General features: G+C 37.2%; 157 protein-coding genes, 2 tRNA genes and 1 riboswitch. Of the genes, 71 read left to right on the top strand and 88 right to left on the bottom strand.

Annotated elements, in window-relative coordinates; all coding sequences use genetic code 11:
* Positions 1-105: 105 nt before the first annotated feature.
* From cas3 to LB467_RS03580, 6 genes are all read right to left on the bottom strand, one after another.
* A complete protein-coding gene (gene cas3, locus LB467_RS03555) occupies positions 106-1,578 on the bottom strand; it encodes a CRISPR-associated helicase Cas3' (protein WP_224472649.1) in 1,473 nt (490 codons plus the stop codon).
* Positions 1,575-2,306, bottom strand: a complete 732-nt coding sequence (gene cas5, locus LB467_RS03560; protein ID WP_224472650.1) for a CRISPR-associated protein Cas5 — start codon at positions 2,304-2,306, stop codon at positions 1,575-1,577. The genes cas3 and cas5 overlap by 4 nt, the downstream gene beginning before the upstream one ends.
* Before the next feature lie 5 nt (positions 2,307-2,311).
* Positions 2,312-3,232 (bottom strand): type I-B CRISPR-associated protein Cas7/Cst2/DevR, encoded by a 921-nt coding sequence (gene cas7i, locus LB467_RS03565; RefSeq protein ID WP_224472651.1) that lies wholly within the window; start codon positions 3,230-3,232, stop codon positions 2,312-2,314.
* Position 3,233: 1 nt separating this feature from the next.
* Positions 3,234-5,042, bottom strand: coding sequence for a hypothetical protein (locus LB467_RS03570; RefSeq protein WP_224472652.1), 1,809 nt, complete (start codon positions 5,040-5,042; stop codon positions 3,234-3,236).
* A gap of 449 nt (positions 5,043-5,491) precedes the next feature.
* Positions 5,492-6,286 (bottom strand): nucleotidyl transferase AbiEii/AbiGii toxin family protein, encoded by a 795-nt coding sequence (locus tag LB467_RS03575; protein WP_224472653.1) that lies wholly within the window; start codon positions 6,284-6,286, stop codon positions 5,492-5,494.
* Entirely contained in the window at positions 6,283-7,119 is an 837-nt protein-coding gene (locus LB467_RS03580; protein ID WP_224472654.1) for a type IV toxin-antitoxin system AbiEi family antitoxin, read from the bottom strand. Before LB467_RS03580 ends, LB467_RS03575 begins: the two co-directional genes overlap by 4 nt.
* A 1,178-nt stretch (positions 7,120-8,297) precedes the next feature.
* Here LB467_RS03580 and LB467_RS03585 point away from each other — a divergent pair.
* The 5 genes from LB467_RS03585 (at position 8,298) to LB467_RS03605 (ending at position 12,473) form a co-directional block, all read left to right on the top strand.
* Positions 8,298-8,822: a BfmA/BtgA family mobilization protein gene (locus LB467_RS03585; RefSeq protein WP_224472655.1), complete on the top strand. Its 525-nt coding sequence runs from the start codon at positions 8,298-8,300 to the stop codon at positions 8,820-8,822.
* On the top strand, positions 8,823-9,848 hold the full coding sequence (gene mobB, locus LB467_RS03590; RefSeq protein ID WP_224472656.1) for a MobB family relaxase: 1,026 nt from the start codon (positions 8,823-8,825) through the stop codon (positions 9,846-9,848).
* 11 nt (positions 9,849-9,859) lie between these two features.
* Positions 9,860-11,464 carry a type IV secretory system conjugative DNA transfer family protein gene (locus tag LB467_RS03595; RefSeq protein ID WP_224472657.1) on the top strand — a complete coding sequence of 535 codons (1,605 nt, stop codon included), beginning with the start codon at positions 9,860-9,862 and terminating at the stop codon, positions 11,462-11,464.
* Positions 11,461-12,165 carry a hypothetical protein gene (locus LB467_RS03600; RefSeq protein WP_224472658.1) on the top strand — a complete coding sequence of 235 codons (705 nt, stop codon included), beginning with the start codon at positions 11,461-11,463 and terminating at the stop codon, positions 12,163-12,165. Before LB467_RS03595 ends, LB467_RS03600 begins: the two co-directional genes overlap by 4 nt.
* 77 nt (positions 12,166-12,242) lie before the next feature.
* Positions 12,243-12,473: a hypothetical protein gene (locus tag LB467_RS03605; RefSeq protein ID WP_224472659.1), complete on the top strand. Its 231-nt coding sequence runs from the start codon at positions 12,243-12,245 to the stop codon at positions 12,471-12,473.
* Positions 12,474-12,881: 408 nt separating this feature from the next.
* Here LB467_RS03605 and LB467_RS03610 read toward each other — a convergent pair whose 3' ends face one another.
* From LB467_RS03610 to LB467_RS03625, 4 genes are all read right to left on the bottom strand, one after another.
* Complete coding sequence (locus LB467_RS03610; protein WP_224472660.1) at positions 12,882-14,180, bottom strand: PepSY-associated TM helix domain-containing protein; 1,299 nt, start codon at positions 14,178-14,180, stop codon at positions 12,882-12,884.
* A gap of 1 nt (position 14,181) precedes the next feature.
* Positions 14,182-16,605 (bottom strand): TonB-dependent receptor, encoded by a 2,424-nt coding sequence (locus LB467_RS03615; RefSeq protein ID WP_224472661.1) that lies wholly within the window; start codon positions 16,603-16,605, stop codon positions 14,182-14,184.
* Positions 16,606-17,117: 512 nt separating this feature from the next.
* Entirely contained in the window at positions 17,118-18,332 is a 1,215-nt protein-coding gene (locus LB467_RS03620; RefSeq protein WP_224472662.1) for a site-specific integrase, read from the bottom strand.
* A gap of 530 nt (positions 18,333-18,862) precedes the next feature.
* Positions 18,863-19,894 carry a chemotaxis protein CheB gene (locus tag LB467_RS03625; RefSeq protein ID WP_224472663.1) on the bottom strand — a complete coding sequence of 344 codons (1,032 nt, stop codon included), beginning with the start codon at positions 19,892-19,894 and terminating at the stop codon, positions 18,863-18,865.
* Between the two features lie 991 nt (positions 19,895-20,885).
* Between LB467_RS03625 and LB467_RS03630 the strand changes: the two genes are divergently transcribed.
* Positions 20,886-21,914 (top strand): M12 family metallopeptidase, encoded by a 1,029-nt coding sequence (locus tag LB467_RS03630; RefSeq protein WP_224472664.1) that lies wholly within the window; start codon positions 20,886-20,888, stop codon positions 21,912-21,914.
* 364 nt (positions 21,915-22,278) lie between these two features.
* Positions 22,279-24,876: a M14 family metallopeptidase gene (locus LB467_RS03635; RefSeq protein WP_224472665.1), complete on the top strand. Its 2,598-nt coding sequence runs from the start codon at positions 22,279-22,281 to the stop codon at positions 24,874-24,876.
* A gap of 211 nt (positions 24,877-25,087) precedes the next feature.
* Here the strand turns inward: LB467_RS03635 and LB467_RS03640 are convergent, their stop codons facing one another.
* The 4 genes from LB467_RS03640 to LB467_RS03655 form a co-directional block, all read right to left on the bottom strand.
* Complete coding sequence (locus tag LB467_RS03640; RefSeq protein ID WP_224472666.1) at positions 25,088-25,300, bottom strand: hypothetical protein; 213 nt, start codon at positions 25,298-25,300, stop codon at positions 25,088-25,090.
* A 2-nt stretch (positions 25,301-25,302) separates the two neighbouring features.
* The gene (locus LB467_RS03645; protein ID WP_224472667.1) at positions 25,303-25,623 is read right to left on the bottom strand and encodes a rhodanese-like domain-containing protein; all 321 of its coding nucleotides are present in this window, start codon (positions 25,621-25,623) and stop codon (positions 25,303-25,305) included.
* 2 nt (positions 25,624-25,625) lie between these two features.
* Entirely contained in the window at positions 25,626-25,910 is a 285-nt protein-coding gene (locus LB467_RS03650; protein WP_224472668.1) for a rhodanese-like domain-containing protein, read from the bottom strand.
* Positions 25,911-26,105: 195 nt separating this feature from the next.
* A complete protein-coding gene (locus LB467_RS03655; RefSeq protein WP_224472669.1) occupies positions 26,106-27,257 on the bottom strand; it encodes an NAD(P)/FAD-dependent oxidoreductase in 1,152 nt (383 codons plus the stop codon).
* A 747-nt stretch (positions 27,258-28,004) separates the two neighbouring features.
* Here LB467_RS03655 and LB467_RS03660 point away from each other — a divergent pair.
* Positions 28,005-29,255, top strand: coding sequence for a S8 family peptidase (locus LB467_RS03660; protein ID WP_224472670.1), 1,251 nt, complete (start codon positions 28,005-28,007; stop codon positions 29,253-29,255).
* Positions 29,256-29,561: 306 nt separating this feature from the next.
* On the opposite strand, the gene LB467_RS03665 is transcribed toward LB467_RS03660, so the two are convergent.
* Positions 29,562-30,233, bottom strand: coding sequence for a hypothetical protein (locus LB467_RS03665; protein WP_224472671.1), 672 nt, complete (start codon positions 30,231-30,233; stop codon positions 29,562-29,564).
* A 218-nt stretch (positions 30,234-30,451) separates the two neighbouring features.
* Positions 30,452-31,231, bottom strand: coding sequence for a DUF4382 domain-containing protein (locus tag LB467_RS03670; protein WP_224472672.1), 780 nt, complete (start codon positions 31,229-31,231; stop codon positions 30,452-30,454).
* 148 nt (positions 31,232-31,379) lie between these two features.
* Here LB467_RS03670 and LB467_RS03675 point away from each other — a divergent pair, with 148 nt between their 5' ends.
* The 4 genes from LB467_RS03675 to LB467_RS03690 all read left to right on the top strand — a co-directional run bounded on the left by LB467_RS03675 (position 31,380) and on the right by LB467_RS03690 (position 37,327).
* Positions 31,380-31,889, top strand: a complete 510-nt coding sequence (locus LB467_RS03675; RefSeq protein WP_224472673.1) for an RNA polymerase sigma factor — start codon at positions 31,380-31,382, stop codon at positions 31,887-31,889.
* A gap of 53 nt (positions 31,890-31,942) precedes the next feature.
* Positions 31,943-32,851, top strand: coding sequence for a FecR family protein (locus tag LB467_RS03680; RefSeq protein ID WP_224472674.1), 909 nt, complete (start codon positions 31,943-31,945; stop codon positions 32,849-32,851).
* Positions 32,841-35,396 carry a TonB-dependent receptor gene (locus tag LB467_RS03685; protein ID WP_224472675.1) on the top strand — a complete coding sequence of 852 codons (2,556 nt, stop codon included), beginning with the start codon at positions 32,841-32,843 and terminating at the stop codon, positions 35,394-35,396. The genes LB467_RS03680 and LB467_RS03685 overlap by 11 nt, the downstream gene beginning before the upstream one ends.
* A gap of 353 nt (positions 35,397-35,749) precedes the next feature.
* Positions 35,750-37,327, top strand: coding sequence for a SulP family inorganic anion transporter (locus LB467_RS03690; RefSeq protein WP_224472676.1), 1,578 nt, complete (start codon positions 35,750-35,752; stop codon positions 37,325-37,327).
* A gap of 75 nt (positions 37,328-37,402) precedes the next feature.
* Here LB467_RS03690 and LB467_RS03695 read toward each other — a convergent pair whose 3' ends face one another.
* Both LB467_RS03695 and LB467_RS03700 read right to left on the bottom strand, forming a co-directional pair.
* Positions 37,403-38,827, bottom strand: coding sequence for a TonB-dependent receptor (locus tag LB467_RS03695; RefSeq protein ID WP_224472677.1), 1,425 nt, complete (start codon positions 38,825-38,827; stop codon positions 37,403-37,405).
* 109 nt (positions 38,828-38,936) lie between these two features.
* Complete coding sequence (locus LB467_RS03700) at positions 38,937-40,985, bottom strand: HelD family protein (protein ID WP_224472678.1); 2,049 nt, start codon at positions 40,983-40,985, stop codon at positions 38,937-38,939.
* A 419-nt stretch (positions 40,986-41,404) separates the two neighbouring features.
* On the opposite strand from LB467_RS03700, the gene LB467_RS03705 reads away from it, so the two are divergent.
* Positions 41,405-41,731, top strand: a complete 327-nt coding sequence (locus LB467_RS03705; protein WP_224472679.1) for a hypothetical protein — start codon at positions 41,405-41,407, stop codon at positions 41,729-41,731.
* Positions 41,732-41,765: 34 nt separating this feature from the next.
* Positions 41,766-43,934 carry a TonB-dependent receptor gene (locus LB467_RS03710; RefSeq protein ID WP_224472680.1) on the top strand — a complete coding sequence of 723 codons (2,169 nt, stop codon included), beginning with the start codon at positions 41,766-41,768 and terminating at the stop codon, positions 43,932-43,934.
* 443 nt (positions 43,935-44,377) lie between these two features.
* Here the strand turns inward: LB467_RS03710 and LB467_RS03715 are convergent, their stop codons facing one another.
* From LB467_RS03715 to LB467_RS03735, 5 genes are all read right to left on the bottom strand, one after another.
* Positions 44,378-46,222 carry a hypothetical protein gene (locus LB467_RS03715; RefSeq protein WP_224472681.1) on the bottom strand — a complete coding sequence of 615 codons (1,845 nt, stop codon included), beginning with the start codon at positions 46,220-46,222 and terminating at the stop codon, positions 44,378-44,380.
* A 137-nt stretch (positions 46,223-46,359) separates the two neighbouring features.
* Entirely contained in the window at positions 46,360-47,736 is a 1,377-nt protein-coding gene (locus LB467_RS03720) for a TolC family protein (RefSeq protein WP_224472682.1), read from the bottom strand.
* An 8-nt stretch (positions 47,737-47,744) separates the two neighbouring features.
* Positions 47,745-49,112 (bottom strand): HlyD family secretion protein, encoded by a 1,368-nt coding sequence (locus LB467_RS03725; protein ID WP_224472683.1) that lies wholly within the window; start codon positions 49,110-49,112, stop codon positions 47,745-47,747.
* 2 nt (positions 49,113-49,114) lie between these two features.
* The gene (locus tag LB467_RS03730) at positions 49,115-50,779 is read right to left on the bottom strand and encodes a peptidase domain-containing ABC transporter (RefSeq protein WP_224472684.1); all 1,665 of its coding nucleotides are present in this window, start codon (positions 50,777-50,779) and stop codon (positions 49,115-49,117) included.
* Between the two features lie 155 nt (positions 50,780-50,934).
* A complete protein-coding gene (locus LB467_RS03735; protein WP_224472685.1) occupies positions 50,935-52,212 on the bottom strand; it encodes a Kelch repeat-containing protein in 1,278 nt (425 codons plus the stop codon).
* 122 nt (positions 52,213-52,334) lie between these two features.
* On the opposite strand from LB467_RS03735, the gene LB467_RS03740 reads away from it, so the two are divergent.
* Complete coding sequence (locus LB467_RS03740) at positions 52,335-52,985, top strand: flavodoxin family protein (protein ID WP_224472686.1); 651 nt, start codon at positions 52,335-52,337, stop codon at positions 52,983-52,985.
* A 50-nt stretch (positions 52,986-53,035) separates the two neighbouring features.
* Here LB467_RS03740 and LB467_RS03745 read toward each other — a convergent pair whose 3' ends face one another.
* The 4 genes from LB467_RS03745 to LB467_RS03760 all read right to left on the bottom strand — a co-directional run bounded on the left by LB467_RS03745 (position 53,036) and on the right by LB467_RS03760 (position 57,515).
* Complete coding sequence (locus LB467_RS03745) at positions 53,036-53,188, bottom strand: SsrA-binding protein (protein ID WP_224472687.1); 153 nt, start codon at positions 53,186-53,188, stop codon at positions 53,036-53,038.
* A 634-nt stretch (positions 53,189-53,822) separates the two neighbouring features.
* Complete coding sequence (locus LB467_RS03750) at positions 53,823-55,868, bottom strand: M56 family metallopeptidase (protein ID WP_224472688.1); 2,046 nt, start codon at positions 55,866-55,868, stop codon at positions 53,823-53,825.
* Between the two features lie 3 nt (positions 55,869-55,871).
* The gene (locus tag LB467_RS03755; protein ID WP_224472689.1) at positions 55,872-56,237 is read right to left on the bottom strand and encodes a BlaI/MecI/CopY family transcriptional regulator; all 366 of its coding nucleotides are present in this window, start codon (positions 56,235-56,237) and stop codon (positions 55,872-55,874) included.
* 273 nt (positions 56,238-56,510) lie between these two features.
* On the bottom strand, positions 56,511-57,515 hold the full coding sequence (locus LB467_RS03760; protein ID WP_224472690.1) for a carboxypeptidase-like regulatory domain-containing protein: 1,005 nt from the start codon (positions 57,513-57,515) through the stop codon (positions 56,511-56,513).
* 129 nt (positions 57,516-57,644) lie between these two features.
* Here LB467_RS03760 and LB467_RS03765 point away from each other — a divergent pair, with 129 nt between their 5' ends.
* From LB467_RS03765 to LB467_RS03780, 4 genes are all read left to right on the top strand, one after another.
* The gene (locus tag LB467_RS03765; RefSeq protein ID WP_224472691.1) at positions 57,645-58,592 is read left to right on the top strand and encodes a calcium/sodium antiporter; all 948 of its coding nucleotides are present in this window, start codon (positions 57,645-57,647) and stop codon (positions 58,590-58,592) included.
* 121 nt (positions 58,593-58,713) lie between these two features.
* Positions 58,714-60,900: a glutamine synthetase III family protein gene (locus LB467_RS03770; protein WP_224472692.1), complete on the top strand. Its 2,187-nt coding sequence runs from the start codon at positions 58,714-58,716 to the stop codon at positions 60,898-60,900.
* A gap of 134 nt (positions 60,901-61,034) precedes the next feature.
* The gene (locus LB467_RS03775) at positions 61,035-62,213 is read left to right on the top strand and encodes an AIR synthase related protein (RefSeq protein WP_224472693.1); all 1,179 of its coding nucleotides are present in this window, start codon (positions 61,035-61,037) and stop codon (positions 62,211-62,213) included.
* 234 nt (positions 62,214-62,447) lie between these two features.
* Entirely contained in the window at positions 62,448-63,167 is a 720-nt protein-coding gene (locus tag LB467_RS03780; RefSeq protein ID WP_224472694.1) for a hypothetical protein, read from the top strand.
* Between the two features lie 28 nt (positions 63,168-63,195).
* Here LB467_RS03780 and LB467_RS03785 read toward each other — a convergent pair whose 3' ends face one another.
* Complete coding sequence (locus tag LB467_RS03785; protein WP_224472695.1) at positions 63,196-63,855, bottom strand: ATP-binding cassette domain-containing protein; 660 nt, start codon at positions 63,853-63,855, stop codon at positions 63,196-63,198.
* 380 nt (positions 63,856-64,235) lie between these two features.
* Here LB467_RS03785 and prfA point away from each other — a divergent pair, with 380 nt between their 5' ends.
* The 3 genes from prfA (at position 64,236) to LB467_RS03800 (ending at position 67,046) form a co-directional block, all read left to right on the top strand.
* Positions 64,236-65,312: a peptide chain release factor 1 gene (gene prfA, locus LB467_RS03790; RefSeq protein WP_224472696.1), complete on the top strand. Its 1,077-nt coding sequence runs from the start codon at positions 64,236-64,238 to the stop codon at positions 65,310-65,312.
* 131 nt (positions 65,313-65,443) lie between these two features.
* Positions 65,444-66,262, top strand: a complete 819-nt coding sequence (gene pyrF / locus LB467_RS03795) for an orotidine-5'-phosphate decarboxylase (protein ID WP_224472697.1) — start codon at positions 65,444-65,446, stop codon at positions 66,260-66,262.
* 10 nt (positions 66,263-66,272) lie between these two features.
* A complete protein-coding gene (locus LB467_RS03800) occupies positions 66,273-67,046 on the top strand; it encodes an ABC transporter substrate-binding protein (protein WP_224472698.1) in 774 nt (257 codons plus the stop codon).
* Here LB467_RS03800 and LB467_RS03805 read toward each other — a convergent pair.
* A complete protein-coding gene (locus LB467_RS03805) occupies positions 67,043-67,225 on the bottom strand; it encodes a Lacal_2735 family protein (RefSeq protein WP_224472699.1) in 183 nt (60 codons plus the stop codon). The genes LB467_RS03800 and LB467_RS03805 overlap by 4 nt on opposite strands.
* 159 nt (positions 67,226-67,384) lie before the next feature.
* Positions 67,385-68,092: a DUF4197 domain-containing protein gene (locus LB467_RS03810; RefSeq protein ID WP_224472700.1), complete on the bottom strand. Its 708-nt coding sequence runs from the start codon at positions 68,090-68,092 to the stop codon at positions 67,385-67,387.
* 269 nt (positions 68,093-68,361) lie between these two features.
* Between LB467_RS03810 and LB467_RS03815 the strand changes: the two genes are divergently transcribed.
* Positions 68,362-71,817 carry a methylmalonyl-CoA mutase family protein gene (locus LB467_RS03815; RefSeq protein ID WP_224472701.1) on the top strand — a complete coding sequence of 1,152 codons (3,456 nt, stop codon included), beginning with the start codon at positions 68,362-68,364 and terminating at the stop codon, positions 71,815-71,817.
* Positions 71,818-72,288: 471 nt separating this feature from the next.
* On the opposite strand, the gene LB467_RS03820 is transcribed toward LB467_RS03815, so the two are convergent.
* Positions 72,289-72,771: a hypothetical protein gene (locus tag LB467_RS03820; RefSeq protein WP_224472702.1), complete on the bottom strand. Its 483-nt coding sequence runs from the start codon at positions 72,769-72,771 to the stop codon at positions 72,289-72,291.
* Between the two features lie 102 nt (positions 72,772-72,873).
* Between LB467_RS03820 and LB467_RS03825 the strand changes: the two genes are divergently transcribed.
* Positions 72,874-73,485: a MarC family protein gene (locus LB467_RS03825; RefSeq protein ID WP_224472703.1), complete on the top strand. Its 612-nt coding sequence runs from the start codon at positions 72,874-72,876 to the stop codon at positions 73,483-73,485.
* A gap of 22 nt (positions 73,486-73,507) precedes the next feature.
* On the opposite strand, the gene LB467_RS03830 is transcribed toward LB467_RS03825, so the two are convergent.
* The gene (locus LB467_RS03830; protein WP_224472704.1) at positions 73,508-73,912 is read right to left on the bottom strand and encodes a hypothetical protein; all 405 of its coding nucleotides are present in this window, start codon (positions 73,910-73,912) and stop codon (positions 73,508-73,510) included.
* A gap of 114 nt (positions 73,913-74,026) precedes the next feature.
* Between LB467_RS03830 and LB467_RS03835 the strand changes: the two genes are divergently transcribed.
* The 3 genes from LB467_RS03835 to LB467_RS03845 all read left to right on the top strand — a co-directional run bounded on the left by LB467_RS03835 (position 74,027) and on the right by LB467_RS03845 (position 76,412).
* On the top strand, positions 74,027-74,476 hold the full coding sequence (locus LB467_RS03835; RefSeq protein ID WP_224472705.1) for an Lrp/AsnC family transcriptional regulator: 450 nt from the start codon (positions 74,027-74,029) through the stop codon (positions 74,474-74,476).
* Between the two features lie 217 nt (positions 74,477-74,693).
* Positions 74,694-74,888 (top strand): DUF1328 domain-containing protein, encoded by a 195-nt coding sequence (locus tag LB467_RS03840; RefSeq protein ID WP_224472706.1) that lies wholly within the window; start codon positions 74,694-74,696, stop codon positions 74,886-74,888.
* A 99-nt stretch (positions 74,889-74,987) separates the two neighbouring features.
* Entirely contained in the window at positions 74,988-76,412 is a 1,425-nt protein-coding gene (locus LB467_RS03845; RefSeq protein ID WP_224472707.1) for a hypothetical protein, read from the top strand.
* A gap of 354 nt (positions 76,413-76,766) precedes the next feature.
* Here LB467_RS03845 and LB467_RS03850 read toward each other — a convergent pair whose 3' ends face one another.
* From LB467_RS03850 to LB467_RS03875, 6 genes are all read right to left on the bottom strand, one after another.
* A complete protein-coding gene (locus tag LB467_RS03850; protein ID WP_224472708.1) occupies positions 76,767-77,510 on the bottom strand; it encodes a DUF6733 family protein in 744 nt (247 codons plus the stop codon).
* A gap of 66 nt (positions 77,511-77,576) precedes the next feature.
* A complete protein-coding gene (locus LB467_RS03855; RefSeq protein WP_224472709.1) occupies positions 77,577-78,818 on the bottom strand; it encodes an ammonium transporter in 1,242 nt (413 codons plus the stop codon).
* A 30-nt stretch (positions 78,819-78,848) separates the two neighbouring features.
* On the bottom strand, positions 78,849-79,187 hold the full coding sequence (locus LB467_RS03860) for a P-II family nitrogen regulator (RefSeq protein WP_224472710.1): 339 nt from the start codon (positions 79,185-79,187) through the stop codon (positions 78,849-78,851).
* A 170-nt stretch (positions 79,188-79,357) separates the two neighbouring features.
* Complete coding sequence (gene crcB / locus LB467_RS03865; protein ID WP_224472711.1) at positions 79,358-79,732, bottom strand: fluoride efflux transporter CrcB; 375 nt, start codon at positions 79,730-79,732, stop codon at positions 79,358-79,360.
* A gap of 6 nt (positions 79,733-79,738) precedes the next feature.
* Complete coding sequence (locus LB467_RS03870; protein ID WP_224472712.1) at positions 79,739-80,770, bottom strand: SRPBCC family protein; 1,032 nt, start codon at positions 80,768-80,770, stop codon at positions 79,739-79,741.
* A 56-nt stretch (positions 80,771-80,826) separates the two neighbouring features.
* Positions 80,827-81,015 carry a hypothetical protein gene (locus LB467_RS03875; RefSeq protein WP_224472713.1) on the bottom strand — a complete coding sequence of 63 codons (189 nt, stop codon included), beginning with the start codon at positions 81,013-81,015 and terminating at the stop codon, positions 80,827-80,829.
* A gap of 134 nt (positions 81,016-81,149) precedes the next feature.
* Here LB467_RS03875 and LB467_RS03880 point away from each other — a divergent pair, with 134 nt between their 5' ends.
* Positions 81,150-81,545, top strand: a complete 396-nt coding sequence (locus tag LB467_RS03880) for a pyrophosphohydrolase domain-containing protein (RefSeq protein WP_224472714.1) — start codon at positions 81,150-81,152, stop codon at positions 81,543-81,545.
* A 525-nt stretch (positions 81,546-82,070) separates the two neighbouring features.
* Here LB467_RS03880 and LB467_RS03885 read toward each other — a convergent pair.
* Positions 82,071-83,138: a branched-chain amino acid aminotransferase gene (locus LB467_RS03885; RefSeq protein WP_224472715.1), complete on the bottom strand. Its 1,068-nt coding sequence runs from the start codon at positions 83,136-83,138 to the stop codon at positions 82,071-82,073.
* Positions 83,139-83,241: 103 nt separating this feature from the next.
* Between LB467_RS03885 and LB467_RS03890 the strand changes: the two genes are divergently transcribed.
* The 3 genes from LB467_RS03890 (at position 83,242) to LB467_RS03900 (ending at position 85,397) form a co-directional block, all read left to right on the top strand.
* The gene (locus LB467_RS03890) at positions 83,242-83,748 is read left to right on the top strand and encodes a DUF4920 domain-containing protein (protein ID WP_224472716.1); all 507 of its coding nucleotides are present in this window, start codon (positions 83,242-83,244) and stop codon (positions 83,746-83,748) included.
* A gap of 1 nt (position 83,749) precedes the next feature.
* Positions 83,750-84,424 (top strand): tRNA (5-methylaminomethyl-2-thiouridine)(34)-methyltransferase MnmD, encoded by a 675-nt coding sequence (mnmD, locus tag LB467_RS03895; RefSeq protein ID WP_224472717.1) that lies wholly within the window; start codon positions 83,750-83,752, stop codon positions 84,422-84,424.
* A gap of 70 nt (positions 84,425-84,494) precedes the next feature.
* Positions 84,495-85,397: a TIGR01777 family oxidoreductase gene (locus LB467_RS03900; protein WP_224472718.1), complete on the top strand. Its 903-nt coding sequence runs from the start codon at positions 84,495-84,497 to the stop codon at positions 85,395-85,397.
* Positions 85,398-85,475: 78 nt separating this feature from the next.
* Here the strand turns inward: LB467_RS03900 and LB467_RS03905 are convergent, their stop codons facing one another.
* Positions 85,476-86,144, bottom strand: coding sequence for a YceI family protein (locus LB467_RS03905; RefSeq protein WP_224472719.1), 669 nt, complete (start codon positions 86,142-86,144; stop codon positions 85,476-85,478).
* A 155-nt stretch (positions 86,145-86,299) separates the two neighbouring features.
* Between LB467_RS03905 and LB467_RS03910 the strand changes: the two genes are divergently transcribed.
* The 8 genes from LB467_RS03910 to LB467_RS03945 all read left to right on the top strand — a co-directional run bounded on the left by LB467_RS03910 (position 86,300) and on the right by LB467_RS03945 (position 94,150).
* Positions 86,300-86,893 carry a nucleotide exchange factor GrpE gene (locus LB467_RS03910; protein WP_224472720.1) on the top strand — a complete coding sequence of 198 codons (594 nt, stop codon included), beginning with the start codon at positions 86,300-86,302 and terminating at the stop codon, positions 86,891-86,893.
* A 30-nt stretch (positions 86,894-86,923) separates the two neighbouring features.
* On the top strand, positions 86,924-88,057 hold the full coding sequence (dnaJ, locus tag LB467_RS03915) for a molecular chaperone DnaJ (RefSeq protein WP_224469098.1): 1,134 nt from the start codon (positions 86,924-86,926) through the stop codon (positions 88,055-88,057).
* A gap of 217 nt (positions 88,058-88,274) precedes the next feature.
* Positions 88,275-88,793 carry a fasciclin domain-containing protein gene (locus LB467_RS03920; RefSeq protein WP_224472721.1) on the top strand — a complete coding sequence of 173 codons (519 nt, stop codon included), beginning with the start codon at positions 88,275-88,277 and terminating at the stop codon, positions 88,791-88,793.
* Positions 88,794-88,940: 147 nt separating this feature from the next.
* Positions 88,941-89,870, top strand: coding sequence for an ABC transporter ATP-binding protein (locus LB467_RS03925; protein WP_224472722.1), 930 nt, complete (start codon positions 88,941-88,943; stop codon positions 89,868-89,870).
* On the top strand, positions 89,863-91,155 hold the full coding sequence (locus tag LB467_RS03930; protein ID WP_224472723.1) for an ABC transporter permease: 1,293 nt from the start codon (positions 89,863-89,865) through the stop codon (positions 91,153-91,155). The genes LB467_RS03925 and LB467_RS03930 overlap by 8 nt, the downstream gene beginning before the upstream one ends.
* A gap of 2 nt (positions 91,156-91,157) precedes the next feature.
* Entirely contained in the window at positions 91,158-92,081 is a 924-nt protein-coding gene (locus LB467_RS03935; RefSeq protein ID WP_224472724.1) for a mechanosensitive ion channel family protein, read from the top strand.
* Complete coding sequence (locus tag LB467_RS03940) at positions 92,074-92,982, top strand: DUF6268 family outer membrane beta-barrel protein (RefSeq protein ID WP_224472725.1); 909 nt, start codon at positions 92,074-92,076, stop codon at positions 92,980-92,982. The genes LB467_RS03935 and LB467_RS03940 overlap by 8 nt, the downstream gene beginning before the upstream one ends.
* Before the next feature lies 1 nt (position 92,983).
* Positions 92,984-94,150 (top strand): sigma-54-dependent transcriptional regulator, encoded by a 1,167-nt coding sequence (locus tag LB467_RS03945; RefSeq protein ID WP_224472726.1) that lies wholly within the window; start codon positions 92,984-92,986, stop codon positions 94,148-94,150.
* Positions 94,151-94,156: 6 nt separating this feature from the next.
* On the opposite strand, the gene LB467_RS03950 is transcribed toward LB467_RS03945, so the two are convergent.
* A complete protein-coding gene (locus LB467_RS03950) occupies positions 94,157-94,756 on the bottom strand; it encodes a hypothetical protein (protein WP_224472727.1) in 600 nt (199 codons plus the stop codon).
* A 224-nt stretch (positions 94,757-94,980) separates the two neighbouring features.
* Here LB467_RS03950 and LB467_RS03955 point away from each other — a divergent pair, with 224 nt between their 5' ends.
* From LB467_RS03955 to LB467_RS03970, 4 genes are all read left to right on the top strand, one after another.
* A complete protein-coding gene (locus LB467_RS03955) occupies positions 94,981-96,399 on the top strand; it encodes a M20/M25/M40 family metallo-hydrolase (protein ID WP_224472728.1) in 1,419 nt (472 codons plus the stop codon).
* Positions 96,400-96,480: 81 nt separating this feature from the next.
* The gene (locus tag LB467_RS03960) at positions 96,481-97,851 is read left to right on the top strand and encodes an MATE family efflux transporter (protein WP_224472729.1); all 1,371 of its coding nucleotides are present in this window, start codon (positions 96,481-96,483) and stop codon (positions 97,849-97,851) included.
* A gap of 2 nt (positions 97,852-97,853) precedes the next feature.
* A complete protein-coding gene (locus LB467_RS03965; RefSeq protein ID WP_224472730.1) occupies positions 97,854-98,084 on the top strand; it encodes a hypothetical protein in 231 nt (76 codons plus the stop codon).
* Positions 98,084-98,653, top strand: a complete 570-nt coding sequence (locus LB467_RS03970; protein WP_224472731.1) for a phosphatase PAP2 family protein — start codon at positions 98,084-98,086, stop codon at positions 98,651-98,653. The genes LB467_RS03965 and LB467_RS03970 overlap by 1 nt, the downstream gene beginning before the upstream one ends.
* Here the strand turns inward: LB467_RS03970 and meaB are convergent.
* Positions 98,650-99,738 carry a methylmalonyl Co-A mutase-associated GTPase MeaB gene (gene meaB / locus LB467_RS03975; RefSeq protein WP_224472732.1) on the bottom strand — a complete coding sequence of 363 codons (1,089 nt, stop codon included), beginning with the start codon at positions 99,736-99,738 and terminating at the stop codon, positions 98,650-98,652. The two genes, LB467_RS03970 and meaB, sit on opposite strands and share 4 nt — an antisense overlap.
* Before the next feature lie 96 nt (positions 99,739-99,834).
* Here meaB and LB467_RS03980 point away from each other — a divergent pair, with 96 nt between their 5' ends.
* On the top strand, positions 99,835-100,266 hold the full coding sequence (locus tag LB467_RS03980; RefSeq protein ID WP_224472733.1) for an organic hydroperoxide resistance protein: 432 nt from the start codon (positions 99,835-99,837) through the stop codon (positions 100,264-100,266).
* A 146-nt stretch (positions 100,267-100,412) separates the two neighbouring features.
* On the opposite strand, the gene LB467_RS03985 is transcribed toward LB467_RS03980, so the two are convergent.
* Positions 100,413-100,976 carry a DUF2911 domain-containing protein gene (locus LB467_RS03985; RefSeq protein WP_224472734.1) on the bottom strand — a complete coding sequence of 188 codons (564 nt, stop codon included), beginning with the start codon at positions 100,974-100,976 and terminating at the stop codon, positions 100,413-100,415.
* Positions 100,977-101,221: 245 nt separating this feature from the next.
* Between LB467_RS03985 and LB467_RS03990 the strand changes: the two genes are divergently transcribed.
* From LB467_RS03990 to LB467_RS04005, 4 genes are read left to right on the top strand one after another with little or no spacing between them, the layout of a single operon-like run.
* Entirely contained in the window at positions 101,222-101,767 is a 546-nt protein-coding gene (locus LB467_RS03990) for an RNA polymerase sigma factor (protein ID WP_224472735.1), read from the top strand.
* Complete coding sequence (locus tag LB467_RS03995) at positions 101,751-102,368, top strand: hypothetical protein (RefSeq protein WP_224472736.1); 618 nt, start codon at positions 101,751-101,753, stop codon at positions 102,366-102,368. The genes LB467_RS03990 and LB467_RS03995 overlap by 17 nt, the downstream gene beginning before the upstream one ends.
* The gene (locus tag LB467_RS04000; RefSeq protein WP_224472737.1) at positions 102,349-103,746 is read left to right on the top strand and encodes a DUF4097 domain-containing protein; all 1,398 of its coding nucleotides are present in this window, start codon (positions 102,349-102,351) and stop codon (positions 103,744-103,746) included. Before LB467_RS03995 ends, LB467_RS04000 begins: the two co-directional genes overlap by 20 nt.
* A 56-nt stretch (positions 103,747-103,802) precedes the next feature.
* Complete coding sequence (locus tag LB467_RS04005; protein ID WP_224472738.1) at positions 103,803-104,504, top strand: peptidoglycan DD-metalloendopeptidase family protein; 702 nt, start codon at positions 103,803-103,805, stop codon at positions 104,502-104,504.
* On the opposite strand, the gene LB467_RS04010 is transcribed toward LB467_RS04005, so the two are convergent.
* The 8 genes from LB467_RS04010 to LB467_RS04045 form a co-directional block, all read right to left on the bottom strand.
* A complete protein-coding gene (locus LB467_RS04010; RefSeq protein ID WP_224472739.1) occupies positions 104,505-104,981 on the bottom strand; it encodes a DUF4199 domain-containing protein in 477 nt (158 codons plus the stop codon).
* 111 nt (positions 104,982-105,092) lie between these two features.
* Entirely contained in the window at positions 105,093-108,455 is a 3,363-nt protein-coding gene (secA, locus tag LB467_RS04015) for a preprotein translocase subunit SecA (RefSeq protein ID WP_224472740.1), read from the bottom strand.
* A gap of 88 nt (positions 108,456-108,543) precedes the next feature.
* Entirely contained in the window at positions 108,544-108,765 is a 222-nt protein-coding gene (locus tag LB467_RS04020; RefSeq protein ID WP_008272287.1) for a DUF2795 domain-containing protein, read from the bottom strand.
* A gap of 148 nt (positions 108,766-108,913) precedes the next feature.
* Positions 108,914-109,486, bottom strand: coding sequence for a cob(I)yrinic acid a,c-diamide adenosyltransferase (locus LB467_RS04025; RefSeq protein ID WP_224472741.1), 573 nt, complete (start codon positions 109,484-109,486; stop codon positions 108,914-108,916).
* Between the two features lie 224 nt (positions 109,487-109,710).
* Entirely contained in the window at positions 109,711-109,887 is a 177-nt protein-coding gene (locus LB467_RS04030; RefSeq protein ID WP_224472742.1) for a hypothetical protein, read from the bottom strand.
* Between the two features lie 216 nt (positions 109,888-110,103).
* Positions 110,104-110,880: a hypothetical protein gene (locus tag LB467_RS04035; protein ID WP_224472743.1), complete on the bottom strand. Its 777-nt coding sequence runs from the start codon at positions 110,878-110,880 to the stop codon at positions 110,104-110,106.
* 173 nt (positions 110,881-111,053) lie between these two features.
* Positions 111,054-112,559, bottom strand: a complete 1,506-nt coding sequence (locus LB467_RS04040) for an OmpP1/FadL family transporter (protein WP_224472744.1) — start codon at positions 112,557-112,559, stop codon at positions 111,054-111,056.
* A 145-nt stretch (positions 112,560-112,704) separates the two neighbouring features.
* Positions 112,705-113,841: a hypothetical protein gene (locus tag LB467_RS04045; protein WP_224472801.1), complete on the bottom strand. Its 1,137-nt coding sequence runs from the start codon at positions 113,839-113,841 to the stop codon at positions 112,705-112,707.
* A 111-nt stretch (positions 113,842-113,952) separates the two neighbouring features.
* Between LB467_RS04045 and proS the strand changes: the two genes are divergently transcribed.
* From proS to rpsT, 4 genes are all read left to right on the top strand, one after another.
* The gene (gene proS / locus LB467_RS04050; RefSeq protein ID WP_224472745.1) at positions 113,953-115,431 is read left to right on the top strand and encodes a proline--tRNA ligase; all 1,479 of its coding nucleotides are present in this window, start codon (positions 113,953-113,955) and stop codon (positions 115,429-115,431) included.
* 78 nt (positions 115,432-115,509) lie between these two features.
* Positions 115,510-115,581 (top strand) — tRNA-Glu (locus LB467_RS04055).
* Positions 115,582-115,647: 66 nt separating this feature from the next.
* Positions 115,648-115,719 (top strand) — tRNA-Glu (locus LB467_RS04060).
* A 29-nt stretch (positions 115,720-115,748) separates the two neighbouring features.
* Positions 115,749-115,997, top strand: coding sequence for a 30S ribosomal protein S20 (rpsT, locus tag LB467_RS04065; RefSeq protein ID WP_224472746.1), 249 nt, complete (start codon positions 115,749-115,751; stop codon positions 115,995-115,997).
* An 81-nt stretch (positions 115,998-116,078) separates the two neighbouring features.
* Here the strand turns inward: rpsT and LB467_RS04070 are convergent, their stop codons facing one another.
* Both LB467_RS04070 and pepE read right to left on the bottom strand, forming a co-directional pair.
* The gene (locus LB467_RS04070; RefSeq protein ID WP_224472747.1) at positions 116,079-116,993 is read right to left on the bottom strand and encodes a glutaminase; all 915 of its coding nucleotides are present in this window, start codon (positions 116,991-116,993) and stop codon (positions 116,079-116,081) included.
* A gap of 3 nt (positions 116,994-116,996) precedes the next feature.
* Positions 116,997-117,704 carry a dipeptidase PepE gene (gene pepE / locus LB467_RS04075; RefSeq protein ID WP_224472748.1) on the bottom strand — a complete coding sequence of 236 codons (708 nt, stop codon included), beginning with the start codon at positions 117,702-117,704 and terminating at the stop codon, positions 116,997-116,999.
* 142 nt (positions 117,705-117,846) lie between these two features.
* On the opposite strand from pepE, the gene LB467_RS04080 reads away from it, so the two are divergent.
* From LB467_RS04080 to LB467_RS04120, 9 genes are all read left to right on the top strand, one after another.
* A complete protein-coding gene (locus LB467_RS04080; protein ID WP_224472749.1) occupies positions 117,847-118,644 on the top strand; it encodes a peptidase associated/transthyretin-like domain-containing protein in 798 nt (265 codons plus the stop codon).
* 39 nt (positions 118,645-118,683) lie between these two features.
* Positions 118,684-118,953: a peptidase associated/transthyretin-like domain-containing protein gene (locus tag LB467_RS04085; RefSeq protein WP_224472750.1), complete on the top strand. Its 270-nt coding sequence runs from the start codon at positions 118,684-118,686 to the stop codon at positions 118,951-118,953.
* A gap of 65 nt (positions 118,954-119,018) precedes the next feature.
* On the top strand, positions 119,019-119,465 hold the full coding sequence (locus LB467_RS04090; protein ID WP_224472751.1) for a hypothetical protein: 447 nt from the start codon (positions 119,019-119,021) through the stop codon (positions 119,463-119,465).
* Between the two features lie 168 nt (positions 119,466-119,633).
* Entirely contained in the window at positions 119,634-120,209 is a 576-nt protein-coding gene (locus LB467_RS04095; protein ID WP_224472752.1) for a hypothetical protein, read from the top strand.
* A 13-nt stretch (positions 120,210-120,222) separates the two neighbouring features.
* Complete coding sequence (locus LB467_RS04100; protein WP_224472753.1) at positions 120,223-120,990, top strand: carboxypeptidase-like regulatory domain-containing protein; 768 nt, start codon at positions 120,223-120,225, stop codon at positions 120,988-120,990.
* A gap of 27 nt (positions 120,991-121,017) precedes the next feature.
* On the top strand, positions 121,018-121,521 hold the full coding sequence (locus LB467_RS04105; protein WP_224472754.1) for a DUF6702 family protein: 504 nt from the start codon (positions 121,018-121,020) through the stop codon (positions 121,519-121,521).
* Positions 121,522-121,576: 55 nt separating this feature from the next.
* Positions 121,577-123,886, top strand: coding sequence for a M1 family metallopeptidase (locus tag LB467_RS04110; protein ID WP_224472755.1), 2,310 nt, complete (start codon positions 121,577-121,579; stop codon positions 123,884-123,886).
* A 69-nt stretch (positions 123,887-123,955) separates the two neighbouring features.
* The gene (locus tag LB467_RS04115; protein ID WP_075326198.1) at positions 123,956-124,237 is read left to right on the top strand and encodes a Sec-independent protein translocase subunit TatA/TatB; all 282 of its coding nucleotides are present in this window, start codon (positions 123,956-123,958) and stop codon (positions 124,235-124,237) included.
* Positions 124,238-124,246: 9 nt separating this feature from the next.
* A complete protein-coding gene (locus LB467_RS04120) occupies positions 124,247-124,804 on the top strand; it encodes a phosphatase PAP2 family protein (RefSeq protein ID WP_224472756.1) in 558 nt (185 codons plus the stop codon).
* Here LB467_RS04120 and LB467_RS04125 read toward each other — a convergent pair.
* Complete coding sequence (locus tag LB467_RS04125; RefSeq protein ID WP_224472757.1) at positions 124,797-125,438, bottom strand: O-methyltransferase; 642 nt, start codon at positions 125,436-125,438, stop codon at positions 124,797-124,799. The genes LB467_RS04120 and LB467_RS04125 overlap by 8 nt on opposite strands.
* A gap of 313 nt (positions 125,439-125,751) precedes the next feature.
* On the opposite strand from LB467_RS04125, the gene kynU reads away from it, so the two are divergent.
* Complete coding sequence (gene kynU, locus LB467_RS04130; protein ID WP_224472758.1) at positions 125,752-127,026, top strand: kynureninase; 1,275 nt, start codon at positions 125,752-125,754, stop codon at positions 127,024-127,026.
* A 90-nt stretch (positions 127,027-127,116) separates the two neighbouring features.
* Here the strand turns inward: kynU and LB467_RS04135 are convergent, their stop codons facing one another.
* From LB467_RS04135 to LB467_RS04175, 9 genes are all read right to left on the bottom strand, one after another.
* Positions 127,117-127,791: a hypothetical protein gene (locus LB467_RS04135; RefSeq protein ID WP_224472759.1), complete on the bottom strand. Its 675-nt coding sequence runs from the start codon at positions 127,789-127,791 to the stop codon at positions 127,117-127,119.
* A 37-nt stretch (positions 127,792-127,828) separates the two neighbouring features.
* Positions 127,829-128,587, bottom strand: a complete 759-nt coding sequence (locus LB467_RS04140) for an SDR family oxidoreductase (RefSeq protein WP_224472760.1) — start codon at positions 128,585-128,587, stop codon at positions 127,829-127,831.
* Positions 128,588-128,716: 129 nt separating this feature from the next.
* Positions 128,717-128,872, bottom strand: coding sequence for a lmo0937 family membrane protein (locus tag LB467_RS04145; RefSeq protein ID WP_224472761.1), 156 nt, complete (start codon positions 128,870-128,872; stop codon positions 128,717-128,719).
* Between the two features lie 220 nt (positions 128,873-129,092).
* Positions 129,093-130,640, bottom strand: coding sequence for a cryptochrome/photolyase family protein (locus tag LB467_RS04150; protein WP_224472762.1), 1,548 nt, complete (start codon positions 130,638-130,640; stop codon positions 129,093-129,095).
* Positions 130,625-131,920, bottom strand: coding sequence for a DASH family cryptochrome (locus tag LB467_RS04155; protein WP_224472763.1), 1,296 nt, complete (start codon positions 131,918-131,920; stop codon positions 130,625-130,627). Before LB467_RS04155 ends, LB467_RS04150 begins: the two co-directional genes overlap by 16 nt.
* The gene (locus LB467_RS04160) at positions 131,920-132,057 is read right to left on the bottom strand and encodes a DUF2256 domain-containing protein (RefSeq protein WP_224472764.1); all 138 of its coding nucleotides are present in this window, start codon (positions 132,055-132,057) and stop codon (positions 131,920-131,922) included. The genes LB467_RS04155 and LB467_RS04160 overlap by 1 nt, the downstream gene beginning before the upstream one ends.
* 4 nt (positions 132,058-132,061) lie before the next feature.
* Positions 132,062-132,712, bottom strand: a complete 651-nt coding sequence (locus LB467_RS04165) for a flavin reductase family protein (protein WP_224472765.1) — start codon at positions 132,710-132,712, stop codon at positions 132,062-132,064.
* A 109-nt stretch (positions 132,713-132,821) separates the two neighbouring features.
* Positions 132,822-133,067, bottom strand: a complete 246-nt coding sequence (locus LB467_RS04170) for a hypothetical protein (protein ID WP_224472766.1) — start codon at positions 133,065-133,067, stop codon at positions 132,822-132,824.
* 96 nt (positions 133,068-133,163) lie between these two features.
* On the bottom strand, positions 133,164-134,285 hold the full coding sequence (locus LB467_RS04175) for an alkene reductase (RefSeq protein WP_224472767.1): 1,122 nt from the start codon (positions 134,283-134,285) through the stop codon (positions 133,164-133,166).
* Between the two features lie 266 nt (positions 134,286-134,551).
* On the opposite strand from LB467_RS04175, the gene LB467_RS04180 reads away from it, so the two are divergent.
* Entirely contained in the window at positions 134,552-135,913 is a 1,362-nt protein-coding gene (locus LB467_RS04180; protein ID WP_224472768.1) for an FAD-dependent oxidoreductase, read from the top strand.
* On the opposite strand, the gene LB467_RS04185 is transcribed toward LB467_RS04180, so the two are convergent.
* The 3 genes from LB467_RS04185 to LB467_RS04195 all read right to left on the bottom strand — a co-directional run bounded on the left by LB467_RS04185 (position 135,905) and on the right by LB467_RS04195 (position 138,806).
* A complete protein-coding gene (locus LB467_RS04185) occupies positions 135,905-137,392 on the bottom strand; it encodes a potassium/proton antiporter (RefSeq protein WP_224472769.1) in 1,488 nt (495 codons plus the stop codon). The two genes, LB467_RS04180 and LB467_RS04185, sit on opposite strands and share 9 nt — an antisense overlap.
* 141 nt (positions 137,393-137,533) lie before the next feature.
* The gene (gene msrA, locus LB467_RS04190; protein WP_224472770.1) at positions 137,534-138,196 is read right to left on the bottom strand and encodes a peptide-methionine (S)-S-oxide reductase MsrA; all 663 of its coding nucleotides are present in this window, start codon (positions 138,194-138,196) and stop codon (positions 137,534-137,536) included.
* 4 nt (positions 138,197-138,200) lie between these two features.
* Positions 138,201-138,806 (bottom strand): hypothetical protein, encoded by a 606-nt coding sequence (locus LB467_RS04195; RefSeq protein WP_224472771.1) that lies wholly within the window; start codon positions 138,804-138,806, stop codon positions 138,201-138,203.
* Between the two features lie 410 nt (positions 138,807-139,216).
* On the opposite strand from LB467_RS04195, the gene LB467_RS04200 reads away from it, so the two are divergent.
* The gene (locus tag LB467_RS04200; protein WP_224472772.1) at positions 139,217-139,858 is read left to right on the top strand and encodes a hypothetical protein; all 642 of its coding nucleotides are present in this window, start codon (positions 139,217-139,219) and stop codon (positions 139,856-139,858) included.
* 122 nt (positions 139,859-139,980) lie between these two features.
* Here the strand turns inward: LB467_RS04200 and LB467_RS04205 are convergent, their stop codons facing one another.
* A complete protein-coding gene (locus tag LB467_RS04205) occupies positions 139,981-140,760 on the bottom strand; it encodes a zinc ribbon domain-containing protein (RefSeq protein WP_224472773.1) in 780 nt (259 codons plus the stop codon).
* Between the two features lie 2 nt (positions 140,761-140,762).
* Positions 140,763-141,857 carry a Nif3-like dinuclear metal center hexameric protein gene (locus LB467_RS04210; protein WP_224472774.1) on the bottom strand — a complete coding sequence of 365 codons (1,095 nt, stop codon included), beginning with the start codon at positions 141,855-141,857 and terminating at the stop codon, positions 140,763-140,765.
* 98 nt (positions 141,858-141,955) lie between these two features.
* Here LB467_RS04210 and lpxK point away from each other — a divergent pair, with 98 nt between their 5' ends.
* Positions 141,956-142,960, top strand: coding sequence for a tetraacyldisaccharide 4'-kinase (lpxK, locus tag LB467_RS04215; RefSeq protein WP_224472775.1), 1,005 nt, complete (start codon positions 141,956-141,958; stop codon positions 142,958-142,960).
* Positions 142,961-143,064: 104 nt separating this feature from the next.
* On the opposite strand, the gene LB467_RS04220 is transcribed toward lpxK, so the two are convergent.
* The 6 genes from LB467_RS04220 to LB467_RS04245 form a co-directional block, all read right to left on the bottom strand.
* On the bottom strand, positions 143,065-145,287 hold the full coding sequence (locus LB467_RS04220; protein ID WP_224472776.1) for a hybrid sensor histidine kinase/response regulator: 2,223 nt from the start codon (positions 145,285-145,287) through the stop codon (positions 143,065-143,067).
* Between the two features lie 41 nt (positions 145,288-145,328).
* Positions 145,329-146,336 carry a type I glyceraldehyde-3-phosphate dehydrogenase gene (gene gap / locus LB467_RS04225; RefSeq protein ID WP_224472777.1) on the bottom strand — a complete coding sequence of 336 codons (1,008 nt, stop codon included), beginning with the start codon at positions 146,334-146,336 and terminating at the stop codon, positions 145,329-145,331.
* 16 nt (positions 146,337-146,352) lie between these two features.
* Positions 146,353-147,231 (bottom strand): lipoyl synthase, encoded by an 879-nt coding sequence (gene lipA, locus LB467_RS04230; protein ID WP_224472778.1) that lies wholly within the window; start codon positions 147,229-147,231, stop codon positions 146,353-146,355.
* Between the two features lie 79 nt (positions 147,232-147,310).
* A complete protein-coding gene (locus LB467_RS04235) occupies positions 147,311-147,877 on the bottom strand; it encodes an RNA polymerase sigma factor (protein WP_224472779.1) in 567 nt (188 codons plus the stop codon).
* Positions 147,868-148,971: a glycosyltransferase gene (locus LB467_RS04240; protein ID WP_224472780.1), complete on the bottom strand. Its 1,104-nt coding sequence runs from the start codon at positions 148,969-148,971 to the stop codon at positions 147,868-147,870. Before LB467_RS04240 ends, LB467_RS04235 begins: the two co-directional genes overlap by 10 nt.
* 5 nt (positions 148,972-148,976) lie before the next feature.
* Positions 148,977-149,183 (bottom strand): membrane or secreted protein, encoded by a 207-nt coding sequence (locus tag LB467_RS04245; RefSeq protein ID WP_224468959.1) that lies wholly within the window; start codon positions 149,181-149,183, stop codon positions 148,977-148,979.
* A 234-nt stretch (positions 149,184-149,417) separates the two neighbouring features.
* On the opposite strand from LB467_RS04245, the gene LB467_RS04250 reads away from it, so the two are divergent.
* Complete coding sequence (locus LB467_RS04250; protein ID WP_224472781.1) at positions 149,418-150,038, top strand: fasciclin domain-containing protein; 621 nt, start codon at positions 149,418-149,420, stop codon at positions 150,036-150,038.
* A 134-nt stretch (positions 150,039-150,172) separates the two neighbouring features.
* Positions 150,173-150,259: riboswitch (TPP riboswitch) on the bottom strand.
* 97 nt (positions 150,260-150,356) lie between these two features.
* Here the strand turns inward: LB467_RS04250 and murB are convergent.
* The 3 genes from murB to LB467_RS04265 all read right to left on the bottom strand — a co-directional run bounded on the left by murB (position 150,357) and on the right by LB467_RS04265 (position 153,214).
* Complete coding sequence (gene murB, locus LB467_RS04255; protein WP_224472782.1) at positions 150,357-151,370, bottom strand: UDP-N-acetylmuramate dehydrogenase; 1,014 nt, start codon at positions 151,368-151,370, stop codon at positions 150,357-150,359.
* Positions 151,371-151,375: 5 nt separating this feature from the next.
* Positions 151,376-152,566 (bottom strand): pyridoxal phosphate-dependent aminotransferase, encoded by a 1,191-nt coding sequence (locus tag LB467_RS04260; protein ID WP_224472783.1) that lies wholly within the window; start codon positions 152,564-152,566, stop codon positions 151,376-151,378.
* A gap of 258 nt (positions 152,567-152,824) precedes the next feature.
* Positions 152,825-153,214, bottom strand: a complete 390-nt coding sequence (locus LB467_RS04265) for a DUF1573 domain-containing protein (RefSeq protein WP_224472784.1) — start codon at positions 153,212-153,214, stop codon at positions 152,825-152,827.
* A 136-nt stretch (positions 153,215-153,350) separates the two neighbouring features.
* Between LB467_RS04265 and LB467_RS04270 the strand changes: the two genes are divergently transcribed.
* On the top strand, positions 153,351-155,981 hold the full coding sequence (locus LB467_RS04270; RefSeq protein ID WP_224472785.1) for a valine--tRNA ligase: 2,631 nt from the start codon (positions 153,351-153,353) through the stop codon (positions 155,979-155,981).
* A 26-nt stretch (positions 155,982-156,007) separates the two neighbouring features.
* Here LB467_RS04270 and LB467_RS04275 read toward each other — a convergent pair whose 3' ends face one another.
* From LB467_RS04275 to rsfS, 6 genes are all read right to left on the bottom strand, one after another.
* A complete protein-coding gene (locus LB467_RS04275) occupies positions 156,008-156,286 on the bottom strand; it encodes an acyl-CoA-binding protein (RefSeq protein ID WP_224472786.1) in 279 nt (92 codons plus the stop codon).
* 10 nt (positions 156,287-156,296) lie between these two features.
* Entirely contained in the window at positions 156,297-156,953 is a 657-nt protein-coding gene (locus tag LB467_RS04280; RefSeq protein WP_224472787.1) for a phosphatidylserine decarboxylase family protein, read from the bottom strand.
* Positions 156,943-157,746: a phosphatidate cytidylyltransferase gene (locus tag LB467_RS04285; RefSeq protein ID WP_224472788.1), complete on the bottom strand. Its 804-nt coding sequence runs from the start codon at positions 157,744-157,746 to the stop codon at positions 156,943-156,945. The genes LB467_RS04280 and LB467_RS04285 overlap by 11 nt, the downstream gene beginning before the upstream one ends.
* Positions 157,747-157,749: 3 nt before the next feature.
* Positions 157,750-158,361, bottom strand: a complete 612-nt coding sequence (locus LB467_RS04290; protein ID WP_224472789.1) for an LUD domain-containing protein — start codon at positions 158,359-158,361, stop codon at positions 157,750-157,752.
* A gap of 99 nt (positions 158,362-158,460) precedes the next feature.
* Entirely contained in the window at positions 158,461-160,527 is a 2,067-nt protein-coding gene (gene ftsH / locus LB467_RS04295; RefSeq protein WP_224472790.1) for an ATP-dependent zinc metalloprotease FtsH, read from the bottom strand.
* Positions 160,528-160,551: 24 nt separating this feature from the next.
* Positions 160,552-160,923, bottom strand: coding sequence for a ribosome silencing factor (gene rsfS / locus LB467_RS04300; RefSeq protein ID WP_224472791.1), 372 nt, complete (start codon positions 160,921-160,923; stop codon positions 160,552-160,554).
* 95 nt (positions 160,924-161,018) lie between these two features.
* On the opposite strand from rsfS, the gene LB467_RS04305 reads away from it, so the two are divergent.
* Positions 161,019-161,750, top strand: a complete 732-nt coding sequence (locus LB467_RS04305) for a biotin--[acetyl-CoA-carboxylase] ligase (RefSeq protein WP_224472792.1) — start codon at positions 161,019-161,021, stop codon at positions 161,748-161,750.
* Positions 161,751-162,348: 598 nt separating this feature from the next.
* On the opposite strand, the gene LB467_RS04310 is transcribed toward LB467_RS04305, so the two are convergent.
* Positions 162,349-162,741, bottom strand: coding sequence for an SRPBCC family protein (locus tag LB467_RS04310; protein ID WP_224472793.1), 393 nt, complete (start codon positions 162,739-162,741; stop codon positions 162,349-162,351).
* Between the two features lie 3 nt (positions 162,742-162,744).
* Entirely contained in the window at positions 162,745-163,386 is a 642-nt protein-coding gene (pyrE, locus tag LB467_RS04315) for an orotate phosphoribosyltransferase (protein ID WP_224472794.1), read from the bottom strand.
* A gap of 7 nt (positions 163,387-163,393) precedes the next feature.
* Between pyrE and LB467_RS04320 the strand changes: the two genes are divergently transcribed.
* Positions 163,394-164,017 carry an NUDIX hydrolase gene (locus tag LB467_RS04320; RefSeq protein WP_224472795.1) on the top strand — a complete coding sequence of 208 codons (624 nt, stop codon included), beginning with the start codon at positions 163,394-163,396 and terminating at the stop codon, positions 164,015-164,017.
* On the opposite strand, the gene LB467_RS04325 is transcribed toward LB467_RS04320, so the two are convergent.
* The gene (locus LB467_RS04325; RefSeq protein ID WP_224472796.1) at positions 163,985-165,736 is read right to left on the bottom strand and encodes a M14 family metallopeptidase; all 1,752 of its coding nucleotides are present in this window, start codon (positions 165,734-165,736) and stop codon (positions 163,985-163,987) included. The genes LB467_RS04320 and LB467_RS04325 overlap by 33 nt on opposite strands.
* A 157-nt stretch (positions 165,737-165,893) precedes the next feature.
* Between LB467_RS04325 and LB467_RS04330 the strand changes: the two genes are divergently transcribed.
* Both LB467_RS04330 and LB467_RS04335 read left to right on the top strand, forming a co-directional pair.
* Complete coding sequence (locus LB467_RS04330; RefSeq protein WP_224472797.1) at positions 165,894-167,180, top strand: PQQ-dependent sugar dehydrogenase; 1,287 nt, start codon at positions 165,894-165,896, stop codon at positions 167,178-167,180.
* A 12-nt stretch (positions 167,181-167,192) separates the two neighbouring features.
* Positions 167,193-169,481 (top strand): TonB-dependent receptor family protein, encoded by a 2,289-nt coding sequence (locus LB467_RS04335; RefSeq protein ID WP_224472798.1) that lies wholly within the window; start codon positions 167,193-167,195, stop codon positions 169,479-169,481.
* A gap of 656 nt (positions 169,482-170,137) precedes the next feature.
* Here LB467_RS04335 and LB467_RS04340 read toward each other — a convergent pair.
* Both LB467_RS04340 and coaD read right to left on the bottom strand, forming a co-directional pair.
* Positions 170,138-170,356, bottom strand: a complete 219-nt coding sequence (locus LB467_RS04340; RefSeq protein ID WP_224472799.1) for a hypothetical protein — start codon at positions 170,354-170,356, stop codon at positions 170,138-170,140.
* A gap of 75 nt (positions 170,357-170,431) precedes the next feature.
* On the bottom strand, positions 170,432-170,887 hold the full coding sequence (coaD, locus tag LB467_RS04345; protein WP_224472800.1) for a pantetheine-phosphate adenylyltransferase: 456 nt from the start codon (positions 170,885-170,887) through the stop codon (positions 170,432-170,434).
* Between the last annotated feature and the right edge of the window lie 268 nt (positions 170,888-171,155).

Raw genomic sequence — 171,155 nt, forward strand, 5'->3', positions numbered from 1 at the left:
TCAGTATGCTCCGGAATAATTTTGCCGGCCAGCCATTTTTTTAATTTATAAGGGGGTCAGCATCCGCCGGAATGACAGATACCTAAAAGGTGGGCTTTAGAGGGGTCAGCTTAGTCCGGAATATCCAACTGTATTGACTACTATCAATACCTTTTTGCCATCTTCAATATTTGCAATAATTTCATCTAAAGATTCTTCAATTAGGTTTTCCCTTATTTCAAATTGATTTCTAGACTCTTCCAGTAATTCAGTATCTTTTATAACAGTGACATTTTCTAAAGTCTTCTCCAATAAGAGCTTCAATTTTTCGGGCATAGTAGCCGTCATTATATAAAAACGAGTGTTGAAATTATCTTTCAAATATTTTATTGTAGAAATAATCAAACCTAATGTATAGGGGCTGTACAAATGTATCTCGTCAATGATTACACGTGCATTCATCATATGAAAAGTCTTGACTTCCCAAAAACCCAGATTAAAGCCAAGTGTTAGCAATTGATCTACTGTACAAATATTAACATTTTTAAAAAATGACTTATCCCTGAAATATTTCTTTTGATCATAAGAATCATCTAGCTGTTCTTTAATATATTGACGAGCAGATGAATGAATTAATTGGGTGTACTGATCTCCAAAATAAGCGGTCAATCTCCTGTAGATAGCATTAGATGTTACCCGGGTAGGTAGTAAATAAATGATTCGTTCCCAATCCTTTTTTGAAGAAGCCCAAAGTAACGCAGCTTCTGTTTTTCCGCTACCTGTAGGTGCAAGGACAAGTACGTTAGTTTCTACTAAACTCTCCTTTTGGAATTTTTTAAAATCAAATTTATCAGCAATTTCCTTCTTACCATCTTCTCTAAGCTTAGCTATAATTGTATCTGCTAAAAAATTTTGATTATATGCAATACCTCTTTCTAATGGAAGGTGTCCAGAAGCTGTCCAGTCAGAAATATTTAAGAGAGCTTTATGAAGGATATAATTTTTTCGATTATTGGTGTTTAAAAAATTCTCTTGGCTCAATTTATTATAAACCTTTTGCTTGTATAATTGCAGCAGCACTCCATAAGAAGTTGTTATGGTATACTTTAATTTATTATCAATAGAAGGGAAGGCTACTTGAAAATCTACAGCTTGCTTATTAATGAAATCAACGAACTCATCAATTAAACTATTTTCAATGGTAAACGGAATAATGCTATTTCGTGATATATTTTCATTAAAACCCTCATCGTTAAAGGCTTTGTGATGAGAAAATACAGCTATTAAACTTTCAATATCCTGCTCATAGAATTCAATATTATTCAGATACAGAAATATTCCAGAAAAAAACTCGTGACGCACTCGTTCGTCATCACTAAAAGCCCTTACCCCCTTTATAGTTTCTTGAAAAATATTGCATAATTTTCCGAAATCGTGATAGGCAACAGCTGTAAAAGAAGCATCCCAAAAATCTTTGCTGTCAATCTCTTTAGAATACCTTCCTCTTAATTCTAGCCAGATATCAAGAACCGCTGAAGTATGTTGAGTTAATGTTTCAACAGGTTTGGATTTTGCCCATATTTCATTTAATTCACTCATATTTTGAATAGTGGGATAAAATGATTTTTATAGGTTAGTCCTTTCAGATTGAAATTTGTTTTCATTCTATTTCCTATCAAAGAATAGGTTTCTACTTTAGAAACTGTTCGTCTCCCATAATCATCCTCATATTCAAATCTTACAGGCAAATCGTAGGTTAATGTATCATTCGAGTAAATAGAAAAACTTAGATTACCAGAGTCTGCTAAACTCATTACATCTTTAACCACATCACCTTGAACAAAACAGTTTTCAATTTCATCAGCTTCAGTATCACTGATATTCACTTCAATGTTTTTAATTTGAGCTAAAGAATCACTATTTCCCATGGTGAGTGCATAAACCGGATTTAAGAAAGCTTCATTCAGTTGTTTGACAGCACTTTGATTTTCGGAAGAAAAAGCAATGTAAAATCTTGAAAAAATTAGGAACTCCTTTTGGATGATACTTCCATCAAGTCCTGGGACATACAGCCTCATATCTCGAATCCCTTTGTTGTACTTCCAGGTATCTTTACATTTACCCTTGTAAGTACCATAAATCCCTATTTCAAACTGGGAATTATCAAAAAAATCCTGAGCCATAAGCGGGGAATAACCTAAAGCAGCCCCTGCAAATCCAATAATTGTCGTAGGTGGCGGTAGTTCTAACGATTTATGGAAGTTCTGAAAGTCCGGGTTTCTGAAAGATGCGGTTTGACATACAATTTCGATGACAAAATTTTTCATCTTTCTTAATTTACTCCGTAATAATTGTTAACCCAGTTTTCTAGTTTTTCAAACCCTTCTTTTAGGCTGACCATCCCATCTTGTTTATTGAAAACTGCTTCTTGAACTGCAAAAACATGACCCTCTATAAATTTCTCATAATCAGAAACAACCGTGTTAAGTTTTTCGATATTAATTTCTCCATCCGCGCTTAGATCAACAGCTTCAAGAAATATTGGGTTTTTGGATTTCATTAAACCCGCTGCAACGAATTTCGGTGAAATATCAGCCAAAAACCGGGTTTGTCTTCCCTGGCTCCATAACATTTGCAAGGCATTGATAAAATTGTTTACCCGAGCAGCTTTTTCTTTATTTTCAACTAAATCGACAGTTTCTAATTCTCTGGTTTTTTCATCTTTCAACTTCGTTTCTTTTCCAATTCTATCAAGCTCAATTAGAATAGTTCCTCGATAAACTCCAGAATGTATCTCCGTTTCAAAAATATTGGCATTTAACTCGATCTTCTTGCCCATAAAATTAGTGGCATAATCTAAATCACCTTTGTAAGTAGCTAGGGCAAGTAAAGACTCTACACGAATGGGTGAAGTTCTAACTGTTGATGTCCCTGCTGCACCATCTTTACCCTTTGAGGCATCCATATAACCAAATAAATCATCATCCATATATTTAATTGGATTCATTTCGGTTTTAGGTGCTCCTTTGTCAGTACTGGAAAGACCTACAGGAGAAATATCACTCCCTAATTCTTCTAGTTTGTCCCTTAGAGCACGACGTATTGCTTGAGAAGATACATAAGGCAATTCTTCACCATCTTGTAAAGTAATCTTCTTTATGGGATTAATATTGTCGACTTCTTTATCGCCCCCGTTTAAGCTGGCAAATGATACTTTTGATAAATACGTAAGGGTAATACTGTTTACTTTCATTTTAAGATTCTTTTTGGTTAGATAAAACAACATTCAGGCTATTTAATGCGCCTATTTGTGCATACTGCTTAATAGCGATATAATTTTTTTCATTTAGGCTTTCTAAAATCTCATTGGCTATAGAAACTTGATACTTACGCTGAATTCTAATCAACGTTTCCCTAAATTGCTCAATGGTTCTTGCTTTATGAAGACTTATTAAATATTTTCTTCCATTTTTGGCATTGGCTTTTTTCTCGTTTTCACTTTTAGGATTGTCATAGTTTAGAATTGCGTAACCAATGCTTTTTCCCAAACCAATAGCTCTCTGTTGTAATGATTCTTCCATAATTATAGTTCCAAAATTTATTGATTGTTCGTATATTTTTACAAATTCTAAAATGAGGTCATACCTCCTAAAGCCAGGATTATCCCCATTAGCCAATAGCAAATAGCTTTTCTGAAAAAGGGACTCAATAATTGCCAAAATTGACCTTCCTTTCAATAGATGATCTAAAATTTTTATTCTTAACTGTCGCTGAGATTTTTTCTTTTTATTTCTTTTCTCGCCTATATCTTTATTTGATATTTCATTCTTAGGTGTTATGAAAATAAATCCTCTCCATAATTCTCCAATTGGAACACGTTTATCTTTATTTGTTTCGAGCTTGTGAATAAACTGAATAATGAATTTCACATTGGTATATTCCTCATAAAAATTTGGTCTTAGAGTGGAAGCGAATTCATCAGCTTTAAAAGTAATAAGGCTTATGGGTTTTGTCTCGATTCCAAGCAAACTTAAAAGATCATTAGAATCTATCTCCTCCATGTTATTTAATGAGAGTTCATCTGCGAATTTCTTCTTATAGAAAGTAAGTAAAATTAAAAAGGTGATTTCTTGTGGGGAAAATGAATCTTCGCTAGAATTTATAGAATATTTTTCACTATCCTTTTTTGCAAATTGAAAATTATGGAGTTTTATGTTACGAATAAAAGGCCATTTCCAAGCTTGCATAACCTCCTTATCATAAAAAAATTCTTCATCATAAAGAGCATTAATATTTCTTAGAGAACTGGAATTAAAAAAATTGGATACAAAAGATTTATTTTCGTTATAATAAGTATACATTCCCAATACTGGAGAAAAACGTACTAAAAAAATTGCCTTTTGGCTAATTTTAATTTCTGAAGATGTTAAGTGAGAATTAAAAACTTTTAGGCCCTCTCCACCTTTAAGAAAAGGAGAGATATTTTTTCCATAATCTAAAGTTTTAAAATTTTCACCAGTAATAGGACAGGTGTTCTTTCCTTCTTCCCAATATTTTTTCTCCAGATTTAATATCGTAATTTTTTTATAGGGTTCATTAAAATATATCTTGGATAATAATTTTAAATTCTGCTTTTTAAAATACGCCTTAAACTTTAGTGCTAACTCAGGATTTTCTTTGTCAAGTTTTTTTATCGTACTCCAATTGTTTTCATTTCTTGTAGTGGGAACAGGGTCATTGGTAATTAAATGACCCAAGCCATATGTCTTCATTTTAGGAAAAAGATGGAATTCGTCTTTTTTAACATCATAATAAACATTTTCTAGTTTATCAAGCTGTTTTTTGGAAGAGGTATCATAAATATCCTTTCCCATAAAATAGTAGACTTCTTCTAAAAGATTAAGTATATCATCAGACTCAACAATCAATTTGTCATCATAAAGCTGATAACTCAGATTTGCTACCGTATTTTTTCTTTCAAACTTAACCAGATAACGATACAGGGCAATTATACCTGTATTTATAAAAATGTTTGAGGTTTTGTTGAATTCTATTTTATTCATTCTTTATTAGAGTTGTATTTAGATGTTGCCATTCCCCAATTTTTAATAATGTTTGAAGCATAGATGTATTTTAGTTTCTTCTAAATATAAATAGGTTTTCTTCCAGGATTTTACGGTTTACCACATTTGGGAAAAATGTTAAATAATATTACAATAAGGATTATTCCGTTGTGAAAACATTTAAAGCGGCCTTAACGGGTCGCTTTCATTTTTTGGAATAGTAGGGTAGGCCAAATAGATTAACATAATTACTGAAAATAATTATAAACTCCTACAAAAAACTAGGAAAAACCCTTAATTAAAGAAAGATTCTAAGCTATTGAAAAAAGACCATTAGTGATAGGTGTCGTTAGGTTATAGGTCCTACGATTTTCTATTAACCTGTCTCATCTTTAACTTTCCAATGCTCTTAACTTAATTTATATGACACCTACTAGTATAATATTTTCTTAAATCAATATCTTCTGAACTATTTCTTCCTTCAACCATTGAAATGCTTTTACCTGGTTATATTGAATTTCTGATCTTAATAAGGCTTCCATATCGCCAGTAAAATCCGGATCATTTTCTTTCTCTTCTATATTTAGTAAAAACTCCTTAGCGCTGGGAGATTGGCTTACAGAGAAATCCATATAAACCTTAAAGCACTTTAAAATCAGCTGAATGTCTAGATCCATATTGCGCCTGGAGTAGTCCAGGTCGAAGAGATCTCTACCTTTGCTGCGTTGAAATAGGGCTCTTAATTTTGTTCCCAATAATTCGTTGATATTGTAAGTACGAATATTCGCTTTTCCTTCAAACCAGTTGCTTTTCACTTCAAAAGGATATTCAACCCAGGGCAATACATTAAAATGTTCTTTACAGTTTATTTCTAGCTTTAGCCTTAGTCTGATATTCTCATATTCTGAATTGAATCGATATAGTGCTTTTGCTCCGTGTCCTTTAACTTGAGTACGCCTTTCTTCTTCAAAGAAAGTAACGACTTCACCTATCCGTTTCATAATTGGTTTAATTGGTCCCGGTTTTATTTGCACCAGGTCAATATCTTCTGAATATCTTGGAGCAGGATTTAAGTAAAGTTTATGTAGTGCGGTTCCTCCACGAAATGCTAAATTTTCCCTCAAAAAATCATCGGAAAATAACTCCACTAACGTCCTACTGATCACCAAATCTTGCTCGACTTGCATAAACTCTTTCCAGGGGGCATTCACCTGCCATTTCGCTATATCTGGTCTTGGTATCATAAATCACTTTCCATTTTAATATTAACATCCACTTTCCAACGATTATTGACTGCACCTGGTTTTTGATTCGATTTAGGACTTAATAAAACAGGATAAAACTTTTGAAGCTTCAAATGACTATAAATTAATTCGGCTGGTTCAGAGTTCGAATTGTATTCATTTAACAAAAAACCAAAACGTTGCAATACGCTTCTTTGGGAATACCAGGAGAGCAGATCATTTACATCCGAAACTTCTACTTCTTCGAACAACTCTTCTAAAATGGAAAGTGTTCTGTTCAACCCCCCAATTTTGGATTGATGGTGTAATAAATCGACTGCTGTTAATGCCGGACTGGATATTTTAAACATTCCCGCATCACCCTTACGATTTAAAATATTTTTTTCTGGCCAGTTGGAAACGGTAAAAAAGTCAAGTTTAACAGCTCCTTTGGAGACTGAAAGCAATGGAGATTTATCGTGAAGTATATACTCCTTTTGAATTTGTTGATGGCTTGCTCCATAATACCTCGCGGCCGAATACAATCCTAAATAATAGTTCCTATTTAGGAAACTAAGCAGTTTATCTATATATAGCTCAATTGGTAGTTTGCCGGAATGAGAATATCTAGGCGGAATAATTAAATAGAATTTATGCCGGAGGGAAACAACATCACCATTACCCACAGCATAATAAAGATCATTACGAATCAAGGATTCCGACTTACCAGACGTCGTCCCTTCAACTAGTTCATTCCACGTAAAAGCATATTCCTCATAGGATAATCGCTCTTTTATAAATTCGCTTAAACTCACCTTTAGTAAAATTTCGAGAAATATAGTGATTTTTGCCATATTTCTCGAATAATTACTAAAAACATAATGAGGTTTTTTCTAATATAGGTTGTCTAAGAAAAATCATTTATTGAAAAATTATACTTTTTCGGCAATATCTTTTACGATGAACCTACAGAATTTCACTTCTAATCCATAGTATTCAATTTGTAGCTGGTGAATTTTCAAATACTATATGGGGGAGTTATCGGCTTAAGAAAGTTGAAGAATAAAAATTCATCTTTTATTATACGTACGAATGTTTGACTAGCAATATGTTATAATACCCGTTCAGCCCATTCCCACTACATTTCGCAAAAGCTTCATTCCGGGAAAAGCGCTTCTCTACAAAGGTCTTGGACTTCATCCTAAGAGCCATTCCTTTTTAAGACGCAAAAAAACAACATCCTTTCCTGGACAGCGGCATAAAGCCGTTCCGGCTTCGCCTACCCTTTTTATACGCTTTACCAGGCCAGGATATTGTATAGCAAAAGCATCAAAAAAGGTAATGTGACGGCTCTATAGGAAGTAAATCTAGAAGGAAAAGGTCTCAATTCAAAACCTAAAAAAATAAATCGAGTCTGAGGTTAAAAAACAAAAAAAAAGGAAAATGCTCTGGATATAATAAGTAAATCATTTAAAAATTAGTTCAATAAGTGGATTAGGTAATGTGAAATTGAAACGGTAGAAATTTTAGATGGGTTTTTGACGTCTAAAATTAAAAATCTGCCGTCTCAAATTTTCCAATTTCAAAAAATTGTAGGTATTGATATCAAAATAACTCAAATGACACCAAATCGTATGAAACTTTCACTTTTATTGAATAGGTATAAATAGTATCTTAAAGTGATGATTTCCTGATTAATATCATAATTGGAATTCTACTGATTTGACTTTCGTCCTATAATTATATGTGTTTAAAAAAGGAAAGAGATTTTTTTAATTCCTTTTTTAAGAATGCAGTTGGTGCAAACCAACTTGTATGGAAATTTTGTCCCGCCTGCGGGACGAAATCGAATAGCAAGAGGGTGACACGCAGAGCGATGTCGTTCGATCTCTTTAATGTGTAAAAATCTGGTTTTGTGTTGTTTAGCAATTATTAAAACCAGAAAAATATCCACCCTGGTGGATATGCCCCACTGGAAAGGTCTGTAGAATATAGATGGTGGTAGCCAGTAAGTATTAAAATAGTATCCATTATGGCAAAATCAAGGCTGCAATTAAAGGCGAGTACGGCAAAGAGGTTCCGGGAGTTTTCTAAAAAAAATAATAGCAAACAGTCCGAAACTTTAGACCTGGTACTGGACTTTTTTGAGAAAAATAACCTCTCTCCTTTTGAAACCTTAGTGCCTTCAAAAGTGAGCCTGGAACAGCTCATTAAAAAAAGGATTGATGCCGTTATTGCCATCCTTAAAAATATTGAAAAGACCCAAACCAAACCAGGTTTATTAATGCTGGAATTACTGTTAGAAGGGCGCTCAGTCCCAAAACTTGAAATTGCAAAAAAGGAAAATGTTTCCGCTTCTAATAAAAAAAGCCTGACCCAATTAGAATTAGAAATCTCCAGGCTTCAGGATTTATTGAAAGCTAACAAAAAGGACCTGGAATACCTGCTACATCATGTGGAAATAAAGAGCGGGGCCTTCGGGCCGGATTATCTAAAATTGAATATCCCCAGAACCGAGTTTGAGCAATTTAAAATAGCCATAAAACAGAAGAACTAAATGTATATCAGCATCTCCCCTCAGAAAACTGGTGGCGCTTTTTCAAAAAGCGCAGGGGATTTTGTGAGCTACCTGGAAAAAGAAAACCAGGGAAAAAGCCCGTTGGATAAAGAATATTTCTTTAATCAGTATGATGATAAAATAAAGCCGTACGAGGTGATTAAAGAGATCGACGGGAATACAGCGAAATTAAAACTCAAAGAACCCAAATATTATTCCATCACCATTAGTCCCAGCCAGTATGAATTAAAACATATCCATAATAATCCTGAAAAACTAAAGGCTTTTGTCCGTGAGACTATGAAGGAGTATGCCGGCTCCTTTAACCGGGAGATAGACGGTAGGCCTATCAATGTTGACGACATTAAATATTTCGCCAAAATTGAATATGAAAGAACCTATAAAAGTAACGATGTAGCCATTCGGGAAAATAGCCCCTATAGCAAGCAGATCGCCCACCTGAAAAATGAACTTCGGAAGGTAGAACGTGGTGAGATTCCCGGAAACACCCGGACACTAGAAAATGAGATTCAAAAGCTAGTGAGGGATGCTCCCTATAAAATTCGGGGACAGGTGGTGGAACCGGGAATGAAAAAAGAAGGACTGCAAAGCCATATCCATATCATTGTAAGCAGGAAAGATGCGTCAAATACTTACAGCCTTTCCCCAGGCAGCAAATATAAAGCTTCAGAAGTAGAGATGCATGGTAAAATGGTGAAGCGAGGATTTGAACGGGATCGTTTTTTTCAAAATTCTGAAAAAGCTTTTGACAAGATGTTCCAGTACAACAGAAATTATGTGGAAAGTTATACCGCAAGGAAAATGCTGAATAAGGATCCAAAGCAATATATTTTATCCTTAAGAAACCTGGGGATCAACGAGAAAAAGATCGCTTTTAAGATGATCCGACAAGCGGGGTTACAATTGCCCGTTTTACAACTGCCTCAAAATAAAGTGGGGTTCGCCTATAAACAACTAAAAAAAATCATCGAAACCGGAATTAAAGCAAGTTCTATCGGCTATTAAAATTATCTGTTATGCTGTCAAATATTTATTTTTTCCTTTTTTTTATTACAGCGGTTGGGGGCTTGTTTTACTATTCCCTGAAAAATACCTCCTGGGGTTTTATCATCAACTTTGGGTTTATATTCCTGCTGTTTGTAACAAGTTTTACTTCACGTTTTGATTTTAACTTGTTCGTGCTGCTTTCCATCCGCCTATTTATTCCACTAATCCTGATCAATGTGCTACTGAGTGAATGGTTGCTTACGATTGAAAAGGATAAGTTGACCTACAAGTACGCTTTCAGGATGCCGCTATCTTCGGGATCGATTAAATTGAAAGATATCCGCCGAGGGGTTTCCATCATTGGAGCTGCGGGTAGCGGAAAGACCGAAAGTGTGGTCGCCCAATTCCTAAGACATTTCAGTAAGCAAACTTTCTGTGGAATTATTCATGACTATAAAAATTTTGAACTTTCCAGAATTGCCTACCCATTATTTAAAGAAGGTAAAATGCCCTTTTATATAATTTCCTTTGATACCATTTATAATAAGGTAAATCCCATTGCACCTCGCTATATGCCGGATGCAGAAAGTGTGAACGAGATTTCCCGGGTACTGCTGGAAAATTTATTGGAAAAAAAGGAAAATGTATCTTCCGGAAGTTCCCAATTCTTTAATGATGCTGCAGAAGGCATAATTGCAGGGCTTATCTGGAAACTTAAAACTGATCATCCCAGCTACTGTACCCTGCCGCATATGATCGCCCTATTCCAACAATTAACTACCTATGAGTTAGTAGGCTTTTTAAGTTCTAATCTCACCTCCCGGGCTATGGCGAATGCGTTTATAAACGGGGTGGATTCCGAACGACAGACAGCCTCGGTAAAGAGCACGCTCTCGAATGCTTTTAAAAAAGTTAGCACGCAGCGGATCTTCATGGTCCTTTCAGAAGATGAGATTCCGTTAAATATCAATCATTCCGAAAATCCAGGGGTGATTTCAGTAGTGAATAATCCTAAATTCGAATCGGCATATTCCCCCATCGTAGCTACCATTATTCATAGTATTACCAAGCAGATGAGTGTACATGAAAGGCTTGGTTCGTTTATCCTTATGGAAGAAGCTTCCACGATTCGCTTACTGAACATGCACCGTATTCCGGCAACGCTACGAAGCTATAATATTGCCACGGTCTATGTAATCCAGGATAAAATACAGAATGATATCCTTTATGGTAGAGAAGTAGGAAAAGCGATCCTGAGTAACCTGTCCTATCAGTTTTTCGGAAAGGTGAATGACCCCGATACTGCGAAATATTATGAAAGTTTCTTCGAGATTGTAAAGAGGAAAAGTATCAGTGTAAGCAAAAGTGATAACCTGAATTTTGATACCCGAACCACCAAAAGTGAACGGGAAGTAGCCAAGATAAGGGCCGATGTTTTCTTTCGCTTAAAACCGGGGCAGTTCGTAACTTTTGCCGATGGCAAAGACCGTAAAGTAAAATTCTCGACACCCGAATGGCCGAAGGAATTACCGCTTCCTAAGCAGGAATTTTCTGCAGAAGACCTGGAATTGAATTTTCAGAAAATATACAGGGAAGCCAAAGCGATCTATAAATCTGAAAACTTCCAGAAATGAAAGAGGTCAATTACATTAGCCACCTAAACGGAGTATTACGAAAATTTTCCAATGACAACAAAATCTCATCTTCACACCGCAGTTTTTACCTGGCGTTTTTTGAGTTATGGAATCAGAAACGTTTTCCAAAAACCATCATGGTAAATAGTAAACGGGTAATGTCGCTGGCTAAAATAAGGTCTCGAACTACCTACCATAAATTACTTTGGGATCTAAAAGCCTGGGGATATCTTCAATACCATCCTTCCAATAATCCCCAAATTGGATCACTCATTGACATGTTCAGATTTGACATCCTCGCTGATCAAAAAATGAACAAGACTTATCCATTTTCTGAACAGGTACCTGTTCAAAAATTGGTCTCTTTTAATAAACATAAAAGTAAACATAAAAGTAAACATAAAAGTAAACATATAATAAACTCTTATGGAAACACAGGTCCAGAAAATGAACAAGTAGTCATTGCCTATTTCAAAAAAGAAAAAAGAAGTTCTATAGAGGCTAAAAAATTCTATAATTTTTACGAATCCATAGGATGGAAATTAAATGGCAAAAATCCAATTAGAAACTGGCAGGCCTGTGCCCAAAATTGGATGATAAAAGCTGACGAAATAAAAATTGATCAAAAGTTTAATTCACCGCCCTATAATCGGGACAACTTGCATACTAGTAAGAATAAAAACTATGGAGAGCCACTGTAAAAAATTCTGAGTGCTAGATTTTGAATTCATTCGTTCACAGGATGATTTGCAAACGATAAAAGCCGAAGTTCAACCGATTGAGGCCGATTACGACCGATTACGGACGATTAACTCCCGAGAAGCAAAAAATTCTTCTCTACCTTTTAGACCATCAAACCATAAACAGGGGTACAGCTTCTCCATTAATTAAGGCTAAATCAAGTAAGACTTCAGAAATTTTAGCTCAATTGGTAGATGAGGACAAGTTAATTATTCGACAAGGAAAAGGCCCCGGCACCTATTATAAACTAAAACAAAATAATAATTGAAAGGAATATAATATCTGAATTAGATACCAGGGCTAACTTTATTGACCCGAAATTGGTTGATGGAAACCTATTCATATTGTACGAGAGTATTGATAGAAAGTGGTTGAGGAACAAAGGAGGAAAAAGGCTTTTCCTGGACTATCTTTTAAAGTATAACATGCTTATCCGTTTAGAAACCTAAAAACAGTTTTTGTCACTCTGAGCGCAGTCGAAGGGTCAAACAAAAACGTCTCGACTGCCCGCCAGTACCTAGTCGGGCTGGCGCTCGACGTGACACTTTATTTCAATTTTGCCTTTTTGGTCTCTTAGCGGATATACAAAAGTATAACAACACTAACCTGGCATGACAAACAGACCTGAAAATGGTGAAATTATAAATTTTTGATAATAAATACTTCCCGAGTTAATCTATTTACACTCTTTTGACCAGATACTTTTCTTCAGTCTATAATGAAAGATATAGTATGCAATAAATAAGAAAACAAGCCATCCAAAAGTTATTGTTATCAAAGCCTGGCTGGATATGTGATATCGAGTAATTAAAATTGTATACATAAACGCAACAAAACCAATAAATATTCCCCAGTTTATATAACGCCATATGCCCATAACAGGCTTGCGTTTAGTTTTTCTTTTAACAGCCTGGCGTTTAAGGGTTATCCAAATTCCTGTTAAAATTAGTCCGCTAATTCCCAATCCAAAAATAAACCAGATGAATTTTGTTATAAGTCCTCCCCAATATCCAAAATGCAAAGGATCGGCTATATCATTCAACCACATAGCTGTACTTATATCTTCAGCCTTTTGAACTTTTACAGTCTCATAAGTTATAGGATCTAAATAAACGCGGTTCGCTCTTTTTCTTACTAGAGGAACATCGCTTTTTCCCGTGACATAAATAGGATTTTCAAGGGAAGTTGGGGGTAATAAAGTTCCTATTTTAATTCCGGGTATTTCTTTCTTAGCAATCGCCGAAGCCCTCGCATAATCAACAGTGTAACTAATATTTTCTTGAGATTGTTTTTCTGCATTATAAGTAAGTTCAGGAGATGATGGATTTACCTCATCAGATATTCCACCAATATTTGTCCGCTCCACAAAATACCAGATTCCGGTAATGGAAAACAGTATAGTAAACGGGATAGACCAAAGCCCTACCAATCTGTGTAAGCTTCTAAAAAGAACCAATCTTCCTTTTCCTGTCTGCAATTCAAAAAGTTTTCGCCACCATTTTTTGTAAAAATATAAAGCCGTTATTAAGGATATAAGTAAAAGGAAGCCAAAAATTAATACCGTAAAATGACCAATTTGAAATGGTATAAATAAATAGTAATGCAGGTCTCTGAAAAAACGTTGGAAAGTTAAATTAGTACTTCCCTGAATTTCTCCTGTGTAAGGATTGGCAAAAACATATGTTCTTTTACCATCAATGCCAACATAAATTATATCGCATAGATAAGACTCTTCAGTAAGGTCCCAATATTGAATTTTACCATTGGGATATTTCTCACGTACATTTTCAACAATAACATTCTTATTAATTAATTCAGTTTGGGGTTTCGCTCTTATTTCAGGAAAAAAAAGCCAGTCCATTTCATTACTAAGCGTAGCTAAAGTACCAGAAAAGCATACTATAAAAAATAGTATGCTTAACCTGGTGCCAATCCAACTATGTAATTGAAAAAAATGTTTTTTCTTTAATTTCATTTTAGAAGGAATATCCAACACTCATTAAATAGTTTCTAGGTGCTCCTGGGAATAATCTTACATAATTATACCCACCTACCCAATGAGTTTCATCAAAAACATTGTTTAAAAGAAAAGATATATTGAAACGATCTACTTTATATGAAACTCCTGCATCAACTATTGTATAAGATGGTAATTGTAATTCACTTGAGAAAGTATTTCTTTCTGATACAAAATTGGTTCCCAAACTTATTCCCAAGCCTTCTAGTTTATTATCTATAAAAGTATATTTTCCAAAAAATCCTCCCTGGTGTAGCGGTGCATTTTCTTTTCTAAGCCCAATTTCATTTGGGTTATCACTTTCTGAAATTATTGCTTCGTTATAAGCATAATTTGCGGTTAAGCTTAAGTTGGGAAGAATTCTACCATTAATATCCAGTTCAAAACCTTTGGATTCTTCCTGCCCTCTTTGTCTCAATAGTTCGGGATTTCCAGGTTCATTTGCATTTACCAGAATATTATTATTTTCGATATAATACACCGCCAAATTCGCTCCCAAACGATTGTTGAAGAACTCTCCTTTTGCTCCTACTTCTACCATTTCGGCAGTTACAGGGTCAAAAGGTCCACCAACGTTTGGATTTGTTTGGGCGGCCAGGCCTTGTGGTTGGAAACTTTGCGTATAGGTTCCGTATAAATTTATTTCGTTGGTTGCAGAATAAACTAATCCCAGACGGGGTAAGAATTTATTTTGAGTGGTAGTCTCTTCATCTGGCTGGTCTACATTTACAATATCATTGTAATATTCCTGACGGCCACCCAGTAAAACCTGCCATTTATTAAATTTTATCTGATCCTGAATATAAAAACCATAGGTATAATATCTTGTGGCAGAACTTGCGCTCTGGGTAAAAGTATAGTCGCTTAGCTGGGCTACGTTATAAGTAGGGTCGTCCAAATTAAAATGAGGAACATTAGGAACAGGATTTCCGTTTGCATCAAGCAGGAAATTTTGAAAATCGGCAGGATTAGAAGAAACTCCACCGTTCTGTAATCTATAACCTCTGGCAAATGCTGAAGCTGCTCCTCTTGGTTGTTTCTGCTCTATAAAATCGAAACCTGCTACTACTTTATGCTCTAAAGCTCCAGTATTTCCATCAAACACAAAATAACTCGAAAGGTTATCAGCTATGAATTGGCGTTGACGCTGTATAACCTGCATACCCATTTGGGTTGGAATTTGCTCACCGTTACCATCTATAGCAAATTGATTTGAAGTTCTATGTTCTACCAGGTTCTCTTCAAATAAATACTTCATATAAGAAGCATTGAAAGAGATATTGTCTGAAAATTTATGGTTTAAAGATAAGGTAGAGTACACTACATCACTTTTTTGAAAATCATTGGTTTGGTTTATGGCAAAAGAAATTGGAGTAGAATTTAAATCAGTTCCTGCGCTAGCTCCAAAAATTGGTTGTCCACGGTCTAATTTTCCATCAAAATTAGTGATAACCAAATCAAAATTTATTCGGGTTTTATCGGTAGGTAGAAAAGAAATGGAAGGCGCAATCATATAAGATTTGAATTCCTGCAAATCACGAAAGCTATCGGAATTTTCATAGGCGAGGTTCAGCCTGTATAAAAGCGTTTCTTTTTCATTTACTGGCCCTGTAAAATCTGCTGTTGTTCTTAGGGTATTAAAACTACCAAGAGTAAAGTTTATAGATTTTCTATCCTCTGCCAATGGCTTCTTTGTTACCCTGTTCATAACTCCTCCTGGAATTGAATTCCCAAACATGGCAGAAGATGGCCCTTTAATTACTTCTACACGTTCAATATTTGCGAGAAGAGGTTGTGGCCCAAAAAGGCCTACAACACGTAAACCATTGATATAAGTATCTCCAGATCTAAAACCCCGCATTGTAAAATCGTCATAATAGGAAAACATATTAACTCCACTGACATTTTTTACAATATCATTTACGCGGTAAGCCTGTTGATCAGCAAAAACTTCTTTTGTAACATAGCTTATAGCTTGCGGAACATCCTTTATAGGTGTTGCGGTTTTTGTGGCTGCATAGGTTAATTCATTTTTATAAGATCTGGCCTTTCTTCCGGTAATCTCTACTTGTTGAAGGTTTTCTTGAGAAGTAGAAATAGTAAAATTAACGATTTTAGTTGCTCCTTTTTCTAAAGCAATCGATTTAGTTTGTTTCTCGTATCCTAAAAAAGTAACAGCAATTTCATAGCCATCTGAGGGTAAATTCTTAAATGAGTATTTACCATTTTCATCTACCATGGTTCCATCACCATTAGATAACAAAACATTGGCTCCGAATAAAGGATTCCCTTCTTCGTCAACCACCCTTCCTTTAATGGAAGAATTCTGAGCATTAATCGTAAAAAAAGATAAACTGAAAAATAATAGTAGTAAAGTTTTCATATTGTTTGATTGAATATTTTTCGGCAAATATATATTCGTAGTTTATTTAGACCAAATATAAATAAAGATTTATTTAGAGTGGTTCTAATTAATTTAACTCTGATTTTTATGATCTGAATCCTTTAGAATATTCTTCCAATAAAATATGAATCGCACCCAAGATTTATAAAACTTTGAATTTCAAATATCTATTCGAATGGAGAATTAGATTTCGTTACGTCAAATGGTTATTCACAACTGACTTGAGTGAAAGTAAAAAAGAACCCAGGTAAATAACAGACCGGATAGAATCATCAAGGTGCTCAATAGAAGCGCGGTTAAAAAGAAAAGGGGGCAGGTAAAAGATCTGTCCAAATTGCGAATTTGTCTCACGAAACAAATAACTATGTGATTTCCTGAGCCCTGCTACAAACCGGAGAGTAAAGATTGCGAAGCGCTCCAGAAAAATAGTATTTTTCTTCTTTTAAATTATTGAAAGATAATGAATAGGGGAGGAGTTAGTTTTTAGATTTTCAAAAATCTACCACACTATTTAAAGCTTTATCTGTCTCCTGACTTATAAAATAGGATTGGTACATCATAGTCGTGGTGACAGAAGAATGTCTATATAATTGTTGGAGCATTTGAACTGGAATTTTATCTCCTGCAATATTTCCAAAGCTATGTCGTGCAATGTGCATTGTTAACTTCTTAGTTATACCGGCTTTGATTGCCACTTCAGTTAAACGAGAATTCAGCCATTTATTAGCATTTTTGGCTTTTGCATAAAGCTGCTTCTCATTACTGGGATCAACAACCTTTAGTTCGGGGAAAATAAAATCATTATCAGATCCCTTATCATTAATATAATCTTTAAGGATCGCGTGAATCTTTTCAGGTAGCTGGAGAGAAACTAGTTTAGAATTTTTATTCATGGTATAATGAAGGCGGTTGTCGTAAATATCACTCCAGCGAATTCTTAATACATCAGATACTCTTATTCCTGCTAGATAGAAACTAAAAAGCCATATATTCCTGGCGTGGTATTCTTCATCTGTAAGTTCATTGAGCTTTTCTATGCTTTGAATTTCTTGTACAGTTAAGCCAATTTTTCTAGTCTCGGGAAATTTAATCTTAACTTTATCTTTCCCGAATGGATATAACTTCCTATCTACGAGTCCCTGTTTAATAGCTCTATTAAATAACAGGCGGATTAAAACAAGATGGTTTACTATAGTCCTTTCAGATAATTTTTTAGAATTTTTTAAAAAGTTCATGTATTTCCTAAGAAAAGTCTCATCGAGATCCTGAAAAGATAATTGTCTGGATTTTACAAAAGTTGCAATATGTCCAATGTAGGCTTTGTCAACTGTTAACCGACCAAATTTGTTGTTAGCTTTAATTTCTTCTAAGTGTGCGTCTGCTATATCAAAAAAGTTTTTATCAGAATTTAAAAACAGAATGTCCTTTTTTATCTGAGCCGCAGAGAAATCTTTTCCTTCTGCCTGGAGCTGTAATAGAAACCTATTAGTTTCTGCTAATTTTGTTAATAGAAGGTAATTTAGACGAGCAGCGTTAGGATGAGATTTTTTTACTATACATTTTTCATCATCCCAATAATTCAAAGAGATATAGTGACCAATATAAAGATAAGAAGATTTCCTAAATTTGGTTATGCGAATTGCCAGAGGGTATTGCTCTTTTTTATTAGGTTTTTTTCGAAGGGTTATTGATGCATTGGACGACATAACAATCTGATATTTGCCTAATAAAGATAACTATTTTTGGTACAACATAGGTACAACATTTGTTGATATCATATAAAATCAAATGATATTAAATGACACTAAAAAATTTATAACTAATTGATTTTGAGATGTTTTGGGTTATTTTGTGATATAATTTTAACAACTTAGGATCTAGTGCCGCAAGGTGTGAGAGTTCGAGTCTCTCCGCCCGCACAAAAAGCTCTTCAGAAATGAAGGGCTTTTTTTATATTGAAAAAATGAATGAAATAAAAGAGGGGAGAGGGGAGAAGTTTATCCCGATGAATATCGGGAAGTCTCTCCGCCCGCACAAAAAGCTCTTCAGAAATGGAGGGCTTTTTTTATATTGAAAAAATGAATGAAATAAAAGAGGGAGAGGCGAGAAGTTTATCCCGATGAATATCGGGAAGTCTCTCGGCCCGCACAAAAAACTCTTCAGAAATGGAGGGCTTTTTTTGTTTGGGTACAACAGGGGGAACACATTTGGATGGATCAAGCCAAAATTGTGTAAATCATGAGGGGGTATCATCTCCATTTTCATCATCACCTGTTTTTAGTATTGCCCTAATCCTATCGATATGAACCTGTGACATTTTAGCTCTTTCTAGAGCTGATTTAGAACCAACACCCTTTTTCCCGTGTGCGATTTCAGTTAATAGGTTTTTACGCTCCTCGAACATCCGTAACGCAGTCCACATAGTCTCTTCAATCTTGTTTGTTTGTTCAGCCAAAAGAGCAGCAGCCGTATACGCGTGCCCGGTATGACAACGGAACCGCATGTCATCATCTTTATCTACCTGCCATAAAACACCACCACAGCCCGGACAGTTAAAAGGAACCTGATCGCCCACTGTATTAACTGAAGACAAATCGCTCAAGACACGAGCGGCAATTTTTGCCTCTATTAAAACATCTTTAGGAACCGTTTTGTTTTTTTGCAATTCCTGGGGAATAAGCTCATACAGTAATGCTCCCATTGCAGATATTGGTAAGCTATAATCTACTTTTACATTATTAATGGCATTTCTTGGCATAGCAGGATATTGGGCATCATCAGGGTCTTGTACAATGCAAATCCCACCGCATCTTTTAATGGCCTTCATTCCTGCCGTTCCATCATCAAGATAGCCTGTTAGTAATATCCCAATAACACCGGCGCCAAATGCAACGGCTGTAGAGCGGAACAGTGGATCAATAGCAGGACGTGATCTATTTTCCTGAGCTCCTTTGGTTACCAGCAACTTTAGGTCTTTACCAATCATTAGGTGATGATCTGAGGGTGCCAGATATAAATACCCGGGTTTTAAATCGTTTCCGCTTTTTGCGTGTTGACACTTTACTGTATTGAACTTATTTAGCTCGTCCAGGACCACATTTCCAGTAGCATCTGCTGAAATATGGCGAACAACCAATATTGGCAATGGGAAGCCTTTGCGCAGTTGACTGATTAATTTTTTTAATGCATTTAGCCCTCCTGCAGATGTACCTATGACAACTACCTTAGAAAATTCCTCAGGCTTATGAGGTTTATTAGTTTTTTTCATCAACTAAAAATTAATAAAATGCTAAAATGGAGATAAGTTATTTTCTCGTGTATGTTTTCCATAAACTGCAGTTAATTGTGTTATGCCGGGTGTCCTAAAAAATAAAAATTTGTTAGTTGAAAACCAGCCTTTTAAAGATACGCAAATATTTCCGTATGGTTAAATGAAGTTATTTATTAGTGTAATGTAATCTAGTTTTTTTAGCTTGATTTGAACAATTGTAAAGTCAGGATCTAGTGCTGCATGGTGTTTTAATCTCTCTGCCCGCACAAAGAGATAACACATTCAGTAAATTCAGGAGTCAATAATCTTAATCTTTATTACCATTGAAGGCATTTCTTTTTTGAAATTTTTGGATATGAAAAGTAACCTCAGGCATCAAGAGCATTACTCCATATCAAATTGATTTCTATTCTGATAAAAAATTTTGAGTAGTGCTATATATGCGTCCAATGTTTCCTTCAAAATATTTTTCGATTCACGCACAACTTTGGAGAGTAATCCGTTAACGCTGTTAACATAATTTTAACATAATAAGCATTTAAATGCTTTTATAAAATTTTCTGAATTCAAAAACAATTGGATCCAGTCTAATTATTGAGGGATTCTGCTCCAAAATAATCAAATTGGGTTTGTATCATCGGCTCTCTTACCTGTTTGTAGCATGTGAAAAGTTTTCACAATTTTTTTGTTAAAAAATTTAACAAATTAAAAAAAGCGTAATATGTTCGGACTTGTCTCTGAAAGTTTAAAAGTCGTTTTAATTTAAAAAATCATCGAAAACAGTTGTAAAAATAGGCCTTCAAGAAAATTATGAAAAAGTTTGTTTGTTAGTTTTAAGAATTTCCAAATCATTTTTAAAACTAGAAACTCATCTTCCTTGTAGGAATCTGACTATTAAAATATTAACATAGTTGATGTGATTTTTTGGAACGGCCTTTGTAAACTTCAGAACAAAAAATTTTGATAATTTAACATAAAAAACCTACTTATGAAAAAATGTAAATTTTTATTGCTACCTGTTCTGGCGATTCTGGCATGTAGTAAAGATCCAATTTCAGAGAATGAAAATGCAGAAACGCAACTAAAACCAGAAGAAATTTCAGATCAACAATCAGAAATGGCCTTTCCGAACGATCTGGGCCCCGTCTCACAAATTTATTATGCCGGGCAAAAGATGCCTGTTGAAGAACATAATGGTGATTATGTCTATCAGGGCGATATTATGATTCCTGTAAACCAAAGCAGCAAGTCCCCACAATCCATTATTTATGAAAATAAGGAGGCTATTCCACAGGAGAAGAGTACAGGACGTACTTCAGGCCTTTGGCCCGATAATACTGTTTATTACTCCATTGATTCCAATCTTTCTGATAAAAATAGGGTATATGACGCGATAAAACACTGGGAGGATAATACTACGCTAAAATTTGTGGAAAGATCAGGAGAGTCTAATTATATCTATTTTATTTCCGGGTCCGGTTGTTCTTCTTATGTTGGGATGATTGGAGGAAGACAAAACATTACCTTATCTAAATACTGCAGCACGGGAAATACCATCCATGAGATAGGTCACGCAGTAGGTTTATGGCACGAACAGAGTAGAGTAGATAGAAATAATTACATTACAGTGCACCTGGATAATGTTAAAAGCGGATATGAGCATAATTTTCACACTTATGAAGACAGTGGTTACGATGGTGAAGAATATACTACTAGCCTGGATTTTGGCTCCATTATGATGTATGGCGCATATTCCTTTTCTACTAATGGAGAGCCTACAATAACCAAAAGTAATGGTAGTACTTACCAGGTTCAACGTTCGACACTTTCTTCGGGTGATATTACAGGAATAAAAAGTATGTATCCTGAGGATGGAACTGAACCTACCTATATAAACGGTGAATACTATACCATTAACGGGCTTACCGTTTTAAGAATGTATGATGCCTGGTTGCATTATTCAAAGTATGGATGGTTAGAAGTGAAATTCTATAAAAATTACTGGTATTATGTTTAAGGCATAAAGATGATTTTTTTCGAGAAAACCCGGGTTTGTAACCCGGGTTATTTTATAAAAAAATGGAAAAACAATGGGTTAAGGGTGTCTCATGCTTATTTAGAGTGACTACCGAACGGACGGCATAGGCTGGAAAACCTGATAAAAGATAAATGGTTTGTAGTTTATATTCCCCTGGAAAATCCCCTGTTTTTTATTGTTGGCTTGAAAAGAATCTATTTTGACGTCTCATATGTAAAATTTTGCAGTTGAGTATATCCTCTATTTTTTAAATTACTGGAGCAAACTTTTTTGAAAATCGGCCTGGATTTGGAAAAGGAATTTTTTATTGTATTATATTGCCAATTCTCGCAAATAAATTTTTATGAAAAGATTTTTACTACCCCTGCTGTTTTTTTGTTCTTTTTCCCTTTTGGCCCAGGAGGCTTATTTCTTTCCGGATAAAGAAAATTTTAATAAAAATATTCCCAGTCCTCAGGAGTTTTTGGGCTATGAAATTGGGGATTTTCATACCCGCCATGACAGGATTGTAGCTTATTTTAATGAACTGGCAAAACTTTCAGATCGGGTTCACGTTCAGGAAATAGGAGAGACCTATGAGCAGCGGTCAATGATTGTTGCAACCATAACGAGTCCTGAGAATTACAGGAACCTTGAAAATATTCGCAGTGAGCATTTAGAGCTTATAGACTCAAAATCACCATTACCGGAACTCGAAAATATGCCTGTAATTGTCCAGCTGGGCTATAACGTACACGGAAACGAACCTTCCAGTAGTGAAGCCTCAATGCTCACAGCCTGGTATCTTACTGCTTCTGAAGATACTGAAGTCTTGCGATACCTTGAGGAAGCTGTTATTTTTGTAGAGCCGGTCCTTAATCCCGACGGTCGTGACCGGCATACGAACTGGGCAAATATGCATAGAGGTTTTCCTCCGGTTGCCGATGCAAATGACAGAGAACACAATGAGGTATGGCCTAGCGGAAGAGTGAATCATTATTGGTTTGACCTAAACAGGGACTGGCTACCTCTGGTGCACGTAGAGAGCCAGGCGCGACTGGATTTTTATCACAAGTGGTATCCCAATGTGGTGACAGATTTCCACGAAATGGGAACAAACAGCACCTATTTCTTTGAACCTACCAAACCCTACGGCTCGGAGAATCCAATTATCCCACGCTCTAATTATGAGGAGCTGAACAATCTACTGGCACCTTATTTTGCCGAAGCCATGAACGAGATTGGCTCCCTGTACTTTACGAAGGAAGTGTTTGATAATTCCTATCCCGGTTATGGTTCTACCTATCCAGACATTCAGGGCGGATTGGGGTTGGTTTTTGAACAGGCTAGCTCCAGGGGTCATCTCCAGGAGAGTATTCATGGAGATGTTTCCTTTGCTTTTACCATACGCAACCATCTGGTTAACAGTCTTGCTACAGTTAAGGCGGCCGTAGAGAATAGGGAAGTATTTTTACGCCATCAAAAGGATTTCTTTGTTTCTGCCCTGGATCAGGCCGGAGATCATTATGCAAAAGGCTATGTGTTTAGCGATGGTGACGACATGAATAGAACAAAAGCTTTTGTAGACTTGCTTTTGCAACACAAAATAGAAGTATATAAAGCAAAAAATGATATACGGGCAGCTAAACGCACTTTTGGGGAAAATAATTCTTATGTAGTACCGGCAGAGCAGTCCCAGTTCAGGATGGTAGCTACTATGTTTGATACGGTTACCAAATTTCATGACAGTCTCTTTTACGATACTTCTGCCTGGTCTATGGTTCACGCATACGGTCTCCCGTCCTCACCTTTACAAGCACGTGAGATGAGAGGATTAGAGATGGGAGAGCAGATAGACTCATCGTTCCTTAAACCTATGGAGTACGCTGTTGCAGAGAGTGATTATGCCTATCTCTTCAGCTGGCAGGATTATAACTCCCCACGTATCCTTCACGAACTTTTAAAGAATGAAATCATCACTAAAACTGCCTTTAGGCCGTTGAGTATCCAGAGTAATAATGACCGAAAGGAAATTGGTTATGGAAGTATTCTTGTGCCCGTAGCAATGCAGAAAATGACGGGCGAGGAGCTCCATAGCCTAATGAATGAATTGGCAAATAAACACCAGGTGGCCGTAGAATCGGTTTCAGGTGGATTGAGCAGTTCGGGAATAGACCTGGGAAGCAGGAATTTTGTGAAGGTAGAAATCCCGCAGCCACTTATGCTTATAGGTGAGGGCATTTCTCAATACGAAGCCGGCGAGGTATGGCATCTTCTGGACAGCAAATTAAATATGCCACTTCCAAAAGTTGATATTCTCGACTTCCGTCGGGTAAACCTGGATAAGTATAATGAGCTTATTATGGTAGACGGAAATTACCGCCTTTTGCAGGAACAGGACGTAGAAAGAATAAAGGACTGGGTTGAAAATGGCGGTACTCTTATCGCGCAGAAATCTGCTGTAGCCTGGGCAATAGATAAGGAACTCATTAAGGAAGAAGGGATAGTTATAAAAGATACCACAGCTAAAAAAGAAGAAGAACGAGTGCGGTACGATTTTGTTTCTGCCGAGGCTCGGGAAGGAGCTAAGGTCATTGGCGGATCTATTTATAGAGTGGATCTTGATATCACACACCCGCTTGGTTTTGGATATACAGACCGTGATCTGGTAGTATACCGAAATAGTAATTTATTCCTTAAGCTTCCGGAAAATCCATACAGCGCCGTGGCGGTTTATAAAGAAGATCCATTGGTTAGCGGATATGTTTCAGAAGAAAATCTGGAAAAACTCCCGGGCACCAGTTCCATTATTGTAAGTAAACTTGGCTCAGGAAGAGTGATCTCATTTGTCGATAATCCAAACTTTAGGGGAACCTGGTATGGTACGAATAAACTGTTTTTTAATGCTTTGTTCTTTGGGCCGATTATTAATATTCCAGATGTTGCAGATGAATATAAATAGGAAGGTATGATTAGGATATGTTTTTATTAAGGCCGGAAGTGAAATAAATTTTTATAGAATTCTGAAGCCAGCTTTTTGCTGGCTTTTTTTATTTCCGAAAAATTAAAGAAATTAATCAAAATGGAGAGACGAAAAGTTTATATCGATCCTAACCGGAAAGTTGCTTCCCTGCCAATCGCTTTTTAAAAGATAGCAAGTATTATTTTTACAATTACCGATCTACATCAGACTTTACTTCACAATTTCCTGTTGAACAATTTCCCCCCGCACAGGCAAGTCCGAAAAGACCCATTGCAGCCGGCCAGGCGCCAAGTAATACTCCAATCCACTCGCCTTCCACTGCACTTTGCACAATTACCCAGGATCCTATAAAGAAGTAGGCTGCCCGTATCCAGGTCCATCCTGTAAAAATTCTCTTCTTCATAATTACCGGGAAATTTTACTATTTAGGCTAGACCAGCTCCCTCCATTATACACATTGGTGTATCCTTTTGAATTCATCAGGCTTTTTGCAGAACCGCTTCGCATTCCAGACGCGCAACAGAAAATAACAGGTTTGTCTTTTGTTTTTAGAAGTCTGGGGTTTGCATTCAAGGATTGCAAAGGGATATTTTTTGAGCCTTTAATATGACCACCCGAAAATTCTGCTTTACTTCTCACATCTATAATTACTCCACCTTCTTTAAGGAGTATATTATAATCTGGAGCTGGTTTTATTCCTAAAAGCTCTTTAAGTTTTGAGATCATAATTATGCATTTTCGGATGTTAGATAATTTACTTCGAGCCACGAGCCTCCATTGAGACAATTTACGCCATGTTGTTTTAAAAAATTCTCTGCCTGGCCACTTCTGTTTCCAGTGGCACAACATAGAATCAGGGGTGCTTTCATTTCCTTAAATTCCTCTATCCTGTGTGGAATCTCATTTAAGGGAATATTCACAGCTCCCGAAACGCTCCCTCCCATAAATTCCTGAGCGGTACGCACATCTACAACGGTGCCTTGGCTATTTTTAATTATTTCTTCTTTATTCATTACTAGTTATTTTTGATTTAGAATTGCTTGAATTCAGTGTAAATTATCTGCTGAATTATACCTGCAATTTAAGCTCAAAGCTACGTTCCTACAGTTACTATTGTTACATAGAAACCTGAATTACAGCTTTTAAAGCTTAAATGAGCTGCTGTAATGAAGAAATTTTCTTATCCTTAAAGTGGAAAATTAAGCTAATTAAAAGTTTTTAAAAAACCAGAATTTTTCATCCCACCATTTGGAGAAATGTCCCCATTGGGCAGGAGTTGCCATCTTTACCTCATTCTTTCCGACATTCGAAAATTTTCCGCCGGTTTCACTGGCCATTCCTTCACCCGCTTCTATAAAGTACTTTCCTTCGGGCACGAAAGTTAGATCGGGGGCCTGGTTGGCCATTTTTCGGAAAATATTATGGGCCACCACAGCTCCTTGCTGCCTGGCGAATACTCCAATTTTTGGAAGAATTGTACCGGTTTCTGTTGTGATATTGGTGATATCTCCAATGGCATAAACATTTTTAAAGGCGGTTTCCAGCGTCTTTCTTTCTACTTCCACCCAGCCTGATTTCCCGGCTAATGGACTTTTCTGAATAACATGTGGTAGCTGGTGCTTTGGAGTGTAGGCTAATAGGTTATAAGAATAATTTTTCCCATTGCTGAATTCCAGTTTATTCCCCGAAACCGCAGTCAGCGCATGGTTCGGGTAATATTTGATTCCTTTCTTTTCTAAGAGGTCTCTTAGTTCCTGTGAAGCTTCAGGACCTGCGAATTCCATTGGTCCGGCTTCAGGAGTATAAAGAGAAACAGTGGTATTATTAGCCATGTTGTTTTTTCTAACAAAATCTTCTATAAGCATGGCTGCTTCATAAGGTGCAGCCGGACTTTTAAAAGGAAGGGAAGAAATTAATAAGGCAATGTCGCCTCCATCAAACTTCTGTATATCAGAATAAAAACTTTCAGCTCCTTTTAACGTGAAAAAATTATGGCCAAATTGATCAAGATTATAAACATCGGCCTGAGCAACGCCCAGTGAAACTACCATATAATCTCCTTTATATTGCTTTCCTTGTATGCTTACACTAATATTTTCTGGATCTATAGTCTCGATTTCTCCTTTTATAACCTCGAGTCCGGAAGCCTGGAGTCTGTTGGTTTTTTCGGTAATCTCTTCCTGCTTTCTTTTGCCAACCATCACCCAGGGGAGAGAAGGCCAAAACACATTGGTTTTTTCTTTCTCAAAAACCAGGATCTTTACAAGATTGATGTCTTCTTCGTTGCCGCTGAATCTACTTAATTCTCTGGCCGTAACTATCCCGCCTGTACCTGCGCCTAAAACTAAAATCGTTTTCATATGTAGATATTTATTGTTTTTCAATGATCATATGTAATTCACATATTTTCATCGTTGTTTGTATCGCCTTTCCGTTATGCTCATTTCATAATGTGAAATTTTTAAGCTTACTGAACTTCTTGTTTACCCGCACCGGTTCAGGTTTTAAATGCAATGTTTGATGAGAATGAAGCCAATCTTTCTGGATCGCTGTAAAATCTTCTTTTAATTTATATAACAGATTTTTCATTATTTAGATTTTTCTATAGTTTGAAAATAGCTTCTAAAGTTCTATTTCAGAATTGCATAGTAAAAATAAACTAAGAGACATATATGGGAAGCTACTTTTGTTACACAGTGGCGTGCATAGAATATTGATCTCTAGATGTTTGATAGTATTCTGCATTTTGAATTAGTTATCAGTGTTTCTTTCAAAGTTTTTTTCGGCTTGCATTTTTAAATTCTACTTTACCCTATTTGAATACTTAGGCAGCAATTTTTTAATTCCTCATTGAGGGTTTAATTCCCCGAGGTTCTTGATTTAATTATTTAAAGGGAAGAATTTTCGGGATGCTATTTGCTCCGGGAACGTTTTGGAATCAGTGAATATGACAATAAAGAACCAAGAGAATTGTTAAGAATAACTGAATAAATTAAGAGTTTATGTAATGGAATTATTAAATAAAACCGGCAAAAGTTTGTAAATTATCGATAAAGTGATAGATTTGGGTGATCTATTAACCTTTTGTTAACCAAACATTTTAATTTATGATTTTACACAAATTCAAACCACTCGCGGTAATTGCAATAGCTGCCGCCTTTTTTGCTTCCTGTTCACAAGATGAAGTGCGGGAACAGCCAATGAATGAAGAATTGGTAGCTCCTTCTTCAGCAGATATTATTGAAGGGCAATATATTGTTGTTTTCAATAAAGATATTACCGGCAATGCTTCTTCCAAATACCCGGAGAGTTATACAAAAGCTCAGGAAGCTGTAGCAAATACTACGAAAAAAGTTCTTTCTGATGCGAAAATAGCAGACGCCGAGTTATTAGCTGTATACAGTAAAACAATTAACGGTGCAGCTTTAAAACTTACCCTTGAGCAGGTGGAAACCTTAAGAGGTAAAAAAGAAATTGCTTTTATTGAAGAAGACAGAATCGTACAATTTGCTCCTCCTTGTGGAACGCCAAATGGCGGGCCGTGTGATGGAGATCCTGGAGATGGAGATTCTGGCGGGGGAGATTCAGCTCAGGATATTCCATACGGAATTACTCGAGTTAACGGAGTCTCTTCTTATACAGGATCTAATGTTGCGTGGGTTATTGATAGTGGAATTGACACAGATCACCCAGATCTTAATGTAGACGCATCCAGAGGATTTAACGCTTTTACTTCAGGTAAAGATGGGAAATCTACTGACGATGGAAACGGTCACGGGACACACGTAGCCGGAACTATCGCAGCTTTAAATAACGATTTTGGAGTTGTTGGTGTAGCTCCGGGAGCTTCTGTTATACCTGTAAAAGTTTTGGATAGCCGTGGTAGCGGATCTTATTCTGGCGTTATAGCTGGTGTAGATCACGTAGCAGCTTACGGAAGTGCCGGGGACGTTGCCAATATGAGTCTTGGAGGACCAACTTCAGATGCTCTTGATAGTGCAGTGCTTTCGGCTTCAGAAAACGGAATTATTTTCGCTCTTGCAGCAGGTAATGATGGTGCTGACGCTAATAACAGCTCTCCCGCTCGAGTGAATGGGCAATATATTGTAACGATTTCTGCTATGGATTCTAACGATAACTGGGCATCTTTTTCTAACTATGGAAATCCTCCAGTAGATTATGTAGCTCCTGGAGTAGCTGTTAATTCTACCTGGAAAGACGGTGGTTATAATTCAATAAGTGGTACTTCAATGGCCGCTCCACACGCAGCCGGTGTATTGTTGTTGGGTGTTGCATCTACAGATGGTACTGTAAATGGTGATCCAGATGGAAATCCAGATCCGATTATTGTTCACTAAGAAATAACTTTAAAAATTTTTATAAAAGCATCCCATCCGGGGTGCTTTTTTTATTCCGGAAAGGATGGTTTCTCAGGTTTTGTATTTTAACCCTCAAAATTTTGAAGGAAGCCACATCAATGTTAATTTCCTAACCAACATACATGCTTCTTCGATTTTTACTCGATAATCGAGATTTATCCCGATAATATTGGGAGCTGCGAGGCTTGCCTCGAAATTAAAATATTTCCTATAATGACTCGTGGGATTGCTCCGAGATAGTTTACTAGATGTAGAGTTAAATTGTCTTCTGAATAATTGTGCAGATTATTCTTCACATTGTCTAATTAGGCTTACTAATGCCGCCCCGTTGTTAACTGGAGTTAATATATTGTTCACGCTTATTTCTAATGGGAACTCAAAACTTACTACAGAACTGGCCGTTAAGTTGTCGAAATAGACAAATAAGTCTTCCTGAGAATTGAGTACTGCTGAATTTGCTTGCTGAGAAACACTATTGTAGGAATTAATGCGTAATGGGAATGAAAAATTCACACAAGTAATTGGTGTACCGCGCTCATTTGTCATATTGCGGCAGGCTTGCTGCAAACCTGCAAACTGCTGTCTGTTCCTCACTGTAATTCTTTGATGTCCCGGGTTAATAACTGTAACTGGAAAATCCAGTACAATATCCTGAGGGTTAGCATTAGCAGGTAAACTTTCTAAAAAGTTCTGGCGTTCAGTCTCAGAAGAAATATTTATTTCGCTTCCCTGGAAAGTTATAGTATAAGGAAAAAGCAGGGAAAAACAGGGATTGTTATCTATTTGATCATCTGCAGAACCGTCGTACATAGCTGCCCGATAAATAAGGTTATAAGCCTCCATATCAATACTTATAGAGTTTTGATCCTGCTCTGTAATTACTTCATACTCTTCTTTTTGACAAGCTGCCAAAAAAAGAAGGAGAAATAATAGAATGAAAGGTAGTCTCTTTTTCATACCGGATAAGGTGAATCGTTTAAGGTTTATATAAATAAGACAATTAAGATTAAATTTACCCTACCTATAAGGGTGATAATATTAAAACTAATTTTAAAAAAAACACAAATTATCTCGTTTAATTTCCTGGAATGCTCTTAACCCGCCAATATTAGTAAAAATAAAAAAGGCTGCCCTTTTTCAAGACAGCCTTTCCCGGGAGGATCAATTTAACATCATTATTCAAAATTAACCGTCCCCATTTGGGTGGTTTCTCCAATTTCTACAACGATATCTGTTTCAGTTATAACCTCTCCTTCAGCAGATTCGATAAGTACGGTATAGGTTCCTTCGGGTACACCGAACAGCAAAAACTCACCGGTTTCGGTATTGGTATTGGCGGTAACCTGAGTCTCACCGTCTGTGGCGGTAACACTTGCTGCCATAGCAGGAGATACTACTCCGGCAATAGCTCCACTTTCAGCCTCAGTGGTCACCCTTATTACAGGCTTAAGAATATATCCCTGATCGGCTCCAAGTTTAACCACAGATTCATCTACGTTAAAATCAAGAATAAAATCATAGGCAACTCCGGGTTGTAAATCATAATTCACATTAAGCTTAAGACCCGATTGCTGAGCACTTGGGGTTTTTAGATCTACGGGACTTGTCTCTCCGTTAAGTACAGCTTCATTACCATCTTCACCAAGGATCAAACGAATTTGGCTCAATCTTCCTGCAGGAATATCTTCATCTAATAAGGATGCAAAGTTTCCTGCGGTTAGTTCCAGAAGATCATATTGTCCCGGTTGATTAACGTTAAACTCCATAGGAGAACCGTCTACAATAACTTCAATAGCCTGAACATTCACAAAAACATTCAGATAATCTCCGGGGGCATCTACCATTTTAACGCTGATGTTTGCCGTTTCTCCCGTGTTGTTGTCGTCGCTGCTGCAGGAATATAAAGTAGTTGCTGCAACTGTCAGGAATAAAATAGATTTTAAAACATTTTTCATAATTAAGATTGGATTTTAGGTTTCTAATTTTGGGTTGTAAAGTTTTTACCGCCTTCTACACATAAGACAACCTAAATATGTTTTACCCTACCCCACAGTAATTTTTTTTAAATACATTTGGTAGTAATAAGGAACTTATATCCCCAATATGTCAAACCAGGACCTTTGTAAGGAAAATATTTTTCTGGCTTTTTACAGGAAGCACTCCAGCGATCTCCATAATTTCATGTACTACAAGTGCGGAAATAAAGACACGGCATCAGATCTAACTCAGGAGGCTTTTATAAAGATATTTGAGAATTGCAGTAAAATAAATTTCCTTAAAGCAAAATCCTATTTGTTTACAGTAGCTAATAATTTATTCCTGAATACTGCTAAACACGAAAAGGTAAAACTCCATTATAGTAAGAATAATCCTGTGGAAGACAGGGATCATGAACATCCCGATTTTCTTTTGCAGGAAAAGGAATTCATGCAGAAACTGGAAAAAGCTATAGGTGATCTTACTGAAGGCCAGAGGGAAGTTTTTCTCCTTAACCGCATCGATGGAAAAAAATACAGGGAAATAGCCGAAATGCTAAACATATCTGAAAAAGCTGTTGAAAAAAGAATGATGGGGGCCTTAAAATCCTTGCGGAAGAAGATTGGGAATATTTAATACACTTAAGGGTAGGGTAAAGCGGATCTTAATTGTTCTATTTATAGAATCACATGGAAAATAAAAAGCTGATAAAGAAATGGTTAAACGGGGAACTCTCCCCGGTAGAACGGGCTGTGTTTGAAAAATCACCCGAATACCACGATTATAAAGAAATTGTGCAGAAAGCTGCACTTTTCCAGAAGCCAGATTTTAATGAAGAAAAAAATCTGCATCTTCTTAAGGAGAGGATGAAAAGGAGTCAGTCGCGAAAAGGTAGATTGTTACGTCTTCCTGCTGTTCTTAAAATAGCTGCTATCCTGGTGCTGCTTTTGGCCTCTGGCTTTTTTATATATTTTAATGCTTCAGAGTCCGTAATAACAGAAACAGGACAGTTTTCCTTAGTCGAATTACCCGATAATTCTAAGGTTCGTTTAAGTGCTGAAAGCAAGGTGAAATATTATCCGCGTAGATGGGAGGGGAAGCGAATAGTACATCTGGACGGAGAAGCTTTTTTTGAGGTTGAAAAAGGCAGTGAATTTAAAGTTAAGACAGACGAGGGGATCGTAGAGGTTTTGGGAACCAGTTTCAATGTAATAAACCGTGCAGGATTTTTTGAAGTCATATGTTATGAAGGATCGGTAAAAGTAACTCATTCTGGCAGAGAAAGCGTGTTACTGAAAAACGAATTATACCAGGTAATAGAAGGACAATTACAACAAGGTGCCGCGGTAGTGGAAGAAACTCCGGGTTGGATAAAAAATGAAAGCAGCTTTCGTGCGGTTCCGTTTAAGTTCGTACTTTCGGAAATGGAAAGACAGTTTGGTTTAAAGATAACAGCAGATAATGTGGATGGGGAACAGCTTTTTAGTGGAAGTTTTAGTCACTCAGATCTGGAAACTGCATTGAGGTCTATCACTGTCCCCCTTGGATTAAATTATAAGATTGAATCTGGCAATAAAGTTGAATTATATGAGGAATAGGCGTTCAAGCCGGTTAAATAAAATTATTCCTTCTATTATTTTCCTGCTGTTCTTCACCTTCTCTTTTGGGCAGGACAGCCCGCAAAACAAACAATTGCCTTTAAAGGAAATATTAGCAGGAATTGAACAAAGGTTTGAGGTACGTTTCTCCTACCTGGATAGGGATTTAGATTCTATTCAACTGCTTCCACCTCCTGCATCCCTGGGCCTGGAAAGATCGCTTGATGATCTTCGGTCCAAAACAAACTTACATTTTGAAAGAATAAGTAGTAGGTATATAGCTGTAAAAAAGAAAGATTTGCAGGCGGTATGCTTATTATTGTTAGATCGTAGCACGGAACAACCTCTTCCAAGTGCCACAGTATGGATAGGGGATACTGCAACTGCGGTTACAGATTCTTCCGGTAAATTTCAATTGAAAGAGTTTCTTTCAGACACATCGATAAGGATTACTCATCTCGGGTATGCTCCTATTATTTTAAGGGATTTTTCTTTCCCTGAAAGGGATTGCAAAACCATTTATATGGATGCCATAGCCGAAGATTTGCAGGAAATGCTCGTGGTAAATTATCTTACCTCGGGAATCAGCAAAGATGAAGATGGTTCTATAAAAATTGATACCGAAAGGTTTGGAGTACTTCCGGGATTAATGGAGCCCGATGTACTACAAACTCTGGAAGCTTTACCCGGAGTGGAAAGTGTAAATGAAACGATCTCCAATATTAATATTCGCGGGGGTACAAGTGATCAAAACCTCGTTTTATTTGATGGGATTAAAATGTATCTCACCGGGCATTTCTTCGGATTAATTTCAGCCTTTAATTCTAACCTTACCAAGAAAGCGACTTTAATAAAAAATGGGACTGAGTCTTCTTTAAACGAAGGTGTATCAGGAACCTTAGACATTCGTTCCCAGAATGAGCTCACTGGAAAATTTTCAGCAGGAGCAGGGGTTAGCCTGGTGAGTGGCGATGCATATTTTAGAGTGCCTATTACAGAAAAACTGGAGGTTCATTTTTCAGGAAGACGGTCGCTTAACGACTTTTTTAATACGCCTACCTATAACAGTTATTTTGACCGCACCTTTCAGGATACCGAAATTCAACTCCCCGGAAGGGAGGATGAGGTTAATGATAGAACCGCAGATTTTAATTATTATGATTTCAGCTTTAAAGCCCTTTACGACTTAAGCGACCGACACAAATTGCGATTAAGTACACTTTATATAGATAATAATCTTAATTATCAGGAGTTATCATCTAATGATCTTGCTGAAGAGAAAAAGAAAAGCAGTCTTGCCCAGCGAAACTTAGCGACCGGCGGCTCCTGGAGTGCTCACTGGAGTAATAACTTTCATACCGAAACCCTTGCTTATCTCACCCGGTATGAATTGGACGCGGCAAATCTTAATATAGATGCGGCCCAGCAACTTTTACAGCGTAATGAAGTGCTGGAAACCGGCTTTAAAATTAACGCCATAAATAAGTTGAATCAACAGCTTAAATTGACCAATGGTTATCACTTTTACGAAGTAGGTGTTTTAAATGCCGAAAATTTGAATAATCCTTTTTTTAGCAGCAGAATTAAGAATGTTATAAGGAGCCATTCGGCCTTTTCTGAACTAAGTTATGAAGGGGGCAGGATCTTTTTAATGACAGGATTGCGTTATAATTATTTCGATAAATTCGAGAAATTTCTCATCGAACCCCGCCTGAGTTTTAATTATAAAATAAAACCGGGGATTAATTACAAAGTACAGGGAGAATTTAAGAGCCAGATTACCAGCCAGTCAATCGATCTTCAGGAAGACTTTTTGGGGGTGGAAAACCGACGCTGGATTTTAGCCGATAATGAAAATTTCCCTGTAATTCAAAGTAGGCAGGTGTCTACAGGAATAGATTTTCGTGCCGGAGGTTGGTATATAGACCTTGAAGGATATTATAAACAAGTAGAAGGCATAAGTACCTCAAACCAGGGGTTTCAGGATCAAAACGAGTTTAGAAGAGTAGCGGGAAACTATACTGCAAGAGGGGTTGAGCTTCTCGTGAATAAGAAGTACAGGAATTTTCACACCTATTTCACTTATACTTTGGCAGAGAGTGATTATAATTTTGAAGCACTGGAACCACAACAGTTTCCAAACAATTTTGATATTCCCCATTCGGCTTCCCTTGCAGTAAATTATCACTATGAGGATTTAAAATTTTCCATTGGAGGAAAATGGAGAAGCGGCAGGCCATACACATCCCCCGTAGAAGAAAACCAAACCCGCAGGGAAGGAAATACTATAGTGGTAAATTACGATGATCCAAACTCTTCACGCTTACCTTATTTTTTCCGGCTGGATGCCTCTTCCTCGTACACATTTTCCATGTCAGGTGAAGTACAGGCTCATATAAGCCTGGGGTTTTTAAATATCTTAAACCGCGCGAATATTATTAATAGTTACTTTCGTGTCGATGAGGAAGATAATTCCCGGGCAGTACGAATTGATAACGCCTCTCTTAGGTTCACGCCAAATGCACTGTTTAGAATAGATTTCTAAAAGAGGATTTAGGATAAGAACGTTAAGAGAATTAATAAAAAAGAAATGCTAAAAGCCTAAATAAACCGGGGTTTTGGCAGGTTGCTTCTTTTTGTTATATTTATCATAATTTAAAGTCTTTTTATTATGAAAAACACAAAATCATTACCTAAAATTTACTGGGTTTATATTTTCTTTATTCTTACGGTTTTATTAGCTTTTTTATTTACAAAATAGGGCATTTCTAAAAAGCATTAAAATTGACTTTATTTTAAAAAAAATGCCTGATTTCAAAACTCTTTAATGATTTTTTAACTTTAAATCTATAAAAATTACTATTTTCGCGGCTTAAATTTTAAGAAAATTTTAAGCTTATGAAAGAGAATTTAGAGTTTATGAAAAAACATTTTGTGACCGATATTTCTGCCGGTCTGGTGGTTTTTCTAATTGCTTTACCTCTATGCCTTGGAATATCACTTGCCTCTGGAGCACCTTTGTTTTCCGGAATCATTGCAGGGATTATTGGGGGTATTGTTGTAGGGTTTTTTAGTAATTCCAGTATAAATGTTAGTGGTCCCGCAGCTAGTGTTGCCCTTGTTATATTTACCGCAATTCAGAGTATGGGTAGCTTTGAAGCTGTTTTGGTTGCGGTTATCTTATCAGGTATCTTCCAAATAGCCCTTGGTTTTCTAAAGGCCGGTACTGTAGCATATTTCTTTCCTAATGCCATGATTAAGGGTATTCTTGCCTCTATTGGTTTAATTCTTATTCTAAAACAAATCCCTCATGCATTTGGAGTAGCTGATGTTTTCCAGGGAGTAGAAACTTTTGGAAGTACTGATGGATCCAATACATTTTCTGAACTGGCAAAAATATTTTATGCTATAAGTTATGGTACTACAATCATTACCATTGTCTCTTTGATAATCATTATTGGATGGGACAGGCCTGCACTTAAAAAGTTTAAATTCTTTAATTATTTCCCTTCTGCTCTGGCAGCTGTTATCGTTAGTATCCTTATCAACGAGTTTTTTAAATTATATCTCCCCGAGTTGGCACTGGAAGCTTCTCAGCTGGTGAAATTACCTGTGGCCGACTCATTTGGAGAATTCTTTAATTTCTTCCAATTTCCAGATTTTAATGCTCTTGGGAATCCTGAAGTTATTACTGTCGCGTTATCCATAACATTTATAGCCAGTTTAGAATCGCTTTTAAGTACTGAAGCCGGTGATAAATTAGATCCTTATAAAAGAAGGACATCTACCAACCGCGAATTAAAAGCGCAGGGTATTGGTAATATCGTGGCCGGATTTGTAGGAGGTTTGCCAATTACTGCGGTAATTGTAAGAACTTCTGCAAACGTAAGCTCTGGCGGTAGGACTAAAACTGCTACAATTACTCACGGTTTAATAATGCTGGTTTGTGTAGCCTCTATCCCTATGATACTTAACTTAATACCATTAGCTGCATTATCTGCAGTGCTATTTGTAGTAGGTTATAAATTAACAAGTATTCCAATTTACAAAGCGATATTTAAGCAGGGTAAAAAGCAATTTCTTCCCTTTATAATTACCATTTTAGTGGTTATGTTTACCGATTTAATTACCGGAATAATGGTTGGTGGTACAATTGCCGTTTTCTTTATTTTGCGAGATAATTATAAGAATGCATATATTACTCAGGAAAAAGTTAAAGAGGAGGCAGGAACAAAAACTTTGAAACTGGCGCAGGAAACTACTTTCCTGAATAAAGCTGATATTATGCTTTATTTAGATCATATTCCTGAAAATTCTCATTTGGTAATAGACGGTACAGAGGCTAAATTCGTACACCACGATATTTATGAAATTATAGACGAATTTAAGGAAACTGCCAAGTATAAAAACATCAAGCTTGAAGTTGTTAACCTGGAACAGAACCTCACCGAGAAATTCTGGAGAAAGCAAAGTTAAGTATTGATTTTAGAGTAAAACAAAAAGGCCGGCATATTTTTATGCCGGCCTTTTTGTGTATAAAAAATGCAAGAATTAAGTAGTTTGAAATAGTTGCTCTTCCTGGATTTGTTTAGTAGTCTTTTCCGGCAGCATGGTTTCCCAGCCTTTTTCTCCTTCCATGATCATTTCATGAACTTTCCTGGAATGAATATCGAGAATTTCAGATTCATAATTCTCTATGTCTACAACCCGCTTGTTGTCTTTAAAGTACTGGTAGAGTTCTTTCATTCCTTCAGGGATATTAATATTCTCACTATTTAATATTTCACCGTTTTCCTTTAAAGGATAGAGGTAAATCTTTAAATTTTTAAAGAATAATTTACCAAAAGCCTCCAGGATCCCGCCACTTAGGTTTGTATAGTATTCAGGATTAAAAATATCGGTTAGCGTATTTACCCCCATAGTTAAGCCCATTTGCTTTTTAGTATGCTGGGAGAAATATTCCACAACTTTATAATATTCCTGGAAATTGGAGATCATTACCGTATGCCCAAGCGAACATAATAAGTCGGCCCTATCCAAAAAGTCCTTTTCATTAATATCACCTTCAGCTTTGAGGTTGTTTAAGGTGATTTCAAAAATTACAATAGTATCTTCTTCTTCCACCTTTTTTTCCTGAAGAAACAGCTTTAAAGATTCTTCATACATATTCATATTAACCCGGGTAACCGGCCTGAAACTACCCCTTAAAGTGAGAATATTTTTTTTGTAGAGTACACTGGCGGGCAATACATTATTACCATCGGCACCAAACATTACCGCTTCAGTTATTCCATTTCTAAGTAGTTCAAGGCTAATTAAACGGTTATCAACTTTTTCAAAGGATGGCCCGTGAAAATTTATGGCGTCTATTTCAATTTTATCGGTGTCTATATGGTCGTAAAGACTTTTTAATAATTTCTTCGGATTATCATAGTAATAATAAGAACCATAGATTAGGTTTACTCCCAAAAGACCCAACGTGATTTGTTGCTGGGCCGCATTGTTCTCATTAAACTGAACATGAATTAAGATCTGATTATATTCTGTTTCAGGCTGGGTTTGAAATTTAATTCCTAACCATCCGTGCCCTTTATATTTCTTGGCGAAATCTATTGTGGCCACCGTATTTGCGTAGCTAAAAAATAGTTTTTTTGGATGTTTTTCCCTTGAAATCCTTTCTTCAATAAGTTTGGTTTCAAAGTCTAGCATGTCTTTTAATCGCGCTTCAGTAACATACCTTCCTTGTGGTTCTGGCCCATAAATGGCATCGCTAAAATCCTTATCGTAAGCACTTATGGTTTTAGCAATAGTGCCAGATGCACCACCGGCCCTAAAGAAATTTCTTACCGTTTCCTGGCCGGCACCAATTTCAGCAAAAGTACCGTAGATATTCTTATTTAAATTAATGCGCAGGGCTTTATTCTGAATAGACCTGCTGGACTCGAATTTTTTTTCTCCTTCAATTATATTTTTCATGTAATTCTTTTTTTATTTTTTCCGCTCTAATTACTTCTGAATTTTTTGAAATAGAACGCTGTTCTTACTTTTTCTATAGCTTAATGGCAAAGGAAACAATTTAAAGCCTTCAATTGCTTATAAACCCGGAAATCTTACTTGTTGCCGTTATTTCTAAAATATGCATTGCTCTTGTACAGGCTACATACAGCATTTGCCGGTCTGGGGCGGTTTTATAATTTTTATCGGTGCAATTTGGAACTATTACCATATCAAACTCCAGGCCTTTAGCCAAATGCGCCGTAGTAATTACTACGCCGCTACCAAATGCCACACTTTTTCCGTCCAGCAAGCTTACCTGATATTCCTCTTTTAACTCTTCATAAAGTTTGTTTACTTCATTTTGGGTCTTACAAATTATCCCTAGCGAATTATGATCCTCTTTTTTAAACCTATCAATAAGCTCTTTGAGGTATCTCAATTCTTTCTCTTTGGTTTTAAAACTGTTTATTCCTGGTTCACTGCCGTGGCGTTTTAAAGCTTCAACCTCAACTCTATCACTTATCCTTTTAGAAAATTGGGTGATCTCATAAGTAGATCTATAACTTTTGAGCATCGTCATTGCTGTAGAATCCGGGAAAATAGATTGAATGGTTTTAAGATCTGATGAGCTAAACGGATTCACAGATTGGTTGATATCTCCCAAAATGGTTTTCTTACAGCTGAATAATTTAGAAAGGACCTTATATTGAACCGGAGAATAATCCTGCATTTCGTCAATAACCAGATGTTTTACTTCGGTAAAGCCAGGAAGTCCCTCTAATTTCATTTTTAAATATAAAAGCGGATAAACATCACTGTATTCGTAAGTTCCGCCTTTGCGCATTTTCAGCAAATCCTTGCGATCCATCCATTCATAAAAACCTTTATAAAGCATCCTAAGATTGGTAGAAGGGAACATCTTTCTAATAGTGGAGTGAAGATCTGTACGCTCTTTTCCTTTAACTTCATACTTATAATACATAAAGGTGTTATTTACAATTTCCCGAACCACTTCATTAAACCTTTTAAGAATAGGGAGACGGTGGAATTGCTTGAATTTTTCCTCGATAAACCAGGCTGGAACCGGATTTTTATTGATGAAAATATCCTTAGGCTGAAAAGCATTATTTTCTAAATGAACCAGATATTCATCCATCTTTTTCAGGATTTCCCGGGACGATTTAAACTCTATGCGTTCAATTGATTTTTCGTTGGTGCGCTCCAATAATTCTGAAACCTGTTCAAAAAAGCTTTGAAATTTAATTTGATAGTCAAAAAGTCGGTCTGCGATTTCTTCCAGGCTAATCTCTTCAACGGTTTCCTCACCTAATTCGGGTAAAACATTAGAGATATAACTGGCAAATACCTTATTGGGCGAAATAATTAAAATATCTTCAGAAGAAATATCATCCTTAAACTTATATAAGAGAAAAGCGATTCGGTGCAGGGCAATAGAGGTTTTTCCCGATCCTGCAACTCCCTGAATAATTAAATTTCGGGCTTCTTCGTTACGAATAATTGCATTTTGTTCCCGCTGAATAGTTGCAACAATATTTTTCATTTTACTGGAAGAAGCCTGCTTCAGTTCTTTTTGAAGTACCTCGTCCTGTATGGCAATATCGTTATCCAGCATATATTCCATTTCCCCGTTCCTAATCCTGAATTGCCTTTTTAAAGACATTAGGCCTTCTACTTTTTCTTCCTGGGTTTCATAGTAAGAAGGGCCGGGTTCAAAATCGTAGAACATACTTGAAATTGGGGCGCGCCAATCGTAAACCAAATTCCTGTTGGTTTCTTCATCTTTAAAATTATGTACCCCTATATAAATTTTATCTTTTTCTGAATTTTTAGCTTCCTTAAAATCCAACCGACCAAAATATGTAACATTTTTTAAACGTAAAAGGCGTTTTTTTTTATCTAAAGAAGCCCGGCCCAGCATAGCCATATTGGCTATAGATTCACGAACGGCATTTTTTTCCAGATGATCCATATCGCGTTTATGCTCCTGCATATAGGTATTGGCATCTTTAATATCCTGTCCCTGGTTGTTTAATCTTTTGGTGATATTAGCAATGGCAAGGTCTATTTTTGCGAGTATTTGATTTAATCGCTTTTTTTCTAAATTTTCCTGTTCCATTTTATGCTGTTTTTTTTGTTGAAATCTATTTGATGAAAGATTTGCCTTTATGAATGTGCTTTAAATAACTTCTACAGAATTCCCTTCTGTGATATTTAACTTCATTTCGTGCTTTGCACAATTTTTAAATTATTCGATCTAACTTCAACGCAATGACTGAGAGAAAATATTTGAAATTGAATTCTGCAGCCAGAAATAAAAAGAAGAGAAAGATTTCGAAGAAATAAGGGAGGAAGCCCGGAATTTAGGGCGGAGTAAGCTTGGTGAATTTAACAATCCTGTTTTTATTCATAACGCCCGCAAAAATATCCTAAATTAGAAGTATAACCAAATCGCTGCTACAATAAAATTGAATAATTGCCCAAGCTGATCTAGAGATAACTACTTCTTTTTTCAAGCTAATTTCCTACTTTTGAAATATGAGAATCCTGGCGGCTTTATTAGGAATTTTTTGTTTGGTTATTTCGGCATATCCGTGCTGTATTTTGGATGGTTGTGATTCAGATTCCATAGATAAAATTGCGGAGAATGAAAACAGACAGCAGGAGGAGGAATGTGGATTATGCTCTCCTTTTATTAACTGTGGAACTTGTACAGGATTTGTTCCCAGTATTGATGAAGCAGTAGCTGATTATAAATTCCAACCTCTAGCATTATCAAATTTATTCGGACTTGCCTTTAAAAGTGTGGAAGCAGAATACGCCGATAGGGTATGGCAACCGCCTCAACAGGTTATTGTTTCTTGAAAACATACTTTGAATAATAACCTAAATTTTCACAATGATTAAATTCTTATTTAAACTTGCGATCTTTCTGATCGCATTCAACGCTGTGGGCCAAAATTCCCTGGAGGCAGTAATTAAAAATGCGGAAGATAACACACCTTTATTAGGGGCTAATGCCCTAGTTGCAGGAACCGATATTGGTGCGACGGCAAATATAGACGGGAAATTAACTTTAAAAGATATTCCCAATGGGACTCAGAAAATCATTTTTAGTTTTGTGGGCTTTGCTTCAGAAGAAATCACGCTTGATTTTCCCAGGACTACAAAAGATACGCTGGAAATTTTCCTGAAGCCCGGTGGGGAAGAAATGGAAGAAGTCATTATTCAATCTACCCGTTCCAGGCGTAGCATCGCCGATCTGCCTACCCGGGTAGAAGTGATTTCAGGAGAAGAACTGGCTGAAAAAGGAAATATGAAACCCGGCGATATCAGGATGTTGCTGAACGAAACCACCGGAATTCAAACCCAGCAAACTTCCCCTATTTCTGGTAATTCCAGTATTAGAATTCAGGGGCTTGATGGGAAATATACCCAGCTCCTTAAGGACGGCTATCCATTATATTCCGGATTTTCCGGCGGACTCAGTTTGTTACAAATCGTGCCTTTAGACCTGCAACAGGTTGAGGTTATTAAGGGGTCTTCCTCAACGCTTTATGGAGGTGGAGCTATTGCGGGACTGGTGAATCTTATTTCTAAAACACCCGGAGAGGAACAGGAACTTAATTTTATGCTTAATGCCACTTCAGCCTTAGGACTGGACTTGAGTGGATTTTATTCCGATACCTACGGAAAATTGGGGACCACAATTTTTGCGTCTTATAATCTTGGTTCACCTTACGACCCCGCAGATATTGGTTTAACAGCAATTCCGGAATTCAATCGCTACACTGTTAATCCCAGGGTTTTTTATGAATTCACAGAAAATACCAAACTCGATGTTGGTGTGAATACTACTGTAGAAGAACGCACCGGTGGAAATGTCGCTTACCTGGAAGGGGAGGAGGTTGAAGATCCTTATTTTGAGAGGAACAACACGGCAAGGACCACTCTGCAGTCTGGTTTTGAACATTCCTGGAATGATGAAAATCGCTTTAACCTTAAAAACAGTTTCAGTTTTTTTGACCGGAAAATAGAAACCGGGGACTATGTTTTTGCAGGCAATCAATTTGCCTCTTATAATGAAGCTTCCGTAGTATTGGGTACTGGTGAAATGGAATTGATTGGCGGCCTAAATTTGTGGGTAGATCGCTTTGAACAGGATGTACTTACCGATGCTCCCGTGGTAGATTATGAGCATCTTACGTATGGAGCTTTTGTTCAGAATAACTGGCGGGCCAACGACTGGTTTCAGCTGGAAACAGGTCTTAGAACTGATTATCAAAATGAATATGGATGGTTTGTATTGCCCAGGATATCTGCTATGTTCACTATTTCTGATGCCATTACTACCCGAATTGGCGGCGGAATGGGTTATAAAACACCTTCAGTTTTTACGGAAGATGCAGAGCGACTTCAATTTAGAAATGTAATGCCTATAGATGTAAGCACAACCGAAGCTGAAAATTCCATCGGTGGAAATTTTGATATTAATTATCGTACTGAACTTTTTGAAATCATAGAATTTACGAGTAACACGCTTTTCTTTTACACAAAAATTGATAAGCCCATCATTCTTGAGAATACTGCGGAAGGTGTATTTGAATACCTGCAACCTAATGGATTTATTGAAAGTAGGGGAATAGAAGCGAATTTAAAATTTGGTTATAAAGATTTCAAACTATTTACCGGCTATACTTATGCTGATGTTGATCGAACAGAAAACGGGAGTTCCTTTGAAATGCCCCTGGTTTCAAAGCATCGGTTAAACAATGTAATAATGTATGAGCTACATGAAAAGCTGAAAATTGGTTTAGAAGGCTATTATTTTAGTCCGCAGCAGTTAAGTGATGGTGCCACCGGGCAGGAATACTGGATTTTTGGTTTAATGATGGAAAAATTATGGGAAGACTTCTCAATCTTTCTGAATTTTGAAAACTTTACCGATACCCGCCAAACCCGTTTCGATTCCATATTTACCGGTTCGATTTCCGATCCACAATTCAGGGATATTTATGCCCCGGTAGATGGATTTGTAGTAAATGGAGGTGTGAAATTGTTCTTTTAAAATGAAAAGAGGCTGTTTTAAAGTAATTGAAAACGTCATCCTGAGACCCGTGATAAAAAATTTTATATAGCGTAGGAAAATGACGTTGCGAGCATAGTGAGATTTAAATTCCGTGTGTGAGTGTAGAAAATCAGCAGCGTTAATAATTTTTGAAGCCATGGAAAAAATTTAGCTGCTGATTTGCGATTTTTTGGCCTTGTTGCCAAAAAAACACCTCCACATAGGACGCCCTTTTTTGTTTCGTTTTTTGGGCGAACAAAAAATGAAAAAGCAAACCTAAATAACAGGATATTTAAAATACGTCAATGGTAACCTCCACGTCCGTTCAGGCGGGTTCATTTCAAAATCTAATTTTTTTGATAATAAGAACATGTTAGATGTTGAAATAAATTCAGCTTAATGAAATATAATTTTCAGACAGCCTCATTTTAATTTTCTCAAATCTATTTACTTAGCGCCTTGATGATTCGTTGTTCATTGATTAACACATCTCTAAATAATACGTGGGGAAATTGATTATACGAAGAATCTTTAAAAGCATCATAGATTTTTAATAGAGAAGAGGCGGTAATTAGCGATAAGTTTAATTCAACATTCATTTCAGAATCAGTGATAAAATCGTCACTAAATTCAGGCGCCAAAAGAAGAATTTTAATCACTCTTCTGTCCATCTTTTCTACTCTGGCTTTGTAGGCTTTTAATTGTCTGGAAACGGTACTAAATTTATTATATCCCTTTTCTTTACGGGTTTTGCATTCCACAATAATTACATCCCCGTTTTCCAAATGCAAAAGAATATCCATAATGTCTTTATTGGAATTAAGTGATTTCTTTAATTCTTCATCCACATTAAAACCTAGATCCTCAAATATTTTTCTGGTTAGCTCTTCAAATTTAATCCCCAGTTCACTTTCTTTTGTGGTAATTCCATTTTCTTTAAGCGCATTTAGATCTCGATAGGCCACTTTTTCATAATTTTCCAGAAATAGGTTTTCGGAATCTTTGTAGTGTTCTAAAATATTGAGAATATTATTACCTCGCTGCTTTATTTTATTATCCAGAATAAACTTTTTTAGGTCTTCTTTCTCAATCAAATCAAGGATATCCCTTGGCTTAATATTGTAATTTATAAGAAATTCACCTTTCAGAACAAATTCATCTTGCAGTTCAAACTGATCTTTTATTTGTTTGTTTAATTTGGGAAGGGAATCATTTAGTTCAGCCAGCATTTTTTCAAACCCATCTAGGGCAATGTTAATACTGTCATCCCTGTCAATACTTTCAAAATAATCAATGAGGCTATCAATTTTTTCTTCTATTGTGCTTCCTCTTAAATTTTGAATATCCAGTCCTTTTTCAACGATATTGTTTAAGAATTTTTTTCTTTCTGTAAGTGTGGTTCCTTTCTTATGGATATCTTCGGCAAGTAAATTTTTAAATGAAATTCCTTCTTTAATTATTTCGTCAATTTTAGTAGAAAAGCCATCTTTAGTTTGTATTCCATGATTTCTACAGATTTGATTGATTACCGGTTCTCTTAAAATACGCAAGGTTCTTCTCAAATATTTATCAGCTACTTCTTTTCCACGTAGTTGTCTTAGTATCCTAACCATTTCATCAGCAACATAAATGGTGTTTTCCTTTTTAGAGAAAAAGATTACACCTATGTTTTTAAGGTTATTTATAACCTCAAGAACTTCCAATTTCTTAATAGGAATAATTGAATAATTTATGAGTTTAACTTCTTCTTGAGATAACTGCAATTCTTTAGAAAGCGTTAGAATTATAGAGAGCTCATCTGAAGTTACTTTTGCTTCCCTGTTATTATCAATATCGTTTTGGTAAGCTGTTTTTAAACAATTTCTGTAAACCCGGTAGTCTCTTTTTCTTTCTTCTAGAAGTTCAGATTTCGGATTACTAATCTCTGCTTCAACTTGCTTTATTTTCGCTTTTATAGTTTTGATTTCTTTTTTATATAAACGGGAGAACCAATCCTGTTTCATTATACAATTTCCGTCCCTAATAATTATATCGATTAAAATATCAAGTTGAGAAGATGTTTCCTGAAATTCACACTTTAAATGCTTGTAAAATTCCTGATGAATTAAAGAAAATACTTGAGTTATATTTTCACTATCTGCCGATTTAAGGCCTTTGTCAGCGGAACTTAAAATTTTTTCAATTTCCCTGGAATTTTTGGGTTGGTCTGAAATTATATTGTCTACTACTTTTATGAAGGAATTCTTTTCAATAGACCCAAGTCGGTCTAAGATCTTTTCTAATTTCATACAGGTTGATTTGTTTATAGATAAATTAGCCTTGATGCAACCAGAAGAGAGTAGTAGGGTAAGTCTGTATTTCTAGTTAAGGCTCTCTAAATATATAAATAATTTGCTAATAAGCATTTATCGGAAAAAAATTATGATCATTGCGCAGCGTTACCGCCCAAAGCTTGCAGATATTCTGCCTGGGTTCTTAGATATTTAATTTCAAGGTCTAGCTGCTCGAGCCTGGCTTCAATTAAGCGTGTTTCGCGGGTATTTATTAAGAAGATAGAACTTTCCCCAAAATTAAACTTTCGCACTTCGGCATCCAGTAGTGCGGTAGCATCGGTCGCCATTTGCTCGGCCATTACAATTTGTTCCAAAAAAGCCTGAAGTTGCTGCTGTAGGGCATTAATACGAGCTTGTAATTGGTTGTCCTGAAGGTTTAATTCCAGTTTTGCATCCTGTAATTCATATTCGGCAATTTTAAGATCACCTCGTTCCTTTCTAAGGAATAAGGGCATGGAAAATTTTAAACCGGCTTTATAGGCATTAGCATTAAAGGTTTCAAAATTATCGGGTTCTTCAGATAGAAAATTATATTCCAGGTCAATTTGCGGTAATAATCTATTGAAACGATAGCGTTTTTCTATTTGCAGCGCTTCAATTCTTCGGCGGTAAAATTCTAACTGAGGATGAGAATTTAAATTTGCTTGAGGAATTTCAGAAATCAAATTCCCTAAAACTACATCTGTATCTACCGGTCTTACCTGTTCCTGTAATAGAAGGGGTTGATCCTGGTCCCATAAATAGGTAGAAAGTTCCAGCCGGGTTTTTCTAAGTTCTACCGCTGCCTGGTTAGCCTGTAACATACGTTTCTGAATGTTAAGCCGGGCTTCTACTGTATCAATTCCTGCTATATCCCCTGTTTCTGCTCCCCGCTTAATACCCCTAAATCGCTCGTTGGCGTTTTCTAAAAAAGCCTCAAAGATGTCTAATTTTTCATGTGCTCTTACCCACTCAAAATAGGTGAAAGATGCTTGCAGAAGAATATCGTTTATTAATAGCTGTTGTTCGGCTTTACTTTGTTCCCTGTAAGCCTGTGCCTGGCGCAAACCGGCCATGCGGGAATTGATCCATAATCCTTCTCCTAGCGATAAAACTACCCCGGCCTGGAAAAGACCGGCATCAGGTACCTGGTTTTGCGGGTTTATATAAACACCTTGATTTTGTTGAAATCCGCCCTTTAATTTCAATCCATACCACATAGGCACCTGCAACTGGGCGTCTAGAAGATCATAATATTCGGTGCCTTTGTATTCTTTTGCTTTATAATCTACCACAAACCTCGGATCAAATGCGCCTCTTGCAGATTGAACCTGAGCATCCCCCAGGTTTCTTACCAATCCGGCCTGGCTCACCACCGGATGCTCGCTTATAACCTTATCTAAAAATTCGGTATAACTCAGGCTGTCTATTTGTGCAGATGCTGAAGAACAAATAAAAAATAGCAGATAAAAATAGAGTACAAAGCGCATTTTTTAGTCTACTTTTTATTATTGTTTTTAGAAGCCTGATTCTGGGAATTATTGTCTGCTTCATAATAGTTAGGAGGGAAACCATTTAAGTTTCGCCATAATTCATACCAAATTGGCACGTCTTCTAACAGAGCAATGGTTTCGGCTCCACTTCCAATACCTATTTGTTCTGGCCACGGATTATCATTAGGATCTGGGGCCAGTAATACCCGGTATTTACCATTTTGTGAAATGTAATTTTCTACAGCAACAACTTTAGCACCGTAAGTACCAAAAGAAAGATTGGGCCAGCCCCTAAATATAATTGCCGGCCAGCCATCAAATTGTATACGTACCTCTTCGCCCACATGAATTAATGGTAAATCCAGCGGCCTTACATAGGTTTCTACCGCAATTTGATAATTTGATGGCATAATACCTACCAATTGTTCTCCCTGGCCAAAAGTTTCACCCAAACCGGCACGCAAAGCTTTGTTTACGTATCCGTCCTGGGGTGCCACGATATGGTATAAATTGCTACGTTGCTCGTAATTGGATCGCTGTATTTCAAGTTTATCTACTTCAGCGCGGGTATTAAATTGATTTCCCTGGGAGGTGAAGATTTCCTGTCTGGTTTTCGAAATTTTATCAGCATATTCAGCGGTAATCCTGTTGATTTCAATTTCAGCATTAATTACCTCATTTCTACTGGACAATAGTTGATTTTCCTGAGCGATTAATTGGGCTTGTGCCTCCTGTAATCTTAAACGTCTTGCTTCCAAATCGGTTAAAGATTTTAAACCTTCTTCCTGTAGGGTTTGTATTCGCTCAAACTGTGTCCTGGCGATTTCTATCTGGGTTTTTGCAGCTTCAAGTTTTATACTGTCACTTAGTACTTTTAAGCGGGATTGTTCTATTTTATTGATGGCCTGCTCGCGCTTTAGTTCCCTTTCGTTTTGCTGGGCTTCCAGTTGTTGGCGCAGGGCGTTAATCTTTTCATCGTAAGTTAAGGCAGAACTGCTTTTTGCATCAATTTGTCCCGTGGTTCTGCTTATAAGTTGAGGGTCAAAATAGTCGCTGCTTACTTCTGAAATCCTTAAAATAGTGTCGCCTTTATTTACATAATCACCTTCATCTATGTACCACTGTTCAATTTTTCCCGGAATTGGAGATTGTATAGTTTGTGGCCTGTGTTCCGGGCTAAGCGTGGTCACGTTTCCTGTAGATCTTATGTTCTGTGTCCAGGGTAAGAAGAGAATAATAACAAATAGTATAAAAAGGCCAACGAGTACTTTATTGAAAATTTCGTAGTGTTTTCTAAAAAAAACGAATTTTCCCGATTTAGTATCGGTAATATCTATGCGTTCGTTGAGTTTTTCGTCAGAAATATTCAGCATAACTACAGGGGTTTAACGATTCTACCATCCTGTAACTCCAGGCTTTCGTCACATACGTCTTTCCATAAATCATCATTACTGGCAACAATGAGACTCCACTTATGCTGCGGATTGGTTAAAAACTCCAATAATTTTTTCCTTTCCTGGGGTTCAAATTTTTCAAATGGTTCTTTTAAAATCAGGACTGAAGGCTTTTTTACAATGGCTCTTGCCAGGATTATACGTTTCGCGATTAGCGTAGATAGATATCTACCTTCCGGATGAATTGGTGTGAAAATACCATTAGGCTGATCTTTTACAAATTCTTTTAAGCCTGAATGCTCCAGTGCCCAATCAATATTCTGGTCTGAAATTGATTCATCTCCAAAGGTTATGTTCTCCCAAAGACTACCTTCAAAAGGAATTTCATCGGGTAAAAAGGTGCCCAGATGCTGCCTGTATTCATTGAGCACCAATGTGTGTCTAGCGGTGTCGTTAATATATATTTTTCCGCGAGTAGGTGTGAAAATACCAGAGATAAGTTTTAAAAGACTGGTTCTTCCATTTCCCGCAGGTCCTTTAATCAGCATACTTTTTCCGGGAGAGAGGGTAAAGTTTATGCCCTTTAATACTGTATGCCCTTCCGGTTCGAATGCGACGTCTTTTAATTCTAACTTAATCCCATTGGAAACGTCTATGGTGTTTTGGTTTTCAAAAGCCTCCAGAGGTTTGTCAACGACCTGGGCCAATTTTTCCAGGGAAGTTAGCGTGTCATAAATATCTTCCAAACCGCGAATTAATTTTTCTACCGAAGAGATGACCAATAAAATAATGATCTCAGCAGCTACGAATTGACCAATATTCATTTGTTGGTTTAGAACCAACATCCCTCCAATGGCAAGTAGTCCGCCGGCCACTAAGACTTTGAAAACAATGAGTTTGATATATTGAATCTTGAGAATCCCAAAATGTTCTTCTCTTTCCTTCAGGTATTTTGCGGTAAGCCTGTCGTTTTTATCCATGGCTAATCTACTTCGGCCAGAAATTTTAAAACTCTTTAAATTGCGGGCTATTTCCTGAATCCAGTAGGCAACCGCGTATTTGTGCTTAGACTCATCTAAACTGGTTTTTAGACCTTTTTCTGCGGTAAACTTAAAAACGATGTAAAGGAGTAGAACAAGTAATAAGCCATATAGAATAAAAAATGGATGATATAACGATAGTAGAATTACCCCGAATATAATTTGCACCGTAGCTGATGGTAGGTCCAGCAATATTTTACTCACTCCTTTTTGAACGGTAGTGGTATCAAAAAAGCGGTTTGCCAATTCGGGAGGATAGATATTTTGAAGCGCTTCACTTTTGATTTTTGGAAACCGAAAAGAAAATTCAAAACTGGAACGTGTAAAGATTTTTTGCTGAATATTCTCTGCCAATCTAAGCTGTAATAATTCAAACACTCCTACCAAACCTACGGCGAGAGTCACTAAAACAACCAAAACTATCCAGCTGGTACTAACTTTCCCTCCCTGTATTAGGTTAACGATAGCCTGGATTCCCAAAGGGACAGCTAAGTTAATTAAACCGGCGAAAAGTGCGTAGAAAAGAATGTGTTTTACATCGCGTTTATCTAATTTTAGTAAATTCCAAAGTCGTTTTACCGGGGTTCCAGGTTTCGTTTTCTTCATTCAGTTTGTTATAGAATCTCATTTTTCCAGTTGCAAAAATAAATTTATGTAAATTGTTTTTGCAAGGTTTAAAAAAGTTTTAACGCTTGTTTTTTAATATTTTTCATTTTTTCATTTTTATGAAAATAACTATAAGAAATTCTTGGTTTTTTACCTTAATTTTTTGCATTTAAAGAAATATTAATTGTATCTTTTTTTCCTGCCCTTTTAATTTTTAACTTACCAGGACCTTCATTTCCCTGTATTTTTAATTCAAATTCTGATCTTGGTGCAAGGATAAAGGGTAAGCTTTCCTTGTTCAGGATAGTGAAATTATCGCTGATAGTAATTTCTGTAATTACAATGGCCTGGTTTCCTCCTCTATGAGAGATCCTCAAATTTTTTGTTTTTCCTTTAGGAATATCGAGGTTGCTTTCTGAAGCTTTTAAGTCTCCGGCAAGGATGGCTTCGGTGCTAAAGTTAAGCTTATTATCCCGGGAGTAGATTTCGAAAGATTGCAGTTCGGGTCCGCCACCTCGATTACCACTACCAGCTCCGATAATAATTTGTTTGTTAAGATTGATGGCCTGGGTACCGTGCCTGCCTTTGTTCATTGCTGGTAAACTCTTCCATTCTCCTTTTCCAAGATCAAAAATTTCAGCTTCATTGTGCGCTGCTTCCTGCGAATCGCTTTCGCCACCCAAAATCACAGGATTATTATCTACAAGCCCTATTGCGGTCCCGGCCCTTGGAGTAGGGATTTCCGCAATAGTTCTCCATTTTTCAGAATCAAAATCATAAATATCGGTAGCGTTTATCGTACCGGCAAATCCGTTACCTTGCACACTGCCCGATTTTCTCCCGCCGGCAACAAAAAGAATATTTTCTGTAATTACCGTCTGAAAGTGGTCTCGTGCATTTGGAGAATCTGGTAGTTTTTTCCACTTGTTTTTGTAAAGATCATACTCATCAAACCAATTCACCCAGCCTGAGGTATGGCCGTTGGTGATTCCGTTTACCAGATAGATTTTTTTATCTTTTACAGCAACTCCGGCCGCGCCGCGTCTACGGTCTTCAGGAATTTCCGGGCCTTTTATCCAGAGATCTTCCAGGGGATCGTAGATATAAATATTCGGGATTGGGTCTTCGTCAGGCCAGCCGCCAGTAAAAGCACCCAGGACATAAACGAGTCCGTCCAGGCTAACCGCCTGGAAATGGTGCATCTCCAGGGGCGGTTGTGCGCCTTGTTTCCAGGTTTGATTTTCAGTATGATAAATATCTATAGGTTTATTGCCACGCCCGCCAATTAAGATAAACCGTTTCCCGGCCTGTACAAAAGCATTCTCATGTCGTTCCTGCGCTTCTCCGTTAGCAGGAAGTTTTTTCCAGGATTGGGAATTCAGGCTAATTACCGAAAAACAAAAGAGGCTAAGCAGAAGGTATTTTTTCATCATAAATTGCATTTGTGATAAATATAGGGCTTCTAACAAAATCCTAAGGCAGGTTTAACCAAGCCTTAACTGGTTTAGGTTTTTATTTTTAATAAGTTGTACGGATTAACCATAAAATCTAAATTATGAAACTGAAAGCTTTATTTATGAATTGTACCTTAAAAAAATCGCCTAAAACCTCCAATACCGAAGCCTTTATTGAAGAAGCTGAAAAGATATTTAAAGACCTGGATGTTGATACCGAAATTGTTCGCGTAGTAGATCACGATGTGAAATTCGGAGTTACTTCCGATGAAGGCAAAGGCGACGAGTGGCCAAAGCTTTTAAAGAAGATTAAAGCCGCTGATATTTTAATTCTAGCCACTCCAATTTGGCGTGGAGACCGCGGTGCAGTTGCCAAGATGGTTGCCGAGCGTTTTGACGGAATTATGGAAGAGGGAAACGAAGAAAACGGACAGTTCCCGACTTATAATAAAGTTGCCGGAGTAATGGTAGATGGTAATGAAGACGGTGCTAAAAAAGCGATTTCCAGTATGGTTTTTGATCTCTCGGAACACGGATTTACCGTTCCCGTTAATGGATTCTGTTACTACGTGGGTGAAGCCGGTCCCGGGCCAAGTTATATTGAAGCCGAAGGGAATAAGCACGAATTCACCAATAATATGATGTTACTTATGGCGCACAACCTGGTGCATTTGGCAAAAACCTTAAAAGAAAACCCGTATCCCACCGACGTAAAGAAACTGGAAGAAAAAGCTAAAAAGATGAGTAAGTAGGAAGTTAGAAAATTTGAAAAAGATCATAGGAATTATTTTTAAGTGCTTTTTTAATCTAAGGAATTTCTGGTCACCCAGGATTTCCAGCCAATTATTGCCATTTGCACTTTACTGGCTTTTCTAAGATCCAGTTCTTTTTTGGTATAATTGGGGAGGACTTTTTTGTTAAGTTTAGAAAGTACTTTAAAGAATGTCTTTTTCATTGTTGGTTGGTTTACTCGATAATCGAAATCTATCCCCATAAATATCGGGAGCTTGGAGGATAGACTCGAAAGGAATATCGTTTTCTTAGCGTATTTCGTGAGTATACTCCAAAGCGGTTTACTTCAAAGATATCGAAAATCGGGTAAAAGAAAAAGCAGGTGCTGCCCTTGAAGTCAAATTCTGCAATAGATAAAATTCCCACAGCGCATTGATAGTTTTATCTTAATTTCTTACATTATTTTTTGATTTTCAATGCTTTAACAATTAATTATGCCTTTGGTCTAAAAAAATTGTGAACAAGGTTTATTCATTATACTTTAGAATCACCATAACATAAGTAGGTTAAGTTCATGGTAGATTTGGGGCAAAGAAAGGTGGATCTAAAAAATCCGCCTTTTTTTATTTTAAACATACTTGCAAAAAAGAGGCTGTCTGAAAAAGTTTTTTAAACCGTCATTCTGATTTCTTTTTAGAATCTAAGATGTTGATAATTAAAAGTTGTTAGAATCCCGATATAAATTCGGGATAAAGTCTGAAACAAGCCCGCCTGAACCGACGGTCAGGTTCAGCTTGACGAAATTAGACTTTCCAGACAGCCTCTTTAAAATATTCAAATTACAATGAAAAGCGAAATTATTCTTTTGTGGTTTTTTCTTTCTTGGTGGTGATTTCTATTACACCATCTTTAGTTTCTTCGCCATATTTTTCTATAGCTCCTTCGCCTTTAAGAACATTTATTTTTTCAATATTTTTTGGATCAATAGCTTTTAATGCAGTTCCATTGGCTTTTACACCGTCAACTATAACTAAGGGTGAAGATTGTAATTCACCATTTGTGAAAATATTCGCTTTCACACCAAAACCTTTTATCTTATCCGAATCAGGCTTTTCTTCAAATTTCTGGAATGCATGAATATCTTTCGCATCAGAATAACTAAAACCTTTACCGGTTATTATTTGATAATCAGTTTTTTTCTTGAATTCCTGAAATCCAATCGACAATGCCTTCGCCTCAATCACTTTGTTTTTAGCTTTCTTTTGTGATTCTTCATCATCTAAAACCTTAGTAGTGATTATCACCGCACCATCTTTCGCATCTTCCCCGTAGAGAGAAATGGCACTTTCTCCTTTCAACACGTTAACACTTTTGATTAAGTCTTTATCAATAAGGTCTATAATTTCCTTTTTTGTGGTTGCCCCGTTAAGAATATAAAGCGGATCACCGGGGATTTCTGTAGGGTTTTTAGAAGTTTTGGTATTGATAAGTATTACTCCATTTTCACCCTTCTTCCCAGCTTCATCTATTGCTTTTTCTCCTTCAATTACCTGTATTTCGGCTATTTCCTCGGGATTTAGTTTTTTTGCATCTTCCACAGAGACTATTTCACCATCAATTTTATAAACTAAATTTTCAGGTAGTTTTTTATGTTTTATTGGCGCAACCTCTTGTTCCACTAATTGAGAATTAATGGGTTCCCCTACTTTTTGATTACTAATTGAAATAAAAGCTATTTTTCCGTTTTCGTGAAATCGGGCACCAATTTTAAATGGTAATAAATTGCCATCTTCATCGGTTTCTGATTGAAATTCCCGGCTATCGCCTGTTTCTAAAGTATAGGTTATATGAATATTTTTTAGCTTATGAGCTGAATACCGTATGTCGCGCCACTCAAGTGTTACATTGTTTTCAGCAAAAGCATCCTTATATTTCTCAAGGTCTGCTTTTGATGTGTTTTCTGAAAAATGAGCTTCTAAAAGTTTTTGATCTTCTTCATCGTTAGTATTTAAAATTTCATAGTTTTTCGAGGAATTAATTCTGGCTTCAGTCTTTACATTAAAAGCTAGCATAAAAGCCAGGACTAAAGGAAAAACAAGGCTTATTTTCCAAAGACCGGAATTTTGAGATGATTTTTTATTCAGCATAAGAATTCGTTTTTTGATAAATGATTGATAAAAATGATTGGTAAGCGCGGGCTGTAAGTTGGCAATAGAAACTTTTACCAGGGCTTGTTGATATGACTTTTTTGCACCGGAAATTGCGACGGTTTCCCTGTCGGCTATATACTCCAGGTTTTGTTCCACACTCTTTTTGTACAACCAGCTTAAAGGATTAAACCAGAGTAGGGCAGTGATGAGGTTGGCGATTAAAATATCTACAGAATGCCATTGGGAGGCGTGAATTTTTTCGTGCTGTAAGATCATTTTCAGATCTTTTTCTGAATGTGCTACAGGATTGTAAACTATAAATTTGAAAAATGAAAACGGACTTATTGTAGTATTGGTTTTTATGAATTTAAAGCTTTCAGCATTTGTGATTTTACTCTGTAGAATGAGTTTAGAAATATGGAATAGCTGACGAATAATCCGGGTTATGAAGAAGGTAGCAATAAAAATATATATAATTCCCAATAATTCCCACACTCCAATAGTTGATGCTAGATCTTCTGAAGAAATATTTGTGCTAATTGGGATCTCGTTAAATGAGATACTATTAGCTTCAACAATAACTTTCCTTGTAAAATATATTCCAGGTAATACAGCAGATGCGAGAATACCACCCAGTAAAAACCTGCGGTTCACCTGAAAACTGGTTTCTCTTTTTAGCAAGATGATATATGCCAGGTAAAAAATATTTAGCAATCCCGCACTTTTGAGAAGATAAATTAATAATGCCTCCATGAATTAATCCTTTTTCTCCTTTTCTATAATTTCAAGGATTTCCCGAAGCTCATCGGCACTAATTTTTTCCTCTTTAGCAAAAAATGAAACCATGCTTTTATAAGAATTATCAAAGAAGCGTTTTGATGTCAAACTCATAATATGCTTTCTATATTTCTCTTTAGAAATCACTGGGTAGTATTGATGCGTATTACCGTAAGCATCGTGAGCTACAAAACCTTTATCTTCCAAATGCCTTACTATAGTAGAAACCGTATTGTAATGTAACTTCTTATCCTGGATATGTGGTATGATCTCTTTTACAAAGGCTTTCTCCAGCTGCCAGAGAATGCGCATTACTTCTTCTTCTTTATTAGTTAATCGTTTCATTTGTATATAAATTTAATCCCATAGGGGGAATTTTTCACAGACTTATAATCATTTCACTGTAAGTTGCTAATTTCTGGGTCCAGCATCATGCTGGTTTCATTTTAATCCCTGATTGAGGGTTTAATTCCCTAAGGCTTGCCAGCCCGTTCCGCAGGCGGGCCTCGAAATTATAAAATAGTTTTCCAATTCATACCTCGTAAGCTTACCCCGAGGTTCTTGATTTCATTTATTCAAATATAACGAAATAAATAGTTTATCAACGAATAAAACAGTTTAATCATTTTCGTTAAAATCTGTCGGTAATAAATACGCCAGTCTTTTATTGCCCATACTCCCGCTAAGTACAAGGTTTTGCGGTGGATCGTGATTGCCAAATTGGTCTATAGAAAATTTTCCACTTGCCAAAAGGCCGGATTGCTCGGTATTGTTATAAAGAATATTTAGTTTTTCAGCTAAAACCTTAACGAGCACCAAATTATCTTTTTGAGTAAGCTCAAAATATTCGTAGGGCCTAACTTCAGAGCTCTTTTTAAAAATTCTGAAGCCTTCTTCTGCTAAAGTTTGGTTGCTTAGTGCTCTCATAAAATGAAGTAGTGAACCCTCAAAAGATTTCTTTCTACGTCTTATATATCGTTTCTTGGTTTTTGTCTTAGTTTCTTTAAAAAAACCGAAACCTTCGTAATAAATCATATAAGGTATAATTAATCCGGAATCACTTTTTTGGTAAGTAACTTTAAATGAACTTAAATTGTAGGTTATTGTATAACCCAGGTATCGATTTACCACTTTTAAGGGCTCAGATGCATTAGCGATTAGGGTTTTCTGGGAAGGGCTGTATCTTAATTTAAGGATATCTTCGTTTTCTATCCTTAATGAAGAAGCTACCGGGGTAGGGCCAAAAAACTCCCTTCTAAACTCTGCTAACTTTTTTTTTCTGGTCCAAGGGTCAGCCTCCAGTAAAACGGCATCTAGAGCTTCGGGCTTTTCAATTAAAAATATAGGATTTTCTTTAGTTATTTCTGAAAGGTCTGCGATTGCTTTAACTTGAAAACCTAGAGAACTAATTATAAGCGGGGAATTGATGTGCTCTGGTACTTTAATGGAGAAAAAGCCTTTGGAGTTGGTAGAAACTCCAATACTGGTGCCGTCAAAATAAACCGAAGCTGCAGCTATAGCGGTAGAATCGTCAATATTTAATATATAACCTTCAACATTTTTTTGAGCTTTAATTTGCTGACTTAAAAAACAAATTAAGATTAGAGTAAATATTTTTTGCATAAACAATATTTATATTTATTGAATAATATACTAAAAAAATAGTTTGTCAACGTTTCTGTTAGTTTTAAAATGCCTTTATACTTTGGTTGAGAGTTGGGGGTATTATTTTATCTTCGCAAAAAACTACAGATGAGCATTGTTTTTATTCTTATAGGTCTTGTTTTACTTGTGGTGGGAGGAGAATTTCTGGTTAGGGCTTCTGTGGCTTTGTCTTTTAAATTCAATATTTCCCGAATGGTAATTGGGTTAACGGTGGTTTCTTTTGCGACTTCGGCACCCGAACTTTTGGTTAGTTTACAAGCTGCCTTAAGTGGGTTTTCTGATATTTCCCTGGGGAATGTAATAGGCTCCAACATCGCTAATTTAGGTTTGGTATTGGGAATAACGGCAATAATAACCTCTATTTCTGTAGACAGGGAGTTCTACCGGTTTAACTGGCCAGCGATGATGTTGTTTTCCATTGTGCTCTATTACTTTTTAAATACCGGGGGGCATATCTCGCGTCTGGAAGGTTTAATCTTATTTTTAGCACTTATCCTCTTCCTATTTTTATTGATAAGAAGATCGCGAAGAAAAACTGAAATTGCAGTGGAAGGAATAGACGATTCTTTAAAGAAAACTTCTAATTTTAAAATGATTATCTGGTTGGTTATTGGAGGTGTAGCGCTGTGGGGAGGATCTGAACTGCTGGTAGATGGCGCGGTAGATTTGGCGACTATGCTTGGTGTGAGCGAAAGGGTGATTTCGGTTACTATGATTGCAATAGGTACCAGTGTACCCGAACTCGCAGCTTCGGTTATCGCAGCCTTAAAAAAGGAAAAAGCGCTTTCCCTGGGGAATCTAATAGGCTCCAATATTTTTAACATCGCTTCGGTTTTAGGTATTACCGCGATGATTCAACCTATTTATATTCAGTCAGATGAAATTCTTACAAATGACATTTTCTGGATGATAGGGATCTCTTTTGCTATTGCTCCTTTAGCTTTTATTCCAAAAAAGTTTCTTTTCAATCGATACAAAGGTGTGATTTTATTCGTGAGCTACGTAATTTTTACGGGTCTTGCATTTTTGGGTTAATTTTAAGGGGGTATATTAAGGAATACATAAAAATTTAAATCTGGGTAGACTTATTTGGTGGGGTATGTGTAAAAATACATACATTTGGTAGCTGAAATTTAAAATTATCAAAAACACCAATATGTCAACTTTACGATTTGAAGCTTTAAAAGAAACCTTTAACCGCAAGCCGGTTAAAATTAAGGAGCCGGCCCGAAGGTCTGAGCTGTTTGGAACGAATGTGTTCAACGAAGCCTCCATGAAACAATACCTTACCAAGGAAGCCTATGAAAATGTGATGGAAGCTATAAAAACCGGTAAGAAAATTGACCGTAGAGTGTCTGATCATATTTCTACCGGAATGAAAGAATGGGCCATCTCAAAAGGGGCGACCCACTATACGCACTGGTTTCAACCACTAACCGGAGCAACTGCCGAAAAACACGATGCCTTTTTTGAAACTCAGGCTGATGGTAGTGCAATAGAGAAATTTGGTGGTGGTGCTTTGGTACAACAGGAACCAGATGCCTCAAGTTTCCCGAGTGGAGGAATTAGAAATACTTTTGAAGCTCGTGGCTATACCGCATGGGATCCTACTTCTCCCGCTTTTATTTGGGGAACCACGCTTTGTATTCCTACAATCTTCGTTTCATATACTGGCGAAGCTTTAGATTATAAAACACCGCTTCTAAGAGCATTGCAAGCAGTAGATCAGGCGGCAACTTCAGTAGCTAAATATTTTGATAAAAATGTTACTAAAACAACTGCAACCTTAGGCTGGGAGCAGGAATATTTTCTTATCGATTCTGCTTTAGCGGCGACCCGCCCTGACCTTTCTTTGGCAGGACGTACTTTGCTGGGACATTCTCCCGCAAAAGGACAACAATTAGACGATCATTACTTTGGTTCAATCCCTTCAAGGGTATTGGCTTATATGCGTGACCTGGAAATTGAGTGTATGAAACTTGGTATCCCGGTAAAAACACGTCACAACGAGGTAGCTCCAAATCAGTTTGAGCTTGCTCCAATTTTTGAAGAAGGTAACCTTGCCGTAGACCATAATTCATTAATTATGGATATTATGAGCAAGATTGCCGAAAAACATCATTTTAAAGTAATTCTGCACGAAAAGCCTTTCGCAGGAATTAACGGTAGTGGTAAACACAATAACTGGTCTCTGGCTACAGATACCGGTACAAACCTATTGGCGCCAGGTTCAACTCCAATGAAGAACCTTCAGTTTCTAACTTTCTTTATTAACAGCATTAAAGCAGTACACGATAACGAAGAATTGTTGAGAGCTGCCATTGCAAGTGCATCTAACGATCACAGATTAGGAGCTAACGAAGCACCACCGGCAATTATTTCGGCATTTATTGGAACTCAGCTAACCGAGGTGCTGGATGAATTAGAAAAAGTAACCGATGGAAAATTGTCTCCGCAGGAAAAAACAGATCTAAAACTTAACGTAGTAGGTAAAATTCCGGAAATTCTACTGGATAATACCGACCGTAACCGTACTTCTTCTTTTGCCTTCACAGGTAACAAATTTGAGTTTAGAGCAGTTGGTTCTACCGCAAACTGCGCTAATCCAATGACGGTTCTTAATACTATTATGGCCAAGCAGCTTAAAGACTTTAAAATTGAAGTTGATGAGTTGATTAAAGGCAAGAAGATGAAGAAGGATGATGCCATCTTTAACGTGCTTAGAGATTACATCAAGAAATCCAAAAACATTCGTTTTGAAGGTGATGGTTATGGTGAAGCCTGGGAAAAAGAAGCTAAAAAACGTGGTTTAAGTAATAATAGAACTACGCCGCAAGCATTAAAAGCTCAGGTTTCCAAGAAAACGATCGCTCTTTATGAAGAAATGCAAGTGATGAACAAAGTGGAGCTGGAAGCCCGTCACGAAATCGAGCTTGAAGACTACGCGATGCGAATTCAGATCGAAGGTAGAATTCTTGGAGATATCGCCAGAAATCACGTGATCCCAACAGCGGTTCGTTATCAGAATATTCTTATTGAGAACGTAGAAGGCTTGAAGCATATCTATAATGAAGACTTTAAGAAACATTCTAACGAGCAATTAGAGATCATTGAAGAGATATCTGCACATATCGCTAAAATTAACAGCGGAGTGAAAGCTATGATCGAGGCTAGAAAAGTTGCCAATAAGATAGAAGACTCTGAAAAACGTGCCTTTGCTTATTGTGATGATGTTAAGCCTTATTTTGATGAAATAAGATATCACTGTGATAAACTGGAACTTCTGGTAGATGATGAGCTTTGGCCATTAACTAAATACAGAGAGTTGCTTTTTACCAAATAATCTGTTTAAGTAAATAAATATTCAAAACCACGTGTGTAATGCACGTGGTTTTTTTGTTTCTATTGAAATTAGTAATCGGCATTATACGCTAAAAAATCTAATCTGTTTATCTTTGGGCCTTCAACAATACAATTATGAGTCAGGAAGTAAGTAAAAGATATGCCCAACGTGGTGTTTCAGCAGGAAAAGAGGATGTGCACAATGCGATTAAAAATGTAGATAAGGGATTATTCCCAAAAGCATTTTGCAAAATTGTGCCCGATCATCTCACGGGAGATACAGATCATTGCCTTATTATGCACGCCGATGGTGCGGGTACGAAATCTTCCCTGGCCTATATGTACTGGAAAGAAACCGGAGATCTTTCGGTTTGGAAAGGCATCGCGCAAGACGCCTTAATTATGAATATAGACGACCTGCTTTGTGTGGGCGCTACAGATAACATAATGCTTTCTTCTACCATTGGCCGCAATAAAAATAAAATTCCGGGTGATGTGATTTCAGCAATAATAAATGGTACTGAAGAATTGCTTGCTGAATTAAAAGAATTTGGTGTTGAAATTCATTCTACCGGTGGTGAAACTGCCGATGTTGGCGATCTGGTGCGAACTATAATTGTAGATTCTACAGTAACTGCCAGAATGAAAAAAGCTGAGGTTATCGATAATGCCAATATAGAACCTGGAAATGTGATTGTTGGTTTATCTTCTTCCGGAAAAGCTTCTTACGAAAAAGAATATAATGGCGGAATGGGAAGTAACGGACTTACATCTGCACGCCACGATGTTTTTTCTAAAGTTTTAGCTAAAAAATATCCCGAAAGTTTTGATAATGATATTCCTGAAGAATTGATCTATTCAGGAACAAAATCTTTAACCGATTCAGTTAAAAATTCACCTTTAGATGCCGGGAAATTAGTGCTTTCCCCAACCCGAACTTACGCACCTATTATTAAGAAAATCCTGTCTAAATTCAGCAATAAAGAAATTAATGGAATGGTGCATTGCAGTGGTGGGGCTCAAACCAAGATCCTTCACTTTATAGATAATCTGCATATTATTAAAGACAATATGTTTGAAGTGCCACCGCTTTTCAAACTTATTCAACAAGAAAGTAAAACCGACTGGAAAGAAATGTACCAGGTTTTTAATATGGGCCATCGTATGGAACTCTATGTAAACCCGGAAATTGCCGAAGAAATTATCGCAATTTCCAAATCTTTTAATGTTGAAGCACAAATTGTTGGCAGGGTAGAAGCTTCAGAGGAAAAGAAACTCACTATAAATAGTGAATTCGGAGAGTTCCAGTATTAAAAGCTGAACGTTCTGTGTATTTAAGAGGGAAATTTACATAGCATTCTTTAGAATTATAGATTTTAAGAGAATACAGCTAAATTTTTTAAAAACCATAAGTTTAATCGTATATTTTGTTTTTTAATTTATATAGGTAGCCGGCTTAACAAGGTTAAAATCGGATCATTATAGATGATTTTTGAAATATTCGCGAAAATGATTCATACCTGGTTTAAGCTGTAAAAATGTAACTTCTTGCTGAATAATTTGAATATATATAACTCAAAATTTGTTTTTACTTCTACAATATTTTGGGTTGTACTCAATTTACTTGGGCTCTATTTTTTAGATGATGAGCATAGTAGGTGGTTAAGGGTAGGAGCTTCTTCTTATTTTATTTTATGGAGTTTATCTTTTCAAGCGCTAAATTCTAAAATTCATTATGTATTGCTTTCTTTTTGGATTTGCGATATATCTCTGCTTTTATACGAAAATCAGATTTTTAATTTTATTACTTTTATTGCCCGGTCACTTACTTTTTTTCTGTTAGTTTGGATTGTCTTTCCTAAGATTCGAGCTATAAAGTATAGACTTATAGAATTGTTAATTGGGCTTTTCGTAATAAGTGTAAATATTTATTTTTTGTTTGAATTGTTAACTATGGTGCCTGAAGCGCATTTATACGATTATTTTAATCCCGCATATTTAGGGTTTACTATTCTTACAATGGTTTTGGTTGGCGCTGCAATTACATATAACAATAGATATAGTAATAAAAAGAGCTTCTATTTTTTGCTGGCTTCACTTTTTATGGCCCTCTCTGATGTTAATTTCTTTATTGCATTTTATTTAGATATACCGGTTTTTTATTACCCTGATAGATTTTTTCATATTTTCAGCTTAGGATTGATACTTCTTTTTTGGATCAAACCACTAGAAATGTCTGCCTATAATATTGAAAATCGTGAAGTTTAATCCCTCATTAAGGGTTTTTACTGCAAATCTAGAAAGTTCCGGGTTGTAAATAATGGTAATCCTCAAGTGCTTTTTTATTTTTAATAAGCTGCGTGCTGCCATTCTTTAACAGGTACAGTTCATCGCTTGCATCCAAAATATGCCTGTACATATGGTCGGTTATAATTATGGCTTTTTCCTTCTTTAACTTCTGAAGTAAGTCTTTAATTTTTTCAACATAAATCGGGGAAAGATGCGAAAAAGGTTCGTCTAAAAGAATGAGTTTGGCTTTGCTGTTTAGGCAAATATAAATTTCTATTACGCGCTGTTGACCACCAGAAAGGTTTCGCATTCTAAAATTTTTAAAACCTTTGAATTCAGGAAAATCATTTTCAAATTTTTGGAGGTTCAATTTAAAAAGCTGAAAAGCACTTTCAATTTTCATTTTTGGCGGAATATAGTTCTGTTGCGGTAGATATTTTACGTTCCCGTATTTAAATAGTGGCTTCAGGTAAGGTTTATTGTCAATTCTAATCAGCTTATGCCTGGGTTGGAGGCTTCCGAAGAAAATATTGAGTAAACTGCTTTTTCCGCAGCCATTAGCGCCAAGTATTCCGGTAACCTGTCCCGTTTCAGCTTTTAAGTATATGCCATGGAGGATTTGCTTTTCAGCAAAATAAAGTTCAACATTATCAATTTCAAAAATCATAATAGAAGAGAATAAATTCCGGCGGAAAGCATGACGAAAATAACATCTATCAGAAAGCTAAAAACAAATAGTTTTATACTGCTCAGAGAAAGATTTTGATAAAAGTAAAGTTGGTTTTGATAGGAGGTTTTATATATATAAAATACCAGGGAGCTAAGAAAAAGTTTAAATATAACAATAAGTGATATAGGTTTTCCGAAAAAAAGGAAAAGGAAATTCAGTAAAACAGACACCAAAATAAATTGCCTGTAAAAATAGAAAACTGCTCTTATTTTGCTTGTCATTTATTTCCCTTTAATTATCAATTTACAATTCTTTTTTCAATCTTATAATTCAATCAATTTATCGTAAATTTGTTTTCCTAAAATCAGTGTGATTATATGATTGAGAAGCTTAATATAGTAAAGCAACGTTTTGATGAGGTGAATGATTTAATTATTCAACCCGATGTGATTTCAGATCAAAAGCGATATATAGAATTAAATAAAGAATACAAAGACCTTAGGGCTTTGATGGATGAGCGTGAAAAATATTTGGAGCTCACCAATAATATTGAAGAAGCCAAAGAAATTATTTCAGACGGGAGTGATGCTGAAATGACCGAAATGGCGAAAATGCAGTTGGAAGAAGCCGAGAAAGAAGTCAAAAAGCTGGAAGAAAAGATTAGGATGATGTTGGTGCCTAAAGATCCTGACGACGCTAAAAACGTTGTGATGGAAATTAGAGCAGGTACCGGTGGCGACGAAGCCAGTATTTTTGCCGGTGACCTTTATAGAATGTATACCAAATATGTGGAAAGCAAAGGCTGGAAACACAATATTGTAGATTATAGCGAAGGTACCAGCGGCGGATTTAAAGAGATGATCTTTGAGGTTTCCGGTGAAGATGTATACGGAACAATGAAGTTTGAAGCAGGTGTTCACCGGGTGCAACGGGTGCCACAAACCGAAACCCAGGGTCGTGTACATACTTCGGCAGCTACCGTGATGGTTTTGCCTGAAGCTGAGGAATTTGATGTGGAAATAGATCCAAAGGATGTAAGAATAGATTATTTCTGTTCTTCCGGTCCAGGCGGGCAATCGGTGAATACAACCTATTCTGCCGTGCGATTAACTCACGAACCAACCGGGTTGGTAGCTCAGTGCCAGGATCAAAAATCGCAGCACAAGAATAAGGAAAAGGCTTTTAGGGTTTTACGATCTCGTCTATATGAAATCGAACTCGCTAAAAAGCAGGAGGCCGATGCCGCTAAGAGAAACTCAATGGTTTCCAGTGGTGACCGTAGTGCGAAAATTAGAACCTATAATTATTCCCAGGGAAGGGTTACAGATCACCGTATAAACCTTACCCTTTATGATCTTTCTAATATTATAAATGGGGATATTCAAAAAATAATAGACGAATTGCGATTGGTAGAAAACACCGAAAAGCTCAAAGAAAATTCAGATATATTCTAACATTAGTCACCTCCGCCTGCGCGGAGGTCTATTTGAAGTCTTATCGAAAGTTTTATTTTAAGATTTACTTTCCGCGAAAGCGGAATTTTCTTTTTATATTTTAAATCTAATTAACCATAAAAATCGAAACTATGTCCCCACAAGAATTAACTGAACAGATCCTGAAAAAGAAGTCTTTTTTATCTGTGGGCCTTGATGTGGATATAGACCGAATTCCCACCTATTTACTGTCGGAAGACGATCCTATTTTCGAATTTAATAAAGCAATTATAGATGCCACCCATAAATTTTGCGTGGCCTATAAGCCAAATATCGCCTTCTATGAAGCCAACGGCGTTGAAGGCTGGCAGGCATTAGAAAAAACGATTAATTACCTTCACCACGAATATCCGGAAATGTATACCATTGCTGATGCTAAACGTGGCGATATTGGTAATACTTCCAGAATGTATGCTAAAACCTTTCTTAAAGATCTTGGTTTTGATTCTGTGACCGTAGCACCATATATGGGAAAGGATTCAATAGAGCCATTTCTGGAATTTGAAAACAGGCAGGCCATTTTACTGGCACTAACATCTAACGAAGGTGCTTTCGATTTCCAGACGCAAAAAATAGACGGAGAAGAGCTTTATAAAAAAGTCCTGAGAACCTCTAAAACCTGGAAAAATTCTGACCGACTTATGTATGTTGTTGGTGCGACTAAAGCCGAATTTTTAAAGGAAATCAGGGAAATAATTCCAGAGAATTTTTTGTTGGTTCCGGGAGTTGGTGCCCAGGGCGGAAAACTGGAAGAAGTTTGTGAGTACGGAATGACTAAAAATGTAGGCCTTTTAGTGAATTCTTCCCGAAAGATTATTTATGCTTCTGAATCTTCGAATTTTGCTGAAATAGCAGGGGCCAAGGCCGAAGTGCTTCAGCAGCAAATGGCCGAAGAATTAAGGCAGCTTTAATTCTCTTAGCATGGAATTTAGGGATCAACTACAAAGACAAATACACCTTCCACAAGTCCCCAGACGAATTGTTTCTTTAGTTCCCAGTCAAACCGAACTTCTGGTAGATTTAGGCCTGGAAGAGAATCTGGTAGGCATTACTAAATTTTGTGTGCATCCTGAATATCTTCGCAAAACCAAAATCATTGTAGGCGGCACAAAAGAAGTGAAACTTGAGAGAATAAAGACTATGAACCCCGATATTATTCTCTGCAATAAAGAGGAGAACACCAAAGAAATGGTAGAGGAGCTGGAAGAAATTGCACCGGTTCACGTTTCAGATATTGTTAAGCTTGAAGATGCATTTGAATTAATGTTTCAGTATGGAAAGATCTTTCAAAAAGAAGCTTTGGTGGAAACGATGGTAAATTCCGTAAAGAAAAAAATAGCAAGCCTACAGGAGCAGGTCAAAGATAAACCGGTAAAAAAAGTTGCATATTTTATTTGGAAGAAACCTTTAATGGTCGCAGGAAAAGACACTTTTATAGATGAGCTTTTAAAGCTGAATAAGTTCGAAAATGTTTTTAAAGAATCCCGTTATCCTGAAACTACTTTTGAAGAAATAAAGGCAAAGAATCCTGACTTACTATTACTTTCCTCAGAGCCATTTCCATTTAAGGAAAAGCATAAAGAATATTTTTCACAATTAAATATGGAAATCAGATTGGTAGATGGGGAATATTTTAGCTGGTACGGGTCGCGATTGGTGGAAGCAATAGACTATTTTCAAAAACTGAGCATCTAGGAATCTATTTTATCGTATTGCATTCTTCTAAGTTCCTTGAGTATCGTTTTCGCCTTTGCGTTAAGTCGGTCGCTTTCTTCCTTATCGGTAAGCGCCAATTTATAAGCTTTGTGCATAAGATGTTTATACTTATCACAAAGGCATTCTTCTGTAGATCTTGTTTCGAAGATTTTGAACATAAGTATTAGTCTTTGTTGCAAATATAGGAGGCACAAGCGCAAAGGATTGCTAAGTCAGCGTTAATGTTGATGTAAAATTTTCTTCTTGTAGCTTTAAAATGTTAAATAAGCGTGCTTTTTAATTACTTTTAACTGAATATAAAGTTTTGAAGGACTCTTTTAGTATTGCCTGTCCTGTAGGGCAAAAACCCTTTGCAAAAGGCTGGTAGTTCTTGCAGAAACTTTTTCTCTAATTTCCTTTTCTTCAATAGCTATCATAGTAAAAACTCCCTCAAGTGCTTCTTTAGTCACATAATCTGCAAGATCTGGATTTACATTATTGGTAAGGGGTAAGCTGTTGTATCGGCTAATGATATTTGTCCAAATTTCGGTAGCGCCAACTTTTTCAAGGGAAGTGGTAACAACGGGATTGAATTTTCCGTAGAGCGGTTCTTCGGTTTTCCCGGTAAGATACATCGTAGCCGCATTATTCTGGCCTAATAAAATACTCCTGGCATCATTAAACGTGATTTCCTTCACAGCGTTTACAAAAATTGGGGTGGCTTCTTTTACCGCTTCTTCGGCAGCCCGGTTTAAAACTTTTAAACCTTCATCGGCTAAGGCATCAAAACCCAAATCACGAAGTGTTTTGTCTACTTTTTGTAATTCGGGCGGGAGGGTAATTCTCACTAATTCATTACTGTAAAATCCGTTTTCTTCAGTTAGTTTGGTTACTTGTTTATCAATTCCGTTGTCCAGTGCCTGGCGTAAACCTGAAGCTATTTCAGCATTACTAACACCGGCTTGCGGGTAATTTTCTGCTATGGTTTGTAATTCTGCGCAGGAGGAGAAAATAAGTAAACTTAAAACGGGTAGTATTTTTTTCATCTTTTTATATTTTATCCCAAACAGGGAATCTAGGCACAGGCTTATAATTATCCCTGTATGTTGCAAATTATTGAATCTGGCATCATGCTGGTTTTATATAATTGCTTGCGGCCAAAGATATAAATTAAAGAATTGGGTCTGAAAATTACTTTTTCTTCTTTAGCAATTATTAGAAAGCCGTTTAAAAGATCCCTATAAAAAACTTAAAATTCTAATATTTGGTTGCGATTTTCGTAAATTGCAGGTCCAAAATTCAGAGATAATTAGCAATGGAACAACAAAAGCCATATACCCCTAAAAATAAAATAAGAATCGTAACCGCAGCTTCGCTCTTTGACGGGCACGATGCGGCTATAAATATAATGCGCCGAATAATTCAATCTACCGGCGTTGAGGTGATTCACCTTGGTCACGATCGCGGTGTAGAAGAAGTAGTGAACTGCGCCATTCAGGAAGATGCTCAGGCTATCGCGATGACTTCCTACCAGGGCGGCCATACCGAATACTTCAAATATATGCACGATTTGCTTCAGGAGAAAAATGCCGGTCATATTGCTATTTTTGGTGGTGGTGGCGGAGTAATTCTTCCGGAGGAAATCAAAGAATTAATGGATTACGGAATTACCCGAATTTATTCCCCAGATGACGGTCGTGAAATGGGGCTGCAGGGAATGATTAACGATATGGTGAAGCGGGTTGATACTGAAACCCGTGATTTAGTTGAAGAAAAATCTGTTTCTGAAGATTTAAAAAATAAAAATGTAAATACTATTTCGAGGCTTATTTCCCTTGCTGAAAATAAGCATGATTCATTTCTTGAGCATTTTGAGCCTTTAAGAAATGGGACCGAAAAAAGCAAAATTCCTGTTTTGGGAATTACAGGAACCGGTGGCTCAGGGAAATCCAGTTTGGTAGATGAACTGGTACGCCGATTCTTAGGCGATTTTCCTGAAAAAAACATCGGGATTATTTCCGTTGATCCTTCTAAAAGAAAAACCGGCGGCGCTTTACTGGGAGATAGAATTAGAATGAATGCGATAAATAATGAAAACGTTTATATGCGTTCCCTGGCGACACGCCAGTCTAACCTTGCCCTTTCTAAACACGTGGCAGAAGCCGTTGAGGTGTTAAAAGCGGCAGAATTCGATTTGATAATTCTTGAAACTTCAGGAATTGGCCAGAGTGATACTGAAATAATGGATCATTCTGATGTAGCTCTATACGTAATGACTCCGGAATTTGGTGCAGCTACGCAGCTGGAAAAAATTGATATGCTGGATTTTGCTGATTTGGTGGCTATAAATAAGTTCGATAAGCGCGGTGCACAGGATGCCTTGCGTGATGTTAAAAAGCAATATCAGCGTAATCACCAGTTATGGCATGAAGACGCTGATAAATTACCGGTTTTTGGAACTATAGCCTCTCAGTTTAACGACCCGGGGATGAATACACTGTATCGTGAGATTATGGATACAGTTGCCGAAAAGACCAAAGCCGATCTAAATTCCACCTTTGAAATTTCTGCGGAAATGAGCGAAAAGATTTTCGTGATCCCGCCGAAACGTACACGTTATCTTTCAGAAATCGCTGAAAATAACCGAAGCTATGATGAAAAAGCTGCAAGCCAGGCTGAAGTAGCCCAGAAACTTTACGGGGTTTTTAAAACAATCGAGTCGGTTTCCGGTTTAGATATGACTAATAATCAATCTCAATATTTAGAAAAACACGGCATAAACCAGGAAGAGATCAATGATTTTGCAGAAGATTCTCAAAAGGATTTTTTAAAGTTACTTTTTGCAGAGTTTGATCGTGTAAAAATGGATCTCGATCCTTATAACTGGGAAGTGATTCAGAGCTGGCAGGAAAAAGTTACAAGATATGTGGAGCCGGTTTATTCATTTAAAGTTCGGGATAAGGAAATCAAGATAGACACCCATACCGAGTCACTTTCACATTCTCAAATCCCTAAAGTTTCGTTGCCCAAATATAAGGCCTGGGGAGATATTTTAAAATGGTGCCTTCAGGAAAATGTACCGGGAGAATTTCCTTATACAGCGGGGCTTTATCCGTTTAAACGCCAGGGGGAAGATCCTACCAGGATGTTTGCCGGGGAAGGTGGGCCAGAGCGTACCAACCGTCGATTTCACTATGTAAGTATGGGCTTGCCTGCAAAAAGGCTTTCCACCGCATTTGATTCTGTAACTCTGTACGGAAACGACCCGGATGAACGTCCCGATATTTATGGGAAAATTGGTAATTCCGGGGTTTCTATTTGCTGTTTGGATGATGCTAAAAAGCTTTATTCCGGCTTTGATTTGGCAGATGCCATGACTTCGGTGAGTATGACGATTAATGGACCGGCGCCTATGTTGTTAGGGTTCTTTATGAATGCCGCCATAGATCAGCAATGTGAGAAATATATTAAAGAGAATGAGCTTGAAGATAAAGTTGAGGCAAAGTATAAAGAACTATATGATGATCGAGATTTAGACCGCCCGGTTTACCGCGGAGATCTACCCGAAGGAAATAACGGACTCGGTCTAATGCTTTTAGGACTTACCGGAGACCAGGTTTTACCTTCAGAAGTTTATGAGGAAATTAAGGAACAAACCATTAGCGTGGTTCGGGGAACAGTGCAGGCCGATATTTTAAAAGAGGACCAGGCGCAGAACACCTGTATTTTTTCAACGGAATTCGCACTTCGTTTAATGGGCGATGTACAGGAATATTTTATTAAAGAAAAAGTAAGGAATTTTTATTCGGTTTCTATTTCTGGTTACCATATTGCTGAAGCCGGAGCTAATCCAATTACCCAGTTGGCATTTACTTTAGCCAATGGTTTCACTTACGTGGAATATTATTTAAGTCGGGGAATGGATATCAATAAATTTGGTCCCAACCTTTCGTTCTTCTTTTCCAATGGAATTGATCCAGAATACGCAGTAATAGGTAGGGTAGCCAGAAAAATATGGTCTAAAGCGCTGAAGCACAAATACGGTGCAAACCCAAGAGCACAGATGTTGAAATACCACATTCAGACCTCAGGAAGATCTTTACACGCCCAGGAAATAGATTTTAATGATATTAGAACTACGCTTCAGGCCTTGTATGCGATTTACGACAACTGTAATTCCCTTCATACTAACGCTTATGATGAAGCGATTACAACTCCTACAGAAGCTTCGGTAAGAAGGGCAATGGCAATTCAGTTAATCATCAATAAAGAGCTTGGGCTTGCGAAAAACGAAAATCCAATTCAGGGTTCATTCATAATTGAAGAATTAACTGATCTTGTAGAAGAAGCCGTTTTAACCGAGTTCGACCGAATCACAGAAAGAGGCGGGGTATTAGGCGCAATGGAAACTATGTACCAACGAGGAAAAATCCAGGAGGAAAGTCTGCATTACGAAACCTTAAAGCATAATGGAGATTACCCGATTATTGGTGTAAATACCTTTTTAAGTTCAACAGGATCGCCAACGGTTACACCGGGCGAGGTAATAAGAGCGACAGAAGAAGAGAAACAACACCAGCTTAAAACTCTTAGCACGCTTCACAAAGCCAAAGAAGATTCTGCAGAAGAAGCTTTGGATAAGATTAGAGAAGCCTCTATTAAAAATGAGAATATCTTTAAGGAGCTAATGGAAGCCACCAAAGTTTGTTCCCTTGGTCAAATAACCAGAGCGATGTTTGAAGTTGGAGGGCAGTATAGAAGAAATATGTAAGCAGCTCGCCCTTTTTCTCAACCGAAGGGCAGAGAAAAAGGTGCAGGCTGCTTATCCCGATGAGCGCAGCGATATCGGGATCTTTTGAAACGAATGTTTTTGAAAACAAAATTTTGTTTAGGAAGTGTTCTTCCTCCCGATGAGCATAGCGATATCGGGATCCTGTGCAGTAGAATGTTGTTGGGTTTTTTGTTGGAAAAAGGTGCAGGCTGCTTATCCCGATGAGCGCAGCGATATCGGGATCTTTTGAAAGAGCATTTTTTTGAAAGCAAAATTTTGTTGATTCTGATAAGCGAAGCAATATCGGGAACCTTTAGACCCGAATAATATAAAAATCAATCATCCCAATGGGCGGTAGCCTCATTGGGATTTTTGTTGACTTCAAAAAAAACTTTGTTGCTCCAGAAAAAAATCTAAAAATTATTCATTCTTATAGAACTTATAGAAGAAAAGAATATCGTGATTTTTCAATTATTCCGGTTCATCTTCCCCAAATGGACTATCAAAAGAAATATCATCATCTGGATCTTTATCATCATAATTAATCCCGGGCGGATTAAACAATCCCCATCGATCTATAATGTAATTCCACTCATCAAAGGTTTTTACCCATTCAGCAAAAAGTACACGAAATTCTTCAATCGTATCTCTTAAAAGATGCAGGTATTCGGTTTCTTTAAAATCATCAGCAAAAAAGTGATTGCAGGAAACATAAATATCACGGGCACTTTTTCTAATTATCGCAGCATTTTCCATACGTATATCATAAAGATCGGCTCCTTCGGCACCGGCGATTTTAGCCGGTAATTTTAAAGCGTCGGCCATCATAAAATCCCCCTTACTTTTCAGTATTTCGTTTTCTTCAGGTATCAAATCGATAATTCGATGAACCATATTTAAGATTTCTTCAGCTTTTTTAAATAGGGGTAAATTTCTATAATTATCAAGTTCCATAATGCTTAAAATTTTTATCTTTTTTGTTGGGTGGGGCTAAAATTTCAGATTACTTTTGCAGCTTCTAATTTTTAACCTCTTAAGTACCAAAAACATAAATCTATGGAAAATATCTGGTTATATGCCATAGGTGCGTTTACAGCATTTTTTGCGATCAATAATCCCATTGGAAATATCCCAATATTTCTGAGCCTTACCAAACAGGCCGATGGAAAAAGAAAGCGTTTTATTTCTAAGAAAGCGACTTTTACGGCCTTTGTTATTGTAACCGGTTTTATTCTGTTGGGTAAATATATTTTTCAGCTTTTTGGTTTAACTATTCCTGCCTTTAAGATTACCGGTGGAATTCTTGTATTTTTTGTTGGTTTTGAAATGATTAGAGCACAGCAATCCAGTATTGATAACCAGAAAGAAATAGATTTTAACGAAGGGATATCTATATCTCCATTGGCTATTCCAATTCTTGCGGGGCCGGGAACTATTGTGACGGCAATGAACTACACTACAACTGCCAGTTATATGGATATGGCAATTATTGCAGCAATGTTTGGACTGATTATGTTCTTAAACCACCTTGCTTTTATTTCCAGTGATTATTTAGTGCGATTTATTGGTCAAAATAAGATTATTGTGATCGAGAAGATCATGGGGCTAATTATAGCAATAATCGGAACTAATATGTTGATTGATGGTATTAAGATCGCTTTCTTTTAAAAATGCTCAAAGCTAAAGTAAATTAGGCTTTTCTAATTTGTTGCATCCAGTCAGCTATCATTTTATCGAAAATTTGAATTTCTTTCTTTAGCAGCGTTAAAAATTCACTTTCCCTTACTCCGGAAAACTCCAGGTTTTTACAATGTAATTTCAGACTTTTACTTGCTTTTCTGATATTTCTAATACGCTCTAAACGCGAGCCGGAATTTTTTGCTGCAGCTACAGCAGCTACCCCAGGTGCCAGTTGAAGTGATTCAGTTATAAGATCTCCGGCATACCTGTCTTTAGGGCTGGCCGCAAATCCCATTTCTATTACGTTTTTGTCCTGAGTAAAATGCACAGCCATTGCCCTGGAAAGTTTGAATATTTCCAATGCTTTCCGGTAAACGGGCATCTGATAGGTATTCTGCGAAAAAGCCTGTGACATTAAATTTAATTTCTTATAAAATTAATCAGAAATTAAATAGGCTATCTTTGCTTTTTAATGTTAAAATAAAAATTTACATTTATTTAAAAGGTATTATATTAATAAAACTTTAATATGCAAATCGATGAATTAAACTGGGCAATCCTAACTAGATTACAGCAGAATGCCCGCTATTCTTTTGCTGAAATTGGTCGGGAAATAGGATTGAGCTCTCCGGCAGTAGCTGAACGGGTAAAGAAAATGGAAGATGCCGGGATTATTAAAGGTTATAAAACTCAAATTTCCTATCATAAAACCGGGCATCAATTAAAAGCAATAATAACCCTGCGAGCATTTATGGGTAGATTGAAGCCATTCCTGGAAAAAGTAAAGGAATTTAAGGAGGTTAGTAATTGCTACCGCATCACCGGAAACGAAAATATTATTATGGAAGTTGTCTTGCGGGATCAGTCTCATTTAGAAGAATTTATTGACAAATTGATAACCTATGGAGAAACAAAAACCCATATAGTACTCTCACAAGTTGTAGAGTTTGCTGCTATTGATAAGAACAGGGCGAAATAATCTTAATTTCTAGGGAATAGTGATTCTTAATCAAATTGCACTTAAATAAATTTCACTGCTAATCTTTTAACTTTAGTTAAAGTGAGACCTTTTTAGCATCATTTTTAAGGAATTTCTAAAACCAGTATTTTTTTTTAGTTAAATTATAGCAAATTGTAATTTTATTAATACTAATGCGACTACACTGTGCTTACCTTTATAAAAAAAGAAATTACATATGAGAAAGTATAGTTTAGTATTCCTTATCGTTTCAGCAATAACCGGTGCGATAGGATTTTCCGGATTAAATTTTTCCGGTATTGAAGTAGTGAGGGTATTATTCCTAATTTTTGCTGATTTACTTGTAGTCTCCTTATTTGCCCATCTTTTATTTGGAAATGACAATTTGAAATTGCAACCGATAAAAAAGTAAAATTACCTATATATTATTAAGCCTTCATCTTGTGATGAGGGCTTTTTTATGCACGATCTTTGATATCTATGCTTATATTTATAGTAATTATTTAATATTATGATGAGAAAGATACCTTTTTTAATTATACTCCTGGGTTTTATTCCTCAATTTAGTAACTCTCAGGATTTAGAAATTCCTTTGGGTAAAATTGTAGATTCAATTCCAATAACCGATACAACTACAAATAGTTTTACTTTGTATCTGCCACAAAACTTTAATAAAGAGAAACAATGGCCTATAATTTTTGTTTTTGATCCCCATGGAAGGGGAAGGGGAGCTACGCAACTTTTCAGAGCAGTGGCCGAAGAACAATCATACATTATTGCCGCCTCTAATTTTAACCTTAAGAAAGACTCTTTAAAAAACAATATTAAAAAAGTCGGGCCATTTATAAATCAAGTAGACGGCATGCTGTCTATAGATAGGGAACAGGTTTATGTTGCCGGCCTTTCTGAAGGTGGGCAGTTAGCTGGAGCTTTACCATTTATATATAATAATATTGCTGGGGTATTGGCTGTAGAGAATGCCTGGATAAACACTCAATATCTAAACGCCAACAATAAATTTATGTTTAGTGCGGTGGCTTGTGATAGTAATAACACGCTATTTGTTCTGGAAGAAATTAAAGCTTATTTAGATAAAAGGAATTTTCCTACAGAAATGAACTTTTACTCCTGCCAGGATGAGGCAGAATGGCCTGTTGCTAGTATAATCCAAAACGCTGTTGCCGGCTTTACCTTAAACGCGATGAAAGAAGGGAAAAGGGAGCAAAACCTGGAGTTAGTGCAAGAACTGTTTGCTGATGAAGCCGAATATGCAGAAGTTTTAAGACGAACTCGTAACTACTACCAGGCTTTTGAAAAACTTAAACAAATTGAAGATAAATATGATGATTTTGATCTGGATATAGATTTACGGGACCAGAAAAGAAATGTTCGTAGAAATAAAACCTTTAGACAGCAAAGACGGGAATACCGAAATGTTGCTGCTGAGGAAGAAGCTAAGCAGGAAGAATATCTTTATTACATGGAAACCGACGTGGTGACCGCTAATTATGAAAACATAGGTTGGTGGGCCGCACAGGTAGAAGAATTAAAAGAAAACGAAGAAAAATTAAAAGGGCCTAAGCAAAAAATGGCTGGCAGGCTTCAGGGATTCCTTGACAACCTTAGCAAGAACTATTATGATGGCTATGTAAATTCTGAAGCTAACTCAAGGACTAAGGTTTTTGTAAGTATTCTTAGAACTATTTTCGATAAAGAAGATCCTGAAGCTTATTTAAACATCATTAAGATTGCCGGTCACGATGGCGATCACGAAACAGCTCTTTTGTATCTCGAAGATTTACTAAAAACCGGTTTTGATAACATGGAGGCCCTATATGATATAGAAGGAATTTTAGACCTTAAACTAAGTGAGGAATACAATTCTAAGATTAGAGAATATCTTGGGAAAGCAAAATATTATCAGGCAGAAATTTAAATTTGGTTTTTGTTCTTCATATATCCACTTGTTTGATTTGTCGGTTGGAAATCAGGCAGCGTAGTTTCCGCAGTAAAGGATAAGAAATTAGTAATCTGAAAAAGCCTTCTTAAGCTGAAGGTTTATCTTTTCAATATTTATTTATTAAAATTGATCGCTAGTTTTGAACTAACGATGTTTTCTGGAAGAGTTTCAATTAGAATTACTAACGAAGAAACCACCAACTCCGGCGGACGGTATTCAGACTTAAGGATACCGGAGGGTGATTCCAATTTGTTAGATGCTTAATAAAGCATATAATCCTTACTTTGCTTTAAATAGTATTTATGTTCAAGCTGGCCTTATAACAATAGATTACAAGGTGATAAAGAAACTCAGTTTGTAGAAATCGTTCATAGCAAATCTTGCATCTTCATCGGCTAAATTTCCACCGAAGGAAAATCTAAGTCCGACATTCCCTTTTTGAAATTGCAGGTAAGGTCCTAACCAAAGATAACCATCGGCTCTCTCAAGATCCTGGCCACCATCAATTTCACCTCCAGAAAGATACAACTCTTCAAAATGCCCACCCATGGAGAAAAAGTCAGAAAATTTATATCCAAGATTTACCCAATAATGCACATAATTGTTGGTAGATTGTCCTGCTGCTGTATTATTTCTAAGTGCGGCATAGTATCCAAAATAAAGTTCTCCTTCAAGATGGTCAGATCCGTAATTCATAGTAAGATTTGGTACAATCCCATCTCCTATAATACCTTCCTGCGCAGCGCCACTGGAAAGTAGACTGCCCATAGTAAATCCCAGACTCGGGTTGATATCAAAATTTCCTACCGTCTTATTATACCCCAAGCCAAATTCAGTCCATTGTCCCCAGGCAGATGCGGTACCGGCACCCCATTGTATTCCGTAAACGGTAAAGGCATCTGTATCGGAAAATTGATAAGATAAACTCATCATAGGGTTAAAGCCGAAAAATGCATCATGATTAAGACTTAAATCTGCTCCAATTTTGTCAATAGTTTCTTGTTGAGCATTTGAATTTTGACTCCATAAAAGAGCCCCAAAGAATAAAACCAGAATTGTTTGTTTTTTTAACATGTTGTTGTTTTTAAGTTGTTAATTAAATTTAATGGTGTGTGGTTTTGTAATTTGGTTTAATTGTTATTATCGGTTGCTTGCCGTGCCAAATTCAGCATAGGCATCCATACCGTGTTCGTGTATATCGAGACCTTCGGTTTCTTCTCTTTCTTCCATCCTTAAGCCCATTGTTGATTTGATAATTTTTAAGATTACAAATGCTGAAATGCAGCAGAAGGCACCTACTATTCCAATTCCGGCCAACTGGGATAGTAGTTGATCGAAACCGGCCAGACTTCCGAAGATACCTACTGCCAGTGTGCCCCAGATTCCGCAAGCAAGGTGAACAGCTACAGCACCAACGGGATCATCTAATTTTAGTTTATCAATTAATGACACTCCAAAAACAATAACTCCCCCAGCAATCAAGCCGATAAGAACTGCATCTAAAGGACCCATAACATCTGCACCGGCGGTGATACCAACGAGTCCACCTAAAATCCCGTTGAGAAACATAGTGAGATCATAATTCTTATAAGCAATTGTTGAAACTAAAAAGGCTGATATACCACCAGCCGCAGCAGCGAGGCAGGTGGTTACAAGGGTGATGGAAGTTAAAGACGGATCGGCTGAAAGTACCGAGCCCCCATTAAAACCAAACCAGCCTAACCAAAGTATAAATACCCCTGCAGTGGCCAAAGGAATATTGTGACCAGGAATCGCGTGTGACTGTCCATCTTTTCCAAATTTACCTAAACGTGCACCCAATAAATAGATAGCTATTAAAGCTGCCCAGCCACCTACAGAATGTACAAGCGTAGAACCTGCAAAATCGTAGAAACCAAGCTCGTCCAGGAATCCGCCACCCCATTTCCAGGATCCTACAATAGGATATATAATACTTATGTAGATCACAGAAAAAAGCATAAAACTTCCCAGTTTAATTCGTTCTGCCACTGCCCCGGAAACTATTGTTGCTGCCGTAGCTGCAAACATTCCCTGGAATAAGAAGTCTGTCCAGTAAGTATAGCCTTCGTTATAAGCTAAGTCTAAAGAACCGTCTGCCACTGGAGCATCTAATCCAAACAGGCCGAAGAAATAATCGGGGATCACCCCAGCAAAAAAGGAGTCGGGATACATTAAATTGAATCCAAGCAGGCTGTAAAACAATAAACCGGCACAGATTATAAATACATTTTTGAAAAGGATATTAATGGCATTTTTTTGACGTGTTAAACCAACTTCAAGAAGTGAGAAACCCAGGTGCATAAAAAATACCAGGGCAGTACACACCATCATCCAAACATTGTTAGTAGTAAGTAATTCCATAAAAAGTAATGTTTATTTACGTTGTATATTTTAGGAAAGTGAGTCTTTTCCTTTTTCTTTAGTTCTTATGCGGTAAGCTTCTTCAACAGGTGTTACAAAGACCTTCCCATCTCCAACAGAACCGGTATGGGCGGCTTTTAAAATGGTTTCTACCGTACTTTCTACATTTTCATCTGATACTACCAGTGAAATTTTGCGTCTTTGAATATCGCTGGTGCTATAAGAGACTCCGCGATATACATGACCTTGTTTTTCGTTACCTACACCGGTAACATCCCAATAACTAAAAAAATTGACCTCGGTTTCGTGAAGCGCTTTCTTAACTTCATCAAACCGTGATTTTCTAATAATTGCTTCTATTTTTTTCATGAATACCTATTTTTTTCAGATGTAAATGTATAAAAATATCACAATACCCGTTAAAAAATAGGGGTTTACGCTAAATAAATATGAATTAAATAAAAACAACCCCTAAAATTTTAGGGGTTGTTTTTATAAATAGGTAAATTTTATTTAGTTTCTATTTTATGGGAGGTGGCTTAGGTCAATTTTGAGAGAAATAGACCTAAAAACACAGCCAGAATTCCCAAAATTATGCTTCCGAAGGTATAAATGAAGAAATTTAGGTAATCTCCAGAGCGTAAAAGTGCATGGTTTTCAAAAGCGAAACTGGAAAATGTGGTAAAGCCGCCACAGAAACCAATAGCAAGGAATAAAACAGTATTAGAATTGAAAATATCAGATTTGGCAGCGATCCCCAGAATTAACCCCAGTAGTAAACTACCAAGAATATTTACTGTGAAAGTGCCAAATGGAATAAACGCCGTTCCAAAATTCAAACTTTTACTGATTAGATAGCGGAGAACGCTGCCAAGGCCGCCACCTAAAAAAATCAATAATAGTTGTTTAAGCATAAGTCGTTATTTAACTGGGATATAAAGGTGGGTAATCCATTTTGCAGGATTGGCAACATTGTCTGGTGAAGTTAAGTGAACCTCAAAGTTTTTAGCGCCTTCTGCTATTTCAAGATCATTTGCTTCCATATAATTATAGGCAGTATCCCAGGCTTCCTTTAGGTTTTTGTAATCGCCCTTCAGGGTAGTTTTTAAAACTTTCTGGTTAGGCATAAATCCGGTTAAAATCTCACTTTGAGCCGGAGTAATGACCTCACTTGGTGTAAAGATTCCAGCGGAAAAAATAGCCGTACCCGAGGCTTCATTCCATTCATTATAAAGAACAAATGGATTGCCATTTTTTTCAATCCCATTCTCATCCATATAAGTAGAAACATCTGCAAACATAGGTATCATTTTTTCGTCTACCTGGCTTATTTTGCTGGCGGTAGTGGTATACATATAATATCCGCCACCGTGCTGTATAATTCCGTCTACGTTGATAGTGTATTTATCCATTTTGTTTAAAACAACGCTTTCCATATTATTGAGCCCTTTTTGAAACTTTGGGCGCATCATTTCAGTGATACTTTCATCCTGAAAAGTAAAAGCCAGTTTTTCCATAAAACTTTGGTGGCCTTTCATCCCCCAGGTTACTTCAGTACCATTTTCAATTTCGTTGAATTCCCAGTAAACTTCACTGGTAGATTCACCAAATGGCGTTTTAAAGCTAATTTCCTGTTCTATTTTAGAATAAGGTTTAGCTGAAATAGTTCTTATTTCCCCATCGCCGGCACTGTCACTCTTCCAGGTATAAGATGCGCTATCACCGCTGGTTTTAGCTCCATATTCAATAATCATATCTTCATTTTCAGCGGACCAGGGTTCCCAGTTCTCCCAGTTTTTAAATTCATTTACTTCCTGGAACATCATTTCTACCGGAGCTGTAATTACTTTGGTTTCTTCAACCTGATAATCACCATCTTTTGTGGCGATATAAATAGAACCTGCAATTATCACTATTAATAGTAAAAAGAAAAGATATTTAAGAATTTTCATATTGGGTGGTTTATAAGCGAAGATACTTAATTTAACATTAGTTGTTAAAGGAGAAATTATGGATTTAAAAAGCCTTTAAGTACGAATAGTAAACCTATAAAGGCCAGGAAAGCCAGGAGCACCCAAATACTTCCCTTGTATTGTTTTTTGTGTAATAAAGTATCTTTTTTATAGCTAATAACGATAATTATTACAAAAGCGACTATAAATAAACCTGCAAAAATGAGTTGGCCGGTGCTAAACATTTTATTTACTTTTATGCAAAGTTAAGGTTTTAGGCTTACTATAATCGATTTTATTAAAATGAAACCAGTAAAATGCTTAACACAAAAAATCGAAAATTGCAGAGATCATAAGCTTGAGATAAATTTCTAAACAAATGAAAAAAAGACTCGCTGCCGTAAAAGAATTTCATAAAACCTTTAGGTTGGGAATTGCTGAAAACCCCAGGGCTTCCCTGGGAGCTGAAAAAAACCGTTTACGCTTCGAATTGATGAAAGAGGAAAACGAAGAATATCTGGAAGCGGCATCTAGTGGCGATCTTACCGAAGTGGCAGATGCGCTGGGCGATATGCTCTATGTTTTATGCGGAACCATTATTGAACATGGCCTGGAGCATAAAATTGAAGCCGTCTTTGATGAAATTCAGTATAGTAATATGAGTAAGCTTGATGAAAATGGAAATCCTATTTATAACGAAAATGGAAAGGTGATAAAAGGCCCCAATTATTTTAGACCTAATATTGAAAAGGTTTTAAAAAGCAATGATTATTAAAATAGGAAAGAGGCTGTCTGAAAAAGTTTTTTAAATTGTCATTCTGAGACCCGTGATAAAAAATTTTATCTAGCGTAGGAAAATGACGTTTCGAGCATAGCGAGTTTTAAACTCCGTGTGTGAGTGTAGCAAATCAGCAGCGTTAATAATTTTTGAAACCCTGGAAAAAATTTAGCTGCTGATTTGCGATTTTTTCTGCCTCCGACGACCAGAAGGGAGAGGAAGGCAGTTGCCAAAAAAACACCTCCACATAGGGCGCACTTTTTTGTTTCGTTTTACTTGTATCCGACGAACGCAGTGAGAGGAATACACGCAAAAAATGAAAAAGGAAACTTCCAAACCAGGTAAGTTGCTTTTTGAATTATAAAAAAACAAACCTAAATATCAGGGTTTTAAAAATACGTCAATGGTAATTCATTTCAGAATCTAAGATATTGATAATCAAAACATGTTAGAAGCTGAAAAAATCAGCTTGACGAAATTAGACTTTTAAGACAGCCTCTTTATATTCTTAAAGAAATCAATTTATTTTACCTGGTATCTCCAGTTGTGCTTGTCTTCTGCCTGGTTATATTGAATTTTCATAAGGCGGTCTTTAAAGGATTTTCCGTAGGAGTCTTCCATTTTTGGTAGCTCAAACTTCTCTCCTTTATATCCAAATCCGGCGATAGGATTAATCACCGTTGCAGTACCTGAACCAAAAATCTCTTTTAGTTCGCCTTTTCTGGCAGCTTCAACAACCTCAGAAACTGGTACTCTTCTAATTTCAACCTCAATATTAAGGTCTCTGGCAAGATCTATCACACTTTTTCGTGTTACCCCGTCTAAAATTCTATCGCTGGTAGGAGCGGTAATAAGCTTGTCTCCAATTCTGAAGAAAATATTCATTGTTCCGGCTTCTTCTAGATAATCGTGCGTATTGGCATCGGTCCAGATTATTTGCTGGAAACCGGCTTCTTTTGCAAGATTGGTAGGATAAAATTGCGCTGCGTAATTTCCGGCAGCTTTGGCAGCACCAACACCACCATCGGCAGCACGGCTGTATTTTTCTGAAAACTGAACCCTCACTTCGCCGCTGTAATAAGCCTGGGCGGGAGAGCAAATAATCATAAATTTATATTTGGTTGAAGGATTGGCAGAAACACACTCTTCGGTAGCAATTACAAACGGACGAATGTAAAGCGAGTTGCCAAAACCTTTTTTGATCCAGTCTTTTTCCAGTTTTAATAATTCTTCCAATCCGTTGAAGAAAAATTCTTCAGGAAATTCTGGAATTGCCAACCTGGCGCTGGATTTATTGATTCGTTTATAATTTTCGTCGGGTCTAAAAAGCCAGATTTGGTCATCTTCATCTTTATAGGCTTTCATTCCTTCAAAAACGGCCTGCCCGTAATGAAATACTTTAGCCGAAGGATCCAATTGAATAGGTCCATAAGGCTTGATTTGAGGATTTTGCCATTGTCCATTTTCATAATCACACACAAACATATGATCGGTGAAAACTTCGCCAAAAACCAGATTGTCGAAATTTACTTCTTCAATTTTAGATTTTTGGACTTTATTAATCTCGAGCTGGTCAGTATCGTATTTCATTATCATAAGTTTAGTTAACAAATTTACCTAAATTAAAACAGAATCAAAATCTAAAGTTTTGGTAAATTTGTTTGCCGGCAAGTTTTTAACTAAAAATAAGAAAATGAGAAAGATAGCGTCAATATTAGCCTTATCGCTAATTTTTATAGCCTGTAAAAACGAAAAATCCAATAATGAAGCAGAAGTTTTAGCCGAAGCAGATCCTGTTTCCTATAATTCGTTTGGAGCTGAAATAACGGTTGAAAATTCCTTAAATTCAGCTGAAGCGTTAGAGAAATTTGATTCGCTGAAACCTGGCGATACTTTAGAGCTTAAATTTGCTTCAAAAATCAACAGCGTTTGTAAAATGAAAGGTTGCTGGATGATTTTGGAACTTCCGGAAGAAGAAGATATAAGGATTACCTTTAAGGATTATGGATTTTTTGTACCGAAAGACAGCGAAAACACCGAGGTGATCGTAGAAGGGAAGGCCTTTTTAAATGAAATGTCAGTTGAGGATCAAAAACATTATGCTGAAGATGAAGGAAAATCTAAAGCTGAAATAGCTGCGATTACTTCGCCTGAAATCACCAAAGCTTTTATCGCTAAGGGGGTACTTTTAAAAAAATAATTTGGAAAGGAAGATAATAAAAACCGGCGATGGCTCGGTAACCATTCATTTGAGCGAGTGGGATGAGCAATATCATTCTAAGCACGGTGCGATACAGGAAGCCCGGCACGTTTTTATAAAAATGGGGCTGGAATATTGGGTGGGGCTAAATAAAGGAAAGGAGCTTGCTATTCTGGAAATAGGATTTGGTACCGGCCTTAATGCTTTCATCACTTTTCTTGAGTCTAAAAAAAATCAGCTTGATATAAATTATACAGGGGTAGAGGCATACCCGGTTTCTGAAAATGAAATAAGGGAATTGAATTATGCCGAAATGCTTTCAGCAGAAAATCAGGTAAATTCTTTTCATAAAATGCACGAAATTACCTGGGATGCACCCGTAGGTATTTCTGAAAATTTTCAGCTTGTAAAACAACAAAAACGCTTTGAACAAATTGAAGATGTCAATAAATACGATCTGGTGTTTTTTGATGCTTTTGGAGCCAGGGTTCAACCCGAACTTTGGACAGAAGAAATCTTCAATAAAATGTTTTCCGCGATGAAAAGCAAGGCCGTTTTGGTAACTTATTCGGCAAAGGGGAGTGTAAGAAGAGCTATGCAAACGGCAGGTTTTATGGTTGAACGGTTGCCAGGCCCTCCTGGAAAACGGGAAATGTTAAGAGCATTTAAAAAGTAGCCGGTTTTGCTGTTAAATCAGTAATAATATTTAGTAGGGGTTTATTCTTGTTGCTATCTTGTAAAGAAAAATGCGAGTATTAATCACAGGAGCTACCGGTTTAATTGGATCTAAAATCAGCCAGTTATGTCAGGAAAAGGGGATGGAGATATATTACCTTTCAACCAGCAAAGATAAACTGGAAAATGAAACAAATTACAAGGGGTTTTACTGGAATCCTGATGAGAATGAAATTGATAGCAGGGCGTTAGATGGTGTTGATGCCATTATAAATCTTGTGGGCGCCAGTATTGCCGAACGATGGACACCCGAACAAAAAGAGAAGATCCTTAAAAGCCGTACCGACACGGCAAATTTACTTTATACATGTTTACAGGAAAATGTGCACCAGGTAAAACACCTGGTTTCAGCCAGTGCTATAGGCGTATACCCGAGTTCTCTTGAGAAATTATATACTGAAGAAGACCAGGCAGTAGATGATTCCTTTGTAGGAGAAGTGGTGGTTAAATGGGAGGAAGCCGTAGATAATTTTAAAGATCTGGGAATTGAGGTCGCTAAAATTAGAATTGGATTGGTACTTGCCGAAAAAGGCGGAATGCTTCAGAAGCTTAAAGAGCCGGTGAATTTTAATGTAGGTTCGCCGCTTGGTAGTGGGAAACAATGGCAATCCTGGATTCATATAGACGACATTAGCGGCATATTTTTGTTCGCACTAGAAAACGAGCTTAACGGCGTTTACAATGCCGTGGCACCAAACCCGGTTACCAATAAAGAATTGGTGAATGAAGTGGCGTCCCAAATGGGAAAACCGGTGTGGTTACCTAATGTGCCTAAAGTAGCCCTTAAACTTGTGTTAGGGGAGATGGCGCACCTCGTTTTATCCAGCCAATTGGTGAGCAGCGATAAAATAGAACAGGAAGGCTACTCTTTTCATTATGTAAACCTTGCAAAGGCCCTGGAAGATTTGATATAGTATTTCAAGACATAAAAGCATAAAAAAGGCTGCCAAAATTTTGGCAGCCTTTTTTAATAATCAAAATTATAAATCGTCTTAAGCTTTAGTAGCTTTTAGGTTGATTTTTAGAGTAACATCGTCACTTACAAAGTTATCTCCAAGTCCGTCAAAAACAGATTTAGAACCAAAATTCACATTCCAGTTTGTTCTGTCTATAGTGAATTCTTCACTGGTAATTTCAATACTGTCATCAGATTGGTTAATGTTAACAGGGAAAGTAATGTTTTTAGTTTCCTCTTTAATAGTAAGGTTACCAGATAACATTTTTTGACCGTTTTCTTCAGTAATATCAGTTACTTCAAAAGTAGCTTCAGGATATTGAGTAGCGTTAAAGAAATCACCTTCTTTACCTTCTACGGTTCCCATTAAGTGAGCTTCAAGATCTCTTTTGTCATCTCCTTCAAGATCGGTCACGTTAATAGATTGCATATCAATTACGAAATTTCCACTTTCAATAATGCTATCGTTAGCGCTAAAAGTACCTTTAGTAAGTTTTATTGTCCCGGTATGCTTTCCGGTTGGTTTACTTCCTTCCCACTCAATAGTAGAAGCCGATGTATCTACCTTAAACTCCATAGCTTCTGCCTGAGCAGTTGCTGCGTCTTTAGCTTCTGAAGTTTCTGCTTTATTTTTATCGTTCTTACATCCTACAACCGCAGTTAAAAAAGCTGCAATCACAAAAGTGCTTAATATTGATTTTCTCATTTTTGTTAAATTTTAATTTATTTAGTTTGCAAAATTACGCAAAGTTAAATTACGTAAATGCTAAATGTTTACTAAATATTATGAGTGACATTTTGACATCGAATCATTATTGGCAATGATTTTGACCCGTTCAGGCTGTATTAAAATGCATAAAAATGAGCAAGAAGAAAAAAGATATAAGCGAAGAGCAAAAAGACCAACCTGTAAAAGATCAGGTTGAAGATATTTTAGATGAAGCTATAGACGAGGTGGAAAAAGAAAAGGAGGAAAGTAAAAGTGAAGAGAATGGAGCTGAACTTACTGAAGATGAAAAGCTGAAAGAAGATATTCAAAAGGAAAAAGATAAGTTTCTGCGCCTATTTGCTGAGTTCGAAAATTATAAAAGAAGAACTTCAAAAGAGCGTTTAGAGCTGTTTAAAACTGCCAACCAGGAAGTAATGACAGCCATGTTGCCAGTTTTAGACGATTTTGACAGGGCATTAAAAGAAATTCGCAAATCTGGAGATGAAAATTTAGTCCACGGTGTTGAGCTTATACATAATAAATTTAAAGAAACGCTTAACAGCAAAGGCCTGGAAGCAATGAATGTGAAAGAAGGTGACGCCTTTGATTCTGAAATTCATGAGGCTATTACCCAAATTCCTGCACCTAAAGATAAGCTTAAAGGCAAGATAGTTGATGTAGTTGAGCGAGGTTATAAACTGGGGGAACGTATTATTAGGTTTCCTAAAGTAGTAACCGGCAAATAAAAGCTTTTTTAGAATTCGCAAAACGAGACCATGAAAGAAGATTATTACGACATATTAGGCATAAGTAAAGGCGCTTCAACCGCCGAGATAAAAAAGGCGTACCGAAAAATGGCCATTAAGTACCACCCAGATAAGAACCCGGGAGATACTGAGGCTGAAGAAAAGTTTAAAAAATCGGCGGAAGCTTACGAAGTACTTAGCAATGAAGACAAACGAGCCCGTTACGACAGGTTTGGCCACCAGGCATTTGAAGGTGGCGCCGGTGGTGGCGGTGGCTTCGGCGGAATGGATATGGACGATATATTCAGCCAGTTTGGAGACATCTTTGGCGGAGGTGGCTTCAGCGGTGGCGGAGGCTTCTCTGGTTTTGGTGGCGGTTTTGGCGGTGGCCAAAGACGCGCAAAAGGAAGTAACCTTAGAATTAGGGTGAGTCTTACTTTAGAAGAAATTGCCAATGGTGCCGAGAAAAAGATAAAAGTAAAAAGGAAGGTTCAGGCGCCCGGGACTACTTATAAAACCTGTACTACCTGTAAGGGAACCGGCCAGGTAACCAGAGTAACCAATACAATTTTAGGTAGAATGCAAACTGCATCTCCCTGTACGGCCTGCAGCGGTTCTGGCCAGATCATAGACCAGAGACCACCTGAGGCAGATGCCCATGGTTTGGTGCAAAAAGAAGAAACGGTTTCTATTAAAATTCCTTCGGGAGTTGAAGATGGAATGCAGCTAAAAGTTGCCGGAAAAGGGAACGATGCACCCGGAAATGGAGTGCCTGGAGATTTATTGGTAGCCATAGAAGAGAAGGAGCACCACAGCTTGCAACGAGAAGGAGATAACCTGCATTACGATTTGTATATCAGTTTATCTGAAGCTGTATTAGGTTCTTCAAGAGAAATAGATACCGTTACCGGAAAAGTAAGAATTAAGGTAGAAGAAGGAGTACAATCTGGAAAGATCCTTAGGCTTAGAGGAAAAGGAATTGGTAATCTTAATGGTTATGGAAAAGGAGATTTACTGGTTCATGTAAATGTTTGGACCCCAAAAACACTAAATAAAGAACAACGCGATTTCTTTGAAAGAATGGCTGAAGACGAGAACTTCCAGCCGAATCCGGAGAAAAGTGATAAGTCATTCTTTGAAAAAGTTAAAGATATGTTTTCTTAGAACCCCAGTTTTAAGAAAAAATTTATATATTTGGTTATCACTAAGTCTTTTAGTGACAATTTTTCTTTTTCATAGCAATTTTTTTCCCATCCTTAATTTATTAAGGGTGGGTTTTGTTTTTAACAGGATGGTTAAATCTATTATAAACTTTTTTAAAATAAGCTGTCCTATAGTTGATTATGTGATAAATTACTGAAAATCAACTAAATAAATTATTATGAAAAAATTAAAAATTTTATTGTTCATTATTTTTGGACTAACAGCTATTACAGGATTTTCCCAGGAAAAATTTTTTGATGGAGTTGGGGACACAGGTGCCCATACGGTAGTAGAACTCGCAGAATCTGATGAAAGGTTCTCAAGATTTTTGAGTTTGCTTAAAGCATCTGGAGTGGATACCTCTATAGAATATACGGAAGGTTATACTATCTTTATGCCAACCAATGAGGCTTTTGGTGAGATGGAAATAGAAAAACTTAACAAACTCAGCGAGCCCGACAACCAGATTAAATTGATAAATTTCGTAAGAAACTACATCCTTCCCACAAAAGTAAACCATTATGAATTTGAAGATTCTCAGGTGATTGATTTTGAAGGAGATCAGAGTTTCAAAGTTAGTACCACCGGGGAAACAGTATATATTGGAGGTGCACAGATTATTCAAAGCGATGTAGAGGCCGAAGACGGCATAATTCACGTTATTAATAAGTTGGTTACTCCTGCCTCTACCTTTTAAAGTAGATTAAAAAGAAAAGGAAAATTTTAAGCATAGGCTTCCAGAGATGGAGGCCTTTATTATTCAGAATAATTGAGCCAAAATATTATACCTCATTTTTCAAGCTAATTTTTTAATTTAAATATCTTTACACTTCAACATTGCTTTATGGAAAACCTCTTAGTAGCAGAAAATATTTATAAGCAATTTGGCAATTTTACTGCACTAAACAATGTGTCTATCGCTATTCCCCGCGGAAGTATTTTTGGTCTTTTAGGACCTAACGGGGCAGGAAAAACCACTCTACTTCGTATTATTAACCAGATTACCATGCCCGATAAAGGCCAGGTTTTTCTTGATGGTAAGCCATTGCACCCCGATGATATTGCTCATATTGGTTACCTGCCGGAAGAGCGGGGACTTTATAAATCTATGAAAGTTGGGGAGCAGGCACTTTACCTGGCGCGGCTTAAAGGTTTATCTAAAGCAGAAGCCAAAGAACGGCTGGAATATTGGTTTAAAAAGCTTCATATTGAAGGTTGGTGGGATAAAAAGATCCAGGAACTTTCTAAAGGAATGGCGCAAAAAGTACAATTTATTATTACGGTTTTACATCGTCCTAAATTGCTGATTTTTGATGAACCCTTCAGCGGATTTGATCCTGTAAACGCGGGTTTAATTAAGAACGAGATCCTCCAGCTTAAAGAAGAAGGAGCTACCATTCTTTTTTCTACCCACCGTATGGAAAGCGTAGAAGAATTATGCGATTATATGGCTTTGATACATGAATCTAATAAATTATTAGACGGTAAGGTTTCAGAAATAAAAAGAGCATACAAATCCAATACATACGAAGTAGGCCTGGAAACAGAAACAGAAGACCTGCTTTTGGCAGATTTAAAGGAAAGATTCGTGATAGGCAATACTAGTTTTAAAAGTATTAACGACGACCTCAAATTAACTATTCAGCTTAAAGATGGAGAAACTCCAAATCAGCTTTTAAATTACCTTATTGGGAGGGCCAGCATAAATCATTTTGTAGAAGTTATACCTTCAGTAAACGATATCTTTATTAAAACTGTAACTCAAAATGCGTAATCTAAAGCTAATAATTCAGCGGGAATATCTAGCGCGTGTAAGGAATAAAACCTTTATTATCATGACATTCTTGAGTCCGTTGATTTTGGTAGGAATGTTTGCCTTAATCGCTTATTTAAGTATGCTAAATAGCAGTGAGCAACGTATTATTGGTTTGTATGATGAGACCGAAATGTTTTCTTCAGAATTTAATGATCAGGAACAGGTTCAGTATTTAGACCTTTCAGGAAAGTCTCTTGAGGAAGCAAAAAAAATGGTGAATGAACAGGATTATTACGGGCTTATTTATATTCCTGAAAATATTAACAGAGATCTGGAAGGTGTTCAATTCTTCGGAAAAGAATCGCCCGGCCTGGGAACCATACAAGCAATAGAAAAAACCATTGCCGATAGGCTTACCCGGGAAGAACTTATTGAACGTGGGATTGATGTTAACCAGTTAAATGAGGCTAAAACAGAGGTGAGAATTGAAATCCAAAATTTCTCTGGAGAACGCACCTCTAAAATGTCTAATTACATAAAAATGTTTTTTGGTGGCGCTGCGGGATATTTACTTATGATGTTTATTATCATTTACGGCAATATGGTGATGCGTAGTGTAATTGAAGAAAAAACCAACAGGATTATTGAAATTATAGTTTCTTCTGTAAAACCCATCACACTTATGATGGGGAAAGTACTGGGAACATCTTTAGCCGGTATTACACAATTCACTATTTGGGTACTTCTGGCCGGCGTTTTAGCAATTACGTCATTTTATGTTTTAGGGATAGATGTATTTACTGTTCAGAAATCACAATTAGAAACCGTTGAACAAATAGCGCAACCCGAAATTGCCCAATTGGTAATGGATGTACTTAATTTGCCAATTCTAAGCCTAATTATATTTTTTCTAATTTATTTTATTGGGGGATACTTTTTATACAGTGCTATTTATGCGGCAATTGGCGCGGCGGTAGATAGCGAAACCGATACCCAACAATTTATGTTTCCGGTTATTTTGCCATTAATGCTGGGAATTTATGTGGGATTCTTCTCTGTAATCGAGAATCCGCATGGGAGCGTTTCTACTATTTTCTCTATGATCCCGCTTACTTCACCTATTGTGATGCTTATGCGTATCCCGTTTGGGGTCCCATGGTGGGAATTAGCAATCTCAGTAGGGCTATTGATCATCACCAATTTTGGAGTGATCTGGCTTGCAGCTAAAATATACAGAGTGGGAATTCTTATGTATGGTAAAAAAGCCAGTTACAAAGAACTATTTAAATGGCTTAAATATTAGAAATGCAAGAACAGGGGAAATCAGAAGCGATCAAAGAGGTTGTAGAAGAGGATATTTGGGGTAGCCTGGTAGATTTCTGGAATTTTGTTGTTTTCGATTATGAAATTGGGGGTTCCCAACAGCAAATTACGATAGGTCTAATTTTCCTGGTGATTTTCGCTTTTGTAATTACCAGTATTGTTCTTAGGGTAATTAGATCGTTCATCACCGGGAAACTAGCAAAGCAAGACAAACATAAGTTTATAAGCGTATTTAAGTTTATTAAATACTTTGTCTATTTGGTGGTAATTTTAATGTCCTTGAGCTCTGCCGGAATAAATATTACGATACTTTTAACAGCTTCGGCTGCACTTTTTGTTGGTATAGGTTTAGCTTTACAAGAGCTCTTTCAGGATATTATTGGAGGGGTTTTTATAATTATAGATAAGTCGCTTGTGGTAGGAGATGTTATTGAAATGGAAGGCAGGGTTGGCCGCGTTTTTGAAATAAAACTGAGAACCACCCGCGCTTTAACCAGAGACGATAAGGTGATGATTATTCCTAATCACAAGTTTATTAGCGATGTAATCTATAATTATACTCAAAACCACGCAACCACAAGGGAGGGAGTTCAGGTTGGAGTTTCTTATGGTAGTGATACGCAAAAAGTAAAGGAAATTTTGCTGGAATGTGCTAAAGAAAATAAAAATATTGTGAAAAGCCCTGAGCCCTTTGTTCTTTTTGATGATTTTGGAGATTCAGCCCTGGTTTTTTCCCTGCATTTTTATGTAACCGATAGTTTTGTAGACCCAAAAATAAAAAGTGAACTTAGATTTAAGATAGATGAAGAATTCAGGATAAATAATATAACAATTCCTTTCCCACAGCGGGATGTGCATTATTATCCTACCCAAAACCCAAATCAAAATTTACCAAATAATGAATAAGACCCTTAAATTTATAACTTTCCTTTTGCTGGGAGTTGTAACTTTTCCGGTAATGGCGCAATCTACAGATCTAGCGCGAATAGAATACACCTATTTTCCGCAGTCAGATTCAGATAATTCATTTCGAAGGTTTAGAACTTTCGTGAATTTCCCTATTAAGCTTAATGAAAATGATGCCTATCTGATTCCGGGGGTGGAATACAGAAATGTAAATTTTAAATATAGAAATGATGAAGCCTTTTCCACCAATAACCTGGATCGATTCCAGTCATTCACCGGAAAAATAGGTTATACTTTTAAAATGAATGATTTATGGCGTTTTGGAGCCGAAACAGGAGTGAAAATAGCTTCTAACTTTGCGACCAGTGAGTTGGCAAAAGACGATTTCATTTACACCGGTTCAGTATTTTTCATAAAGATTAAAGAAGATGAGCGTTATATAGAACCCTGGCGCCTAATTCTGGGTTTAAGTTATTCTACAACTACAGGATTTCCGTTTCCTCTGCCTGTAATAAATTATTATAAACGTTTTGATGAAAAATGGTCTTACGGTTTAGGAATTCCAAAAACCAACCTTGTGCATTACTTTAACGACAAACATCAGGTTCAGGGTTTTGTAACCTTAGATGGTTTTTTCGCAAACATTCAGCAAAATTTTAATCCCTATCCTCAAACAAATCCCAATGCAGACAGGCTGGCAGAGAGTATGTCTATGACCATTGTATTAAGTGGTTTGGGCTATCAATATAATTTTACCGATCATATCTCTTTCTACCTCTATGCCGGATATACGGTTTTGAATGATATTAGATTAAGAGACAGTGACAGGGAAAACCTTTATACAATAGACGACAAGAACACATTCTACGCCCGTAGTGGCTTAAAATTTAGTATATTATAATATGGCACGTATTTTATTAATTGAAGATGAAGCAGCAATAAGAAGGGTTTTAGTGAAAATTCTTACTGAAGAAAGTAAAAACTATGAAGTTGAAGAAGCCGCAGATGGTCTTGAAGGAACTGAAAAAGTAAAGGATGGAGATTTCGACCTTGTACTTTGTGATATAAAAATGCCCAAAATGGATGGGGTAGAAGTTCTGGAGGCTATTATGAAAATTAAGCCTGAAATCCCCGTGGTGATGATCTCAGGTCACGGTGATCTGGAAACTGCTGTGAATACAATGAAAATGGGCGCTTTTGATTATATCGCTAAACCACCGGATCTTAACCGACTATTAAACACGGTAAGAAACGCGCTGGATAGAAAAGAGCTGGTAGTAGAGAATACACGGCTTAAGAAAAAAGTGAGCAAGAATTTTGAAATGATTGGGGAGTCTGAAGGAATTCAGCGAATCAAGGAACTCATTGAGAAGGTTGCTCCAACCGATGCCCGTGTTCTTATCACTGGCCAGAACGGTACTGGTAAAGAATTAGTAGCTCACTGGATACATCAAAAAAGCGACAGGTCTAAAGGGCCAATGGTAGAAGTAAACTGCGCAGCTATTCCCTCAGAATTAATAGAAAGCGAACTTTTTGGACACGTAAAAGGTGCGTTTACTTCAGCAAATAAAGATCGCGCCGGTAAATTTGAAGTTGCGAATGGCGGAACAATTTTCCTGGATGAAATTGGTGATATGAGTCTTTCGGCGCAAGCCAAAGTTTTAAGGGCTTTACAGGAAAGTAAAATCTCCCGGGTGGGTAGCGGAAAAGATATTAAAGTAGATGTACGGGTTGTTGCAGCAACGAATAAAGACCTGAAAAAAGAAATTGAAGAGAAGAAATTCAGGGAAGATCTTTATCACAGGCTGGCGGTTATTTTAATTGAAGTGCCGTCGCTAAACGAACGTCGAGAGGATATTCCTTTGCTTATAGATTATTTTAGTGAAAAAATTTCAGGGGAACATGGTTCTGGTAAAAAAGAGTTTACTGAAGATGCTTTAGAGATCCTTAAGAATTACGACTGGCGCGGTAACATACGTGAACTTCGTAATGTAGTAGAACGCCTAATTATCCTTGGAGGTGAAAAAATTACCGAAGAAGACGTAAAACTTTTTGGAAGTAAATTTTAAAGAAAATTAATTCTGATCTTTCGGCGGGGGAGTGTACCTTAAAAAGTACATGGTATCCCCGCTTGGGTGTTGCCATTCGTGGAATAACTTAAACCCAAAACGCTGATAAACCAGGGCGTTTTTGCGCATTCTGGTTTCAGCATAAAGAGGGATTTGGTATTCCTTTGCCTGGCGGTAAAATTCGTCTTTCATTTCTTTTCCTACCTGCGTGTCAGCACCACGGGATTCAGCTAAAATTCCCCAGAACCAGCAGTATAAGTATTCGCTGTTTTGGGGGCGTTGCTTTTTGATGTAATTCTGGTTTTTAACAATGCGGTAAGCATTTTTTATTCCGGTAACATTTAAAACCAAACCAATTTGTGTCCAGATATCTTTCAGGAAACTATCTTCTTTCTTGCTGGTTTTAAATAAAATAGCAATTCCCATTCGGTTTTCAGAGATAATAAGAGCGTCTTTTTCAATGGCTTTTTCCACCATATGCGTGGCAAGGTATTTAAATCGCTTATGGCGGTCTCCTCCCTTTTTAACGATGTCCATAGATGATGGGATTTCCTTTAAAAGGCTGGTAACCTTAGCGATGATCTCTTCTTTCTCTTCTTTGTTCAAACTACTAAAATTTAACGGCGAAGATATAAAATTTATCCTTTTTGTAATTGCCTGTAAGGCGGTTAATATTCATCGTGATTTTGAGGCATATTCTTTGCTTGTCAATTAGCTGAGAATAATTTTTGAGGAAATTTTCTGAAAAATTTCAGGATTAAAATAGAAGCTTCCGAAGTAATAATTATTTTCGTGATTCATAGTTTAAAAAATTAAATCCCATTCCCTCGATGAAACGATACATTTTCGCTTTTTTTTGCTTCGTATTTACATTAAATATTAACGCCCAGGCAAACGAAACTAAAGAAGATTCTCTTCAAATTCGTAAATTATATGATGCAGCCCTTATTAAGGGGAAGGCGTATGATTGGCTGGATCACCTTTCCAATAATATTGGCGGGCGCTTATCGGGCTCATTAAATGCCCAAAAAGCAGTAGAATATACCAAAGCACAACTGGAAGAACTTGGCCTGGATAAAGTATGGCTGCAACCGGTAATGGTACCAAAATGGACGCGTGGCGCACGTGAGCACGCTTATATCCAAACAGGCCCGGGAATGACTACCGAAGTTAATATAACTGCCCTTGGAGGTTCTGTAGCTACAGCTGTAGGTGGTTTAAAGGCTCAGGTTATAGAAGTGCAGGGAATTGAAGACCTTGAAAATTATAAAGATGAAATTAAGGGTAAAATCGTTTTCTATAACCGCCCGATGAAACCGGAGCTTATCCAAACCTTTGAAGCTTATGGTGGTTGTGTAGATCAGCGTTACTCTGGTGCCGAAGCTGCGGCAAAATATGGTGCTGCAGGTGTAATTGTTCGTTCATTAAGTCATAAAATTGATGAATATCCACATACTGGTTCTATGAGTTATGGCGATTTGCCGGATAGTCAAAGAGTTCCCGCTGCTGCGATTAGTACCAAAGATGCTGAATATCTATCCGGAATTTTAAAGCTGAAAAAAGACCTGGAATTTTACTATAAATTAAGTTCGGAAAATCACGGGGAAGTACAATCCTACAACGTAATTGGCGAAATAACCGGAAGCGAATTTCCCGAAGAAATTATGGTAGTGGGTGGCCACTTAGATTCCTGGGATTTAGGAGACGGTTCTCATGATGATGGTGCCGGGGTAGTGCAGTCTATGGAAGTGTTGCGATTATTTAAAGAAACCGGTTATCAACCTAAAAGAACTATAAGGGTAGTGCTGTTTATGAATGAAGAAAACGGTTTACGTGGTGGAAATAAATATGCTGAGGTAGCACATAGCAAAAACGAAAACCACATTTTTGCCCTGGAAAGTGATTCCGGCGGATTTACACCTCGAGGCTTTTCTTTTGAAGCCGATGATGCCCAATTTGCCCAAATTGAAAGCTGGAAACCACTTTTTGAACCTTATCTAATTCATTATTTTGGAAGAGGTGGTAGCGGTGCAGATATTGGCCCTTTAAAAAAAGGAGATATAGTCCTTGCCGGACTTAGGCCAGATTCCCAAAGATATTTTGATCACCACCACGCAGCAACTGATACTTTTGAACACGTAAACAAGCGTGAGTTAGAATTAGGAGCCGCTACAATGACTTCACTAATTTACCTGGTAGATAAGTACGGAATGAAACGTATTAACCTTGAAAAAGATCAAAAACTTTAAGCTGAAAATTTAATTATTCTTTATCCGATTTAAATTTTAGGGCGGTAAAATCCTATTATCTTTGCCGCCTAAATTTATGTTTTGCAATTAAGCGCCTACACTAAAGAATTTAATAAGAATTTAAATATTGCCTTTCCCGTAATGCTCGGCCAGTTAGGTCATGTTTTAGTAGGACTGGTAGATAATTTAATGATCGGGCAATTGGGACCGGCGCCTTTGGCTGCGGTTTCTCTAGGCAATAGTCTGGTGTTTATTGCGCTTTCCCTGGGAATTGGATTTTCTTTTGCCATTACGCCATTAATTGCTGAAGCCGATGGTGCTCAGGACATCAACAAGGGGCGGAGTTACTTTCACCATGGCGTTATTTTATGTACCATTAATGGGGTTGCTTTATTCCTCACTTTGCTTGTTGCAAAGCCGGTTTTATATTATTTAGATCAGCCGCCAGAGGTAGTAGAGCTCGCTATTCCATATCTCGATATTGTGGCGTTTTCGATGATTCCGTTAATGATCTTCCAGGCCTTTAAGCAATTTGCTGACGGACTTTCCCAAACAAAATATGCCATGTATGCGACTTTAATCGCAAACATAGTGAACGTTGTTTTTAATTACCTGCTTATCTACGGAATTTGGATCTTCCCAAGATTGGAACTGGAAGGTGCGGCGATTGGCACCTTAATTTCCCGCTTCTTTATGCTTTGGTTTGTCTGGGAAATCTTGAGACGTAAAAAGAAATTCGCCGAATACTTTAAATGGGGCAAAAAGGAATCTTTGAACTCTAATGTATTTAAAAGATTATTGAATCTCGGTTTCCCAACGGCACTACAAATGCTGTTTGAAGTAGGGATCTTTACCGCTACGGTATTTCTTGCCGGTGTACTGGGTACAAATCCACAGGCAGCAAATCAAATTGCTTTGAATCTCGCTTCTATGACATTTATGATCGCTGTTGGCCTTGGTGTTACCGCCACTATTAGAGTAGGGAATCAAAAAGGTCTGGCCAATTTTAAAGATCTACGAAGAATAGCCTTTTCAACCTTTCTGTTAGTTTTTTTAATTGAAGCTGTGTTTGCCTTAGGCTTTATTTTGCTGAAAGATTGGCTGCCCACATTTTATATAGATAATGCTGAAGTGATTTTACTGGCAGCGCAATTACTGGTAGTAGCAGCATTATTTCAGCTTAGCGATGGTTTGCAGGTTGTAATTCTGGGAGCTTTAAGAGGGCTTCAGGATGTAAAAATTCCCACAGTAATTTGTTTTATTTCTTACTGGATTATTGGCTTCCCGGTTTCCTGGTATTTTGGAAAAGCCGAAAATCTAGGGAGTATGGGAATTTGGCTGGGACTCCTTGCAGGGCTCTCTGTTTCGGCATTAATGTTGTACATTCGATTTAACTATTTAACAAAAAAACTTATTTTGCAAGAATCAAGTCTTGTTCAATCAAAAATTTAATTATGGATTTCCCTAAATTTCTTCTCGGTGACAACACCGATTATCCTACTGCAATTTTCGTAGTACATACCGAATTTCCACGTTTTATAATCAACCTTGAAAACGATGAAGTAGAATGGCTGGAAGAATTTGACCAGCACGATGAGGAGGAGCTCGAAAATGAGACGGAAGGCCTTATTAAAGAAGCTTCAGAATTTTACGATAGGGAAATAGCGCGATACGAAGACGATTAATGGACAGATTAATAGAATTAGATCACAAATTATTTCTTTGGCTTAACAATCTTGGAAACGAATCCTGGGATTGGTTATGGTTGCTTATCACCGATAAATGGACGGCAATACCTCTGTACGCATTACTATTATTTCTTATTTTCAAGAAATTTGGATGGAAATCCAGCCTGGTAACCGTTGTTTTTATTACACTATTAATCACCGCGACAGACCAACTGGGGAATGTCTTTAAAGATGCTTTTGAACGTTTAAGGCCCTGCCGGCAGGAAGGGATAATGGAATATGCCCGTTTTGTCGCTGTTCGTTGCGGATCTTACGGGTTCTTTTCGGCACACGCTTCTAATTCCATGGGGGTAGCTATATTTCTGGGATTATTGTTCAGAAAAGTATTTCCGAAAATGATATTCTGGCTAATTGCCTGGGCATTTCTGGTGGCTTATAGCCGGGTTTATCTGGGTGTTCATTATCCGGGAGATATACTTGTAGGTATGCTTATTGGTGGGCTATTAGGCCTAATCTTTTATTTGCTTCACCAGTGGGCTCAGCAAAAAATCTTTAAAAAAGATTAATCCAGATTTTCAAACTTTTCAATTAAAACATCTGCAGCGGCAAAGGCGGTAATCTTATTATTTTCTATAGCTTTCAGCTGAATTTCAAGTTCGTTTTTCATTACAGGATTTCTATAAAATCGATTTTTAAGATGTTCGTTTATAGTTTGTAAAAGCCAGAATTTGTTCTGCTCTTTCCTGTTTTTCTGAAAATATCCGTTTTCATTTACCGTATTTTGAAATTCAGAAATAAGTTCCCAAACACTATCTATTCCTGTTTGCTTAAGGGCACTGCTAAGGGCAACTTTTGGTTTCCAGCCGCTCTCCTTTGAAGGATAAAGCTGAAGCGCGCGGTTAAACTCCAGTTTTGCTTCACGTGCTGCTTTGATATTGTCGCCATCTGCCTTATTAATCACTATGGCGTCGGCCATTTCTATAATTCCGCGTTTTATACCCTGCAATTCGTCCCCGGCTCCGGCTAGCTTCAGGAGTAAAAAGAAATCGGTCATACTGTGCACGGTGGTTTCGCTTTGACCAACGCCTACGGTCTCAATAAGCACCACATCAAATCCTGCAGCTTCGCAGAGAATAATACTTTCACGGGTTTTTTTGGCTACGCCGCCAAGGGAAGAACCGGAAGCCGATGGCCGTATAAAAGCGTTTTCTTCTTTTACCAGGTTTTCCATCCTTGTTTTATCACCTAAAATACTCCCATGGGAGACGCTACTACTGGGATCTACTGCCAGCACGGCTACTTTTTTTCCTTGCTGAATTAAATACGATCCAAAACTTTCTATAAAAGTACTTTTACCAACCCCGGGCACGCCGGTAATTCCAATCCTTATAGATTTCTGGGAATGGGGGAGGGCGCCTTCCAAAAGCTGTTGGGCTTTTTGCCGGTGGGAGAATTGATTGCTTTCCACTAAGGTGATTGCGCGGCCCAGGGCGGTTTTATTGCTATCTAGTAATTGCTGAAGCAGGTCTTCTTCTGCAAACTTACTTTTTCGGGAAGCCCTTATCTTTTGAGCAGAATTTGGATTTACATTACCGGAAGCCGGCTTACTACCAGATTCACTTAATGCCGATTGTTGTTCTTTCTTGCTCAAACTACACTTATTTATGACAAATTTATGAATTCGATCTTTGTAAGCCTTGTTTTTGCTTGGTATATTCAAGCCTAATTAATATAACTTAAAATAACGATGAAAAATTTGTATAAAACAACTGTAACTACCAAAGGAGCAAGAAAAGGCCACGCCAAAAGTGACGACGGGATACTTGATCTAAAGCTTAGTATGCCTAAGTCTATGGGGGGAGAAGGTGGAAATTTCACCAATCCTGAGCAATTATTTGGAGCCGGTTATTCCGCTTGTTTTGGAAGTGCGTTACAGGTTGTAGCTAAAAAACACGATATAGAATTGGGTGAAGACCTTAGCGTAAGCGCAGTAGTAGAATTAGGCCAAACCAAAGACGAAAATTTACAACTTGCCGTTATTCTGGACTGCTATTTACCTGGAGTAGACGTAGAAACCGGAGAGAAAATTGTAAACGAAGCTCACGAGGTATGCCCTTATTCAAGAGCAACCAGAGATAATATTGATGTAACACTGAACCTTTTAGTAGACGAGGATTAATGCAATTATTTGAAATTCTATTTTCGTCATGCTGACTTGTTTCAGCATCTAAGACTTTGAGAATTACTAATAAATTAGACTCTGAATCAAGTTCAGAGTGACGTAAATTATAAACCTCACAGGTTTTAAAAACCTGTGAGGTTTTTTTATGCTTTTTCAGGTTTTATAGGAACGCTAACCAGCGTTGCATCCCAGGCGAGATTTAAGTTAATGAATTCATTTTCTGCTTCAAAACCTATGGTGAATTGTTCCAGTGTCTGTTTTAAATCTTTGGTAGAAACTTCAAGTACAAGCGCGTCAAATTCAGGGTTACGATAGGCTTTTTCATCGAGGTCAATTCCCCAGGGATACATTTGGTCATTAAAAATCACTTTCCAGGAATTTTCCATTGGGATAGTCCATAAAGTATATTTCCCGGCTTTTAGAAGCGAGCCGTCAACCATAAGATCTTTGTTGGATTCAAAAGTAGTAGCCTCATTGGCACCGGTTCGCCAAACTTCATTATAAGGAACCAGTTTTCCGAAGATTACCCGCTCTTTTTTATACGGCCTGTTATAAAAAACCTCCAGTTTAAGATCTTCCTGGGTATAAGTGACCGTGTCTTCAGGGCTGTGGGCTTTGGTGCTGTATCGGGTAATAAAAATTACTACCGCAGCCAGCACGATAAGTATGCCCCCAATTTTTAAAAACGTTTTTACCGGTTTTTTCATTATCAATTTAATTTGTAAAGTATAGTTCAAAAAGCGTGCAAACTTCATTTTTAGCCTCTAAAAGGGAAAAAAACGTAATTTTCAGCTAAAATTCACCAGAAGCTTGCAACATTGAAAAAATAGTTTCGTCTTTATAGTGAAACCAAGCTGGTATAAGCCGAATTTTTTGATAATTAAATAAAATATTTTACTGCTTAATTCCAGTATATTAAATCCCATTTAGTGGGTGAAACCAACCAATAAGAATGATACAGCATCAATTAATAGAAGCCTGTAAAAACCACGATCGCAGGGCCCAGCTGAAGCTCTACAATCAATATTGTCAGGGGATGCATTATGTGGCCTTACGCTTTTTAAAAGACCCGTATGAGGCCGAAGACGCAATGCAGGAAGCTTTTATAAAGGCCTTTGCCAAACTGCAGCAGTTTACAGGAGAAGTAACTTTTGGCGCCTGGCTTAAGCGCATTGTGATCAATAAATGCATAGACAAATTAAAAGCGAAAAAGCTGGAATTGGTCGCTATAAACGAACAGGTGTTGAGCACTGCCGAAGAGGACGATAACTGGCAGGTAGAAGACGGAATTGGAATGGAAGAAATAAAGAAAAGTATGGAAAAACTTCCGGAGAAATATAAATACCCCCTGATGCTGTTCTTAATGGAAGGTTATGATCACGAAGAAATATCAGAGATTTTAAATATAAGTCCGGTAGCCTCGCGGACCCTGGTACACAGAGGTAAGAAAAAATTGCAGGAAGAATTAAAGACTATAAAAAATGGCACAGGATATTAGAGAAATGTTCAGGAATGAGAAGGAGCCCAAACCACATACTTTACCCAAAGGGCACCAGAAGCGATTTGAAGATCGACTGGGAAAAGATTTTCCAAAGGAAAAGGAAGGCAATTCTTTCTTTTTTCTGAAGATCGCAGCGATTTTAATTGTGGCGCTGGGGGTAGGATTCTTTTTTCTGAATTCAGGTGGGGAGGATTTTAATAATGAACCTTCAGTTGCCGATACTCCAACTGAAACTTCAAAAGGAAAAGAAAATAAGCTAAAACCTACTGAAGATAATTTTCAGCTAAGTGAAGTTTCTCCTGAATTCAAGAAAATTGAAGATTATTATATGGCGAGTCTTAATATTGAACTTTCCAAAATCAATATTACTCCAGAAAATAAAGCGCTTATCGATTCTTTTATGAATCAGATGTCAGAACTGGATAAGGAATATCAACGTTTAAATACAGAAATTAAAGAAGCGGGACCTAACGAGCAAACTCTGGAAGCGATGATCGCTAACCTTCAGCTGAGATTAGATTTGTTGTATAAGCTGAAGAATAAATTAAAAGAAATCAAACATTCAAACGATAAAGAATATGAAAACTATGAGGTATAATTTAATATTTGCGCTGCTGCTTTGCCTTCCGGTAACATTAAGCGCACAAAGCAAAAAGCTGGATAAAACTTATAAAACTTCCGGCGATGTAGAAGTGAAGATCGATGCCAGTCACACCAATATCATCGTTGATTATTGGGATAGGAACGAGGTGCAAATAGAAGCCATTTTAGAAACCGATGAGCTTAAGAAAGAAGAAACCGATAAACTACTCGCCAGTTGGAAATTGAACACTTCAGGAAATGCTTCAGAAGTTAGTATTTCTTCGGGAGGCGGAATGCAATGGAACGGCGATTTAGATCTAAGCGGACTCGAAAAGCCTCTTGCCAGCCTTCCGCAGATGCTGGAGCCATTGATGAACAATTTGATAACGCCCTTAATGCAAAGTATGGGCGAAAGTATGGGGGCACCGCTTCCACCGGAATTCAGTGAGAAAATGGGAAAAATCAAGTTTGATTATGAAGCCTATAAAAAAGACGGGGATAAATACCTCGAAAAATTTGAAAAGGAGATAGAAGCCAATTTTGGAGATGATTTTGAAAAAGATATGGAGAAGTGGGCTTCACAGTTTGAGAAGAATGCTGAAAAATGGGAGAAGAACTTTGAAATGAAAATGAGCATAAACGAAGAAGAGTTAGAGAAATCTATGGAGAAATGGGCAGAAAGTTTCGGGAAAGATATGGAGGCCTGGGGCGAATCCTTTGGTGCACAAATGGAAGCCCGTTTTGGAGATTCAGAGAATGGAAAAAGTAAAGTGATTGGTTTAAATAATGCTAAGGCTAAAAAGACGATAAAAGTAAAAATGCCCAAAAATGCTAAACTTAAACTGGATGTGCGCCACGGGGAAGTAAAACTATCAGGAACTACCAATAACCTCCGAGCCGATCTTTCTCACAGTAAACTAACCGCCGACAGAATAAATGGAAAAAATACAGATGTAGAAGCTGCTTATACGCCTGTGAATATCAATTATTGGTCGTATGGAGTTATGGATGCCAAATATGTAAAAAAATTTAAAATTAATAAGGTAAAAAGCATCAAGCTTAGTTCTAATTCCAGTAATCTAAACATAGATGAGTTGGAGGATACAGGGATTTTATCGGGGAATTTTGGGGAGTTGAATATAGCTAAGCTTGGCCCCAATTTTAAAAACCTGGACATCAGTTTAGAAAACAGCGATTTGAAATTAGGCCTGCCTTCTTCAGCATTTAACTTTATTTATAGTGGTACGCAGAGCGATATAAAGCATCCCAATGCTTTAAAATTGACGAGTAGCGAATCTTACGATAATAAAAAGCTAAGCGGCTACCATAAAGCTAAAGATTCAGGTGGGAACATAAGTATTAAAGCTAATTTTAGTGAAGTCTTGTTAAATTAGATTTCAAGGCGTAATTTTGGCGATTCTTAGACGGCAAATCGTTTAAAAGATCGCTTATGGGAACCACAAATTTTTCTGAATTTCTCTCACAGCTAACCCCGGGTTTTACCCAGGTTTTAGACGTGAATTTAAAAGCAGAAGATTATATTGTAATAGATTTATCTGAAAATAATGTAGAGCTCGGGAAAGTAGATATTTCTTCTTCCCGGGCTTTTTCCAATTATATAGCTGAATATTTAAATGCCTTTGGAAAAAAGGTTGCTTTTGGTGGTTATTCTGAAGTACGAAAGCTCTATAAAAGGAGTGAACTTTTTACTACTTCAGAAGATGAGGACAGCAACAGAAACATTCATTTAGGACTGGATTTTTGGGCTGATGCGAATACTGATGTTTTAGCGGTTTTAGATGGAAAGATTCATAGCTTTAATGATAATTCCAATTTTGGCGATTATGGCCCCACTATAATTTTGGAGCATCAGTTTGAAGAAAAGAAATTCTATTCGCTTTACGGACATTTAAGTAAGGCATCTTTAAATGATCTCAACCCCGGAACTTCTGTGAAGAAAGGCGAAAAAATCGCTGAACTGGGAACTCCTGAAGAAAACGGAGATTACGCACCGCACTTACATTTCCAAGTCATAGAAGATTTAGTCGAGAAAATTGGCGATTTTCCTGGGGTGACCTCTAGAAGGGACCTGGATTTTTATTTGCAAAACTGCCCTGATCCCAATTATTTACTGAAATTAAGAAATTCCTGATTATTCTTTCTTTAAAATAAGTGCGGCTATGGCTGAAGTTACTACGCCGAACATTAATGCGCCGGCAATGGACTGGACAATGTAGGAGCTTAGATTAAAATAGGCTTTTGCGTCTTCAAGTTTCATTGCATTTCTGGCTACGCTGCTTTCAACAGCATTTTCAAAGAAATCAGGAGAAATAAGAAAGTGTGTAATTAGTTGTCCAATTGGGGAGAGCAGGGCAATGACTATGCTTAAAATAACCCCCGAGACAAAACCCTGTTTCCAGCTCATTTTTCCGCGGAAAAAATTCTTTCTTTTATCGTGGATAGCAAATAGATAGATTGCGATAGCGATTAAGCCGAAAAAATTTGTGTAGATTGGATGTTTGGCAATTAGCACATCGTGCCAGCCCATGAGTTTTTCAAAATACATCCAAAGTAAAGAGGCAGCGAAGAAGATAACTCCCCACTTTATTTCTATCTGGTAGTTTTTCATTTTTTGATTGGTTAGAAAAGCTAATTTACTCAAAATAAAAAAGAAAGGGCTGCCTAAAAACTCCTGTATTTCGGAATTTTAGACAGCCCTTTTATAGAAATTGATTTTAGGTTATTGATTTACCACAACCCAATCGCCTTTTTCAATAAGCGGAATAGCTTGTTTGTATTTCAAAGTCTTGTTTTCACCGCTCATTACATTTTTAATGGTTACTTTGTCATTACGGCCAATTTTCGGTTGGTCCCGGGTAATGGTTTCAGTCACCTGGGGGCGACGTTGCTGTTGTTGGGTGTTCCCGGCAGCCCGACTTTGAGCAGCCCTTTCGTCTATATTAGGAATTTCGTCCTTCTGGGTTTCTACTTTTTCTTTCTTGCGTTGTCTCGCTTCCCGAATATTAGAAACATTGCCTTCCGGAATTTCACCTTTGAAAAGGAAAGAAATCACATCACGATTTACATGATCAAGCATAGCTTTAAACAATTCAAAAGCTTCAAATTTATAGATCAGTAAAGGATCTTTTTGCTCGTGAACTGCTAACTGAACGCTTTGTTTTAACTCATCCATCTTGCGAAGGTGGGTTTTCCAGGCATCGTCAATTATGGCAAGACTTATATTTTTCTCAAAATCTTTAACCAACTGAACGCCTTCAGTTTCGTAGGCTTTTTCAAGATTGGTAACTACCTGAAGCGTTTTTTGCCCATCTGAAAATGGTACTGAAATTCTTTCGAAATTGTTGCTTTCATCTTCATAAACCTGTTTGATTACCGGGAATGCCCTGGAAGCACTGTGCTTCATCTTTTCCTGGTAATGCTCGTAGGCTTCTTTGTAAACAATTCCAGAGATTTTTTGCACGCCCATTTTCTCAAAATCTTCTTCTGAAACCGGGGCACTCATAGAAAAATACCTAATCAGTTCAAATTCAAAATTCTTATAATCCTGGGCAACTTTATTGTTTTCGGTAATAGCTTCAGAAGTATCAAAGATCATATTCGCGATATCAACCTTAAGCCTGTCGCCAAATAATGCGTGATAACGACGTTTGTAGATAACTTCCCGCTGGGCGTTCATTACATCATCATATTCCAGCAAACGTTTTCTAATTCCGAAGTTATTTTCCTCTACTTTTTTCTGCGCTCGTTCAATAGATTTTGAGATCATGGAATGCTGAATTACTTCACCTTCTTCCAGCCCCATCTTATCCATTAACTTCGCTATCCTTTCAGAGCCGAATAAACGCATCAGGTTGTCTTCAAGCGACACATAGAACTGGGAACTTCCCGGATCTCCCTGACGGCCGGCACGACCTCTTAACTGGCGGTCTACACGACGTGAGTCGTGACGCTCTGTACCTACAATGGCTAAACCACCGGATCCTTTAACTTCTTTGCTTAATTTAATATCGGTACCACGACCTGCCATGTTGGTGGCAATGGTCACAATACCCGATTTACCTGCTTCAGCCACAATATCGGCCTCCCTCTTATGCAGTTTCGCGTTAAGTACGTTATGCGGAACATTTCTCAATTTCAGCATTCTAGAAAGCAATTCTGAAATCTCTACGGAAGTTGTACCAATAAGCACAGGCCTTCCGGCATTAGAAAGATCGGTAACGTGATCTATAACCGCGTTGTATTTTTCCCGTTTGGTTTTGTAAACCAAATCGTCTTTATCGTTTCTCGCAATTGGGCGGTTGGTAGGAATTTCTACCACATCAAGTTTATAGATCTCCCAGAATTCTCCTGCTTCAGTTACCGCAGTACCTGTCATACCAGATAACTTACCGTACATTCTAAAGTAATTCTGAAGGGTTACGGTAGCAAAAGTTTGAGTTGCGTCTTCAATTTTTACATTTTCCTTGGCTTCAATTGCCTGGTGTAAACCGTCGCTATAACGCCGCCCGTCCATAATACGGCCGGTTTGCTCGTCTACGATCTTAACTTTGTTATCTATTACCACATATTCGTCATCTTTTTCGAATAGGGTATAGGCTTTTAACAACTGGCGCAAGGTGTGAATACGTTCACTTTTTACGCTGTAATCTCTAAATAGCTCTTCTTTTTTCTCAGCTTCTTCTTCCTTGGAAAGTCCTTCTTTTTCGATCTTGGCAATTTCCATCCCCATTTCTGGCATTACGAAGAAATCACTATCTCCATCGGCAGAAAGGAATTCAATACCTTTATCGGTAAGGTCTATCTGATTACTTTTTTCTTCAATAGTGAAATAAAGATCCGCGTCTACTTTTGGCATTTCGCGGTTATTATCCTGCATATAGTGATTTTCGGTCTTCTGCAGTAATTGTTTTATACCTTCTTCACTAAGGAATTTAATTAAAGCTTTATTCTTTGGAAGACCGCGGTAAACCCTTAGCAACAGGAAAGCACCGTCTTTAGTGTTTCCTTCTTTAATAAGCTTTTTAGCCTCAGCGAATACTTTGGTAAGGTGCTTACGTTGAAGCTCTACAATGTTTGCTATCGCAGGTTTTAACTCGTTAAATTCGTGCACATCTCCTTTTGGGATAGGCCCGGAAATAATAAGTGGCGTACGCGCATCATCAATTAAGACAGAATCTACCTCATCTACGATGGCGAAGTTATGCGGACGCTGTACCAAATCGTTTGGGGCGTGAGACATATTATCACGTAAATAATCGAAACCGAATTCATTATTGGTTCCGTAAGTGATATCTGCATTATAGGCTTTTCTCCTGGATGCAGAATTTGGTCTGTGGTAATCTACACAATCTACGCTTAAGCCGTGGAATTCAAAAATAGGAGCCATCCAGGCGCTATCCCTTTTTGCCAGGTAATCGTTTACCGTCACCAGGTGAACCCCTTTTCCGGTAAGTGCGTTAAGATACATAGGTAGGGTAGCCACAAGGGTTTTACCTTCACCGGTTTGCATCTCGGCAATTTTTCCCTGGTGCATTGCTACACCACCAATTAACTGAACATCGTAATGAATCATATCCCAGGTTACCGGTTTTCCGGCAGCATCCCAGGAGTTGTTCCAGATTGCGTGATCACCTTCAAGATTTACATAATCTTTTTCTGCTGAAATTTCACGATCAAATTCTGATGCGGTAACTTTAAGTTGTTTATTATGGAAAAAGCGCTTCGCGGTTTCTTTTACAGTTGCAAAAGCTTCCGGAAGAATATCGTTTAATACTCCTTCAGATATTTCGTAAGATTTAGCTTTTAAGGCATCAATTTCAGCATAAATATCCTCATTTCGGGTAATATCGTCACTGGCATCAGCTTCAGCTTCCAGTTCTTCAATTTGCTTGTTTATATCATTTAATGATTCAGCGATCTTCGCCTTAAAGCTTGCTGTTTTTGCTCTAAGTTCGTCTATAGACAGGGCTTCAAACTCACCTTCCAGCGCCTTGATCTTTTCGACTATGGGTTGTATTTCCTTGACGTCTTTTTTGGATTTATCGCCAACAAATACTTTTAATACAGAATTTAAAAAATCCATAATGGTTTTTGTTTAATACGGGGTTTAAATGTACGCAAAAAAAAAGCCTCACTTTGGAGACTTTTTTCTAATTTTTGCGTGTTATTATTTAATATTCATCCTCATTCCAAAGATAATCTTCGTCAGTTGGATAATCGGGCCAAATTTCCTCAATAGAATCATAAGAGTCTCCTTCATCTTCAATTGCCTGTAGGTTTTCTACTACTTCTAGCGGAGCACCTGTTCTAATCGCGTAGTCAATTAACTCGTCTTTAGTTGCTGGCCAGGGTGCATCACTTAAATAAGATGCTAATTCTAAAGTCCAATACATGGGTTGATCAGGTTTATTATTTTTGCAAAAATAAATTTTTTGTGGTAATAGCCAAGAAAAAAATCTATTATTTAATCAATAACGTTAAGAACATACGCTAAAATTATAGATTTTACTGAATAATTCTTGCTAATGCCGTATGGAGGGATTAGGATTTTTCGGGAACCCATTTTACCTCTTCGGCCTGTAATCTTTTAGACAACATCCGTGCCAGCACAAATAGGTAGTCAGAAAGTCTATTGAGGTACTGTAAAACGGATTCATCAAAAGCTTCAATTTCATACAAAGCAGTGGCAAGTCGCTCTGCACGGCGGCAAACACAACGTGCTATGTGACAGAATGACACGCTTTGATGCCCCCCCGGAAGAATAAAATGAGTCATCTCGGGGAGTTCCTCATTCATTGTATCCATTTCTTTTTCCAGCAATTCAATATCTTCTGCTGAAATCTTAGGGATTTGAAGCCGATCTTTTCCACTCTTTAATTTTTGTTTTTCGGGATCTGTAGCCAGGGTGGAACCAATGGTAAATAGTCTATCCTGAATTCTGCTTAAAATCTGCTTGGTATGATCTCCGGTATCCTGGTCTCGAATTAATCCAATGTGGGAATTGAGTTCGTCTACAGTACCGTAACTTTCTATGCGAATATGATGTTTGGGGACTCTGGTGCCTCCAAAAAGTGCGGTAGTACCTTTGTCTCCGGTTTTGGTGTAAATCTTCATATAAATGTTTTGTTTTTTCTACTTAATACTTTGTAGACTTGTCGCAAGACAGTTCTCTCGATAATCGAGATTTAATTGCTCCGAGGCTTGGCTGCCCGTTTCGCAGGCGGGCCCTGAAATCAAGATGTTTTTTCCAATAATGCCTCCGGAGCTTGCCCCGAGGTAGTCTACTTTTCAAAGGTACAAAATGAAGATTTAAGCCAATGGTTTTGTTATATATTGAATCAGGTTCTGGTTTCTGATTTTTCATCATTTCGGCGCTCCATATATCGCTTTCTGAAGTTTCTATTCTTACGTGCTTTCCGATTCTTTTTAGCTCGGCGCGAATTCCAGATGAAATAAATAAGAAAAACCGCAATGAGTGCGATGTAAATCCAGGTTTCCTGGTCAAAATCAAACATGATTGGTTGCTAATTTTTTACAAGATAAGAAATTCTGAATTTTTCCGGAATAAAAATAGGTTTTAACAGAAAGTGCCTGATTAAGTAGATTAATGAAAAGCTGGAGAAACAAGGACGAAAATATTTTTGGGGAAAATTATAAGCCTGCTTTGAAATCTCTTTAAAACAGGCTTATATATCTGTTATGGTCAGTTTTTTAAATAGTATTAAGAAAGTTTAATCTTGCGTAGAGGTGGTCACTTGTGGTCCCAGACCGCTAAGATTAGGATTATAAACCCATAACTCTTGTGAGCCGCCTTTAGTTATTGTTATCCAATCTTTTACAAAACTATCGAAATTTCCCGCTCCGTGAACTTCATCATATTTTTCTTTGAGTTTCTGGTCTTTTCCCAACCAGGAATAGTTATCAAAGAAATAGACTACAGTTAAATCCTGACCTGATTGAGTGGAGGTAAATTCGTTAGTGTAAATTCCAAAAGGTGTTTCGGGTGATTTCTCTTTAAGAACTTTGCTTACTTTTTCCAGACCGGAAGTCATATTTTCATATTTACCTCTTTCTATATCCCAAACAGTCACTTTTAATTTGCTCATCTCAAAATCTGTCGGGAAATGTGAAAGTTGGTTATGAAATTTCCAAAAGGTCGTTTCATTTTCTTCGGCAATATAAGGAACCACATTGGCAGACCAGTCTTCATCGTGAGCTGTGTTGTCTCTGGATTCATCTAACGCGCTCCAGCGCATTGGCCCCATAACTGCCATAAAACTATTTGCGTTCTGACCGTTCATAATATTGAAAACCCTGACCCCCATTGGCCCTTCCGCATGAAATTGCTCATTGTGGTTTTTCATTCCTTCAGAAAACTCCTTCATTTTATCGCTTTTAGCAGAAAAAATAGTAGTTCCAACAATAAGGTATTCCTCACTATTGCTTTGTTCGTTTTGGGAGAATACTAAAAATGGAATTAGTATCATCCAGTAGAAAATTGATTTCATAAGCTGTATATTTAAGTGTTAGTAATGCAGCTATGGTAGGTGAGGCTAAATAAATAGGCTCTATAAGTTACTAAAAAATAGTCAGGTACATTTATTTTATTCGTTATTTTCCAGTATAAAGACCATAAAAAACGCCCGGCAGGGCGTTTTGTACTTTAAAAAATTTACTCTTGTTATAAACCGAAGCTCAGCGATAAAATTACATTAGAGAGGTCTCTATCTATGTTAGCCGTATTGGTTAATCCGGTTTCGTAAAGTCTTGCATTTTCCTGGTAACTGGCGTTGGTGTATGCCAAATCTAGTTTCATGCTCCCAAAATCATAACCAATGCCTCCTGAATAACCGGTTAGGTCTCCAACTGTAGATTCATTGGCATAAGGGCTTTGTTCAAAACGGTACCCACCTCTTAAGCTCCAATTGTTAATTCTGTACTCACCACCCAGCCTAAAAGTAGAAGCTGCCTGAAGTTCATTGGAAATTAGATTATTCTGAAATTCAAATTCGGAATCACTGGCAGGTCTGAATTCAGTAGCCGAATAATCTTTATAGGAATAATCGAAACTGATAAGGCCTTTAGTGCCGAAGAGTACTGCTAAACTTCCGGTTATTTTCCCTGGTGTTTTTAAAGTGTAATCAGGATATAAGTTTAATACATTGGGGTTCACTACAACACGATCATTTGCGTTATTGTTGGTTTCAAGATATTGTGAGGCTTCTTCAACGATATTAAACCAGGTAGGGGAGTGATAGGAAGCTCCAACTCTAAACCTGTCGCTTACTTTTGCAATTGCTCCTAATTGAAAAGAAAAACCGTCTCCGTTGGTACTTAAGTTATTATTAAATCTAACCTGATTAGTAGCGCTCCCTGGATTATTGTTATTCTCTCTAAACCGTGTAACCCGGTCGTAATTAAGGAAGTGCGTATTTAAGTTAGCACCGAGGTAAAGGAAATCTTCGTACTGCGTACCGAAATTGAATGAAAATTTCCCGTTTAAACCTGTAGCTACTGAACGGTATTCCTGGTTAAAGTTGCCGGGGCCTATAAATGAACTATAAGAAGTGTTATCGGGAGAATCATTATCCTGATCTATAATGTATCCCTGATACCCTAAAAAGGCCTGTTGTGCCCCATAGCCTTCATTTTCACCTAAGAACGAATAAAGTTCTGAAATGGTTTCATTTTCACGGGTTTGAATTAAATCCAAAGGCACGCCATTGGCATAATTTAAAAAGTACCGGTCTATAGAAGTTTGGCTGGTACCCGTTGCTACAAAAGCATCATCAAAATTATTGGTTTTGCCATAATTTACACCTAGAGTGAATTTTCTCCAGGGACTATCGCTTCTTGTCTCAAAAACAAGTACTCCACCGGCCTGGTTAAAATTGATGTCTGAATTTTCGTTTGAGGTAGTTGTCCCAAAATAATTTACTTGTTTGTTTGAAGACTGATGATCCAGAGTTATTGTTCCAAAAGAGTTTAAGAACACAGCGGAACTGGCTGGATTAACGGTGATAGCCGATAAATCGCCACCCAAGGCGCCAAAAGCACCACTCATAGCTCTAAACCTGGCTGTACCATTTAACTCTTCAGAACTATAACGATAAGCATCGGTAATGTTTTGAGACTGGACGCTGCCTACAATAAAAAAAACGCCCAATAATAAAAATATCTTTTTCATAAGGTTTTTTTAATCCCTATTTGAGGGGGTTAATTACCCAGGTATTAGTTCCGGGCTTATTAAATAAAAATTTTAGAAAAAACCTTACAGCTTGAGACTGTAAGGTTGGTTTTATAATTTTTTTACTCTTCAAATTAGAAGTGAATTATCCTCTACCACCACCTCTGGATGATGAAGAACGACCTCCACCAGAACTTCTGGTTCCGGAACTTCTTGAACTGCCACCTGAGCTTCTCATGGTACCACTACTTCTTGAAGAACTATTAGAGGATCTATTATAAGTAGAGTTTGACCTTGAACTTCTATTAGATGATCTGTTTATCGCCGAATTTCTTCTCGTAGAAGAAGTGTTTACTCTCGCCGGTTCGCTTCTTCTGTTAGAACGGGAATAAACGTTTGAGTTGTTATCATTACTTCTATTATAGCTTCTGGTTCTAGTTGAATTCTGGTTGCTCCTTATATTACGAATACTTCTGGAGTAAGAAGATTCGTTATTTCTTAAGCCGGAAACATTATTCCTGCTATTGGTACCATAATCTGAATAACTGGCTCTTCTGCCGCTATTATAAGCTATGTCATTATAATTATTACGATGGTTGTAAAAAGGATTGTTTACAAAACCTCTTCCCCAGTGGCCACCGCCATAGAATCCGCCATAACCAAATCCAAAGCCAAAGCGATTACCCCAGCCCCAACGGCCGAATCCAAAACCACCGCCCCAGGGACCCATAAAGCCTCCGCGCCATGGGCCATATCCAACTGCACCCCAAGGGCCAAAGCCGCCGCCCCAGGGTCCGTAAAACGGATCCCACCATAAATCGTTATAAAATCCTCCAAAACCAAGACTGTTCCACATCCAGGGATTATAAAATCCGCCGTGGAAACCAGTATTATAAATGTTTATGTTATGTTGATCCGGATCTTCACCCCATGGAGCTCTCCCACCAGCATAGGCTTGTTGGTCTTCATAATAAATTTCATCTTCCCTACCTTCAGCAGAAGTATACGATTCTACATCGGTAAAGACGATATTATCGGCCATCTGGCCATAAAATTGTGATTTTTCTGAAAAAAGGTTCTTATAGTAAGAATTTCCTTGATCCTGATTATTATTAGCATATTGAGATGGCTCTTCAGAAGTTGATTGCTGCCGTGTAGAATCTCCGTAGATTCCGTCTTCATAACCAGAATACTGGTAAGAACCGCAAGATGCTAACAACAGCAAGAACATAGGAGCAACAAATAGAATTGCTTTTTTGTGTAAGTTGTAATTGCGTATCATTAGCGTGGTATTTTATTGTTGAACATTGCAAAAATAGTTAGTTTTGCGCTAACTAAACTTGCATTTACATTGTGTTTAACAAATTCACAAGATTTATGCCAAATATATAGAATGAGTAAAAAGTTAACCAGTAGAAGCGAAGATTATTCAAAATGGTACAATGAATTGGTAGTAAAAGCCGATTTAGCTGAAAATTCCGCAGTGCGGGGTTGTATGGTTATTAAACCCTACGGATTTGCCATTTGGGAAAAAATGCAGGCTCAGCTTGATAAAATGTTTAAGGAAACCGGACACGAAAATGCATATTTCCCACTATTTGTTCCAAAGCATCTTTTTGAAGCTGAAGAGAAAAATGCCGAAGGTTTCGCAAAAGAATGCGCGGTGGTTACTCATTACAGGTTGATGACCGATCCCAATGATAAATCTAAATTAATAGTAGATCCAGAAGCTAAACTGGAAGAAGAGCTCGTGGTTAGGCCAACTTCTGAAGCAATTATCTGGAATACTTACAAGAATTGGATTCAGTCTTACAGAGATTTGCCTATAAAAATCAATCAATGGGCCAATGTAGTACGTTGGGAAATGCGAACCCGTTTGTTCTTGAGAACTTCGGAATTCCTTTGGCAGGAAGGGCATACCGCCCATGCGACCAAACAGGAAGCCATGGAGGAAACAGAATTAATGAATAATATTTATGCTGAATTTGCCGAAAAATTTATGGCCATGCCGGTTATTAAAGGTAGTAAAACTGAAAGTGAACGTTTTGCCGGTGCTGTAGAGACCTATTGTATTGAAGCAATGATGCAGGACGGAAAAGCGCTGCAAGCAGGAACTTCTCACTTTTTAGGTCAAAACTTTGCTAAAGCTTTTGATGTGAAATTTACTTCTAAAGAAGGAAAATTGGAGAATGTTTGGGCAACATCCTGGGGGGTTTCTACTCGTTTAATGGGAGCTCTTATTATGACCCATAGCGACGATAATGGCCTGGTTCTTCCTCCAAACCTGGCGCCTACGCAGGTTGTAATTGTTCCTATATATAAAGGAGAAGAACAATTAGAAGCAATCTCTAAAGTAGCGAATAAACTTGCCGATGATCTCAAAGAAGCCGGTATTTCGGTGAAATATGACGACAGAGACACTCAAAAACCGGGCTGGAAGTTTGCCCAATACGAATTACAGGGTGTGCCGGTAAGATTGGCTATTGGTCCTAAAGATCTTGAGAAAGGCAGTGTAGAGCTTGCAAGGAGAGATACGCTTACCAAAGAGTTCGTGAACCAAACCGAAGTAGTGGAGAAGGTGAAGCATTTAATGGTAGAAATTCAGGATGCTTTATTTGAAAAAGCCCACAACTTTAGAAATGAACATATCACGGAAGTAAATTCTTTTGATGAATTTAAAAAAGTTTTAAAATCTAAAGGCGGATTTATTTCTGCACATTGGGATGGAACTACAGAGACAGAAAACAAAATAAAAGGCCTTACCAAAGCCACAATTCGCTGTATACCATTTGATTCGGAAAAGGAGTCGGGAAGCTGTGTGCTTACTGGTAAACCTTCAAAACAAAGAGTGCTTTTTGCGAAGGCTTATTAAATTTTAAATTTTTTTTGTTCAACTCTTGCGGCATTCAAAAATAGTTGTATTTTTGCATCCGCATTGAAACAAAAAAATGGTCCGTTCGTCTAGGGGTTAGGACGCCAGGTTTTCATCCTGGTAACAGGGGTTCGATTCCCCTACGGACTACAAAAGAACACAGGGTATAGATTTGTGTTTTTAAAGTCCTGAAAAGGCAATTTGAAATAAATTAATGGTCCGTTCGTCTAGGGGTTAGGACGCCAGGTTTTCATCCTGGTAACAGGGGTTCGATTCCCCTACGGACTACTTTAAAAAATAATTAAAGCAATTTTGTAATGGCAAATCACAAGTCAGCATTGAAGAGGATTCGTAGCAATGAGACCAAACGTCTTAGAAACCGCTACCAGCATAAAACTACCAGAAACGCAATTAAAAAGTTGAAGGAGTCTGAGAAGAAAGAAGCTGAAGCTCTTTTGCCTTCTGTTATCTCTATGGTAGATAAATTGGCAAAGAAAAACATTATACACGATAATAAAGCGGCGAATTTAAAATCGCAACTTACAAAGCATGTAGCTACGCTTTAAGAAGTATTACAGTGTTCAATTATAAGAAAAATGCTTTCTGCGTTTGCGGAAAGCATTTTTTTATTTTTAATAGTTTTGGGTCTAAAAAACCGAAAGACCGGTTAAGGTAGTAAGACGTTCTAGAGCTTTCATTCCTAATTCTGAATTTCCTTTTTCATTTAAAATAGGACTCCAAACAGCTACTGAATATTGGTCTGGATGAATGGCAACAATACCACCGCCAACACCACTTTTTCCGGGTAGCCCTACCTCAAAACTAAATTCCCCGGCTTCGTCATAAAAGCCACAGGTTTGCATTAAAGAATTTATTCTTTTTACCGTTGTAGGCGTTAAGATTTCTTCATCTGTTCCCAGAATTTTTCCTTTGTTTGCGAAAATCATGAAAGCTTGCGATAATTGTTTGCAAGACATTGCCAGTGAACAAAGATGGAAATAGAAATCTATAATAGGTTCTACTTCACATTTAATATTCCCTAGCGCTTTCATATAATTAACCAGTGCAACATTTCTGTACCCGGTAGATCGTTCTGAAGCTGCAATTTTGGGATCAAAATTTATACTATTGTCCTCTGTTATTTTTCGGACAAAATCCAGTAATTCCTGTTTGGGATCTTCCAGCTGGTCTACCAAAATATCTGAAATTACTAAAGCGCCCGCGTTTATAAATGGATTCCGTGGAATTCCGCTTTCATATTCCAACTGACTTAAAGAGTTAAAAGGATCTCCAGAGGGTTCTACATCTACCCGGTCCCAAAGATCTTCTCCCATTAAACGCATCGCCATACAAAGGCTAAATACCTTGGAGATACTTTGAATAGAAAAAAGTTCCTGACTGTCTCCGAAACTAAAATGTTGACTATCGCCACAGTAAACGTGCATTCCAAATTTTCTTGGATCTACCTTGGCAAGTTCGGGAATGTAAGAGGCTACTTTTCCGGTTACATCCCGGTAGCTCAATTCGTCGTTAATGGTATTTAATATTTTTTGGTAATCCATAGTTTAATTTAATTCGCTTAAGTCTGTATTGGTTTCTATCTCGTAAGGTAATTTTTCTGGTTTAAAAATGCGAGCGCTTAACTTACCTTTTAACTCAATTTTATTATCTGAAATCAATAACCAGCTCCCTTCACGTAAGCCTACCACCGGCTGGGTGTTTATGGTGTGAAATTCTTTAATACGGGTTTCCCGCGTTTCTCCTTTATGGGTAGAATTGGTATCAGGATCTAAATAATGCGGATTGATATTAAAAGGGACAATCCCCAGGGTTTTAAAACTAGGCGGATAAACAATAGGCATATCATTGGTGGTTTGCATAGTAAGTCCGGCAATATTTGTTCCGGCACTGGTTCCCATATAAGGAATGCCATTTAGAATCCTTTCTTTAAGCGGTTGCATTAATTTGTTTCGGTAGAGTTCTGATACCAAAAGAAAAGTATTACCACCGCCTGTAAAAATACCTTTAGCAGAAGTTATAGCTTCTTCCTTGTTATTGAATTCGTGAATTCCGCGCAGCTTAATTCCTGCTTTTTTAAATGCTTCGGCGGCCTTTTTGGTGTATTCATAGTGTGAAATTCCGCCGGGACGTGCAAAGGGGATAAAAATTACTTCTTCGGTTTCGCTGAAAAATGTTTTTATCTCCGGAATAAGATATTCCAAATAATTTTGTTCGTGTAAAGTTGAGGTGCTGGCTAATAATGCTTTGCTCATAAGTGGTTTTGTTTTCTAGTACGAGTATAGGATTTATTGCCTTAAAATTAGTCTAAATAGGGGTTTTAACAAAAGTTTACAAGCTGCTTTACTAGTTATAAGAAGCAAGAATTGTTTCTTTATTTATATGAAAACCACAACTATGATAAAGAATACAGTATATATTATTTTTATTCTATTCAGCAGTATTTTATTTGCCCAGCAGGAAGAAAGAATTCTGGTTAATGGGAAAATTATTGTTCCAGAAGAAGATTCTCCCGAAGGAATGACAATTTTTAATCAGAATACTGCCAGAGGTACCATCGCCAATCCCAGCGGAGAATTTAAACTAAGTGTAAGGCTTAATGACACGGTGGTATTTTCATCCATACAATTTGAAGAATTTAAAGTGATAGTAGAAGAGGGGGTTATAAATTCTGGAGAAATGAATGTATTCGTGACTGAAACCGTAACTGAACTTCCTGAAGTGCTTTTGTCTAATAATGAACTTTCTGGAGATATTAGAGTAGATGTAGCCCGGATTGGGGTTAACGATCCTGAAGTTCCCAGATATTCTGCAGCCGATTTAGAAGGAATGGAAGTTAGGAGACAACCCGATTCTCTTATGGGGGCAGGTAGAAACGACGCTATGGCCGCGAGCAATACCCGATTGGTCAACGGACTCAATTTTGTGAATCTTTTTAAGTTCATAGTAGGGGCAGAGGTTGAAAACAATCCTTTCACGAAAAAAGAACTGGATGAAAAATTACGGGACTTATACGACGATGAATTTTTTAGGGCAAATCTCGATGTAGAAAGGGAGAAAATAAATGACTTTATCTATTATGTCACCGATCACGGACTTGATAACGAATTACTGGAAGATGGGAATGAACTAAACCTTATTGAATTTTTAGTAGAAAAAAGCAAAGAATATAAAGCTTTTCACGCTCGTGAGTAGCCCTGAATAAGCGACATCAATCATCATCGCCATCAATCAATGAAATGTTTTTTATCTCTCTTATTGCTTTGTTTCGTGCTCGCGGTAAGCGCTCAGGAAAAGCAACAGCTTACCGGTAAAATTGAAGCCGACAGTATTGAGGCACTTATTCATATTATCAATCTAACCAAGGAGAAAGGTAGTGTAAGTGATAAAGAAGGAAATTTTAATATTGAAGCTACAGAAAATGACTTGTTGTTAATTTCTTCGGTACAATTTCATCGAAAAGAAATTAAGATCACTTCTAAAACTCTAAGGAGAAAGTACTAATTGTAGAATTACTGCCCGCCCTTACAGAACTGGAGCAGGTTAGGGTTCATAACCTTAGTGGAAATTTGGGAGAAGATATTGCCAATATCACGGTGATGGATGTACCGGTTTTTAATATTGCCCCGCCACCCATTAATTACATCCCACCCAGAGGCACACCTAACGCCGCTTTTGAGGCAAACCAGACAGGAAGGACAATGAAGAACGGACTTAATTTTAAATCTTTAGGAAGTTTGATTACCGGGAATAGGAATTTTGGTAATATTAGTGGCAAGAAGAAGGAGAATCCGAAAGCTAGCCAAATTGAATTTGTGAGAAATGTACGTAGTAAATTTGACGATTATTTCTTTGATAACCACCTTCAAATAGAAGCTTCACATATTTATAATTTTCTTGTCTATGTTTTTGAAAAAGGGATAAAAGAAAGTTTATTTGAAGATGAAAATGCCCTACAACTTGCGGTTTTTCTTGAAAATGAAAGTAAGACCTATTTAAAATTGATTGGGAAATAGATGAAAAGCAGTTTCTCTTTATTATTTCTGCTATTTTCAACTCACTTATTTTCCCAGGAAAGCATAATGCTAAAAGGTAAAATACTTGCGGATTCTATTTAAGCCCCAATTCATATTATAAATGTTACAGCCGAAAAAGGTACGGTAACCGAAGCGAGCGGGGAATTTATGGTAGAGGTTAGGGAAAATGACTTATTGTTGTTTTCTTCGGTGCAATTTCAGAAAAAGGAAATAATGGTTACTTCTGAAATCTTATCATCGGGATTATTAGGAATTGAATTGCAAAAAGATCTTACCGAGTTAGATGAAGTAAGGCTGCACCAATTAAGCGGAAACCTGGGCAATGATATTGAAGGTATAGAAACTTATGACCCCAGGATTATTGGTTTCGCACTTTCCGATAAAGAACCTTTAAGTATTGAAGAACGAAAACTGGTTGCAATTAGCAGTCCCGACGATCCTGTGGGAATGCTATACGGCATCATTTCCGGACAAAGAAAAATGTTTAAAAAAGCTATAAAAAACAATAAATTAACTGCGCTGGTATATAAAATCAGGGAATTTGTTCCCGATGAATATTTTACCGGAACCTTACTTTTACCCGAAAATAAAATTATGGATTTTCTCTACTATTGTAGTCTAAAACCTAATTTTAAGGAATTAGTAAACAAAAATGATCCCCTGGTCTTAATTGAATTCCTTAAAGGAATGATCGCGGAATATAATGAGTTCATCAAAGCTTAAAAATATTTTTATAATGATTTTTCTTCTGATTTCTGTTTCGGCGGTTTCACAGGAGAAAACAAGGTTATCTGGTCAAATAATTACTACAGAACCTCTTAATTCTCCTGTACACATCATTAATATTACACGTGAAAAAGGCGGTTTAAGTGAACTTTCCGGGCATTTTTCAGTAGAAGTAAACATTGGCGATTCTTTGGTTTTTTCTTCGGTGCAATATAAAAAAGAATCTTTTTCGGTAACTCTTGAAAGTATTCAGCAAAACAATTTTACTATTAAATTAACGGAAGATCTAACCGAATTAGACGAAGTAAAACTTCATAAGTTTTCGGGCAACCTGGCAAAAGATATTTCAGAAATTAAAACTTTTAATAAATTCGATTTAAATGCACCAATAGCTAGAAAACCGCCACCATCACAAGTAGAAAGGCAATTATTTACGGCTACCACAGGCCCTGGAGGTAGTAGGCTTTCTGTGTTAGGTGTGTTAACCGGCACTATCCCTTTAGCTCCTGTTATGAATGCCATTAGTGGCAGGACTGCAAGGCTAAAGAAAATAAAGGCAAAGAACGAGTTTCAATTCACCATTGAAAAAGCGATTTATTTAATCTCTGAAAACACTTTCATTGAAGACTTCGAAATCCCGGAGAACGAGGTGATGAATTTTGTGTATTATTGTGCTGAAAATTATGATTTGGAAATTCTTCTGGAAAATCCTTTAGAGTTATACGAGTTTTTTCAAACCAAATCAGTTGAATTTAAAGCTTTAAGTGCTTTGGATTAATATTTGTTGTAGAACAGAAAAACATTAATGAGAAAAATAAGCCTAATTCTGGCCAGCTTTTTTTTGCTTTCGGCATTTAAATCTGGTGCTCACGAGTTTTACCTTAGTGTTACTGAGATTGAATACAATAACGAGGAGCAAAGTCTGCAAATTATTACCCGTGTGTTTATAGACGATTTTCAGAATGTTTTAAATGAACGTTATGATGCCGATATTCAACTTTCTCAGGAAGAAGAAAAAGGCGCAGTTACCGATAACATTTCAAAATATCTCACCCAAAAATTAAGGTTAAATGCCAATGACCAAGATCTTCAGCTAAATTATCTGGGGAAAGAATACGATGCCGATCAGTTGGTGCTTTATATTGAAGTGGAAAATGTAGCTTCCTTTAATCAAATAGAAGTCACTAACGAGATCCTAACCGATCTTTTTGATGATCAGAAAAACGTGGTGCACGTAAAAGTAAATGGTAAAACAAAAAGTTTATTGCTCATGCGGCAACAGGAAACAGAAAAACTTACTTTTCCTTGAGGAAAAACTAATTAAAATATTTATTTTTAGCAATCTTTAAATTAAAACATAATTAATGAACAAATTAAGACTTTTAAGTTTCGCTTTAGTGATGCTTTTTGTAAGCGGTGTTCAGGCCCAGGATTCAGAAGCCGAAGAACAGCAACCTAGACAGGAAGGTCACGAAAATAACAACAAGTTCAGGCAACTTTACCAAACCTTTGCCACTCCAAACCAATATCGAACCGGTGCCGGAGCGCCAGGGGAAGCCTATTATCAAAACCAGGCCGATTATAAAATGGATATCGTTTTAGACGATAAAAACACCCGTTTAGATGGTGAGGCCGAGGTTACTTACTATAATAATTCTCCCGATAAATTAGAATATTTATGGGTGCAATTAGACCAGAATGTAAGAAAAAAAGATGCCCCAACCGAAGATAGGAACCCGAGTGGAATGAGCCCTGTAGCAACTCCTCAACGCTTTGTAGATCAACATATGAAAGAGGCATTTGATGGAGGTTTCAATATTGTTGATTTAACCCATGATGGGGATAAGCTGAATTATACCATAAATCAAACAATGCTAAGAATAGATTTGGAGGAGCCTTTAGCACCCGGTGAATCTTTTGAGTTTGAAATGAAATGGTGGTACAATGTTAACAATCATATTACCGATAGGGCAAGAAGCGGTTATGAGCATTTTCCGAAAGATGGAAATAATGCATATGTAATTGCACAATTCTTCCCAAGAATGGCTGTGTATAACGATGTGGAAGGCTGGCAAAACATGCAGTTTTGGGGAAGCGGGGAATGGTCCTTGCCATTTGGTGATTACGAAGTAAATATTACCGTTCCTGCAGATCACGTTATGGAAGCTACCGGAGAACTTCAAAACCGAAAAGAGGTTTATACCAAAGAAATGATGCTCCGCTATGAACAGGCTAAAAAATCTTATGATGAGCCTGTAATTGTGAGAACTCAGGCAGAAGCTGAAGAAGCTGAAAAATCTTTTTCTAACAAAACCAAAACCTGGAAATATAAAGCCGATATGGTTAGGGATTTTGCATTCTCAACCTCAAGAAAATTTATCCTTGATATGATGGCTACAGATGTGATGGGGAAAGATGTAATGGCGATTTCCTTATATCCTAAAGAAGGAAATCCTCTTTGGGAGGAGTGGTCAACAAGAGCTGTAGCCAGTACCTTAAAATCTTATTCCGATCAAACTTTTCAATATCCTTACCCGAAAGCGGTTTCTGTTCACGCGAGAAATCAAGGGATGGAATACCCAATGATTTGCTGGAATTATGGCCGTCCCGATGAAGACGGTTCATATTCCGACAGGGTTAAATTTGGAATGATAAGCGTTATTATTCACGAAATTGGGCATAACTTTTTCCCAATGATTGTGAATAGCGACGAACGCCAGTGGGGCTGGATGGACGAAGGTTTAAATACTTTTAGCCAATTTCTTGCTGAGCAGGAATTTGGGGAGAAATACCCAGAAGCAATCACTCCCTTAGAGCAGTATCCTTCTCGTAGAGGAATTCCGGCTAAAATTGTTCCTTATATGAAAGGAAACCAAAAGTATATCGCGCCGATTATGTCGAATCCAGAAAATGTGTACCAGTTAGGAAATAACGCCTATGGGAAACCGGCCACGGCCTTAAATATTTTGCGCGAAACTGTGATGGGGCACGATCTTTTTGATCACGCCTATAAAACATTTGCACACCGCTGGATGTTCAAGCATCCAACGCCTGAAGATTTCTTTAGAACTATGGAGGATGCTTCAGCAGTAGATTTAGATTGGTTTTGGAGAGGCTGGTTCTATACTACAGATAATGTAGATATGGGAATCAAAGAAGTTAAAAAACTTTATGTGACTGATAATGTTACGAAAGAAGGAAAAGAATTTTTAGAGCGTTACGGTGCAGATCCTGAAGAAGTGGATGCAGTTTATGTAGTGGAAGAAGGAAGCGAAGAATTTGATGAAAGCCTGAAAGGGAAATCTGTTTTAGAAAATTCGCCTACAATAAAAGAGTATGTGATGGATAATTTCTCTGAAGAAGAAAGAAAACGATTAAAAGATCCTAAATATTTCTATCAGGTTACTTTTGAAAAACCAGGTGGAATCCCAATGCCTTTAATTGTTGAATTCACTTATGCCGATGGTTCTACCGAAATGAAGAGATATCCGGTACAACTTTGGAGAATGAACGATGAGGTAGCTACCAAAGCTATTGCTACCAATAAGGAAATTGTAAAAATGGTAGTAGACCCAAACCTTGAAACGGCAGATGTTGATGTTAGCAACAATATCTGGCCAAAAGAGGAGACTACCAATAAATTTGAAGAATTTAAAGAGAGCCTCGGAAACTAAAATATTTTAAGCCGACTTTAACGAGTCGGCTTTTTTTATGCTTAGATTTGTGGCTATATTTGTTTTGCTATGAACATCATACCCCTTTTTATTAGTGGTGCCGAGATTGCCTTTATACTGTTTATTCTGGTAATGGTTTTTGGCGCCGATAAGATTCCTGATATTGCCCGTGGAATGGGAAAAGGAATGAAGATGCTTAGAAATGCATCTAACGACATTAAGACAGAAATTCAGAAAAGTGCCGAAAAGCAGGGCATAGATACTGATATTTCTAAAGATGTTAGGGGTGAGATCGATAAGGTTAAGGAGGATATTGATGAAATCACCGGTTCGGTAAAACGTAGATTTTAACCTCATTACATGTTAGAGCAGCTAAAACAATGGGATCGCGAGCTGTTTGTCTATCTCAATGGATTAGGAATTGAGTCTTACGATAATTTCTGGATTACTGTAACTACCATCCAAAACTGGATTCCGCTTTACATTACTTTTTTTATTCTTTATTTTATCAGTTTCCATTGGAAAAAGGCACTTTTTACCAGTCTATTTATACTTGCTACCGCACTTTCCACATATGGTTTCACCAATGTGGTTAAAAATTTCTTTTTGCGGCTCAGGCCAAATAACCAGCCCGCAATAGCTGATATTATTAGAATATTGCAAACCCCAGATAATTATAGTTTTTTCTCCGGGCATTCGGCGGTTTCTACTGCTGCAGCATTGTTTTTTATCCTTTCATTGAAGGATAAGTATCCCTGGATTTGGGTAGTGCTACTCTGGCCTCTTTTATTTATGTTAAGCAGAATTTACGTAGGAGTTCACTATCCCGGCGATGTTTTGGTTGGCGCGGCTGTAGGGATTATTTTTGGAATTATCTTTTTCCTGTTTTACCAACGTTCGGGGAAACGCTTTATTTAACCCGGGTTAGTGTTAATCCATCCCGAATAGGTAAGATCACGGTTTCCACACGATCATCCTCTACCAGCATTTTATTATATTTTAAAAGCGCCTGGGTAGATTCATCATCGGTTTTTACCGGCTCTACTACTTTTCCACTCCATAACACGTTATCTGATAATATAACTCCGCCGGGGTTCATCTTCTCAATAATTAAGTCGAAATATGCCGGGTAATTGGGCTTGTCGGCATCGATAAATACTAAATCGAATTTCGCATTTATCTGCGGAATAATTTCCCGGGCATCCCCAATATATTGTTTAATTAAATCTTTATATTCTGAAGCCTTGAAAAATTTTTGCTGAAAATCATACAACTCTTCATTGATATCTATGGTATGCAACATTCCATTCTTCGCCAAACCTTCTGCCAGGCATAAAGCAGAATACCCGGTATAAGTTCCAATTTCTAAAATGCTTTTTGGTGCGATTATTTTCGAAATTAGACTTAAAATTCTGCCCTGATAATTTCCGCTTATCATTCGCGGTTGCAATACTTTCTGATTGGTTTCGCGGTTAAGTTTTGCTAAAAATTGGGGTTCTTTAGCTGAATGTTCTAAAATATATTGATCTATCGCTTCAGGAAGAAAATGCATGAAATTCTAATTTTTGCCAAATTTAGAGAAATTAATCTTTTATAATGAAATCTATAAAACTGTATATTTAAATCCTGCAAGGTTCTGAAAACCTTATAGGTGTTTCTCTATCTACCGCTGCGAGAATGAAAAGCACTTGCCGAAATAAAATAAAATATTTTAATTAGAGGAAAACGCCCTGGTTTCAAATTTGGAAAAAACTGAAGAACAATACCATTCGAATATCAAAAAATCATCAGAAGGAGTCTGTCAATAAATTGTATTTTTACTCACGAAGTAGAAGGCTTCATCGATTAAAAAAATTGAACCACACATGCAATTTAAAAACACGCTTGAATATGCCCGGGAACTTGATGCCCGGGATAAAATATCCTCATATCGCGATCAATTTATTTTTCCGCAACACGAAGGAAAAAATGTGATCTATTTCACCGGAAACTCACTTGGTCTACAGCCAAAATCTGCAAAGAAATATATAGATGAAATTATGACCGACTGGGCTAATCTTGCCGTAGAAGGCCATTTTAAAGCTGAAAAACCCTGGTGGGATTATCACGAGCGATTTTCAGAAAAACTGGCTAAAGTTGTGGGCGCTAAACCTTCTGAAGTTACTGTAATGAATACCCTTACGGTAAACCTTCATTTGTTGATGGTCTCTTTTTACAGGCCAAAGGGAAAGCGGTATAAAATTATTTGTGAGGAAAAAGCCTTTCCCAGCGACCAGTACATGATCTCGAGCCAGGTTCGTTTTCACGGCTATGATCCGAATGACGCTATCGTGGAAATTAAAAGACGCGAAGGTGAAAATAATTTTAGAACCGAAGATATTATAGCGAAGATTAATGAAGTAGGAGAGGAATGCGCCCTGGTTTTAATTGGTGGTGTAAATTACTATACAGGGCAGGTGCTGGAGATGGAAAAAATCACAAAAGCCGGACACCAAATTGGCGCGTTTGTAGGTTGGGATCTTGCACACGCCGCCGGAAATATTGAACTTAAACTTCACGAGTGGAACGTAGATTTTGCCGCCTGGTGCAGCTATAAGTATATGAATAGCGGCCCTGGAAATGCTTCCGGTTGTTTTATTCATGAGAAATATCACAGTCAAAAAGATATTCCTCGTTTTGAAGGTTGGTGGGGGCACAATAAAGAACGCCGCTTCTTAATGGAGCCCGAATTTCAACCTGAAAATGGTGCCGATGCCTGGCAAATTTCTAATGCACCGGTTTTAGCCCTTGCGCCGTATTTAGCTTCGCTGGAAATGTTTGATGAAGTGGGAATGCCGGCTTTAATTGAAAAACGAAATAAGATTGTTGCCTACCTGGAATTTGTTTTGCACGAAATTGATAAGGAAGTAGATAGTAGTTTTGAAATTATTACTCCGGCCGATCAGGAAGAACGCGGTACACAGCTTTCTGTGTTTTTACATGGGGAAGGAAGAGAATTGTTCAATTATTTAATGAAAAATGGTGTGATAACCGATTGGCGTGAACCAAATGTGATTAGACTGGCTCCTACGCCGTTTTATTGTTCTTTTGAAGATATGTATCGGTTTGGGCAAATTCTTAAAAGGGGAATTCTTCAATAGGAAATAGAGAAGAGAAATTAGAAAATAAGAAAGCCACGAATGCACTAATAATTACTGCATTCGTGGCTTTTTTATTTTCTAAATTTAGTTTTACTTCACTTCAATATCGCTAAAGAACAATTCAAAACTTCCGTCTGGGGATTTATGGGATTTTGCGATTTTTAAGCCCTGGAAATCTTCAAAATCTTCCCAGGTGGTGGGCATTTCCCGGTTTCCATCAGCCGATTTATAGATCCATTCTTTTAATAAGAGATCATCTTCATAATAAACCACGTAGGTGTCACCAGGAGTATAACCACCCTTATCTTTATAAGCAACTTCCAAATAGTTCATCTCTTGCTTGCTAATGGGTGCAGTACCGGTTTTTTCTTCAGAAATCTCGGCATCACTCCAAACCATTTGGTAAGGGAATAGCAGCCAGTAAGAATCGTTGATAAACTTCTGATCTATATCTTTATGATCTTCAGTAATACTGTCGGTTTTGGTGTAAGTGCGGCTAATATCGCCTTCAGTAAGCCTAATCTCATCGGTTTGCGGTTTCCAGGTCCAGGCGCGGCTGGTTCTAATTGAGTCTTCAACCCTAACATTAAAAGTAAATTGAATTTCCTCAACTTCCTCAAAGTTATTTAATCCATGGGCCTCCGCGATTTGTTGTTGAATGCTTTTATCTGCTTCGTTATCAACTTCTTTTCCGACTTCGGTTTCGTTATTCTTACAGCTAATTAAGGCTGAAATTAAAAAAGTAAAAAGTAGTATTTTTTTCATTGTGTTGGTTTTCCTGGAAAGATACAAAAAACTGGGTTTATATGGCATTAACGCTCATTCCGCCATCGGCAACAATATTTTGCCCTGTTATATAAGAAGATTTGTCCATCGCTAAAAATGTAATAATCGCTGCCATTTCACTAGCTTCTGCAACACGATTTAAAGGCGTTCTTTTGATAATGGGATCCATTCTCTCCCTTTCACTCAAAAGTCCTTTAGTGAGCGGCGTAACAGTGAACCAGGGCGATACCGCGTTCACGCGAATGCCATCGACAGCCCACTCAACGGCAAGGCTTCGCGTTTGTTGCAGTAAACCTGCCTTAGACATTGCATAAGGCGTGCCCGTGCCAACATCCTGAATTGCTGCTGAAGAGGCTATATTTACAATCTTTGCGTTACCACTTTTCTTAAGCAGGGAATGAAGTTTTCGGCTTAATTCAAAAGGAGCGTTGAGATTTATTTCCATCACTTTTCTGAATTCTTCTTCTGAATAATCATTTGCTTTTTTTCGAATATTAATCCCGGCATTATTCACCAGGATATCCAGTTTTTCCCAGTGTTTTTCAATATAATTATAAACTTTTTGCCGGTCTTCAGCAAGGGCTACATCGGCTACCAGGCCGTGTACTTTTTTACCGTATTTTGATAATTCTTCTAATACGAGGTCAATATCTTTTTGAGTTCTGGACGTAAATAGCACTTCTGCCCCCAGTTCGAGAAATTCAAGGACAGTTGCTTTTCCTATTCCTTTGGTGCCACCTGTTACCAGGGCGGTTTTATTATTAAGATCCCACATAAGTATTTTTTAAGCTCGAAGATAAGGTTTTACTCAGAAAATAAGATTCAAAAATGTTCTAAGGTTTAGTACCAAAACAAAAACCCTTTGAAATTTTCAAAGGGTTAATGGATTCGATTAAATTATTAATTACAGATTGCGTCCGGTTAATAATTTATACAAAATTAGAATTACTGCTATTACGATTAGGATATGAATAATGCTTCCCAGGTCAGGAAATGCAAAATAGCCAATAAGCCATCCTATTACTAATAATACTACGATAAGCCATATTAAATCTTTCATATCGGTTGGTTTTTTGTAGCTAAGCTACGTTGGTTAATTCTCTATACAAGTTAATAAATAAATTCGTGATTTTAAAAAAAAGGAAAAATATAATATTTTGATTTATAGTCTTCTACCGTTCTTATGTTAGATACAAAACATATTGATTCCTTATTGTTTATCGAATTTATAGAATAAGTCTATTAGGAAGATATCTTTTAACTAGTGTTTAACTTAAATGTTAAAAATTTTGAGGATTGAGAATAATAGCGGCGGCTCGTTCTTTTATATTAACTAGTTCATCTTCAGGTTTTTTATCTAACATTTTGAGCATCATCATCATTCTACGGTTATTTTGAAAAGATTCTCGCTTATCATCTAAAAAATTCCAGTATAAACTATTAAACGGGCAGGAATTCTTTCCGGTTTTTTTCTTTACATCATAAACACAGCCCTTACAGTAATTGCTCATCTTATTGATGTAAGCTCCACTTGAAACATAGGGTTTGGTGGCTACAATACCACCATCCGCAAACTGACTCATTCCACGGGTGTTCGTGATTTCTACCCATTCTATCGCGTCTATATAAATCCCCAGGTACCAGGCATCAACTTCATCTGGATGGGTTTGGGTGAGTAGCGCATAATTTCCGGTTATCATTAAACGCTGAATATGATGCGCATACGCGTTATCAAGGCTTTGCTGAATGCTGTGTTTCAGGCAATTCATTTTAGTATTGGCGTTCCAAAAGAATTCCGGTAATTTATTCTGATTATCAAGCTTGTTTGTTCGTTTGTAACCGGGCATTTCTTTCCAGTAAATGCCACGCATATATTCGCGCCAGCCTAGAATTTGCCTTACAAAACCTTCTACCTGCGAAATATCCATCTCATCTTTATTTTCCCTCCAATGGCCAATTACCGAATCTATAACCTCTTTTGGATGTAGCATCTTGGTATTTAAAGCAAAAGATAGTCGTGAATGAAATAAATAAGCCTCATCGGTATGTAACGCATCCTGAAAATCCCCAAAATGAATAAGCAGGTTTTTATAGAAATAATTCAAAACCGAAAGTGAATCTTCCCGGCTGGTTGGCCAGTTAAATTTTTCAGGATTAATATTTCCAAAACTATTAATTCCGGCTTTTTTTATCTCCCTGAGTAGTTCTGAAACATCTTTTCTAAATCCGCGTTCGTGTGGAACTTCAGGAGCGCCTGTCCATTTCTTACGGTTAGATTTGTCAAAATTCCATTTTCCTCCTTCAGGATCTTCACTGTTTAGCATAAGCACGTCATATTTTTTCCGCATATCACGGTAAAAATATTCCATGGTCATTTGCTTTTTTCCTTCGTAAAAAATGGTAAGATCATCTCTTGAAGTGAGAAAATGCTCAGTATCGTATGCTTCAGAATCTATGGATAATTGCTTGCAAAAATCTTTTAGCTGAACGTCCAGCCTGTATTCATCGGGAAGTTGGTATTCGAATTTCTCAATTTTGTATTTAGAAATTAACCATTTCAGGTTCTCAGGTAAAGTTTGCTTATTGTTTTTATCGTTGATCTTAAGGTAAATTACTTCGTGCTCACGTTCCTTTAAGTATTCAGCAAAATTCCGCATCGCGCTAAAAAATCCAACTATCTTCTGGATATGGTGTACCACATAATCGGTTTCCTGCTTCATTTCCATAAAAACGTAAAGCAGATTATCCTGTTCTTCTTTAAACCAACTATGTTGATGATTAAGTTGGTCTCCTAAAATCAGCCTTAAAGTCTTTATTCTTTTAGCCATAATTCCTGAAATTTTTGGTGTGGCTCATAGCGTTCTGCCTGGCTTTTAATATTGAATTTCCTGTCGCGTGGATCATTGCCCACACCGCTGTTGTACATCCAGTTTCCCCAGTTACTGTGCACATCATAATCTATAAGCAAACTTTCAAAATAAGCGGCGCCAACACGCCAATCCTGTTTTAGTTCTTTAGCCCAGAAACTGGCAACATTCTGCCGGCCGCGATTGCTCATAAATCCTGTTGCGGCAATTTCTTTCATATTTGCGTTAACAAAAGGTTTATCGGTTTCTCCGGAAATCCATTTCTTCCTGGCTGTTTCGCTATTGCTCCATTCCAGATCTTTACCCAGAATTCCTCCAATTTTGAATATTTTATCACCGTGTTTCAGGGAAATGAATTTAAAATAATCACGCCATACAAGTTCAAAAATAAGCCAGTAGGTATCTTCGTTTTTGATGATCTCATTTTCAAATTTTTGTACTTGCCAGTAGATTTGTTTTGCTGAAATGCTCCCGTTGGCAAGCCATCCCGAAAGTTTGGAGCTGTAGTCTTCGCCAATTAATCCGTTGCGGGTTTGTTTATATTTCGCCAGGTTTTCAGTTTGCCAGAAATACTGCTGAATTCTCTTTTTAGCCTGATTTTCGCCACCTTTAAAAGGAAAAGCGCTTCTTAAATCTTGCTGAAATTCTTCCAAACCAAGTTTTTTTAGGTTAGGAACTTCAGTCTCATTAATCATATTGAAGCTTTCTTCATTTAATGGTTCAGGAGCCGGCGTGCAATTCCTTACCGAAACTTTGGTTTCAATCTTTTTTCTGAAGTTGGTAAATACCTTTGGAATTTCATTAAAATCCGAATACGGTATATCTTCAGGATGAAATAAAAACTGATCGTAATAAGTTTTAAACTGAATATTTTCTGAAACTGCATTTTTTACTCTGGAGATTAGGCTTTGTTCCTCGCTGGTCCATTCTTCTTGAAGGTAAATAGTAGAAATGGAATGCTGCTGAAGGAATTCTGGTAATCGATTTTCAGGTTTTTCATAGTGAATAAATAATGGAATATTTAAAGCCGCTAGATTTTCTTTTAATTCGGTAATCGATTCTATTAAAAATTTTGCTCGAAATTTTCCGATCTTTTTAAAACCGAATTCAGTTAGCTCAAACTTCCGGGGATCAAAAAAGTAAATACCAATAACCTGCTCATGTTCTTCGCAGGCCTTTGATAAAGGTAAATTATCTTCGCTGCGTAAGTTGTTTTGAAACCAGACTAATCCTGTACTCATTATTTATTTCTTCTGCATTTTTCACTACAATAAATCACTTCTTCCCAATTCTTTTCCCATTTCTTACGCCATTTAAAAGGTTTTTCACAAACCGGGCAAATTTTTTCCGGAAAATCGCCCTTTTTTAGCGTTTTCACTTGATCAGTCTTCTTTTTTAAAAAACGACTTGATTTCCTGTTCCGGCCTGGCGTAGTGAAACCGATCCAGGAGATTTGGAAGCGCATAACCGTCTAAACCATTTATGGTGACCGTTTCGGCATCATCAAGCCTTAACCAGCCATCCGGGGCCTGAATACCTTCATCGAAATAAATATGTTCAATGGCCCCAATTACCATAACGGTATCATTTTCCTTGATAAAATATTCATTCACGAATTTGCAACCTAACTTAACAATAGACTGCTTAACATAGGGCGCATAAAAACTATCCAGGTATTCTTCTTCTAAGCCTGTTTTTTGAAATTCAGAAATTTCCTCTTCATATTTTGCCGCGGTTTGGTGAGCGCTTTCAATCATATCTTTTTGAATATGATTTACCGTAAAATACTTATTCTCTTTAATGTTTTTATAGGTGTTTCTTGGTACAGCTTTAGTAGGGCGGGTAATAAAACCAAGTAGCGCGGGATTGCTGCCCAAATGAGTAACTGAGCTAAAAACCGCAACATTAGCTCCATTTTCAGCAGATTTGGTAGCGATAAGATTAGCCGATTTATAGCCGGTAACGCTATTAATAAGGTTTAAGCGGAAAAGCTTTTCCATAGCCGCTATTTCTTCTGAAGTAATATGTTGCATAGAATTGATTTAATAAAAAAGGTGACTAAAACTAAAAATGCCTGTTATAGACAAATTTATGTTTTAGTCACATTAAGACTGTAATCATTAGCTTTTCTTTATAAATTGATTAGCCTTGATTTTCCAGTTTATTGATTCGCATTTCGTATTCTTCCATAGCTTCACGAACCGCATCTACATTGTCTGAAGATTTTTGGTGGGCATCGTTCATAGCTTTCTCCAACTCCTTGTCGGGGTGTTGAAACAAATCGGTAATCACGTGGTTTATCTTATCGATAATACTTTCCTGGCTATTTTTAATATCTTCCAGTTTGTTAAGCGTAGACCTCATTTGTTCAATTTTCGACTCATCCATATTTCTTACATTTTTTAGGGTTGAGTAATAAATTTACTTCTTTCTTTATAAAGCAAAAGTCCAATTAACCTGTTTTTAAGGAGATTTAATCAAAAATTAAGAGTTTTTCTTCTTAGATTTTCCAGCATCATAACTCGGATAATCTGTATAACCTTTCGGTCCGGGAGTATAAAAAGTATCTTCATCCCAGTCGGCTAAGGGTGCATTTTTCGCAAAACGTTCGGGTAAATCTGGATTGGAAATAAAAAGCTTGGCAAAAGAAACCATATCGGCATTGCTTTCCTCTATAATTTTATTTCCTGATTCCTGGTCAAAGCCCGCGTTAATTATTAGTTTTCCTTTATAAATAGGACGATAATGCTTTGCGATATTAGGTTCCAGATAAGGAATTTCACTTACATCGGTGAAAGGTTCAGAGAGATGTAAATAAGCGAGATCGTAGGCGTTCAATTTTCCAATAACATAATCAAAGGTGGGAATTGTTTCTTCAGAGGCGATGATTCCAAAAGCATTATGCAATGAAGGATTTAATCTTACGCCAATATGGTTTTCGGGCCACACTTCACTAACAGCTTCAAGTACATCAAAAAAGAAGCGTGCCCGGTTTTGGATACTTCCGCCGTAATCATCGGTCCTAATATTGGCATTTTTATTAAAGAATTGATGAATAAGATACCCGTTAGAAGAATGTATTTCTACCCCGTCAAATCCTGCTTTCTTAGCATTTTCTGCCGCGTTTTTAAAATCTACAACCGTTTGTTTAATATCGGCAATGCTCATGGCCTGGGGTTCTACCGTATCTTCAAAACCATCTGGAGTGTAAGCCTTGGTATCGGGATTTACCGCGCTTGGCGCCAAAGGTTTTTCACCTTCGTGAAATTTAGGATGGGAAATACGGCCACAATGCCATAATTGTAGAAATATTTTTCCATCATTTTTGTGGACTGCAGTGGTTACTTTTCCCCAACCTCTTACCTGACTTTCAATATAAATCCCCGGCGTATTTATATATCCTATCGCAGCTTTAGAAATTTGTGAACCTTCAGAAATTATTAGTCCGGCGCCGGCACGTTGGGCATAATATTCAGCGTGTAATTCAGTTGGTGCATTATCTTTATTATCGGCTCGGTTCCGTGTCATGGGTGCCATAATTACCCGGTTTTTCAATTCCAGGTCGCCAATGTGAACCGATTTTAATAAAGCTTGATTTTTAGTCATAATATTTACTGTTTTACTCTCGAATTAAGTTTTGAAATTCTATCAAATTTTTTTCCAATGAATAACTTTAAAAGCTTTCTTAAGCTAGTATGCAATTAAATTTAAGGCAAGCAACTCGTAAGTGCTGTTAATTAAATGGTAAATAGGCTTTTCTTAAAGCATACAAGAATGCCTAAAGTCAGTAGAAATAAGTATTTTCGTAATATAAATTCGCATCTTCCTTAAGCTGATTTCTTTTCTTTTTGTAAGATGCACAGCAGGCACTTATGCAAACACCAAAAAAAATTGCCATTGTTGGCTCAGGATTGGTTGGATCTTTACTCGCTATTTATCTAAGAAAAGCCGGGCATCAGGTTGAGGTTTTCGACCGAAGGAAAGATGTTAGAAAAGTAGAATTTTCTGGCCGTTCCATAAACCTGGCGATGTCTAATCGCGGTTGGAAGTCTTTAAGGGCGGTGGGTATAGAAAAAGAGATTAAAAAACTTGCGTTACCATTAGATAAAAGGGCGATGCACGTTAATGATAAACCCCTTTATTATCAAAAATATGGAAAGGAAGAGGAAGCCATTTTTTCAATTTCCCGGGGAGTTTTAAACCGTAGAATGATCACTCTGGCTGAAGAGGCCGGCGCAAAATTTAGGTTTGAAGAAAAAGTTTGGGACATAGATCTGGCCGAAGCCAAATTGTATACCGGCGAAAGCGAAAAAGGGGAGTGGAAAGAATATCAATTCGACCTTATTTTTGGTGCTGATGGAGCTTTTTCCAGGGTTCGGCATAAAATGCAAAGACAAAGCAGGTTTAATTATTCGCAGCATTTTATAGATGTTGGTTATAAAGAATTGAGTATTGGACCTAATGAAGACGGCAGTCATAAACTGGACAATGCTTCATTTCATATCTGGCCAAGGGGCGAATTTATGCTTATCGCCATGCCTAATTTAGACGGAAGTTTTACCTGTACCTTATTTATGCCTTTTGAAGGTGAAAATTCTTTTGAAAGCATAAAGACTGAAGCTTCTGCAGATGCATTTTTTAAAAAACATTTCCCCGACATTAATGAAGAAATTGAGAACCTGAAACGGGATTTCTTTAGAAACCCAACCAGTAGTATGGTTACCATTAAGTGTTTTCCCTGGTCTTATTGGGAAAAAGTGACTTTGGTTGGCGATTCGGCACACGCGATCGTGCCATTTTACGGGCAGGGAATGAATGCCGGCTTTGAAGATATTTTGGCCTTGAGCCAGAAAATGAAAAAGCACGGAGACGATTGGGAGCGGATTTTTGAAGAATATCAAAACGAGCGGAAACCCAATACCGATGCTATTGCGGAACTTAGCTACAGGAATTTTATAGAAATGAGCAGCAAAACCGCAGATCCCGATTTTTTACTTCGGAAGAAAATAGAAAATTGGTTCTCTAATAAACATCCTGATACATGGGTGCCATTGTATTCAAGAGTTACTTTTTCAGATAAACCGTATGCTGAAGCTTTAGCTATTGGGGATTATCAACGAAAAATCATGGATGAAGTGATGGAAATTTCAGGGATTGCAAAGAAATGGGATTCGCCCGAAGTTGAAGAGAGAATTCTGAAATTATTAGATGACAAACCTGTTTTTTCAGTTTGATTTTTCATCAAATTCAGGTTCAATATTCAGGCTTTCATAAACGGCTTCCATGGTTTTGTGATCTTCAGTTAACACCACCAACATATCATTAGCTTCAACTACCGTATTTCCATTTGGCGTAATAAACTGGTCATCCCTTGAGATCATTGCGATAATTGCCTTCTTCGGAAAATGCAAGTCCACAATTCTTTTTCCTACCGAATGATTTTGTTCCGGAATATTTATTTCCCTTAAAAAAGATTTAGCGCCATCGGCCATAAAAGCGTCTACCGGCGATTTTTGCTTGGCCTGCATCGGTAAAGCTACACTTAGCCATCTTGCTACCACAGATAAGGTAGTTCCCTGAATAAGCACCGAAGTTAGTGATACAAAAAATACAATATTAAAGATCATATCTGCTTTTTCAATTCCGGCAAGCAGGGGATAGGTGGCAAATACAATAGGAACGGCACCACGAAGTCCTACCCAGGAAATATACCAACGCCGGCGCATTTTCATTTTAAAGAAAATTAAACTTAAAAACACCCCCAATGGTCTTGCGATAAAGATGAGGAAAACCGAGATAAAGATACCTACGCCTATAACCGGAACGATATGCGACGGATAAACTAACAAACCTAAAGTAAGGAACAATACAATTTGCATTAACCAGGCAAGGCCATCAAACATTCGCATAATGGTCTTTTTATGGATAATATCGTGGTTACCCAGATAAACTCCACTTAAATAAACCGCTAAAAACCCGTTACCACCAAGGGCATCAGTTGCAGAAAATACAATAAACATTAAAGCGATGGCAAGTACGGGGTATAAGCCTTCAAAATCTAAGCGTATTCTGTTAATAACGAGCCGGCTTAATTTACCGAAGATAAATCCAAGCGCCGCACCAATTAAAATTTGCTGAAGAAATAATGGTATAATGCTGTAAATACTTTTATCCTGGTTCACGACCAGGCCTAAAAAGGCGATGGTTAGGAAGTAAGCCATAGGGTCGTTACTACCACTTTCCAACTCGAGGGTAGGTCGCAAATTAGATTTTAACGCCAGGTTTTTAGCCCTTAAAATGGAAAATACAGCTGCTGCATCGGTAGAAGAAACAATGGCACCGAGCAACAAACCTTCATAGATCGTAAAATCTGTAATATACCAGACAAAGACACCTACGCTTACCGCGGTAAATAAAACCCCAAGAATAGAAAGTGAAATTCCCTGCCACATCACCGGTTTTATGGTTTTCCAACTGGTGTCGAGTCCACCGGAAAATAAGATGAAATTAAGGGCAACAATACCTATAAATTGGGCGAGTTGTGGGTCGTTAAAATAAATGCCTCCAATCCCTTCCGAACCCGAAAGAATGCCTACTGCAAGGAAAAGCACTAAGGTTGGTACGCCAAAACGGTAGGAAGTTTTCCCGGCAAGGATACTTATAAACAACAAAAGAGAGCCAATCAAAAGAATATTTTCTATGGTTATGCTCATTGTATATTGTTGTTTTTCTTACTAAGTGAGACCTGGAGTCCAAAAAGGTATTTTGCGCGGTAAAAATACATATTCAGCTCTATTAAATAAAGCTGAATATGTTTAATATTAAAAAATTAATTAGAAACTAATCGCCAGAAATTAATGCGAGCCTTCTTTGAGGATTTCAGGGAATTTTTCTTTAAAACGATTCAATCTCGGAATAGAAACCTTTTGAATATAAGGATTGTTTGGATTGTTCTTTTCATAATTCTGGTGATAATCTTCAGCTATCCAAAATTTTTGAAAAGGTAGTATTTCGGCAGCAATTGATTTTTCGTAATCTTTGGCTACTTCATTCTTCACCTTGTTTATAATATCTTTTTGTTCTTTATTCTGATAAAAAATAATTGAACGGTACTGCGAACCAATATCTGGACCCTGCCCATTTACCTGGGTAGGATCTTGAGAACCAAAATAAACCTCTACCAAAGTTTCAAAACTCACCACTTCTGGATCATAAATAACTTCTACAGCTTCAGCGTGGCCGGTTCTCCCGGTATTGCTGGATTCGTAAGTAGGGTTTTTAGTATGCCCCCCTGCGTATCCGGAAATCGATTCTTTCACTCCTTTTATGCTTTCATAAACAGCTTCTACACACCAAAAACATCCGCTGGCGAAATAAGCTTTTTCATATCCGTTTTCTGCCGGAACTTCCACGGGATCGGCATTAGCTATTTCTGGTTTAGTGACGGTTTTTTGCTGAGCATTATTTCCGCAGGAAATCAGTAAGAAAATAAATGTAGGTAAGAAAAATCGTTTCATTAAATTATTGTTTTTTATAGGTTCCTTCAAGCGTTTTTTTGCCATAAATGGCATAATCTATAGCGAGTTCGCCATCAATGTAAAAGCCTTTCCAATCTAATTCCATTTGGTCATTTTCACCGGGATTTAATACTGCAATGGGAGTATTAGTATCAAAATCCTGCCAGGAAAGATCTTTCTTAGTGTTTTTATTTGATGGGCTCACGTAATATATATTTACATTATTCCCAGATTTTGAATACCTGGCGTTTATATACATTTTATCTTCTAACAGGCATAATTCTGTATTGTTACTCATGTCAAATTCTATGCAGTAACAACTGCAATTCGCATCGCTTTCGTCCATTTTCACATAAATGGAGCCTGAGGTAATTGCTTCTGAATGTTCCTGTTTTTTGTTAGAATCTTTATCGGATGATCCCACGGATTCATCTTCTTCATTTTCGCTATACGTAATATCTGAATCTGATTTTTCAGAATTAGATTCAGAAGTCCGGTTATTTTCGCTCTGTTCTGTTTCAAAACTAGTCTCGTTCTCCTCGCTTCTATCTTTGTCTTTACAGGATGCTAAAACTAACAAAAGACAAAGTAGACTGGCATAAAATCTCATAATTATTGGGGTTAGTTAGTAGAAATAAAGGTAGTCCTTAAATAGATTAAATATGTGAAAAGCTTGTTAATCAATGCTGCATCCTGAAAACTAGAAATAAATGAGGTTGTAGGAAAGAGATAATTTCTTTTTATCAATTTTAAATTTAAATCGTGTGATTTATTAAATGATACCCTTTTAATTTAACAAATTTTTATAGATTTATATAAATATTAATAAGTTTTGGATATGATCTAAAGAATAGTTTCTTGATAATACTGTGAACTTTAAAAAAAAATAGGTGGAAACAGGACTCACCATCCAAAGTCGAACATGCGAAAGTGAACATCGACATAAAATAAAATAGTAACCGAGAGCGAACTTACTTACCGAAAATCGAGAGAGTAGGTAAATAATTAACCCAAATCAAAATGAAAGATAAAATAAAATTACTTTCCGTTATAATCCTGCTAACAATTAGCCTTCAATCCTGCAGTACAGACTCTGAAGAAACTACAATTGATTCCACGGAACTGGAGCAAGAGCTGGCGTTAGAAAATAATGGCTTTCTTAAAATTGAATCGACCACCTACATTTTTAAAAAGACTGGTGAGATAGTCAAATTTGAAAATGATGACAGACAATTTAACTTTAAGTTCTTGAATGAATTATCATATGAAGCAGCGGCAACCAGCAAACATGCTATTGAAGGACTAACAGTAACTAACCCTGAAACAGAAGAATATTTAATATTCTCAAATTTTGAAGAATTAAAAAGCGGTTTTTTAAAGTTTGATGTAGAATTTAGTACGGGCCAGACGCTCTCGTCAGTATTGTATAAGCCAGGCAAAGCGAATGCTTCTTCAAATAGGTGGCACGGAGATCCTATGCTGGATGAACCTTCTCCTGTTGTAGGTGCTATGATCGAACTTTCGCAGGAAGAGCTTGTAGGAAAATGTAGAGCAGCATTTGAGGTTTGCTCTAACACCAATGGAGTTCCTACAGTCGCGTTAACTAATGGAAAAGGATGGTTTGCTGAAATTGAGGCCTGCTCGCTGGAATGTCATGATTAAATATAAAAAGTGAGATACCTGAAATTAATTCGTTCAGTCAAACCACAGATTGATTATTAGATTAATTAAACTAAAAAAGCCTCCCAAATGGAGGCTTTAGTTATTATATCAAATTTCGCCGATTAAACTTTGGCAAAAAGGTTTTGCATTTTTTCCTGCTCTTCTTTTGCAAGTTCTTCGTCTACAAGAATTCTCCCGCTATGCTCATCGGTAATAATCTTTTTTCTACCGGCAATTTCCATAATTACCTGTGGTGGAATGGTAAAGTAAGAACCTCCGGAAGCACCTCGTTCTACAGGAACAATTGCAAGTCCGTTTTTAACGTTGGTTCTAATTCTTTTATAAGCATTTACTAAGCGTTCTTCAATATTCTTCTCGAATTCTGCAGATTTCTTGATAAGCGCCTGCTCTTCTTTTTCAGTTTCGGCCAGGATCTCGTTAAGTTCGCCTTTTTTATGTTCCAGGTGTTTTTTCCTTTCTTCAAGACGTCCTTTAGTCTGGTCGATCACCTCTTTTTTCTGCTCAATTTGAGCCCGGTATTCTTTGATGTGTTTCTCGGCAAGTTCTATTTCCAGTTCCTGGAATTCAACTTCCTTGCTAAGCGCATTAAATTCGCGGTTGTTACGCACATTTTTTTGCTGCTCAGCATACTTTTTCATGGTCACTTTAGACTCATCAATAAGATTTTTCTTACTCTTTATGTCGTTCTCGATTACCTCAATATCGGCATCCATTTTGTCCAAACGCTTGCTCAATCCGGCTACTTCATCTTCCAAATCTTCCACTTCTAACGGAAGCTCACCGCGTACGTTCCTTATTTCATCAATTCTGGAATCAACCAGTTGAAGGTCGTACAACGCTCTTAACTTGTCTTCTACAGTAACATCGTTCTTTTTTGCCATAGTTATATATACTTGATTGGATTGGTGTTTGTCTCTCCTAAAATAAGTGCAAAATTACTAATTTTTTTTGTAAGATAAGAATGTAATAAATCTTTTGTGTATTGCTCACTTTCATAGTGGCCAATATCGGCTAAAATAAAGTCTTTATCGGCTTTGTAAAAGTCGTGATATTTTAGATCGGCAGTAAGATAAATATCAGCCCCGGCAGCTTTTGCCTGGTTAATGGCAAAACTACCGCTACCTCCTAAAACCGCTACCTTTTTAATGGGTTTGTCACGCAATTCAGAATGCCTTATACAACCACAATTAAATTCACTTTTTATACGGTTTAAAAAGCTTTTTTCATCTTCGGGAGATTCCAATTCTCCAATCATTCCCATTCCCAAATGCTGGTTTTTATTATTTAGTGTACTTACTTCATATGCTACTTCTTCATAAGGATGGGAGCTAAAAAGAGCCTCAAGTAGGTTTTTCTCCAAATGCGAGGGATAAATAAGTCCTATTTGAGTTTCTTCTTCCAGATGTACTTCCCCGCGTTTGCCAATTACGGGATTGGCTTCTTCATTGGGTTTAAAGCTGCCCTCTCCTTTTAGATTAAAACTACAATTATCATAATTTCCAATGCTCCCTCCACCGACCTCAAAAAGTGCTTTTCTAACTTCTGCAGCCTGGTCATTTGGGACAAAAGTGATAAGTTTTTTTATACTGTCTTTCCGCGGAATTAAGATCTGCCGGTTTTTAAGGCCTATTTTTTCAGAAATCATATCGTTCACGCCTTTATATTGATTGTCCAGCGCGGTATGAATGGCGTAAATTGCGATATCGTTTTTAATCGCTTTAATCACTGTTTTTTCTACATAATCTTTTCCGGTAAGTTTTTTTAATCCCGAGAATATGATGGGATGAAAACTAACAATTAGGTTGCAATTTTTCTCAATGGCTTCGTCTACTACACTTTCTAAAGTGTCTAAAGTGATAAGCGCACCGGTTACAGTTGTGTTTTTATCACCAACCAAAAGGCCTACATTGTCAAAATCTTCGGCGTAAGCAGCTGGTGCAAATTCTTCAATTATATCAATAATTTCTCTTACAAGCATCTTGTTTTTTGGTTTTTATAAACGTAGCAGGTCGGTTTTTATTAATTTCGTAGTAGTTGTAGACCAACTTCAAATATAATTATTATAGCCCGCCCTTTATGACGATTTTACGAAAAATGCTATTTCCTTTTTCTTTAATGTATGGTTTTATCATCTGGACCAGGAATTTGTTTTATAACTCCGGAATTCTAAAATCTAAAGCCTATAACTTTCCTGTAATTTGTGTAGGGAACCTGAATACAGGAGGAACCGGAAAATCACCAATGATAGAATATTTGATGAATTTTCTACTGCCAGATTTCAAGGTAGCGACTTTAAGCAGGGGCTATAAACGTACCACCAAAGGCTATAAAATACTAAGTGGAAGGGAGAGCACAAATGAAGTAGGGGATGAGCCTTTGCAATTTAAAAGAAAGTTTAGTGAAGCCATAATCGCTGTAGATGCCGATAGGCAAAACGGAATTGCAAAACTTCAGGAGGAAAATGCTGAAATTATATTGCTGGACGATGCTTTTCAGCATAGAAAAGTTAAAGCGGGACTTAATATCTTACTCACGGCTTATACAGATCTTTATGTGAATGATTTTATGCTGCCTACAGGATATTTGCGCGAACCAACTGTTGGAGCTGACCGGGCTAAAATAGTTATTGTCACCAAGTGTCCTCCAAAACTCACAAAGCCCGAAATGGAATCGATAAGGCGTAGGCTCAGATTACAGAATTATCAAAAACTCTATTTTACTTTTATTGCTTACGATAAAGAAATTGTTTCTGATGAAAAAAAAGTACAATTAAGCAGTTTAAAGGATAAGAAATTTACACTTGTTACCGGAATTGCAAATCCGTCGCCTCTTGTAAATTATTTGGAAGAAATGGGACTGGATTTTAAGCACCGGGCGTTTAAAGATCATCACAATTTTACCGAAGCTGAAATAGCGCAATTAAAAAAGGAGCAACTTCTATTAACCACCGAAAAAGATTACGTACGGCTGCATAAAAAAATTGAAATGGGACGCCTATTCTACTTACCTGTAAAGACCGCATTTTTAAATAAAGAAGTAAAATTTCAGCAGGAAATATTAAAATTTGTGCATAAAAAATGAGGTGAATTCACACCTCATTTTTCTTTTGGCTAATTCAAACTATATATGGTTTTTTCGATATATAATTCAATTAACCAGTGTTTTACAAAGCGTATGCCAAAGGTTTAAACAGTGCTTTCCTTAAGTGCCAACTGCCTGTTAATTTTTAGAAAGAATTCTTCTGTTTTATAAGGCTTCGGAATAATATCGCTAAATCCATTTAAAAAGAACTCGTCCAGATTCTCATCTAAAGTTACTGCGGTTAGAGCGATTATAGGAATTTCAGAGTTGAATTTCCTGATTTCTTTTGTGGCTTCAATACCGCTAATTCCCGGCATATGAATATCCATAAGAATAAGATCGTATTCCTCTTCTTTGGTCTTGTCTATAGCAATAGTTCCATTATCGGCAACTTCACAAATTACCCCTTGTTTTTGCAAAATCTTACGGGTAATCATCTGGTTTATTTTATTGTCTTCAACAATAAGAATGTTTTTACCTTCTAATTTATCTTCAACTGATGCTTCTTCTGTGATTTGCGGACTGTTGTTATTTTCAACCTCCTTGGCTTCAAATTTCAACTGAAAAGCAAATGTAGAACCTTTGCCTAGCTCGCTCTTTAAGTCTATTTCACTCCCCAGCAAACTAAGCAGGTTTTTTACAATAGAAAGTCCAAGTCCCGTACCGCCAAATTTGCGGTTAATTTGCGTAGAGCCTTGTGTGAAATTCTCAAAAATGGCTTTTTGTTTCTCCTTGCTAATACCTTCACCATTATCTTTAATTTCAAAATCCAGTAAAACGATATTTCCTTCCCGGCTATTATTGGAAACATTAATCCATATATCCCCGTCTTCGGTAAATTTTATAGAATTCCCGATGAGGTTTATAAGAATCTGAGATATTTTTAATGGATCTCCTTTTAATTCCTGCGGAATGGTATCATCGAAATTAAAATGTATTTTAGTGTTCTTTTCGTCGGCTGAATTTTTTAGAGCTACCAACACATCAGAAATCCGTTTTTTAAGATCGAAAGAAGCTTCCATGATCTCCACTTTATTGGCCTCAAGTTTATTAAGATCCAGAATGTTGTTAATAAGGGAAAGTAAATATTCTCCCGAGAATTTAAGCGAATTAAGATGTTCTTTTTGATTTTCGGTAGGGCTCTCTTCTAACAACAAGTGTGTGAGGCCGGTTACCGCATATAAAGGAGTTCTTAACTCGTGAGTAATAGTAGATAGAAATTGCGCCTTGGCCAGGGAAGCTTTTTCGGCATTTTCTTTGGCTTTGGTCAACTCGGTATTTTTCTTTTGAAGCAACTCGTTGGCACGGGCCCTTAAGTTGTTGTTTTTGTATAAAGAAAGCGTTAGGAGGGATAGAATAGTGATAAGCGCTACACTCAGGATGGTAGTAAGTTTATTCACCTTTAAATTTCTTTCCTGCTCGGCATTTTGAAGACTTAATTCATTTAAACTGCTTTGTAATGCATCTACACCATATTTAGCGTTCGCCTGTTCTGCCAGCACTTCTTTATTCATTGCAATAATAGAATCTTTACGGGCATTGCTTTTTTGAAGAAAGGCTAAGGAAGATTTAAAGTCCCCGGTTTCTTCGCGTATTTGGCTCAGTAGATTATTGGCAGTCATAATCATCCCTCCAAAATTTTGAGCGTAAGCAATATCAAGAACCAGTCTACTATTTTCTTCGGCCAATTCGTGATTTTTCAATTTTAAATGAGCACGGGCAGTATAGTAGTAAAGTCGCGACAGTTCATATAGCTTGTTAGAATTAGAGAGTCTGTTTTTTGCTCTCTCAAGAAAGCTTAGTGCCTGCCTTGGCTGATTTTGAGTATTGAGAACTATAATTGCCCGGTTTAAATCTACGATTCCCAGGTATACTTGGTTATCCTGTTTTAGATAGATCTCTTCAGCGAGATTTAAATAGCGATCGGCCCTTGTTTTATCCAATTGAGCCATAAAAATTTTTGCGAAATTTACATAACTATAAGCCAAACCTTCCTGATCGTTAATTTCTCTTTGAATAGAAATTGCCCGTTGTAGTTCAGTAATAGCTTTATTAAAATCGTGCCTTAAATAGTAAAGTTTGGCGAGAATACTACTGGAAAGGGCAATAGCACGCTTATCGTTTATTGATTTTGAAAGTTCTAAGGATGAATTAAGTTGCTCTATTGCATGGTCAAAATCCAGCATATTTACTGAAACTTCAGCATCGTTAAGTAATTGTTGAATTTTCTCATTGGCTACTTCAACTTCTTCGGTTTCATCTTGCTGAATTGCATAGGAAAGATTGCACCAAAATGCGAAAAGTAGTATAAAAGTAAAGTTCTTCATTCGGGGGAATTCAGCTAAACGCTTAATCGTGTTAAATATAGCTATTTATCATTAATCATTGAAATTAAATCGATAAGACGACTCGAATATCCGATTTCATTATCATACCAGCCAATAATTTTAACTAATTTTCCACTAATTACAGAAGTCATTTGCGCATCAAAAATACACGAATGCGGATTATTGTTAATATCTATGGAAACAATTGGATCTTCGGTATAGCTAAGAATTCCTTTTAAGGAGGTTTCTGAAGCTTTCTTAAAAAGCGCGTTAATCGCCTCAATACTGGTTTCCTTACTCACATTTAAGGTCATATCGGTTAAAGAACCATTCGGTACAGGCACTCGAATTCCGCAGCCGCCAATAACATCGCTAATATCGGGAAAAATACCGGTTAAGGCTTTTGCTGCTCCTGTAGTGGTAGGAATTATTGATTGTCCCGCTGCCCGGCTTCTTCTTAGGTCACGATGAGGCTTATCGTGCAGACTTTGGTCTGAAGTATAAGAATGTATCGTAGTAATATATGCCTGCTCTACCTTAAAGTTTTCATGAATTAATTTTAGCATCGGAGCTGCATTATTGGTGGTGCAGCTGGCGTTCGAAATTATTTTCTCACTACCGTCAAGAATATGCTCATTTACTCCCAGGACCACCATTTTTATCTCATCGTCTTCTGGGGGAACAGATAAAATCACTTTTTTCGCACCATTATTAATATGATGCTGAAGATCTTTTGAAGTTTTAAATTTTCCGGTAGATTCTACTACTGTATCAACTTTATATTTACTCCAATCTGTATTTTTTGGGTGGGACGTATTTAATAGTGGAATTGATAAGCCATTTACGATAATATTATTTCCTTCAGAAAAAATTTCAGCGGGGGAAACGCCGTGAATACTATCGTATTTTAGTAAATGTGCAAGGGTTTTAGCATCGGCAAGGTCGTTTATTGCAACAACCTTTATGCTTTTATTTTCGATTAAAAGCCTAAAAAGGCTACGCCCAATACGGCCAAAACCGTTTATGGCAATATTGATGCTTTTATTCATTTAGTTCAGGAAAAACTTAGTCGATATGTTTGTGTGCTTTGTAGGAAGAACGAACAAGGGCGCTACTTTCTACGTGACGGAATCCAAGATCAAGGCCAATAGCCTCGTATTTCTTAAACTGGTCTGGAGTGATAAATTGCTTTACCGGTAAGTGCTTTTTGCTGGGTTGCAGATACTGGCCAATGGTTACCACATCTACATCCACACTTCTAAGGTCATGCAGAGTTTGGATTACTTCGTCTTCCTTTTCACCCAGGCCGAGCATAATTCCAGATTTGGTTCTGTTAATTCCCTGTTGCTTTAGGTAGCGAAGTACCTCAAGACTACGATCGTATTTTGCCTGAATCCTCACTTCACGAGTCAACCTTCTAACGGTTTCCATGTTGTGGGACACTACTTCTGGCATAACTTCTACGATGCGATCTAAATTACGCTCATTCCCCTGAAAGTCGGGAACAAGTGTTTCTAAAGTAGTTTCAGGGTTCATTCTGCGAATGGCCTTTACGGTTTCAGCCCAAATTATAGATCCCATATCTTTAAGATCGTCGCGATCTACACTGGTTACGACGGCATGCTTAATGCCCATTATTTTAATAGAACGGGCTACTTTTTCGGGTTCATCCCAGTCTACCGTTTCCGGGCGGCCGGTTTTTACACCGCAAAATCCGCAGGAACGGGTACAAACATTCCCTAAAATCATAAAGGTAGCGGTACCTTCACTCCAACATTCACCCATATTTGGGCAGCTTCCCGAAGTACAAATGGTATGTAAATCATATTTGTCTACCAGGCTTCGAAGTTCGGTATATTTTTTACCGGTTGGAAGTTTTACCCTTAACCATTTTGGTTTGGCTTTTGGCTTTTCTTTTACGGGGCTTATAGTGTCTGTACTCATAGCAAAAATCTAGGTCTCAAAGATACAATAATCTAATGAACTGCATAAATTAGACTGTTAAGTCGGTGATAACTTACATCTATTTTCGGCCTTCAATAATATCGGCGAGTAACTTTTTGGCTCTCAGAAGTTTAATTTTCACATTATTCATAGGTTCATCCAGGCTTTCGGCGATCTCTTTATAAGATTTCTCCTGAAAATACCTGAGGTTGATCACTTCCTGGTAATGTGGCTTCAGTTGTTTAATATCGGTGAGCAATTGCGCTAAATGCTGCTCACTAATCAGTTTGTCTTCAATGGTAGGGGTTTCATCAGCAATGCGGTAAACTTTTTCATTTTGATCTGAAGTAGTTTGAGACCTGATAGAAGACTTATTCTTCCGAAGCATATCTACGTGAATATTCTTTGAAATGGCAATAAGCCAGGTGTTAAAAGAATAATCTTCATCAAAAGTATCAATCTTTTTAAAAGCTTTGGAAAAGGTTTGAATGGTAATATCTTCAGATTCATATTCGTTTCCGGTTTTTTTAAGCTGAAATCCGTAGACGTTATCCCAGAAAGTATCCAGCAAATAATTAAAAGCTAACTGGCTCCCGTTTTTGGCGGCCTTAATTTTGGTAAGAAGCAATTCCTGATTTATTTCCAATGCGTAGGTTTTGAAACGCTGTTTGCTATAAATATGCCAAATTGGGTAAATATTAAAAATACCTCTAAAAACGGAAATAACCAAACCACATCGGTCTCCTGAAGTTTTTGTGCCGATTTAGCGTAAACTATTGCCTGAACCAACAAAACCAGACCTGTAACCCCTAAAACCATTTGCCATTGATACTGAAGTATTAATAAAACAGCCAGTAAGATCCAGAAAAAGAATCGGGAAGCATAAAATAATCCCAGTAAAATTTTGTCTTTTATTTTATAAAATCCTGCCACTGAAGCATGTCTTCTTTTTTGATGAAGCCAGGATTTTAAATCTTTTTTCGGAATACTTCGCGTGCTGGCTTCAGGATGATGACATATAAAGGTGTTGTTTTCATTTCCGCCTTCGTTCACAAAAAGATCATCGTCGCCAGATCGCAGGTGTAAATGACTTGCAAATCCTTTTTGATCGTAAAATTGTTTGGAAGTATAAGCAAGGTTCCTGCCTACACCCATATAAGGATTTCCCAATTTTGCATAGGAAAAATATTGAATTGCAGTGAGCAAGGTTTCAAAGCGAATGAGTTTATTTAGTAGTGAACTGCTGTTTTTAAAATAGCCTCCATAACCTAAAACAATACTTTTTTCTTCCTGAAATCCAGAAGCCATATGCGTAATCCAGTTTCGGCTTTGCGGCGCGCAATCTGCATCGGTAAAGATTAGATATGCATTTTTGGCTTTTTTAATCCCAAGGGTGAGTGCGTACTTTTTATTTGCCCAAAAAGCTTCATTATTTTGAACATTTACCAGTTTCACTCTACCATCAAGTGCCTGGAAGTTTTCAATAACTTCTAAGGTTTTATCTACTGAAGCATCATTAATAATAATAACTTCATAATCGGGGTAATTTTGATCGAGAATAGGAGGGAGGAAGTTTTTAAGGTTTTCGGCTTCATTTTTTGCACAAACAATAACCGAAACCGGCAAATTCACCGTACCTGGAATTTTACTTTTATCTCCTGCAAACGAGAAGAAGGCCAGGTAAAAGGCCAATATAATTAAGGAAAATAAAAAGAAAAATCCCAGTAGAAGTGTTGCCATTTAATCTAATTAGCCTTCTTTTCCCCTGAGCAATCAGACATTTCATCGGGTAATTTCCCACAGAAACTGCAGGCTTCCCCTTCTTTATTTAGAAACGGACTTTGGCTGGCGCAGGTTCCTGCAAATTTACCGTCTTTCTTTCCCCATATTTTTATGGCGATTCCGGCAAATGCCAGTCCTAAAAGTAAAATTGTTATTAATAATAATTGCATAGCTATCTTTTTTCTAAAGCCTCTTTCTTAAGATAAGACTTTTTGTTTGGAACATATTCCCGAACCTTTTCGGGTAATACATTTGCAAAAATAACAATAAATTGACGTTTGGGAAAATCCATAGGCATATTAGCATAAGCTTTGCATAATTTAACTAAAATTTAATCGTAAACCGCTGTTTATGTCAGGTTTAGGTAATAAATTAGATAGGTTAAACCACTAAAAACTAAATTTATGAAAACCAAGATTGTATTAATATTACTGGCTTTATTTGCTTTCAGTTTTACTTCTTGCGAAGATTCTAAGAAAAAAGAACAGGAAAAAGCACAAATGGAGCAGGAAGAAGCCAAACGTCAGGCTGAAATGAAAGCTGAAGAAGAACGTATGGAAATGGAATCTAACAGTATTGCCGCTAAAGCAATGGCAACCGATTCCTTGAGTACCTTAGTAAGCGCGCTGCAAAACGCAAATTTAGTTGCTACTTTTGTTGAAAATGAAGGTCCATATACCGTTTTTGCACCTACAAATAGTGCCTTTGAAAAGGTTGATCAGGCCACTATGGACGAATTGATGAAAAGCGAAAATAAAGATCAATTAGCCACGGTGCTAAAATATCACGTAGTTGATGACGAAATTACAGCCTCAGATTTGAGCCAGATGATAGAGGATGGAGACGGCGAGGCAAGCTTTTCTACTATGGACGGGGGAGAACTTAAAGCCATGATGGAGGGTGATAATATTGTTCTTCAGGATGAAAATGGAAATAAAGCAATCATTATAGCTACAGATATTGAGGCTTCAAATGGTATAGTTCATATGATTGATGGTGTTGTTATGAAGAAAAAAGCTTCATAAATAGCATTTTAGATATTGGATGATGTAATATATCCGCCGGCGATTTAGCCGGCGGTTTTTTTGGAATTATTTAAATAAAAAAGCTTCATTTTCCCTAAGGAAAATGAAGCTCACTCTAAAAAAGACACTAAAGTCTTTTAAGATTCAATATTTCCTACGCTGGAATTAACCAGATCAGGTTTTGCGGGTATATCTCAGCCTAAGCACCCCGATATTGATCTTATAAAGATAAGATTATTATTCGGCGTAAAATGCTAATTTTAAGCCAAATAAGAGTGTTGTTTTGTAGGTTGAACGTTAATTTTTTTCCTACAGAAATTAAAATATGTTTACTTCCGGTTCTAATTTGATCTTGTATTTCTTATAGATCTTATCCTGAATTTCTTTAGAAAGAGCTAAAATTTCTTCCCCGGTCGCGTTCCCGTAATTTACTAAAACCAGCGCCTGATTTTTATGTACCCCTGCATCTCCCTGACGGTAACCTTTTAAGTCGGCCTGATCTATTAACCAACCTGCAGGAATTTTAATGTTATTTGCCTGCAAGGCATAAAATGGCATTTCAGGAAATTGTTTTTGTAGTTTTTTGAATTCAGTTTCTTTAATAACCGGATTTTTAAAAAAGCTACCGCTATTTCCCAGTTCTCTTGGATCTGGTAATTTTTCCTGCCGAATACTTATCACGGCATCCGAAACATTTTTAATAGTAGGTTCTTTGATCTCATTTTTATCCAGTTCAGCCTGAATCGCACCGTAAGAAGTGCTTAATTGATGATTTCTTTTACTTAATCTAAAATTAACCGAAGTGATAATATATTCTCCCTTCAGTTTATCTTTAAAAACAGAGTTCCGATAATCGAATTCACATTTTTCCAGACTAAAAGTTTCAATCTCGAGGGTTTGAATGCGCAGAGCCTCGCAAGATTCAAAAGTATCCTTAAGTTCAACGCCATAGGCCCCAATATTCTGTACCGGTGCGGTACCTACGTTCCCTGGGATTAAAGAAAGGTTTTCTAACCCGCCGTAACCTTTTTCTATACAATAAAGAACAAATTGGTGCCAGTTTTCGCCGGCACCAACTTTTAAAACCACTTCATCCCGACTTTCAGAAATAAGTTCTATTCCCTTTAAGCCAATATGAATAACGGTTTTATCTATATTCTGGGTAAGCAACATATTACTGCCGCCTCCCAGTACAAAAATTTCTGAAACATAGGTTTGCTGTAAAACATTACGTAGTTCTTCGGTAGAATGTACCGAGATAAATTTCCTGGCCTTAACATCTACTCCAAAAGTATTATGTTCTTTCAGTGAAAAATTTTCAGCAACCTGCATAAGAATTATTTATTGTATTCTTCCAGGGCTATTTTAAGAATTTCAATGGCTTTTTCCATATTTTCTTTTTTCAAAACATACGCAATCCTAACCTGGTTCATCCCTGTGTTGGGTGTAGAATAAAAACCGGCGGCAGGAGCTACCATTACTGTTTCATTATTATGTTGAAAATCCTCCAGTAACCACTGGGCAAATTTGTCGGCGTTTTCTACAGGTAGTTCAGCGATACAGTAAAACGCACCTTTTGGTTTCGCTACTTTTATACCAGGAATTTTTTCTAAACCTTCAATTAAAAGATTTCTTCTTTCGGTATATTCCTTGTTTACTTCTTCAAAATATTCATCTGGAGTATCTAACGCAGCTTCGGCAGCTATTTGAGCAAAAGTAGGCGGACTTAATCTTGCCTGAGCAAATTTCATTGCGGCGGTCATTACCTCTTTATTCTTGGAAACCAGGCAACCAATTCTGGCACCGCACATACTATAGCGCTTAGAAACAGAATCTACCATTATGGCATTTTGTTCCAGGCCGGGAATGCTCATAATAGAATGATGTTTTACACCATCGTAAGCGAATTCACGGTAAACTTCATCGGCAACAATAAACAGATCGTGCTTAAGGGCTAGATCTGCTAACTGTTGAATTTCTTCACGCGTATAAAGATAACCGGTCGGATTTCCGGGGTTACAAAGTAAAATCGCTTTAGTTTTGTCGGTAATTAGTTTTTTAAATTCTGAAATTGCCGGAAGTGAAAAATTATCTTCGAGAGATCCTTTAATAGGAACTATTTGTACTCCTGATGCCGTTGCAAAACCATTATAATTGGCATAAAAAGGCTCCGGGATAATAACTTCATCTCCCGGGTCGGTTATGCTTCCCATAGCAAATAACAAAGCTTCTGAACCTCCGGTGGTGATGATAATATCTTCAGCATCTACCGGGATATCATTTTTACGGTAATATTTGGCCAATTTGGTTCTATAAGATTCAAAACCAGCAGAATGACTGTAAGAAAGAACATCGATATCGTTATTCTTTACAGCGTCCAAAGCTGCTTTAGGCGTTTCAATATCTGGTTGCCCAATATTTAACTGGTATATTTTTTTTCCTTTTTTTACAGCTGCTTCAGCAAAAGGAACTAATTTTCTTATTGGAGATTCGGGCATATTACGCCCCTTGTTTGAAATACTTGGCATGAGATTGTTTTTAATAAAGTGCAAAAATGCAAAATTCCTGTAAGATTCTAAGCCTATTTTACGTTATAATTGGCTAGATCTTAAATTGCATTTTTTGGTTTAATTCTAAATTTATAGGCGTAAAAAAGCCGTTTGAATATTCTATCTCCGTCAAGCTGAACTTGTTTCAGCTTCTAATATCTTAGATCCTGAAACAAGTTCAGGATGACGTTTATAAAACATTTCAAACGGCCTTTTCTTAGTTTTTAAGCTTAAAAATTAACGGCTGCTATCGTCTTCGATAACTCTACCTTTAATTTTAAGCGCTTTTGTAGGCTCATCGGCATTAGAATAAACGGTAACCGTTTTTCTAATTGGTCCAACACGTTTGGTGTCGTATTTCACCTCGATTTCACCGGTTTCTCCCGGTTGAATAGGATCTTCAGGCTTTTTAGGGATGGTACATCCGCAACTTGAAGTTACATTGGCAATAACCAATGGAACATTTCCGGTGTTGGTGAATTCAAATACCCTAACGCCATCACTTCCTTTTTTTATTTCGCCATAATCAATAGTTTCACTCTTGAATTCTATTTTGGCTGTTTCCTGTGCCACTGCAGTACCCAGACCGGCAACAACAAAAATGGCAATAGCAATTAACTTTTTCATAATTTCTGGTTTTTAATAAACGAAAGGTAAAGATAAGCTGAAATGATGTATGCTCAAAATTATATTCAAATCAACTTCTTTTATAATCCTTAAGTTATAATTACTTTTGCCTTTATTTTTCAAAAACCAGACCAATATGGCGATTGCTTCCCAATACGATTCAAAAAAAGTAGAAGATAAATGGTATAACTACTGGATGGAAAACAAGTATTTTCATTCGGAAGTAGACGAGAGAGAGCCTTATACCATTGTAATCCCGCCACCAAACGTGACCGGTGTTTTACATATGGGCCATATGCTGAATAATACCATTCAGGATGTTTTGGTTAGACGTGCCAGATTAAAAGGCTTCAATGCCTGCTGGGTACCGGGAACCGATCACGCCTCTATTGCGACTGAAGCAAAAGTGGTAGCGAAATTAAAGGCTGAGGGAATTGATAAAAACGATCTTAGCCGTGAGGAATTTCTACAGCACGCCTGGGAATGGACGCATAAGCACGGAGGAATTATCCTTGAGCAGTTAAAAAAGCTGGGAGCTTCCTGCGACTGGGAACGTACGAAGTTTACGATGGATGAAAATATGTCAGCTTCAGTAATTAAGGTTTTTGTTGATTTATACGAAAAAGGCCTTATTTACCGGGGTTACCGAATGGTAAACTGGGATCCTGTAGCAAAAACCACTCTTTCTGATGAGGAAGTTATTCACCTGGAAAAGCAGGGAAATCTTTATTACCTGAATTATAAAGTAGAAGGCAGTGATGAGGTTTTAACCATCGCCACCACCCGTCCTGAGACAATTCTGGGGGATACTGCAATTTGTATTAATCCAAACGACGAGCGTTTTACGCATTTAAAAGGTAAAAAAGCAATCGTGCCTATTTGCAATCGCGTAATCCCAATCATTGAAGACGAATATGTAGATGTGGAGTTTGGTACCGGTTGCTTAAAAGTTACTCCCGCACACGATGAGAATGATAAAATGCTTGGAGATAAACACAATCTTGAAGTTATAGATATTTTAAACGACGATGCCAGCCTAAATGCCTACGGAATGCATTATGAAGGAAAAGACAGGTTCCAGGCGAGAAAAGAAATTGTTGAAGAATTAAAGGAAATGGGTGTGCTCACCAAAACTGAAGAGCATACTAATAAAGTAGGAACCAGTGAGCGTACCGGTGCGGTTATTGAACCAAAATTGAGCGATCAGTGGTTTTTGAAAATGAAAGAACTGGCCAAACCGGCTATTGATGCCGTGGTTGGGGATGAAATTAACCTGGTTCCTGATAAATTCCTGAATACCTATAAACACTGGATGGAAAATGTGCGCGACTGGAATATCTCGCGTCAGCTCCTATGGGGACAACAGATCCCTGCTTATTTCTTCGGAAGTGGAAAAGAGGATTTTGTAGTTGCTGAAACTGCTGAAGAAGCTTTGGAAAAAGCCCGTAAGAAATCCGGGAATGCAAGTTTAAAGGCTGAAGAATTAATTCAGGATAAAGATGCGCTGGATACCTGGTTCTCGTCCTGGTTATGGCCAATGAGCGTTTTTAACGGGATTTTGGAGCCGGAAAATGAGGAAATTAAATATTATTATCCTACCAACGATCTTGTTACCGCACCTGAAATTTTGTTTTTCTGGGTAGCACGAATGATTATGGCCGGGTATGAATATCGAGGTGAAAGACCTTTTAAAAACGTATATCTAACCGGTATTGTTCGTGACAAGCAACGTAGAAAAATGTCTAAATCCCTGGGAAATTCACCAGATCCTCTTGGGTTGATTGAACAATATGGCGCCGATGGCGTAAGGGTAGGAATGTTACTGAGTTCTCCCGCCGGAAACGATTTAATGTTTGAAGAAGACCTGTGTAAGCAGGGGAGTGCCTTTTCAAATAAAATATGGAATGCTTTCAGGCTGGTAAAAGGCTGGGAGGTTTCCGAAGAAAAAGAACAGGACGAAACTTCTAAAATCGCGATAGACTGGTACACAGCGAGATTCCGGAAAACCCTTGCTGAAATTGAAGATCATTATTCTAAATACCGTATGAGTGATGCTTTAATGAGTACATACAAGCTGGTTTGGGACGATTACTGTTCATGGTTTCTCGAAATGGTGAAACCCGCTTACGGGCAGCCTATGGATGCTACAACCTACAAAGCTGTAATTGAAATTTTGGAGGATAACTTAAAAGTCCTTCATCCTTTTATGCCTTTTGTAACCGAAGAGATCTGGCAGGAAATTACCGAAAGAACCCCTGCAGAAGCCTTGATCGTAGCAAAGTGGCCGGAACTTAAGGATTTCAATGAAGAAATAATCAGTGAATTTGCATTGGCTTCAGAAGTTATTGCGGGAATTAGAAAAATTAGAAAAGAAAAGAATATTTCATTTAAAAACACCATAGACCTTATGGTGATGAACAATGAAAAGACTTCAGAATTATTTGATCCCGTAATCTTAAAAATGGGAAATATAAACGATTTTGCTTATGTAGATAAACAGGTTGAGGGTGCGCTTTCTTTCCGTGTAAAATCTAACGAATATTTTATTCCTATTGCGGGATCTATAGATGTGGAAGCTGAAATTGAAAAGTTGGAAGAAGAATTAAAATACAATGAGGGTTTCTTGAAATCTGTAGAGAAGAAATTATCTAACGAGCGTTTTGTAAATAATGCGCCAGATAAAGTCGTGGCAATTGAGAAAGCTAAACAAGCTGACGCCGAAGCTAAAATAGAAGCGATAAAGGCCAGCTTAAAAAGTCTGAAATAAATTAAAGGGAGATTTTGGCGGGGCAATTATCCAGTTACTTCGCCAATATGTTCTTCTACGAGTTCAACATATTTTTCCCGAGCTTCCTGCTTAGTGAGATCCTTAACCTGCAATAAGGCATTGGTTTTAAAAGCATCCCTTAAATCACCCTCGTTGTTAGAAGGCGGGATGTAGAACCCGTTAGCTTGAGTGGCTCTTTTGAAATAAGCATAGAAATGAAGCATAACATCTGGCGCAAACTTTTGATCTGTTTTGCTGGCCATTTCATAGGCTTTTAAAAATTTTTCATCTGTTGTTTCAGGCATAACGTTTTGCTTATTCTTCAATATTGGCTATTACACTTAGCCCACCTTTCACTTTCTGATTAAGCTTAACCAAAACCGGTGTATCTAATGGTAGAAAAACATCTACCCTGGATCCAAATTTTATAAACCCGCTGTCACTACCCTGAATAACTTCGGTGCCAACTTCAGCATAGTTTACAATTCTTTTTGCCATCGCACCGGCAATTTGTCTATATAAAACTTCGCCGGCAATATTGTTTTCTACTACAACGGTAGTTCTCTCATTCTCTTCACTGGATTTTGGATGCCAGGCAACCAAAAATTTTCCGGGATGGTATTTACTGTATTTTACTTTTCCGCCAATTGGATGTCTTGTTACGTGCACATTTATTGGAGACATAAAAATAGAAACCTGCAGCCGTCTGTCTTTAAAATACTCTTTTTCTTCCACTTCTTCAATAGCAACAACTTTTCCGTCTACAGGAGCTACCACATTAGCATCATTTAAAACAGTTTGCCGTTTAGGATTTCTAAAGAACTGGACGATAAGTAAAAATAATATTATCGTGACTACCAGGATGGCAAATTTCACCCAGTATGTATTTATTAACGAATAAGAAACCACGTTTATTGCGATAAGCAGCAAAGCCGCTATCGCCATAATTTTATAACCTTCTTTATGAAACATAATCTAGAATATATAGATAAGCATATACAAATGGGCTCGAAAAAATAATACTATCCAATCTATCAAATAATCCGCCGTGCCCCGGCATGAGGCTTCCGCTGTCTTTTACACCGGCCTGCCGTTTGAATTTTGATTGAATTAGATCTCCCAATGTCCCGAAAATACTAAGTATTACAGCCATTCCAAGCCAGATGGTAAAGGTGAGGAACTGGGTGTAGTAGAAAATAAAAAAACTGGCTATAGCACTAAAAACAAGTCCGCCCAGGAAACCTTCCACCGTTTTGTTGGGAGAAATTCGTTCAAAGAGCTTTTTATTTCCAAAATTCTTACCAACAATATAAGCAAAAGTATCATTAGTCCAAATGAGAATAAAAATCCCTACTACCAGTTTCGGAATAAAAACGCCTTCTATGGTTGGAATAAGCGTAAGGAAAATAACCGAAGAGATAAGGTAAAAAATTATAATAATGTATTTCTTCTTTTCAAAGACTGGAATTTTTCTAACTACCAGTAAATCTTTTACCAGGAATAAGTTTACAAAAATCGTTATAAAAAGCAGGAGAATAGTGGCATCCTGATTGAATTTTAGATAACTGAAAAGGTAAAAAAGTAACGCCTGTACTGCATAAAGCGCATAACTTTTTAAGTGCAAAAGTTTTTGCATCTCAATAAGGCAAACGAGACCCAAAAGATAAAATAAACTGATGAAAATAAGCTCTGAAGAAAGTATGGAAGCAACCAATATCGATACATACAATAATCCTGAAATAGCTCTAATAATTGCTTCCCTCATGTGTTATAAATCTTCCAGCAGGAGCAAATATAGGTTTTTTGTGCTACTTCCATAGCTCATAAAATCTCCTTCTTTTTGAGTTTCAAAATTTTTGATGGTAGTAATATTAGAAGGAATTCGCTGTTTGTTTCTGAATTTAATGCCGCGAAGGCCTTCGCCAATAGTATCGATTAATTGGCTTGTGGAAGATATAATAACGAAGTTATCTGGTAAATCGTTGAGTTTGCATTCTTTTATCTGGTTGGAGGAAATCAGGATCGAGCCATCGTTGGCTACTAAATATTCGCAGGTTGATAGAAAAAAAGGCGCTGCACCAGATCTGGTAAAATTGAGATTGAAACCTTTAAATTTATCCTGAAGATTGGGGTCTAAGCAAAAGCAATCATTTTCATACCAATCATTTTCCAGAAGGATATTGTCAAAAGCTTCTTGCAATTCTTTATTGTCTTCGCAATAAAGAAATTTACCACCGTTATTTTTAAAATTGAGCATAAAGCGTTCATCGGTAGGTAACTTTACCTCAGGCATGTATTTACCCCGCTCAGCTTTTTCAGGAGATTCCTGTTTCTTGTCTGATTTAGATTTAGGGTTAAGAAATCTTCTAAATAGACTCATAGAGTTTTGGGTGTGGTTCTCAACGTCATTTTAACCAAAGGTAAAAAATCTTAATTTAACACTTGTGTAAATTAAGATTTTTTAAACCGTGGTTATGAACTATTTATTAACTGAATTATTCTCAGTTATTGTATTCTCTTCTGAATCATTTTCCGGTGCAGGATTTTGCTCTTCGGTTTCAGCAGCTTTATCTTCAACTTTGGGAGTTTCTTTCTTCCCAAGAACTTCGCTTTTCTCCTTGTCTTTATCGTAAGGTCTTTTTCCGAAGATACGTTCCAGGTCATCTTTAAAGATCACCTCTTTGTCCAGGAGGATATCGGCTAACTGTCCCAGCTTATCTTTATGCTCTGTAAGTAAATCCATAGCCCGTTGATATTGAGTTTCAATCAAATTAGAAATCTCTTTATCGATAAGTTCAGAAGTACTTTCACTGTAAGGCTTGGTGAAATTGTATTCACTCTGGCCTGAAGAATCATAATAGGTAAGGTTTCCTATTTTATCATTCAATCCATATATGGTAACCATCGCTTTCGCTTGTTTGGTCACCTTTTCAAGATCACTTAAAGCTCCGGTAGAAATCTTGTTAAAGACAACCTTTTCAGCAGCACGACCTCCAAGGGCGGCACACATTTCATCCAGCATTTGCTCGGGCCTTACAATAAGGCGTTCTTCTGGTAAATACCAGGCAGCTCCCAGCGATTGTCCTCGAGGAACAATGGTAACTTTTACTAGCGGTGCAGCGTGCTCTAACATCCAGCTTACTGTAGCGTGACCAGCTTCGTGATAAGCAATTGCTTTCTTTTCGTCTGGCGTGATGATTTTATTCTTTTTCTCAAGTCCGCCAACAATACGGTCTACGGCATCAAGGAAATCCTGTTTTCCTACAGCTTTATTGCCTTTTCGGGCAGCGATAAGTGCAGCTTCATTACAAACATTGGCAATATCGGCTCCGGAGAATCCAGGAGTTTGTTTTGCTAAAAATTCAGTATCAAGTTCCTCTGCAACCTTTTTAAGTGGCTTCAGGTGAACTTCAAAAATCTCTTTACGTTCATTTAAATCTGGAAGGTCAACATAGATCTGACGGTCAAATCTTCCGGCACGCATTAAAGCTTTATCTAATACATCGGCACGGTTGGTAGCAGCAACAACAATAACGTTGGTGTTGGTTCCAAAACCATCCATTTCTGTCAATAACTGGTTTAATGTATTTTCACGCTCATCGTTAGATCCTGAAAAATTGCTTTTTCCACGGGCACGACCAATAGCATCTATCTCATCAATAAAAATGATGGAAGGTGATTTTTCTTTAGCCTGTTTAAACAAATCACGAACCCTCGAAGCTCCAACTCCTACAAACATCTCTACGAAGTCTGATCCTGAAAGTGAGAAGAAAGGTACTTTGGCTTCTCCTGCAACAGCTTTAGCTAATAAGGTTTTACCGGTTCCGGGAGGGCCTACAAGTAAGGCTCCTTTCGGGATTTTACCACCCAGGGATGTATATTTATCCGGATGTTTAAGGAAATCTACAATCTCCTGAACCTCTTCTTTTGCTCCTTCAAGTCCGGCAACATCTTTAAAAGATGTTTTTACATCGGTATTCTGGTCAAATAATTTTGCTTTAGATTTACCTATATTGAAAATCTGGCCTCCTGCACCGCCACCGGCACCAGAGCTCATTTTTTTCATTATAAAAATCCAAACTCCAATAATTAGTATAAAGGGTAATAATGCCCAGAAAACTTCACCCCAAACATTGCTTTGCGTATCGTAAACAACGGTGGTGTCAAGATTATTTTCGGCTTTGATTTCTTTAATATCGTCTTCAAGATTTTGCAAATCTCCAAACTCAAAACTATAAGCAGGAGTTTCCCCGCCAGTGTTGAATAGTTCAGGATCGCTAGATCTTTTATGAATATCTTTTTGGGCAGCCTCTTCGGTAAGATATACTTTGGCTTGTTTCCGGTTTACGATTTCTACCTTTTTTACATCTCCATCTCTAAGGTAGGAGAGAAATTCGGCAGGGTTGGTTTGAGCGGGTTCACTAAAACCGCCTCCGCTAAAGAAATTGATTCCGAGAAATATAATTATTATAGCGCCATAGATCCAGTAAGCACTAAACTTAGGCTTCTTGGGATCTGCATTTTTTTTGGGTTGCTGTTTCGCCATTCTTGGTGATTCTAAATTAAATAATTAATAATTGGTTTCTATGGAGGTGATTTTTGCATCGCCCCAAAGACTTTCAATATCGTAAAACTCTCTAATATGCTTCTGGAAAACGTGAACAACCACGTTTACATAATCTAATAGGACCCATTCTGCATTTTCACTGCCTTCTACGTGCCAGGGTTTGTCTTTAAGAGATTTACTTACAGTTTTTTGGATGGAATTCACAATGGCGTTTACCTGTGTGTTGGAAGTACCGTTGCAAATAATAAAATAATCACATACGGTGTTTTCTATTTGCCTAAGGTCCAGAATATCAATATCGTTGCCTTTTACTTCTTCAATTCCTTTAATTATATGCGCAATAAGTTGATCGTTGTTCTGTTCTTTTTTTGCCATTAAAATTAATTATTTTCGCAAAGTTATTACTTTTTAGCTGTTTATAGGCTTTGTTTACATAACATTTAACGCCCGTTTTATTTCTATCTATTATTATGCGTATAATCAAAGTTAATGCCACCAATTCTACCAACGAATTTGCCCGGGAACTCTACCGCGGGAATACTGCCTTTGAGCCGATTTGCGTAGTTGCTCATGACCAAACAAAGGGTCGTGGACAACGAGGTTCCGGATGGATTTCAAATGCGGGTGAAAACCTAACTTTTAGTGTACTATATCCTAAAATTAGAGTGAATGTAAACCATCAATTTTTAATGAGTGCCATCGTTTCTTTATCAATTTTAAAAGTGCTGAATAAATTTAATGTGCCTGCATTAAAAGTAAAATGGCCCAACGACATAATGTCAGCACGCTATAAAATTAGCGGAATTCTTATTGAGAATATTCTGAAGAATAATGAAATTGCGGCTACTATAATAGGAATTGGGCTCAATGTAAACCAAACCGAATTTCCCGGCCTGCCTCAGGCATCTTCGCTTAAGTTGGCCACAGGAATTCAATTTAATCTGGATGAAATGCTGAAGAAAATCACAGATGAGTTTGAAGATAAATTAACTGAAATCTCTACTGAGGCTGAAACCTCTGTTTTAGAAGAATATGCGAAGAATATGTTTCGAAGAGATTTGGTGTCTACTTTTCAACTGCCAAACGGCAGTTATCTTACCGGAATTATTCGGGGTGTCACTACTTCCGGAAGGTTGAATTTGGAGATCGAAGATTCAGTTTTTAAAACCTTCGATCTAAAGGAGATTAAATTGATGTATTAATGATCCAAAATGAAATGATAAACGTCATTACGAACGCAGTGAAGTAATCTCTGAGCAGATTACCTATAAATTTGCAGATTGCTTCTCCCGATTATCATCGGGATCGCAATGACGAATAAAAACGTTTAAAAATTTTAGCGTCATCCTGAGACCCGTGATAAAAAATTTTATCTAGCGTAGGAAAATGACGTTTCGAGCATAGCGAGTTTTAAACCCGTGTGTGAGTGTAGCAAATCAGCAGCGTTAATAATTTTTGAAAGCTTGTCCTGAGTGGAGTTGAAGGGGCCTGGAAAAAATTTAGCTGCTGATTTGCGGTTTTTTCTGCCTCCGACGACCAAAAGGGAGAGGAAGGCAGTTGCCAAAAAAACACCTCCACATAGGGCGCCCTTTTTTGTTTCGTTTTAATTGTATCCGACGAACGGAGTGAGAGGAATACACACAAAAAATGAAAAAGGAAACTTCCAAACCAGGTAAATTTCTTTTTGAATTATTGAAATATAAAAAACAAATCTAAATATCAGGATTTTAGAAATACGTCAATGGTAATTTATTTCAGGATCTAACTTTTATCAAAGATTTTCAAACAGCCTTTCAGTTATTAAAGCTTTCCAATATTTTCAGCTAAAGTATTGATGAACTTTGTTAATGGACCTTTAACCATCATTGCCATCATAGCGTTGAATTCGCCGTTGAATTCCATTTGCACCTCGCTCTGATTTTCATTTAAAGCTGAAATATGGGCTTTTAAAGTAAAATCAAACTTATCTGAAGTAGATCCCAAAACTACAAGTTCCGGTTCTATGGTTTCCTGAATTTGTAATTTTATTACGGGCATTCCTTTAAGGCCAAAAACAAAGGTTTTCTCATCCCTAACTTCAAATACTTCTTTGCTCTCGGGCATTAATTGTTCATAATTTTCAACTTTGGTTAAAAAATCGAACATTTCCTGCTGACTTTTATCAGCGGTAACTTTTGGGCTTTCTAAATTCATTTTTTATTTTTTCCAGTTTGCCGGATCCTGACGCCATTCTCTTAAAATTTTGGCTTCGCTGGCATTAATGTAATTAGTGCGTTGCGCGGTTTCCAGAAGAAAATCATAATCGCTTAAAGTGTGTAATTCAATACCCGCTTGCTTAAAGTTTTCATCTGCAGTGCTAAAGCCATAAGTAAAGATGGCCAGCATTCCTTTTACATTTGCTTTGGCTTCTTTTAGTGCTTTAACCGCGTTTAAACTACTGTTACCGGTACTAATTAAGTCTTCGATTACCACTACCGTTTGCCCTTCAGATAAATTACCTTCAATCTGGTTTTTCCGACCGTGACTTTTTGCTTCGGGACGTACATAGATAAATGGAAGGCTAAGAATCTCGGCTACCAGCATACCAATACCAATGGCACCTGTAGCCACCGCTGCTATAACATCGGGCTTGCCATATAGCTCTTCAATTTGGCGTGCAAACTGTTCCCTTAGGTGATTTCTAATTGGTGGATAAGAGAGTACTATTCGGTTGTCGCAATAGATTGGCGACTTCCAACCGCTGGCCCAGGTAAAAGGTTCTTGTGCATTTAATTTTATTGCCTTAATTTGCAATAATAGTTCAGCAGTAGTTCTGGCTGTTTCTTTATTTAAAATCATACTGCAAATGTATAAAGTTTTTGTAAATGATGTTCCCTTAATTCTCTCTACAAAGAAAGATTTTGGTGAAAATTATGTGTCACTTCCAATAAAGAAAGTGAGAATTAAGCGAATAATCAAAAAAATTAGCAATGGAGAAATGCTTCATGTGAACCTTTATCACGAGAAAGAAGAGAAACTGCTAAAGCATCTGTTTAAGAAATTACGTGTGGTTACTGCTGCCGGCGGAATGGTACTAAACGATAAAGATGAAATTCTATTTATTTACCGAAAAAAACGCTGGGATCTTCCTAAAGGAAAAACCGAAAAAAATGAATCTATTGAAGCTTCAGCAATTAGGGAAGTAGAGGAGGAAACCGGTGTAGAAGGTCTTAAGGTCACAAAATTCTTGCAGAAAACTTATCATATTTTTAAACGAAAAGGTCGCTTCAGACTTAAAGTTACCCACTGGTACGAGATGCGAACCTCTTACGATGGGGAATTGCGTCCCGAAACCAAAGAAGGAATCGAAAAAGTTAAATGGAAGGATCTTAAGAAAAGCCAAAAGGCCCTTCAAAAATCTTATGCAAATATTAAACTTCTTTTTTCTGAGAAATATTTAGCGCGGCATTCTAAAGATAGGGTAGCGTAGATGTGCTTCTTCATAATGCTTAGATTCTTTGTGCAACCAGTCTAATTGATCGTACCAGCTATTTGAAAATTCAGCATCGCTGCGTTTCTTTTCTTCAAAACGTTCTTTTAATTCCTGATTCTCGTCAAGCATTTCTTTTGCGATATCTTCAAAAACGTATGGTGAAAAACCTTCTTTTTGCTGAAGAACAGTATCAAAGAAATTCCAGTTAAAGAAAGAATCAGGCGCTTCAGGCTCTAAAGTTTCAATCAAATATCTCGCTCCATCCTGAAAGGTTTTTACCACAAAATCTCCTTTTCTAAACCTTACCGAATCCATAGATTTAGAAACTTTGGTTTCACTATGCATATAATGGCCTTCGTAGGCTTTGTCCCGGGTTTTAAAATCTTCTATTTTATAAGTTTCAACATATAAAGTAGTATCGCGCTGCAGAGGTTCTAATTTTATTTTGTTCAGCTTCAAAAGGTCGGTGAGTTGCCACCATCCTTGAGGAACAATGTAAGCTCGTGGAATTTCAATAGTGTCTTCTGCTACAAAATTGTTGTAGTATTCTATTTCTTTGGTAAAAGGTTTATTGCGGTCATATTTTAAACGTTCGCCTCCCGTAAGCTCACTTGCAATCTTTTCTCCTTCATAACCTTTAAAATCTCTTTTGCTGGGGGTTTCCATATCGGGTTTAAAATTAATGGGGTACCAGCGTTCTGTCATGTATTTTCTTGACGCCCGGTTACGAATATCTTTCATTCGCTCCCTGTCATTTTCAGCAATACCTATCATACTTCGCATCAATTCATAAGTTCCCTTTACCCGTTCTGCATAGGGTTTTAGCATATGAGTTTCTACCATCATTCCAATAGTGTTCCACAGCGTTGCATAACCTGTAGAATAACGCGGATGATCATTAAACTGCGAAAATCCTTCTTCGGGAACTTCATTAAAAACATTTACATAAGGCGTGATATCCCAGTCTTTTTTCGCTAGCGAATCCTCAAGGGCAGGCATAATTTGTTCATTTACATAAGAGCCCAGTTCCCCACCAAGTTTATTATGTTGAGTAAAAAGATGAGTAAGTGTATATTGATAATCTGCTCCGTTACTTACGTGATTATCTATAAATATATCGGGTCTTACATGATGAAATATTTCGTAAAAACTTTGGGTGTTTCGGGTGTCGGCTTTTATAAAATCCCGGTTTAAGTCGTAATTTCGTGCATTTCCTCTAAATCCATACTCGGCAGGACCGTTTTGATTGGTTCGACTACTGGAATTTCGGTTTAAGGCACCTCCAATATTATAAATAGGAATTGTTGCTAAAACCGTATTTGTTGGGACATTAATAGAATCTCCCGCTAGATCTCTAAAAAGCATCATCGTTGCATCTATCCCATCGCTTTCCCCTGGATGTATTCCATTATTTATAAGAATAATACTATTTTTTTCTCTTAAGTCTTCAAAATCAAAATTTTCATTAGGACTATAAACGGCAAGATGAAGCGGCTTACCGCTGTCTGTTTTTCCAAATTCCTGCAATTTTATTTTGGCAGAACTTTTTGCTAGTTGTGTGTAAAAATCAATGATTTCGTCATAGGAACCGGTTTCCTTTCCATTGCTTTTCTCAAAACGGGTTTTGAAATCGTAATTAGTAATAAGTTGATATTTTTCTAAATCGCAGGAAATCAGCGAGAGTAGCCCCAAACTCAAAACGAGAATTTTTTTCATAGTATCCTTAGCAATTGAAAGCATAAACTTAACTAAAACCCGCATAGCCACCAAAAAACTAAGGCTAATTGATACATGTTAAAGTAAACCTAATCTGCTATAAAAACTTTTTAGTCGAATTTTTAAGGGCTAATTTTAGGCTAAAATTTTGAAGAAAATGAAAAAGTTTTCAGTGATTTATTGCCTGGCGGTGTTGTTAGCCTTCCCTATTATAGCTGAAGCCCAGGTCAATGAAGATTTAACCGAAGAAAAAAAAGAGAAGCTTTCAAAGCGCCCTGCAGATATTGTGCAAACTGAAATTGGTGAACTAAGATTAGTGCCGCCTTTTTCTTCAGAATCTGTTACAAAGGAAAGTAAAGTTATTGGTTGGGGAGATAATAAGCCTAATGCCCCCGCCGGATTTAAAGTTACCAAATTTGCAGAAAATTTAAATCATCCGCGCCGAACTTATATTGCGCCTAATGACGATATTTTTGTGGTAGAATCTAATACCGAAAACAGTGCAGACAGGATTACTTTAATTCGTGATATTGATCAGGATGGAACTCCGGATTATCAGGAAGTCTTTTTAGATAATTTAAATCAGCCATACGGAATGTTGATTTTAAATGATTATTTCTATGTAGCTAATACGGACGGACTTTACCGTTATCCTTATACTGAAGGGGATACTGAAATTAAAGATGAAGGAGAGAAAATTCTTAATTTACCCGCAGGCGGTTATAACAATCACTGGACGCGTAACTTAATAGCCAACAAAGAGGGAAGTAAAATTTATGTTTCTGTTGGTTCAGCAAGTAATGTTGGTGAATATGGAATGGAAAAAGAAAAAAGGCGTGCGGCAATTCTTGAAATTAATCCCGACGGAACCGGTGAAAAAATCTATGCTTCCGGCTTGAGAAATCCTGTTGGTATGGACTGGAACCCTGTAACCGGGGAACTTTGGACTGCCGTAAACGAACGTGATAAAATTGGAAATAATTTAGTGCCAGATTACATTACCAGTGTTCAGGAAGATGGCTGGTACGGTTGGCCTTATTCCTATTACGGGCAAATTCAGGATCCGCGTTGGGCAGAAGACCCGCATAAAGATTTAGTCGAAAAAGCTATTGTACCAGATGTACCCGTTGGCCCGCATACTGCTTCTTTGGGACTGGCTTTTTACACGAAGGATAAATTCCCCGACAAATATAAAAATGGTGCTTTTGTAGGGCAACACGGTTCATGGAACAGGGCAGTTTTTTCAGGCTATAAAATTCTATTTGTACCTTTTGATGAAAACGGAAAACCCGGGCAACCCGAGGACTTTCTTACCGGATTTATTGCAAATGAAGCCGAAAGTAAGGTATATGGCCGTCCTGTAGGAGTTAGCATTACCCCAGATGGTGCTCTATTGGTAAGCGATGACGACGCAAATGTAATCTGGAAAGTTTCAGCCGAATAAAAATATAAAATATTGGAAAAAAAATTACTGGCACTTTTGTGCCTACTCTACGTTGGAAACCTGTTTTCTCAGGAAAATCAATTTAAAATACTTAATGCAAAAACTACTAAAGCGGTTGAAGGAGCCAGCATCTCGGGTGCATCTGGCTTTGTTACCATTTCAAATTCAAATGGGGTCTTTAGCATAGATTCAGAAAATTTGCCTGGAGATTATAAAATTTCTGCACTGGGGTTTGAAGTCTTAGAAATTAACCTGAAAACTTCAGTCTCACTTCAGGAGATTTACTTGAGCCCTACTTCAGAAAACCTTTCAGAAGTATTAGTTCGCAGTACGATGATTCCTAAAACACTTAGAAAAGTGCCGGCGGCAGTGAATCTGATCACTGAAACCGATTTCAACAGAACCGATGCAACCAATGTCCTGGAAACCTTTAATAATGTTCCCGGCATGTATGTTAATCAGGGTGCTTTAAATACCAATAAGATCAATATTCGGGGTATTGGCGCTCGCTCGCAATACAGCACCAATAGAATTCAAGCCTATTTTGACGGAATTCCTTTGACCACCGCAGAAGGGGAACTCACTTTAGACGATTTTGATCAGGAAAGTTTAGATAGAATAGAAGTAATTAAAGGTCCAACATCCAGTATCTACGGTGCGGGGCTGGGTGGTTCCATAAATTTATATTCAAAAGAACCTGGAAAAGAAGAAGCTCGTCTGGGCGTAAAAACACAATATGGAAGTTTTAATACGCAAAAACAGGTTTATCAGGCATCAAATACCACTGCTAATTCTGCCTTATTTGCAACTTTCTCTAATTTAACCAGCGATGGCTACCGTGATAACGGAAACTATGACCGGAAATCGGCTTTAGTTAACGGAACATTGAAAACAAGTGAAAATGGAAGTCTTTCTTACCTGGCAAATTTTACCCGATTAAAGGCTTTTATACCGAGTTCCCTTAATGAAGATGATTTCTTAAATAATCCCGAAACTGCCGCTTTTACCTGGGGTAGTGCTCAGGGTTACGAATCTTATGATCGTGGTTTGCTCGGGGGTTCTTATACACATTCGCTTTTTGATAATTTCAGCAATACTACCAGTATATTCTTGAGTTTTAGGGATGCCTACGAGCCCAGACCATTTAATATTTTAAAGGAAGAGCGTGTTTCTGCCGGAGTTCGTACAAAATTTAATCTAAATACGCAGATTTTCGAGTTACCTTCTGAAATTAGTTTTGGAGCCGAATACTATAATGAGTGGTATGAAACCGGCACTTTTGAAAATTTATATCGGGATTTTCCCGATGAGGGCAGCGTGCTTGGTGACCGTTTAAGCAATAACGAACAGGACCGTAATTATGCCAACTTTTTTGCCCAGGTTAATCTTGAATTTTCTGAAAAATGGAATATGGAAGCTGGTTTTAACCTGAACACCACCAGTTACAGTTTAACCGATCTTTATACCCGGGATGACGTAGACCAGACCGGGGATTATGGTTTTGATCCTGTTTTCTCACCCAGGATTGGAACGAGCTACGAAATTGGAACAGGAAAAAACATTTTCGCTTCAGTAAGCCACGGATTTTCAACACCGACAGTTGCTGAAACCTTAACTCCGGACGGACGAATAAACACTAATCTTGAGCCGGAAACCGGAATTAATTATGAAGCCGGATTTAAAGGTAACTGGCTTCAGAATAAATTATACACTGAAGTTTCTGTTTTTTCAATTCAAATTGAAGATTTATTGGTGGCGCAACGAGTGGGAGAAGATCAATATGTTGGACTAAATGCGGGGAAAACCAGTCACAACGGGGTAGAATTCCTTACCAATTACCGTTTCTTAGTAGGACCCGGAATTTCTATTAAACCTTATGTAAACGGAGCTATAAACTTTTTTGAATTCAAGGAATTTGTAAATAATGATGAAGATTTCTCCGGTAACAAACTACCCGGAGTGCCCAAATACACGATGAACCTGGGTGTGGATATTCAAAGCGAATCTGGTTTTGAATTCTACGGAAACTTTAGAAACGTAGGAGAAATTCCTTTGGATGATGCGAATTCGGGTTATACTGATCAGTATAGTCTGCTGAATTTTAAAGCGGGTTATACTTTTAATGTATTTCAGGATCTAAACCTGAATTTATACGGCGGAGTAAACAATGCTCTCGATGAGCATTATGCAGCCAGCGTTCTAACCAATGCCGTTGGCTTTGGAGGCTCAGCTCCCCGCTCTTTCTACCCAGGAAACCCAAGAAATTATTATGGGGGCGTTCAGTTGAATTATATTTTTTAGAATAATTTTTAAGTAGACCTCACAGGTTTCGCAAACCTGTAAGGTCTTACTAATTCAAAATATTTTATGTCATCGCAAGCGGAGAGCAACAAAGCGCAGCGATCTTTTGTTTTGAGTGAGTGCTTCAAGGAAATAGAACTAATGAAGAATAGATTGCCACGTCGGCTATTGCCTCCTCAATAACAGGGTTTTTTCGTCATCGCGAGCGAGGAACGAGCGCGGCGATCTTTTGATTGAAATAAGAATCTTAGGGAATCGACATATTCTAGTAATAAAAGCTCTCCTCCTTTCCAAGGAGGAGTACCCGAAGGAGGAGGTGGTTTGCCGAAATAATTATAATTAGGCAGAAGATTTTGCTCATCTATTCTATATCCTTTTTTAACTTATCTGGATCCTGCCTGGTATCAAATATTGTAATAATTTCAATCTCATTGGATTGAATTCTAATAGAAGGTTGCTTGTTTAGTGATCACACATTTATAAAGTCCGTTAAACTTTTCTGATTTCGGACAATTATGTGGTTGAGAAGATATTTGTTCAATTTTACCGGTTAATTTTCAATGAATTTATTCCGGTTTTCAGATCCCACTTTTCGATTAAATATTCAGATAAACGGATTAGTTTGGATTCAGCAAGCTCGGAAAGAAATACTTTCATCAAGAAATTTTCTTTAGGAATGATTCATAGGAAACCCTTTTTCCTCGGTCCAGATCTTCAATTCCCTGCTTGATTTCTTTCTGTTCAATCTCGTTTAACTCATCCCAAAAATCCGAACTTTCTTTTTGCACAAAATCAGCCACTTTTTGGATGAATTCTGAATTTTCATTCTCCAAAATAGTCTTGAGCAATTTAAGCTTGGTGGTCTGGATATCCATGTTTATATAAGTCTTAAAACAAATTTACTAAAAATTCAATTCAGTAAATAATCTTTTTTATTGATTCACAGTGTCTTAATTCTTCCTTACCACATCAGGAACCATAAACTCATAGTCCCCGTTATTGCGAATCACATCACGAACCACGGTGGAGGAAATATGACTTTTCCCCGAAGATGTGATAAAAAATAAGGTGTCTATACCGCTCATTTTGAAATTGGTTTGCCCAATGGCTTTTTCAAACTCCAGGTCCTGCGCATTTCGCAAACCGCGTAGAAGGAATTCGGCATTTTGTTCCTTGCAGAAATCTACAGTAAGTCCTTTATAAGTGTTGACTTTTATTTTAGGCTCATCTTTAAAAGTCTCTCTTAAGAAATGAAGTCGTTTTTCCAGCGAGAACATATATTTTTTATCGGAATTCGTCCCAATCGCCAGAATAATTTCATCAAAAAGTGGAAGCGCCCTTTCAATGATATCGGTGTGGCCTAAGGTAATGGGATCAAAAGACCCCGGAAATACTGCTTTTTTCATCATAATAACTTTGTCTTTCCCGCGCGGGAAACTATTTTCTTAACTTTGTCATTTCCGTGTAGACGGAAATCTAACTTTATCTTCCCCGCACAAACGGAAATCTAATTTAGTTATTTTCAAATAAATTTAATTAAGTTCCACCCGTCACTTCGATTTCTATGACAAAACCAAGCGATTTTGGTAATATGTTTTGTTTTTAACCAATGCCATAGCAATGTGGATTAACTTGTTTCTTACTGCATTTAATACGCTCATTTTATTTTTCCCT

The sequence above is a fragment of the Salegentibacter tibetensis genome (assembly GCF_020164485.1).
GTDB lineage: Bacteria > Bacteroidota > Bacteroidia > Flavobacteriales > Flavobacteriaceae > Salegentibacter > Salegentibacter tibetensis.

Coding starts and splice junctions, on each gene's coding strand:
- cas3 (WP_224472649.1), bottom strand. CDS start 1,578: ATGAGTGAATTAAATGAAATATGGGCAAAATCCAAACCTGTTGAAACA.
- cas5 (WP_224472650.1), bottom strand. CDS start 2,306: ATGAAAAATTTTGTCATCGAAATTGTATGTCAAACCGCATCTTTCAGA.
- cas7i (WP_224472651.1), bottom strand. CDS start 3,232: ATGAAAGTAAACAGTATTACCCTTACGTATTTATCAAAAGTATCATTT.
- LB467_RS03570 (WP_224472652.1), bottom strand. CDS start 5,042: ATGAATAAAATAGAATTCAACAAAACCTCAAACATTTTTATAAATACA.
- LB467_RS03575 (WP_224472653.1), bottom strand. CDS start 6,286: ATGATACCAAGACCAGATATAGCGAAATGGCAGGTGAATGCCCCCTGG.
- LB467_RS03580 (WP_224472654.1), bottom strand. CDS start 7,119: ATGGCAAAAATCACTATATTTCTCGAAATTTTACTAAAGGTGAGTTTA.
- LB467_RS03585 (WP_224472655.1), top strand. CDS start 8,298: ATGGCAAAATCAAGGCTGCAATTAAAGGCGAGTACGGCAAAGAGGTTC.
- mobB (WP_224472656.1), top strand. CDS start 8,823: ATGTATATCAGCATCTCCCCTCAGAAAACTGGTGGCGCTTTTTCAAAA.
- LB467_RS03595 (WP_224472657.1), top strand. CDS start 9,860: ATGCTGTCAAATATTTATTTTTTCCTTTTTTTTATTACAGCGGTTGGG.
- LB467_RS03600 (WP_224472658.1), top strand. CDS start 11,461: ATGAAAGAGGTCAATTACATTAGCCACCTAAACGGAGTATTACGAAAA.
- LB467_RS03610 (WP_224472660.1), bottom strand. CDS start 14,180: ATGAAATTAAAGAAAAAACATTTTTTTCAATTACATAGTTGGATTGGC.
- LB467_RS03615 (WP_224472661.1), bottom strand. CDS start 16,605: ATGAAAACTTTACTACTATTATTTTTCAGTTTATCTTTTTTTACGATT.
- LB467_RS03620 (WP_224472662.1), bottom strand. CDS start 18,332: ATGTCGTCCAATGCATCAATAACCCTTCGAAAAAAACCTAATAAAAAA.
- LB467_RS03625 (WP_224472663.1), bottom strand. CDS start 19,894: ATGAAAAAAACTAATAAACCTCATAAGCCTGAGGAATTTTCTAAGGTA.
- LB467_RS03630 (WP_224472664.1), top strand. CDS start 20,886: ATGAAAAAATGTAAATTTTTATTGCTACCTGTTCTGGCGATTCTGGCA.
- LB467_RS03635 (WP_224472665.1), top strand. CDS start 22,279: ATGAAAAGATTTTTACTACCCCTGCTGTTTTTTTGTTCTTTTTCCCTT.
- LB467_RS03640 (WP_224472666.1), bottom strand. CDS start 25,300: ATGAAGAAGAGAATTTTTACAGGATGGACCTGGATACGGGCAGCCTAC.
- LB467_RS03645 (WP_224472667.1), bottom strand. CDS start 25,623: ATGATCTCAAAACTTAAAGAGCTTTTAGGAATAAAACCAGCTCCAGAT.
- LB467_RS03650 (WP_224472668.1), bottom strand. CDS start 25,910: ATGAATAAAGAAGAAATAATTAAAAATAGCCAAGGCACCGTTGTAGAT.
- LB467_RS03655 (WP_224472669.1), bottom strand. CDS start 27,257: ATGAAAACGATTTTAGTTTTAGGCGCAGGTACAGGCGGGATAGTTACG.
- LB467_RS03660 (WP_224472670.1), top strand. CDS start 28,005: ATGATTTTACACAAATTCAAACCACTCGCGGTAATTGCAATAGCTGCC.
- LB467_RS03665 (WP_224472671.1), bottom strand. CDS start 30,233: ATGAAAAAGAGACTACCTTTCATTCTATTATTTCTCCTTCTTTTTTTG.
- LB467_RS03670 (WP_224472672.1), bottom strand. CDS start 31,231: ATGAAAAATGTTTTAAAATCTATTTTATTCCTGACAGTTGCAGCAACT.
- LB467_RS03675 (WP_224472673.1), top strand. CDS start 31,380: ATGTCAAACCAGGACCTTTGTAAGGAAAATATTTTTCTGGCTTTTTAC.
- LB467_RS03680 (WP_224472674.1), top strand. CDS start 31,943: ATGGAAAATAAAAAGCTGATAAAGAAATGGTTAAACGGGGAACTCTCC.
- LB467_RS03685 (WP_224472675.1), top strand. CDS start 32,841: ATGAGGAATAGGCGTTCAAGCCGGTTAAATAAAATTATTCCTTCTATT.
- LB467_RS03690 (WP_224472676.1), top strand. CDS start 35,750: ATGAAAGAGAATTTAGAGTTTATGAAAAAACATTTTGTGACCGATATT.
- LB467_RS03695 (WP_224472677.1), bottom strand. CDS start 38,827: ATGAAAAATATAATTGAAGGAGAAAAAAAATTCGAGTCCAGCAGGTCT.
- LB467_RS03700 (WP_224472678.1), bottom strand. CDS start 40,985: ATGGAACAGGAAAATTTAGAAAAAAAGCGATTAAATCAAATACTCGCA.
- LB467_RS03705 (WP_224472679.1), top strand. CDS start 41,405: ATGAGAATCCTGGCGGCTTTATTAGGAATTTTTTGTTTGGTTATTTCG.
- LB467_RS03710 (WP_224472680.1), top strand. CDS start 41,766: ATGATTAAATTCTTATTTAAACTTGCGATCTTTCTGATCGCATTCAAC.
- LB467_RS03715 (WP_224472681.1), bottom strand. CDS start 46,222: ATGAAATTAGAAAAGATCTTAGACCGACTTGGGTCTATTGAAAAGAAT.
- LB467_RS03720 (WP_224472682.1), bottom strand. CDS start 47,736: ATGCGCTTTGTACTCTATTTTTATCTGCTATTTTTTATTTGTTCTTCA.
- LB467_RS03725 (WP_224472683.1), bottom strand. CDS start 49,112: ATGCTGAATATTTCTGACGAAAAACTCAACGAACGCATAGATATTACC.
- LB467_RS03730 (WP_224472684.1), bottom strand. CDS start 50,779: ATGAAGAAAACGAAACCTGGAACCCCGGTAAAACGACTTTGGAATTTA.
- LB467_RS03735 (WP_224472685.1), bottom strand. CDS start 52,212: ATGATGAAAAAATACCTTCTGCTTAGCCTCTTTTGTTTTTCGGTAATT.
- LB467_RS03740 (WP_224472686.1), top strand. CDS start 52,335: ATGAAACTGAAAGCTTTATTTATGAATTGTACCTTAAAAAAATCGCCT.
- LB467_RS03745 (WP_224472687.1), bottom strand. CDS start 53,188: ATGAAAAAGACATTCTTTAAAGTACTTTCTAAACTTAACAAAAAAGTC.
- LB467_RS03750 (WP_224472688.1), bottom strand. CDS start 55,868: ATGGAGGCATTATTAATTTATCTTCTCAAAAGTGCGGGATTGCTAAAT.
- LB467_RS03755 (WP_224472689.1), bottom strand. CDS start 56,237: ATGAAACGATTAACTAATAAAGAAGAAGAAGTAATGCGCATTCTCTGG.
- LB467_RS03760 (WP_224472690.1), bottom strand. CDS start 57,515: ATGCAAAAAATATTTACTCTAATCTTAATTTGTTTTTTAAGTCAGCAA.
- LB467_RS03765 (WP_224472691.1), top strand. CDS start 57,645: ATGAGCATTGTTTTTATTCTTATAGGTCTTGTTTTACTTGTGGTGGGA.
- LB467_RS03770 (WP_224472692.1), top strand. CDS start 58,714: ATGTCAACTTTACGATTTGAAGCTTTAAAAGAAACCTTTAACCGCAAG.
- LB467_RS03775 (WP_224472693.1), top strand. CDS start 61,035: ATGAGTCAGGAAGTAAGTAAAAGATATGCCCAACGTGGTGTTTCAGCA.
- LB467_RS03785 (WP_224472695.1), bottom strand. CDS start 63,855: ATGATTTTTGAAATTGATAATGTTGAACTTTATTTTGCTGAAAAGCAA.
- prfA (WP_224472696.1), top strand. CDS start 64,236: ATGATTGAGAAGCTTAATATAGTAAAGCAACGTTTTGATGAGGTGAAT.
- pyrF (WP_224472697.1), top strand. CDS start 65,444: ATGTCCCCACAAGAATTAACTGAACAGATCCTGAAAAAGAAGTCTTTT.
- LB467_RS03800 (WP_224472698.1), top strand. CDS start 66,273: ATGGAATTTAGGGATCAACTACAAAGACAAATACACCTTCCACAAGTC.
- LB467_RS03805 (WP_224472699.1), bottom strand. CDS start 67,225: ATGTTCAAAATCTTCGAAACAAGATCTACAGAAGAATGCCTTTGTGAT.
- LB467_RS03810 (WP_224472700.1), bottom strand. CDS start 68,092: ATGAAAAAAATACTACCCGTTTTAAGTTTACTTATTTTCTCCTCCTGC.
- LB467_RS03815 (WP_224472701.1), top strand. CDS start 68,362: ATGGAACAACAAAAGCCATATACCCCTAAAAATAAAATAAGAATCGTA.
- LB467_RS03820 (WP_224472702.1), bottom strand. CDS start 72,771: ATGGAACTTGATAATTATAGAAATTTACCCCTATTTAAAAAAGCTGAA.
- LB467_RS03825 (WP_224472703.1), top strand. CDS start 72,874: ATGGAAAATATCTGGTTATATGCCATAGGTGCGTTTACAGCATTTTTT.
- LB467_RS03830 (WP_224472704.1), bottom strand. CDS start 73,912: ATGTCACAGGCTTTTTCGCAGAATACCTATCAGATGCCCGTTTACCGG.
- LB467_RS03835 (WP_224472705.1), top strand. CDS start 74,027: ATGCAAATCGATGAATTAAACTGGGCAATCCTAACTAGATTACAGCAG.
- LB467_RS03840 (WP_224472706.1), top strand. CDS start 74,694: ATGAGAAAGTATAGTTTAGTATTCCTTATCGTTTCAGCAATAACCGGT.
- LB467_RS03845 (WP_224472707.1), top strand. CDS start 74,988: ATGATGAGAAAGATACCTTTTTTAATTATACTCCTGGGTTTTATTCCT.
- LB467_RS03850 (WP_224472708.1), bottom strand. CDS start 77,510: ATGTTAAAAAAACAAACAATTCTGGTTTTATTCTTTGGGGCTCTTTTA.
- LB467_RS03855 (WP_224472709.1), bottom strand. CDS start 78,818: ATGGAATTACTTACTACTAACAATGTTTGGATGATGGTGTGTACTGCC.
- LB467_RS03860 (WP_224472710.1), bottom strand. CDS start 79,187: ATGAAAAAAATAGAAGCAATTATTAGAAAATCACGGTTTGATGAAGTT.
- crcB (WP_224472711.1), bottom strand. CDS start 79,732: ATGCTTAAACAACTATTATTGATTTTTTTAGGTGGCGGCCTTGGCAGC.
- LB467_RS03870 (WP_224472712.1), bottom strand. CDS start 80,770: ATGAAAATTCTTAAATATCTTTTCTTTTTACTATTAATAGTGATAATT.
- LB467_RS03875 (WP_224472713.1), bottom strand. CDS start 81,015: ATGTTTAGCACCGGCCAACTCATTTTTGCAGGTTTATTTATAGTCGCT.
- LB467_RS03880 (WP_224472714.1), top strand. CDS start 81,150: ATGAAAAAAAGACTCGCTGCCGTAAAAGAATTTCATAAAACCTTTAGG.
- LB467_RS03885 (WP_224472715.1), bottom strand. CDS start 83,138: ATGAAATACGATACTGACCAGCTCGAGATTAATAAAGTCCAAAAATCT.
- LB467_RS03890 (WP_224472716.1), top strand. CDS start 83,242: ATGAGAAAGATAGCGTCAATATTAGCCTTATCGCTAATTTTTATAGCC.
- LB467_RS03900 (WP_224472718.1), top strand. CDS start 84,495: ATGCGAGTATTAATCACAGGAGCTACCGGTTTAATTGGATCTAAAATC.
- LB467_RS03905 (WP_224472719.1), bottom strand. CDS start 86,144: ATGAGAAAATCAATATTAAGCACTTTTGTGATTGCAGCTTTTTTAACT.
- LB467_RS03910 (WP_224472720.1), top strand. CDS start 86,300: ATGAGCAAGAAGAAAAAAGATATAAGCGAAGAGCAAAAAGACCAACCT.
- dnaJ (WP_224469098.1), top strand. CDS start 86,924: ATGAAAGAAGATTATTACGACATATTAGGCATAAGTAAAGGCGCTTCA.
- LB467_RS03920 (WP_224472721.1), top strand. CDS start 88,275: ATGAAAAAATTAAAAATTTTATTGTTCATTATTTTTGGACTAACAGCT.
- LB467_RS03925 (WP_224472722.1), top strand. CDS start 88,941: ATGGAAAACCTCTTAGTAGCAGAAAATATTTATAAGCAATTTGGCAAT.
- LB467_RS03930 (WP_224472723.1), top strand. CDS start 89,863: ATGCGTAATCTAAAGCTAATAATTCAGCGGGAATATCTAGCGCGTGTA.
- LB467_RS03935 (WP_224472724.1), top strand. CDS start 91,158: ATGCAAGAACAGGGGAAATCAGAAGCGATCAAAGAGGTTGTAGAAGAG.
- LB467_RS03940 (WP_224472725.1), top strand. CDS start 92,074: ATGAATAAGACCCTTAAATTTATAACTTTCCTTTTGCTGGGAGTTGTA.
- LB467_RS03945 (WP_224472726.1), top strand. CDS start 92,984: ATGGCACGTATTTTATTAATTGAAGATGAAGCAGCAATAAGAAGGGTT.
- LB467_RS03955 (WP_224472728.1), top strand. CDS start 94,981: ATGAAACGATACATTTTCGCTTTTTTTTGCTTCGTATTTACATTAAAT.
- LB467_RS03965 (WP_224472730.1), top strand. CDS start 97,854: ATGGATTTCCCTAAATTTCTTCTCGGTGACAACACCGATTATCCTACT.
- LB467_RS03970 (WP_224472731.1), top strand. CDS start 98,084: ATGGACAGATTAATAGAATTAGATCACAAATTATTTCTTTGGCTTAAC.
- LB467_RS03980 (WP_224472733.1), top strand. CDS start 99,835: ATGAAAAATTTGTATAAAACAACTGTAACTACCAAAGGAGCAAGAAAA.
- LB467_RS03985 (WP_224472734.1), bottom strand. CDS start 100,976: ATGAAAAAACCGGTAAAAACGTTTTTAAAAATTGGGGGCATACTTATC.
- LB467_RS03990 (WP_224472735.1), top strand. CDS start 101,222: ATGATACAGCATCAATTAATAGAAGCCTGTAAAAACCACGATCGCAGG.
- LB467_RS03995 (WP_224472736.1), top strand. CDS start 101,751: ATGGCACAGGATATTAGAGAAATGTTCAGGAATGAGAAGGAGCCCAAA.
- LB467_RS04000 (WP_224472737.1), top strand. CDS start 102,349: ATGAAAACTATGAGGTATAATTTAATATTTGCGCTGCTGCTTTGCCTT.
- LB467_RS04005 (WP_224472738.1), top strand. CDS start 103,803: ATGGGAACCACAAATTTTTCTGAATTTCTCTCACAGCTAACCCCGGGT.
- LB467_RS04010 (WP_224472739.1), bottom strand. CDS start 104,981: ATGAAAAACTACCAGATAGAAATAAAGTGGGGAGTTATCTTCTTCGCT.
- secA (WP_224472740.1), bottom strand. CDS start 108,455: ATGGATTTTTTAAATTCTGTATTAAAAGTATTTGTTGGCGATAAATCC.
- LB467_RS04020 (WP_008272287.1), bottom strand. CDS start 108,765: ATGTATTGGACTTTAGAATTAGCATCTTATTTAAGTGATGCACCCTGG.
- LB467_RS04025 (WP_224472741.1), bottom strand. CDS start 109,486: ATGAAGATTTACACCAAAACCGGAGACAAAGGTACTACCGCACTTTTT.
- LB467_RS04030 (WP_224472742.1), bottom strand. CDS start 109,887: ATGTTTGATTTTGACCAGGAAACCTGGATTTACATCGCACTCATTGCG.
- LB467_RS04035 (WP_224472743.1), bottom strand. CDS start 110,880: ATGAAATCAATTTTCTACTGGATGATACTAATTCCATTTTTAGTATTC.
- LB467_RS04040 (WP_224472744.1), bottom strand. CDS start 112,559: ATGAAAAAGATATTTTTATTATTGGGCGTTTTTTTTATTGTAGGCAGC.
- LB467_RS04045 (WP_224472801.1), bottom strand. CDS start 113,841: ATGATACGCAATTACAACTTACACAAAAAAGCAATTCTATTTGTTGCT.
- proS (WP_224472745.1), top strand. CDS start 113,953: ATGAGTAAAAAGTTAACCAGTAGAAGCGAAGATTATTCAAAATGGTAC.
- rpsT (WP_224472746.1), top strand. CDS start 115,749: ATGGCAAATCACAAGTCAGCATTGAAGAGGATTCGTAGCAATGAGACC.
- LB467_RS04070 (WP_224472747.1), bottom strand. CDS start 116,993: ATGGATTACCAAAAAATATTAAATACCATTAACGACGAATTGAGCTAC.
- pepE (WP_224472748.1), bottom strand. CDS start 117,704: ATGAGCAAAGCATTATTAGCCAGCACCTCAACTTTACACGAACAAAAT.
- LB467_RS04080 (WP_224472749.1), top strand. CDS start 117,847: ATGATAAAGAATACAGTATATATTATTTTTATTCTATTCAGCAGTATT.
- LB467_RS04085 (WP_224472750.1), top strand. CDS start 118,684: ATGAAATGTTTTTTATCTCTCTTATTGCTTTGTTTCGTGCTCGCGGTA.
- LB467_RS04095 (WP_224472752.1), top strand. CDS start 119,634: ATGGTAGAGGTTAGGGAAAATGACTTATTGTTGTTTTCTTCGGTGCAA.
- LB467_RS04100 (WP_224472753.1), top strand. CDS start 120,223: ATGATTTTTCTTCTGATTTCTGTTTCGGCGGTTTCACAGGAGAAAACA.
- LB467_RS04105 (WP_224472754.1), top strand. CDS start 121,018: ATGAGAAAAATAAGCCTAATTCTGGCCAGCTTTTTTTTGCTTTCGGCA.
- LB467_RS04110 (WP_224472755.1), top strand. CDS start 121,577: ATGAACAAATTAAGACTTTTAAGTTTCGCTTTAGTGATGCTTTTTGTA.
- LB467_RS04115 (WP_075326198.1), top strand. CDS start 123,956: ATGAACATCATACCCCTTTTTATTAGTGGTGCCGAGATTGCCTTTATA.
- LB467_RS04120 (WP_224472756.1), top strand. CDS start 124,247: ATGTTAGAGCAGCTAAAACAATGGGATCGCGAGCTGTTTGTCTATCTC.
- LB467_RS04125 (WP_224472757.1), bottom strand. CDS start 125,438: ATGCATTTTCTTCCTGAAGCGATAGATCAATATATTTTAGAACATTCA.
- kynU (WP_224472758.1), top strand. CDS start 125,752: ATGCAATTTAAAAACACGCTTGAATATGCCCGGGAACTTGATGCCCGG.
- LB467_RS04135 (WP_224472759.1), bottom strand. CDS start 127,791: ATGAAAAAAATACTACTTTTTACTTTTTTAATTTCAGCCTTAATTAGC.
- LB467_RS04140 (WP_224472760.1), bottom strand. CDS start 128,587: ATGTGGGATCTTAATAATAAAACCGCCCTGGTAACAGGTGGCACCAAA.
- LB467_RS04145 (WP_224472761.1), bottom strand. CDS start 128,872: ATGAAAGATTTAATATGGCTTATCGTAGTATTATTAGTAATAGGATGG.
- LB467_RS04150 (WP_224472762.1), bottom strand. CDS start 130,640: ATGGCTAAAAGAATAAAGACTTTAAGGCTGATTTTAGGAGACCAACTT.
- LB467_RS04155 (WP_224472763.1), bottom strand. CDS start 131,920: ATGAGTACAGGATTAGTCTGGTTTCAAAACAACTTACGCAGCGAAGAT.
- LB467_RS04165 (WP_224472765.1), bottom strand. CDS start 132,712: ATGCAACATATTACTTCAGAAGAAATAGCGGCTATGGAAAAGCTTTTC.
- LB467_RS04170 (WP_224472766.1), bottom strand. CDS start 133,067: ATGGATGAGTCGAAAATTGAACAAATGAGGTCTACGCTTAACAAACTG.
- LB467_RS04175 (WP_224472767.1), bottom strand. CDS start 134,285: ATGACTAAAAATCAAGCTTTATTAAAATCGGTTCACATTGGCGACCTG.
- LB467_RS04180 (WP_224472768.1), top strand. CDS start 134,552: ATGCAAACACCAAAAAAAATTGCCATTGTTGGCTCAGGATTGGTTGGA.
- LB467_RS04185 (WP_224472769.1), bottom strand. CDS start 137,392: ATGAGCATAACCATAGAAAATATTCTTTTGATTGGCTCTCTTTTGTTG.
- msrA (WP_224472770.1), bottom strand. CDS start 138,196: ATGAAACGATTTTTCTTACCTACATTTATTTTCTTACTGATTTCCTGC.
- LB467_RS04195 (WP_224472771.1), bottom strand. CDS start 138,806: ATGAGATTTTATGCCAGTCTACTTTGTCTTTTGTTAGTTTTAGCATCC.
- LB467_RS04200 (WP_224472772.1), top strand. CDS start 139,217: ATGAAAGATAAAATAAAATTACTTTCCGTTATAATCCTGCTAACAATT.
- LB467_RS04205 (WP_224472773.1), bottom strand. CDS start 140,760: ATGGCAAAAAAGAACGATGTTACTGTAGAAGACAAGTTAAGAGCGTTG.
- LB467_RS04210 (WP_224472774.1), bottom strand. CDS start 141,857: ATGCTTGTAAGAGAAATTATTGATATAATTGAAGAATTTGCACCAGCT.
- lpxK (WP_224472775.1), top strand. CDS start 141,956: ATGACGATTTTACGAAAAATGCTATTTCCTTTTTCTTTAATGTATGGT.
- LB467_RS04220 (WP_224472776.1), bottom strand. CDS start 145,287: ATGAAGAACTTTACTTTTATACTACTTTTCGCATTTTGGTGCAATCTT.
- gap (WP_224472777.1), bottom strand. CDS start 146,336: ATGAATAAAAGCATCAATATTGCCATAAACGGTTTTGGCCGTATTGGG.
- lipA (WP_224472778.1), bottom strand. CDS start 147,231: ATGAGTACAGACACTATAAGCCCCGTAAAAGAAAAGCCAAAAGCCAAA.
- LB467_RS04240 (WP_224472780.1), bottom strand. CDS start 148,971: ATGGCAACACTTCTACTGGGATTTTTCTTTTTATTTTCCTTAATTATA.
- LB467_RS04245 (WP_224468959.1), bottom strand. CDS start 149,183: ATGCAATTATTATTAATAACAATTTTACTTTTAGGACTGGCATTTGCC.
- LB467_RS04250 (WP_224472781.1), top strand. CDS start 149,418: ATGAAAACCAAGATTGTATTAATATTACTGGCTTTATTTGCTTTCAGT.
- murB (WP_224472782.1), bottom strand. CDS start 151,370: ATGCAGGTTGCTGAAAATTTTTCACTGAAAGAACATAATACTTTTGGA.
- LB467_RS04260 (WP_224472783.1), bottom strand. CDS start 152,566: ATGCCAAGTATTTCAAACAAGGGGCGTAATATGCCCGAATCTCCAATA.
- LB467_RS04265 (WP_224472784.1), bottom strand. CDS start 153,214: ATGAAAAAGTTAATTGCTATTGCCATTTTTGTTGTTGCCGGTCTGGGT.
- LB467_RS04270 (WP_224472785.1), top strand. CDS start 153,351: ATGGCGATTGCTTCCCAATACGATTCAAAAAAAGTAGAAGATAAATGG.
- LB467_RS04275 (WP_224472786.1), bottom strand. CDS start 156,286: ATGCCTGAAACAACAGATGAAAAATTTTTAAAAGCCTATGAAATGGCC.
- LB467_RS04280 (WP_224472787.1), bottom strand. CDS start 156,953: ATGTTTCATAAAGAAGGTTATAAAATTATGGCGATAGCGGCTTTGCTG.
- LB467_RS04285 (WP_224472788.1), bottom strand. CDS start 157,746: ATGAGGGAAGCAATTATTAGAGCTATTTCAGGATTATTGTATGTATCG.
- LB467_RS04290 (WP_224472789.1), bottom strand. CDS start 158,361: ATGAGTCTATTTAGAAGATTTCTTAACCCTAAATCTAAATCAGACAAG.
- ftsH (WP_224472790.1), bottom strand. CDS start 160,527: ATGGCGAAACAGCAACCCAAAAAAAATGCAGATCCCAAGAAGCCTAAG.
- rsfS (WP_224472791.1), bottom strand. CDS start 160,923: ATGGCAAAAAAAGAACAGAACAACGATCAACTTATTGCGCATATAATT.
- LB467_RS04305 (WP_224472792.1), top strand. CDS start 161,019: ATGCGTATAATCAAAGTTAATGCCACCAATTCTACCAACGAATTTGCC.
- LB467_RS04310 (WP_224472793.1), bottom strand. CDS start 162,741: ATGAATTTAGAAAGCCCAAAAGTTACCGCTGATAAAAGTCAGCAGGAA.
- pyrE (WP_224472794.1), bottom strand. CDS start 163,386: ATGATTTTAAATAAAGAAACAGCCAGAACTACTGCTGAACTATTATTG.
- LB467_RS04320 (WP_224472795.1), top strand. CDS start 163,394: ATGTATAAAGTTTTTGTAAATGATGTTCCCTTAATTCTCTCTACAAAG.
- LB467_RS04325 (WP_224472796.1), bottom strand. CDS start 165,736: ATGAAAAAAATTCTCGTTTTGAGTTTGGGGCTACTCTCGCTGATTTCC.
- LB467_RS04330 (WP_224472797.1), top strand. CDS start 165,894: ATGAAAAAGTTTTCAGTGATTTATTGCCTGGCGGTGTTGTTAGCCTTC.
- LB467_RS04340 (WP_224472799.1), bottom strand. CDS start 170,356: ATGGATATCCAGACCACCAAGCTTAAATTGCTCAAGACTATTTTGGAG.
- coaD (WP_224472800.1), bottom strand. CDS start 170,887: ATGAAAAAAGCAGTATTTCCGGGGTCTTTTGATCCCATTACCTTAGGC.